Annotated in this window: 151 protein-coding genes, 1 tRNA gene and 3 pseudogenes (1 of these 155 cut by a window edge); 88 read left to right on the forward strand and 67 right to left on the reverse strand. The window is 70.4% G+C overall.

The window, feature by feature from the left end; all coding sequences use genetic code 11:
- Both ACFVT5_RS25880 and ACFVT5_RS25885 read left to right on the forward strand, forming a co-directional pair.
- Nucleotides 1-1654, forward strand: partial view of an alpha/beta hydrolase gene (locus ACFVT5_RS25880; protein WP_389892560.1) — the 3' portion only. It extends 14 nt beyond the left edge of the window; only the last 1654 of its 1668 coding nucleotides appear in the window; the start codon falls outside the window, past its left edge; its stop codon occupies nt 1652-1654.
- Between the two features lie 97 nt (nt 1655-1751).
- Nucleotides 1752-1825, forward strand: a tRNA-Thr gene (locus ACFVT5_RS25885).
- Between the two features lie 128 nt (nt 1826-1953).
- On the opposite strand, the gene ACFVT5_RS25890 is transcribed toward ACFVT5_RS25885, so the two are convergent.
- Together ACFVT5_RS25890 and ACFVT5_RS25895 are read right to left on the reverse strand one after the other, a co-directional pair.
- Complete coding sequence (locus tag ACFVT5_RS25890; protein WP_389892563.1) at nt 1954-3516, reverse strand: tyrosine-type recombinase/integrase; 1563 nt, start codon at nt 3514-3516, stop codon at nt 1954-1956.
- The gene (locus tag ACFVT5_RS25895; RefSeq protein WP_389892565.1) at nt 3513-4214 is read right to left on the reverse strand and encodes a helix-turn-helix domain-containing protein; all 702 of its coding nucleotides are present in this window, start codon (nt 4212-4214) and stop codon (nt 3513-3515) included. The genes ACFVT5_RS25890 and ACFVT5_RS25895 overlap by 4 nt, the downstream gene beginning before the upstream one ends.
- A gap of 79 nt (nt 4215-4293) precedes the next feature.
- Here ACFVT5_RS25895 and ACFVT5_RS25900 point away from each other — a divergent pair, with 79 nt between their 5' ends.
- The 5 genes from ACFVT5_RS25900 (at nt 4294) to ACFVT5_RS25920 (ending at nt 10036) form a co-directional block, all read left to right on the forward strand.
- On the forward strand, nt 4294-4539 hold the full coding sequence (locus ACFVT5_RS25900) for a hypothetical protein (protein WP_389892976.1): 246 nt from the start codon (nt 4294-4296) through the stop codon (nt 4537-4539).
- A 233-nt stretch (nt 4540-4772) separates the two neighbouring features.
- Nucleotides 4773-6083 carry a DUF3631 domain-containing protein gene (locus ACFVT5_RS25905; RefSeq protein ID WP_389892568.1) on the forward strand — a complete coding sequence of 437 codons (1311 nt, stop codon included), beginning with the start codon at nt 4773-4775 and terminating at the stop codon, nt 6081-6083.
- A 418-nt stretch (nt 6084-6501) separates the two neighbouring features.
- On the forward strand, nt 6502-7443 hold the full coding sequence (locus ACFVT5_RS25910) for a DUF2637 domain-containing protein (RefSeq protein WP_389892571.1): 942 nt from the start codon (nt 6502-6504) through the stop codon (nt 7441-7443).
- Between the two features lie 323 nt (nt 7444-7766).
- Nucleotides 7767-8327, forward strand: a complete 561-nt coding sequence (locus ACFVT5_RS25915) for a MobC family plasmid mobilization relaxosome protein (RefSeq protein WP_389892574.1) — start codon at nt 7767-7769, stop codon at nt 8325-8327.
- Nucleotides 8324-10036 carry a relaxase/mobilization nuclease domain-containing protein gene (locus ACFVT5_RS25920; RefSeq protein WP_389892577.1) on the forward strand — a complete coding sequence of 571 codons (1713 nt, stop codon included), beginning with the start codon at nt 8324-8326 and terminating at the stop codon, nt 10034-10036. Before ACFVT5_RS25915 ends, ACFVT5_RS25920 begins: the two co-directional genes overlap by 4 nt.
- 95 nt (nt 10037-10131) lie before the next feature.
- On the opposite strand, the gene ACFVT5_RS25925 is transcribed toward ACFVT5_RS25920, so the two are convergent.
- The 6 genes from ACFVT5_RS25925 to ACFVT5_RS25950 all read right to left on the reverse strand — a co-directional run bounded on the left by ACFVT5_RS25925 (nt 10132) and on the right by ACFVT5_RS25950 (nt 14039).
- The gene (locus tag ACFVT5_RS25925; RefSeq protein WP_389892580.1) at nt 10132-10506 is read right to left on the reverse strand and encodes a hypothetical protein; all 375 of its coding nucleotides are present in this window, start codon (nt 10504-10506) and stop codon (nt 10132-10134) included.
- Between the two features lie 19 nt (nt 10507-10525).
- Nucleotides 10526-11113: a class IV adenylate cyclase gene (locus ACFVT5_RS25930; RefSeq protein WP_389892583.1), complete on the reverse strand. Its 588-nt coding sequence runs from the start codon at nt 11111-11113 to the stop codon at nt 10526-10528.
- Nucleotides 11114-11124: 11 nt separating this feature from the next.
- Complete coding sequence (locus ACFVT5_RS25935) at nt 11125-11787, reverse strand: SAM-dependent methyltransferase (RefSeq protein ID WP_389892585.1); 663 nt, start codon at nt 11785-11787, stop codon at nt 11125-11127.
- Nucleotides 11705-12277, reverse strand: coding sequence for a hypothetical protein (locus ACFVT5_RS25940; protein ID WP_389892588.1), 573 nt, complete (start codon nt 12275-12277; stop codon nt 11705-11707). The genes ACFVT5_RS25935 and ACFVT5_RS25940 overlap by 83 nt, the downstream gene beginning before the upstream one ends.
- Before the next feature lie 61 nt (nt 12278-12338).
- Nucleotides 12339-13241, reverse strand: a complete 903-nt coding sequence (locus ACFVT5_RS25945; protein ID WP_389892591.1) for a radical SAM protein — start codon at nt 13239-13241, stop codon at nt 12339-12341.
- 105 nt (nt 13242-13346) lie between these two features.
- A complete protein-coding gene (locus ACFVT5_RS25950) occupies nt 13347-14039 on the reverse strand; it encodes a haloacid dehalogenase-like hydrolase (protein ID WP_389892594.1) in 693 nt (230 codons plus the stop codon).
- Nucleotides 14040-14134: 95 nt separating this feature from the next.
- On the opposite strand from ACFVT5_RS25950, the gene ACFVT5_RS25955 reads away from it, so the two are divergent.
- Both ACFVT5_RS25955 and ACFVT5_RS25960 read left to right on the forward strand, forming a co-directional pair.
- Nucleotides 14135-14908, forward strand: a complete 774-nt coding sequence (locus ACFVT5_RS25955) for an XRE family transcriptional regulator (RefSeq protein ID WP_389892597.1) — start codon at nt 14135-14137, stop codon at nt 14906-14908.
- Complete coding sequence (locus ACFVT5_RS25960; RefSeq protein ID WP_389892600.1) at nt 14895-15362, forward strand: NUDIX hydrolase; 468 nt, start codon at nt 14895-14897, stop codon at nt 15360-15362. Before ACFVT5_RS25955 ends, ACFVT5_RS25960 begins: the two co-directional genes overlap by 14 nt.
- Here ACFVT5_RS25960 and ACFVT5_RS25965 read toward each other — a convergent pair.
- Entirely contained in the window at nt 15350-15913 is a 564-nt protein-coding gene (locus ACFVT5_RS25965) for an HD domain-containing protein (RefSeq protein ID WP_389892603.1), read from the reverse strand. The two genes, ACFVT5_RS25960 and ACFVT5_RS25965, sit on opposite strands and share 13 nt — an antisense overlap.
- A gap of 598 nt (nt 15914-16511) precedes the next feature.
- On the opposite strand from ACFVT5_RS25965, the gene ACFVT5_RS25970 reads away from it, so the two are divergent.
- Nucleotides 16512-19295, forward strand: coding sequence for a class I SAM-dependent DNA methyltransferase (locus ACFVT5_RS25970; protein WP_389892979.1), 2784 nt, complete (start codon nt 16512-16514; stop codon nt 19293-19295).
- A gap of 346 nt (nt 19296-19641) precedes the next feature.
- Here the strand turns inward: ACFVT5_RS25970 and ACFVT5_RS25975 are convergent, their stop codons facing one another.
- Together ACFVT5_RS25975 and ACFVT5_RS25980 are read right to left on the reverse strand one after the other, a co-directional pair.
- Nucleotides 19642-20883, reverse strand: coding sequence for an epoxide hydrolase family protein (locus ACFVT5_RS25975; RefSeq protein ID WP_389892606.1), 1242 nt, complete (start codon nt 20881-20883; stop codon nt 19642-19644).
- Nucleotides 20884-21062: 179 nt separating this feature from the next.
- Entirely contained in the window at nt 21063-21554 is a 492-nt protein-coding gene (locus ACFVT5_RS25980) for a MarR family winged helix-turn-helix transcriptional regulator (protein ID WP_389892609.1), read from the reverse strand.
- A 93-nt stretch (nt 21555-21647) separates the two neighbouring features.
- Between ACFVT5_RS25980 and ACFVT5_RS25985 the strand changes: the two genes are divergently transcribed.
- A complete protein-coding gene (locus ACFVT5_RS25985) occupies nt 21648-22499 on the forward strand; it encodes an NAD(P)H-binding protein (RefSeq protein ID WP_389892612.1) in 852 nt (283 codons plus the stop codon).
- On the opposite strand, the gene ACFVT5_RS25990 is transcribed toward ACFVT5_RS25985, so the two are convergent.
- On the reverse strand, nt 22438-22833 hold the full coding sequence (locus ACFVT5_RS25990; RefSeq protein WP_389892981.1) for an anthrone oxygenase family protein: 396 nt from the start codon (nt 22831-22833) through the stop codon (nt 22438-22440). The two genes, ACFVT5_RS25985 and ACFVT5_RS25990, sit on opposite strands and share 62 nt — an antisense overlap.
- On the opposite strand from ACFVT5_RS25990, the gene ACFVT5_RS25995 reads away from it, so the two are divergent.
- The 5 genes from ACFVT5_RS25995 (at nt 22769) to ACFVT5_RS26015 (ending at nt 29990) form a co-directional block, all read left to right on the forward strand.
- Complete coding sequence (locus ACFVT5_RS25995; protein ID WP_389893019.1) at nt 22769-22927, forward strand: hypothetical protein; 159 nt, start codon at nt 22769-22771, stop codon at nt 22925-22927. The genes ACFVT5_RS25990 and ACFVT5_RS25995 overlap by 65 nt on opposite strands.
- Nucleotides 22924-23787: an alpha/beta fold hydrolase gene (locus ACFVT5_RS26000; protein ID WP_389892615.1), complete on the forward strand. Its 864-nt coding sequence runs from the start codon at nt 22924-22926 to the stop codon at nt 23785-23787. The genes ACFVT5_RS25995 and ACFVT5_RS26000 overlap by 4 nt, the downstream gene beginning before the upstream one ends.
- Before the next feature lie 179 nt (nt 23788-23966).
- A complete protein-coding gene (locus ACFVT5_RS26005) occupies nt 23967-24953 on the forward strand; it encodes a hypothetical protein (RefSeq protein ID WP_389892618.1) in 987 nt (328 codons plus the stop codon).
- Nucleotides 24954-25062: 109 nt separating this feature from the next.
- Nucleotides 25063-27021 carry an HSP90 family protein gene (locus ACFVT5_RS26010; protein WP_389892621.1) on the forward strand — a complete coding sequence of 653 codons (1959 nt, stop codon included), beginning with the start codon at nt 25063-25065 and terminating at the stop codon, nt 27019-27021.
- 2 nt (nt 27022-27023) lie between these two features.
- A complete protein-coding gene (locus tag ACFVT5_RS26015) occupies nt 27024-29990 on the forward strand; it encodes a hypothetical protein (protein WP_389892624.1) in 2967 nt (988 codons plus the stop codon).
- Between the two features lie 46 nt (nt 29991-30036).
- Here ACFVT5_RS26015 and ACFVT5_RS26020 read toward each other — a convergent pair.
- Together ACFVT5_RS26020 and ACFVT5_RS26025 are read right to left on the reverse strand one after the other, a co-directional pair.
- Nucleotides 30037-30315: pseudogene (locus ACFVT5_RS26020) on the reverse strand (adenylyl cyclase); the annotation flags it as partial.
- Between the two features lie 14 nt (nt 30316-30329).
- Nucleotides 30330-30722 (reverse strand): CPCC family cysteine-rich protein, encoded by a 393-nt coding sequence (locus ACFVT5_RS26025; protein WP_389892984.1) that lies wholly within the window; start codon nt 30720-30722, stop codon nt 30330-30332.
- 252 nt (nt 30723-30974) lie between these two features.
- Between ACFVT5_RS26025 and ACFVT5_RS26030 the strand changes: the two genes are divergently transcribed.
- The 6 genes and pseudogenes from ACFVT5_RS26030 to ACFVT5_RS26055 all read left to right on the forward strand — a co-directional run bounded on the left by ACFVT5_RS26030 (nt 30975) and on the right by ACFVT5_RS26055 (nt 37453).
- Nucleotides 30975-31997, forward strand: a complete 1023-nt coding sequence (locus ACFVT5_RS26030; RefSeq protein WP_389892627.1) for a LacI family DNA-binding transcriptional regulator — start codon at nt 30975-30977, stop codon at nt 31995-31997.
- Nucleotides 31998-32120: 123 nt separating this feature from the next.
- Nucleotides 32121-32261: pseudogene (locus ACFVT5_RS26035) on the forward strand (RICIN domain-containing protein); the annotation flags it as partial.
- A gap of 73 nt (nt 32262-32334) precedes the next feature.
- A complete protein-coding gene (locus ACFVT5_RS26040; RefSeq protein WP_389892630.1) occupies nt 32335-33795 on the forward strand; it encodes a glycoside hydrolase family 76 protein in 1461 nt (486 codons plus the stop codon).
- A 126-nt stretch (nt 33796-33921) separates the two neighbouring features.
- On the forward strand, nt 33922-35238 hold the full coding sequence (locus ACFVT5_RS26045; RefSeq protein ID WP_389892633.1) for a Clp protease N-terminal domain-containing protein: 1317 nt from the start codon (nt 33922-33924) through the stop codon (nt 35236-35238).
- Nucleotides 35235-36737, forward strand: a complete 1503-nt coding sequence (locus ACFVT5_RS26050) for a sensor histidine kinase (protein ID WP_389892636.1) — start codon at nt 35235-35237, stop codon at nt 36735-36737. The genes ACFVT5_RS26045 and ACFVT5_RS26050 overlap by 4 nt, the downstream gene beginning before the upstream one ends.
- A gap of 53 nt (nt 36738-36790) precedes the next feature.
- The gene (locus ACFVT5_RS26055) at nt 36791-37453 is read left to right on the forward strand and encodes a response regulator (protein ID WP_389892639.1); all 663 of its coding nucleotides are present in this window, start codon (nt 36791-36793) and stop codon (nt 37451-37453) included.
- On the opposite strand, the gene ACFVT5_RS26060 is transcribed toward ACFVT5_RS26055, so the two are convergent.
- Nucleotides 37440-38864, reverse strand: a complete 1425-nt coding sequence (locus ACFVT5_RS26060; protein ID WP_389892642.1) for a glycosyltransferase family 39 protein — start codon at nt 38862-38864, stop codon at nt 37440-37442. The two genes, ACFVT5_RS26055 and ACFVT5_RS26060, sit on opposite strands and share 14 nt — an antisense overlap.
- Before the next feature lie 206 nt (nt 38865-39070).
- Nucleotides 39071-39415 (reverse strand): PadR family transcriptional regulator, encoded by a 345-nt coding sequence (locus ACFVT5_RS26065; RefSeq protein WP_389892645.1) that lies wholly within the window; start codon nt 39413-39415, stop codon nt 39071-39073.
- Between the two features lie 178 nt (nt 39416-39593).
- Between ACFVT5_RS26065 and ACFVT5_RS26070 the strand changes: the two genes are divergently transcribed.
- Nucleotides 39594-40076: a hypothetical protein gene (locus tag ACFVT5_RS26070; protein ID WP_389892648.1), complete on the forward strand. Its 483-nt coding sequence runs from the start codon at nt 39594-39596 to the stop codon at nt 40074-40076.
- A gap of 65 nt (nt 40077-40141) precedes the next feature.
- Here ACFVT5_RS26070 and ACFVT5_RS26075 read toward each other — a convergent pair whose 3' ends face one another.
- A complete protein-coding gene (locus ACFVT5_RS26075) occupies nt 40142-40801 on the reverse strand; it encodes a permease prefix domain 1-containing protein (RefSeq protein ID WP_389892651.1) in 660 nt (219 codons plus the stop codon).
- A gap of 176 nt (nt 40802-40977) precedes the next feature.
- Complete coding sequence (locus ACFVT5_RS26080; RefSeq protein ID WP_389892987.1) at nt 40978-42354, reverse strand: cryptochrome/photolyase family protein; 1377 nt, start codon at nt 42352-42354, stop codon at nt 40978-40980.
- A 315-nt stretch (nt 42355-42669) separates the two neighbouring features.
- Here ACFVT5_RS26080 and ACFVT5_RS26085 point away from each other — a divergent pair, with 315 nt between their 5' ends.
- Both ACFVT5_RS26085 and ACFVT5_RS26090 read left to right on the forward strand, forming a co-directional pair.
- Complete coding sequence (locus tag ACFVT5_RS26085) at nt 42670-43539, forward strand: oxidoreductase (RefSeq protein ID WP_389892654.1); 870 nt, start codon at nt 42670-42672, stop codon at nt 43537-43539.
- Nucleotides 43540-43589: 50 nt separating this feature from the next.
- On the forward strand, nt 43590-45305 hold the full coding sequence (locus ACFVT5_RS26090; protein WP_389892657.1) for an SMI1/KNR4 family protein: 1716 nt from the start codon (nt 43590-43592) through the stop codon (nt 45303-45305).
- Nucleotides 45306-45376: 71 nt separating this feature from the next.
- Here the strand turns inward: ACFVT5_RS26090 and ACFVT5_RS26095 are convergent, their stop codons facing one another.
- The 6 genes from ACFVT5_RS26095 to ACFVT5_RS26120 all read right to left on the reverse strand — a co-directional run bounded on the left by ACFVT5_RS26095 (nt 45377) and on the right by ACFVT5_RS26120 (nt 48990).
- Nucleotides 45377-45841, reverse strand: coding sequence for a hypothetical protein (locus ACFVT5_RS26095; protein ID WP_389892660.1), 465 nt, complete (start codon nt 45839-45841; stop codon nt 45377-45379).
- An 87-nt stretch (nt 45842-45928) separates the two neighbouring features.
- A complete protein-coding gene (locus ACFVT5_RS26100; protein ID WP_389892663.1) occupies nt 45929-46153 on the reverse strand; it encodes a DUF397 domain-containing protein in 225 nt (74 codons plus the stop codon).
- Nucleotides 46154-46499: 346 nt separating this feature from the next.
- Nucleotides 46500-47330: a helix-turn-helix domain-containing protein gene (locus tag ACFVT5_RS26105; RefSeq protein WP_389892666.1), complete on the reverse strand. Its 831-nt coding sequence runs from the start codon at nt 47328-47330 to the stop codon at nt 46500-46502.
- Nucleotides 47327-47851 (reverse strand): DUF6879 family protein, encoded by a 525-nt coding sequence (locus ACFVT5_RS26110; RefSeq protein ID WP_389892669.1) that lies wholly within the window; start codon nt 47849-47851, stop codon nt 47327-47329. Before ACFVT5_RS26110 ends, ACFVT5_RS26105 begins: the two co-directional genes overlap by 4 nt.
- The gene (locus ACFVT5_RS26115) at nt 47835-48026 is read right to left on the reverse strand and encodes a hypothetical protein (RefSeq protein ID WP_389892672.1); all 192 of its coding nucleotides are present in this window, start codon (nt 48024-48026) and stop codon (nt 47835-47837) included. Before ACFVT5_RS26115 ends, ACFVT5_RS26110 begins: the two co-directional genes overlap by 17 nt.
- A 346-nt stretch (nt 48027-48372) precedes the next feature.
- Nucleotides 48373-48990 (reverse strand): hypothetical protein, encoded by a 618-nt coding sequence (locus ACFVT5_RS26120; protein WP_389892675.1) that lies wholly within the window; start codon nt 48988-48990, stop codon nt 48373-48375.
- Nucleotides 48991-49321: 331 nt separating this feature from the next.
- Between ACFVT5_RS26120 and ACFVT5_RS26125 the strand changes: the two genes are divergently transcribed.
- Nucleotides 49322-51241, forward strand: coding sequence for a P-loop ATPase, Sll1717 family (locus ACFVT5_RS26125; RefSeq protein WP_389892678.1), 1920 nt, complete (start codon nt 49322-49324; stop codon nt 51239-51241).
- 22 nt (nt 51242-51263) lie between these two features.
- On the opposite strand, the gene sigJ is transcribed toward ACFVT5_RS26125, so the two are convergent.
- Nucleotides 51264-52211, reverse strand: a complete 948-nt coding sequence (gene sigJ, locus ACFVT5_RS26130) for an RNA polymerase sigma factor SigJ (protein ID WP_389892681.1) — start codon at nt 52209-52211, stop codon at nt 51264-51266.
- Nucleotides 52212-52352: 141 nt separating this feature from the next.
- Here sigJ and ACFVT5_RS26135 point away from each other — a divergent pair, with 141 nt between their 5' ends.
- Nucleotides 52353-52745 carry a hypothetical protein gene (locus ACFVT5_RS26135; protein ID WP_389892684.1) on the forward strand — a complete coding sequence of 131 codons (393 nt, stop codon included), beginning with the start codon at nt 52353-52355 and terminating at the stop codon, nt 52743-52745.
- 21 nt (nt 52746-52766) lie between these two features.
- On the opposite strand, the gene ACFVT5_RS26140 is transcribed toward ACFVT5_RS26135, so the two are convergent.
- A complete protein-coding gene (locus ACFVT5_RS26140; protein ID WP_389892687.1) occupies nt 52767-53504 on the reverse strand; it encodes an SDR family oxidoreductase in 738 nt (245 codons plus the stop codon).
- 244 nt (nt 53505-53748) lie between these two features.
- Here ACFVT5_RS26140 and ACFVT5_RS26145 point away from each other — a divergent pair, with 244 nt between their 5' ends.
- Nucleotides 53749-54909, forward strand: a complete 1161-nt coding sequence (locus ACFVT5_RS26145; RefSeq protein ID WP_389892690.1) for a winged helix DNA-binding domain-containing protein — start codon at nt 53749-53751, stop codon at nt 54907-54909.
- Between the two features lie 43 nt (nt 54910-54952).
- Here the strand turns inward: ACFVT5_RS26145 and ACFVT5_RS26150 are convergent, their stop codons facing one another.
- Nucleotides 54953-57136, reverse strand: coding sequence for a SpoIIE family protein phosphatase (locus ACFVT5_RS26150; protein ID WP_389892693.1), 2184 nt, complete (start codon nt 57134-57136; stop codon nt 54953-54955).
- 233 nt (nt 57137-57369) lie between these two features.
- On the opposite strand from ACFVT5_RS26150, the gene ACFVT5_RS26155 reads away from it, so the two are divergent.
- On the forward strand, nt 57370-58344 hold the full coding sequence (locus ACFVT5_RS26155; RefSeq protein WP_389892696.1) for an Acg family FMN-binding oxidoreductase: 975 nt from the start codon (nt 57370-57372) through the stop codon (nt 58342-58344).
- A gap of 23 nt (nt 58345-58367) precedes the next feature.
- On the opposite strand, the gene ACFVT5_RS26160 is transcribed toward ACFVT5_RS26155, so the two are convergent.
- Nucleotides 58368-60098 carry a bifunctional 3'-5' exonuclease/DNA polymerase gene (locus tag ACFVT5_RS26160; protein WP_389892699.1) on the reverse strand — a complete coding sequence of 577 codons (1731 nt, stop codon included), beginning with the start codon at nt 60096-60098 and terminating at the stop codon, nt 58368-58370.
- Between the two features lie 93 nt (nt 60099-60191).
- On the opposite strand from ACFVT5_RS26160, the gene ACFVT5_RS26165 reads away from it, so the two are divergent.
- Entirely contained in the window at nt 60192-61337 is a 1146-nt protein-coding gene (locus ACFVT5_RS26165; protein WP_389892702.1) for a DUF2786 domain-containing protein, read from the forward strand.
- On the opposite strand, the gene rpsR is transcribed toward ACFVT5_RS26165, so the two are convergent.
- Genes rpsR through rpmG form a run of 4 tightly spaced genes read right to left on the reverse strand, consistent with a single transcriptional unit; the run spans nt 61329 to nt 63277 of the window.
- A complete protein-coding gene (gene rpsR / locus ACFVT5_RS26170; protein ID WP_389892705.1) occupies nt 61329-61562 on the reverse strand; it encodes a 30S ribosomal protein S18 in 234 nt (77 codons plus the stop codon). The genes ACFVT5_RS26165 and rpsR overlap by 9 nt on opposite strands.
- Nucleotides 61563-61566: 4 nt before the next feature.
- Complete coding sequence (locus tag ACFVT5_RS26175) at nt 61567-62799, reverse strand: CobW family GTP-binding protein (protein WP_389892708.1); 1233 nt, start codon at nt 62797-62799, stop codon at nt 61567-61569.
- Nucleotides 62799-63065: a type B 50S ribosomal protein L31 gene (locus ACFVT5_RS26180; protein WP_389892711.1), complete on the reverse strand. Its 267-nt coding sequence runs from the start codon at nt 63063-63065 to the stop codon at nt 62799-62801. The genes ACFVT5_RS26175 and ACFVT5_RS26180 overlap by 1 nt, the downstream gene beginning before the upstream one ends.
- A gap of 47 nt (nt 63066-63112) precedes the next feature.
- Nucleotides 63113-63277, reverse strand: coding sequence for a 50S ribosomal protein L33 (gene rpmG, locus ACFVT5_RS26185; RefSeq protein ID WP_030846000.1), 165 nt, complete (start codon nt 63275-63277; stop codon nt 63113-63115).
- 117 nt (nt 63278-63394) lie between these two features.
- Here rpmG and rpmB point away from each other — a divergent pair, with 117 nt between their 5' ends.
- From rpmB to ACFVT5_RS26210, 5 genes are all read left to right on the forward strand, one after another.
- Nucleotides 63395-63631, forward strand: a complete 237-nt coding sequence (rpmB, locus tag ACFVT5_RS26190) for a 50S ribosomal protein L28 (RefSeq protein ID WP_389892714.1) — start codon at nt 63395-63397, stop codon at nt 63629-63631.
- Entirely contained in the window at nt 63631-63936 is a 306-nt protein-coding gene (gene rpsN, locus ACFVT5_RS26195; protein ID WP_389892717.1) for a 30S ribosomal protein S14, read from the forward strand. Before rpmB ends, rpsN begins: the two co-directional genes overlap by 1 nt.
- A gap of 84 nt (nt 63937-64020) precedes the next feature.
- A complete protein-coding gene (locus tag ACFVT5_RS26200; protein WP_389892720.1) occupies nt 64021-64539 on the forward strand; it encodes a hypothetical protein in 519 nt (172 codons plus the stop codon).
- 252 nt (nt 64540-64791) lie between these two features.
- The gene (locus ACFVT5_RS26205; RefSeq protein ID WP_389892723.1) at nt 64792-65151 is read left to right on the forward strand and encodes an ArsR/SmtB family transcription factor; all 360 of its coding nucleotides are present in this window, start codon (nt 64792-64794) and stop codon (nt 65149-65151) included.
- 322 nt (nt 65152-65473) lie between these two features.
- Nucleotides 65474-65695, forward strand: a complete 222-nt coding sequence (locus ACFVT5_RS26210; RefSeq protein WP_389892990.1) for a DUF397 domain-containing protein — start codon at nt 65474-65476, stop codon at nt 65693-65695.
- An 84-nt stretch (nt 65696-65779) separates the two neighbouring features.
- On the opposite strand, the gene ACFVT5_RS26215 is transcribed toward ACFVT5_RS26210, so the two are convergent.
- The gene (locus tag ACFVT5_RS26215; protein ID WP_389892726.1) at nt 65780-66262 is read right to left on the reverse strand and encodes an ATP-binding protein; all 483 of its coding nucleotides are present in this window, start codon (nt 66260-66262) and stop codon (nt 65780-65782) included.
- Nucleotides 66263-66534: 272 nt separating this feature from the next.
- On the opposite strand from ACFVT5_RS26215, the gene ACFVT5_RS26220 reads away from it, so the two are divergent.
- The 6 genes from ACFVT5_RS26220 to ACFVT5_RS26245 all read left to right on the forward strand — a co-directional run bounded on the left by ACFVT5_RS26220 (nt 66535) and on the right by ACFVT5_RS26245 (nt 72239).
- A complete protein-coding gene (locus tag ACFVT5_RS26220) occupies nt 66535-67428 on the forward strand; it encodes a helix-turn-helix domain-containing protein (RefSeq protein ID WP_389892728.1) in 894 nt (297 codons plus the stop codon).
- Nucleotides 67429-67494: 66 nt separating this feature from the next.
- Complete coding sequence (locus tag ACFVT5_RS26225) at nt 67495-68961, forward strand: aldehyde dehydrogenase family protein (protein ID WP_389892731.1); 1467 nt, start codon at nt 67495-67497, stop codon at nt 68959-68961.
- Nucleotides 68962-69056: 95 nt separating this feature from the next.
- Nucleotides 69057-69608, forward strand: a complete 552-nt coding sequence (locus ACFVT5_RS26230) for a DinB family protein (RefSeq protein ID WP_389892733.1) — start codon at nt 69057-69059, stop codon at nt 69606-69608.
- 54 nt (nt 69609-69662) lie between these two features.
- The gene (locus tag ACFVT5_RS26235; RefSeq protein WP_389892735.1) at nt 69663-70304 is read left to right on the forward strand and encodes a PadR family transcriptional regulator; all 642 of its coding nucleotides are present in this window, start codon (nt 69663-69665) and stop codon (nt 70302-70304) included.
- 133 nt (nt 70305-70437) lie between these two features.
- Nucleotides 70438-71397, forward strand: coding sequence for an ATP-binding cassette domain-containing protein (locus ACFVT5_RS26240; RefSeq protein WP_389892738.1), 960 nt, complete (start codon nt 70438-70440; stop codon nt 71395-71397).
- Nucleotides 71394-72239 (forward strand): ABC transporter permease, encoded by an 846-nt coding sequence (locus ACFVT5_RS26245; RefSeq protein ID WP_389892741.1) that lies wholly within the window; start codon nt 71394-71396, stop codon nt 72237-72239. Before ACFVT5_RS26240 ends, ACFVT5_RS26245 begins: the two co-directional genes overlap by 4 nt.
- Before the next feature lie 59 nt (nt 72240-72298).
- Here the strand turns inward: ACFVT5_RS26245 and ACFVT5_RS26250 are convergent, their stop codons facing one another.
- On the reverse strand, nt 72299-73711 hold the full coding sequence (locus ACFVT5_RS26250; protein ID WP_389892744.1) for a glutamate decarboxylase: 1413 nt from the start codon (nt 73709-73711) through the stop codon (nt 72299-72301).
- A gap of 181 nt (nt 73712-73892) precedes the next feature.
- On the opposite strand from ACFVT5_RS26250, the gene ACFVT5_RS26255 reads away from it, so the two are divergent.
- Complete coding sequence (locus tag ACFVT5_RS26255) at nt 73893-74651, forward strand: MerR family transcriptional regulator (protein ID WP_389892747.1); 759 nt, start codon at nt 73893-73895, stop codon at nt 74649-74651.
- Nucleotides 74652-74705: 54 nt separating this feature from the next.
- On the opposite strand, the gene ACFVT5_RS26260 is transcribed toward ACFVT5_RS26255, so the two are convergent.
- Nucleotides 74706-75071, reverse strand: coding sequence for a YbjQ family protein (locus tag ACFVT5_RS26260; RefSeq protein WP_389892750.1), 366 nt, complete (start codon nt 75069-75071; stop codon nt 74706-74708).
- A gap of 202 nt (nt 75072-75273) precedes the next feature.
- Between ACFVT5_RS26260 and ACFVT5_RS26265 the strand changes: the two genes are divergently transcribed.
- A complete protein-coding gene (locus ACFVT5_RS26265; RefSeq protein WP_389892753.1) occupies nt 75274-75963 on the forward strand; it encodes a DedA family protein in 690 nt (229 codons plus the stop codon).
- 532 nt (nt 75964-76495) lie between these two features.
- On the opposite strand, the gene ACFVT5_RS26270 is transcribed toward ACFVT5_RS26265, so the two are convergent.
- On the reverse strand, nt 76496-78166 hold the full coding sequence (locus tag ACFVT5_RS26270; RefSeq protein WP_389892756.1) for a threonine/serine exporter ThrE family protein: 1671 nt from the start codon (nt 78164-78166) through the stop codon (nt 76496-76498).
- 182 nt (nt 78167-78348) lie between these two features.
- On the reverse strand, nt 78349-78840 hold the full coding sequence (locus tag ACFVT5_RS26275) for an inorganic diphosphatase (RefSeq protein WP_389892993.1): 492 nt from the start codon (nt 78838-78840) through the stop codon (nt 78349-78351).
- Nucleotides 78841-79018: 178 nt separating this feature from the next.
- Here ACFVT5_RS26275 and dacB point away from each other — a divergent pair, with 178 nt between their 5' ends.
- From dacB to folE, 6 genes are all read left to right on the forward strand, one after another.
- Entirely contained in the window at nt 79019-80581 is a 1563-nt protein-coding gene (dacB, locus tag ACFVT5_RS26280) for a D-alanyl-D-alanine carboxypeptidase/D-alanyl-D-alanine-endopeptidase (protein WP_389892758.1), read from the forward strand.
- Between the two features lie 462 nt (nt 80582-81043).
- Nucleotides 81044-82165 (forward strand): zinc-dependent metalloprotease, encoded by a 1122-nt coding sequence (locus ACFVT5_RS26285; protein WP_389892761.1) that lies wholly within the window; start codon nt 81044-81046, stop codon nt 82163-82165.
- Nucleotides 82166-82386: 221 nt separating this feature from the next.
- On the forward strand, nt 82387-83571 hold the full coding sequence (gene tilS / locus ACFVT5_RS26290; RefSeq protein WP_389892765.1) for a tRNA lysidine(34) synthetase TilS: 1185 nt from the start codon (nt 82387-82389) through the stop codon (nt 83569-83571).
- Nucleotides 83572-83623: 52 nt separating this feature from the next.
- Complete coding sequence (hpt, locus tag ACFVT5_RS26295) at nt 83624-84184, forward strand: hypoxanthine phosphoribosyltransferase (protein ID WP_389892768.1); 561 nt, start codon at nt 83624-83626, stop codon at nt 84182-84184.
- A 224-nt stretch (nt 84185-84408) separates the two neighbouring features.
- On the forward strand, nt 84409-86451 hold the full coding sequence (ftsH, locus tag ACFVT5_RS26300) for an ATP-dependent zinc metalloprotease FtsH (RefSeq protein WP_389892771.1): 2043 nt from the start codon (nt 84409-84411) through the stop codon (nt 86449-86451).
- Between the two features lie 159 nt (nt 86452-86610).
- On the forward strand, nt 86611-87216 hold the full coding sequence (gene folE, locus ACFVT5_RS26305) for a GTP cyclohydrolase I FolE (RefSeq protein WP_389892774.1): 606 nt from the start codon (nt 86611-86613) through the stop codon (nt 87214-87216).
- Nucleotides 87217-87702: 486 nt separating this feature from the next.
- Here the strand turns inward: folE and ACFVT5_RS26310 are convergent, their stop codons facing one another.
- The 6 genes from ACFVT5_RS26310 to ACFVT5_RS26335 all read right to left on the reverse strand — a co-directional run bounded on the left by ACFVT5_RS26310 (nt 87703) and on the right by ACFVT5_RS26335 (nt 92860).
- On the reverse strand, nt 87703-88173 hold the full coding sequence (locus tag ACFVT5_RS26310; protein ID WP_389892777.1) for a DUF3180 domain-containing protein: 471 nt from the start codon (nt 88171-88173) through the stop codon (nt 87703-87705).
- Nucleotides 88174-88213: 40 nt separating this feature from the next.
- Nucleotides 88214-88822, reverse strand: coding sequence for a 2-amino-4-hydroxy-6-hydroxymethyldihydropteridine diphosphokinase (folK, locus tag ACFVT5_RS26315; RefSeq protein ID WP_389892780.1), 609 nt, complete (start codon nt 88820-88822; stop codon nt 88214-88216).
- Nucleotides 88819-89178, reverse strand: coding sequence for a dihydroneopterin aldolase (gene folB / locus ACFVT5_RS26320; RefSeq protein ID WP_389892782.1), 360 nt, complete (start codon nt 89176-89178; stop codon nt 88819-88821). Before folB ends, folK begins: the two co-directional genes overlap by 4 nt.
- A 247-nt stretch (nt 89179-89425) precedes the next feature.
- Nucleotides 89426-90022 (reverse strand): nuclear transport factor 2 family protein, encoded by a 597-nt coding sequence (locus tag ACFVT5_RS26325; protein WP_389892785.1) that lies wholly within the window; start codon nt 90020-90022, stop codon nt 89426-89428.
- On the reverse strand, nt 90019-90879 hold the full coding sequence (gene folP, locus ACFVT5_RS26330) for a dihydropteroate synthase (protein WP_389892788.1): 861 nt from the start codon (nt 90877-90879) through the stop codon (nt 90019-90021). The genes ACFVT5_RS26325 and folP overlap by 4 nt, the downstream gene beginning before the upstream one ends.
- A 106-nt stretch (nt 90880-90985) precedes the next feature.
- Nucleotides 90986-92860 (reverse strand): phosphatidylglycerol lysyltransferase domain-containing protein, encoded by a 1875-nt coding sequence (locus ACFVT5_RS26335; RefSeq protein WP_389892791.1) that lies wholly within the window; start codon nt 92858-92860, stop codon nt 90986-90988.
- Between the two features lie 203 nt (nt 92861-93063).
- On the opposite strand from ACFVT5_RS26335, the gene ACFVT5_RS26340 reads away from it, so the two are divergent.
- Nucleotides 93064-94188 (forward strand): alpha/beta hydrolase, encoded by a 1125-nt coding sequence (locus ACFVT5_RS26340; RefSeq protein WP_389892794.1) that lies wholly within the window; start codon nt 93064-93066, stop codon nt 94186-94188.
- A gap of 12 nt (nt 94189-94200) precedes the next feature.
- On the opposite strand, the gene ACFVT5_RS26345 is transcribed toward ACFVT5_RS26340, so the two are convergent.
- Nucleotides 94201-95349, reverse strand: a complete 1149-nt coding sequence (locus ACFVT5_RS26345) for an ABC transporter ATP-binding protein (RefSeq protein ID WP_389892797.1) — start codon at nt 95347-95349, stop codon at nt 94201-94203.
- A 155-nt stretch (nt 95350-95504) separates the two neighbouring features.
- Here ACFVT5_RS26345 and ACFVT5_RS26350 point away from each other — a divergent pair, with 155 nt between their 5' ends.
- The 4 genes from ACFVT5_RS26350 to ACFVT5_RS26365 all read left to right on the forward strand — a co-directional run bounded on the left by ACFVT5_RS26350 (nt 95505) and on the right by ACFVT5_RS26365 (nt 99388).
- Nucleotides 95505-96263 carry an ABC transporter permease gene (locus tag ACFVT5_RS26350; protein ID WP_389892800.1) on the forward strand — a complete coding sequence of 253 codons (759 nt, stop codon included), beginning with the start codon at nt 95505-95507 and terminating at the stop codon, nt 96261-96263.
- Nucleotides 96260-96940 (forward strand): ABC transporter permease, encoded by a 681-nt coding sequence (locus ACFVT5_RS26355; RefSeq protein ID WP_389892803.1) that lies wholly within the window; start codon nt 96260-96262, stop codon nt 96938-96940. The genes ACFVT5_RS26350 and ACFVT5_RS26355 overlap by 4 nt, the downstream gene beginning before the upstream one ends.
- Before the next feature lie 116 nt (nt 96941-97056).
- Nucleotides 97057-98049: an ABC transporter substrate-binding protein gene (locus ACFVT5_RS26360; RefSeq protein WP_389892806.1), complete on the forward strand. Its 993-nt coding sequence runs from the start codon at nt 97057-97059 to the stop codon at nt 98047-98049.
- Nucleotides 98050-98161: 112 nt separating this feature from the next.
- Nucleotides 98162-99388, forward strand: a complete 1227-nt coding sequence (locus ACFVT5_RS26365) for a hypothetical protein (RefSeq protein ID WP_389892809.1) — start codon at nt 98162-98164, stop codon at nt 99386-99388.
- A gap of 18 nt (nt 99389-99406) precedes the next feature.
- Here the strand turns inward: ACFVT5_RS26365 and ACFVT5_RS26370 are convergent, their stop codons facing one another.
- Together ACFVT5_RS26370 and ACFVT5_RS26375 are read right to left on the reverse strand one after the other, a co-directional pair.
- A complete protein-coding gene (locus ACFVT5_RS26370) occupies nt 99407-100723 on the reverse strand; it encodes a PH domain-containing protein (RefSeq protein ID WP_389892812.1) in 1317 nt (438 codons plus the stop codon).
- Between the two features lie 23 nt (nt 100724-100746).
- On the reverse strand, nt 100747-101325 hold the full coding sequence (locus tag ACFVT5_RS26375) for a PH domain-containing protein (RefSeq protein ID WP_389892815.1): 579 nt from the start codon (nt 101323-101325) through the stop codon (nt 100747-100749).
- 31 nt (nt 101326-101356) lie between these two features.
- On the opposite strand from ACFVT5_RS26375, the gene ACFVT5_RS26380 reads away from it, so the two are divergent.
- Nucleotides 101357-102508: an NADH-quinone oxidoreductase subunit D gene (locus ACFVT5_RS26380; protein ID WP_389892818.1), complete on the forward strand. Its 1152-nt coding sequence runs from the start codon at nt 101357-101359 to the stop codon at nt 102506-102508.
- On the opposite strand, the gene ACFVT5_RS26385 is transcribed toward ACFVT5_RS26380, so the two are convergent.
- Nucleotides 102473-103615, reverse strand: a complete 1143-nt coding sequence (locus tag ACFVT5_RS26385) for an SAM-dependent methyltransferase (RefSeq protein WP_389892821.1) — start codon at nt 103613-103615, stop codon at nt 102473-102475. The two genes, ACFVT5_RS26380 and ACFVT5_RS26385, sit on opposite strands and share 36 nt — an antisense overlap.
- Nucleotides 103616-103733: 118 nt before the next feature.
- Between ACFVT5_RS26385 and ACFVT5_RS26390 the strand changes: the two genes are divergently transcribed.
- From ACFVT5_RS26390 to ACFVT5_RS26400, 3 genes are all read left to right on the forward strand, one after another.
- Nucleotides 103734-104936 carry a sensor histidine kinase gene (locus ACFVT5_RS26390; protein ID WP_389892824.1) on the forward strand — a complete coding sequence of 401 codons (1203 nt, stop codon included), beginning with the start codon at nt 103734-103736 and terminating at the stop codon, nt 104934-104936.
- Between the two features lie 36 nt (nt 104937-104972).
- Nucleotides 104973-105650 (forward strand): response regulator, encoded by a 678-nt coding sequence (locus ACFVT5_RS26395; RefSeq protein ID WP_389892827.1) that lies wholly within the window; start codon nt 104973-104975, stop codon nt 105648-105650.
- A gap of 91 nt (nt 105651-105741) precedes the next feature.
- Nucleotides 105742-106374 (forward strand): AAA family ATPase, encoded by a 633-nt coding sequence (locus tag ACFVT5_RS26400; protein WP_389892830.1) that lies wholly within the window; start codon nt 105742-105744, stop codon nt 106372-106374.
- 28 nt (nt 106375-106402) lie between these two features.
- Here ACFVT5_RS26400 and ACFVT5_RS26405 read toward each other — a convergent pair whose 3' ends face one another.
- A complete protein-coding gene (locus ACFVT5_RS26405) occupies nt 106403-107521 on the reverse strand; it encodes a DUF5937 family protein (protein ID WP_389892833.1) in 1119 nt (372 codons plus the stop codon).
- 159 nt (nt 107522-107680) lie between these two features.
- On the opposite strand from ACFVT5_RS26405, the gene ACFVT5_RS26410 reads away from it, so the two are divergent.
- Nucleotides 107681-107917, forward strand: a complete 237-nt coding sequence (locus ACFVT5_RS26410) for a hypothetical protein (protein WP_389892836.1) — start codon at nt 107681-107683, stop codon at nt 107915-107917.
- Nucleotides 107918-107991: 74 nt separating this feature from the next.
- On the opposite strand, the gene ACFVT5_RS26415 is transcribed toward ACFVT5_RS26410, so the two are convergent.
- Nucleotides 107992-109131 carry a threonine aldolase family protein gene (locus ACFVT5_RS26415; RefSeq protein WP_389892839.1) on the reverse strand — a complete coding sequence of 380 codons (1140 nt, stop codon included), beginning with the start codon at nt 109129-109131 and terminating at the stop codon, nt 107992-107994.
- A gap of 135 nt (nt 109132-109266) precedes the next feature.
- Here ACFVT5_RS26415 and ACFVT5_RS26420 point away from each other — a divergent pair, with 135 nt between their 5' ends.
- The 10 genes from ACFVT5_RS26420 to ACFVT5_RS26465 all read left to right on the forward strand — a co-directional run bounded on the left by ACFVT5_RS26420 (nt 109267) and on the right by ACFVT5_RS26465 (nt 117615).
- Nucleotides 109267-110187 carry a Rossmann-like and DUF2520 domain-containing protein gene (locus ACFVT5_RS26420; RefSeq protein ID WP_389892842.1) on the forward strand — a complete coding sequence of 307 codons (921 nt, stop codon included), beginning with the start codon at nt 109267-109269 and terminating at the stop codon, nt 110185-110187.
- On the forward strand, nt 110184-111221 hold the full coding sequence (gene panC / locus ACFVT5_RS26425) for a pantoate--beta-alanine ligase (RefSeq protein ID WP_389892845.1): 1038 nt from the start codon (nt 110184-110186) through the stop codon (nt 111219-111221). The genes ACFVT5_RS26420 and panC overlap by 4 nt, the downstream gene beginning before the upstream one ends.
- A gap of 11 nt (nt 111222-111232) precedes the next feature.
- Nucleotides 111233-112996 carry an L-aspartate oxidase gene (locus tag ACFVT5_RS26430; RefSeq protein ID WP_389892996.1) on the forward strand — a complete coding sequence of 588 codons (1764 nt, stop codon included), beginning with the start codon at nt 111233-111235 and terminating at the stop codon, nt 112994-112996.
- 3 nt (nt 112997-112999) lie between these two features.
- Nucleotides 113000-114025, forward strand: coding sequence for a carboxylating nicotinate-nucleotide diphosphorylase (nadC, locus tag ACFVT5_RS26435; RefSeq protein WP_389892848.1), 1026 nt, complete (start codon nt 113000-113002; stop codon nt 114023-114025).
- Nucleotides 114026-114029: 4 nt separating this feature from the next.
- Nucleotides 114030-114827, forward strand: coding sequence for a type III pantothenate kinase (locus tag ACFVT5_RS26440; protein WP_389892851.1), 798 nt, complete (start codon nt 114030-114032; stop codon nt 114825-114827).
- A gap of 129 nt (nt 114828-114956) precedes the next feature.
- Nucleotides 114957-115697, forward strand: a complete 741-nt coding sequence (locus tag ACFVT5_RS26445) for a hypothetical protein (RefSeq protein ID WP_389892999.1) — start codon at nt 114957-114959, stop codon at nt 115695-115697.
- A 13-nt stretch (nt 115698-115710) separates the two neighbouring features.
- Nucleotides 115711-115884, forward strand: coding sequence for a hypothetical protein (locus ACFVT5_RS26450; RefSeq protein ID WP_389892854.1), 174 nt, complete (start codon nt 115711-115713; stop codon nt 115882-115884).
- A gap of 183 nt (nt 115885-116067) precedes the next feature.
- Nucleotides 116068-116502, forward strand: a complete 435-nt coding sequence (locus ACFVT5_RS26455) for a BlaI/MecI/CopY family transcriptional regulator (protein WP_389892857.1) — start codon at nt 116068-116070, stop codon at nt 116500-116502.
- 9 nt (nt 116503-116511) lie between these two features.
- Nucleotides 116512-117045, forward strand: a complete 534-nt coding sequence (locus tag ACFVT5_RS26460; protein ID WP_389892860.1) for an amino-acid N-acetyltransferase — start codon at nt 116512-116514, stop codon at nt 117043-117045.
- A 228-nt stretch (nt 117046-117273) separates the two neighbouring features.
- On the forward strand, nt 117274-117615 hold the full coding sequence (locus ACFVT5_RS26465; RefSeq protein ID WP_389892863.1) for an Lsr2 family protein: 342 nt from the start codon (nt 117274-117276) through the stop codon (nt 117613-117615).
- Here the strand turns inward: ACFVT5_RS26465 and ACFVT5_RS26470 are convergent.
- Complete coding sequence (locus ACFVT5_RS26470; RefSeq protein ID WP_389892866.1) at nt 117588-118193, reverse strand: SCO3374 family protein; 606 nt, start codon at nt 118191-118193, stop codon at nt 117588-117590. The genes ACFVT5_RS26465 and ACFVT5_RS26470 overlap by 28 nt on opposite strands.
- Nucleotides 118194-118625: 432 nt before the next feature.
- Here ACFVT5_RS26470 and ACFVT5_RS26475 point away from each other — a divergent pair, with 432 nt between their 5' ends.
- Nucleotides 118626-121154 carry an ATP-dependent Clp protease ATP-binding subunit gene (locus ACFVT5_RS26475; RefSeq protein WP_389892869.1) on the forward strand — a complete coding sequence of 843 codons (2529 nt, stop codon included), beginning with the start codon at nt 118626-118628 and terminating at the stop codon, nt 121152-121154.
- Between the two features lie 102 nt (nt 121155-121256).
- Here the strand turns inward: ACFVT5_RS26475 and ACFVT5_RS26480 are convergent, their stop codons facing one another.
- Nucleotides 121257-124253 carry an NACHT domain-containing protein gene (locus tag ACFVT5_RS26480; RefSeq protein ID WP_389892872.1) on the reverse strand — a complete coding sequence of 999 codons (2997 nt, stop codon included), beginning with the start codon at nt 124251-124253 and terminating at the stop codon, nt 121257-121259.
- A 491-nt stretch (nt 124254-124744) separates the two neighbouring features.
- Between ACFVT5_RS26480 and ACFVT5_RS26485 the strand changes: the two genes are divergently transcribed.
- Nucleotides 124745-125422, forward strand: a complete 678-nt coding sequence (locus ACFVT5_RS26485; RefSeq protein WP_389892875.1) for a M23 family metallopeptidase — start codon at nt 124745-124747, stop codon at nt 125420-125422.
- A gap of 42 nt (nt 125423-125464) precedes the next feature.
- Here ACFVT5_RS26485 and ACFVT5_RS26490 read toward each other — a convergent pair whose 3' ends face one another.
- Nucleotides 125465-126052, reverse strand: a complete 588-nt coding sequence (locus ACFVT5_RS26490; protein ID WP_389892878.1) for a TetR/AcrR family transcriptional regulator — start codon at nt 126050-126052, stop codon at nt 125465-125467.
- A gap of 217 nt (nt 126053-126269) precedes the next feature.
- Between ACFVT5_RS26490 and ACFVT5_RS26495 the strand changes: the two genes are divergently transcribed.
- The 3 genes from ACFVT5_RS26495 (at nt 126270) to ACFVT5_RS26505 (ending at nt 129037) form a co-directional block, all read left to right on the forward strand.
- A complete protein-coding gene (locus ACFVT5_RS26495; protein WP_389892881.1) occupies nt 126270-127886 on the forward strand; it encodes an MDR family MFS transporter in 1617 nt (538 codons plus the stop codon).
- 188 nt (nt 127887-128074) lie between these two features.
- On the forward strand, nt 128075-128512 hold the full coding sequence (locus tag ACFVT5_RS26500) for a helix-turn-helix transcriptional regulator (protein ID WP_389893002.1): 438 nt from the start codon (nt 128075-128077) through the stop codon (nt 128510-128512).
- Between the two features lie 75 nt (nt 128513-128587).
- On the forward strand, nt 128588-129037 hold the full coding sequence (locus tag ACFVT5_RS26505; protein ID WP_389892884.1) for a VOC family protein: 450 nt from the start codon (nt 128588-128590) through the stop codon (nt 129035-129037).
- 55 nt (nt 129038-129092) lie between these two features.
- On the opposite strand, the gene cseC is transcribed toward ACFVT5_RS26505, so the two are convergent.
- The 5 genes from cseC to ACFVT5_RS26530 form a co-directional block, all read right to left on the reverse strand.
- Nucleotides 129093-130433: a two-component system sensor histidine kinase CseC gene (cseC, locus tag ACFVT5_RS26510; protein ID WP_389893005.1), complete on the reverse strand. Its 1341-nt coding sequence runs from the start codon at nt 130431-130433 to the stop codon at nt 129093-129095.
- A gap of 32 nt (nt 130434-130465) precedes the next feature.
- Nucleotides 130466-131182, reverse strand: a complete 717-nt coding sequence (gene cseB / locus ACFVT5_RS26515) for a two-component system response regulator CseB (RefSeq protein ID WP_389892887.1) — start codon at nt 131180-131182, stop codon at nt 130466-130468.
- Nucleotides 131183-131216: 34 nt separating this feature from the next.
- Nucleotides 131217-131900, reverse strand: a complete 684-nt coding sequence (locus tag ACFVT5_RS26520) for a hypothetical protein (RefSeq protein WP_389892889.1) — start codon at nt 131898-131900, stop codon at nt 131217-131219.
- 8 nt (nt 131901-131908) lie between these two features.
- Entirely contained in the window at nt 131909-132448 is a 540-nt protein-coding gene (locus tag ACFVT5_RS26525; protein ID WP_389892892.1) for a SigE family RNA polymerase sigma factor, read from the reverse strand.
- Nucleotides 132449-132742: 294 nt separating this feature from the next.
- Nucleotides 132743-133714: an A/G-specific adenine glycosylase gene (locus tag ACFVT5_RS26530; protein ID WP_389892895.1), complete on the reverse strand. Its 972-nt coding sequence runs from the start codon at nt 133712-133714 to the stop codon at nt 132743-132745.
- A 190-nt stretch (nt 133715-133904) separates the two neighbouring features.
- On the opposite strand from ACFVT5_RS26530, the gene ACFVT5_RS26535 reads away from it, so the two are divergent.
- Nucleotides 133905-134720 (forward strand): hypothetical protein, encoded by an 816-nt coding sequence (locus ACFVT5_RS26535; RefSeq protein WP_389892898.1) that lies wholly within the window; start codon nt 133905-133907, stop codon nt 134718-134720.
- Between the two features lie 1094 nt (nt 134721-135814).
- Here the strand turns inward: ACFVT5_RS26535 and disA are convergent.
- Nucleotides 135815-136939: a DNA integrity scanning diadenylate cyclase DisA gene (gene disA / locus ACFVT5_RS26540; RefSeq protein WP_389892901.1), complete on the reverse strand. Its 1125-nt coding sequence runs from the start codon at nt 136937-136939 to the stop codon at nt 135815-135817.
- A gap of 79 nt (nt 136940-137018) precedes the next feature.
- Nucleotides 137019-138428 (reverse strand): DNA repair protein RadA, encoded by a 1410-nt coding sequence (gene radA / locus ACFVT5_RS26545; protein WP_389892904.1) that lies wholly within the window; start codon nt 138426-138428, stop codon nt 137019-137021.
- A gap of 253 nt (nt 138429-138681) precedes the next feature.
- On the opposite strand from radA, the gene ACFVT5_RS26550 reads away from it, so the two are divergent.
- Nucleotides 138682-140499, forward strand: a complete 1818-nt coding sequence (locus ACFVT5_RS26550; protein ID WP_389892907.1) for a hypothetical protein — start codon at nt 138682-138684, stop codon at nt 140497-140499.
- Nucleotides 140500-140511: 12 nt separating this feature from the next.
- Here the strand turns inward: ACFVT5_RS26550 and ACFVT5_RS26555 are convergent, their stop codons facing one another.
- Nucleotides 140512-141432, reverse strand: coding sequence for a hypothetical protein (locus ACFVT5_RS26555; RefSeq protein ID WP_389892910.1), 921 nt, complete (start codon nt 141430-141432; stop codon nt 140512-140514).
- 71 nt (nt 141433-141503) lie between these two features.
- Between ACFVT5_RS26555 and ACFVT5_RS26560 the strand changes: the two genes are divergently transcribed.
- The 5 genes from ACFVT5_RS26560 (at nt 141504) to ACFVT5_RS26580 (ending at nt 148142) form a co-directional block, all read left to right on the forward strand.
- A complete protein-coding gene (locus tag ACFVT5_RS26560) occupies nt 141504-142436 on the forward strand; it encodes a Ppx/GppA family phosphatase (RefSeq protein WP_389892913.1) in 933 nt (310 codons plus the stop codon).
- Nucleotides 142437-143370: 934 nt separating this feature from the next.
- Complete coding sequence (locus tag ACFVT5_RS26565; protein WP_389892916.1) at nt 143371-144195, forward strand: sugar phosphate isomerase/epimerase family protein; 825 nt, start codon at nt 143371-143373, stop codon at nt 144193-144195.
- Complete coding sequence (locus ACFVT5_RS26570; protein ID WP_389892919.1) at nt 144192-144839, forward strand: TetR family transcriptional regulator; 648 nt, start codon at nt 144192-144194, stop codon at nt 144837-144839. The genes ACFVT5_RS26565 and ACFVT5_RS26570 overlap by 4 nt, the downstream gene beginning before the upstream one ends.
- A gap of 887 nt (nt 144840-145726) precedes the next feature.
- Complete coding sequence (ilvD, locus tag ACFVT5_RS26575) at nt 145727-147577, forward strand: dihydroxy-acid dehydratase (RefSeq protein WP_389892922.1); 1851 nt, start codon at nt 145727-145729, stop codon at nt 147575-147577.
- Nucleotides 147578-147836: 259 nt separating this feature from the next.
- Nucleotides 147837-148142, forward strand: coding sequence for an SH3 domain-containing protein (locus ACFVT5_RS26580; protein WP_389893008.1), 306 nt, complete (start codon nt 147837-147839; stop codon nt 148140-148142).
- A gap of 126 nt (nt 148143-148268) precedes the next feature.
- Here the strand turns inward: ACFVT5_RS26580 and ACFVT5_RS26585 are convergent, their stop codons facing one another.
- Complete coding sequence (locus tag ACFVT5_RS26585; protein WP_389892925.1) at nt 148269-150554, reverse strand: PQQ-binding-like beta-propeller repeat protein; 2286 nt, start codon at nt 150552-150554, stop codon at nt 148269-148271.
- Nucleotides 150555-150691: 137 nt separating this feature from the next.
- Here ACFVT5_RS26585 and ACFVT5_RS26590 point away from each other — a divergent pair, with 137 nt between their 5' ends.
- Both ACFVT5_RS26590 and ACFVT5_RS26595 read left to right on the forward strand, forming a co-directional pair.
- Nucleotides 150692-151267 carry an EamA/RhaT family transporter gene (locus tag ACFVT5_RS26590; protein ID WP_389892927.1) on the forward strand — a complete coding sequence of 192 codons (576 nt, stop codon included), beginning with the start codon at nt 150692-150694 and terminating at the stop codon, nt 151265-151267.
- Nucleotides 151268-151300: 33 nt separating this feature from the next.
- A complete protein-coding gene (locus tag ACFVT5_RS26595; RefSeq protein WP_389892930.1) occupies nt 151301-152053 on the forward strand; it encodes a class I SAM-dependent methyltransferase in 753 nt (250 codons plus the stop codon).
- Here the strand turns inward: ACFVT5_RS26595 and ACFVT5_RS26600 are convergent.
- Nucleotides 152014-153564, reverse strand: a complete 1551-nt coding sequence (locus ACFVT5_RS26600; RefSeq protein WP_389892933.1) for a SulP family inorganic anion transporter — start codon at nt 153562-153564, stop codon at nt 152014-152016. The genes ACFVT5_RS26595 and ACFVT5_RS26600 overlap by 40 nt on opposite strands.
- Before the next feature lie 331 nt (nt 153565-153895).
- Here ACFVT5_RS26600 and ACFVT5_RS26605 point away from each other — a divergent pair, with 331 nt between their 5' ends.
- The 3 genes from ACFVT5_RS26605 (at nt 153896) to proC (ending at nt 156574) form a co-directional block, all read left to right on the forward strand.
- Nucleotides 153896-154792: an ABC transporter ATP-binding protein gene (locus ACFVT5_RS26605; protein ID WP_389892936.1), complete on the forward strand. Its 897-nt coding sequence runs from the start codon at nt 153896-153898 to the stop codon at nt 154790-154792.
- On the forward strand, nt 154789-155526 hold the full coding sequence (locus ACFVT5_RS26610) for an ABC transporter permease (protein ID WP_389892939.1): 738 nt from the start codon (nt 154789-154791) through the stop codon (nt 155524-155526). Before ACFVT5_RS26605 ends, ACFVT5_RS26610 begins: the two co-directional genes overlap by 4 nt.
- Before the next feature lie 238 nt (nt 155527-155764).
- Complete coding sequence (gene proC, locus ACFVT5_RS26615) at nt 155765-156574, forward strand: pyrroline-5-carboxylate reductase (protein ID WP_389893010.1); 810 nt, start codon at nt 155765-155767, stop codon at nt 156572-156574.
- Between the two features lie 54 nt (nt 156575-156628).
- Here the strand turns inward: proC and ACFVT5_RS26620 are convergent, their stop codons facing one another.
- Genes ACFVT5_RS26620 through ACFVT5_RS26630 form a run of 3 tightly spaced genes read right to left on the reverse strand, consistent with a single transcriptional unit; the run spans nt 156629 to nt 158948 of the window.
- A complete protein-coding gene (locus ACFVT5_RS26620) occupies nt 156629-157210 on the reverse strand; it encodes an HAAS signaling domain-containing protein (RefSeq protein WP_389892942.1) in 582 nt (193 codons plus the stop codon).
- On the reverse strand, nt 157207-157605 hold the full coding sequence (locus ACFVT5_RS26625; protein ID WP_389892944.1) for a PadR family transcriptional regulator: 399 nt from the start codon (nt 157603-157605) through the stop codon (nt 157207-157209). Before ACFVT5_RS26625 ends, ACFVT5_RS26620 begins: the two co-directional genes overlap by 4 nt.
- A gap of 53 nt (nt 157606-157658) precedes the next feature.
- A complete protein-coding gene (locus ACFVT5_RS26630) occupies nt 157659-158948 on the reverse strand; it encodes an MFS transporter (protein WP_389892947.1) in 1290 nt (429 codons plus the stop codon).
- A gap of 58 nt (nt 158949-159006) precedes the next feature.
- Between ACFVT5_RS26630 and ACFVT5_RS26635 the strand changes: the two genes are divergently transcribed.
- The gene (locus tag ACFVT5_RS26635) at nt 159007-159984 is read left to right on the forward strand and encodes a transcriptional regulator (protein WP_389892950.1); all 978 of its coding nucleotides are present in this window, start codon (nt 159007-159009) and stop codon (nt 159982-159984) included.
- A 65-nt stretch (nt 159985-160049) separates the two neighbouring features.
- On the opposite strand, the gene ACFVT5_RS26640 is transcribed toward ACFVT5_RS26635, so the two are convergent.
- Nucleotides 160050-160640 carry a cysteine hydrolase family protein gene (locus ACFVT5_RS26640; RefSeq protein WP_389892953.1) on the reverse strand — a complete coding sequence of 197 codons (591 nt, stop codon included), beginning with the start codon at nt 160638-160640 and terminating at the stop codon, nt 160050-160052.
- Nucleotides 160641-160906: 266 nt separating this feature from the next.
- Here ACFVT5_RS26640 and ACFVT5_RS26645 point away from each other — a divergent pair, with 266 nt between their 5' ends.
- Complete coding sequence (locus tag ACFVT5_RS26645) at nt 160907-161887, forward strand: GlxA family transcriptional regulator (RefSeq protein ID WP_389893013.1); 981 nt, start codon at nt 160907-160909, stop codon at nt 161885-161887.
- On the opposite strand, the pseudogene trpS reads toward ACFVT5_RS26645, so the two are convergent.
- Nucleotides 161838-162861: pseudogene (gene trpS / locus ACFVT5_RS26650) on the reverse strand (tryptophan--tRNA ligase). The gene ACFVT5_RS26645 and the pseudogene trpS overlap by 50 nt on opposite strands.
- Nucleotides 162862-163427 lie beyond the last annotated feature (566 nt).

Here is a 163427-nt window from a genome sequence, read left to right on the forward strand (position 1 = left end):
CCGCCCCCGCCGCCGTGCCCTCCGCGCCGCCGGCACCCTGCTCACCGCCGCCGGCCTGCTCATCTCCGGATGCTCCTCGGGGAGTTCGACGGCCGCGGTGTCGATGGCGGCGCTGCCGAAGTCGACCCCGCGGGCGCTGACCCCGTACTACGAGCAGAAGTTGGCGTGGCGCGAGTGCGGTGCGCCCGGCTTCGAGTGCGCCACGATGAAGGCCCCGCTCGACTACGACAAGCCGGACTCCGGTGACATCAAACTGGCGGTGTCCCGGAAGAAGGCCACGGGCCCCGGTCAGCGGATCGGTTCGCTGCTGGTCAACCCGGGCGGTCCGGGCGGCTCGGCGATCGGCTACCTCCAGGCGTACGCCGCGCTCGGCTACCCGGCGTCGGTCCGCGCCCGTTACGACATGGTGGCGATCGACCCGCGCGGAGTCGCCCGTAGCGAACCCGTCGAATGTCTCGACGGCAAGCAGATGGACGCGTACACGCAGACCGATGTGACACCGGACAACACGCGCGAGCGGGACGAACTCGTCCGGGCGTACAAGAAGTTCGCGGCCGGCTGCGAGGCGCGTTCGGCGAAGATCCTGCCGCATGTGTCCACGGTCGAGGCGGCGCGGGACATGGACGTCCTGCGGTCGGTGCTCGGCGACGACAAACTGACGTACGTGGGCGCGTCGTACGGAACCTTCCTCGGGGCCACGTACGCGGGTCTCTACCCCGACCGGGTCGGGCGGCTCGTCCTGGACGGCGCGATGGACCCGTCGCTGTCGGCGCGCGCGATGAACGAGGACCAGACGGCCGGGTTCGAGACGGCGTTCCAGTCCTTCGCGAAGGACTGCCTGAAGCGGACGGACTGCCCGCTGGGCGGCGCGGCGGGGGCGGGGGCGGCGGGGGCCGCCGGGTCGGTCAACGGGGGTACGCCGAGCGGTGGTCACGGTGGTCACGGTGGTGACGCACCCAGCGCCGGAGGCCGGCCGGCGGCGACGCCCGCGACGGCGGGGGAGCGTCTGAAGGCGTTCTTCCAGAAGCTCGACGAGAACCCGATCCCGACGGGTACGCCGGGCCGTGACCTGGGCGAGGCCCTCGCGACCACGGGCGTGATCGCCGCGATGTACGACGAGGGTGCGTGGCCCCAACTGCGCGAGGCGCTGTCCGCGGCGATGAAGGACAAGAACGGCAAGGGGCTGCTCGCCCTGTCCGACAGCTACTACGAACGCGCCGACGACGGCCGCTACGCGAACCTCATGTTCGCCAACGCCGCCGTGAACTGCCTTGACCTGCCCCCGTCCTTCACCTCGCCGGACGAGGTCGCCAAGGCGCTGCCGGCCTTCGAGAAGGCGTCGCCGGTCTTCGGCGACGGCCTGGCGTGGTCGGCGCTCAACTGCGCGTACTGGCCGGTGAAGGCCACGGGTAGGTCCCACCGGATCGAGGCGAAGGGCGCGGCGCCGATCGTGGTGGTCGGCACGACCCGCGACCCCGCCACGCCCTACCGCTGGGCCGAGTCCCTGGCCGCCCAGCTCGACTCCGGCACGCTCCTCACCTACAACGGTGACGGGCACACGGCGTACGGTCGGGGCAGCGCGTGCATCGACTCCGCGATCAACGACTACCTGCTGAAGGGAACGGCCCCACGAGACGGAAAGCGCTGCTCATAGCGCGTGAGAGCACTGCTCTCGGGGGGTGGTCTGGCCCCCTCCGGAAACTGTGTAGACTTGGCGCCGTTGCTGACCGCACCATGGTGCGAACCGGCGCGCCGCCTTAGCTCAGATGGCCAGAGCAACGCACTCGTAATGCGTAGGTCTCGGGTTCGAATCCCGAAGGCGGCTCAGCGAAACCCCAGGTCACATAGCCCGTGACCTGGGGTTTTCTGTTGCTCGGGGCATGGCGCGGCACACGGCTGAGATGCCGTGGGATTGCTTGCGTGAGCGATGCGTGAGCGGCGCCGCCCGGGGACCTACTTCTTGGGCTTGCGGCGCTTGGCCTTCTTCGCGGCCTTGCGTGCAGCTTTCTCGGCCTCGGCCTTGCGCTGGAGGGGGACGAGCTTCGCGGTCGCCTCGGCGGCGCTCCTGCCGACTTGAGGCAGGACGCTCTGATAAATGTCCCGCGTGATGCGGGTGTCGCTGTGCCCGAGGGTGTCCGACACGATCTTGATGTCGATGTCGGCGGCCAGCATGAGAGTTGCCGCACCGTGGCGCAGATCGTGCAGCCGGATCGGCGGGAGGCCGGAGGCGGCGACAAGGCGCTCGAAGAGGTCGGTCACCTTGCCGGGGTGGAGCCAGGAGCCGTCCTCCTGAATGAAGACGTGGCCTGTCTCGACCCAGGCCGAGCCCCACTCCTTGCGGTCCGCGTCCTGCCGTTCGCGGTGCCGCTTCAGGACGTCGACGGTGTCGTCGTCGAGCGCGACCACGCGGTAGCCGCTGTCCGTCTTGGGGTCGGATGCCTCGATCTCCCAGCCGTCCTGGACGAGTTGGGAGGAGACGGTGAGGGAGTTGGTGTCGAGGTTCGTCTCCGACCAGGGCTGCCCGCACGCCTCCCCGCGGCGCAGGCCGCGGAAGGCGATCAGGTGCCACATCGCGTACAACCGGTCCTCGGCGACGAAGTCGAGGAAGGCGCCGGTCTGCTGGGGCGTCCACACCATCACAGGCGACGGCTTCTCGCCCGTCTGCTCCCACTTGGCGACCCGCTCGTCCGTCCACACGAGCGCCTTCGGCTTGCGCACGGGATCGATCTCGACGTGGGCCGCCGGGTTGAACGTGATGATCTGCTGCCCGATCGCGTCGTTCAGGGCGGCGCGGAGCGTGGCTTTGACGTGCAGGCGCGTGGCAGGGCCGGTAATGCGACGGAAGGGCGGCATCTCGTCGATCGCGGCCTTCATCGCCTTGCGGCGGGCGCGGTGCTCCGCGCCCTTCCACGGCACCGTCGCCAACTCGTCGAGAGCGGCTCGCCGTTGAGCGTTCTGCTCCAGGATCTGGGCGTTGGCCTCGCGGATATCCGTGAACATCTCGCTGAGGTGGCTGACGCGCAGCCGGTCCAGGCGCCGGTGCCCGATGTGCGGCTTGAGGTGCACGCGGATGTCGGTCTCGTAGCGGCTCAGGCCGGACTTGCGTATGCGCTTGCCCGCCAGCCACCGGTCGAGCCATTCGGCCACGGTCAGGCTGCCGATGAGGTCCTGGCCGGCGTTGAGACGCCGCCTCGTCTCCTCGACGTCGGGCAGGGGAGCCTTCTCGCGGCTGAATTCCGCCAGCATGACGGCGATCAGTTCCGTGCCCTCGGGGTCGTCCGACTCGGCCAGCCCCAGGAGGGCGCGTACGTGGTCGAGGTCGGCCTGGGCGGCCTTGCGGCTGTCGTAGCTGCCGCGGGCGAAGGACCTGCGGCTGCCGTCCTCGCGGGGTGGCAGCTCCTGGCGTATGGAGTACGTGCAGTGGTTCCTGCTGTTGCGCTTCGGGCAGGACGTGCCGAGTTCCTTGCCGGTCTTGGGGTCGCGGCAGGAGCAGCGGCGGTAGGTGGAGCCCTTCAAAGATCATTCTCCTCGGTGTTGTCGGGATCGCTTCCGGGCGTTTCGACTGCGCTGACCACGTCGGGCCAGAGGTATGGGGGTGTGACGCCCTCCTCCTGGATGAAGGCGCGGATTCTTCGCAGGCGGCTCTTGGCTTCGTCGGCCGTCTCGGCGGCGTGTGCTTGGGCGCGCAGGGCCTCAGCCCTCCGATCCGTGTTCGGGGCGGTCGTGGCCTGGTAGCGGGCGTGCTCCTCGTCTTGTCGCGCGCGGCGCAGTCGCTCTTGGGCGGCGTGGTGGGCGCGGAAGTATCGGAGCATGTCGTCGTCGGTGCCGAGGTCCGTCTCTTCCCCGGTGAACCGGCGCAGCGCGTCCAGCGACGTGGTGGGGTGCTGGAGTGGGAGTCGCTGCACGTCGTCGACGTAGCCGACGGGATAGACGAGGCAGATGGGCGGGGTGTTCAGTGCCTCGGCCAGCACGATGACGTCGACCAAGGGCAGGTTGGAGCGGCGTCCGGACTCCATGTTGGCGATGACGTTGCGGGGGATCGGGTGGCCGATCTCCTCGCACTTGTCGGCCAAGTCCTGCGCGCTCCACCCCAGTTCCTTCCGTCGTCTGCGGACCTCGCCCGCCACGGTGGCCATGACCTGGTCCGCCCACTCAGGGACGTCGTCCTCGTCGTCGCCCTTCTCGTATCCATGGTCCGAACGGTGTTGTGTCATGTAGACACATTAGCTTGCCTAGCGTTGATTCCATGACCTGGAGACGGGCGTGATGGTCGCGTTCGCCGAGGGCTCAGTCATGAATGGAGCGCGTGTGCGAGAGAACGAACCGGTCGGCCGGGTGAAGGGGATGAGCCGCGAGGAGCTGTTGGAGCTTCCCGCGGCTGTTGACCTGGAGACAGGTAATCGGGCGCTGGGGCTGGGGCGGAGCAAGGGGTACGAGCTGGCGAAGCGTGGTCAGTACCCGTGCAAGGTGCTGCGGCTGGGTAACGCCTACCGGGTGGTGACCGCCGATCTGTTGACCCTGTTGGGGCTGGCGGCGTGAAGCGCCTGATGCGCAGCAGGCTCTTCTGCGCTGAGCTGACACAGAAACGCTGGACTGTGGCACGGCGTGGACGTACTGTCCGTGGTCGCTCGCGGTCCCGAAACCCCCGCGAGAAGAGGGAGAGCCTCCGGCGGTGCAACGCCGGAGGCTCCGAGACCCCCCAGCAATCCCATGAGAACCGACCCGGCGGTAGGGGCGTGCAAGCCCAACACCGCCAGACGAGGAGCCGCCTGGTGCAACCCGAGAACCCCGAGTCCTATTCCGCCCCCGCCCGAGCGGCCTGGCCTGCAACGGCCGTCCCCGGCCAGCCCGGCGCCCACCTGCGTGCCGCGCAGCCTGACAGCGCCGCTCCGGACCCGAGCGACGATACGGTCGCCCGCACCGCCGACGAGGCGGATGCGGCGAGCGGGCTGGAGGCCACACCCGACGCGGAGCCGACGGTTGGCTCGAAGCTCCTGGACGAACTGCGTGCGCAGATAGCCCAGTTCGTCATCCCGCCCTCACCGGAGGCGCTGGACGCGATCACCTTGTGGGTGGTGGCGACGCATCTCCAGCCCGCGTGGCAGCACGCCCCGCGTCTGGCGGTGGTGGGGCCGGCGAAGCGCTGCGGCAAGTCGCGGCTGCTGGACGTGCTGACCGAGACGGTCCACGATCCGATGCTGACCATCAACACCACACCGGCGGCCATCTTCCGCTCGATCAACGAGGAGGAGCCGCCGACGCTGCTGGTGGACGAGGCCGACACCATCTTCGGCCCGAAGGTGGCGGAGAAGAACGAGGAGACGCGCGGCCTGCTCAACGCGGGTCACCAGCGGGGTCGTTACGTGACCCGGGTCGTCGGCAACGACCACACCCCGCACAAGTTCGCCACCTTCGCCATGGCGGCCATCGCGGGGATCGGGGACCTGCCCGACACGGTCATGGACCGATCGGTGGTAATCCGGATGCGGCGCCGAGCGGAGGGCGAGAAGGTCAAGCCCTTCCGCTCCCGCCGTGACATCCCGGCCCTGCACGAGCTGCGTGACCGCGTCCACGCGTGGGCCAGGCCGTTGCTGGAGGAGGCCGCGAGCCTGGAGCCGGACATGCCGGTCGAGGACCGCGCCGCCGACACGTGGGAGCCCCTGGTGATCGTCGCTGACCTGGCCGGTGGGCGCTGGAACCGGCGTGCGCGGGTCGCCTGCGCGCGGATGGTCGCTTCCGAGGTGGCGGCCGAGGAGGACCACCCCAGCGGTGCGCGCATCCTCGCCGATATCCGGCGGGTCTTCTTCGCCCAGCGCGAGGTGGACAGCCTCTCCACGGAGGACCTCCTCCACCACCTGTGCCGAGACCCCGAAGCCCCGTGGGGGGAGCGAGGGCGCGACGGCCTGACCTCCCGGGAACTCAGCAGGATGCTGCGCGACTTCGACATTCGGCCCGGCAACGTGCGCATGGCCGACCGGACGCAGCGCAAGGGCTATATGCGCAACAAGTTCCTCGACGCCTGGCGGCGGTACTGCCCCACCGTCCATCCTGTCGACGCCGACCCCACTCGCGGCGAAGGCTGAACCGCACCCCCTGGTTGCCGTACTTGCCGTCCCTGCCGTGGTCTCGCAGGTCAGACGGCACACCGGCAAGACGTCAGCCAGGGGCAAGACGGCAACGCAATCGTCTCCCGGCGCGTTGCCCTCCGGGAGACGCTGGCCAGATCCGTCTTGCCACGTCCCAGGCGTCTATGCCGTATCGCCGCAGTTCATAGCCCTGCTTGCTAGGACGGACGGCGCAACGCAGCCGTCCCTTCAAGGGACACACCGACCCGGTAGGGCCCGCCCCGGACGCCCGCGTTCTTGTCCCGGCTCGGGACAAGATGCCGGTGCTGCTCGCCGAGACGGCACGTCCGGAGCGTTGACGTCCCGCGCTGACCTGCACTTGCAACGGCCGAGACGGCAAAGACGCCGCACACCGCTACCCCCAGGAGTCTTCCGCTTGACCGCCCCGCACCTCTCTCATGCACCGCAGCCGCAGCCGCAGCCGCAGCCGCAGCCGCAGCCGCAGCCGCAGCCGCAGCCGCAGCCGCAGCCGCAGCCGCAGCCGCAGCCGCAGCCGCAGCCGCCGTACAACCGGCCTGTTGAAGGGCAGCCGAAGAAGAGGGCTGCCGCCGAGCAATACGCGCTTGGCGCGGCAGGCATTGTCATCGTCGCCCTGACCGCCGGAGCGTTCTGGCTCTCCTACGCGCATCTGGCTGACGTGGCCGGCCAGCACGGGCTCGGAGCGTCGCCCATCCGCCGCTGGGCTTGGCCCGCCACCCTGGACGCGTTCATCGTCGCGGGCGAGCTGCTCATGCTGCGCGCAGCGCTGCGCCGTGTCACCGACTCTTGGGCGATCGCCGTGACCGCCGTCGGATCAGTCGGCTCCATTGCGCTGAACGTTGCCGGGGTCAGCGGCATCGGCAACGCCCGCACCGTCCCGTTCCTCGATTACGTGGTCGCCGCAGTTCCTCCGGCCGCCGCGATGGTGGCCTTCGGCGTCCTGATGCGACAGATCCACCAGCTCGTCGCACCGTCCGACGACTCCCCGGACACCGGTTCCGTACAGGCGAAGGGACCATCGGTCGGTGGCTTCAGCCACAGCCGTACGCCAGCCGCCGCTCCAGACGGTCCGCATGCCTCCGGTACTGAGCGGACGGAACCTGCGTCCCAGGTACCAGAGAGCAAGTCGAGCGGTGGACGTCCGCCGAAGGCGACAATCTCGGAGCTGGCGGATATCGGCCGGGCCACCGGTCACCAGCACGGCAAGCTCACTCGCGGTTTGCTCCGAGCGGCCGTTAAGGACCGAGACCTGACGATCGGCAGTGAGCGGCAGACCGAGGTGATGGAGCTTCTTCGGCCGGAACTCGAAGCTGCCGGGATCGAGGTCTCCAAGCGCTGAACGCAGCCCGCCGGGGTGACCGGAACCCTTCCGGTCACCCGGGCACCGGCCAGCCGCCCCGCACATTTCCACACCTGTGGACAGCACGACGACCTCGCCGGGCAAGGTACCTCCGCCGCGCCTGCCCAGCCGTACCTGGAGCATCTTCCTTGACGCACGACCAGCACCTGCCCGAAGACACCCCGGCTGAGTCACTCAGGTCGGGATCCTCCTCTACGCTGATGGCTCGTTGGCGCCGCGCATTCGGACGACCTGTTCCGGGCGGAGCCAGTAGTACCCCGAGTCCGACTCAAGGCCGGTCTTCGGGGGTCTCCGCCCCGGGGGTGGCGGAGACGGCTCGGCGCCAGGGGGCGCCGGACCGGGAGGTCGGTGCCGAGGGCGGCCCCGACTCGGACGAGCTTCACGCCGCCCAGCACCAGATCCTCCGCACCGCACCCGTCACCGAGCCGGCCGCCGGCGAGCGGGCGGTGCAGAGCGTCCAGTCGGCGATCCGCCGTTTCACCGGCACCAAGCGGACCACGCGCGTCGGCCCGCTGCGGTTCACCGGCGACGAGCACGCCGACCTCCAGGAGGCCGCCGCCGAACACGGCTACAAGGGGGAATCCGGCTTCGCCGCGGACATCGTCCTCGCGTTCATCACCGGTCGGTTCACGGCGAACTTGCCGCTGTCCGAGGACCGTCGTCGCACTCACATGTTCCGTGCCCAAGTGTTGCGCGAGCTCAACCGCATCGGCGTCAACGTCAACCAGATCGCCCGCGCCCTCAACAGCGACCTCGCCCCACCCGACATACGTCACCGTCTCAACGAGCTGCACCATCTGCTGGAACTGATCGCCGAGGTGTTGCGCGAACCCGCCGACCCCAGGAAGGACCAGGCCGCGTGATCGCCGCCATCAAACCGGCTGGAGCCGACACCCGCGGCCTGCTCGCCTACCTCTACGGTCCCGGCCGTCATGACGAACATTTCGACCCACACATCGTCGCGGGCTTCGCCATGCTCGGCATGCCCGATCCTGGTCGTAACCCCGAAGCCACCCTTACCCAGCTCGCCCGCCACCTCAACGAGCCGGTACATCTCCGGAACAGCGAGTTCGGCAAGAAGGTCACCGATCACGTCTGGCACTGCCCCGTCCGCGCAGCCCCCGAGGACCGGCATCTCGCCGACGCCGAGTGGGCCGACATAGCCCAGCGCATCGTCGAAGCCGCAGGCATCGCCCCGCCCGGAGACGACCTGGCCTGCCGGTGGATAGCCGTACGCCACGCGGACGACCACATCCACATTCTCGGCACCACCGTCCGCGAAGACGGACGCCGCCCCAAGCTTCACGACAGCGGTATCCGCGTAGGCGACGCCTGCCGCCAGATCGAGACCGACTACGGCCTGCGCCAACTGAAGAAGGGCGACCGCACCGCCGGACGGCGCCCCACCCAGGCCGAGATGCACAAGGCCGAACGCCTCGGCTGGGAGCAGACCAGCCGCGACTGGCTTCAGGACCGCATCCGCGCCGCCATCCCTCACGCCGGCAGCGCCGAGGAACTCCTCGCCTACCTCGAAGCCGACGGCATCGCGATCAAACCCCGCCGCGGACCGTCCGGAGACCTCCTCGGCTACGCCGTCGGCCGCCCCGGCGACCTCAACAAGGACGGCGAACAGATCTTCCACCCCGGCGGAAGGATCGCCCCCGACCTCACCCTCCCCAAGCTCAAGGCGCGCCTCGAAACCGCCGTGCCACAGGAACACCCCACCGCCCGCCGAGAGCGCCCCACCACCCCCTGGCACCAGGCCACCGGCGCCCTCGACACTCTCCACTCCGACATGGCCGACGACGCCGACGCCCAGGCCCACATCACCGCGCTCGGCGAACTCATCGAGGCCACCGCCCAGAAAGTCCCCGCGCACCTCCACGCCGAACTACGAGCAGCATCAAAGGCATTCGCCCGCGCCCAGCGCTCCCAGATTCAGGCTGAGAACCAGGCCGCCCACACTTTGCGCCGCGCGGCCCGCGACATCGCCCACACCGCCACAGACCCCGACGGCAGCGCCTTGGCCACCTTGCTTGCCGCCCTCGTTTGGGCCACGATCCTCGCCGCCCGGTGGCACGAGGCGAAGAACCACGCGCACCAGGCCGAAGCCGCCCGCCAGACCCTCCACCACCTCCAGAAGGCCGCCGATCAGGCCCTCACGCCTGTCGTCGGCGACCTCACCGGCCGCCAGCTCACCGAACAGGCTCGACGGACGCTTGCCCATGACGTACGCGCCGCCGTCCCCGACCACGCCGACCGCATCCTCACCGACCCCGCCTGGCCTGCCCTCGCCACCGTCCTTGCCGATGCCGAAGCCGGCGGCCACAAACCCGATCAGCTCCTCAAGGAAGCCGCCGCCCAGCGTGAACTCACCACCGCCCGTCAACCCGCCCGCGTCCTGATCACCCGCATCCAGCACACCGGTCGAAACCCCGTACCCAACCGTCGGGCCGAAGCGGCCCGCGGGACCACGACCATGCGAGTGTCCGCGACCGGCCCGTCGGCCGATGTGACTCAGCCCGCACCGCCTATGTCCCTCGCGGGATCGAAGCACCGTCCGCGCCTCTGAGACAGTTGACCGAAAGCGCGGACGCCAAGACCCGCCCTGGTCACGGGGCTCGCGCCGCAGGGGACGGCGGGCACCTGCGTGACCAGGGCGGGGGCTTAACCTCGGCGGAGGAACCTGCTCTGGCCCCGGTGTTTGCCGGTCCTCGTGCCGGAGGTCGGCTGTCCCACCGCGGCGGCTTCGCTCGGCCGGGGGGATCTTTCCGTACGATCCTCGCTGAGGAGGGACTGCCAGATCCGTTCCTGCAGCACGTGGATGCAGGGGCCGCACGCGTACATCGGCGCCTGGGCGCCGGCGACTCTGGCGGGGCCGATCCACAGAACGCGCGTCCACCGCTGCCCGCAGTAGAGCCAGCAGAGTCCGTCGACCCATTCGTTGCCGTCGTCGGTGGCCGCCGGTGCGGGCAGTCCTCCGCGGGCGAACGCGGCGATCCCAGGGATCACCCTGTGCTGTAAGGCGACTTCCGTCAGCATTGCTCGTCCACCTCCGCGCTCAACGGCCCTGGGCCGTCGTACCAGCGTCCCCCTGCTTCTCGGCGTCGGAGAACAGAAGGGTGGGTTCGGCGAGGATGTCGCGGCCGGACTCACTCTTGTAGATCTCGTCGACGCTGCCGAAGCGGGCTTCGGAGTAGTCGATGTCCAGCAGCGCGGCGGCCTGCCGTACCGACGCCTCGTCGGGGCCCTCGATCTCCAGGAAGGTGGGGAGGTCCGGCCAGGTGTCGAAGTCGAAGGCGACCTCGCCCAGGCGCCACTCCTCGCGATAGTTCTCCTGGTAGCGCACCTCGGTGAGGCCGACCCGGCGCAGGATGTCGGCCATGGCGTGCAGGTCGGTGACCTCGGTCTCGATCTCCTTGGTGCCGTCGATCGTCGTGGCGTCGGTGACCTGCTTGAGCGTGAGCGTCGAGCGGGTGCCCTCGTCCCGCAGCCGGATCCAGGCCCCGCCATCCAGGGAGTCGTTCTCGAAGATCTTGCGGGTGAGGAGCGTGCGGGGGAACGCCTGGACGGCGCCGAGGTCAGTCAGCTTGGCCTGGAGCCCGGCGGCGTCGACGGCCAGGAACTTCGCCTCGTACTCGTGCTTCATGGGTCCTTCTCTCAGAAGTGGTCGGTGAGGGTGGACGTGCGAGCTGCCATGAGCAGGCCCATGCGGTGGGTGTGGTCGTGCAGTTGGCCGACGTGAGGTCGCTCGGTGAACTCGTTGGTGCGCAGGGTGAGCAGGACCTCCCAGTCGCCGAGGAAGTGGTGGCGAAGGCGCTCTGGGGAGGTGTAGTGCTCGCTCATGTGGTGGCGTCTTTCGACGGGCATCATGAACTCAGCGCCGAACACACCGCCCGGGCGGACCAAGCGCTGCATGCGGTCGACGAACTCAGCGAGCGGGCGGTGGTGGTTGGCACTGTAATGCCACGAGCAACTCGTCCAGACCGCCTCGCACAGCGGGCCCAGGGGCTCGCCGTCGAGGAAGTCGTCCTCAACGACCTGTACGCGTTCGTGGAGTTCTTCGAGCTTCAGTCGGTCGATCAGGCCCAACGCGTGTGCCCGGCTGTCACCCGGGAGGTGGACGTCGCCCCCGTGGAGGGCGACCGCGTCGCGTTCGACGGCGACGACGTGGTAGCCGGCGGCGGCGAGGGGCAGGACGAACTTGCCATCGCTCGCGCCGACAACCGCGACGGTGGCGTCATGGGCGACGCGTTCCCGCAACGTGGCGAGGAACTGCGGGAAGAAGGTGAGGGTGTGCTCCCAAAGGCTCTGTGTCCGCATGGGACTGCGCTCCTTGCGTATCGGTGTCCGTGATCATGCGGAGGACCTCGTCGGGGCTGCGCCCCGTGGTGTCGACGCGATGCATCGGGAACGACTCGTAGGCTTCCGTCACCCGGTCCGTAGCGGTCTCGATCAGTGCGTCCCATCGCGATGCCGGCTTGTTCCGTCCAGCGAGGCGGCGCTGTCGTTCGTCCTCGTCGCAGACGAGGTGGTACGTGACGGGTGCCGGCAGTCGGCTCGGCAGGGTGATACCGAGGCGGGCGCCCAGGGCCCGGTGTGTGGCGAGGCACCGGGCGAAGTAGCTCTCGACGACGACAGGGACGCCTGCGTCGAGATGCTGCTGTATCTCCTCGGCCGCGGTGAACAGGGCGGAAAGGTAGAGACACATCCGTGCCTCGACGTTCGTCCCGTCGTCCACCGCGTGTCTGAGCGGCTGGTAATGGGATGGGACGGTGGAGACGAGGACGGCTTGTCGGGCGACGGCGAGCATAGGCGCCAGGGTGGACTTACCAGTGCCGCGTAATCCCTCCAGGCTCTCGAAACGCGGGTGTTCAGGCACGGCCGTACACCACGTCCGGCACCGCGAGAGTGAGCTCGTCGGCGGATGAGGGCTTGTGGACGATGCGTCCTGCCGCCTTCTCGTACCAGAATGCGTGCGAGTCCTTGCCCACGGCCTTGCAGGACATGGTCAACGCACCGCGCGGGTCCGCCTCGATGCGGTCGATCTCGCGGGGACCGTCGGACGGTGCGCACACCTGCGGCGCGCCGTGCTCGGAGAGGTCTTCGTCGACGATCACCTCCAGGGGGAGGTCGGCCGACGCGAGTTCTTCGCGGAGCCGGCCGTAGGCGGAGGGGGCGGTGACCAGCAGTTCGGGATGGTCGGCGGCGTGACCGACCGGCCGCAGGTGGTGGAGCTTGAGCTGCCGGACCCCGAGCTGCGCCAGGACGCCGGCGAGAGGGAGGACCTCGTTGATGTTCCGCGAGGTGACGGTCATGGTGGCACCCGTCGGAACGCGGAGGTCCCGCGCCAGGCCGAGCGAGTTCAAGGCGCTCTGGTAACTGCCCTGCCTGCGGATGCCGTCATTGGTCGATCCGACGCCCTCCAACGACACCCTGAGCAGGTCCAGGTACGGAGCGATCTCGGTCAGGCGGCGCTCGATCCGGTACCCGTTGGTGCAGATCTCGACGCGCTGGCCCAGCTCCTCCTTGGCGTGGCGGACGACCCGCGCGAGGTCCCGGTGGACGAACGGCTCTCCGCCGAGCAGAGTCACGGCCTCCGTGCCGTACTCGTCCCGCATCAGGGTGAGGAGGCTCGCGGCTTCCTCAGCGGTGAAGGCGTCGGCGTGCTGGAGCCGCTCGCCGTGGAAGCAGTGCAGGCACGTGAAGTTGCAGCGGTAGAGCAGCTGCAGGTACAGCATTCGGATCTTCCTGATCCCGGTGACTTCCCCGATCATGTCGGCTCCTTCGGCTGACTGCCTGTTGGGAGCCCGATAGTGGCTTTCCGGCCGGGGACCTCGTCACCGCGTTCAGGGACGGTCCGAGGACGTCCTGGGACGTTTTCAGTGACCTGCGAAGGACTCCATCATGCGGAGGACGCGCTTCGTGTCCGACAGGTCTGGCAGGACGTCAGCAGCGCCGGCCGCGGCCAGTTCCTCCGCCGTGTGGATGCCGGAGGCGACGGCGAGGATCCCGGAGCCCGTGGTCAGAGCTGCTTCGACGTCCCGCGGGGTGTCCCCCACAAGGACGGTGGGGACGTCGGCCGAAACACCGCGAAGTCGCTGCGCGCGCTCGCGAGCGACAGCGACCAGATGGGGGCGGAGATCGGCGTCCGCTCCGTAGGCGCCCACCGGCAGGTCCAGCAGCGAGTCGAGGCCGAACGCGGACAGCTTCACACGGGCGTTGTCGGCGATGTTGCCGGTCAGGATGGACGAGATCCAACCTCTCTGAACGGAGGCGGCCTTCAGCGCCTCATGGACACCGGGCAGGGCAGTCCCGCGCCTGCGCAGCTCGCCCAGGCGTGCTTCGCCCGCCTGGGCGAGCGCGGTCTCGATGAAGTGCCAGTCAGGTACGGGCAGCCCTTCGCGGACGAACATGTCGCGCATGATCAGTCGATCGGTACGCCCCTCGGTACGCGCCGGCTCCGTGGGCTCGCGTCCCGAGAGTGCCGCGAAGGCAGCGGCGTAGATCTCCTTGCTCACTCCCGCGTTCTCGATGAGGGTGTGGTCGATGTCCCACAGGACGAAGAGCTCCATGGCGCCAGAGTATGCAGTCGGCCGGGTTCCGCTTCAGCGACCGCGTCCCAAAACGTCCTTGCGCGATCACGTGGTGTGCCGATTCGATAGCTGCTGTGAACGACCGACTGCGCACTGTGCTCGGCCAACGCGGCGTCTCGCCCGACTCGCTTGCCGAGGTCTGCGAGGTAGATCCCAAAACGGTGAGCAGGTGGCTGGGCGGGCGGATTCCCCATGCCCGGCACCGCTTCCGCGTTGCGCGACACCTGCGGGTGGAGGAGACCTTCCTCTGGCCTGAGCCGTCCAAGCGCCCCGGCCGGCCGCGGGACGGATTAGGCACCGAGCTGGTCGGCACCTACCAGAACCGGGCCAGCGTGCCCCGGGACGTCTGGCTCGCGCTGCTGCGAGAGACTCGGCACGAGATCGGCGTCCTCGTCTTCTCCGGCACCTTCTTCGCCCAGTCCAACCCCCACGTCGCCAAGATGCTCTCCGAACGTGCCGTCAAGGGAGTGCGGGTGCGCCTGTGCTTCGGCGACCCGGACGGGCAGGCAGTCGCCATCCGGGGCCACGAGGAGGGAATCGGCGACACCCTCGCCGCCAAGATCCGCGCCTCGCTGACGTACTACCGTCCGCTGCTGGGCGAGGCCGGGTGCGCCGTCCGGCTCCACGACACCACGCTCTACACGTCCATGTTCCGCTACGACGACAACCTGCTCGTCAACCCCCACATCTGGGGACAACCGGCCAGCGCCAACCCGGTGCTCCACCTCAAGAGGACAGACGAGACAGGGTGGTTCGACAACTACGCTCAGAGCTTCGACACCGTCTGGGCCGCCGCGCGGTCGTGGGCACCCGACCAGGAGAGGACCGCCAACCATGGGCAGGACTGAGTACTACAACGACCCGACCGCCCCGAAGGCGAACACCCTCATTCCGGCCAGCAACCTTCTCGTCGTTGACGAGACCGGGGCCATCCTGCTCCAGCGACGCCGCGACACCGGCCAGTGGGCGCTCCCCGGCGGAGCCCAGGACATCGGCGAGACCGCGGCCGAGTGCGCGGTGCGCGAGTGCCTGGAGGAGACCGGGATCATCGCGGAGCTCACCGGGTTTCTCGGTGTCTACACCAACCCGAACCACATCGTCGCGTACACCGATGGCGAGATCCGCCAGCAGTACGAGAACACCTACATCGGCCGGCCCGTCGGCGGAGTGCCCACGATCAACGACGAGGCTGACGGCGTCCGCTTCGTCCAGCCGGCCGACCTCGACCAGTACGACATCCACCCGAGCATGCGCCAGCAGATCGGGGACTATCTCGCAGGCACCTACCCCTACCTAGGCTGAGCCACCAGTGCCACTTCCACTCGCTCCACGGAGGCAAAAATCTCCGGTGCCGCCCGGCGGATGAACCGCCCGACCACGCTGTCGTCCCCGTAGCGGCTGCGGATCTCCGCGACCCGGTCCTGCGCGGTGGTCCGGCCCCCGTCGGGCGTCGTGGTTATGTCGCAGTACACGAGGGCATCCACCAGCAGCGGCTCCTCCAGCAAGGGGAACTCCGTCGCGAGATCCTCGCGCAAACCGCGCTCCTCGGCCTCAAGAAGCGCAAACGAGTGGTTCGCAACCAACCGCACCAGCCGTTCGTCCGCACCATGCTCTTCCCGCAGGAACCGGGCCCCGTCGAGCGGATGGAAACCCGTCTCCGCCAGTCGGGGCGCGTAGCCCACGTCGTGCAGCACCGCGGCCGCAGCAAGGAGTTCAGCATCCCCTCCCAGGAAATGGCCCAGCCCGGCCGCACGCGCCGCTACCCCCTGCGAATGCGCCCACCGCCGGGGCAGCACGCCGCTTAGCTCCTTCTCGGCTACTTGCCTTGCCCACGACAGCATCGTTTCGTCCATGGTCCGTCGATGCCCAGTGCGGCCCAAGATCAGTCCCAGGTCCGAGCCGGGCACTGGTCATCAACTGGATGTGGGGCGCCAGGAGCCAGCCTGCGTATCCAGGCCCGGCACGCATTCTGAACGATCTGTTCCGCATGCAACTCCGTCCTGCAAGGTGGCAGAGACTGGAGATCGAGACCTCCGTCCTCCTCCACGCAGCCCCCGAGCTGGTCCGAGACGGCTTTGCAGCCGCGGACCACGATGTTGACCCCACCTGTTCCTCCTGGTTCAAGGCGTGAGCGCGTACGCCAGATCTGGTGTAATCGGCTTCCCGTCCCTCGCTACCGCAGTCAATGGCAGAGCTGTGCTCGAAAGCATGGCCACCAGCTTCGCAGCGCATCTCAGCGTCCTCGGTGAGGGGCGCTGAGGCCAGCGGCGACAAGTGCATGGTCCCGGTTGTCAGGATGGCGCCCTGCTGAGCCCGATGATTGCGCTGTACTGACGTTCCACAGGCACCGGCCCAGTCAGTGAGTAAAGTTTGGGCGGTTCGGATTCATTGACTTTCCAGCACCGTGATAGCACAGGGTGACTGGCGTGGCGGATGGTGGTTGCCGTGAGCATGGAAGAGCTTGCCCAACAGGGGTACCTGACACCTGACGGTGTGAGGGGCAAGCGGTTCGGCGACTTCGAGGTCCTGGAGCTTGGAGCCACAACAGTCGCGAGGCTCGCCAAGGCTGGCTTGGACTTCACACCGGCGAGCGCCGTTACGTTCCCCTGTGAGCGCTACAAGGCTCCGAAGCGAGCCAGTCTCGTCAAGCCCGATAACGTCTATATCCACAGGGTCGCTGGCAGGCTTGTGCCGATTGCTGTCGCCGAGTGGAAGGACAAGACACGTCTCCGCAAGAGCACTGATGAACTGGCTGCGGCGGAACAAGCGGTAGTCGGTGCGCTCGCAATGGGTGTGCGTCTGGCCCTCACAACGGATGGTGAACGATTCCGGTATATCGATGCAGCGGCCTCCGCTGCGGCGGGAAAGATCGTAGAGATCCCGGAAATTCGCGATTTCACGCCATCTGTGCTTTCTGACCTCTATCGAGGCGAATCGGATGTGGAGCGCGATCCGCGCCCGCTTTCCGAAAAAGTCTGGCAGATCATCTGGCAGACAACGAAGGCAGAGCCCAAGGACTGTCTGCTCACCTTCGTTGAGTTCTTCATGCTTAAGTTTCTGTCCGATAACCTTCCGCTCTCAGTGCTTCCCGCGGACTATCGATTCGATGTCTTGCTTTCCGACCCTGAGGAGTTTGCTCGGAACAAGGGGTGCACCCAGATCGAATACTATGTGAATAGTATTCGGCCTCGAATCAAGCAGGTGTTTGCGGAACGTCTGGTAGTCGACGACGAGAAGGTTCGAAACGTCTTCGGCCTCGCGACCATTACCTCGTACACGTCTGTCATCAACGGGTTCGCCTTCCTGCGCTCGTCGGTCACAACCACGATCTCGTCCTACAATCGCACTTTCTGTGAAATTCTGGACGAGTTTCAGAATTTCGGAGCTCTGACCAATATTGACCCAGAGTTCAAGCTCCGCCTGTACGAGACGTTCCTGAAGCGATCTGCTCGCCAGCAGCGTCTCGGGCAATTCTTTACGCCCCGAAATATCGTGAAGCCGATGGTGAAAATGGCGATGCTTAATGCATTGCCTGAAGACTCGGTGGTCCTGGACCCTGCGGCTGGTGTTGGCGGCTTTTTGTTGGAGCCGCTGCTTTTCTCGGATGCACTTCCTGGGAATGTGACGTTCGTTGATGGCGAGCCTCGGCAGCGAGTCAAGCTGGTAGGTATCGATGTCGACGCCTCCACGAACATACTGGCGAAGGCCAATATGTTGCTGCACCTCGCCGAGTCCGTGCGCGACCCGCAGACTACGCCAGAAGCCTTGAACCAGGCCCTGGTCAACACGTTCATTCTGATGAATGACAACGAGACCCTCGGAGGGCTGCTCTACCCGCCTCGGGACTCGGTGGATGTCATCCTCACGAACCCCCCTTACGTGACGCAAGGGTCTGCTGTCTACCGCAAGGAGATCGAGCACGTAAAGGGTAAGAAGAATGGCGTCTACCTGGAGCAGTACTACGACACGGGTGGCCTTGGGGTAGAGGCTCTATTCCTTCGGTATATCTCTGGCGCGCTTAAGCCTGGCGGTCGGGCGTTTGTTATCGTCCCTCTCGGCCTGCTCAACCGCACCGCTCAAAGGATGAAGAAGGAGCTTCTGCGGGAATGTAATATTCTTGCAAGTATTCAGCTCCCTCGAAATGCTTTCTTCAATACGGCGCAGCCGACGTACATCCTTGTTCTTGAGCGTCGTAAGGTGAAGAAACAGTCGCGTCCGCCAGTTTTCTGCGGCATTGCGCGTAGCATCGGGGAGACGCTTGATTATGAGCGAGTCCCGACCCCTGATGATAACGATCTCGCCGCTCTGGCCGATTTGTTCGTCCACTATGTGAATAGTGGGCTGTCGGGGCCTGTGACCCGTCCTGTGCGGTACGAGGAATGCGCCTTCGCGAAGATCGTGCCCGCCAGTTCCTTCGCTCCTGATGAACGGTGGGATGTGATCCGCCACTGGACGGATGTAGAACACATCGAGCTTGGTGAGCGCTCGGACACAATTGAGCGCGGTGAATTTATCGATCTGGCGACTGAGACCTTGCAGGAGCTGATCGACGACCTCCGTCAAGCCAAGGAGGAGCTTGCCCTCCTCCAAAACGGCGACGTTAAAGAATTCGCACTGTCGGATGCCAGTCGATTTCAAGTTCGCTCGGGAATTAGGATCAGGAACGTAGACCTGCGCGATAATCCAGGTGACGTTCCCGTCTATTCGGTCTTCACTCGCCCTGAAACCACTAAGGGGATGATTGATCGTGAATGGCTGGCGGAGCGCGGAGTTGAACCGGAGCCGTATCCGTGCGTGACCGTGATGGCCACGGGGGCGTCAGCTGTCGGAACGGTGTTCTATCGCGAGGCCAACTGCGTCATGACCGATGACGTGGTCATCGTGCAGTCCTGGCCAAAGCCTGCATCGGACGGCCAGCTCGAACTCGACGATGAGACCTCGGAGGACGCCGGCAGCGAGAACACCGACGATACGGAGCCCCCGGAGCACGACATCGATCTCGGGTATCTCGCGGTTGCCTTGGCGCAGACGATCGCGCAGGGAGGCTACCTCTACGAGGCGAAGCTCTACACGAAGCGCGTTGCCCAACTGACGGTCGAGGTCCCGGTCGACGCCGAAGGCAAGCCCGACCTTGAGAGGCAGCGGCAGATTGCCGCTGTCGTGAAGCGACTGGATCAGATCCGATCCAAGCTGCAGGAAACGGGCATTTGGAGCAAGGGTGTTCGCCTGGCCTGATCGGCCCGGAGAGGCTCCGTGCGCTCGGTCGACTCGCGGCGCGCGGAGCACTTGCGTGAGCGCTGCGTGAGCGGACTGCGTGGCATGGGGTGGACTGGGTGGCACCCCGGGCGAGCCGCCTATGTCGCTGACCTGGGGAAACGGGATTCTGCGGCATCGTTCGGCATCAGCTGGGATGATCTTGCAGGCCCTCGTAATGCGTAGGTCTCGGGTTCGAATCCCGAAGGCGGCTCAGGATTTGGCCCAGGTTGGATAGCCTCTGACCTGGGCCTTTGCTTTTTCTGGGGCAATTCGTGTGGGTGGGATGCCGTGATCGTCAGCGGTGGGTGTGAGTCCGGTGGGTTGTTCAGGGTCTGCGGTTGTGGAAGGTGTGGCGTAGGTCGGTTACCCAGGCGTTGGGGTTTTCCCAGGGGATGAAGTGGCCGCCCTGGTCGTGGGCGTTGACGTTGACGTGGTTGAACCATGCGGACTGCGGGCCGGTCTTGAATGCCCGGACGCGTTCGTCGGCGGTGTGGATGCCGGGTGGGTTCTCGTAGGTGACTAAGGTGAGGCCGACCGGGGCCTGTACGACCGGGGTGCGGTCGTGGGCGGGAACCCAGGGGTAGCGGTTGGCGTTGGCGTAGTAACGCATCGATGTGGCGATGGAGTTGTTCACCCAGTAGATCGTGGCGTGGGTGAGCAGGTCGTCCTTGGTGAAGACGGACTCGACGTCGCCGCCGTTGTCGCTCCAGGCGTTCCAGCGCTCCAGCAGCCAGGCGAGCAGTCCGGCGGGTGAGTCGCTCAGACCGTGGGCCAGGGTGGCGCCGTCGAGCATGTGCACGGTGAGGTGGGACGCCGAGCGGTGGTCCAGTTCGATGATGCGGGCGTGGATGTCGGCGGGCTGGTCGTCGGTGAGGGGGCGATTCCGGGCGAAGTCCCAGGCGCGGGGGCCGGTGAAGAAGTCGAGCGGTAGTCCGGAGCCGATGTGGATGCCGTACAGCTCGTCGGCGTACTTGTGGCCGAGTTGGCTGGAGACGATCCCGCCGATGTCGCAGCCCCCGGCGGCGTACTTCTCGTATCCCAGGGTCTCGGTCATCAGGGTGTGCCAGAGGTCGGCGACCTTCCAGAAGTTGACGTCCGGGAAGCCGGTGAGCGGGCCGGGGAAACCGAAGCCGGGCAGGGACGGCACGATGACGTCGAACGCGTCGGCCGGGTCACCGCCGAACGCGGCCGGGTCGGCGAGCCGGTCGATCACCTTCGACCAGTGCCAGAACGTCCACGGCCAGCCGTGCGTGAGGATCAACGGGATCGGGCGGGGGCCGCGGCCGGGCTTGCGCATGAAGTGCACCGGGACGCCGGTGACGTTCACCTGGTAGTGCTCGTAGACGTTGATGGCGGCCTCGGCCTTGCGCCAGTCGTAGCCGTCCCGCCAATGGGCGACCAGCTCACGGAGGTAGCTGTCCGGGACGCCGTAGGACCAGTCCTCGTTCCCCTCGTCCAGCGGCGGACGGGTCAGGGTGAGACGGGCGCGCAGGTCATCGAGTACCTCGTCGGACACGTGGATCGGGGTGGGCTCCAGCTCCAGGGGGAAGGCCGGTGGGGTGGTCATGGCGCGGCTCCTTACTGGGAGGGATAAGCGGTGTCGGCTGCCTGGGCGCTTCCTGCCTCAGTGGCTTCAGTGCCTTCAGGGTCGCAGAGGCCGCCGGAGCCAAGGAGCGGCGCGACGTCCAGGAGTGGGCGGCATCGTGTACCAGCGCTGAGCCCGGTCGCCGGCCTCTGTGGACGTCGTCAGTCGCCCGTCAGTTCCTCGGCTGCGTTTCGGCCGGCGTTGGCCGTGCGGTGGAGGAAGTCGGCGAGGCGTTCGAGTTCGGTGGCGTCGTAGTCGGCGCAGATCTCGTCCACGGATGAGTTCATCCCGGCGAAGAGCGCCAGTAGTTCGGCGTTGCGTTCGCGTAGGGCTCGGATCAGGGAGGCGCGGCGGTCGGCCGGGTCGCGGTCGCGGGTGATCCAGCCGGCGCGTTCGAGTCGGTCGAGGACCCCGGTTGTCGTGGCGGCGTGCAGGCCCGCTCGTCGTGCCAGGGCGGTGGGGCTCAGTGGACCGTGGGCGTTGATGAGGTCGAGGCAGTCCAGGTCGATGTCCTTGAGTCCGAGGCGGGTGCCGACCTGGCGGTTGAGCAGAGTCAGTTCGGCGCCCAGCTCGCGTAGTCCCTGTTTGACCTCGACCGTTGCTCGCCGTCGGCGGCCGGCGGCGTCCCCGGGCGTAGATGTTACGGAAGTCATAATGTACGCCTCTCAAATTAATATGCTACGGTTCTCGTATATTACGGCACCCGAACGATCGGGGGTCGGAGTGCGGAGCGAGGGGGCATCGACATGTTCGTGGTGATCGGAGCGACCGGGAGCGTCGGACGTGACGTGGTGAAGCTCCTGCTGGCGGCCGGTGAGGAGGTGGCGGCGGTCAGTCGCGATCCGGCCGCCGATCTGCCCGGTGGTGCGCAGGTCGTGAACGGGGATCCGTCCAGGCCGGACAGCCTCACCGCGTTGCCGGACGGCGTCGACGCGGTCCTGCTCAGCCCGCGCGCCGTCAGGGGAGCCGCCGCCGAGCTGCTGTCGCTGGCCGCGGCCCGGGGCGCGCGGCGGGTGGTGGTGCTGTCGGCCGCGACCGTGGAGCACCCCGCCGGCCACCGGCGGTTCGCCGACGAGTTCAGAGCGGTCGAGCAGGCCGCCCGGGACTCCGGTCTGGACTGGACGTTCCTGCGGTGCGCCGACTTCGCCGCCAACGCGCTGGCCTGGGCTCCACAGATCCGCGCGACCGGCGTCGTACGCGGCGCCTACGGCGACGCGGCGACCTCGCCGATCCATCAACGCGACATCGCGGAGGTGGCCGTACGGGCACTGGCGGACCCCGAACACGCGGGGCACGCCTACGTACTTACCGGGCCACAGTCGCTCGACCAGCGCGACAAAGTCCACCTCATCGGCGAAGCCATCGGCCGGGAGCTGTCCTTCCAGGAACTCGAACCCGAACAGGTCCGCCAGGCCATGCTCGCCCAGGGCCTGGCGGAGGATCTCCCCGACCGGCTCCTCGGCTCCCTGGCCGACTACGCGAACACGCCGGGCCCGACCACGGACACCGTGGAGCAGCTCCTGGGCCGCCCCGCACTCACCTTCGCCGCGTGGGCCACCGACAACATCGCCGCCTTCGCGAGTCCGGCCCGCTCATGAGCCCGCGACCGCGACGGGGAGGAACGAGCGCGCCGGACGGTCCGGTTGTCCAGGTCGCGCGGTGGGCGAGCCTGCTTTTCTCCGCAGGGACAGTTCGAATACGAGCAAACGCGAGCACGGCCGCGCCGGTCCGCACGCCGTGAGCGATCTGCCAGTGATCACGTACGGTCGCCCAGTCCGCGGGCGGCGCCCGCGCATTCCAGTCGAGCTGGTCGGCGTTGACGGGCATGTTGATCACGGGCGTCAGGGCGAGGATCCCGACCAGCAGGGTGAGCGCCGTCAGCGCCGACCAGGGGGTGCGCCGTCGCGCCCTGAACGTGAAGGCGATGAGCAGTGCCGTACTGACCAACGCCGGCAGGAGCGGAGCCCTGATCGCCCATGCGACGGGAACATCGCACGGCACCCACGTACGAGGGAGCGCGGCATGAAGGCGATCGAACTGTCCGCGGGGACGATCGAGTACGAGGACACCGGCGGCGACGGCCCCACGGTTGTGCTGTTGCACGGGCTGCTGATGGACGCCTCGTTGTGGGACGGTCCGGTCGCCGACCTGTCCGCCGACCACCGGTGCGTGGCACCGACACTGCCGCTCGGCGCGCACCGTCGCGCGATGCGCGCCGACGCCGATCTGTCGCTGCCCGGGGTGGCACGGCTGGTCACGGAGTTCCTCGACCGCCTCGATCTCCACGACGTCACCCTTGTCGGCAGCGACACCGGCGGAGCACTCGTCCAACTGCTCATGGGCGACAGCGGCGGCGACGGTGCCGCACGCGTGGGACGGGTCGTGCTTGTCTCATGCGACGCGTTCGACAATTTCCCGCCAGGGCTCACCGGCAGGACGCTCGTGCTCACCGGCAAGCTCCCGCCCCGGCTGTTCGGGCTGTTCATGCGGCAGATGAGGCTGCGACCGCTGCGGCGCCTCCCGATCGCGTTCGGGTGGCTGACCCTGCGCGGAGACGCCGCCACCGCCCGGTGGACGAGGCCGGTCATGAGGCAGCCCGAGATCCGCCGCGACGCCGTACGAACACTGCGAGCCGTAGCGGCGGACACCGGCCTGCTGCTCGCCGCGGCCGAACACCTGCCGAGCTTCAGGTACCCGGCCCTCGTGGTCTGGGCGAGTGGCGACCGCGTGATGCCACCCGAGCACGGCCGACGCCTCGCCGAACTCCTGCCCCACGGACGGCTGGTCGAGGTACCGGACAGCTACACCCTCGTCCCCCTGGACCAGCCGACCGAACTCGCCCGACTCATCCGGGAGTTCACGCCCGCGTCGAGTGCGTGCCGCTGAACCTCCAGTGCGCGGGTGAAGGTGTCGTCCCAGGTGGGCCGGCAAATGGCGTGGGCCGGGCGAGGGCGGAATCAGGAGGCCGGAGCCGTGAAGTAGCCGTGAATACCCTGTGGGAGTGATGTCGGTGGGGCCGCTTATGCTGCACCGGACTGTCATGCGGGACCAGGGGAGGGCGCGGAGTGTTCGGCAAGCTTTTCGGTGGGGGTGGGGAGAGACCGGCGGCGGATCCGTACGCCCTTCCCGTCCCGCGTAGGCAGAAGAACGGGATGTACACGCTGCGCGCGCTCGGGGATCGGCGGGTGCTCGCTCTGGTGGAGGCCGCCGACGCGGGGGAGTGGGACGCGGTCAAGGCCGCGCTGGTCCCCTTCGATCTCGGTCGCGACCATCAGGTCCTCGGTGAGCTGGCCGACTTGGGCGGTGTGCAGGACTGGATCGGCCAGGCTGTCGCGGAGGACAAGGAGCACCGGGCGACGGCCCTGCTGATATCCGGGACGCGCCACATCATCTGGGGCTGGGAAGCGCGTACCGCCGAGCGTGCCGTGAACGTCACGCAGGAGCAGTGGCGGGTCTTCCACGAGCGGCTCGACATCGCCGAGGAGCAGTTGTTCGAGGCCGCCGAGTTGCGGCCGGAGTGGGTCACGCCGTGGCGCCGTCTTCTCACTTCCGGCCGTGGCATGTCGCTGAGCCGGACCGTCAAGGAGACCCGGTTCGAAGCCGCCCTGCGCCGCGAACCGCTGGATCTGGAGACCCACGTCGAGTGGCTGTCGCAGTCGCAGCCCCGTTGGGGCGGCGAACCGGGCGAGGCCCTGGCGTTCGCCCGCGACGCGTTCACCCGCGCCCCGCAGGGACACCGGCTCGGCTGCGTGATCCCCATGGCGCACATCGAGGACTGGGTCGAGTCGGAGGGTGGGGACTGCCTCCAAACTCCCCAGATCCAAGCCGAGTTGCGGGACGCTGCCGACCACAGCATCCTCCACCCCGCCTACGCGCGGCGCCCGGGATGGCAGCACGACTTCAACACGTTCGCCATGGCCCTGTCGCTGGCCGGTGAGCGTCACACGGTCCGGCGCGTCTTCCAGGCGCTCGACGGCGCCTACACCAGTTGGCCCTGGACCCATTTCGCGGAGCCCGAGAAGCAGTTCGCCCGCCGCCACCGCCGCGGCTGAGCGCACGCCGATCCCGAGCCTGAGCGCACGCCGGCCCCCCTCCTGGTCCCGCCCGCGTCCGGTTCTCGCCACCCGTCGCCCCTCGCCCCCTCTCCCTCCGGACTGCCCGATGACTTCGCCCGACACCGCCGCGACACCGCCCGGCGCCGATCGCACCTTCCAGGTGGATCTGCGCGGCCTCGTCGATCTTCTCTCCCACCACCTCTACTCCAGCCCTCGCGTCTACCTGCGCGAACTCCTTCAGAACGCGGTGGACGCGCTGACTGCCCGGCACGGCCTCGAACCGGACGCCCCCACCGATGCCCCCATCGACGCCACCGCCGACGCCCCCGCCATCGCCCATGCCAACACCGCCGTTGGGACATTTGGTATCCGCGTCTACGCCGACGGTTCGGTGGTACGCGTCGAGGACGACGGTGTCGGTCTCACCGAGGCCGACGTACACACCTTCCTCGCCACGATCGGCCGCAGCAGCAAACGCGCCGAAGTGATCGCCGAGCAACGCGCCGACTTCATAGGCCAGTTCGGAATCGGCCTGCTCTCCTGCTTCCTGGTCGCGGACGAGATCCATGTACTGAGCCGCTCCGCCCGCACCCCCGACGCACCCGCCGTGGAGTGGCGGGGACGTGGTGACGGCAGCTACACCGTCCGCGTCCTGCCCGCATCCGCCCGCCCCCGGCCCGGTACCACCGTCACGCTGACGCCGCGCGCCGACACCGGCGAGTGGACCCGGCCTGCGCGGGTGCACTCGCTGGCCCGGCACTTCGGCTCCCTGCTGCGCCACCCGGTGACCTTCGACGACGGCACAGGCGGTACGGGCGGCGCAGGCGGTACGGGCGGTACGGGCGGCGGCACACGCGGCGGTACGGGCGTATCCATCAACCCCGAGCCCGCCCCCTGGTCCCGTACGTACCCCACCCCCGGATCCCGTTCCCGCGCGCTGGCCGCGTACGGCGAGGAGGTCTTCGGGTTCACGCCGTTGGACACCATCGAGCTGGACCTGCCGGCCGTGGGTCTGAAGGGCATCGCGTGTGTGCTGCCCGAGGCGGTGCCGGCCGGGCGCCGCCACGGCCACCGCGTACACATCAAGGGCATGCTGCTGTCCGAGCAGGCCGAGGAGATCCTGCCCGAGTGGGCGTTCTTCGTCCGCTGCGTCATCGACGCCGAGAGCCTGCGCCCGACGGCGTCCCGTGAGTCCCTGTACGAGGACGACACACTCGCCGCCGTTCGCGACGCCCTCGCCGAGCGGCTGCGCGCGTGGATCGCGCGTGCCGCCGCCAGCGATCCGGACCTGCTCGCCCGCTTTCTCCAGGCCCACCATCTGGCCGTGAAGTCGCTCGCGGTGCACGACGACGAGATCCTGCGGATGCTGCTGCCCTGGCTGCCGTTCGAGACCACCGACGGGCACAGCACCCTTGACGAGTTCGCGCGTACCCACCGCACCGTGCTCGTGACGTCGAGCGTGGAGGAGTTCCGGCAGGTCGCGGCGATCGCGTCGGCCGCCGGACTCGGTGTCGTCAACGGCGGCTACACCTACGACCGTGAACTGGTCCACCGGCTGCCCGAGATCAGGCCCGAGGTCAGCGTCGCCGACCTCGACCCGGCGACCCTCACCGCCCACCTCGACCCCGTCGACCGTGAGACGGAACTCGCCGCCATGGCCTACCTCGCCCTGGCCCGCGACGCCCTTGCCGTCTTCGACTGCGATGTCGCGCTGCGCACCTTCCAGCCCGCCTCCGCCCCCGCCCTCCTGGTCGACAGCCGCGAGGCCCGGCACGAGCGCACCCGCTCCCAGCTAGCCCGTGAGCAGGAGGGTGGCCTTTGGGGCGACATCCTCGGCGCGCTGCGCCAGGAGGCCCCGCAGGCCCAACTCATCCTCAACCAGCTCAACCCGCTGGTCCGCGCCGCCGTCGCCATCGCCGAACCCGAACTGGCCCGGACCAGCGCCGAAGCCCTCTACGGGCAGGCCGCGCTGCTGTCCCGGCGCCCGCTAAGGCCCGCCGAGTCGAGCCTCATCAACCGGTCCTTCCTCGACCTTCTCGCCCACGCCCTCCGCAAGGACAGCTGACGATGCCGACCGCACCCCAGAACACCGACGAGCTGTACCGGGCGCTCCAGGAGAACGACCGGCGCCCCTACGGCCGTACCCGCACCGTCACCGCCGAGGAACTGGTGGACGCCGCCGAGCAGTTCGCGGAGCCCGTCCCGCTCGTTCACGCGCTCCTCGAACTCCAGGAGGCGTACACCTACGGCTCCGAACCCCGGAAGTCGCCCGTCGTCTTCGCCCGTCTGCTCACCCTGTTCGACGAGCAGCCCGACGTCTTCGACGAGCGTCGGCGCCACACGCTGTTCTGGCGGTTCAAGTGGGTGGCCAACGCCCTGCGCGCGCTGCCCGAGGTCCCGTTGGCCGGGCTGCGCCAGTGGCAGACGGAGATGCGTGACCGCTACGAGAAGGCCGGCCTGGGCCTCCAGCCCTACTACGGGCAGGCGTACCAGCTCGCCGCCCACATCGGTGAGGACACCACCCTCGCCTACGAGTTGTGGGCGGGCCGACCCCGCACCCCGCTCAGCGACTGCGAGGCGTGCGAGATCTGCGAACTCGCCCTGTACCACCTCGCGGCGGGTGACGACGAGCGGGCGCTGGGTGCCTGGGAGCCGGTCCTGGCCGGGAAGGAGTCCTGCCAGGAGGAGCCGGCCCGCTCCGTCTCGTACGCGCTGCTGCCCCTGCTGCGCACCGGCCGTGTCGACCGGGCCCGTGAACTGCACCTCGCCGGGTACCGCGACTGCCGCCGCAACCCCTCGATGTCCGGGGAGGTCGGCCGGCACCTGGAGTTCTGCGCGCTGACCGGCAACGAGGCACGCGGCCTGGAACTGCTCGCCGAGAACCGGAACCTGTTCGAGGAGGTCGAATCGCCGCTGGACCTGTGCGACTTCCTCACCGGCGTGGAGGTCCTCCTCCAGCGCGTCGAACTCCTCGGCCACGGCGAACTGCCCGCCGCCGGATACGCGGGCCGCGTCTGGACGGTGGCCGGCCTGCGCGCCGAGGTGCGGGGGCGCGCCGACGACCTCGCGGCCCGCTTCGACACGCGCAACGGGACCACGGCCCACACCGACCGCCGCCGGGCCCGCCTCGACCGGGCGCCGCTCCTGGACGCGCTGGAACTCACCCTGCGCACCCGCGGTCTTGACGAGGTGACACCGGCGGTCCCGGTTGCCGCGACCACCGCCGGTAGGACCACCGCCCGTACGACCGCCTCCGTCCCGGAGTCGGAGTCGCTGCCCGAACTCATCCTCCAGGCAAGGGCGTTGGACGACCAGGGACACCCGGGCGCACAGGCGTGCTGGGCGCGGCTGCGCACGCTCGTCGCCGCCCGCGACTACACCCACCCCGACGACCCGGCCGTGGGCCCGCTCGTACGACTGCGCGCGGATCTGCTGGCCGACGAGGCGAGCCGGGCGGGCGAGAAGGACGAGTTCGCCGACGCCGCCGCTCTCCACGAGGAGGCCGCGGGCCTGTACGAGGACGCCGGAGCGCCGGGTCACGCGGCGCTCGCCCACGCCTGCGCCCTGCTCGCCACCGCCGAGATCCCCGCCGAGAACCCCGAGGAGGGCGTCGACGGAGCCGAGGCGAAGGTCGCCGCGCTGAGCGCCGCCCACGCGTCCCTGGTCCGCCTGCACGAGGAGACGCCCGGCCTCGAACCGCACCACGAGGCCCGCCTGTTGCGGCTACGGGCGACCGCGCTCGGCATGCGCCTCCAGAACTCGGGGAACGAGGAGCACGTCGCGCCGGCCTTCGCCGAGGTCGACTTGCTGCACGCGTTCGCCACCCGGCACGACGTCCTCGGGCAGATCTCCGGCGCCCTGCTGCTGCGGGCCAGCACCTACGCCATCTCCGGCGACCTGCCCGCCGCGGTCACCGGGATCGACGGCCTCCTCGACCGGCTGAAGGAGCACGGCCCCGCGTGGCACCTGCCCCGCACGCTCGGACTGCGAGGTCGACTCCAACTCGCCCTCCAGGACGCACAGTCCGCGCACGCGGACCTGGCCGAGGGCCTGCGGCTGGCCGCCGACTGGCCGGCCGACACGGTCGACACCTCCCGCCTCCACGGTGATCTGGCCGAGGCGTGCATGCACCTCGGCCGCCCCGACGAGGCGCTGCGGCACCTGACGCGCTCGGCGGAGCTGGACCTGCGCCGCGGCAGCCGGACGGACGCGTTCTGCGCCTACAGCAACGCGGCTCAACTCTGCCTCGACCTGGGCCGGGTCGAGGACTGCATCGCCCTGCTCGACTCCCTCCTTGCCGAACCGGCCGTCACCACAGGTGAGTTGGACGACCGGCTCGTCGCTCAACTGCGTCTGACCCGCGCCCGCGCGCTGCACACCGGCGATGACCTCAAGGCCGCCACGGCGGAGTTCGTCGCCCTCGCCGCCGAGTCGGCCGCCTGGGACGACGACCCGGGCAGCCACGCCATGATCGCCGCGGAGACGGCCGTACTCCTCGGCGAATCCGGCGAGTTCGACCGGGCCCGCGCCGTCGCGGACCAGGCACTCGCCGCCCACTCCCGGGCCCCGCGCTACGAGCAGCTCAGCAACTGCCTGCGCGAACTCGCCCGCCTCCAGGCCCAGCAGCAGGGCCCCGACGGCCTGACCGACGCCCTCGCCCACCTCGCCACCGCGGGCCGCATCGCCGACGAGGCCCGCGCCGCCGAGTACAAGGCCCGCGACCGCTCCCTGGACACCGCCCTCGCCTACGAACACGGGCGGGTCAACGCCTACGCCGGTGAGTACGAGGCCGCCCTGGCCGCCCTGGACAAGGCCCTCACCCTGCTCGGCGCACCGGGGCCGGAGCAGGACCACGCCGGTGAGTGGGCCGAGTGCGTCCGCCTCGCGGGCGCCGTGGAGGGCCTCTACCTGGAACGCCCCACCCCCGCCCTCACCCGCCTCGACACAGCGATCACCCACCTGACAGCCCTGGGCCACACGGAGGAATCCGAACCACTGACGTCCTTGGCGGCGCGGTTGCGGGACGAGGAATGAGGCGCCGGGTCATTCGTGGGGTCTGCCGAGTGGGCTGGGGGCAGGATCACGGCTCTCGGGTCGGTACGGTCGCGAGCTCCTGTTTCTCGGCATCGGCGAAGAGGAGGGTCGGCTCGGCAAGGATGTCGCGGCCGACCTCGCTCTGGTAGATCGCGTCGACGCTGCCGAACCGGGCCTCGGAGTAGTCGAGTTCGAGGAGGGCCGCCGCCTGTCGGACCGATGCCTCGTCGGGGCCTTCGATCTCCAGGAAGGTGGGGAGGTCGGGCCAGGTGTCGAAGTCGAAGGCGACCTCGCCCAGGCGCCATTCCTCGCGGTAGTTCTCCTGGCAGGGGGAGGGAATCAGCCTTCGGCAGGCCGGAGATGGCGACGCCAGAACGTGGGGAGCCACCAGCAGAGTACGGAGAGGTCGTCGGGCCAAGGGGCGCGGTCCACGGAATCCCAGCTCTCGAAGGAGTCGCGGGAGAGGTCGATGGGCCGCCAGGCCGCATCGACCGGCGTGTCCGCGGCCGGTGGGCGGACGTGGGGCAAGCCCAGCCGGTCGCAGGCGCCGAAGTCCTGATAGTTGCGCTGCGCCTCGATCAGCGAGGTGCGATTGGCTCCGCCTGGCATCGTCGGCCATCGGAACTGCAGCCCGTCGTCCTCCCAGAAGCAGACGGGGCAGATCTCGTACGAGTCGGGCATTTCGTCGAGCACGCGGTGCCCGCAGCACGGGCAGGGGTAAGGGCTACTCAGGCTACTCACCTGCGCAGTGTGAGGGAGGTGTCGCGGGGGCACCACGGAGTTTCTCCGACTCTCGTGATGTCCGGGAGCACCCTGTCGTCATCACCCTGGGCAGGGCGCCGTCGCCCCCGTCGACCGGGCCATGTCCGCAGTCCCGGAAACGTATTCTGAGGGTGCGCCATCAACCGGCGGTCCCGTGTGGGAAGTAGGTCGCCGTCCCCCGTGAGTAGTCGTTTCTCGCAGCGTCGGAGTGGTCGGCCGACGATGCGTGATGTCGCGGAGCGGGCCGGTGTTGCCGTCGTGACCGTGTCGCGTGTCGTCAATGGGGTCGGGGCGGTTCGTGAGGAGACGGTCGGGCGGGTTGTCGCCGCTATCCATGCCATCGGGTATCAGCGCAACGAGATCGCCCGCTCGCTCCGTCCCGGGCAGAACTCCATGACCATCGGGCTGCTGCTCGGCGACCTGACCAACCCGTTCTACGCGTCCCTGGCGAAGGCGGCCGTCGAGGTGGCGAACCGGGCCGGGTACGCGGTGCTCCTCAGTACCGCCGACGAGGACCCGGACGTCGAGCGCCGTGCGGTGGGTGAGTTGATCGGGCGGCGGGTCGCCGGGCTCATCATCGTGCCCGACCAGGGCGACCACGCCTTTCTCGACCAGGTCAACGCCCATGACCAGGTGCCCATCGTGTTCGTGGACCGGCCGGCCACCGGCGCCGAGGCCGATGTCGTCGTGGTCGACAACGAGGGCGGGGGAGCCGCGGCCACCCAGCACCTCATCGACCACGGCCACCACCGGATCGCGATCCTCGTCGCCCCCTCGTACTACACCACGGGCCGCAGACTGCGCGGCTACCGCAAGGCCCTGCGGCGCGGCGGCATTCCCGCCGACGAGGACCTGGTCGTCACCCTGCGGCGCGGCACCACCGACGACGCATCCGCCGCCACCCACGCCCTGCTGACCTCGGCGCGACCGCCGACGGCGATCTTCTCGACCACGGGCTTCCTCACGGAGGGCGTCCTGCGGGCGAGTCGGCGGCTGTCGGTGCCGGTCGCGGTGGTGGGCTTCGACGACTTCAAGCTGGCCGACATGCTCCCGACCCCGGTCACCGTGGTGACCTCCGACACCGAGGAACTGGGCCGCCGAGCCGCCCGTCTGCTCATCGACCGCGTCGGCGGCGAGGCCGCCCCCTTCCGCCGGACCGTGCTTCCGGTACGGCTCATCGCCCGGGGCACCGGGGAGTTGCCGCCCCCTCCGCCCCCTCCGTCGCCTCCACCGAATTCGCCCTAGAGCGGCGGTAGTTGGCGGGGACCCGTGGGCGGAACCGGTGCCGCCCAAGCCATTGACCCGAGCGGAGCGCGGTGGGACCTTCCCGGATGGATACGTTTCCATCCCCCCACGCGGCACCCAGGAGACGGCGACATGACCGGCAGCCAGTCGGGACTCTGCCTCGACGTCACCGGCGGCGACAAGCCCGCAGGCAATGTCAACGGCACCGCACTCGAACTGTGGACCTGCAACGGCGGCGCCAACCAGCAATGGCGCCTGGGCTGACCCCCGCTGATCTCCCGTACCCCCACACCCTGGAGTCGGCATGACACCGAGAGCGGAACGAGTACCGGCACGAATGCCCGCACGAATAAGGAGAACCGGCGCCGGGCTGATCGCTCTGATCGCCTCCCTCGCCCTCCTCCTCCCGGTCACCGGCGGCACCGCGTTCGCCGCCGCCAAGGCGACCGTGTGCAACAAGTACTGCGACGGGCGCGACCCGGCCCTGTCCCCGGGGGACCGGCAGCCGGTGACCGCCGGCATCTACTCCCGTACCCTCGCGCTGCACTTCGACGACGCCGACGCGATGGGCTGGGCCTCGATCTCCAACGGGAGCCCCACCGACGAGGTCTGGCTCGACCGCTCCTTCGACGGCGGACGCACCTGGGCCTCGGGCAGCAAGCTCGGCGACACCAGGATTCCGGCCGGACAGACCGGCTGGCGCACCCTGATGTACAACGTGGACGACTGGGGCGCCCTCGGCGTCGGCGCCCTGCGTGCCTGCGGCAAGGCCGGCGACAGGCCCGAGATCGCGTGCACCGCGTGGGCCCGTACCACCTGGAATGCCTGGAGCCGTTCGACCGCCGCCGCCACCGCCCTGATGCAGTCCTACAACAACGCCACCGGCCTGTTCGCCACCACCGGCTGGTGGAACTCGGCCAACGCCCTGACCGCCCTCATCGACAACATCCGCGTCACCGGAATGGGTAGCTACAGGTACGCCATCTCCACCACCTACGACCGCAACATCTCCGCCCAGGGCGGCAACTTCACCAACGACTACATAGATGACACCGGGTGGTGGGGGCTGGCCTGGATCGGCGCGTACGACCTCACCGGCGACGTCCGCTATCTCAACACCGCCCGCGCCGACGCCGACTACATGGCGCGGTACTGGGACTCCACCTGTGGCGGCGGCGTGTGGTGGAGCACCGCCAAGACCTACAAGAACGCGATTGCCAACTCCCTCTATCTGCAACTGAACGCGGCTCTGCACAACCGCATCGCGGGCGACACGGTGTATCTGGGCCGGGCCAACGCCGAGTGGGCGTGGTTCAAGGGCACCGGTATGATCAACGGTTCCCATCTGGTCAACGACGGCATCAACCTGTCGACCTGTGGCAACAACGGCGACACCACCTGGTCGTACAACCAGGGCGTGCTGCTCGACGGTCTGTCGGAGCTGCACCGGGCGACCGGGGACTCCGCGCTGCTCACCACCGGCCGTCAGATCGCGGACGCGTCCACCACGGTTCCGGCCCTCAACCCGGGCGGCATCCTGCGGGAGCCGTGCGAGGCGAACGGCTGCGGCGCCGACGGCCCGTCCTTCAAGGGCGCGTACATCCGAGGACTGAGCGCCTTCAACGCCCGGCTGTCCGACCGTCCGTACACGGCGTACATCCGACGCCAGGCCGACAGCGCGTACGCGAACAACCGCACCGCGCTGGACGCGTACGGGCTGCGCTGGGCCGGACCGTTCGACTCCACGGATGCCGCGCGGCAGCAGAGCGCCCTCGATCTGATGAACGCGGCGAACTGACCGATCCCTCCCACGGATCGCCGATCGGACCGGGGGTCTGGCCGATCGGCAGACGCGGGTGCCTCGGGGTGCGCCCTAGCGTGGTGGTGACCAGGCCGCCACCACCGCGCTTCGAGGGGAATGCTGATGGGTCAGCGAGGAACGACCGGAGTACACGCCGAGGGTTCGGACTCCGTGGTCGGGGCGACCACGGAGTTCGAGACGGACGTCATAAACCTGCTGGTGGAGACCGTGCGGCGGGCGGTCAGGCGGGAGTTGTCGGTCGTCGGGACGGACACCCTGCTGGGAGAACTCGTCCTGGGGGAATCGGACGCCGGTGAGGCGTTCGCCCCCGGGATGCGGAAGGCCGGTTCGCTCAGCGGTCTGATCGCCGGGCGGGCGGGGCTCGGGTGGGTGAGTGACGACGAGGCGCCGGGTGTGCCGCAGGCCGCTGAGCGGGTCGCTGGGGAAGCCGGTGAGGAAGCCGGTGAGCGGGAGGCCGACGACGCGAAAGAGGTGGCCGACGAGGCAGAGGTCGAGTCCGCCTGGCGTGAGGCGCTGTGGCGCTTCGAAGCCCTGTCGAGCCGATCGGACCGCAAGAGCGGCCGGGCGCTGCCCGGGATGACCGGTGCGCTCCGCGTCTGCCTGCTGCTCGCGCTCGGCACGGCCCGCGCCGAGGGCACGATCGCGGTGCGCTGCCGCCATGTGGCCCGCGCCTTGCTGGAGTTGCCGGATACCAGGGCACGGGAGGCGCTGGTCCTGGAGCGGTTGGACACGGCCGCCGCGGCCCGTGCGCTCGACGCGGTGGACGCGGGCGCCACGGCGGAGACCGAGCGGCCGGAATCCTCCGGTACGGCCGTTCTCCGCCGGGCCGGGACGTTCGGGAAGAGCGGCAACCGCCTGACCCGCGCGCTGGCTTCCTGGATCGCGCAGAGCCAGGCGAACGGTTCACCGGTCGTGTCCGCGGTGTCCGTCGAGGCCGCACGGCAGGCGGTCCGGCGCGGACGGGACGCGGCGGAACCCGTCGACCTCCTGCTCGGGACACTGGCCCTGGACCGGGGCCTGTCCGTCGCCGGACGCTCGCTTCCCGAAAGCCTCACGGACGTCAACGCGGCTCCGGAACTGCTGCGACGGCACGGGGTTCGCCAGGTGTCCCTGGCCGCCTCGGCCTCGAAGCTCCCGCCCGCAGCCGCTCCCGAAGGCGAGGGCGGCGGCGAGGGCGGCGGCGAGGGGGACGGCGACGGTGGGTCGCATGAGTACGGGCCGTTGTCCGCAGCCGCCAACCGGGTCGTGTCGGTCGCGCGGCTGAGCGCCGCCGAGCACGGCTCGCCCACGGTCGGCACGGTCCACCTGCTGGCCGCGCTGCTCGACGAGCGGTCGGGCGCGGTCGGACGTCTGCTGGCCGCCGAGCAGGTGGACGTGGCCGCGCTGCGGGCGGAACTCGACCTACGGTTGGGCGCGTGACCGACATACAGCTGAGGCGCGGGCTCGCCGGTGTGCCACGGTGGCTGCGCCATGAGACGGTCGCGGGCCGGGCCGCGATACGGACCGCGATACGGGCCGCCCCGCGCCGCACCCTCGTCACCGAGGCACTTCTCTCCGCCCTGACGGCGGTCTTCTGTCTGGTCCCGCTGCTTGTGATCGCCCCCGACCGGCCGACCTGGGCCGTCCTGGAGGCGTTGTGGGCGGCACTGCTCGTCCCCGTCCGGCGGGCCCGTCCGGTCGCCGCGGTCCTCGGTGCCGCGCTGCTGCTGGTGGGCGACAACGTCTGGACGCTGGCGGTGGTGCCGCTGATCGTGCTGCCGGCGACCCGTCGTATCGCACCGCCCCGGCGCGCGTGGTGGGTCGTCGGGGTGGCCGGCGCCGTCGCCCTCGCCCTGACCGTCGTACGCTCCGCCCTGGCCCGGTCCGAGGACCTGCCGGTGAACGTGGTCGGCAACGGACTCTCGGTGCTGCTGCTTCTGCTGCTTCCCGCCCTGGCCGGGACCCTGCTCGGGCGGCGGCGCCCCCTGGTCAGCCTGTTGCGGGAACGCAACGCCTATCTGGAACAGGCCCGTACGCTGACCGCCGCCGCGGCCCGCATGGAGGAACGGAACCGTATCGCGGGCGAGATGCACGATCTCCTCGGCCACCGGCTGAGCCTGATCTCGGTGCACGCCGGGGCGCTGGAGCTGGGTGCCGCGCGGCAGGCACCCGCACTCGCCGGACAGGCCGAGCTGCTGCGGACGACCGCCGGTACGGCGATGGGAGAGCTGCGCGAAATCCTCGGTGTCCTGCGGCACGAGGACCTGACGGATCCGGGGGACGGGGCGACCGGGGACGAGAGGGGGACCCGCGCGGACATCAGCGCTCTGGTGACGGAGTCCCGGCGGACGGGCAGCGCCGTCGAGCTGGAATGGTCCGTTCCGGAGACGGCCGATGTGGGGTTCCGTACGCGGCAGGCGATCCACCGGATGGTCCGCGAGGGGCTGACGAACGTGCTGAAACACGCGTCCGGCGCGCCGACCAGGGTGGAGGTCAGGGGCGGCACGGACGGCGGGATCGAGGTGTCCGTCACCAATCAGGCGCCGGGTGCGGGGGGTTCTTCCCAGGGCGGAACGCGCAGCGGGCTGGCGGGCTGCCAGGAACGGATCTCGCTGCTGGGCGGCAGGTTCGAGGCGGGCGCCTTGACGAACGGCGGTTTCCGGGTGGCGGCGTGGTTGCCGCAGCAGGGAACCGGGCCCGTCGCACCCCTCGCACCCCTCGCACCCCCTGCGCCCGTCGCACCCCTCGCGCGCGTCGCGCACCCGTCGCCGACCGCCGCCCCAACTCCGCCGCAGCCAGGTGCACATGCCCCGTTGCCGGACGAGATCCTGACCTGGCCGCGCGTCCTGGGATCGGGCTGCGCGGCGCTGCTCGTGGTCCTGCCGACGGCCGGTTTCGTCGTCCTGCTGCTGACTCTGGCGGCCGTGGGGGGCTTCTGACGCGACCCCTCGGAGAACCATCAGAGGCTCAGAGGCCCCCTTAGGATGAGCCGATGATCCGAGTCCTGATCGCCGACGACGAGGCGCTGATGCGCACGGGCATCCGGCTGATCCTGGAGAACGCCGAGGACATCGAGGTCGTCGCCGAGGCGGGCGACGGCCGGGAGGCCGCAGCGGCCTGCCGCGCCCAGGACATCGATGTGGCGCTGCTCGACATCCAGATGCCGACCAGGGACGGTATCGCCGCCGCCGAGGACATCACCCGACTCTCGCCCCGCACCTGTGTCGTGATGCTGACGGCGTTCGGCGAGGAAGCGAGCGTGACACGCGCGCTGCGGGCGGGGGCGAGCGGTTTCCTCCTCAAGGACACGGGTCCCGCCGACCTGATACGCGCCGTCCAACTCGCCGCGAAGGGCGAACCGGTACTGGCACCCCGTATTACCCGGCAACTCCTGCACCGCCACGTGCAGTCCGGCCGCGACACCGAGGCCGCCCTGCGCAGAACCGAAGACCTGACCCCGGCCGAACGCGATGTCCTACGACTCCTCGGCACCGGCCTGTCCAACGCGGAGATCGCCGGTCAACTGCATCTGAGCGCCGGCACGATCAAGGCCCACATCAGCCGGATCCTCACCCGCACGGGCTGTGCCAACCGTGTACAGGCCGCCGTACTCGCCCACGACGCGGGCCTGCTCACCGACCTCACCGACCACTGAGCCCTGTATGGGGGGAAGCTGGGGTGCGGCGTTCATAGACCGTCACCCGGCGGCCCCGCGTCTGGATGTCCGCGACCACCCTGAAGTGGTCCCTCAGTACGGAGTACTTCGCCAAGTCCCTTGCTTCCGTGACCGGTTTCGCCACCTTGGGTGCGTCGGTGATCAGGAGGATGCGGTGGTGCGTCAGCATGGCGGACCGGAGTCGGGCCGGGGTGGTTTCCCGGCCCTTCAGGGTGCCGGATTCCGAGGGGGTTCTGGTCAGGGCTATGTCCCGTAGGCCGGTGAAGGCCCGGGGGGAGACCGACTTCGTGTCGCGGCGGGCCGACGGGAGGAACAGCACCGCGTCGCCCGGCTGCTTCAGCCGCCGTACGTCCGCCGCTATCGCCAGCACGTCGTCCACCCGGCTGGACGGGGACCGTTTGGCGAGGGACTGGGGCAGCAGTGCCGCCAGCGATACGGCGACCACTACCGGGACCAGCCACCTCGACGCTCTCGGGAACCGTGGCCCGGCCTTCCGTACCGCCGCACCCAGGCCCGTACCGATCAGCAGCGCCAGACCCACCAGGCTGAACACCACGTAACGGTCGATGAACAGGGGCTGTATCAAGGAGAGCCCGATCAGGCCGAGTTGCGGTACGGCCAGGAGCGGGAGCCCAACCGCCGCCGCCGACAGTTGCCCCGCTCTCGGCCGGTCGAGCAGCGCGCCGAGGCCGCCGACCGTCAGCAGGATCGCAGGACCGATCATCATGTGCCAGGTCATCGGCGGTATCCAGGACAGTTGGCGCGCCTGGCTCCGGCTGAACAGGATCAACGGCAGCGCGCCCACCAGCGCGGTCGCCGAGGCCGCCGCCCAGCGGCTCCACGTACCGCGCCCGGCCCGCGTCCACAGCAGGGTCGCCAGGTGCGCGGGAAGCATCAGCAGCGACAGCCAGTTGAGCAGCGCGGACAGCAGGACCGTGGTGCCGTACGCCACCCAGTGCGGTGGTCGGCAGCGGCCTTCGAGCGCCGTCACCAGGAGCAGGGTCGAGACGGCGGCCCCGGCCGCGACGAGCGCGTACGGGCGGCCCTCCTGGAGGTAGAACTGCATGGCCGGAAGCAGCCCGAACGCCATGCCTCCGGCCACACCTGCCCATGGTCCGGCCAGCCGGTCGCCGATGACCGTCACACAGGCCGCCGCCACCGCTCCGGCCAGCACGGAAGGCAGCCGCAAGGTCGTCGTGCCGGGGCCGAAGACCTCGAAGACTCCATGGATCAGCAGGTAGTAGAGCCCGTGCACGGCGTCGACCTGACCCAGCATGTGCCAGATGTCGCCGGCGGACCGCTCGGCCACCTGCCAGGTCGCCGCCTCGTCCCGCCACACGCTGTGCCGCCGGGACAGTCCCCACAGGCCGAGGGCGACGGTCCACACCATGGGAATCAGCCAGAGGGGCGGCCGGCGCCGGAGGACGGTCGGGAGAGCGGCTATGTGGGATGTCATGCAGGTGGCCAGGCCCCCGTGTAGCGGCGTGGATCGACGCCGGATTCATGCCGCCAGGGATGCGTGGGGTGCGTACCTGACGTGCACACGATGCCAAGACGGTACGTCGGCGCCCTACAACTCCGTATCAGGGGTCACCACTACGTCGCGTGCCCGGGGGTCGGCGGGGCCGGGTCGAGTACCGAGCCGATCGCGGTGATGAACTCCTTCCACACCGTGCGCTCGGTGGCCAGACTCCGGCGGCCGGCGTCCGTGAGTTCGTAGCAACGGCGGCGTCGCTCGCCCACCGACTCCCAGGCGCTGGACAGCAGTCCGAGCCGCTCAAGGCGGTTGAGCGCGGGGTAGATGGTGCCCTTGCGCAGCTCCAGGACGCCGTTGCTGCGGTCCTGCACCGCGGTGATGATCGCGTACCCGTGCAGCGGGCCGGATTCCAGTACGGACAGCAGCAGCCCGTCCAGGTGCCCGCGAACCTCACTCGCCTTCATAGCTCGCCCTCCTGGCCCGCGTTCATGGTCAGGCAGCCTACCCAAGCGCCCGAGGTCTGTGCTACCTATAGTTCGACAGCCAATGCATTGCCAGCCAACCCATCGGCATTCATGGGTGATCCATGGGTGCCCATAGGCGATCCATGGGCAATCGCAGGCGACCTACAGGGGGCTCCCGGTGACCAAACTGCTGCTGTCCGTCCATGTGTTGGCGGCGATCCTGGCGATCGGGCCGATCACGGTCGCGGCCTCGATGTTTCCCCGCTATGTGAAGCCGCCGCCGGAGGGCGCGACCGCGATCGGCACGGACGAACGCGACCCGCGCACCGCCGCGTTCCTGCACCGGATCTGCCGGGGATACACGGTCGTCGGCATCGCCGTACCGGCCTTCGGCCTCGCCACCGGCCTCCAGATGGGCGTCCTGACCGACGCCTGGCTCCTGATCTCGGTCGTACTGACCGCGCTCGCCGCGGCCTTGCTGCTGATGGCGATCCTGCCGGGGCAGGAACGGTTGCTCGGGGAACCGGCGGAGGCGGGGAGCGGGGCGGCGACCCGGTCGGCCGCGGTCCGCCTCGCCATGGTCACCGGCATCTTCAACCTGCTGTGGGCAACGGTCGTCGTCCTGATGATCGTCCGCCCCGGCTCCACAACGGGAGTCTGACAGTCTGACGGCCGGGCGGCTCGCGGCGGCGCCCGGGGGGCCTCTGAAACCGAGGTCCCCCGCCCTCACTCCAGGACGACCGGCAACCGGGCACACCGCCGACACGACCGCGCCGACCCCGCCATCAACCCGTGCGACGCGGCGGCCAGTACCCCCGCGAAAGCGATCAGCGGCCCATTCGTCCCCAGCACCGCCGCGATGGCCAGGGCGAGCGTCGCCACGGCCATCGACACACTCGCGACCGTCCCCGCCCACGCGACGGTGAGCGGAAGCCGGTGCGGTGTCGGCAGCCGGCGGGCGAGCGTGCCGGTGGCCGCGAGTGCCGCTCCGGCGAGCAGCGCGGCGACCGTCGCGACCTCGGCGAGGTGGACGGCCAACAGTTGGGCGGTACGCGGGAGTTCCCCATCCTGCCGGTGCCCCGCGTTCTGTACGAGGTACCAGCAGGTGATCAGGAAGGGGAGGGTGAGGGCCACGGCCCGTGCGGTGTGCCGGGCCTGAGCGATCGTCAGTTCCCGTTGCCAGCTCACCACGAGTTCGTCCGTGCTCCCGAACTCCCGTAGCGCCTGATCGGCCGCACGCTCGTACGTCAGCCCCTCACCGGTGTGCTCGGCGACGGCGTCCGTGAGGCCGTCCCGCACCTCGGCCACCATGCGCGCCTTGGTGCGCGCGGGACCGTGCAGGGCGGCGGAGAGGGTGGCTACGTAGTCCTCGACGGGGTCGCTCATAGGGCGAGTCCCGGGGGCGCGACGGGGGTGGGGACGGATCCGATCACGGCCGTGAACTTCATGGGTAGGCAGCCTACATAAGGCGGGTACGTGCGCGAAGGGAAGGGCGGTAAGAGAGGTGCTGAGGAAAGGGTGCTGAGGAAAGGGTGGCAAGGAAAGGTGGTGCGGAAGCAGGGTTACGGCGTCGCTCGTGCCCGGTGGAATCTCTCCAGCCCTTCGGACAGTTCCACGAGTGGGTCCGGGTAGTCGTAGCGGGCCCGTTCCGAGGGTGGCAGGGTCCAGGGGTGGTGGATCGCCGGTGCGCGCAGGCCGGCCAGTTCGGGTAGCCAGCGGCGTACGTAGTCGCCGTGCGGGTCGTGGCGTTTCGCCTGGGTGACCGGGTTGAGGACGCGGTTGGGGCGGGTGTCGGTGCCGGTGCCCGCCATCCACTGCCAGTTGAGCTGGTTGTTGGCCACGTCGCCGTCCACGAGCAGGTCGAGGAAGTGCCGGGCGCCGATCCGCCAGTCCAGGTACAGCGTCTTCGTCAGGAAACTCGCGACCAGCATCCGGGCCCGGCCCGGCAGCCAGCCCTCGTACCGGAGTTGGCGCATCGCGGCGTCCACCACGGGGTATCCGGTGCGCCCGTCGCGCCACGCCTGGGCCTCGCGCTCGTCGTGGCGCCAGTGGTCGTGCCGGGGGCGGTAGTCGGCTCTCGCCGCGTCCGGGCGGGCCGCGAGTACCTGGTGGTGGAAGTCCCGCCAGGCAAGTTGCCGTACGAAGGCTTCGGCGCCCGGTCCGCCGGATTCCCGTGCCCGGTGGACGAGTTCGAGGGGCGACAGGGTGCCGAAGTGCAGGTGCGGGGAGAGCCGTGAGGTGGCGTCGGCGGCGAGTTCGGCGCCCTGGTCGGCGTACCCGGCGAGGGAGCCGCGCAGCCAGGTCGCGCACCGCCCGCGTCCGTACCGCTCGCCGCCCGGCGCGAGCCCCGGCGAGACCTCAGCCACCTCCGCGCGCACCGGCAGCGGCACCGAACCGGCCTCCTCGGCGACGGACGCGGGCACCGGCACGGCCCGGGGAGCCGCCACCACGTCCCGTACGGGTGTGTCCTGCCAGCGCCGGAAGTACGGCGTGAACACCGCGAAGTGGTCGCGGCCGTACGGTACTTGGGCGCCGGGAGGAAGCACCGTGGTCACCGCGTCGTGGACCTGGAGCGCGCAGCCCTGAGCGGTGAGCGCGGCGCGGAGCCGCTCCTCACGGCGGCGCGCGTAAGCGCTGGTCCCGGCGGCCAGGTGCACCCGGCGGGCACCCGTACGGGTGACGACCGAGCAGACTTCGTCCACGACCGGGCCCGCCCGCAGCACCAGTCGCCCGCCACGCTGCCGCAGTCCGGCGTCGAGATCGGCGAGACAGTCGGCGAGGAAGGCACGCCGGTTGGGCACGGCGAACCCGGCCGCGCCGACCCCGTCGTCCAGCACGAACAGCGGCACCACCTGATCGGCACCTTTGAGCGCGGCCCGGAGCACCGGGTTGTCGTGCACCCGCAGATCAGCGGTGAAGAGACAGAGGGAGACGTTCACGTTCATGTTCATGTTCGTGTTCGCGTGCACAGAGCGGACTCCAGGGCTCCCGGACCCGACCGGAGGTCACTCATGGTGAGGGGCGGCATCGGCGAACCGTAGCGCGTCGTGGGGTCCCGGCCGGGTCCCGTTCCCGCGCGTCCCCCGTCCGGCGGACAGGGACCGCCGATCCCAGGATGAGCGGTGTACTGCCTACCGTGCCCGGGGCGCGGCACAGTCGGTGCCGGGAGCCGTACCGGGACTCGCGGCAAAGCGCCGGGGACCCGGTGACGCGGGATAGCGTCGGGCTCTCGTATCGGGACGAAAGGCAAGGAAATGACCAGCAGCGCACCCGGTGGAACCCTCACGCTCGCCGACGATCTCACCCTCAGCCGGATGGGGTACGGAGCCATGCAACTGGCGGGCCCCGGCGTCTTCGGGCCGCCGAAGGACCGTGACGAGGCCGTCGCGGTGCTGCGTACGGCGGTCGACCTCGGCGTCACCCACATCGACACCAGCGACTTCTGCGGTCCCGTCGTCGTGAACGAGATCATCAAGGAGGCCCTGCACCCCTACCCGGCGGACCTCCGCATCGTCACCAAGGTCGGCGGCCTGCGCGACGACGACGGCAACTGGGTGATGTCACGGGAGCCGGAGTCCCTGAAAGCACAGGTCCACGACAACCTGGCACACCTCGGCCTCGACGCCCTCGACGTCGTCAACCTCCGCCTCGGCAGCGTCGAAGGCCCCGCCGACGAACCCGGTTTCGCGGAGAAGTTCGGCACCCTGGTCGAGTTGCAGCGGCAGGGGCTGATCCGCCACCTCGGGCTCAGTACCGTCTCGTCCGAGCAGCTCACCGAGGCACAGGCCATCGCCCCGGTGGTCACCGTGCAGAACCTCTACAACGTCGCCGTCCGCCAGGACGACGCCCTGGTCGACCGGTGCGCCGCCGAGAACATCGCGTACGCCCCGTACTTCCCGCTCGGCGGTTTCTCCCCGTTCCAGTCGGACACCCTGAACGACGTCGCGACCCGCGTCGGCGCATCGCCCCAGCAGGTCGCCCTCGCCTGGCTGCTGCGGCGCTCCCCGAGCATCGTCGTCATCCCCGGCACCTCGTCGGTCGCGCACCTCCGCGAGAACATCGCCGCGGCCGAGCTGGTGCTGCCGGAGGACGCGGTGGCCGAGCTGAACGGCATCGGCAAGTAGCGCCCCCGGAAGGGTCCCGGTGTGGCCTCGCGATGTCAGTGCCCGGTGCCATGATTTCCGTACCGGTACTGACGACGGCACGGCACGGGGAGCAGCGCATCGTGGAGCGAGTGGAGCAAGCGGTACGACCGATAGTCGAGGCGATCGTCGCGCGCGCCCCCAAGGGCTGGACGCGCGCGGTCCTGCACGGCCGGGCGGGGCGCGGCGGCACCATGGTGACCGGCGGCTACACCCGGAAGGGCCGACCGGACAACTCCGGCGTGCCCCACCCCTACGAGGACCTGATGGCGCTGGCGGAAGCGGTGCGCGAGGACCGCGGCTGGGAGTCCGTCAGCTTCGAAATCCAGTGCCTTCCGTCCGGCGCGTACCAACTCGTCGCCTTTCACGACGCCCTCACCCGGGTGACCGGCACGGACGGCGGCTTCCAGGTCGTCCTCGACCCCGCGTACCGGCTGCCCCAGCCAGGCGAGTGCCAGGAACGCGGCACCGCCGCACCGGCCGGCGACCCGGAGTTGGCGGTGGCCCGCTTCCGTACGTACATGGAACGGCGGGCCGCGATCATGGGGCACCCCGAGGAACTGCCGCCACCCGCCACCCCCGCGGCGATCGACGAGGCCGAACGCCGTATCGGCCGCCGACTCCCCGCCGACCTGCGGGCGCTCTACGCGATCGCCGACGGCGACGCGGTCGGCTTCGAGAGCCGCTATCTCTTCCACGACAGTTCCTGGCTCTCGCTGAAGCGTCTGGTCGCCGAGTACAGCGAGTGGGGTGCGGGCGAACGGCCGTGGTTCACCTGGGAGTTGGAGTGGGAAGCCGTCGTCTTCGACGCCACGCCCGCCGACACGGTCCGCCGCTGCGGAGGTCACCCCGGCTGGCTGCGCTTCGCCACCAGCGAGGACGGCAACTACCTGGCCGTCGACACGGACCCGGCCCGCGAGGGTCACCCCGGCCAGATCATCCGCACCGGCCGCGACTACGACGACGGACCGCATTACCTCGGCGACTCGATCACCTCACTCCTCGGCCGCTACCTGGAACTCCTCGACCAGGGCGCGTACGAGCAGGAGGACGACTACCTCTCCCTGCTCGACCCCGCCGGCGAACACGCGCCCCGCCAGATCATCGGCGACCTCACCACGCCGGTCCCGCCCACCCTCCAGGCCATCCACATCAACAACGTCACCGGCCTGGTCGACCTCACCCCACTCACCGCCGCGACCGGCCTCCGCCGACTGCACCTCAACCGTTCGTGGACGGCCGACCTGACTCCGGTACGGGACATGCCGGTCGAGTCTCTGCGGGTCGGCCTGTCCGGCACCGACTTGACCGCCCTGACGGACCACCCGCACGTGTCATCCCTCGACCTGAAGACGACCGCGCCGGTGGACCTCACCCCGCTGCGCACGGCACCCGGTCTGCGCGCCCTCGACCTCTCCGAGGCGGACCCGGAAGACCTGACAGTGGTGGCGGACCTGAAAAACCTCCGCTACCTCGCCCTTACGGGGCACCAGTGGTCCACGCTTTTGGACGCCGGCGCGGTACCCCACACCCTGGCCGCCGCCCGCCTGTCCGGCGCGGACGCATCCCTGGACGACGCCTTGGCCTGGGCGGCCCGCCTTGGCCTCGACACGGGGAACGCGGTGCGTGTCGGCGGCTACGAGAGACCGGCGACGGAACCAAGGGGGTACGGCGTAGGGGCGGGCCCATTGGGCCCGGCCATCCCTGAGCCCGGCCCGACGACCGGGGACGCCGGGGACGAGACCTAGTCCCAGTGGTGTTGCTTATGGTGTCGGGCAGCACTACGTCATAGGCGTGGACGGGTTTCGGCCGTCCGATGTCACCGGAGTGGGCAGGGCAACTCCGGTCGCGCGCGGTTCGGGCAGCGCACCAAGGCCAGGGACAGGTACGCGGGGCGTTCGAGGTAGAAGCCGAGTGAGACGTCGATGCCGGACTCCAGGTGTTCGGTGGTGGAGTTGACGAGTGTGGCCAGGTAGGTGGTGTCGCGCTGGGGGGCGGAGGCGAAGCGGGGCGCATACTCGGCCAGCCGTTCCCCGAGCCATGACGCTGCTTCCTTCGGCTCCTCCCAGGTGCCGCGTGCGAGACTCTTCGGTTTGATGAGCCAGTACGCGGTCACGAGTGGGGGTAGGTCGGTGGTGGGGAATTCGGCTGCGACTTCCCGGTAGCGGTGGATGAGGTCCGGGTTGCTTCCGGGTGGCGGCGGTTCGGGGTGTGGGGGCCGTCGCAGGGCTTCGTTGTCGTAACGCTGTTTGGGGCCGGTCCACAGATAGCCGTGGTGGTGCACCTGGCGTTTCCCGTCGGGTGGGGGCGGTCGATGAACCAGCCGGTCCCGATCCGGTTGAGGGTGGGCCGGGACCGGCTGGGGGGAGGGTCAGACGTTCGGCCCGAACCGCGCGGGGTCGATCCCGGCCGCGTCCAGTTCCTGCGCGGTGAACCGCAGCGGCTGTGCGTCCGGCCGCTTGCTGTCGCCCAGGGCCCAGGCGTCGTCACCGATCCGGGCCAGGGTCACGCACCCCTCGGTGCACGGGCCCCCGCACGCCTTCACGAACGAGGCCCCGCTGATGTCGAGCGCGTACAGGTCGATTCCGTTCTGCATCACTGCACCTTCCTGCTCAACTGATCACGGCCATGACTGACCGCCGCCGCCCATACCGGACGGGAGTTCAAGGGAGTGGGAAAGCTGGGCCGGCGAGGTGTCCGGACCTACGGCCTGGATTCCTGGGCAGCGGCCACGTTGCGGTCGCATACGGCGCTGTAGTCGCCTGTGGAGCGGGCGTTCTCGCGGGCGACCGACTGAGAAAGGCAGTCGGGGCAACCGGGCTTGGGTGACGGCTTGCCCGGCAGCTCCGACAGGCACGTCCCTACCGTGGGTTCGGTCACGGGCTCGGACGTTCTCTCTTCACTCTCCATGTCGTCATCTTCGGCGGGCCAGGGATCAGCCTCTAGCCTGTTTCCTGTTCCCGCAAAAAGTCGTCACGGATGTCTTCGACCAGATTCCGCATGTCGTCGTCGGACCGCGCCACTTGCGCGAATCCTTCGAACTTGTCAACGTAGAGACCCACATCTCGTGGATCTGTGACGACAACCTCGGCGTGGACCGTTTCCATGGTGACCACGCGGTCGTCGCGGATGACGAACGCATGATTCGCAATATCGTGCTGCTGAATCTCCAGCGGAACCACTCGGATGTCCACGTGGGCGAGCCGGGATATGGAGACGATGCGGTCAAGCTGCGCAGCCATCATCTGTGCCGGGACAATTCGCCACCGTAGGACTGGTTCCGTAATCACGAACCGCAAGGACTTGGTGTTGTCGTAGAGAACAGCTTGCCGTTCAAGTCGCCCGTTGATCGTTCGCGTGAGTGCATCCTCACTCAGATGGTGACGGCGCAGGACGGCCCGGATGTACTCGGGTGTCTGGAGCAGGCCGGGAACGAGTGCGGGTTGGAACAGCCGCAGCCTCGACATCTGGGCGTCCAGGGCTTTGGCGGCCTGCTGGCCCTTGTGAACCCCGATCCGCTTCAGGAGCCGCCACGCCGTCGCCTCAGTCGCCGATGCTCGGGCCGCCTCGGTGTATTCGGCCTTGACCTCTGCCGATACGCCGATGGCGGTCAGGATGCGCTCAACGTCCGTTGCGCCGGGTGCCAGCTTGGAATTCTCGATCTTCGATAGCTTGGACGGAGACATGAAGGCGCTGCGGGCCACCGCTTTGGCTTCCTTGCCGGATGCCACTCGCAGCGCCCGCAGTGCGGCCCCCAACTGTGCTCTGTTCACGTCCCGTACTTGGCCCACCATTCGGTGAACGGCTCCGCGTGTGCGAGTGCCGTGTCATGGTGCTGCGTGAATTCCGCCGATCGTTCCGGCGGCAGCATTTCCGAGCCGAGGTACTTCCCGTTTCCGTCGTAGTTCATCACGGCCACGGAAGTGGAGTCGAAGAACCAGAAATCGGGGACGTTCTCCAGAGGGTTGGGCCGGTCGGTGATGTCGAGAATGAAGAACTCTTCGCCACCGGTCATGTTCTTGTGGTATCCCCATCCAAGCTCGAAGCCAAGATAGTCCGTGAGTGGGCGGGCCAGGATATGAACCCGGTAGATCCTCTTCCCTCTTTCGGTGTGTGAGCGGATTTCTTCGACCCAGCCCGCGTTGTAGTCGTCCGGCTGTGGCTCTCCGGTCAGGAATGCTTGAAAGGCGTCCACGCTCCCGGACTTGCTGTAGTCGTCCAGGGTTTCCAGGCGGAACGCCTCGCGCTCGAACGAGTCGAACAGGTCGCCGAGGCTCTTAGATGAGGTTGTCACGGATGGCCTTCTGGATCAGTTCCATCGGGATCTCGACCAGGGTTTCGTGAGCGGGAATCTGAAGCCCGTGGTCGGCCGGCGTCTCGCCTTGTACCAAGAAGGTGTTGCGATCCGTCGCGTAGATCGTCGGGCAGTCCTTGATGTCGCACGTGCTGACCAGCTTCGTGACCTTCATGGTCTGGGTTCCCTTCTCTCCCATGCAGCTGCCAGTACTCCGCATCTGGGTTGATGCTCCCGAGCGTGGACTGGGCCGGTCAAGCGATCACGGTTGACGGAACGGGAAACTACGTAACCTCACGCCGAGTTGTCCCGGCTCATGGGTTGGACGGACTTCTTTTCCGGACCAAGGAATCGGTCATGAGCCCGCCGCGGCTCAAACGTCCCGGCAGGCCGGTCTTGCACATGTGTGCTGGGCAGTGCCGCTGATGCCCCGTACGACCGGTGGTGGCGGGGGAGAGCCCTGGTGCCGGTGACCCGGTAGTCACTCCCGGACGCACGAAGACCCCGTGGTCGGCCCGGCGTCAGCGGGCGGCGGCGCCGCCGTCCGCGGTTTCGGCGCGCAGGGCCTGCGCCACGCGCTCCTCGACGACGCGGGCGACGGCCCAGCAGGCCGCCGCGTCCAGCCGCTTGTACGTGGCCGCCGGACGTGCCTCCACGACGGCGGCCGTCTCCTTTGGCCCGGTCGTGACGCGGACCTGTACGGAGACCGTCGAGTCCGACGGCCCGCGCAGGGTCAGGTCCAGGGTGCCGTGCCCGAACGCGGTGATCTCGTCCAACCGCAGGACGGGGTCCTTCTCGACCGCGTGCCGCACGCTGTCCGTCAGCTGGAAGGCGGTCCTGCCCTCGATCGCGGGTATCCGCACCTCACGGACGGAGGGCAGGGCCACGGCTTCGGGGCCGAGCGTGAGCCCGTACCGGCGGGCCGTGCGGGCCGCGCTCACCACTGTGGAGGTGGACAGCACGGCGGCGAAGGCGAGGGCGCCCGCCGCGCCTGCGGCCAGGGCCTGGGGGGCGGCCCCGCTCCAGGGCGTGCCGTCGCCCAGGACCAGCGCGGCGGTCATGGCGACCGCGCACACCGCGCCGGTCGCCAGCGCGGGCAGGGCCAGCCGGCGGACGACCGCCAGCCAATAGCCGAGCATCGCACCGTTCCTCTCGCATGGGGGAAGTCGAACCATACGGCGCCCGGCGCCCCGGGGCTCTGCCGCCCCCGGGCGCCGGGCGGCGAGTAGGACTGGGCAGAGGATGCAGGCGTGTTCGTGTTTGCACGGAGTGCCGCAGCCCACCGCACCCCCACCGAACCCGCCGTCACCGCAGCCTCGACATGCCCCCTCGCACCGATCCGGCACCGATCCGGCCCGGTTCTGGCCCGGTTCCGGACCGGATCCCGCCAACCCCAGGGTCGTGGTGCGGTCGCGTCACTACGGTGGTGACGGTGAGCCGGTGTGTGTACGGGGGAGGACGGTGAGCCGTATGGCCGGGTGGGACGACGACACCGTGCGGAAGCTTTACTTCGGGCGTGATGACGCCGAGCACGACATGGCCGACGGGCTGCTGCGCGAAGGCTTCCTCGCCACCGCCGCGTACGAGGCCGTGCTGTCCGGGCGGAAGATCCTTGTCATCGGCCGCAAGGGCGTGGGCAAGAGCGCGATCTGCATGCGGCTGACCATCGACGGCGGGCGCGCCGGCAGCACCGTACTGATCACCCCGGACGACGCGGCGGGCGACGAGATCCGCCGATTCGAACTACAGGGTCTCACCGGAGACACCGCCAAGTCGCTGATCTGGCGTTACGTCTTCGCCGTACACGCGGCCCGCCACGTCATCACCCACGCCAGGGCGCGCCACGGACGACGGCTCCCCCCGTCCGTACGCGCGCTGCGCAAGTTCCTGCGCGCCAATGGCGAGGAGGGCGAGGCCCGGCTGTACGACAGGCTGGTCAGCGGCACCCGCGGCCTCCAGACCGCGCTGTCCCTGGAGGCGTTCGGCGTCAAGGCGTCGCTGGACCTGAACGGTTCCTCGGAGGGCGCCAGGGCGACCGCGCAGCTCGACATCCTGGAGAAGGGCGTCGCCGCCGCGCTGAAACAACTCGACTGCGCCGAGCGGCACGGGCCGCTGCTGGTGCTGGTCGATCAGCTGGAACAGGTCTGGTCGAACGACCCGGACAGCAAGGCCATGGTCACCGGCCTCCTGCTGGCGGGCAAGCATGTGGCCGGGGCATACGGAAAGGCCCTGCGCTGTGTGCTGTTCCTGCGCGCGGACATCTATGACTCCCTGGAGTTCAGCGACGGCGACAAGTACCGGGGCGACGAGATCCGTGTCGCATGGTCCGGTGACGAACTGGAGGAGTTGGTCCTCACCCGCGCGTCCGTTTCCCTCGGACGGCGGCTGACCCCGGCGGAACTCTGGGGGCAGGTGTTCCCCGAACAGGTCGAGGGCCTTCCCGCGGCGGAGTACCTCTTCTCCCACTCGCTGCCCCGGCCCCGGGACACGATCCAGTTCCTCAACCTGTGCCGGGACAAAGCGACGGAACGCGGACACGCGACGATCAGCACGGACGACATCGCCCAGGCCACACGGCAGTTCTCCGAGTGGAAACTTCAGGACCTCGCCCGCGAGTACCTGGTCAACTTCCCCTTCCTCAGCAGGGTCTTCGCCATGTTCCAGAACACCGGCTACGTGGTGATGAGGTCGGCACTGGAGAGCCGTTTCGAGGAGCACCGTGAGGCATTACACGCACGGTTTCCCGACTACACCGACACCCTCACCGTGGACGGCGTCATCGACGTGCTGTTCGGGGTGAACTTCCTGGGAGTACGGCGCGGCAGCGAGGTCATCCACACAGGAGACGGCCAGGTCGCCGTCCAGCCGCACGAGACCGAGTTCCATATCCACCGCTGCTTCCGCCCCGCACTCAACGCGCTCAACTCCACCGAGCTGCGCCCTTACAACCCGGTGCAGCGGGCGCATGTCATCGGCGGTGCGCAGAACAACTTCGGCACGGTGGTGCAGGGCAGGTTGATCAATGCGGACATCGTCATCGGGCGCCGCCGGGACTTCACCCTGGCCCAGTCACTGATCGACTCCTGCGAGCGCATCCGACGGCAGCTCGGCCGGGCCGACGTCCCCGCCGAGGCCGCCTACGAGATCTCGGTCCAGGTGGGCCGCGTCGTGGACGACGCCTCACAACTGCTGGCCCAACTGCGCGACGGGAACGCACGGGACGTGGTGAGCCACCTGGTGGGCGCCACCAACTACCTCAACGCCTTGGCGACCCAACTGGTCGAGAACGGGGTGGACGGCGGTGACGGCATACGCAGCGTCGTACGCCGTATCCAGGACGAGACACGTGGGTTGAGCCGGGAGATCGGCGGCGGCTCCAACACCGGCTGACCGGCGGCGAGTTCCCCCTCGCTCACCGCGGTTCGATCCACGGGCGGAGTTTCTCCGGGTTGCGGACCGCCCAGATACGCGTGATCCGGTCGCCGGCGAGGCTGAACGCCGCCACGGTCACGGTGACACCGGCGTGCTGCGCGACCAGGCCGGGCCCGCCGTTGACCGTCCGCTCCAGAAGCGTCAGCCCGGGGGCCTTGTCGGCGATGTGGATCAGGTACTGGGCGATGCGCTCGCCGCCCTCGACCGGGCGGAGGACGGTGCCGACCATGCCGCCGCCGTCGGCGATCATCGTGGCGTCGGGGTCGAGCAGATCGACAAGGGCCTCGATGTCCTTGGCCTCCCACGCCTCCTTGAAGTGCCGTACCAGACCGGCCTGTCCGGCTGTCGGCACCTCCGTAGCCCGTTCGGCGCGGATACGTCGACGGGCCGAGGACGCCAACTGGCGGCAGGCCGCGGGTGTTCGGCCGACGATCTCGGCGATCTCGGCGAAGGGGTAGCGGAAGACGTCGTGCAGGATGAACGCCACCCGTTCGGCCGGCGCCATCGACTCCAGTACGACGAGGAAGGCCATGTTCACCGACTCGTCCAGCGTGACCCGGTCGGCGGGATCGGCCTCGCCGTCCCCCGCACGCCCGCTGAACCACTCCCTGCGGTCGGGCAGCGGCTCGGGAATCCAGGCGCCGACGTAGCGCTCGCGCCGTACCCGCGCCGAGCCGAGCAGGTCCAGGCAGATGCGGCTCGCCACCGTCGTCAGCCACGCGCCGGGCGACTCGACGGCCTCCCGCCGCTGCCGGGACATCGCGTACCAGCGGACGTAGGTCTCCTGTACGGCGTCCTCGGCCTCGGCCAGTGAACCGAGCAACCGGTAAGCGAGGTTCGTCAGTTGACGCCGCTCACCGACGACCGCGCTCAGCTCCGGCTCGTACCGGTCGTCCCCCGACCCGGATGGGACCGATGAGGTACTCATGCTCGCGACCGCTCCCTGGTCTCTCTGGCCCGCTTCCGCTCCCGGTACTCCGAACACTCCGACGAAACACCGCTCACATTTCGGGGGCCTACGTCGTCGGATCAGTGAGACACCATCGAAAAGGTACAGGGGGACCACGTCATGGCCATACGGACGACGACGGCGGCGGCAGCGGCGGAACGGGGCGGCGGCCTCACCTTCGTGCGGGTCGCGATCTCCTTGCAGACCTTGGCCCTGTTCTTCCAGGCGGTCACCGCCGGACTGCTGCTCTCCTCGTCCCACGGCGAGGTACTGCACAGCGTGGGAGCGCGTGTGATGTACGGCGCGTCGATGCTGTACGTACTCGCCGCGATCCTGGCGTGGCGGCCGGGCGGCGGGTCGCCCCGTCCCATCCTCTACGCGTCCGGCTTCCTCGTACTCGCCTCGGTACAGGTGGTGTTGGGCATCGCGCACATGCCGTCGCTCCATGTGCCCCTGGGCGTCCTCATGTTCGGGCTCAGTGTGCTGGCGCTTGTCCCCGGGCGAACCCCCTGACCTCCGCGACCTCCACCGCGCTCACCAGGCGATCGTCCGGCCCAGGTAGTCGACATAGTGCAGACCCGGGCTGTCCCGGAGGTCGTCCAGTGTCCTGACCACGTTCGGGATGCTCTCGTCGATGTCGAGCCGGGCTCCCGGGCCGCCCAAGTCGGTCCGCACCCAGCCGGGGGCCATGAGGACCAGGGGGCGTGGTTCGCCGCTGTGCCGCGCCGCGTAACTGCGCATGAAGGTGTTGAGCGCGGCCTTGCTGCCCCGGTACACCTCGTGGCCGCCGCTCTCGTTGTTGGCCACGCTGCCCTGGCCCGAGGACATCACCGCGATGGTGCCCGCGGGCGCGACGCGGTCCTGGAGGGCCTCGATGACGCGCAGCGGGCCCAGCGCGTTGGTGACCATGACCCGGACGAACTCCTCGGTGGAGGTCTGCGCCACCGTGTCATCGGCCGGGTTCGTGACGCCGGCGTTCACGAAGAGCAGATCGAACATCCGGTGGGCCATACGGTCGTTCAGCGCCGCGATCTGCTCGGGCTCCGTGACGTCGACGGTCTCGATCTCGATCTGCCCGGGGTAGGTGTCGGCGAGATCACGCAGACCGGTCCGGGCCGAGCCACGCACGGTGGCCACGACATGTCGGCCGGCCCGCGCCCACTCCCCGGCCAGCGCGAGACCAAGACCACGGGACGCGCCGATCAGGAGCACGCGACTGCCGGGCGCAGGCGAGGACGGCTCAGAGTGACCATTCGAGTGAGAGAGGGACATAGCAACGATTGTGCGAGACACGACGTCAAAGCGCTCGGGAAGTTCTTCCGAGGAGTGCCGGGAGTGCCGGGAGTGTCGGGGACAGCGGACGGATAACGGACGCATAGCGGACACCTCCTGTCCGCTATCCCTGGGACGGTTGTTCCGTGCCGAACCGCCGGAACGACCACAAGGACCCGATCACCGTGCCCCCCACGACCACGCCCCCCATGCCGCGCGGAACCCTCGACAGCCGGCCGACCCGATGACCGTTCTCGACCGTCGCGCCCTCAACCGCGCCACCCTCGCCCGCCAGTTCCTGCTCGATCGCGCCGACGTACCGGTCATCGACGCCGTCGCCCACCTCTGCGGACTACAGGCGCAGGAGCCGCAGGAACCGTTCATCGGGCTCCGGTCCCGGCTGCGGGCGTTCGACCCGGCGGATCTCTCCGAGCTGCTGACCGGGCGTCGCGTGGTACGGACCCACCTCATGCGCCGTACCGTCCACCTCCTCACCGCCGACGACGCCCTCGCCTGGCGGGCCCGCCACGAGGCGATGCTGCGCCAACGGGTGGTCGGCACCTACCGCCGCGAACTCGAAGGCGTCGACTTCGACGCACTCGGCGCGGCGGGCCTGGCGGTGATGGCCGACGGCGAGCCCCGCACGATGACGGAACTGGTACGGCTGCTCGCCGAACACCGGCCCACACCGACGCCGACCCCGACAGCGACCCCGGCACCGGCATCGGAACCGGCACCGCCACCGCCACTCGCACCGAGGGCCCTCGGCGAACTGCTCTTCCCCGCCCTGATCCCGGCCGCCCAGATCCCCCCGCGCGGGCTATGGCGTACCAAGGCGGGCGTACGCAATGTCCTGCTCTCCTCCTGGCTCGGCCGACCGGTCGAGCCGCTCCCTCTCGACGGCTCCGACCCGGTCGGCCAGACCCTGGTACGCCGCTATCTGGCCGCCTTCGGCCCCGCCGCCTCGGCCGATCTGCGCGCCTGGTGCGGCCTCGCCGGACTCCCGGCCGCCGTGGCCGCCGTACGCGAGGAGCTGGTGACCTTCCGCGACGAGCGGGGCCGCGAACTCTTCGACCTCCCCGACGCCCCGTGCCCCGACCCCGACACCCCCGCCCCGGTCCGCTTCCTGCCGGCGTTCGACAACGCGATCCTCGGCTACCAGGACCGGAGCCGGATCGTGGACGACGAGCACCGCGGTCTCTCGGTCGCCGGTGAGCGCGCCGTCCTGGTCGACGGCCGGGCCGCCGCGACCTGGAGCGTCGACGCCGACACCGTGGCCGTCACCCCGCTGCGCACCCTCACCCGAACCGAACGCGCCGCCGTCGCCGAGGAGGGCCGCGAGATGGCGTCGTTCCTGTCCGAGGGCGACAGCGACCGCGTACGAATCGCCACCGATCCGGGCTGAACCGAGCTGAACCGGGCCGACAACCGGGTCAACGAACCGACCGTCACGGAGAGTTCCGGCGGATGATCAGAACCGCCACATCGTCCGAACCCGACTGCGTGAGGTCGCTGGAGACGATCGCGTCCGCCAGGGTCTCCAGGGACTTCGGAGGGGCGCCCTCCGGCTGAGGCGCTGCCCAGGTCCTGAACAGGTCCGCCAAGTCGGCCACCGAGTCGTCGTACAGCCGGTCCGGATGGTCGACCAGTCCGTCCGTGTACAGCAACAGGCTGGCGCCGGGGACGAGTTGGCCGTGGTAGACGGGGTACGTGTCGTCGGGCTCGACGCCGAGGGGGAGGGCGCCCTGGACGGCGAGTTCATGGACCGTGCCGTCGGGCTCCGCCTGGAGCGGGTTCGGGTGGCCCGCGCGGACCAGTTGGAGGTGGCCCGCGCGCGGGGACACATCGACGATGCAGCAGGTCGCGAAGCGGTCCGTGTCGAGGCCCCACAGGGTGCTGTTGCCCCGCCGCATCAGATGCTCGGCCCGATAGCCGTCGGACGCGTGTGCCCGTAGCGCCGTACGGAGTTGGCCCATCACGCCCGCGGCCTGCGCGCTGTGGCCCTGGACGTCACCGATGATCAGCGACGCGCCCCCGTCCTCGCGGGTCAGCACGTCGAACCAGTCGCCGCCGACCTGCATGCCCTCGGCCGCCGGCAGATACCGCCCGGTGATCTCGAAGCCGGGCAGCGACGACAGCACGCGCGGCAACATCAGCGTCTGGAGTTCCGTCATCCGCCGCCGCGACAGGTCGGACAGCCGGGCGCGCGCCAGCGACTGGGCGAGGATCCCGGACACCGTCGTCGCCACGATCTGGTCGTCCGACGTGAAGTCCCGTGGTTCCGGATACGAGATGAGGCAAGTGCCGACCGTGCCGTCCGCCGAGTCCAGCGGCAGGAAGATGAACGCGTTGTGCCGCTCGGCGGGGCGCAGCCGGGGATCCGGGAACCGCTCCAGGTAGGCGCGGCGCGAGCCGAGGAAGAGAGGGCCGCCTGAGAGCAGCGCCGCCGCCATCGGGTTGTCGTCGACCCGGCCGATGAGCCGCAGCCGCTCCCTCGTGTCGGCGGGATACCCCACCGCGCCCTCCAGGATCAGCCGCCCCTCGTGCTCGATGTGCACGGCGAGCGCGATCGCGCCCAGCTCGGGCAGCACGATCCCGGTCATCGCGTCGAGGACGTCCCGCGTCGACAGCGCGGCGGCGAACGCGTGGGTCATGCGCAGCACGAAATCGCGGTGCGCCTCGCGCCGGGACTCCCGCTCCCGCTGCTCCGTACGGTCCCAGACCACACCGGTCAGGGACTCCGGCTGCCCGCCGGGCCCGCGCTGGACGGTGCCCTTGCTCTCCACCCAGTGGACGGAGCCGTCGGGCCATACGACCCGGTACACACAGTGGTAGTCGCCGCTCTCCAGACCTTCCTGGATGGTCCGGCCGAGCCGCTCGCGGTCATCGGGGTGCACGGCGTCCATGAACGTGTCGAAGCGCGAGTCGAAGGTCTCGGGGTCAAGCCCGAAGAGCCGGATCTGCCGCTCGTCCCAGAAGATCGCGCCCGTGCGGATGTTCCACTCGAAGGAGCCGATCTCGCCGCTGGACATGGCCAGTTCGACCCGGGTCTGATAGCTGCGCCGTGCCTCGTTACGGCCCGTGGGGTCCTGGCGCGGACTGTCCGAGGGAAGCAGCGCGGACCCTTCCACGGCGAGCAGGTGTTCAAGCCGGTGCGCGCACACGTCGGTGACCATGACCATCAGCCGGTGATCCCTGTCGGAGAGCGGGCCGGGGCGGCGCAGCTCCACGATCAGGGCGCCCAGAACCCGGTCGTCGACGAGCAGCGGCATCGTGACGAAGTCGGTGGGCACCTTGAGGGCGGCGAGGTCCGGATACCGGTCGCGGTAATCGGCGGACAGCCCGTAGAACGGGCGCCGCTCGCGGACGGACATGGCGATCGGCAGCGCGGCGTCCGGGGCGATGACCGCGAAGCGGTCCATCACCTCCTGGTCCATGTCGCGCTGGGCGGCCAGCCGCAGCCAGCCCTCCTCGTCGGTGAGGTAGATGGCGCCCGCCTGGGCGCCGAGCCCGGACAGATCGAGGTCGAGAGCCGTGTTCAGGAGCGTGGCCGAGTCGGGGGAGCCGAGGAGCCGGATCACGCTTTCCGGAAGGAGGGGCCCGCCGACCTGCTGGTTGATGTCCTCCGTCACCGCGCCTCACCTCCTCGCTCGTGGTGGGTGAACCGCGTGATCCAACCCCCACTGTAAGAAACTTCGTGAACACTGCCAAATACATCTAATAGCCACCCAACAACTTCATAATCCTTAAAATCTACTGAATAAACTCTTTACTCTTCTTTGCTCAGTTCACGCTTTATTCGGTCTTTTCGGGCAATGGGACACGTGACCCAGGTGACCAGGAACCTCGTGACCGAAGGAGACCCGTGACTCAAGCAGCCGAGACCGAGACACCGGTGACCTCGCTCGTCGAGGACGCCACGCTGGCGCCGTCCCTGCACAACGCCCAGCCGTGGATGTTCCGCTACGACCCGGGCCGCCGGACCTTCCAGATACGGGCCGATCCCGCGCGGCAACTGCCCGGGATGGACCCCGACCGGCGCGCGCTGCACCTGGGCTGTGCCGCAGCCGTCCTCAATCTGCGGGTCGCCGCGGCGCACGCGGGCCGGGCATCGGCCACCCGGCTGCTGCCCGACCCCGACGACCCGGACCTGATGGCCGAGGTCACCCTCGGGGAACCCGTACGCGGGTACGACGAGCTGGCCGACCTGTACCCCGCCCTGCACCGCAGGCACACCAGCCGTTTCCCGTTCAGCGAGGAACGGATCGAGGAGCCGCTGCTCGGCGTACTGCGGCGGGCCGCGCTCCTGGAGGGCGCGCGGCTCGTGTTCCCGGACGCCTTCCACAGCCAGACCATCGTGGACCTGGGCCGCGAGGCGGCGCTGCGTGAGGCCCAGGACACCACGCTGAGCGAGGAGTTGGCGCAGTGGACGGACATCGACGGGGACGACGGGATCCCGCGGTACGCGTTCGGGCCGCTCCAGTCCGCCGGAGGCGCGCCGGTACGCGACTTCGACGCCGGACGGACAGTCCCGCACCGTGAGTCGGTGGTCTTCGAGGACACCCCCCAACTCGCCCTGCTCGGCACCGCCGACGACACCCCGATGGACTGGCTGCGCGCGGGCCAGGCCATGGAACGCGTCCTCCTGGAGGCCACCCTCGACGGACTCGCCACCTCGGTCGCGTCCCAGGCCCTGGAGTGGTCCGAACTCCGCTGGGCGGTACGGGACCCGCTGTCCCCGATGGGCCATGTCCACATGGTGATCCGCCTCGGCTACGGTCCGGCGGGCCCGGCGACCCGGCGGCGTCCGGTGTCGGAGGTGCTGTCGATTGGAGGCTGAGGGCAAGCCCTGAGGAACTGGGCTCACTTGGCGTCGGCGTAACACTCCACCACCGTCGTCGTGAACGGGAAGCGGACCGGGGTCTCGCCGAAGGTCAGCCGGGCCGCGAGGGCCCCGGCCTCCTCGATCGCCGCCGCCACGGTCTCCGCCTCGTCGGCCGGGCAGTGCACGATGACCTCGTCGTGCTGGAAGAAGACCAGCTCCGCCGCGAGTCCCGCACAGGCGCGGCGCAGCGCTGCGAGCAGGAGCAGGGTCCACTCGGACGCGCTGCCCTGGACGACGAAGTTCCTCGTGAAGCGGCCCCGCGCGCGGGAGTTGGACGAGGCGTAGCCCGGTGTGAAGCCGTACCCCGGGTCGGCTCCGGAGGTTCCGTCGCCGTCGGCGGACCCGTCGCCCGTCGTCGCCGGTTCGTCCTGGGGGATGCCCGCCTCCTCCAGGCCCGCCAGGTCGCCCGCGCCCGCCGCCGGGGGACAGGTACGGCCGAGCCAGGTCCGCACCAGGCGCCCTTCCTCGCCCGCCCGCGCCGCGTCGTCGACATAGGCCACCGCGCGCGGGAAACGGCGGCGCAGGGCGGCGAGGTTCTTCAGGCCGTCGCCCGATGTCTGGCCGTAGACCGCGCCGAGCACCGCGATCTTCGCCTGGTCGCGGTCACCGGAGAAGGCGCGGTCGGACACCGACTGGTACAGATCCGTGGCCCGGCCCGCGACCTCCATCAGACCCGGGTCACGGGAGATCGCCGCCAGGACGCGCGGCTCCATCTGGTCCGCGTCGGCGACGACCAGCCGCCACCCCGGGTCGGCGACCACCGCGCGCCGGATCACCTTCGGGATCTGGAGGGCGCCCCCGCCGTTGGTCACCCAGCGCCCGGTGACCGTACCGCCCGGCAGATACTCCGGGCGGAAGCGGCCGTCGCGCACCCAGTCACCGAGCCACGACCAGCCGTGCGCCACCCAGATCCGGTACAGCTTCTTGTACTCGATCAGCGGCTTCACGGCCGGGTGGTCGACGGACTCCAGCTCCCAGCGCCGCGTCGAGCGCACCTTCACGCCCGCGCGCGCGAACGCCTTCACCACCTCCGCGGGCAGATCGGGGCGGACGCGGTGCCCGAAGGCCGCCGACACCTCGTCGGCCAGCTCCGCGAGGCGGCGCGGCTCCCCGCCCGCGTACCGCTCGCCGAGCAGTTCGCGCAGGACCTCGCGGTGCACGTCCGCGCGCCAGGGCAGCCCCGCCGCGTTCATCTCCGCGGCGACCAGCGTCCCCGCCGACTCGGCCGCCGTCAGCAGCCGCATCCGGGCGGGGTACTCGGCCGCGTCGTGCCGGCGCTGCTGATCGGCGTAGACCTCCAGGAGCGCGTCCAGCGCCATGGACACCGGCTGCGGCTCGAACAGCGGGGATTGCGCGCCCGGTTCGGCGGAGCGCTGCGGGGGGTCGGGCGGTACGGGCGCCTGGTGCAGCCGTGCCCAGGCCGCCGCCGCCGAGTGCGGTTCCCCGAGTCTGCCCTCGTGCCCGAGAAGCAGACTCTCGGCGGCCTCGATGTCGTAACACCGCTCCACGGGGACGCCGGCGGCGAGCAGACGGGGATACACATCGGCGGTGGACCGCCAGACCCAACGGGTGACATCGGGCCGCGACCGGACGGCTTCGACGAGGTCGGGCTCCTGAAGCACCGGCCCTGCGGGCAGCCCGTCCGAGCCGAGGGCGGCCACCTGCACACTGCCACCCTCGACCGCCGCCAACGCCCACCGCCCACTCATACTCGCGAGTCTCGCAGGCGGCACTGACAATCCAGCCAACTTATCCACAGCCTGTGGACAAGTTCACTCACCCGCCCCTGAGAACATGGACCCGTGGAAATAGACCAGGCCCTGGGCACCGCCCTGTACCAGGACGGAGACGCCGCCCTCGACACGGCGGCCTCCCTCCTGGCCGCCACCCCCTCGGCGGACGCCGAACTCGCCCGCCGCGGCGAGCAGTTCCTGAACGCCGCCTGGCACCGCGGCTGGCAGCCGGGCGACATCGTACGGATGGTCCGCCGCGACCTCGCGGACCCGCACCTGCGCGTCGCCGCCCACCTGATCCGCTCCGAGACATCCCGGTACGCGTCCCTGCCGCCCCGCTGGCCCGACCAGCTCGCCACCCTCGCCGCACTCACGGAACCGTCCGCACCGCCGAGCGACCGTTTCTCGTACGCCACCACCGTCCTGGAGCTGTACCGGCTGCTCCTCGCACTCCCCGCGATCGAACCGGTCGGGCCACCGCCGGGCACCGCCACGGTCGCCGCCCCGACCGTGGGCGAGCCGCGCATGCTCACCCGGATCCGGGCCCTGCTCGCCAAGGCGGAGGCGACGACCTTCCCCGAAGAGGCGGAGGCGCTGAGCGCGAAGGCGCAGGAGCTGATGGCGCGGCACAGCGTGGACGAGGCCCTGTTGTCGTCCCGTACGCGCGCGGGTGCACGCGATGTGCCGCCCGGCGCCTGTCGCATCGGTGTGGACGCCCCGTACGAGACGGCCAAGGCGGTCCTGCTCGACGCGGTCGCCACCGCGAACCGCTGCCGCGCCGTGTGGAACGGTGACCTGGGGTTCTCGACGGTCGTCGGGTTCGACGCGGACCTGGAGGTCGTGGAGTTGCTGTACACCTCGCTCCTGGTGCAGGGCACGGCGGCGATGACCCGCGCGGAGGCCGCCCAGCGCGCCGCCGGACGCAAGCGGACGAAGACGTTCCGACAGTCGTTCCTGGCCGCGTACGCGCACCGGATCGGCGACCGTCTGACCGCGACGGCGCGACGCGTGACCTCGGCGGAGCCGGAGTCGCTGCCCGTACTCGCCGCACGCGAGGTCGCGGTCGCGGCGAGTACGGAGCGCATGTTTCCGCACACCACCCACGCGCGCGTGCGGGGTGTTTCCGACGAGGCCGGCTGGACCGACGGCACCCGCGCGGCGGACGCGGCGACCCTCCGGCACGCCGGAGGAGACGCCGCGATCGGATCAGCGTGACGAGTACGGCAGGAGTGCCATCTCGCGCGCGTTCTTGATCGCCCGCGCCAACTGCCGCTGCTGCCGCGCCGAGATCCGGGTCACCCGGCGGCTGCGGATCTTGCCCCGGTCCGAGATGAACCTCCGGAGCAGATCGGTGTCCTTGTAGTCGATGTACGTGATCTTCGCCTGGTCCAGTGGGTTGGGCCGGGACTTGACCGGCCCCCGTTCGGGCTTGCGGGGCATGGGATCAGACCTCCAGGAGGGTGTCGAAGGCGGGCGGCAGCCGCTTCCAGGCGGCGCGCCCCGCGGCGTACTCGGCGTCGGTCAGCAGGCAGGACTCCAGGAGGTCCGCCAGACCGTCCCGGTCCAGACCCGGCGAGGTGAAGACGAGGTGCTGGCAGCAGTCGCCGTGCTCGGGGTGCCAGTCGAGCGCGGCGGCGGCCCGCCGCACCGGCGGCACCATCTCCCAGGCCGCGTCCGGCAGCGCCGCGAGCCACGGCCCCGCGCTCTCCACGCACAGGGCACCCCCGGCCGCGTCCCAGTGCAGCAGTGTGTCGGGTCGGTCGGCGAGCCAGAACCGGCCACGGCTCCGGGCCGCCGCACAGGTCAGGTCCTCCAGGGCCGCGTACAGCCGCTCCGGGTGGAAGGGCCGGCGCCGGTGCCAGACGAGCGTGGACACACCCGCCTCGTCGGCGTCGGCGGGAAGCCGCGCGCACGCCGGGTGCTGCGCCGCCGCCGCGGCCTCCACGTCGAAGCCGCCGAACGCGGCGCCCGCCAGGTCACCGTGGCCGATCGGAACCCGGCGGGCCGTCGGATGGAGCTGCGCCAGCAGGGCCCGGTCCTCGTCGTCGGCCTCGGGTGAGTCCGCGACGGCGAGCACGGGCGCGTACTCCAGTTGGCGTGCCCAGGTGTCGGCGACGGTCCGCTGGTCGGTCGCGGCGGCGGCGAGCCCCACGTCGGCCAGGTCGTCGCCGTTGCCGAGATAGGGCAGCAGCAGCGCGGGATCGACCGCGGTGATCACCGCGCTGACCGTGAAGCCGTGCGCGGCGACCACCTCGGCCATCGCCTTCGGCTCGACGGAGTCCCACAGCTCGACCACCGCGAGCCGCACTCCGGCGCCGCTGTCACGGAGCCGGGCGATCTCCGGTACGAGGTCCTCGCGCAGCGCGCAGCACGCGCAGTCGTTGACCAGGGGAGTGTCCCCGGTGGAGAGGACCCCGCCGGCGTCCCGGACCGTCCGCGTCACGGTGCCTTCGGGCGCCGTCGACAGGTCGTGGTGCAGGGCGACACTCCCCGGGACGGTGGCGAGCAGCCGCTCGACCGCCTCCTTCCGGGCGTCGGCGTGCAGCCCGCCGACGAGGGCGACATACAGGCCCCCGCGCGCGGCAGGGCGCGCGCGGGGGCCGTCGTCCGGATCGGCGCCGGAGTCGGCTCCGGGTTCGGCGCCGGGATCCGCTCCGGGTTCGTGACCGGCAGTCATCAGCCGGCCTCGCCCCGGCGGGCGTCCCGCCCGTACCGGCGCTCGAAGCGCTCGACGCGCCCCGCCGTGTCCAGGACGCGGGCGTTGCCCGTGTAGAAGGGGTGGCTGACGTTCGAGATCTCGACGTCGACCACGGGATAGGTGGCGCCGTCCTCCCACTCGACCGTCTTGTCGCTGGTCGCGGTCGACCGGGTGAGGAAGGCGTGGTTCGCGGCGCGGTCGCGGAAGACGACCGGCCCGTACGCGGGGTGGATTCCGGGTTGCATGGCGTGTGTACCTGTGTCCTTCCTGGGCCGCGCGAGGGCGGCTCGGCTCAGCGCTCTTCGCGGAAGTCGACGTGCCGGCCGGCGACCGGGTCGAACTTGCGGAGCGTCATGCGATCGGGGTCGTTACGGCGGTTCTTGCGGGTCACGTACGTGAAGCCGGTCCCCGCCGTGGACCGGAGCTTGATGACCGGGCGGAGTTCGTTGCGTGCCATGCTGGTAGTGTAATGAAAATGGGTCCCATTTTCAAGAGGGGTCTTCGATGGGTCCCGAGCGACCCCGAACCGTCCGCGAAACAGTCGGTCGACCGACCGACGGAGAGGTGCGTCCCCTTGTCCGCCCACTGCATGCTGACCGGCGCCGGACCCGGCTTCGGCAACCGGATCTCACACTCGCACCGGCGCACCTCGCGCCGCTTCGACCCCAATGTCCAGCGCAAGCGGTACTGGCTGCCGAGTGAGGGCCGCCATGTCCGGCTGCGGCTGAGCGTGAAGGGGATCAAGACCGTCGACGTGATCGGCGTCGAGGCCGCCGTCGCCAGGATTCGTGGCCGTGGGGTGAAGGTCTGATGGCCAAGAAGAGCAAGATCGCGAAGAATGACCGCCGCCAGGAGATCGTCGCCCGGTACGCGGAGCGCCGCGCCGAGCTGAAGGAGATCATCCGGCGGCCCGGCTCCTCCGACGCCGAACGGCTCGCTGCCCAGCGGGAACTTCGTCGGCAGCCGCGTGACGCCAGCGCGACCCGGGTCCGTAACCGGGACAGTGTGGACGGCCGGCCGCGCGGCTATCTGCGGGCCTTCGGTCTGTCGCGGATCGGCGTACGCGAACAGGCACATGCCGGATTTCTCCCCGGGGTGCGCAAGTCCTCCTGGTAGCTTGCTGCGGGCCGGCGAGCGGCAGTTCGGCGGCGCCATGGCTATCGGTACCTATCAGTGCCTTGGGGGACTTCGGTGACGGTTGTGAGTTCGGTGAATTCCGCGGCATCCCGGCGCGTCCGGGCCGGTGCGGTGACCGTGGGGCTGGCGGCGCTGTTCGCACTGACCGGATGCACCAGCGACACGGCGGAGCCGTCCGGCAGCTCGCCCCCCTCGTCGTCCTCGTCGGCGCCGTCACCGTCGGGCGCCGACGCGGGCTCCGGCGCGGACTCCGGCGCCGACGCGGGCTCCGTGGAAGGCAGTTGGGTCGCCACGAACGACGGCAAGGTCGTCGCGCTGGTCGTCACCGGCTCCCAGGTGGGCCTCTTCGAGACCGGTGGATCCGTGTGCAGTGGCAGCGTGTCCAAGGACTCGAAGATGCAGATGATCAAGCTCACGTGCACCAGCGGCAAGGACAACCGGGCGCACGGCATGGTCGATTCCGTCACCGCCGGCACGCTCAAGGTCACCTGGGAGGGCGGGCTCGGCACCGAGACGTACCGGAAGACCAAGGACGGCCAGCTTCCGGACGGTCTCCCGACGGCGGGCCTGCCGACGTCCTGACCCCCGGGCCGGTTACTGGGCCGGTCGCCGGATCAGCCACCGGATCGGGCACTGGATCAGCCACCAGATCGGTCAACGGGCCGCGGAACCCCTTCGGTTCCGCGGCCCTTTCGCGTCCGCCCCTGTGCCCTGCTGATCCGGCTGCCCTCACCGTCGGGGGAGGGCGGCGACCGGTGTGCCGCACCCTTCGTGGATCATGGTCCGACCACGGACACCGAAGGCCACCGAGTCAGAGAGGTCCCCGGACCACCCATGCCCTCGACCGCCCCACCTCCGGACCACATCCCACCCGTGTCCCGCGAGGACCGGATCTTCGCCGCGCTCGCCAGTGGGCCGCGGCGCGAACTGCTGCGGCTGCTGCGGGAGCGGGGGCCGCAGCCCGTGCAGGTGCTCGCCGCGCACTTCGCCATGCGGCGGCCGAGTCTGTCGGAGCATCTGAAGGTGCTGCGGGACGCCGGGCTCGTATCGGAGCGACGGGTGGGGCGGCAGCGCGTCCACCGTCTGGAGGCGGCCCCGCTGGTGGAGGTCCGCGCATGGCTCGATCTCTACGAACCCTTGAGGGGAACCGGTGAGAACGGGAATCCGGGGCACTCGACCGAGTCCACCATGTGAACGCTGGAACATCCCGGCCCCGATGTGCGTCTCATCGTGTACATGAGGTCCGGGGGCAGGGAGTGCGCATGTCGGGCGGGTGCCGGGGCAGGCGCCGACCGGCACGTGACCGAAGGAGTCACCGTGAAACAGGGGCAAGGGACAGTAAAGCTGTAACCAAGAGACCACCCCGCGTGCACGTGCATTCGCCCATGCATCTGCATGAGAAACAGAGTTATGATCCGGAGCAGTTGACCTGTACAGCAATTGTCACATCAGCCGCATCGGCCACATCAGCCACAGCACCACCGGGGAGCGACCTGTGCACGACGTGTACAACGGCATGGCCGCCACACAGCTTCATGGGGTGGTCTGGCAGAAGAGCCGGCACAGCAACTCGCAGGGTTCCTGCGTGGAGTTCGCGCGGCTGCCGGGAGGTGGGGTCGCGGTACGCAACTCACGGTTCCCGGACGGTCCGGCGCTGGTCTACACGCGGGCCGAGATCGAGGCCATGCTCCTGGGTATCAAGGACGGCGAGTTCGACCACCTGGTCGCCGGTCCCTGAGCCGCCGGAACTTCGGGGGCGGCGGGGTCGACCCGCGTAGACACCGGGCAGGGCCCGCGTCCGTGCCCCCGGTGAGTGCCTGGGTCACAGGCGGAACATGGCCCAGACGACCTTGCCCGTGGGCGCGCCCGCGAGTGGATGCCAGCCCCAGCCGTCGCTGAACGAGTCGACGAGGAACAGACCCCGCCCGGACTCGGCCGCGCAGTCGTCCACCTCGTCCCGCGCGATCGGGCTCTCCTCGCTCGGGTCGCGCACCGCGCACACCAGCCGAGAGGCCCAGCGCATCAGATGCAGCCGCACCGGCGGGTCATCGGCGCGAGGGACGTCCGACGGCAGCGCGTGCCGCAGCGAGTTGGTCACGAGTTCCGAGACGACCAGACATATGTCGTCGAAACGCTCGGCGGTGTCCCAGTCGTCGAGCGTTCTCCGGGTGAACCGGCGGGCCTCGCCGACCGCTTCATAGCGGGCCGGCAGGGCGCACGACGCCGCGCTGGAGACGGCCGTCGGCTCCATCGGGGGCAGCCCCTGCCTCAACGGTTCGAGCATGGTCGATCCATTCGTCCCCATGCGAGGCACTCCCGTGATTCGCGGCCGTAGCGGTACTGCGGTTGCTGCGGTGGTGCGCGTGCCATGGTTCCGAATGCGTACAGCAGATGCAAGGGCAGATGCACGTGCACGCGCCGGAATTGGACGATCCCATACCACTTGTCGCCGATTTCTTCCTCCGACTTCTTCCCCTGGACTTTCGCAGCCTTTCCATTTCCGTAACCGAACGAGTACGGGCTGGAAGGTTTTAGTGGCAGACTTCGCCCCCTGGAAACGTTGGGGAGGCTGACGAAGTGACCGCAGGCGAGTCCTGGGGATACCCCCAGACCGAAGGCGCGGGGGGAGGCTCGGTGGTGCGGCGCATCCTGCTGGGCTCACAACTCAGGCGACTGCGGGAAGCGCGCGGCATCACAAGAGAGCGGGCCGGTTACTCGATCCGGGCCTCCGAATCGAAGATCAGCCGCATGGAGTTGGGACGGGTGAGCTTCAAGGCGCGGGACGTCGAAGACCTGCTGACGCTCTACGGCGTGAGTGACGACGCGGAGCGCGGGTCGCTCCTGTCGCTCGCCAAGGAGGCCAATGTCGCGGGCTGGTGGCACAGTTACTCCGATGTGCTGCCCGGCTGGTTTCAGACATATGTGGGGCTGGAGGGCGCCGCCTCACTCATCCAGGTGTACGAGGTGCAGTTCGTACACGGCCTCCTCCAGACGGAGGCGTACGCGCACGCGGTGGTCGAGCGCGGGATGAAGGGCGCGAGCCGCGCCGACATCGACCGGCGGGTGGCGCTGCGCCTGGAGCGCCAGAAGGTCCTCGTCTCGGAACGCTCCCCGCACTTCCATGTCGTCCTGGACGAAGCCGCGTTGCGCAGGCCGTACGGCGACCGAGAGGTGATGCGCGGCCAGTTGCAGCATCTGATCGAGACGTCGGAACGCTCGAACGTGACGCTTCAGGTGATGCCGTTCAGCTTCGGCGGGCACTCCGGTGAGAGCGGCAGTTTCACGATGCTGAGGTTCCCCGAATCGGATCTTTCCGACGTGGTCTATCTGGAACAGCTCACCAGCGCCCTCTATGTGGACAAGCCAGAAGAAGTCGCACACTACGCAAAGGCAATGGAACTGCTCAGGACGGACAGTCCTGATCCCTCAGGGACCCGTGATCTCCTCCGTGGACTGCTCCAACTTTCCTGAGACACAAGTACGATGACGTCTCATCAGGCGCTTGCGCCCGCGCTTGCCTTTTGAGTTGGGGTTCACATGTCCTTCTTCACTGACCTGGCCCACCAGTACATCGATGGCGAATGGCGGACCGGCAGCGGCTCGTGGGACATCATCGACTTCAATCCCTACAACGGCGAGAAACTGGCCTCCATCACCGTCGCGACGGTGGCCGAGGTCGACGCGGCCTATCGCGCCGCTGAACGCGCGCAGAAGTCCTGGGGGACCACGAGCCCCTACGCACGACGCCAGGTGATCGAGCGGGCGCTACGGATCACCGAGGAGCGGGCGGACGAGATAGTCGAGGCCATCATCGACGAACTCGGCGGCACCCGGATCAAGGCCCAGCAGGAAGTGCACTGCGCGGCCGACTTCCTGCGCGAGGCGATGCAGCTCGCGATGCGGCCCGAGGGCGAGATCGTGCCGGCCCGCGAGGAGACCCGCGAGAACCGGGTCTACCGGCTGCCGGTCGGCGTGGTCGCGGTCATCAGCCCCTTCAACTTCCCCTTCCTGCTCACCCTCAAGTCGGTGGCGCCGGCGCTCGCCCTCGGCAACGCGGTGGTCCTCAAGCCCAACCAGAACACACCCGTCGTCGGCGGCGGCCTGATCGCCAAGATCTTCGAGGACGCGGGCCTGCCGCCCGGACTGCTGAACGTGCTGGTGACGGACATCGCCGAGATCGGTGACGCGCTCATCGAGCACCCGGTCCCCAAGGTCATCTCGTTCTCCGGCTCCGACCGTGTCGGCCGCCATGTCGCGTCGGTGACGGCCAGTCATCTCAAGCGCAGCATCCTGGAGTTGAGCGGCAACAGCGCGCTGGTCGTCCTTGACGACCTGGACGACGAGGGCCTGGACTACGCGGTCGACGCGGCTGTCTTCAGCCGGTACGTGTACCAGGGCCAGGTCCCTATGGCGGCCAACCGGATCCTGGTCGACCGCAGTCTGGAGCCGGAGTTCACCGAGAAGTTCGTCGCCCGGGTACGGGAGTTGAACACCGGCGACCCGCGCGATCCGGACACCCATATCGGACCGGTGATCAACGACTTCCAGGCCGAGGCGCTCGGCGGTCTGGTCGACCAGGCGCTCGCCGAGGGCGCCACGGCCCTGGTCGAGGGCCGCACGATCGGCAACCTGGTCGAGCCGACGGTCCTCACCGGGCTGCCCGCCGACTCACCGCTGCTGCGCCAGGAGATCTTCGGCCCGGTGGCGCTGCTGATCCCGTTCGACGGCGAGGACGAGGCCGTACGGATCGCCAACGACACCCCGTACGGACTGAGCGGTGCCGTGCACACGGCGGACGCCGAGCGCGGGGTGAACTTCGCGCGCCGTATCGACACCGGGATGATGCACGTCAACGACACCACCGTGCGGGACGAGCCGCTGGTCGCCTTCGGTGGCGAGAAGCAGTCGGGCCTCGGACGGCTGAACGGCGAGTCGACGGTCGACGCCTTCACCACCCGCAAGTGGGTGTCGGTGCAGCACGGGCGCAGCCGTTTTTCCCTCTAGCGACACCCGCGCGATTGAGGACAGGATCTGACCTGATGGCTGCGTAGCGTCGGGGGTGTCGAGCAGGAACGGCACTCCCGGAAGGTTGCACCATCATGGTCACTCACGTACCCGCCGAAGCGCACGGAGACGAGCGCGGCGCCCTCATCGCCTTTGTGGAGGCACAGCGCGGCGCGGTCCGGCGCGCTGTGCTCGGGCTGACCGACGAGGCGGCGGCGAGCCGGCCGAGCGCCAGCGAGCTGTCCGTGTCGGGCCTGGTCAAGCATGTCGCCGAGTGCGAGCTGAACTGGCTGCGGATGGCGCAGCAGCGGCCCAACGAGCGCGCCCGCACCCAGGAGACCTGGGGCGAGGGCTTCCACCTTGCCGACGGCGAGACGGTGGCCGGCGTGCTCGCGTTCTGGGACGGCGTCGCCAAGGAGACCGACGAGTTCATCCGTACGGTGCCCAGCCTGGACGACACCTTCCCGCTGCCGGAGGCGCCCTGGTTCCCCAAGGAGGGTGCCGTGTCGATGCGGTGGCTGATGCTCCACCTGGTCGAGGAGATCGCCCGGCACGCGGGCCACGCCGACATCGTCCGGGAGTCCCTGGACGGCAAGAACGCCTTTGACCTCGTCGCGATGGAGCGGGGCTACTCTGGTCAAAGTTGATCAGTGCGGGTGCCCGCTCGGTGCGGCACCCGGTGACGGTGTGAAGGGTGTGGGATGTCGGCGATCCGGCTGCTCGTCCTCGGCGCGGTCCGCCAGCACGGGCGGGCCCATGGCTACCAGGTGCGCAACGACCTGGAGTACTGGGGCGCGCACGAGTGGTCGAACGCCAAGCCGGGGTCGATCTACCACGCGCTGAAGCAGATGGCCAAGCAGGGCGTGCTGCTCGCACACGAGGTGGCGCCGTCCACCGTGGGCGGCCCGCCCCGGGTCGAGTACGAGATCACCGAACGCGGCGATGAGGAGTTCTTCACGCTGCTCCGCGAGGCCCTGACGCGCTACGACCAGAAGACCGACGTGCTGTCGGCCGCGCTCGGGCTGCTGGTGGAACTGCCGCGCGACGAGGTCGTGACGCTGCTCAGGGAGCGGGTGCGCCGGATCGAGGAGTGGCGCGCGTCCGTGGTCGAGCACTACGTCCCGGAGGACGGGCCGGGGCAGTACGGCCATATCGGCGAGATCATGAACATGTGGCTGCACACCGCCGACGGGGGTGCCGAGTGGACGCGGGGCCTGATCGAGCGCATCGAGGGCGGCGCGTACACGTTCGCCGGTGAGGGTGAGCCGTTTGTCGGGGTCCTCGGTGCGGGCCAGGAGAACCCGTACGCGACGGGGGAGAGCCATCCCGGGGACCGTGGCTGATCCAGCCGCCTGATCGAGCCAGCTAATCAAGTTTGACCAATCGGGATCGAGGGCATACGGTCTGCGCCGGTAGTCAAGTTTGATTACTTGCGTGGCGAAGTAGCGGAGTGGTGAGTTGATGGCGGAGGGCGAAGTGGGTTCTGTGAGGTCGGGGGAGCCGGGCGGCGGCGACGCGATCGTCGTGGTGGGCGCACACAAGCGGTACGGGAGGAAACACGCACTCGACGGACTCGACCTGCGGGTCGCGCGCGGCACCGTGCACGGCGTCCTGGGTCCGAACGGCGCGGGAAAGACCACCCTGGTCAGGGTCCTCGCGACCCTGCTGCGGCACGACGAGGGCCGGGTCGAGGTGGCGGGCCTGGACGTCCGCACCCGGGCCGACGACGTACGCCGCCGTATCGGGCTGCTCGGGCAGCACGCGGCGCTGGACGAGGAGCTGAGCGGCGGGCAGAACCTGGAGATGTTCGGACGGCTGCACCACCTGGACGCCGCCCGCGCACGGGCCAGGTCCGCGGAACTGCTCGACCGGTTCGGGCTCGGCGACGTGGGCCGCAAGGCCGTCAAGCAGTACAGCGGCGGTATGCGGCGGCGGCTGGATCTCGCCGCCTCACTGATCACCGGTCCGGCGGTGCTGTTCCTGGACGAGCCGACGACCGGACTCGACCCGCGCGGGCGCGCCGAGGTGTGGTCGGCGGTGCGCTCCCTGGTCGGCGGCGGTACCACCGTCCTGCTGACCACGCAGTACCTGGAGGAGGCGGACCAACTCGCGCACCGTATTTCGGTGGTCGACCACGGGCGGGTCATCGCGGACGGCACGGCCGACGAGCTGAAGTCCAGGACCGGCGGCGACCGTATCGACGTGGTCGTCCGCGACGCCGCCCAACTTGACGCGGCGGCCCGGCTGCTGCCCGAGGGCGCGGTGGTCGACGTGGACCGGCGGCTGCTCAGCGCGCCCGTCGCCGACCGCATGGCCGCGCTCACCCGGACCGTACGCGCGCTGGAGGAGGCCGGTATCGAGGCGGAGGACGTGGCCGTGCGGCGGCCCACGCTGGACGAAGTGTTCCTGAACCTCACGAAGGGGGCGGCGGCATGACCACGTACGAGACCGGTGGCGGGGTGGCCGTCGCGGGCGCCGACGGCGGGGGCGGGGGTGGCCGGGTCGGGTGGGCCCTGACCGACTCCTGGACCATGACCCGGCGCGAACTCGCCCACTGGGCACGGCAGCCCGTCCAGGTCGTCGTCGGCCTTGTCTTCCCGGTGATGCTCCTGCTGATGTTCGGCTATCTCATCGGCGGCGGCCGGGGCGTGACCGGCGACTACGTCGACTTCCTGGTGCCCGGCATGTTCGCGCTGACCATGGCCTTCGGTCTGGACGCGACGATGGTCGCGGTCACCCAGGACCTCAACAAAGGCGTGATCGACCGCTTCCGCTCGATGCCGATGACCAACGGCGCCGTCCTCGTGGGGCGTTCGGTCGCGGACATGCTCCAGTCCGCCGCGGCGCTCCTGGTCATGTGCGGCGTCGGCCTGGCGATCGGCTGGCGCTGGCACGACTCCTTCGGCGCCCTCGTCGGCGGGTTCGGGCTGCTGCTCCTGCTCCGGTTCGCGATGCTGTGGCTCGGCATCTACCTCGCGATGGTCGCGGGCAAGCCGGAGTTGGTACAGGCCGTGCAGATCCTGGTCTGGCCGGTGGGCTTCCTGTCCAACGCCCTCGCCACACCCGACTCCATGCCGTCCTGGCTGGGCGTGGCCGTCGAGTGGAACCCGATGTCGGCGACCGCCACCGCCGTACGCGACCTGTTCGGCAACCCCGGTGGCACGGGCACATCCTGGGCGGCCGACCACGCGGGCGCGCTCGCGGTGGCGTTCCCGCTGCTGATGGTGGCGGTCTTCCTTCCGCTGGCGGTACGGAAGTTCGGAGCGCTGAGCAAGTAGGCCGGGGTGGTGGGCAGGTAGGCCGGTCGGGGCGGTGGGCTTCCCGGGAGGGGGGCGCCTCAGTGGTGGAAGCCCGTCGCCGCGGCCCGGTCCTTGGTCAACGGATGGGGCTGGCCCCGGAGTTCCGGCATCAGCCGCTTGAGATCTCCCAGGAACAGCGCCGCCAGGTCCTCCGAGAAGCCGTTGCGGCACACCACCCGCAGCACGGACAGATCCTCGCGGTGCGCCGGGAAGCTGTACGCGGGTACCAGCCAGCCGGCCTCGCGCAGCCGCCGCGACACGTCGTAGACGTCGTACGCGTGCACGTCGTCCTTCGTCGTGAACGCGAACACCGGCAGCTCGTCGCCCCACGTCAGCATCCGGAAGTCGCCCAGCGCCTCGATCCGCCGCGCGAGCCCCATGGCCACGTCCCGGGTGGTCTGCTGCACGGCACGGAACCCCTCACGGCCCAGGCGCAGGAACGTGTAGTACTGCGCTACGACCTGCGCGCCGGGCCGCGAGAAGTTCAGTGCGAACGTCGGCATGTCACCGCCCAGATAGTTCACCCGGAACACCAGCTCCTCGGGCAGCTCGGCCGCCGACCGCCACAGCGCCCAGCCGACCCCCGGGTACACCAGCCCGTACTTGTGCCCCGATGTGTTGATCGAGCCGACCCTCGGCAGCCGGAAGTCCCACTCCACGTCCGGGTCGAGGAACGGCGCCACCATCGCACCGGACGCGCCGTCCACATGGACCGGGATGTCCAGCCCGGTGCGCTTCTGAAGGTCGTCGAGCGCCGCGCACAGCTCCTTCACCGGCTCGTACGAACCGTCGAAGGTGGAGCCGAGTACCGCGATGACCCCGATGGTGTTCTCGTCGCACAGCTCGGCCGCCGCGCGCGGGTCGAGGTGGTACCGGTCGCCCTCCATGGGCACCTGCCGGGCCTCGACCTCCCAGAAGGTGCAGAACTTGTCCCAGCACACCTGCACATTGACGCCCATCACCAGATTCGGCCGGGCCTCGCGCGAGGGGTAGCGGTCGGTGTTGCGCAGCGCCCAGCGCCGCTTCAGCGCCATCCCGGCGAGCATGCACGCCTCACTCGAACCGGTGGTCGAGCAGCCGACGGCGGCCGACGGGTCGGGCGCGTTCCACAGGTCCGCGAGCATCGACACACAGCGCTTCTCCAGCTCCGCCGTGCGCGGGTACTCGTCCTTGTCGATCATGTTCTTGTCGCGGCACTCGGCCATCAGCACCCCCGCCTGCGGCTCCATCCAGGTGGTGACGAAGGTGGCCAGGTTCAGCCGCGAGTTGCCGTCGAGCATCAACTCGTCGTGCACCAGCTGGTACGCGCTCGCCGGCGTCAGCGGACCGTCCGGGAGCCGGTGCTTGGGCGGGGCGTCGTTCATGGAGCCGATCGGGTTGGCGTCACCGAAGAACGGGTTCACCGACATCGGGCGCTCGTCGGACTTACCGGAGCCTTTGTGCAGCGGCACGGCGGGGGCCTCCCTCGGGGGCTGGACCGTCCCGCGCGCGTGGGGCGTGCGAGCGGACACGGTGGGTGACGGGGCGGCTACGGGCACGGCCCACAATAAATCGGGGTTGCACCTCACGCGACGTGAGGAGCCACCCTGAGGAACGGACGGAACGGAACGCGCGCACGGGAAGAAGGGGCCGATGAGCTACTCCGTGGGGCAGGTCGCCGGCTTCGCCGGCGTCACGGTGCGCACGCTGCACCACTATGACGAGATCGGCCTGCTCACCCCGGGCGGTCGCAGTCACGCGGGGCACCGCCGCTACGGCGACGCCGACCTCGACCGGTTGCAGCAGATCCTCTTCTACCGGGAACTCGGCTTCCCCTTGGAGGAGGTCGCCGTGCTGCTCGACGACCCCGACGCCGACCCACGCGAGCATCTGCGCCGCCAGCACGAACTGCTGACCGCCCGTATCGAGAAACTGCGGCGGATGGCCTCCGCCGTCGAAACCGCCATGGAGGCAAGGAAGATGGGCATCAATCTCACGCCCGAGGAGAAGTTCGAGGTGTTCGGCGACTTCGACCCGGACGCGTACGCCGACGAGGCCGAGCAGCGCTGGGGCTCCACCGACGCCTACGCGGAGTCACAGCGCAAGGCGGCCTCCTACACCAAGGAGGACTGGGCCAGGATCCAGGCCGAGTCCGACGCGCTCACGCGCCGGTTCGTCGCCCTGATGGAGGCCGGTGAGCCCGCGGAGTCCGAGGCCGCGACGGACGCCGCCGAGGACCACCGCGGGTGGATCGCGCAGCACCACTACCCGTGCCCGTACGAGATGCATGTCTGTCTCGGCGAGATGTACGTCACGGACGAGCGGTTCACCCGGAACATCGACAAGGCGAAGCCGGGTCTCGCGGCGTACCAGCGCGCGGCGATCCTGGCGAACGCCGCACGCCGGGCGTGAAGTTGCCCCTGAAGTTGCTCCTGAGATTGCTCCTGAAGGTGGCCGCTACCGCCGCTACTCGGGACTGATGACGCAGGCGGTGCCGTACGCGCACACCTCGGTGCCGACGTCCGCCGCCTCCGTCACATCGAAACGGAACATCAGTACCGCGTTGGCGCCCCGCGCGCGTGCCTGCTCGATGAGCCGGTCCATCGCCTGGTTCCTGGTCTCCACCAGCGTCTTGGTGAGGCCCTTCAACTCGCCGCCGATCATCGACTTCAACCCGGCGCCGATCTGGCTGCCGAGGTGCCGCGAGCGCACGGTGAGGCCGAAGACCTCGCCGATGACCCGCGTCACCCGGTAGCCGGGCACGTCGTTCGTCGTCACTACCAGCACGTCGGACTGGGGGCTCATGCCGCCCCCGTACTCCTCGATACCCACGCGATCCACCTTCCGGGACGCCCGCGCCGTCACGCGGCGTTGTCACGCACAGCTTGGCCCTACGCCACCCGGCCCGCACAGCGAGAAAACAATCGGATTGCAGGGGTCCGGGTGGAACCCCAGCGGGTTACGTGGCGTTGATAGCTTTGGCGGCGCACGGACAGTCGTCCACCCCTTTCACCCTCAGGAGCCCGGAACCGTGATGACGCTTGCTCTCGGACCGAGCTGGCTGGACCCGAATCACCTGCTGAACGAGTTCGGTATCTATGGCCTGCTGATCATTGTCTTCGCCGAGTCGGGCCTGCTCATCGGGTTCTTCCTGCCGGGTGACTCACTGCTGTTCACCACCGGTCTGCTCGTCACCACGGGGCAGCTGGACATGCCGCTGTGGCTGGTGTGCGTACTGATCTGTGTCGCCGCGATCCTCGGTGACCAGGCGGGCTATCTCTTCGGCAAGAAGGTCGGCCCGTCCCTCTTCAACCGGCCGGACTCACGCCTGTTCAAACAGGAGAACGTGGCGAAGGCGCACGAGTTCTTCGAGAAGCACGGGCCGAAGTCGCTCGTCCTGGCCCGCTTCGTGCCGATCGTGCGGACGTTCACGCCGATCATCGCGGGCGTCAGCGGGATGCGGTACCGCTCGTTCATCACGTTCAACATCATCGGCGGCATCCTCTGGGGCGCCGGTGTCACCCTCCTCGGCGCGTGGCTCGGCAAGCACAGCTTCGTCCGCGACAACGTCGAGGCGATCCTCATCCTGATCGTCTTCGTCTCGGTCGTCCCGATCATCATCGAATTCTGGCGAGCCCGAAGGAACGGCAAGAAGTCCCAGGACCCGACCGACCAGGACCCGACCCAGGACACCCCGCCCCGGGGCCGCCACGCCCGCCGATAACCGGACAGCGGGGGCGCAACCGCCCCCGCCCACTCGGGGCTGCGCCCCGCGCCCACGCCGGGCTGCGCCCCGCGCCCACGCCGGGCTGCGCCCCGCGCCCACGCCGGGCTGCGCCCGGATCCCACGCCGCGGGGCTGCGCCACGCCGGGATGCGCCCGCCCCCCGGGTCGGCTGGCTCGGCACCGCCGGTTCACATCGCTGTGGTGCGCCGCCCTTGCGGCGGGAGAAGGACGCCGCTGCGCGGCGGGACGGGTGGGTGCTGGCGCGTGTGTCCGGCCGGGGCTGCGCCCGGCCCTCTGTCGCCTGGCTCGGCACCGCACGCTTTTCGGACCGGCCGGCCTCGGGCTACGTCCCGATCCCCGCCCCTGGGTTGCACCTGGAACCCCTGTTGCCTGGCTTGGCACTGTCGGTCCACGTCGCTGTGGTGTGCCGCCGTTGCGCGGCGGGTGGCCGCCCTCGCCGGGGCATTGGGTGACGCAGGTGGCCTGGTTTTTGGGTGGGTGGGTGGGTGGGAACGCCGTTGACGGAAACCTCAGAACCCGCGGGTGCGCTTGGCGGATTTTCGGTCGGGCTGTGGTGTGCCTCGGGGGATGCGGATGAAGAGGCGCGAGATCTCCGAACCGAGGTTCACGCCGATCGCGATCGCCATGGCCAGGGCCGCCGCCTTCGTGAGGGACACCAATCCGGCGTCCATGTTGTTCTGGGCGATCGCCAGCAACCCGAAATACGTCGCCGAACCCGGCAGCAGCGGCCCGATCGCCGCCGTCACATACGGCAACGCCGACGCGTACCGGTACCGCGAGAACAACTGCCCGAACAGCCCCACGAGCCCGGCGGCGACCGCCGTGGACGCCACCGGCGAGATACCCCCCGCGTAGTGCAGGGCGCCGTACACCACCCACGCCACACCCCCGTTCAGCGTCACCGCGAGCACCGTCGACCGCTCCTGCTGCAACAGCACCGCGAAACACAGCGACAGCGCCATCGACGCCGCGATCTGCCACCCGGGCCGCTCGATCACCAGCAGCGCCGCGTCGGGATTGAGCTTGGCTCCCAACCGGACCCCGAAGTACAGCACCATCAGCACACCCACGACGATGCCGACGAAGAAGTACAGGACCTCAAGGAGCCGCGCCGCCGCGGTGATGTAGAAGCCGGTCAGCCCGTCCTGCACCCCCGCCACCAGCGCCCGACCGGGCAACAGCGCGAACAGCCCACCGGTGATCACGGCGGACGCCCGTACATCCGCGTGCGCGAGCGTCAAGGCGACCCCCATGGCGGCCGGCGGCATCGCGGCGACCGTGAACTGGTAGAACTCCGGCAGCCCCCGCCCCGCGCACAGCCACGCCAGCCGGTCACCGAGCATCGCGCCCACCGCCGCGGCCACGAACACGATCAGGTCACCGCCGACCAGCACCGAGGCCGCGCCCGCGAGCAGCCCGCTGGACAGCGTCAGCACCCATCCGGCGTACGGGTGCCGGTTGCGCCGGATCTCCGCGAGCCGCCGGTACGCCTCCTCCAGCGACACCTCCGTCTGCGGGTCACTTATGTCGTCGACCAGGCGGAACACAGCCGCGAGCCGTGTGTAGTCGGTGCCCCGCCGCCGTACCGTCCGCGAAGCCGTCACCGGGTCGTCCACCAGCGACGGCTGGTGCGAGATCGAGAGGAGCGTGAAGGTGACGGTCGGCTCGCAGCGGTCGAGACCGTAGGACCGGCACACGGCGAACATCGCCGCCTCCACGTCCTCGGCGCCCTCACCGCCCGCGAGCAGCAGCTCCCCGATCCGCAGCGTCAGGTCGAGTACGCGCGGAACGGCCGGTACCGATTCGTCCTCGTGCCGCTGGGCCGGTTCCGGCGCGGGCCGCTCGGCCACCGGCATCCGCAGCATCGTGCGCATCCGGTCCTGCCAGGGCGCCTCCGTGGCGAGCCGGACCACGGGCACGCCGGTCGGCGGTGTGAAGGCGGGCGGCGCGGACCGGGAGTTGTAGGTGCGGGGCGTACTGAACGCCGACCCCTCGTCGGCCGGGGTGGCCGGCAGCGCGGCGAGACCGTCGGGCACCGCGAACTCGGACGTCGTCTGCGACTCGCCCTCCGGCGCCGCCGGTGCCTGCGGCTGCGTACCGGTCGGCTGGCTGAAGGCGCTGCGCGCCTCGTCCGACGCCGGTTTCCGCTCGCGGTCCTCGGACGACTCCTGCTCACTCACCCACTAGGTCCCAGTCGATTCGGGGGTACGGCCGTAGTTCGTATGCCCAGTATGAGCACGCGCAACAGAACTTGAGCACACGCGTACCGGACCATGACCACGCGCACCAAAACGGGCCGTGTGCCCCTTGAGGAACACACGGCCCGCCCGGTACGACATACGACGACGGCGGCGGCAGCCGGTCAGTGGCCGCCGGACTCCTCGGCCCGCTTGTAGGACCGCTCGATCTCGACCTCGGCCTCCGTACGGCCGACCCAGTTGGCGCCCTCGACGGACTTGCCGGGCTCCAGGTCCTTGTAGACCTCGAAGAAGTGCTGGATCTCCAGGCGGTCGAACTCGGACACGTGGTGGATGTCCCGCAGGTGCTCCACACGGGGGTCGGACGCCGGCACGCACAGCAGCTTGTCGTCGCCGCCCGCCTCGTCCGTCATCCGGAACATGCCGATCGCGCGACACCGGATGAGGCAGCCGGGGAAGGTCGGCTCGTCCAGGATGACCAGCGCGTCCAGCGGGTCGCCGTCCTCACCGAGGGTGTTCTCGACGAAGCCGTAGTCGGCGGGGTAGCTGGTCGAGGTGAAGAGTCGACGGTCCAAGCGGATCCGACCGGTCTCGTGGTCCACCTCGTACTTGTTCCGCGAACCCTTCGGAATCTCGATCGTGACGTCGAACTCCACCGGTGGCTCCTCCATGATCAGCACTTCATTCTCGTGACACTGTCTCGTGACACCGCATTCTCGCCGCGGGTTACCGCCGGGGGCGGACTCCCGCGAGCTGGGGTGCCGTCCCAAGGCGAGACGCAGTGATTAAGTGTCCCTCACGCAAGTGTGTGATCGCGAAAGGGGCTGGTCGGTCGTGCCGGAGCTGAAGCCGTGGCCGCGTGCCGTGCGACTCGCGCGCCGCTCGGTGACCCATCTGTCGGCCCTCCGGTCGCTACGGCCAGGACAGCTCAGGACGTGGCAGGTCACGACGGGTGCCGCCGTGCTGGGCCTGGCCGTCGCGGCCGGGTCGATCGCCGCCGCCGGCCCCTGGGACTCCTCGGGCCAGCGCACGGCGGAACGCGACTGGGCGGCCGAGCGCGAGGCCGAGGGTGGCGCACATCACGGAGACGGCTCCGGGGATACGGGGCTTACCGGCGGTACGGGACGTACGGGTGCCGGGATCCCGAAGGCCGCGCCCAGCGCGCGGTCCGTCCTGACCGCGCTCGGCGCACCGACCGGCGGCGCCCCGGTGCCGACCGAACGGGCGCTCCGTGACGTCCTGGAGCCGCTGCTCGGGGGCGCGCCGCCCGGCACCCGGCGTACCGCCGCCGTCGTGGACGCGGTGACCGGTGAGCGGCTGTGGGGCCGCGACGCGGGCGAGTCGCTGACCCCCGCGTCGACCATCAAACTGGCGACGGCCGCCGCGGCGCTCTCCGCCGCGGGCGCCGACCACCGCATCACCACCCGGGCCGTCGCCGAACCGGACGCCCAGGAGGTCGTCCTCGTCGGCGGCGGCGACCCGACCCTGACGGCCCGCAAGGACGCGGCGGGCAACGCGTCCCTGCGCACCTTGGCCGACGAGACGGCCGACGCCTTGAAGTCCCGGGGTACGAAGGAGGTCAGCATCGGGTACGACACCTCCCTGTACGCGGGTCCGCCCACGCATCCGATCGGACCGAACGAGAACATCGCGCCGGTGAGCGCGCTGATGGTGGACGAGGGTCGACTCGACGACTCATCGGCCGGTACGGCGCCCCGGAGCGCGGATCCGGCGGGGGACGCGGCGCGGAAGTTCGCGGAGCTGCTGCGGGACCGGGGGATCCGGACGAAGGGTGAGCCCGCCGGGGCGAAGGCGTCGGGGCGGGCGGAGGAACTGGGCGCCGTCCAGTCGCTGCCGCTGTCCGCGCTGGTGGAGCGGATGCTGACGTACTCCGACAACGACATCGCGGAGGCGCTGGCGCGGCAGACGGCCGTCGCGGTGGGGGAGCCGGCGAGTTTCGAAGGGGGCGGCAAGGCGGTGCACCGGGCGCTGACCAAGCTGGAACTCCCGCTCGACGGGGCGCGGTTCGCCGACGGCAGTGGCCTGGACCGGGCCGACCGCCTGACGGCCGACCTGCTGACGTCCCTGCTCTCCCGCGCCGCCGACCCCGCCCGCCCCGAACTGCGGACCGTCCTCACCGGCCTCCCGGTCGCCGGCTTCACCGGCACCCTGAGAAATCGTTACGCCGAAGGCCCGGACGCCCCCGGCACGGGGTTCGTCCGAGCCAAAACGGGAACCCTGACCGGCGTCCACACCCTGGCCGGCACCGTGGTCGACGCCGACGGCCGCCTCCTGACCTTCACCTTCATGTCGGACGGCCCCTCGGCCGACCCCACCGCCACCCAATCCACCCTGGACCACCTGGCCACAACCCTGGCCAACTGCGGCTGCCGCTAACCCAAAATTCCCCCCCACCCACCCTCATCAGGTGCCGTTGCCCTCCGGGCGCCTGCGGCGGGCAGTGCCAGGCGTGGCTACGGGGCGCAGCCCCGGTGTTCTTCCTGTTGCGGCGGCTGCGGCGGCGGTTCGGGCGGCCGGGCCGGAAGCCCGGTCTATCTTTCCGCCGCGACGGCGGGACGCGAGGTGGCGCATATCGGCGGTGTCGAGTGGCCGGGTGGGGGCTGGGGCGAAGCCCCGGGGTCTCTTTCCGCCCTGTCATCCCCGAGCGGCCGGGCCGGGGTGGGGGGTTTGGGGCGCAGGCCCGGTTCTGGGGGGTCTGGGGCGCAGCCCTGGGGGCGATTTCCGGTGCGGTGGTGGGGGGCCGGGGCGGAGACCTCGGTGGGGGGTTAGGCCGGGTGGCGGGGAATCCGCTGGGTCATCCCTCACCGTAGGCGGAGCCGACCACGTACCGTTGACGGCATGACGAGCATCGGTGGTGCCGAGATGGTCGACTGGAATCTCGCGGTGGCGACCGCGACCCGGCTCGTACGGCCGGGACCCGAGGTGAGCCGCGACGAGGCCCGCGCCGTCGTCGCCGAGCTGCGCCGGCACGCCAAGTCGTCCGAGGAACACGTCCGGACGTACACCAGGATGGGCGACGAGGATGTGCACGACACGCCGATCCTCGTCGTCGACCGACCAGGCTGGGTCCGGGCGAATGTCGCCGGGTTCCGCGAAATCCTCAAGCCGCTCCTCGACAAGATGCAGGAACGTCGCGGCAGCACCCCGGGCGGCGCCGTACTCGGCGCCGTCGGCGGCAAGGTCACCGGCGTGGAGCTGGGCATGCTCCTGTCGTTCCTGTCGTCCCGGGTCCTCGGCCAGTACGAGACCTTCGCCCCGGCGACCCGCGACCTCCCCGCGGGGGCGAACGGCGGCGGCAGGCTCCTCCTGGTCGCCCCCAACATCGTCCACGTCGAACGCGAACTCGACGTGAACCCCCACGACTTCCGCCTCTGGGTCTGTCTCCACGAGGAGACGCACCGCACCCAGTTCACGGCCGTGCCCTGGCTGCGCGACCACCTGGAGGGCGAAATCCAGTCGTTCCTCGCCGAGACCGAGGTCGACCCGATGACCGTCCTCGAACGCATCAGGGAAGCCGCCCAGTCCCTGGCAGGCGGCCGTACCGACGACGAGGAGGACGAGGGCCGGTCCATCGTGGAGCTGGTTCAGACCCCCGCCCAGCGGGAGATCCTCAGCCGCCTCACCGCCGTGATGTCCCTCCTCGAAGGCCACGCGGACTACGTCATGGACGGCGTCGGCCCCGACGTCGTGGCGTCCGTCGCCGAGATCCGCGAGAAGTTCCAGCAGCGCCGCGCCCGCGGAGCGTCCCGCCTCGACCAGGCGCTGCGCAAACTCCTCGGCCTCGACGCGAAACTGCGCCAGTACCGCGACGGCGAACGCTTCGTCCGCGCCGTCGTCGAACAGGTCGGCATGGACGGCTTCAACCGCGTCTGGACCTCCCCCAACACGCTCCCGACCAAGGCCGAGATCAGCAAACCGGCGGACTGGGTCGCGAGGGTGCACCGTAAGGCAGAGTCCTGATCGCCATGCGGCCGATGGCAGAAGAACGCCCCCGTAATCACCCGTCCGAGGGACCGTGAGCGATGGGTAGGCGTGCAATGCTCGGGGAACGGCTCGGCTCTGTCACCATCGACACACTCTGAGTGACCGGGCGGGACGGGAACAGCGGCCCGCGACGGTGACTCAGGGACCGATCGAGACACCCGAGCCACACCCCCCGAACTTCACGAAGGGAACCGGACATGGGTCCCCATCCTGCGGTCGCGGCGATACGCCTGGCGGTCCGCCGCGTACTCCACGACGTCCTCACCGAACACGCCCAGCGCTCCGACACCGCCTCAGCCTCCGACACCGCCCGGCGCTCCGACTCCGGCCGAGCCTCCGACGCCGCCGCCGAACACCACGGCGCCGCCACAGCCCCCGGCATCCCCGGCGCCTCCTTCCCGGCCGGCTTCCCGTCCCGTACCGGAACACCCACCCGCAGTGCCCCGTCCGCCGCCCCCCGCGACGCGCGGTCCCCCCTCGTGCTCGTCGCCTGCTCCGGCGGCGCCGACTCCATGGCGCTCGCCTCGGCCCTCGCCTTCGAAGCCCCCAAACTCGGCATCCGCGCCGGTGGGATCACCGTCGACCACGGTCTCCAGCCCGGCTCCGACCACCGAGCCGCCGACGTCGTCGCGCGGCTCACCGCGCTGCGCCTCGACCCGGTCGACTCCGTCGCCGTGACCGTCGGCCGCGGTGGCGGGCCAGAAGCCGCCGCCCGCGACGCCCGGTACGCCGCCCTGGACGCCGCCGCCGAACAGCACGGCGCCGCCGCGATCCTGCTCGGCCACACCCGCGACGACCAGGCCGAAACCGTTCTGCTCGGCCTGGCCCGCGGCTCCGGCATCCGCTCCTTGTCCGGCATGGCCGCGGTCTCGGGGGCCGGCGGCCGTTATCGGCGCCCCTTCCTCCACCTCGACCGGCAGACCGCCCGCAAGGCGTGCCTCGTCCAGCATCTGCCCGTCTGGGACGACCCCCACAACGCCGACCCCGCCTACACCCGTTCCCGGCTGCGCCACGAGGGCCTGCCCGCCCTGGAGAAAGCTCTCGGCAAAGGCGTCGTCGAGGCCCTCGCCCGTACGGCCCAACTGTCCCGCGACGACGCCGACGCCCTTGACTCCTGGGCCGCCCAGGCCGAGAGCGCCGTACGCGACCCCGCGGGCCGGCTGGAGTGCGCCAAGCTGTTCGCGCTGCCGCCCGCCGTGCGCCGCCGCATCCTGCGCCGCGCGGCCATCGACGCGGGCGCACCGGCCGGTTCGCTCTTCGCCCGTCACATCGAGGAACTCGACCGCCTGATCACCGGCTGGCGCGGCCAGGGAGCCATCAATCTCCCGGGCAAGGTCGTCGCCCAGCGGCAGGGTGGCAGACTGGTGATTCGGCAAGGCTGAGACGAGCCCGCGTCAGCGGCGGCTCAACCGGCGGCTCGGACGACCGAAAGTGATGCGGGTGGACGCGAAAGACATGGGCACCGACCTCAAGTCGGTGCTCATCACCAAGGAAGAGATCGACGCCAAGCTGGCGGAACTGGCCGCGAAGATCGACGCGGAGTACGCGGACAAGGACCTGCTGATCGTCGGTGTCCTCAAGGGTGCCGTGATGGTCATGGCGGACCTGGCGCGCGCGCTGTCCACCCCGGTGACCATGGACTGGATGGCCGTGTCGTCGTACGGCGCGGGCACCCAGTCCTCCGGCGTCGTCCGGATCCTCAAGGACCTCGACACCGACATCAAGGGCAGGCACGTCCTCGTCGTCGAGGACATCATCGACTCGGGGCTCACCCTGTCCTGGCTGATCTCCAACCTCGGATCGCGCGAGCCCGCGTCCCTCAAGGTGTGCACCCTGCTGCGCAAGCCGGAGGCCGCGAAGGTCGCGATCGACGTGGAGTGGGTCGGCTTCGACATCCCCAACGAGTTCGTCGTGGGATACGGCCTGGACTATGCCGAGAAGTACCGCAATCTCCCCTTCGTCGGGACGCTCGCGCCCCACGTTTACGGCGGCTGAACCGTCCCGCGTCGTATCGTCGGGAACTCGGTGGGACACCGGCGGGAAACTCGTCGGGAACCCAAACCCGGTTCCCGGCGTTGGAGCATGCGAAGACGGGTTCGGCAACCGTCCCCTGCGGCTTCGGGTGACAATGCTGGGGTACCGTCCGAAGAGCAGTCTTCAAAACAGTCTTTATCAATCTCACTATGGCAGGAGGGACGGGGCGACACCGCTCCGTATGGATGGACGTGAAGCGATACTTCCGTGGGCCGGTCATGTGGATCGTGCTGGCCGTCCTCGCCGTGGTCGTGTTGATGCAGGTCGTCGGTTCGTCCGGCGGCTACAAGACGGTGGACACCGGCCAGGTCATTCAGGCGATCAGTGACAACAAGGTCAAGTCGGCCAAGCTGACCACAGGTGACGAGCAGACCATCAAGGTCGAGCTGAGCGGCACCAACAAGGTCGAAGGCAGCCAGAAGATCCAGGCGAGCTACATCGGCACCCAGGGCGCCGACCTCGCCAAGACCTTGCAGGACAAGTTCCAGAGCAAGCAGATCGCGGACGGGTACACCGTCTCGCCGTCGAAGCAGAACCCGTTCGTCGGGATCCTGCTCTCGCTGCTCCCCTTCGTCCTCATCGTGGTCGTCTTCCTGTTCCTGATGAATCAGATGCAGGGCGGCGGCTCCCGAGTCATGAACTTCGGGAAGTCCAAGGCCAAGCTCATCACCAAGGACACCCCGAAGACGACCTTCGCCGATGTGGCGGGGTCCGACGAGGCCGTCGAGGAACTGCACGAGATCAAGGAGTTCCTCCAGGAGCCGGCGAAGTTCCAGGCCGTCGGCGCCAAGATCCCCAAGGGCGTCCTGCTCTACGGCCCGCCCGGTACCGGCAAGACGCTCCTCGCGCGCGCCGTCGCCGGTGAGGCCGGGGTCCCCTTCTACTCGATCTCCGGTTCCGACTTCGTCGAGATGTTCGTCGGTGTCGGTGCGTCCCGGGTGCGCGACCTCTTCGAGCAGGCCAAGGCGAACGCCCCGGCGATCGTCTTCGTCGACGAGATCGACGCCGTCGGACGGCACCGCGGCGCGGGCCTCGGCGGCGGGCACGACGAGCGTGAGCAGACCCTGAACCAGCTCCTGGTGGAGATGGACGGCTTCGACGTCAAGGGCGGCGTCATCCTGATCGCCGCGACGAACCGGCCGGACATCCTCGACCCGGCGCTGCTGCGCCCCGGCCGTTTCGACCGGCAGATCGCGGTCGACCGCCCGGACATGATCGGCCGTCTGGAGATCCTCAAGGTCCACCAGAAGGGCAAGCCGGTCGCCCCGGACGTCGACCTGTCGGCCGTCGCGCGGCGCACCCCGGGCTTCACCGGCGCGGACCTCAGCAATGTGCTCAACGAGGCCGCGCTGCTGACCGCCCGCAGCGACCGCAAGCTCATCGACAACGAGATGCTGGACGAGGCGATCGACCGCGTCGTGGCGGGCCCGCAGAAGCGGACCCGGATCATGTCGGACAAGGAGAAGAAGATCACCGCGTACCACGAGGGCGGACACGCCCTGGTCGCGGCGGCATCTCCGAACTCCGACCCGGTCCACAAGATCACCATCCTGTCCCGGGGCCGCGCCCTGGGGTACACGATGGTCCTCCCCGACGAGGACAAGTACTCGACCACGCGTAACGAGATGCTCGACCAGCTCGCGTACATGCTGGGCGGGCGCGCGGCCGAGGAACTGGTCTTCCACGACCCGACGACTGGCGCGGCCAACGACATCGAGAAGGCCACGACCACCGCACGCGCGATGGTCACGCAGTACGGCATGACCGAGCGGCTGGGCGCGATCAAGTTCGGTGGTGACAACACCGAGCCGTTCCTGGGCCGTGAGATGGGGCACCAGCGCGACTACTCGGAAGAGGTCGCGGCCCTCGTCGACGAAGAGGTCAAGAAGCTCATCGAGAACGCGCACAACGAGGCGTGGGAAATTCTCGTGGAGAACCGTGACGTCCTCGACAACCTGGTTCTTCGGCTCCTGGAGCGGGAGACGTTGGGCAAGGAGGAGATCGCCGAGATCTTCGCCCTGATCGTCAAGCGCCCGGCCCGCCCCGCGTGGACCGGCTCGTCACGGCGTACGCCTTCGACCCGCCCGCCGGTGCTCTCCCCCAAGGAGCTGTCGCTGACGAACGGTTCGGCCCCCGCGGTGACCGCGGGCGCCACGACCGACGTCACCCCCGTGGTGCCGCCGACCGAGGCGTCCCCGTCACCGGAGGAACGGCGCCCGGAGAGCTGACGGAGCGGCCCTTACGGCCGTCCCACCAGGCCCGGAATGGATGCCGCGCCCCCCAGGTTCTAGCCTGGGGGGCGCGGCATTTCCGCGTGCCCGCACGGCACGGCACCACAGGGGGGCACGGACGACACCCCCGGCCCCCGCACAGGAACGAGGCAGACCATGACCAACCCCGTGACGCTGGACGGCGAGGGCGCGATAGGCGAGTTCGACGAGAAGCGCGCCGAGAACGCCGTCCGGGAACTCCTGATCGCGGTCGGCGAGGACCCGGATCGGGAGGGGCTGAGGGAGACGCCGGGGCGGGTGGCACGGGCGTACCGGGAGATCTTCGCGGGACTGTGGCAGAAGCCGTCGGATGTGCTGACGACCACGTTCGACCTCGGGCACGACGAGATGGTCCTGGTGAAGGACATCGAGGTGATGTCCTCCTGCGAGCACCACCTGGTCCCGTTCGTCGGGGTCGCGCACGTCGGGTACATCCCGTCCGTGGACGGCAAGATCACCGGACTGTCGAAGCTCGCCCGCCTCGTCGACGTCTTCGCCCGCCGCCCGCAGGTGCAGGAACGGTTGACCACGCAGATCGCGGACTCCCTGATGGAGATCCTGGAGCCGCGCGGGGTGATCGTGGTGGTCGAGTGCGAGCACATGTGCATGACGATGCGCGGGGTCCGTAAGCCGGGAGCCAAGACGATCACATCGGCGGTACGCGGCCAACTCCGCGCCCCGGCCACACGGAACGAGGCGATGAGCTTGATCATGGCGCGGTGACCTGCGGTCGGCTGACCGGATGGGGTTCGTGGGGGGCTCGGTTGTCCCTGATGCCGCCGGACACTCGCCGTCGTGGCGGGCCGCCGCTGCGGCGGATTTCAGCGCCGGTGGATCGGCAGGTCCCTGGCGTCGGATGGTCGTCGTGGTGGTTGGGCGTCGCTGTGGCGGATTTCGGCGCTGGTGGGTAGCGGGTCGCTGGTGTCGGTGCGGCGGGCGAGGTGCTGTGGCCGGGGTCGTTTCCGTCGGTGTCGGACGGTCGTCGTCGTGGCGAGCCGCCGCCGCGGATCTCAGCGTCGGTGGGTAGGCAACTCCCTGGCGTCGGAGCGCCCGGGCGGATGCTCTGGCCGGGGTCGTTCTCCGATCGCGTCGGGCACTCGCCGTCGTGGCGGATTCAGTGCCGGTGGATCGGCAGGTCCCTGGCTCGGCCCGCCGACGACTAAACCCGTTCCGGCGACCAGGACATACCGGTAACTGAAGCCCGTCGTATCAGGCCGTGTTGTCGTCTTCGTCTTCCGGGAGTTTGCAGACTCGTTCCAGGAAGAATGCCGCCGCTATCACGGCGATGCCGGCGACTACCGAGAAGCCGGCGTAGAACGCCTGGTCGCGGCGGGTCGGGATGTCCAGGGAGCCCAGGAGGAAGACGCCCGTACCGCCGTAGAGGCCGGAGACCAGGGCGGCCACCAGGGCGCTGGCCTGGCCGAAGACGACGGCTCGGGCGGCCATCAGCGGGTCGACACCCTTGGCGCCGGGGCGCCGCTCCCGCTGGGCCCGCAGCCGGGACCGCAAGGAGAGCGCGGTCGCGAGAAGGACCACGGCGATGACCGCCAGGACGATGGGGGCGGCGATCGGGACCCTCGGCAGCGTCCCTACCGAGTCCCAGAGGCGCGCGCCCGCCCAGGACACCACGCCTGCCACCACGAACAGGCCCGCCAGGGTCCTCAGGCGCAGCTCTTTCACGTCGTCCCTTCGTCGCCCTCGTCTCCATAGACCTTAACGACTACTCGGGCAGCCGGAGTTCCAGGTCGCCGCGGGGCGCTACACCGTCACGGGTGACCATGCCGAGCAGCCGGGCGACGGGCCCCCGGCCGGGCAGTTTGGCCTCCGGTTCGACATCGGCCCAGGGGGCGAGGACGAACGCCCGCTCGTGCGCGCGCGGGTGAGGCAGCGTGAGCACCGGATCGTCGGAGACCACATCGGCGTACGACACGATGTCCACGTCGATCGTGCGGGGGCCCCAGCGCTCGTCCCGCACCCGGTGGAAGGCTTCCTCCACGGCGTGCGCCCGCTCCAGGAGCGAACTGGGCGGGAGGGTGGTCTTCACGACCACGACGGCGTTGAAGTACGTCGGCTGCGAGTCGGGGTCGACACCCCAGGGCTCCGTCTCGTACACCGGCGAGACCGCTTTGACGCGCAGGCCCGGGGTGTCCTCCAGGGCGTCGATGGCGCCCTGGAGTGTCTCCAGGCGGTTGCCCAGATTGCTGCCCAGGGCGATCACGGCACGCTGCGGGTTGCTCAGGGTGGTGTCGGCGGCGTCCACTTGCGCCACCACGGACGCGGGCACCGGCTGGACGGTCGGGTCGCTCTGCCCCTCGGCGAAGAAGGTCATACTCGGCTCCGGGTGATGGTGACGGTCACGTCGTCGAACGGAACGGTGATCGGCGCGTCCGGTTTGTGGACGCAGACCTCGACCTCCTGGACCCCGTCGTGCTTCAGACAGGTCTGGGCGATGCGCTCGGCCAGCGTCTCGATCAGGTTGACCGGCTCGCCCTCCACGACGGCCACGGTCTCCTCCGCCACGATGCCGTAGTGCACGGTCTTCGCCAGGTCGTCGCCGGCCGCAGCGGGCCGGGTGTCCAGGCCCAGGACCAGGTCCACGATGAAGGTCTGGCCCTCCTCGCGCTCCCGGGGAAAGACACCGTGGTGCCCGCGAGCCTTCAGGCCGCGCAGCGCGACACGATCCACGCGAATCACTCCTGCAATCGTCGTTGACAGCCGGTTCGTGCCGAGTGCGGTCGGTGCGGTCGGTACACCGGCTGCGATCGAATCTACCTGCGAGCACTGACAGTGCCCGCCCGCGGGTGCCGGGTGCTCCGCGCGGGCGACGGGACGCCGCCCGGCGGAACACGGCTGCTCACGGCCGGGGAGCCGCCCCTACCCAGGGCAGGGGGCGACCAATCCCACGACCAGTTCCACGGAGGCACCTACCCACTCAGGACGGTGTGTCGTCCGTCTCGTCGTCACCGGTTTCGGCGAGTACGGGTGACGCGTGGTGCGACCAGAGCTTCCAGCCGTCGGGTGTGCGGCGGAACACGTTCGTGGCGACCACGAGCTGTCCGACGAGTGGCCCGAGTTCCTCGCCGCCCTCGGGCGCGGGCCCGCCGCTGAGGATGTTCTCGGTGCAGGTCACCAGGGCGGTGCCGTCGAAGACGGAGACGTGGACGTCGGTGAGGAAGAACTGGATGTACTCGGTGTTCGCCATGATCAGCGCGTACGACCGCAGGACCTCGCCGCGGCCCGTGAGGACCGGCCAGCCGGGGTGGACGCAGGAGATCGCCGGCTCGTCACCGGAGGCACCGGAGTCATCGGATTCACCGGACACATCAAAGGCATCCGAGTCATCCGAGTCGCCGGAGTCGTCGTATGCATCGGATTCGTCGGGTTTGCTGGATTCGCCCGAGCCTGCCGGGAGGTCGGCGGTGCTCAGCCAGAGGTCCGACACGGTGTCGAAGTCGCCCTGTTCCATCGCCTCGTAGAAGGCGGTGTTGGCGCGTTCGACCTGTTCGAGGTCGGTGCCGGGTGTGTTCACCGGGCGGCCTCGACGGCCCGTGCGACGCGTACGGCGTCCGCGGTGGCCCGTACCTCGTGGACGCGGACCGCCCAGGCGCCGCGGTGCGCGGCGATCGCGGAGACCGCGGCGGTCGCGGCGTCGCGTTCGCGCGCGGGCGGGGGCGCGCCTTCGGGGCCCGCGAGGATACGGCCGAGGAACCGTTTGCGGGAGGCCGCGACGAGGACCGGGTGGCCGAGGGCGCGCAGCCGGTCCAGATGGGCGAGCAGGGTCAGGTCGTGGTCGGCGTCCTTGGAGAAGCCGAGGCCGGGGTCCACGACGATGCGGTGGGGGGCGATGCCGCCGGCGATGACGGCCTCCACGCGTGCGTGCAGCTCGTCCACGACCTCCGTGACGACATCGGCGTAGGTGCCGCGCACCTTGTCGCCCTCCAGGAAGCCGCGCCAGTGCATGACGACGAAGGGGGCGTCGGCCGCCGCGACGGCGGGCACCATCGCGGGGTCGGCGAGGCCGCCGCTGACGTCGTTGACGAGGGCGGCCCCGGCGGTCAGGGCCTGCTCGGCGACGCGGGCGCGCATGGTGTCGACGGAGACGGTGACGCCTTCCGACGCGAGGCCCCGGACGACGGGTATGACGCGGCGCAGTTCCTCGGCCTCGTCCACGCGGGTGGCGCCGGGGCGGGTGGACTCGCCGCCGACGTCGACCAGGTCGGCGCCCTGGCCGACCAGGTCGAGGCCGTGCTTGACGGCGGCCGTCGTGTCGAACCAGCGACCGCCATCGGAGAACGAGTCCGGCGTCACATTGACGACGCCCATGACCGCGCAGCGGTCCCACGCGGGAAGCCCGTCGATCCGGCCGCGCCCCTGGAAGGTACTCATGGCCTCCAGCCTAGGCCCGGGTACGGGGTGCGCCCCACCGGTGCGCCCCGCTGATCTGCCCCGCCGATGTGCCCCACCGCGCGGGCGCCGGTGCCGGTCATGCCGGTCATGCCGTCCGGGCCTCCCGGTCCGGGTGGCCGTGGGCGCACGGGCGCCGGGTGCGGTCACGGGGGCGCAGCAGGCGCGGCATGCCGACGTTCACGAACCCCTCGGCGCGCATCGCGGCGAAGCCGATCCGGGGGAGGTCCCTGGTGTGCCGGAAGACCACGAAGCGGGGCTCCCAGCGGGGGCGGAACTTGGCGTTGAAGCGGTACAGGGACTCGATCTGGAACCAGCGCGAGAGGAACACCAGCAGACCGCGCCAGGCGCGCAGGAACGGGCCCGCGCCGATCTTCTCGCCGCGCGCGAGCGCCGCGCGGAACATCGCGAAGTTGAGCGACACGCGCGCGATGCCGAGTCCGGGGGCGGCCTGGAGGGAGGCCACGATGAGGAGTTCGTTCATCCCCGGGTCGGCGGAGCGGTCGCGGCGCATGAGGTCGAGCGAGACGCCGTCCGCGCCCCACGGCACGAAGTGCAGGACGGCCCGCAGATCGCCGTAGGGCCCGTACTCGGTGACAAGGGCGTCGGCCTTGTGGGCGGTCGCGATGAGGCAGTCCCCGTCGGACGCGTCGCCGATGCGGCCGAGCGCCATCGAGAAGCCGCGTTCCGTGTCGGTGCCCCGCCAGGCTTCGGTGGCGCGCCGGATCCGCTCCAGCTCCTGGTCACCGAGGTCACGGACGCGCCGTACCCGGGTCTCGTAGCCCGCGCGTTCGATGCGTTTCACCATCTGGCGCACGTTTCGCATCGCGCGCCCGGACAGGGAGAAATCCGCGACGTCCACCACCGCCTCGTCCCCCAGTTCGAGGGCGTCCAGGCCGGTCTCGCGGGTCCATACCTCGCCGCCGGTCTCCGAGCAGCCCATCACGGCGGGCGTCCAGGAGTGCGCCTTTGCCTCGTCCATGAACCGTTCGATGGCGCCCGGCCATGCCTCGACGTCGCCGACGGGGTCACCGCTGGCGAGCATCACGCCGGAGACGACGCGATAGCAGACGGCCGCCTTGCCGCTGGGCGAGAAGACGACGCCTTTGTCGCGGCGGAGCGCGAAATGGCCGAGCGAGTCGCGCTGCCCGTGCCGCTCCAGGAGCGCCCGCAGCCGGATCTCGTCGTCCTTCGTGAGCCGGGCGGCGGGGTGTTCGGGCCGGAAGGCGAGATAGATGGTCGTGAGGGCCGTCAGCAGGCCCAGCGCGCCGAGTGAGGCCGCGACGGTCCATGAGGTGCTGCCGGTGTAGTCGACGGGCCCCTCGACGCCGAACAGGCCGTACAGGACGTGTTCGAGGCGTTCCGCGAGGCTCGGGTCGCCGACCACGCGCTTGGGGTGCACGCTGACGATCAGCAGGCCGAGGAGGAGGGAACCGGCGCCCATGAGGACGAAGTTGGCCAGCGCCCGCCAGCGGCTGCGCGGGTCGGGCAGTGCGGCGAACTCACTCCGATGGCGCAGCAGCAGCGCGAGCAGCGTGAGCGAGATCAGGACGCCGATGACCGAGTGCCGGTAGGCGAACTGGGCGACGGCCCCGGCGGGGAGCAGCACCACGGCGGCCCGCCAGGCGCGCCTTTTGTTGCGGCGCAGCCCGTGCGCGAGGAGCAACAGCAGGACGCCCACGCTGATCGCCAGGGCGGCGGCGAACGGTCCCATGGCGCCCGGGAGCACCTCGGCGATGGCGTGCATGCGGCTGTGCCGGAAGCGCGGGAAGACGCCGGCCGCGATGTCCAGGAGGCCGACGAGGGTGGATGCCCCGGCGACCAGCGCGGGGACGGACTCGGGCCGCGGGCCGCGCGGGACGACCGTGCGCAGGGCGTGGCGTACGCGCGCGTAGTGGCGCGTTCCCGGATCGGATACGGACGGAACCCTGTCCGGCATTTCGCCATCTATCCTGACAGACATCGCATCCCGTAGTTCTGTGAGAGACCTTGATCCGGGGCCGGGTCGGCATCCGGTGCTGTGGCGCCCTCTAGGACGGTGCTTCAACGGGGCCGGTTCACTCCAGAACCGGAAAACCAGTGGAAAAACAGACAGATAAACGGGCATGAAACAGGCGGAAATGCTACAGCTGACACAGGGCTGACAGCACAGGCGGGAAACACCGGATGGGTCTCACGAGCAACAAGGTGCTGGCGTTGACGGCGGTGCTCGCCGTTGTGCTGTTCTTCGGCACGATCTGGATCTGGCCGCGGCTGGCGCGAAGCACCTGGCGGGCCGTCATCGGGCGCGCGGGGCTGCTGCTCGCGACCCAGTTCATGATCTTCGCGACGATCGGTGTCGCCGCCAACCAGGCGTTCGGGTTCTACGCCTCCTGGGCCGACCTCTTCGGTCAGGAGAAGGGGCAGGGTGTCGTCACCGACTACGGCTCGACCCGCACCCACGCGCCGCTGCGTCTCTCGGGCACCCAGACGGTGAACGTCTCGGGCGGTGCCAGCCCGGACGTCGGCGGCCAGATCCATCAGGTCGACATCATCGGCCCGGTCTCCCACATCGCCACACCCGCGTACGTGTATCTGCCGCCGGAGTACTTCCAGCCGAAGTACCAGAACCGTAAGTTCCCGGCCGCCACCATTCTGACCGGTTACCCGGGAACCGCCAGCGCGCTCATCAAGGGCCTGCAGTACCCGCAGACCGCACACCAGTTGGCGGAGGCCGGCCAGATGCCGCCGATGATCCTGGTGATGCTGCGGCCCACCGTGGCGCCACCGCGCGACACCGAGTGCGTCGACGTCCCGAACGGCCCGCAGAGCGAGACCTTCTTCGCCAAGGACCTGCCGGACGTCGTGTCGAGCCACTACCGCGTCGACCGCAGGCCGGGCTCCTGGGGCATCATCGGCGACTCGACCGGCGGCTACTGCGCACTGAAACTCGCCCTGCACCATCCCGAGGTGTACGCCGCCGCGGTGGGCCTGTCGCCGTACTACCAGGCCGCGAGCGACCCCACCACGGGTGACCTCTTCCAGGGGAACCAGGACTTGAGGAACCGGGCGAACCTCATGTGGTTCATGCAGAACATGCCGCCCCCGCGCACCTCCCTGCTCGTCACCACCAGCAAGCAGGGCGAGCACAGCTATGGCGACACGATGAAGTTCATCGACCTGGTCCGATCAAAGCCGCCCACGCGTATCGCGTCGATCGTCCTGGACAGCGGCGGCCACAACTTCAACACCTGGCGCAGGGAAATCCCGCCGGCGATGGAATGGATGGGCACGAGACTCGCCGACCGGTAGTCCCGTTGCTGCCTAACTGCCGCTCACCGTCTCCAGCGCCACCTCGGCCCGAGAAACATCCCGAGCCTCCGCCACAGTCGAGCGCCGCAGCGCCTCATGCAGACGCGCCGGCGTAAGGACCCCCAGAAAGCGCCCCTCGCTGTTCTCGTCGACCACAGCGATCCACCCGGCGTCATGCTGAAGCATCGTCGCGAACGCCTGCTTCAGCGACGCCCCCAACGGCAACCAAGCCTCCATCCGCCGCGCAGCGCCCCGCACCGTGCCCTCACGCCCGCGCGCGTGCTCCTCGGAGATCCAGCCGTGCAGGTTGTCGTCGCCGTCCAGGACGACCGCCCAGCGCGCGTCCAGCTCCCGGGGCAGCGGGTCGTCCAGGTGCACGACGGGCGGCTGCTCCAGGTCGCTCTCCTCGATCGGCGTCACCGACAGCCGCTTCAGACCCCGGTCCGCGCCGACGAAGTCGGCCACATAGTCCGTCGCCGGAGCGCCGAGCACGGTCGTCGGGGTGTCGAACTGCTCGATGCGCCCGTTCCCGTACACCGCGATGCGGTCGCCGAGGCGGACGGCCTCCTCGATGTCGTGTGTGACGAACAGCACGGTCTTGCGTACGGACTGCTGGAGCCGCAGGAACTCCGACTGGAGCCGTTCGCGTACCACCGGGTCGACCGCGCCGAACGGTTCGTCCATCAGCAGGACCGGCGGATCGGCCGCCAGCGCGCGGGCGACGCCGACGCGCTGGCGCTGCCCGCCGGAGAGTTGCTCGGGGTAGCGGCTTCCGAAGACGGCCGGGTCGAGGCCCACCAGATCGAGGAGTTCGGCGGCCCGCTCTCGCGCCTTGGACCGCTTCACGCCGAGCAGATGCGGCACCGTCGCGGTGTTGTCGAGCACGGTCTTGTGCGGAAAGAGACCGACCTGCTGGATCACATAGCCGATACGGCGCCGGAGTTCCACGGGATCGGCTTCCGCTATGTCGTCGCCGGACAGGAATATCCGCCCGCTGGTCGGCTCGATGAGCCGGTTCACCATCTTCATGGTCGTGGTCTTCCCGCAGCCCGACGGGCCCACGAGCGTGACCAGTTCACCCTCGCTGACCTCGAAGGACAGGTCGTCGACGGCGGTGGTGCCGTCGGCATAGCGCTTCGTGACGTTCTCGAACCGGATCATGGGTCCCCATTGTGGTGCGCGAATTGTGAAGGGCATGTTGCGCCCGTACGACGGCTCTCGGTGATTGTCAGTGCTCGGGGTTAGGGTCGCCAGAACGACCGAATACCAAGGTTGACAGATGCGTGCGCGATGCGATGCGGGGGAGGTGGGCCGGGATGAGTGAACAGAACTGCATGGTGGCGAACGACTGGATCTGCGGGGAATACGTGCGCTCCCGCAGTCAGGAACTGATCGACGCCACCGTCCAGCACATCGGGATCACCGTGGCCTCGGTCGCCATCGGGGTCGCCGTCGCGCTGCCGCTGGCCCTCCTGGCGCGCCGCCGCCGCGCGCTCGCCGGCCCGATCCTCGGCGTGACGACCGTGCTGTACTCGGTCCCGTCGCTGGCGATGTTCTCGCTGCTGCTGCCCGTCTTCGGCCTCTCCGCGGCCCTGGTCGTCACCGGCCTCGTGCTGTACTCGCTGACGATTCTGGTGCGGAACATCGTGGTGGGCCTCCAGGCCGTCCCCGAGGACGCCCGCGAGGCCGCGCGCGGCATGGGGTACGGCCCGCTGCGGCTGCTGTGGGAGGTCGAACTGCCCCTGGCGCTGCCCGCCCTCCTCGCGGGCGTCCGGATCGCCACGGTCTCGACGGTCGCCCTGACCACGGTCGGCGCGATCGTGGACTACGGCGGCCTGGGCACCCTGATCCTCGACGGCCTGGACACCTCCTTCAAGTCCCAGGTGCTCACCGCGTCCGTGCTGTGCGTGCTGCTCGCCGTCGTCGCGGACCTGCTGCTGCTCGGCCTCCAGCGGCTGCTCACCCCCTGGACCCGGACGAACCGCCGCCCCCGCGCGCGTACCCTCACCGGCGCCCGAAACGACGCCCGTACCGGCGCCCGTACCGATGTCGAGAAGGCGGCCGAACCGGCATGAACGCGATATCCGGTGCCTACGACTGGCTGACCGACGGTGCCAACTGGCAGGGCGACAAAGGCGTGTGGCACCGCCTCGCCGAGCACCTGTACTTCAGCGGGGTCGCCCTCGCCGTCTCCTGCGCCATAGCGCTGCCGCTCGCACTGTGGCTCGGCCACATCGGCCGGGGCGGCGCGCTCGCCGTGAACATCTCCAACGTGGGGCGCGCGGTGCCGACCCTCGCCGTCCTGGTGCTGCTCACCCTGACGCCCCTCGGGGAGCACGGCGACCTCCCCACGCTGATCGCGCTGGTGCTGTTCGCGGTGCCGCCGCTGCTGACCAACGCGTATCTGGGGATGCGTGAGGTCGACCGCGCGGTCGTCGAGGCGGCCCGGGGGATGGGCATGAACGGCCGGCAGGTGTTCTCCCGGGTCGAACTGCCCCTGGCGTACCCGCTGATCACCGCGGGCGTCCGGTCCGCCGCCGTGCAGGTGATCGCCACCGCGACGCTCGCCGCGATGGCCGGCGAGGGCGGCCTCGGCCGGATCATCACCGCCGGATTCAACCTCCAGAACACCCCGCAAGTGGTCGCGGGCGCCCTCCTCGTGGCGGTGCTCGCGCTCCTCGTGGAAGCGGTCCTCGTCATCGCGGGCCGCCTCTTCGACCCGATGCGGGGGCGCGCGGGCGCGACGCGATGAGACACCCGTACGGGACATGGGCGCCGCGCCGCGCCCTCGGCCGACGATTTATGACGATCTACACGTGTACACGCGCATGCCTGCGCACCCCTGACAACGCGAACGGATGACGCGAGATGAACAGTTGGACACGGAACAGCACCACGCGCGTGAGAGCGCGCCGGACCGCCGTCGCCGCCGTCGCCGTGGCGGCGCTGACGGCCGGGCTCGCCGCCTGCGGCGGGGACAGCCTGGAGAGCGACGGCGACTCCGGCAGCACGGGCGGCGGCAAGAAGGGCTCGCTCGTGGTGGGCGCGGCCGGCTTCACCGAGGCCAAGGTCCTCGCGGAGCTGTACCGGCAGGTGCTCAGCGACGCCGGATACTCCACGTCGGTCAAGACGGTCGAGAACCGCGAGATCTATGAACCGGAGCTCCAGAAGGGCGCGATCGACGTCGTCCCCGAATACGCGGCGACCCTCGCGGAATTCCTCAACCTGAAGCAGAACGGCCCGGACGCCGAGCCGGTGGCCTCCAGCGATCTTGACGCCACGGTCACCGCGCTGAAGAAGCTCGCCGAACCGCAGGGCCTCAAGGTGCTGCCCGCCGGAGAGGCCGTCGACCAGAACGCGTTCGCGGTGAGCGCGGAATTCGCCAAGAAGCACAACCTCAAGACCCTTTCGGATCTGGGGAAGTCGGGCGAAAAGGTCAGGATCGCGGCCGGTGACGAATGCGAGACGCGGCCCTTCTGCGCGCCGGGTCTGAAGAAGACGTACGGCATCGACGTCACCGGAATCGACCCCAAGGGCGTCGGTACCACGCAGGCCAAGCAGGCCGTCAAGAACGGCACCGACCAGCTCGTGCTGACGACCACCACCGACGCGACCCTGAAGAACTTCGACCTGGTCCTCCTTGAGGACGACAAGAAGCTCCAGAACGCCGACAACATCCTCCCCGTTGTGAACGCCAAGGACGCGGGTGACAAGGAGATCGCGGACATTCTGGGGAAGTTGACGCGCACGCTCAGCACGGACGATCTTGTGGAACTCAACCGCAAGGTCGACGCGGAGCGTCAGAAGGAGGCCGATGTGGCCAAGGCGTATCTGGAGTCGAAGGGACTGATCAAGAAGTAATGCCGTACGGGTGCCGGGTTTTTACCGTGCGGGGCAGCAACATTCCCCTACGCGCGGTAAGTTTCTGGCCATGCCACGTGGACGTCACCGTCATTCCCCACCGTTGCACCGGATGCTGCCCCCCTCAGTGATCGCCGGAGCCTCCGTCGTCTGCGCCGCGGGCGCCTGGCTGGTAGCGGAGCCCGTGGTGCTCCGCGCGTTGGCCGGGGGCGCCGCGGCGGCGGCCGTCGTGGGTTCGGTCATGATGCGCCGCTGGGACCGGGTGGCGGGCCGGCGCGTCGCCGAGCTGATACGGGCCCGCGCCGGCGACGAGTGGCGTTTCGACGAACGGGTGGCCGAGGTCGAGGGCGACCTGGAGGAGTCCCGCGAACTGCGGGGCAAGCTGGAGCAGCGACTGCGCGCCAAGCGCTCCGAACTGGCATCACTGCGCAATGAACACGCGGCGCTGCTACGGCGGTACGCGACGGCGGAGACCGAGCGGGCCACCGCCCTCGAAGGGCGCCGCAGGCTCGCCATCGAGGCGGCGGCCCCGGCGAAGGAACTGCCCGCGGCCGAGGGCACAGGCACCGACTCCGACTCCGACGACACCAGTGGCGACACCGGTGCGACGGAAGCGGTTCCTCCGCTCGCCCCGCTGTACGCGCGGGCGAACGCCGCCCTGGAACGGCTCGGGCGGCCCCCTGGCACGGAGGACGACGGTCCGGGTAAGGGCACGCCGGGGGCCGGTGACAAAGGCGTCGACGCTGACAAAGGCGCTCACAATGCCAAGGGTGACAAGGGCGGCCGGGGCGAGAAGAGCGGCAAAGGCGACGGGAGTGGCAAAGGCGCCGTAGCCAAAAGCCTTGCGAGCAAGGGCGGTTCACCGAAGACGCGGGCGGCCGACACTCAGCACGCCGACGCCCAGCACACCGACGCCCAGCACACCGACGTACCGCAGACCGACACGCCCCAGGCGGCCGACATCCAGGCCGCCGACACGCAGGCCGACGCCCATGAGCGCACCGCCGCGTCACCCCCGCGCGCCGGTCACTTCAACGTGCCCACAGCCGCGGCCGTCGTCGCCCCGGCGCCGACGCGTCGGCGGTCGGTCGAGGGCGGCTTCGACTTCTTCGGCACCAAAGGCGAGCCCCAGCCCGCCGCCCTGGAGGCCGTGCGGAACCAGGATCTCGCCGATGTCGTCGGCGAGGAGGCACTCGCGGTGCACAAGGCCGAGGCCGAGTCGGAGTTCAAGCCGTCGAGCGACGCCGAGCGCGGGATCGGTCAGGTCATCGACCTGACCGCGCACGACGAGACCGAGCCGATCGACGTCGAAGGGCTCAGGTCCGCCCTCCAGGCGTGACCCCGAGCCACCCGAGCCTCACGCCATCCATCGCTCGGGCCGCGCGGTCAACCGTCCCGTACGGGACCGTTCCGCCTGCGACCGCAGCATCTCCGCGGCCTCCTGGGCGTCCCTCTGGTGGGCCGGCACGGACTTGTTGGCCCCGGTCTCCACATGGACGTCCGCGAGGCCGTGGAGCCGCTGCCAGGGCCCTTGCAGGAGCCGTACGCTCTGCACCTTGGCGTGCGGCACCAGCGACAGACTGCGCCGCAGCAGCCCATGGCGGGACGCGAACACCGTGTCCGTGACGGCCAGTCCGTAACCGCGCCACCACAGCGGCATGCACCAGCGGGCCCGGCGCGGCGGCCTCGACAGCTCGCGCGGCACCCGCACGCCGGGCAGGATCCGCCCGATGATCTCCTCGGCCAGGGCGCGCGGTGCCACCGGCATCAGCACGGAGTTGGACGAGCCCGCCACATCGAGTTCGACCCGGACCCAGTCGCGCCGGCGCCACAGCAGCGGCTCCACGATCCGTACCGTCTGCACCCGGCCGGGCGGCACGGTCTCGTGCGCACGGTCGAGGAGGCCGTGGTCGAGGCGGAGGCCGTCCGGTGACTCGCCGACCGTCCAGTCGTACTCGGTGATGAACCGGCCCACGCTGTTCGCGCCGACACCGCCCAGCAGGGGCAGCGCGGTCGCGAGGACCGTCCACAGGTTGTGGGTGGCGTACCAGAGGAACGTCGGCACCACGGCCGCGCCGATCAGCATCGCCCAGGGCGCCCCGCTGAGCAGCACGGACACGGCGAGCATGCGCGGCGGTACATGCGCGATCTGCCGTACGGGAGCCTCGCCGACCTCGTGCGCGGTCTCGGGCGCGAACCCGGCGGCGCGGGCCAGGAGTTCGGCGCGCAGGGCACGCGCGTGCCGCTCGCCGAGGTACGCGAGTTCGTCCTTCTTGTCCGTGCCGATGACGTCGATCTTGAGCTTCGAGACACCCGCGACACGGGCCAGCAGGGGCTGCGTGATGTCGACGGCCTGGATCCGGTCCAGCCGGATGTGCGCGGTGCGCCGGAAGACGAGGCCGGTGCGGATGCGCAATTCGGTGTCGGTGACCGAGAAGTGCGTCCACCACCAGGACAGGAAGCCGTAGAGCGCGGCGGCCACGGCGATCGCGGCGATCGCGGTCAGCAGCGTGGTCGTGGTGAGCTGGGTGAGGCGCCGCTGCGCCTGGTCGGGGTCGTGCACGGCCCATCCGGCGAGCACGGCGAACGGTGCCCACGCGCGCCGGAAGGGCGTCACGGGGTGCAGCCGCCGCTCCACGGGCCCGCCGTCCTCCTCGGCGAGAGGCACCGCCACCGGCGCCCCTTCGGTCGGCCCCGTCACAGCCCGGCCGATCGCGCTTCGCCCAGCTCCGTCAGCCGGTCGCGCAGGCGTTCCGCCTCCTCGGGCACGAGGCCCGGGATGAGGGCGTCCGTCGCGGCGGCGGCCGTGTGCAGCTGCACGCTCGCGAGGCCGAAGTACCGCTCGAAGGGGCCCGACGTGACCTCCACGAGCTGCATCCTGCCGTACGGCACCACCGTCTCCTCGTGCCACAGGACACCCCGGCTGATCAGCAGCTCGTCCGCGCGCTCCGCGTACCGCCAGGAGCGCCAGTTGCGGCCCAGCATCGGCCAGCCCCACAGCAGCAGGGCCAGCGGCAGCGCGGCGAAGGCGGCCCAGACCGGGCCCGCCGTCAGCCAGAGCAGCACCCCGGTTCCCACGGTCAGCGGCACCAGCCACAGCACGAGCAACAGCCGTCGCATCCGCAACAGCCCTGGTGGCAGCGGCGTCCACACCGGTTCGCCGTCCTGGCGCGGTGGATCGGGTATGCCGCCGTGCGGCGCGCTCCCGGCCTTGTCCATCGCCCCGCCCGGCGCCGTGCTCCCGGTGCCGCCCGTCCCCGCGCTCCCCGTCTCCATGCCGCAAGCGTACGTAGGGGAGACTGGTGTCATGACTCCCACGACGGAGACCATGGTCGGAATCGGCGGCGCCGCGGACAGCACCGACATGGTGCTCAACATCGGACCGCAGCACCCGTCCACGCATGGCGTGCTGCGGCTGCGGATCGTCCTGGACGGCGAGCGGATCCAGCACGCCGAGCCGGTCATCGGCTATATGCACCGGGGTGCCGAGAAGCTCTTCGAGGCGCGTGACTACCGGCAGATCGTGATGCTGGCCAACCGCCACGACTGGCTCTCCGCGTTCTCCAACGAACTGGGCGTCGTCCTCGCCGTCGAGCGGATGCTCGGTATGGAGGTCCCCCCGCGCGCGGTATGGACGCGCACGCTGCTCGCCGAGCTGAACCGGGTGCTGAACCATCTGATGTTCCTCGGCTCCTATCCGCTGGAACTCGGCGGTATCACGCCCGTGTTCCACGCCTTCCGGGAACGCGAGGAACTCCAGGCCGTGATGGAGGAGGTCTCCGGCGGCCGGATGCACTACATGTTCAACCGCGTCGGCGGCCTCAAGGAGGACGTGCCCGCCGGCTGGACCACCCGCGCGCGGGAGGCCGTCGCGTCGGTCCGCTCCCGCATGGACATCTACGACCGGCTGGTCCTCGGCAACGAGATCTTCCGCGCCCGGACCCGGGGCGTCGGTGTCCTGTCACCGGAGGCCGTGCACGCGTACGGCGTGAGCGGGCCCATCGCGCGCGCGTCGGGCGTCGACTTCGACCTGCGCCGCGACGAGCCGTATCTCGCGTACGGGGAGCTTCAGGACACCCTGGAGGTCGTCACGCGCGCGCAGGGCGACTGTCTCGCCCGGTTCGAATGCCTGCTCGCCCAGTCGCACAACTCCCTCGACCTCGCCGACGCCTGTCTCGACCGGATCGCGGAGCTGCCGCCGGGGCCGATCAACCAGCGGCTGCCGAAGGTCCTCAAGGCACCCGAGGGCCACACGTACGCCTGGACCGAGAACCCGCTCGGCATCAACGGCTACTACCTGGTGTCCAAGGGCGAGAAGACCCCGTACCGGCTGAAGCTGCGGTCCGCCTCGTTCAACAACATCCAGGCGCTGACCGAGCTGCTGCCGGGGACGCTCATCGCCGACATGGTGGCGATCCTCGGGTCACTGTTCTTCGTGGTCGGGGACATCGACAAGTAGGCCATCGACACGTAGGCGATCGACAAGGAGGCCATCGGCGAGTACGTCGCCGGTGACCAGGTCGTCCAGGAGGCCCGGCGGGGGTCCCTCCGGGAATCCGACGGGCTGGAGAAGCCACCCGAAGTCGCCCAGGCCACCGGGCGCCGTCAGCTCCGCCGCCGCGCCCGCGCGCGAGAGCGCCCGTACGTACCCGGCCGGGTCGCTCGACGCCAGGGACAGCGGCGGACGGCCGCCCCGCACGCCCAGGGCCCGCAGCGCGGCCCGCTGGCTCGTCAGCCGCCCGCCCGGCAGCGCGCACGCGTCAAGGGCGACATGCGCCGTGATGTCGCGGGAGCCGTCCGGTACGGGTGCCGTCTCGCGGCCCGCGAGGAAGCCGGTGAGTGTGCCGAAGGGCGGCCGGGCAGCGGCGGTGTGGGCGTAGTCGACGGCGACCGCGAGCCCGCGCGTGAGGGTCCCGACCGCGGCGGCCCACGCCTCGTCCCGCGGCCGGCCGATCTCGGCCCGTAGCCCGGGTTCCGGGCGCCCGGAACCCGGGCCCGGCGCCAACGGCCACCAGCGCGCCAGCCAGGCCGCGTCCGCCCCTGTCGGCGGCTCCCCGAGCGTCTCGGTGCCGTCGCGGTGGACCCGTACGAGACGGGGGACACCGTCCGTGTCGACCTCGACGGCGTCCAGGGGGACGTTGTCCAGCCACTCGTTCGCGAAGAACAGACCCTCTACGGCGGCCGGTGGGTCCGTACGCCACTCGACGCGGGGGTCCAGTCCCGGGGGACGGTCCGCGCGCTCGACGGCGTACCCACGCGCGCGGGCGGCCACCTCGGCGGGCAGCGCGGCCAGCACCCCCGTGACGAGTTCGCCGTGGCCCGCGCCCATGTCCACGAACGCCACCTCGGCGGGGTGCCCGAGCGCCGCGTCCACCCGGCACAGCAGCCGCGCCACCGCCCGCGCGAACAAAGGCGACGCGTGCACCGACGTACGGAAGTGCGCCGCCGGACCCTCAGGGTTCCGGTAGAAGCCCGACGGCCCGTACAGCGCCTCATCCGCCGCCTCGCGCCACCCTCGCGCGCCCCCGTCGCCCTCCGGGCACGCGCCCCCCGTGTCATCCGTCACGCGGCCAGGCTAAGCGCAGAGGTCACGGTGGCCTCCACCTTGGGGAGTACGTCCGCCGGTTCCGGATCGATCCTCCGGTTGACCCCCGGGCGCCACACGGCTACCTACGCTGGGTTACGTGCAGCGCCTCTACGACTTCCTCCGCAGACACCCGACGTGGGTCGACAGCTTCTGGGCCGTCATCCTGCTCGGGATCACCGGCGTGAGTCTGATCCAGACGGTGAACACCCCGCCGCACAGGGAGCCCGTGGCGTCGGTGCTGATCGCGGTGGTGCTGTGCCTGGTGGTCGCGCTGCGGCGCAGGATGCCCGAGCGCATGCTCGTCCTGGCCGCCTCCATGGGCGTCCTTCAGCTCATCCTCGACGTGCCCTCCATGGCGGCCGACTTCGCGATGCTGGTGATCATCTACACCGTCGCGGCGGACGGCGCCCGCTGGGCGTCACGGTTCGCCCTGGCGGGCGGTCTGATCGCGGCCCCGCTGGCGCAGCTGCGCTGGCCCGAGCAGAACACAGGTCCGGTGGGCCAGGTCCTGGTCACCGTCTTCATGGTCGTGCCGTTCGCGCTGGCCTGGGTGCTCGGCGACTCCATCCGCACCCGCCGCGCCTATCTCGCGCAGCTGGAGGAGCGGGCGGCGCGCCTGGAGAAGGAGCGCGAGGCGCAGTCCAAGGTCGCCGTCGCCGCCGAACGCGCCCGCATCGCGCGCGAGCTGCACGACGTGGTCGCCCACAACGTCTCCGTGATGGTGGTCCAGGCCGACGGCGCCGCCTATGTCCTGGACACCGCACCCGACCAGGCGCGCAAGGCCCTGGAGACCATCTCGGGCACCGGCCGGCAGGCACTGGCCGAGATGCGGCGTCTGCTGGGCGTGCTGCGTACGGGGGAGCGCGAGGAGGGCGGCGAGTACGTGCCGCAGCCGGACGTCGGGCAGCTGGACGAACTCATCGAGCAGGTGCGGACGGCGGGGCTGCCCGTCGACTACAAGGTCGAGGGGACCCCGCGCCCGCTGCCCAGCGGTGTCGAGCTGACCGCGTACCGCATCGTGCAGGAAGCCCTCACCAACACCCGCAAACACGGCGGGCCGAACGCCGGCGCCAGCGTGCGCCTGGTCTACTTCGACGACGGCCTCGGGCTGCTTGTCGAGGACGACGGCAAAGGCGCACCGCACGAGCTGTACGAGGAAGGCGGCGCGGACGGTCAGGGCCACGGTCTGATCGGTATGCGCGAGCGCATCGGCATGGTCGGCGGCACGCTGGACGCCGGGCCCCGGCCGGGCGGAGGCTTCCGTATCAGCGCCCTGCTGCCGCTGAAAGCGGCCCACTGACGTCCATGTGTTCCATAGGTCCATGAAGGGATCCCCATGCCCCCGATCAGGGTGATGCTCGTCGATGACCAGGTCCTCCTGCGCACCGGCTTCCGTATGGTGCTCGCCGCCCAGCCGGACATGGAGGTGGTGGCCGAGGCGGGCGACGGCGTCGAGGCCCTCCAGGTGTTGCGCGCCGCCGACGTCGACGTGGTCCTGATGGACGTCCGTATGCCGAAGCTGGACGGCGTCGAGACGACCCGCCGGATCTGTTCGGACCCGAACCCTCCGAAGGTGCTCATCCTCACCACCTTCGACCTGGACGAGTACGCGTTCTCCGGGCTGAAGGCCGGGGCGTCCGGTTTCATGCTCAAGGATGTGCCGCCCGGCGAGCTGCTGGCCGCGATCCGCTCGGTGCACAGCGGTGACGCGGTGGTCGCGCCGTCGACCACACGACGGCTCCTGGACCGCTTCGCGCCGATGCTCCCGTCGACGGGCGCGCAGCCCCGGCACAAGGAGCTGGAACGCCTCACGGAGCGCGAGCGCGAGGTCATGATCCTGGTCGCCCAGGGCCTCTCCAACGGCGAGATCGCCGCCCACCTGGTCCTCTCGGAAGCCACGGTGAAGACCCACGTGGGCAGAATCCTGACAAAGCTGGGCCTGAGGGACCGGGTCCAGGTGGTGGTACTTGCTTACGAGACGGGTCTGGTCCGAGCGGGCGGCCCGCACCAGTAACGGCGCGGCCCCGCGCCGAGGCGGGCTCGTGCGCCAAAGGCGGGTCGGTTCCGGCTTTCCCTGGGCCGGGCCCGCCCCCTAGGGTCACGACATGCTCCTGTGGATCAACGGCCCCTTCGGTGGCGGCAAGACACAGACCGCGCACGAGATACAGCGGCGGCTGCCCGGCAGCGTCGTCTGCGACCCCGAGCTGCTCGGCTTCGGCCTGCACCGGATGATGCCCCCCGAACTGCGCGGCGACTTCCAGGACCTGCCCGCCTGGCGCCAGGGCGTCTACGAGGTGCTCGACCTCGCGCTGACGAAGCACGACGGAGTCGTGATCGTTCCCATGACGGTCACGGACCCGACGTACTTCGCGGAAACCGTCGTACGGCTGCGCGAACGCGGCCATGACGTACGGCACTTCTCCCTTCTCGCCGACCCGGAGACCGTCCTGCGGCGCCTGCGGGAACGCGGCATCGGGCGCCTCCTCCAGCGCGTCGGCGGCAAGGACGCCCCGCTGCGCCGCGAGAGCTTCGCCGTACGCAGGCTCGACGACTGCCTGGCGCGGCTGCGCGAGCCCGAGTTCGCGGAACACCTCTGGACCGACGACACCACGGTCGCCAAGACGGCCGACCGCATCGCCGTGCTCGCGGGGCTGACCCTCACCCCGAACCGGGACGGCCTCCTGCGCGGGCGGCTGCGCAGGACCTGGACGAGCCTGCGGCACATCCGCTTCGACTGAGAGTCTTTCGCGGGCCGCTGACGGTCCGTCAGCGCAGCACGCTCTCCAGGAAGTCCGAGCCGAGCCGCGCCACCACGGTGACATCCAACTGGTGCTGCGCGTACCGCCCGCGCCGCCGTGTGGTGATCAAACCCGCCTTCTTCAGCACCGCCAGATGGCGCGACACCTCGGGCGCGCTGATCCTGTGCGCGTGCGCCAACTCGCCGGTGGTGTACGGCGCGCGGGCTATGTTCTCGCAGATGCGCAGCCGGATCGGGTGCGACAGGGCCTCCAGGCGCCGCTCCAGCAGCTCCACCGACGCCGGCACGCGCAGTTCCGGCGCGGCCATCGGATAGAGCACGACCGGGCGCCAGCCGGGCGCGTGCAGCACCATCAGATGCGGCCAGCCGAAGTGCGACGGTACGAGGGTGAGCCCGGCGCCGACGGTGGGGTCCAGCGCGGTGGTGGTGCTGTGCGCCAGCTTGTCCGCCGTGATCCGGGTCCCCGCCTCGTCCACCGAGAGGGCGGCCGATACCGCTGTCAGCGCCTCCGGCAGCCCCTTGCGCCGCAGTACTTCCGTCTTGTGCCGGGCGTCGGCCGCGAGCTGGATCCGAACCCGCTGCCAGGTGTCCGCGAAGAACGCCTCGTCGCAGTCCTCGAACAACCGCCGCAGCCACGCGCGCACGGTGCCCGGGTCCCGCAGGAGCCGCGACGCGAAGTCGACCTGGCGCGGCCCCCGAGACGCCGCCCGCTCCACCGCCTGCCGCCGGCGCACCGGGTCGACGAGCGAGGACGGCCCCACGAGTGCGTAGTGCGGACCGCAGGCGAACTCCAGGGCGGCGTCCACGAACCGCTCGTCGTCGAGGCGGTCGAGCAGGTCCAGATCCTCGGCGAGCGTCGCCCCCGGCCCGCCGCCCCGCCCGGCCAGCCCGGCGAACGGCAGGAAGATGTCCGAGAACGTGGTCCGCCACAGGAAGTCCACCTCGCTGAGGCGGTCCGCGAGGTCCGGCTTGAGCGACGCCGAGGTGGCCGTGGCCCAGCCGTGCAGCCCCGGGTGGTGTCCGGGCTCGGCCAACGCGTGCAGCGCCATGCCCAGCTCCGTCAGCGGCGACGTCTCGAAGACGATCCGCTCCGGCGGCAGGCCCGCGATCTCGATGCTCACGCTCATGACCTCATGGTGCACCCGCCCACTGACAACGCGACCGTCGATTGACGGGCCCCGTCAATCCGCGTGACCGCCGTCCGCTCCGGGAGGAGTGTCGGCACTGTCCCGCCGGGCCGCCGCCCGGACCGGGCGCCCTGCCGAAGAGGACGAGAGGTGTACGCCATGGGCGTCACGGAGCAGTACGCACTGGACCTGTACCGGGCCCGCCGGCGCGAGGAACCCCTGCCGCCCGCCCCCGGCAGATACGACTGGCGGACCGTCCGCGAGCTGCGCGAGTACGGGCACTTGCGCCGGGTGGTCGAGCGCCGCCCCGCCCCCCGCCGCCGTCGCCACGCGTTGACCCGCCCGCTGACCGACGCGCTGACCCGCCTGCTGACCCGGCGCCGCCGTACGCCGTGACCCCGCGCGCGTACGGTCACCGTGTCCCGATCGCTCCGCCATCAAGCCGCCATCAAGCCGCCGTCAATCCGTCGTCACTCCGCCAAGCGCCCCACGAAGTCCGCCACCGCCTTTGTCACGTCCCCCGCCGTCCACTCCAGACCGGCTTCCGCCACGGTGACCTCGGCGAACGAGACCCCCGGCGGGCCGCTGGGGAACCAGCGCCGGAACAGCGAGGTCCCGGTCTCCTCGGCCTGCCGTACCGCCGCGAGGGACAACAGGTCGGCGTCGTACGGAAGCCACACCCGGAACTCGTGCGTGTGCGGCGCCTCGGGGTGCACCCGGGCCCAGGGCACGCCCGCGCGCGCGAAGCCGTCCCGCAGCGCCGCGGCGACGACCTTGGCGTGCGCCACGTACTCCGGGAGCCGCGGCAGCTCACGGTCGAGCCCGATCAACGCGGCCAGGGCCGTCGGGAACTGCTGGAAGATCTGCCCGCCGTACCGGTGCCGCCAGGTCCTGGCCTCCTCCACCAGGGACTCGGGCCCGGCCAGGGCGGCGCCCCCGATGCCGTTCAGCGACTTGTAGAACGACACGTACACGCTGTCCGCGAGGCCCGCGATCTCGTCCAGGGGCCGCCCGAGGTGCGGGGTGCACTCCCACAGGCGCGCACCGTCGATGTGCACGACGGCGTCCCGCGCGCGTGCCGCGTCGACCACGTCCGTCAGCTCGTCCCACGTCGGCAGCAGGAACCCCGCGTCCCTGAGCGGCAGTTCGAGCATCAGTGTCCCGAAGTGCTCGGGGAAGTCGGCCACCTCGTCGGCGGTGGGCGGGCGCCGCTCGGCGGTGAGGTGCACCGTACGCAGCCCGCTCACCGCGCCGAGCGCGCCCCGCTCGTGCACCTCGGGGTGGGCCAGCGGGTGCATCGCCACCGTCGCGTTTCCCGTACGCCCCGCCCAGCAGCGCAGCGCGACCTGCTGCGCCATCGTGCCGGACGGGAAGAAGACCGCGGCCTCCTTGCCGAGCAGATCGGCGACCCGGCGCTCCACGGCACCGACCACACCGTTCCCGTACAGATCCACGGCGTCGTCCAGGTCGTACGCATCGCCCGCCGCCGACGCGAGGTCGGCCAGCCGCTGTCCCACCGTGGCGTCGATCCCCTGCCGGGCCAGGATCCGGTCGGCGCCTCGCAGCGCCGCGAGCCGGCGTACGCGCTCCCGCTCTTCCGATTCGCTCATGACTCGATCATGGCGTACGGGTGTGCGGCTGACCACAGCCTGTGGACGACGGACGGCTGGCCCCGGGCAATCGCGTTAGCATGACGAGAAATCGTCCGGTACCCCGAGCGGACTGGAACGAAAGGCCGTCGACGAGTGAACACACCTCAACAGCCCGACCCCAGGGACCGCCCCGCGCGGCTCTCGGTGGGGGTCGTCGGCGCGGGCCGGGTCGGCCCCGCGCTCGCCGCGTCGCTCCAACTGGCCGGGCACCGACCGGTGGCCGTCTCGGGGGTCTCCGACGCCTCCGTGCGCCGTGCGGCGCTGCTGCTGCCCGATGTGCCCGTCGTGACGCCCGCGCAGGTCATGGAGCGTGCCGACCTGGTCCTGCTGACCGTCCCCGACGACGCCCTGCCCGGCCTGGTCGAGGGCCTGGCCGAGACCGGTGCGGTCCGCCCGGGACAGCTCGTCGCGCACACCTCGGGCCGGTACGGCGCGCGGGTGCTTGACCCGGTGCTGCGGGCCGGTGGACTGCCGCTGGCGCTGCATCCCGCGATGACGTTCACGGGCACCCCGGTCGACGTGCAGCGGCTCGCGGGGTGCTCCTTCGGGGTCACCGCGCCCGACGAACTGCGGTTGGCCGCCGAGGCCCTGGTCATCGAGATGGGCGGCGAACCGGAATGGATCGCCGAGGAGTCCAGGCCGCTCTACCACGCGGCACTCGCGCTCGGCGCGAACCATCTGGTCACCCTGGTCGCCGAGGCCATGGAACTGCTGCGCGCGGCAGGCGTCGAGGCCCCCGACCGGATGCTCGGCCCGCTCCTGGGCGCCGCGCTCGACAACGCCCTGCGCTCCGGTGACGCCGCTCTGACGGGCCCCGTCGCGCGCGGGGACGCCGGTACGGTCGCCGCGCACGTCGCCGAGTTGCGCAAGCACGCGCCCGGCACCGTCGCGGGCTATCTCGCGATGGCACGGGCCACCGCCGACCGCGCCCTCGCGCACGGACTGCTCAAGCCGGAACTCGCCGAGGACCTGCTCGGTGTGCTCGCCGACGGCGGGAACGGAGCCGCGTCATGACCGCACTCGTGCACACCGCCGCCGCACTGCGCGCCCAGGGAACGGACACGGGTGACACCGGTACGCGCGCGGGGCGTGGCCGGCGGGCCGTCGTCATGACCATGGGCGCCCTGCACGAGGGTCACGCCACCCTGATCCGCTCGGCCCGCCGACTCGCGGGCCCGGCCGGCGAGGTCGTCGTCACGGTCTTCGTGAACCCCCTCCAGTTCGGCGCGGGCGAGGACCTCGACCGCTATCCGCGCACCCTCGACGCCGATCTGAAGATCGCCGAACAGGCGGGCGCCGACGTCGTGTTCGCGCCCGCCGTGGACGAGGTCTACCCGGGCGGCGAACCCCGGATCCGCATCACGGCGGGCACCCTCGGCGAGCGGTACGAAGGGGCGTCCCGTCCGGGGCACTTCGACGGCATGCTCACCGTCGTCGCCAAGATGCTGCACCTGACCCGCCCGGACGTCGCCCTGTTCGGGCAGAAGGACGCCCAGCAACTCGCCCTGGTCCGCCGCATGGTGCGCGACCTCGACTTCGGCGTGGAGATCGTCGCCGTCCCCACCGCGCGCGAGGACGACGGCCTGGCCCTGTCCAGCCGCAACCGCTATCTGTCGCCCACCGAGCGGCGTACGGCGCTGGCGCTGTCCCAGGCCCTGTTCGCGGGACGCGACCGGCACGCGGCGCAGGAGGCCCTTCGCGCGCGTGCCGCGCTGGAAACCACCACGCAGGCGCGCGCGGACGCGCTGGGCGCGCTGGGCGAGTCCCGCGCGGCGGCCGACGCGCACGCCGTCGCCACGGCGCTGCCCGGCACCCCCGAAGCGGTCCCCACCCCCGAAGCGGTCCGCGCGGCGGCCCGGCTCGTCCTGGACGAGGCCGCCCGCCGCCAACCGCCCCTGGAACTCGACTATCTGGCACTCGTCGACCCGTCCGACTTCAGCGAGATCGCCGACGGCCACACCGGCGAAGCGGTCCTCGCGGTCGCCGCGCGCGTCGGCGCGACCCGGCTGATCGACAACCTGCCCCTGACCTTCGGAGCCGCCTCGTGACCGGCACAGCGATTCCGGAAACCCCGGGGACACCGGAAGCCTCCAGACCGCCCGGAACCCCCGCGGCGACCGGCATACGGCTGCACGCCCCGGCGCCCGGCTGGTCCCTCACCGCCGACGTCGTCGTGGTCGGCTCCGGCGTCGCCGGGCTCACCGCGGCCCTGCGCTGCGCGGCGGCCGGACTGCGGACCGTCGTCGTCACCAAGGCCCGCCTTGACGACGGCTCCACGCGCTGGGCGCAGGGCGGTATCGCGGCGGCGCTCGGCGAGGGCGACACCCCCGAACAGCACCTGGACGACACCCTCGTGGCGGGCGCGGGCCTGTGCGACGAGGACGCCGTACGGATCCTCGTCACCGAGGGGCCCGACGCGGTGCGCCGGCTCATCGACACGGGCGCCCACTTCGACGAGTCGGCCGACGGCGATCTCGCGCTGACCCGTGAGGGCGGCCACCACCGCCGCCGTATCGCGCACGCGGGCGGTGACGCGACCGGCGCCGAGATCTCCCGCGCGCTGGTCGACGCGGTCCGCGCGCGGGGCATACCGACCGTCGAGAACGCGCTCGTCCTGGACCTCCTGTCCGACGCCGAAGGCCGTACCGCGGGCGTCACGCTGCACGTCATGGGCGAGGGCCAGCACGACGGTGTCGGAGCCGTGCACGCGCCCGCCGTGGTCCTCGCGACCGGCGGCATGGGCCAGGTGTACTCGGCGACCACGAACCCGTCCGTGTCGACCGGCGACGGCGTCGCGCTCGCCCTGCGCGCGGGCGCCGAGGTCAGCGACCTGGAGTTCGTGCAGTTCCACCCCACGGTGCTGTTCCTCGGCGCCGACGCGGAGGGCCAGCAGCCCTTGGTGTCCGAGGCGGTACGCGGCGAGGGCGCCCATCTCGTGGACGCTGACGGCGTGCGCTTCATGACCGGGCAGCACGAACTCGCCGAGCTGGCACCCCGGGACATCGTCGCCAAAGGCATCATGCGCCGGATGCAGGAGCAGGGCGCCGAGCACATGTACCTCGACGCACGGCACTTCGGCGCCGACATGTGGGAGCACCGCTTCCCGACGATCCTCGCCGCCTGCCGGGCGCACGGCCTCGACCCGGTGACCGAGCCCATCCCGGTCGCGCCCGCCGCGCACTACGCCTCCGGCGGCGTCCGCACCGACGCGTACGGCCGCACCACCGTGCCGGGGCTCTACGCGTGCGGGGAGGTCGCCTGCACCGGTGTGCACGGCGCGAACCGGCTCGCCTCGAACTCCCTCCTCGAAGGGCTGGTCTACGCCGAGCGCATCGCGGCGGACATCGCCGGGACCGGCCTCCACGCGCGCGTGCCGGTGCCAGTCGCGCACCCCCGCACCCCCGCGCATCCGCTGCTCGCGCCGGAGACCCGGTTCGCGATCCAGCGGATCATGACCGACGGCGCCGGCGTACTGCGGTCCGCCGCGTCGCTCGACCGGGCCGCCGAGCAGCTTCAGCGGCTGCACACCGAGGCGAAGGACGCGCTCGCCGAGCACGGCAAGACCGCCGAGCCCGGCGTCGACACCTGGGAGGCCACCAACCTCCTGTGCGTGGCCCGGGTCCTGGTGGCCGCCGCGCAGCGCCGCGCGGAGACCCGGGGCTGCCACTGGCGTGAGGACCACCCGGACCGCGACGACACGGCGTGGCGGCGCCATATCGTCGTACGCCTCAACCCGGACCGCACGCTCGCCGTGCACGCGACCCCGACCCAGGCGCTCCCGCCCACCCGCACGGAGCCCTCGACCCGTCCCCAGGAGCAGTGAGCCGTGAGTACCCCCGACCTTCCCCTCGTTCCCGCCGGTGGCTGCGGCGACGGCTGCGGCTGCGCCGGAGGTGACGGGGCCGTCGACACCGAAGGCACCGACGCCGCCGAGTGCGGCCTCGATCCTGCGCTCGCCGCGCTCCTCGCCGACGCCGGGCTCGACCCGGTCGAGGTCGAGGACATCGCCTACCTCGCGATCGACGAGGACCTGGACGGCGGCGTGGACGTCACGACCGTCGCCACCATCCCCGAGGACACCGTCGCCACCGGTGACTTCACCGCGCGCGAGGCGGGCACCGTCGCCGGGCTGCGGATCGCCGAGGCGGTCATCTCCATCGTGTGCACCGACGAGTTCGAGGTCGAGCGGCACGTCGAGGACGGCGACCGGGTCGAGGCCGGGCAGAAGCTGCTCAGCGTCACGACCCGCGCCCAGGACCTGCTGACCGCCGAGCGCAGCGCCCTCAACCTGCTGTGCCGGCTGTCCGGTATCGCGACCGCCACGCGCGCGTGGGCCGACGCCCTGGACGGCACCAAGGCGCGCGTGCGGGACACCCGCAAGACGACGCCGGGGCTGCGGTCCCTGGAGAAGTTCGCGGTGCGTTGCGGCGGCGGCGTCAACCACCGCATGTCGCTGTCGGACGCGGCCCTGGTCAAGGACAACCACGTGGTCGCGGCGGGCGGCGTCAGCCAGGCGTTCAAGGCGGTACGGGAGACCTTCCCCGAGGTGCCGATCGAGGTCGAGGTCGACACGCTGCACCAGCTCCGCGAGGCCGTCGACGCGGGCGCCGACCTGATCCTCCTGGACAACTTCACGCCCGGCGAGACCGAGGAGGCCGTCGCCCTGGTGCACGGCCGAGCGACCCTGGAGTCCTCGGGCCGCCTCACGCTGGACAACGCGCGCGCGTACGCGCGCACCGGCGTCGACTACCTCGCCGTGGGCGCCCTCACGCACTCCTCGCCGATCCTCGACATCGGCCTGGACCTGCGCGGGGCCGACACCGAAGCCGACGCCGAAGCCGGGGCGGAGTAGCACCATGCTGCTGACGATCGACGTGGGCAACACCCACACCGTGCTCGGCCTGTTCGACGGCGAGGAGATCGTCGAGCACTGGCGCATCTCCACCGAGGCCCGGCGCACCGCCGACGAACTGGCGGTCCTGCTCCAGGGCCTCATGGGCATGCACCCGCTGCTCGGCGAGGAACTCGGCGACGGCATCGACGGCATCGCCATCTGCTCCACCGTGCCGTCCGTCCTGCACGAACTGCGCGAGGTCACCCGCAGGTACTACGGCGACGTACCCGCCGTCCTCGTCGAACCGGGCATCAAGACCGGGGTGCCGATCCTGATGGACAACCCCAAGGAGGTCGGCGCGGACCGCATCATCAACGCGGTCGCGGCGGTCGAGCTGTACGGGGGCCCGGCGATCGTCGTCGACTTCGGCACGGCGACGACGTTCGACGCGGTCTCCGCGCGCGGGGAGTACGCGGGCGGGGTCATCGCACCCGGCATCGAGATCTCCGTCGAGGCGCTCGGCGTACGCGGTGCCCAGCTCCGCAAGATCGAGCTGGCCCGGCCGCGCAGCGTCATCGGCAAGAACACGGTCGAGGCCATGCAGTCGGGCATCGTGTACGGGTTCGCCGGCCAGGTCGACGGTGTGGTGACCCGCATGGCGCGCGAACTCGCCGACGACCCGGACGACGTCACCGTGATCGCGACGGGCGGCCTGGCGCCGATGGTCCTGGGCGAGGCGTCGGTCATCGACGAACACGAACCCTGGCTGACGCTGATCGGGCTCCGCCTGGTCTACGAACGCAACATCTCCCGGACCTGACGCCGGCCCCGGCCGACCTGGCCCCGTGCCGCCCCCGCCGGGCGCAACACCCGCACCGCGATGAGCGGATTTTGTCTGATTAGCGCGTATCGTCACGGCATGCCCACGCCCTACGGATCACGCGGCGGCATGGCGTTCGGTGTGGAGGAGCTTCGTGTGCTCCGTCGCGCCCTCGCTCTTGCCCTCCACCCGAGTCCCGCCTCCGCAGAGGACGTCCAGGACTGTCTCCGGCTCGCCGGGGCCGTCGACGAGGCGGCCCGCGAGGGCGCCCGGCTCCGCGCCTTCCTGCTGGCCGACCTCGCCCGCTACCGGGCCGCCCTGCCCGGCACCGTGAGCGGGTATCTGGCGCTCCTGGAGGACGTACTCGCCGCCGGCTACCAGCCCGTACCCGACGATCTCGCCGCCCTGCGCGCGCTGCGCGGGAACCCGGCCGCCGCCGCGCTCCTGGAGCGCTGCCGCGACCTCGCTGAGACGGCGGTCCGCGCCAAGCTCGCGGGCCGCGCCGTGCCCGGCGGCCGGGCGGCCGGGGGCACGGTCACCCGGCGGGTCACGGTCCCCGCGTCCCGTGCCCGCCTGACGGCCCTCCCCGGCGGTCTGTCGGCCGTACTCACCGCTCCCGGCGTATCGGGTCCCGCCCGCGCGTACGGCCCCGTACAGGCCGACAGGAAGCCGTCGGACAAGCCCGCGCCGAAGCCTCAGGAGGAGCCCGCCCCGCAGCGCCCGGTGCCCACCCCGGCCGAGGTCTTCCCGCCCCGCAAGCGCCCCGCGCCCCCGGCCGAGCCGAAGAAGCCCGACCGCACCCCCGACCGCGCGCCGGACCGCGACACCGCTCCTGAGGAGAACCCGCCGCAGCAGCTCGCGGCCGGGTAGCTACCCTGAGGGCATGGACTATGTCTCCGCGCTCGTGCCCCCCGTAGTCATGGCGGTGTTCTTCATCGGTCTGATCGTCACGATCGTGAAGACCCAGGGCGGCGCCAACAAGGCCAAGGAGGACGCGGCCGTCGACGGCGCCATGGCCCGCGCCGAGGCGGTCCGCCAGACCTCGCGCGACACCTGAGCCGACCGCGTCACCGCGTAACCACCTGGCGGTCAGGGCCCGCACCCAGGGCGTACGACTCATCGGAATTCCGAGTCGTACGCCCTTTTTGTCCCCCTATGCCACGTTCGTCGCGTCATCGTTGGATTCTGCTACTAGGGTGCAACTGTGCCTCGCCCCTTGGGAGAACTCGAAGACGCTGTCATGACGCGGGTCTGGAAGTGGAACCGCCCGGTGACCGTTCGAGAAGTCCTGGAAGACCTTCAGCAGGAACGCTCCATCGCCTACACGACCGTGATGACCGTTCTGGACAATCTCCATCAGAAGGGCTGGGTCCGGCGCGAGGCGGAAGGCCGTGCCTATCGATATGAGGCCGTCTCCACACGGGCCGCGTACGCCGCCGCACTGATGAACGACGCATGGTCCCAGAGCGACAACCCGGCGGCGGCTCTCGTCGCCTTCTTCGGGATGATGTCCCCGGAACAGCGCGAAGCTCTGAGCGATGCCGTACGGATGGTGCAGGGTCCCGAGAACCCGGCGTCTTCCCAGAACCCGAATCCCCCGGAGAACCCGGAGGAGAACCCGGAGCAGAACCCCGACGAGAACCCCGACTCCTCGCGTGCGGAGGACGGGCGATAGCGTCCGCACATGGCAGCACAGCTCCCCGAAGTCCCCACGAAAGCGGTCACCGTACGCCGGGCCAGGACCAGCGATGTCCCCGAGGTGCGCCGACTCCTCGACTCGTACACCGCCAAGCGGATCCTGCTCGACAAAGCCACGGTCACGCTTTACGAGGACATCCAGGAGTTCTGGGTCGCGGAACGGGACGACAACGCGCAGGTCGTGGCCTGCGGCGCACTCCATGTGATGTGGGAAGACCTCGCGGAAGTCCGCACTCTCGCGGTGAACCCCTCGGTCAAGGGCTCGGGTGTCGGTCATCAAGTCCTGGAGAAGCTGCTACAGACCGCCCGCTGGCTCGGTGTTCGACGCGTTTTCTGTCTCACCTTCGAAGTCGACTTCTTCACGAAGCACGGCTTCGTGGAGATCGGTGAGACTCCCGTCGACACCGATGTGTACAGCGAGCTGCTGCGTTCCTATGACGAGGGCGTCGCCGAGTTCCTCGGACTCGAACGGGTGAAACCGAACACCTTGGGCAACAGTCGGATGCTCCTGCATCTGTGATCGATCGGTACGGGTATTCCCGCACCTGTCCGTGCCCACGTGCCCTATGTCCGAAACGCGCATGTTTCCGGGCTTCTCGGCTCGGTTCGTCACTCCCAGGGGTTTGTGTTTTTCCGGCAAAAGCGGTTTGCTTTCCGACGTACTGCTGTACTGCATATAACAAGGGACGGCGAATCAGCGGCCGAGCCGCACGGACCGACCCGCACGTTATCGATGAAAGGAAATCCAGTGGCACAGAAGGTTCAGGTCCTTCTTGTCGATGACCTCGACGGCGGCGAGGCGGACGAGACCGTGACGTTCGCGCTGGACGGCAAGTCATTCGAGATCGACCTCACCACGTCGAACGCGGACAAGCTTCGCGGTCTTCTTGAGCCCTATGTGAAGAGCGGCCGGCGCACCGGCGGCCGGGGCGCGGGCGGCCGTGGAAAGGCGCGTGCGGCGGCTGCGGCCGGCGGCGGCCAGGACACGGCGCAGATCCGCGCGTGGGCGAAGGACAACGGCTTCGACGTGAACGACCGGGGCCGGGTCCCCGCGAACATCCGTCAGGCGTACGAGGACGCCCACCGCTGATCCCGGGCCCGCCCGAGACGGACCCGATGGCACTGAGTCGCCGCCGTGTCCACCAGACGCACGAGATCGGGGGCGCCCCCACCGCCCCCCTGGGTCGTCGGCGCCGCCAGGAACGGCGGGGCCGGCAGCGTCGGCTCCACCGCACGTCCGGGCTCCGGGGGGCGCAGCCATACGGCAGCCCCCCGCGGACCCGCCCACCCGCCCGGCACCGGCCAGCCCGGAGGCAGGGGCGCGTCGATGCGCCCGCCCGCACCGATCGCCGCGAGATCGAGCGGCAGGGTGCTCCACTCCAGCCAGTCGAGCAGCCCCGGCAGCTCCTCCGCGCTCCCCGCGGCCACCAGCAGCCACATCCGCCGCCCCCGCACCGCCACCGGGCACCGGAGCCGCAGCCGCCGCAGTACCTCCCGGCCCGCGTCGGCCGGCATCTGAAGAACGTCGAAGCGCAACCCCGTCAGCAGTTGGGCGGGCCGGGTGGGCGTGCCGCACACCGCCGCCCAGCCGAGCATGTCTTCGTACCACCGCCGCACCGGGTCTCCCGAGGAGAGCGGCCGACGCGGATGCGGGACGGTGAGTTCCATGTCCCCGCCAACCGCCGAAACGGTCCTGCGGTTACGCAACGTGCCCTACCGTATGCACAGAGTGGTCGAAATGGGGGCGTGCGGGAGTGGGCGGGCGCGCAAGGTTGTTCGCCCGTAGCGGAGGGAACCCGGGTACGCCGCATGGACTGTCCGTAGCTGCGGGTAAGACATCCCTAGTGGGAGGGGCGACACGCAAGTCCGAAGCAGCCTCACGTTCGCCATCGGCGTAGTGGCGACGGGGGTAAGTACCTGGCCTGCGGGAACATCGTCTCGCACCATCGGGTTGGAGCAATTGTCGGCGTTCCGGGTCGGGAGGCCATCCACGGGTGTCGGCAGTTGGAATGAGCGGTCCCCGCTTGCGGGACTAAGCTGCGGAAGGACAGGGAGGGGACCGACCCCTTACTGCCTGACCGCTCTGAGGAGCGATTAACGATGTTCGAGAGGTTCACCGACCGCGCGCGGCGGGTTGTCGTCCTGGCTCAGGAAGAAGCCCGGATGCTCAACCACAACTACATCGGCACCGAGCACATCCTCCTGGGCCTGATCCACGAGGGTGAGGGTGTCGCCGCTAAGGCCCTGGAGAGCCTCGGGATCTCTCTGGAGGCGGTCCGCCAGCAGGTGGAGGAGATCATCGGCCAGGGCCAGCAGGCCCCGTCCGGGCACATCCCCTTCACCCCCCGTGCCAAGAAGGTCCTGGAGCTTTCGCTCCGCGAGGCCCTTCAACTGGGCCACAACTACATCGGCACCGAGCACATCCTGCTCGGCCTGATCCGTGAGGGCGAGGGCGTCGCCGCCCAGGTCCTGGTCAAGCTGGGTGCCGATCTCAACCGGGTCCGGCAGCAGGTCATCCAGCTGCTCTCCGGCTATCAGGGCAAGGAGACCGCCACGGCCGGCGGTCCTGCCGAGGGCACGCCCTCCACGTCCCTGGTGCTCGACCAGTTCGGCCGCAACCTCACCCAGGCGGCCCGCGAATCCAAGCTCGACCCGGTCATCGGGCGCGAGAAGGAGATCGAGCGGGTCATGCAGGTGCTGTCCCGCCGCACCAAGAACAACCCGGTGCTCATCGGCGAGCCCGGCGTCGGCAAGACCGCCGTCGTCGAGGGCCTGGCGCAGGCCATCGTCAAGGGCGAGGTGCCCGAGACCCTCAAGGACAAGCACCTCTACACCCTCGACCTGGGCGCCCTGGTCGCCGGCTCGCGCTACCGCGGTGACTTCGAGGAACGCCTGAAGAAGGTCCTCAAGGAGATCCGCACCCGCGGCGACATCATCCTGTTCATCGATGAGCTGCACACGCTCGTCGGAGCGGGCGCCGCCGAGGGCGCGATCGACGCGGCCAGCATCCTCAAGCCGATGCTCGCCCGTGGCGAACTCCAGACCATCGGTGCCACCACGCTCGACGAGTACCGCAAGCACCTGGAGAAGGACGCGGCCCTTGAGCGCCGCTTCCAGCCCATCCAGGTCGCCGAGCCGTCGCTGTCGCACACCATCGAGATCCTCAAGGGCCTTCGCGACCGGTACGAGGCCCACCACCGCGTCTCCATCACGGACGACGCCCTGGTCCGGGCCGCGACCCTGGCCGACCGGTACATCTCGGACCGCTTCCTGCCGGACAAGGCGATCGACCTGATCGACGAGGCCGGTTCCCGGATGCGGATCCGCCGGATGACCGCGCCGCCGGACCTCCGCGAGTTCGACGAGAAGATCGCGGGCGTGCGCCGTGACAAGGAGTCGGCCATCGACTCCCAGGACTTCGAGAAGGCGGCGTCACTCCGCGACAAGGAGAAGCAGCTGCTCGCGGCGAAGGCCAAGCGCGAGAAGGAGTGGAAGGCCGGCGACATGGACGTCGTCGCCGAGGTCGACGGCGAGCTGATCGCCGAGGTCCTCGCGACGGCCACCGGCATCCCCGTCTTCGAGCTGACCGAGGAGGAGTCCTCGCGTCTGCTGCGCATGGAGGACGAGCTGCACAAGCGGGTCATCGGCCAGAAGGACGCCATCAAGGCGCTCTCGCAGGCGATCCGTCGTACGCGCGCGGGTCTGAAGGACCCCAAGCGCCCCGGTGGTTCGTTCATCTTCGCCGGCCCGTCCGGCGTCGGTAAGACCGAACTGTCGAAGACCCTCGCCGAGTTCCTGTTCGGTGACGAGGACGCGCTGATCTCCCTCGACATGTCGGAGTTCAGCGAGAAGCACACGGTGTCGCGTCTCTTCGGCTCGCCCCCCGGCTATGTGGGGTACGAAGAGGGCGGCCAGCTGACCGAGAAGGTCCGCCGCAAGCCGTTCTCCGTCGTCCTCTTCGACGAGGTCGAGAAGGCCCACCCCGACATCTTCAACTCCCTGCTCCAGATCCTGGAGGACGGTCGCCTGACCGACTCCCAGGGCCGGGTCGTGGACTTCAAGAACACGGTCATCATCATGACGACCAACCTCGGGACCAGGGACATCTCCAAGGGGTTCAACCTGGGCTTCGCCGCCCAGGGCGACACCAAGTCCACGTACGAGCGGATGAAGAACAAGGTCAACGAAGAGCTGAAGCAGCACTTCCGGCCCGAGTTCCTCAACCGTGTCGACGACACCGTGGTCTTCCACCAGCTCACCGAGGAAGACATCATCCAGATCGTCGACCTCATGATCGTCAAGGTGGACGAGCGCCTCAAGGACCGCGACATGGGCATCGAGCTGAGCACCGAAGCCAAGTCGCTCCTGGCCAAGAAGGGGTACGACCCGGTCATGGGCGCCCGGCCGCTGCGCCGGACGATCCAGCGTGAGATCGAGGACATCCTCTCCGAGAAGATCCTCTTCGGCGAGCTGCGCCCCGGCCACATCGTGGTCGTCGGCACGGACGGTGAGGGCGAGACCAAGACCTTCACCTTCCGGGGTGAGGAGAAGACGGCACTGCCGGATGTCCCGCCGATCGAGCAGGCGACGGGCGGCGGCGCCGGGCCTAACCTGAGCAAAGAGGCGTAGCCCTTCGCGGGCGGCGTGACCAGTGGGGCTGCCCCTGGGACTTCGGTTCCGGGGGTGGCCCTCTTTTTTGTCCCCACCCACCCGCCCTTTTTCCCTCGGGGGTTACGCCTGGAGAGTCGCGTTTGGGGGGATGCCGCGGAGGCGGGAGCGGGTGGTGTGGGTTCCGTTGATCTGGAGCGTCGTGAGGAAGGGGAAGTGGTTCGGGATTCTGGACAGGTCGACCGCTTCGGTCGCGTCGGTGAAGTCGTTGAGGTACAGCGTCCGCAGGCCGGGCAGCCTGAGTGATGCCGGGATCTCGGTGCAGCTGTCCACACTCATCGCGAGATGACTCAAATGGGGCAGGTCTGCCAGAACCGACCAACCGTCATCGGAGTCGAGGTCGGTCAGCGCGTCGAGGGTGAGCCTGCGGAGTTCCCGCCAGGAATCCAGTCCTCGTGTCACGAGATGCGCTTCGTCAAGGAAGATGCCGCGCGGAGCGAGCCCGGTCGGCGCAGACAAGTCCAGAAGGTTTTTGCAGTGCAGGAGGGCGACCTCGATCACCGAGTCTGCGCCCCGCAAGAAGTCGAGATCCACCGGGTATTCGTTGTCGGTGATGAGCAGGTTGGTGGGTGCGAACCGCCCGACATGCACGGCGATGTGATCCGTTTCGAAGGGGCCTTTGAACTGGATCTCCGGCCGTCCTCCCATATCCTCCAGCGCCCTGAGCTGAGCCTCGTCCCGTACGGTGAAGTGCAGCCCCTCCGGGTCGAGTTCCCCGATCACCTCCTCCGCGTACCGCTCCGTGTCGAAGCGCGACCAAGCCCAGACGAGTTGGGAGCGGACCTTCAGGGACGGGTGGCGGGCGAAGCGTGCCAGGTACGGGATCGCCGCCTCCGAGTCCACGTGGGACGCCGCCACGACCGTCAGGCGGGCCTCCTCGTCGGTCAGGTTGTCCGGGGGCGGCAGGAGGTCCAGTGCGAGGGGGCCGACCGAGGCCAGGTCCCTCGCGGCCTGTTCGGAGACCGGGGGAACGAACACGCCGACGTGGAACTCGACCTGTTCCCTGACCCCCGGGTCCAGTTCCGTCGCGTGTTCCAGGCAGGCCGCGGCCAGGAGGAAGACCCTTTGCTGTACGAGACGGTCCGCGTCGATGCCCGCCGTCAGCAACCCCTCCAGAATCTCCGCCCGTTCCCGTGGCCGTCCATGCGCCACCGCCATCCGGATCACGTCCTCCCACTGGTCGTCCGCCGCGTGGTCCGTCAGTAGGCCGATGTCCCACACCTCTACGGCCGCTCGGGCGCCCAAGTAGTCCTGGAAGGTGCGGTGGACGAAGTCGACGGCGCCCGGGGCGGGTTCCCTCAAAAGGCCGCTGCGGAGCAACAGGTGGGAGAAGACCGTGGCCGCGTCGCCCAGTGCCGCCGCCTCCGGTACCGACGGGAGCGCGTCGCCGATGATCCGTTCCGCGTGGGTGCGGTCGAGTTCGGTGCGGCCGTTGCGGATCAGCCAGTACGCGAGGCGCTGGAGCAACTGCATCTGGGGTTCCTGGCGGAGCCCCACGCCCGTTGCCGTCAGGTCGCGTTCACGGTCCCGGCGGGTCAGGAGCATCGCGAGGGCGGCCTCGTACAACTCCTTGCGGCCGTGCGGGAGATAGCCGCGGCGGTCGCGGTGCAGGGCGCAGATCAGGCCGCACATCAGCGGGTTGGTCGCGAGCCGGCCGAGGTCCGCCTTGGTGCGGACGGCGGTCAGCAACTGCCGCTCGTACGTGTCCAGGAGGCCGCCGTCGTCGGGGGCGCCGGTGCGGGCCGCGTCGTGCCAGCGGTGGATGAACGCCGTCACGTCGGTCGGGCTCATCGGTGAGAGCGTCAGTTCGGTGAAGCCGTCGTCGGCGAGCCAGTTCTCGCGTACGGCGGACGGGCGCGAGGTCACCAGCCAGCGGTTTCCCGGGTACGCGGTGATCAGGCCCTGGAGCCAGGCCCGGGTGCGCTCCCGCTCGGTGTCGGGGATCTCGTCCATGCCGTCGACCAGGACGAGCCCGCGCCGGGCACCGAGTACCCGGTCCGCCCAGCCGTCGGGCTGCGCTCCGCCGAGCGGGGAGTCGGCGGCTTCGAGGAACCGTTCCGGACCGGGGAGCCGCTCACCGTGCCGGATCAGGGTGCGCAGCGGCAGCACGAAGGGGACCAGGCCGTGCAGATACGCGAGGGGGCCGTCCGGTGCGGCACGGGTCGCCGAGACCGCGAGCCACTGCACGAGTGTGGTTTTGCCGGAGCCGGCCACACCACGGAGCAGGACCTTGTCGTGGGCGGCGAGGATCTGGTCGGCGGGACGGGGGGACGGTGACCATACGATTCCCCCGTGCTTCAAGGGGATCGTCGGATCCGGATGCGGCGGGCGGTCCAGCCACCCCGTCACCTCCAGACTCAGATACGCCACATCCAGCGGCCAAGCCCCCGGCGAATCCGTCAGGTCGATGCCGTAGATCATCAACTTGCCGTGTCTGCCCGTGAGATACGTCCCGTACCGGCGCTCGAACGAAGCGTCCCGGGCGTCGCGTCGCGGCATCCGGGTGATCAACTCGTCCAGTTTGGCGATGAGTTCGGCCTGGCTTCGGCTCTGCTCCACCAGGGTGCGGGCGACGAAGGTCGAGCGCTGAGTGAAGAAGTGCAGGATGTGCAGGCAGGCCCACTCGACGGCCGAGGCGAGGAAGACCGAGGCGTCGGCGGAGAGGCCGGAGGCGGGGTCGGAACCGGAACCGAGGGAGTGGGCCAGGAGCGTACGGGCCAGTTCCCGGTGGCCCAGGCGGACCGCCTGCACGTCGTCCATGTCGAGGTCACCGAGCCCGAGCAGCGTACGGGCCAGCGCGTCGCCGACCGCGGTCTCCTCGTCGGCGGGGAAGGGCCGCTCGCCGGGGGAGCCGACCGCCCGGTCGACCAGGCGGCCCGCGAGCTTGCGGACGTCCTGGTCGGTGAGGGTGCGCCGCTCGCCGCGGAAGGAGACATAGGAGGAGAGCCGGATCGGCCGGTCCACCAGGCCCGCGCCCGGCCCTTCGGCCACGAACAGCTTCTTGACCAGCGGTGATATCGCGCTCGACGCCAACCGCGTGCCGAGTACTGCCGGGTCCATCTGGCGTCCCCCCGAAGGCCGCGAACAGGTGCCGATCAGTCGTGTCGAGGGTAGCCCGCGTCACATTCCGGGGGTGCTGGATCTTGCCTTCCGGTGACATGGCGCACAGGCGTTTTGTCCCTTACTAGGCGGAATAGTGGACATCTCCGCTGGATTCGGGCATGGGCTTCGGTCCCGGAGCGGGCGGGCCCCTCGGAGCGTCCCGGTCGGCATATCGAGCCCTCTCCCGCACCCCCGTCGAACCCCTCGCGAAGTGCAGATAAACCGACCTTCTGAGATGAAATGTCCGAATTCACCCATCCCCTCCCGAGGTAGTCAAGAGGTCAACTTCCTGGGGTGTATGTACGGCTTCGCCTAGTAGTGGGGGTGTTTGAGCATCGGCCGGGGGGCGGGTTACCAAGGGATGGCTCACCCGGCAGGTACGTCTCGTCCGCCGGGTCCGCTCAGCCCGTCCCGGAGGTACCGGGTCCGCTCATCCCGGAGGTAACCGAATGTTCAAGCGCGCCACGTCCGACCGCCCCATCACGTCCCTGCTCCGCACCCGCAAGGCTGTCATCGCCGGGGGCCTGGGAGTTTCGATGCTGCTGGGTGGCGGGGTCGCGGCCGCTGTGGGGACCGGCCAGGCGGTGACCGCCGCGCCGTCGTCCGTCGCGGCCAACGTGCACGCCCAGGCCGATGCGCAGGCGAAGGCCGCTCAGGCCAAGCCCCAGACCGTCACGGTCAAGGCTCCGGCCGCCGCGAAGGCCGCGCCGGCATGGGTCAAGCCGGTCGACAAGTACTCGCTCTCCGCCGGGTTCGCCCAGGCCGGCGGCATGTGGGCCCACAAGCACTCCGGCCAGGACTTCGCCGTCCCGGTCGGCACCCCGGTCAAGGCCGCCAGTGCCGGCACCGTGGTCAAGGCCGGCGGCAACGGCGGCGGCGACGGTCCCGCGTACGGCAACGCCATCGTGGTCAAGCACAGCAACGGCAAGTACTCGCAGTACGCCCACCTGTCGAAGATCAACGTGAAGATAGGCCAGTCCGTGTCCGCGGGCCAGAACATCGCCCTGTCCGGCAACACCGGCAACTCCAGCGGTCCGCACCTGCACTTCGAGATCCGTACGACCCCGAACTACGGTTCCGCGATCAGCCCGATGGCGTTCCTGCGTTCGGTGGGCGTCGGCGTCTGATCCACGTCATGCCCTGACCCGCTCGGTACGGGTGCCGGTCGCTCACGTATGCGTGCGCGTCCCGGTGTGTGCCAGGGTCACCAGATCGACGGCGACCTCCAGGACGGCCTTGCGCTTGTCCTCGGGGGCGCCGTCGACCTCGTTCAGGGCCATCCGCCCCGCGTGCATCGTGAACAGGGCGCTCACACAGCGGACCTGGTCGGTCAGCTCGGCGTCCGGATCCTTGATGATGGCGAGCATCGCCAGCATCCGGTCCTTGAGCAGGTTGCCGATGCTCAGCTCCCGTACCGTCGCCTGGTTCTCCTGCATGAAGCGGAAGAGCGGCGCCGCCCCGTCCAGTGCGTCGCTGTAGCGGTGCAGCACCTCGCGCTTGGTCTCCAGGCTGTGGGGCTGCTCCTTGCCCCACTCGATCAGCTCGTCGATGGGCCGCGTCAGATCCTCGAAGAGGCTGAGGAGGATGTCCTCCTTGGTCTTGAAGTGGTAGTAGAGCGCCGCCTTGGTGACCTGGAGCTGTTCGGCGATCTCCCGCAGCGAGGTCTTCTCGTACCCCTGCTCAGAGAAGAGTTCGAGGGCCACGTCCTGGATGCGCTGACGGGTGTTCCCCCTGCGCTGCTGCCTGCCGCTGTCCACCGTGGCTGCTCCCTCGCATGCTCGCGCCCATTGCCAAAAACTTACTTGACGCCCGGCTAGTTACGCGACTAACTTCCCCTAGTGTAGCCAACTAGCCAGGCGGCAAGTAAGTGCCAGCGGGAAGTAGTACGGGAAGCAGTAGCCGGAACCGCGAGGAAGCACAGGAATCGTTCGCCCCGCTTCCTTAAACGTTCAGTCGCGTCCCAGGGGGAGTGCCATGTCCGAGGTCAAGTCGACGGCAGATGCCGTGCCCGAATCCGCGCAGGATGCGCCACCGGAGGGCAAACAGCCCCGCAGCGTGCGCGTCGTCCTGCTCGCACTGATGATCGCGATGCTCCTCGCGATGCTCGACAATATGATCGTGGGCACCGCGATGCCGACGATCGTCGGGGAACTGGGCGGTCTGGAGCATCTTTCGTGGGTCGTCACGGCCTACACCCTCGCGACCGCCGCATCGACCCCGATCTGGGGCAAGATCGGCGACATGTACGGCAGGAAGGGCTCCTTCCTGACCTCGATCGTGATCTTCCTGATCGGCTCCGCGCTCAGCGGTATGGCCCAGGATATGGGCCAGCTCATCGGCTTCCGCGCCATCCAGGGCCTGGGCGCCGGCGGTCTGATGGTCGGCGTCATGGCGATCATCGGCGACCTGATCCCGCCCCGTGAGCGCGGCAAGTACCAGGGCATGATGGCCGGCGTGATGGCGCTCGCCATGATCGGCGGCCCGCTGGTCGGCGGCACCATCACCGACCACCTCGGCTGGCGCTGGTCCTTCTACATCAACCTGCCGCTGGGCGCCGTCGCGCTGGTCATGGTCACGGCCGTGCTGCACCTGCCGAAGAAGCGGTCCAAGGGCCGTATCGACTATCTCGGCGCCGCGCTGCTCACCATAGGCATCACCTCGATCGTCCTCGTCACCACCTGGGGCGGTTCGGAGTACGCCTGGGACTCCGCCATGATCATGGAGCTGATCGGTATCGGCGTGGCCTCGCTGATCGGCTTCGTCATCGTCCAGACCAAGGCCGCCGAGCCGATCATGCCGCTGCACATCTTCCGCAGCCGTAACTTCACCCTGATGTCGATCATCGGCTTCATCACCGGCTTCGTGATGTTCGGCGCGGTCCTCTTCCTGCCGCTCTACCAGCAGTCCGTGCAGGGCGCGTCCGCCACCAACTCCGGGCTGCTCCTGCTGCCGATGCTGCTCGCCATGATGGTCGTCTCGCTGATCGCGGGCCGGGTCACCACCAACAGCGGCCGGTACAAGATCTTCCCGATCGTCGGCGGTGTGCTGCTGGTCGCGGGACTCTTCCTGCTCGCCCAGATGGACACGGGTACGAGCCGCTTCACCTCGGGTGTGTACATGGCCGTCCTGGGTGCCGGTATGGGCTGTCTGATGCAGATCACCATGCTGGTCGCGCAGAACAGCGTGGAAATGAAGGACATGGGCGTCGCCTCCTCCTCGACCACCCTCTTCCGTACGCTCGGCTCCTCCTTCGGTGTCGCGATCATGGGCGCCCTGTTCAACAGCCGGGTGAAGGACGTGATGGCGGAGCGCGCCGGGCAGCTCGGCGGGAACGTCGCCGAGAAGTCGGCGCAGCTCGACGCGGCGAGCCTGGCGAAGCTGCCGGTTCCGGTGCGCGAGGCGTACCAGTTCGCGGTGTCGGCCGGTACGCACTCGGCGTTCCTGCTCGGCGCGATCATCGCGGTGGCCGCCCTGGTCGCGGCCTTCTTCGTGAAGGAGGTACCGCTGCGCGGTGCCGCACCCACCAAGCAGGCCGAGGGCGCGGACGGGGACTCCGCGCTGGACGGTAAGGCGGTTGCAGAGGCCGTCTGACCGGCTCCTCGCCTCGGCCCGACAGCCCCCGGTGCGCACGAGCGCTCGGGGGCTGTCGTCTGCGTGGACGGTCCTTCCGTGCGGGTTTCTACGGTTTTCGTACGGGTTCCATACGGGCCGTTGTCAGTGGGGCGTGTCAGCATGCGGGAGTGGACAGACTGCGGCAGCTCCGGCTCGCGAAGGACGCGATGGACCGCGACTGGGCCGACCCGGACCTCGACCTGGGCGCGGTCGCGGCCCACGCGGGCTATTCGCGGTACCACTTCGTGCGCGCCTTCAAGGGGGCGTACGGGGAGACGCCCGGCCAGTATTTGTCGCGGCGCCGGACCGAGCGGGCCGAGGAGATGCTGCGCTCGGCGAATCTCACGGTGACCGAGATCTGCCATCTCGTCGGCTTCAGCAGCCTCGGCACCTTCTCGACACGGTTCAAGGAGCGGACGGGCCTGACGCCCAGCGAGTACCGGGTCCGGCATGTGGGCCGGGGGGCCGCTCTGATACCGGGGTGCTACGCGATGCTGTGGGCGGGCGGGTTCCCGGGGCGGGGTGGTGACGGCGAGGGCAAAGGCGGCGGCGCAGGCGCCGTCGATGGTGAGGGCGAGCGCAGCAATTCTGAAGAAGCGGGCTGAGGGGCCCACTGCCTACGGTGACAGGGAAGTCATCGACCCCATCCCCCATCCGAACCCCCTCCCCAGGAGCGCACCATGATCAAAGGACTCGCCATCTCCACCGTCTGGGTCCTCGACCAGGACCGGGCCAAGGCGTTCTACACCGAGAAGCTGGGCCTGGAGGTCCGTCACGACATGACCATGGGCGGCGAGGGCGGAATGCGCTGGCTCACGGTCGGCGCCAAGGACCAGCCCGATGTGGTGCTGACCCTGATGGTGCCGGGGCCTCCGGCGATGGACCCGGAGTCGGCCGAGGCCGTCCGGACGCTCGTCGCCAAGGGCATCCTCGGCGCGGGCGTCCTGACCACGGACGACATCCACGGGGACTACGCCACGCTGAAGGCCCGGGGCGTCGAGTTCATCCAGCCCCCGCAGGAACGGCCGTACGGCACTGAGGCCATTTTCCGCGACGACTCGGGCAACTGGTTCTCGTTCACGGAACGCCGGGAGGGCGGCCTGGACGAGACGAAGAACTGGTCCAGCTGACCTGACCGACCGTTCCGGGGCTGGGTGACCGACCGGGTGACCGACCGTTCCAGGGCTACGGGATTCCCAGCATGGGGAAGCTGCCGGTGCTGGTGGGGGCGTGTTCCGGCAGCCACAGGACCGCCACCGCCCCCTCGGCCGGCCCGTCGTCCCCGGCGCCCGGGACGCGTACGTTCCGGAACGTCAGCCGCGCGCCAAGGACCCGTGCCTGTCCCGCCGCGATGGTCAACCCCAGCCCGTGCCCGTGTCCGGCGCGGTCGGCGCTGCCGGTGCGGAACCGGCTCGGCCCCTCGTCCAGCAGCGCCTCCGGAAACCCGGGCCCGTGGTCCCGTACCCGCACGACCCGCCCCTCGACGGTCACCTCGACCGGCGGCTTGCCGTGTTTCGCGGCGTTCGCCAGCAGGTTGCCGAGTATCCGCTCAAGGCGGCGCGGGTCCGTGGTGACCTCCGACTCGTGCACCACCCGCACTTCGACATCGCCGCCGCGTACCGCGATCCGGCGGGTGACGAACTCGCCGATCATGATGTCGTGCAGCTCGGCACGCTCGGTCGCGCTGTCCAGGCGGGCCACTTCGAGGACGTCCTCGACCAGCGTCCGCATCGCCTGCGCCCGGTCCTTGACCAGTTCGCTGGGCCGCCCCGGAGGCAGCAGTTCCGCCGCGGTGAGCAGGCCCGTGACCGGCGTACGCAGTTCGTGCGCGATGTCCGCGGTGACCCGCCGCTCGGCCTCAAGCCGCTGCCGCAGTGTGTCCGCCATCGCGTCGACGGCCCGCGCGAGGTCGTCCGTCTCGTCCCGTACGATCCCGCCGATCGCCTCACGGACCCGGACGTCGGTGTGCCCCTGCGCGACCTGTTCGGCAGCGGTCGCGGCCTTGCGCAGCCGGCGCGAGAACTGTCCGCCGATCAGGACGCCGAGTGCGCAGCCGCCGAAGACGACGGCGATCGACCCGATGACGAGGGCCTGGTCGAGGTCCTTCATCACGGTCGCGCTACGGTCCGTGAACCGTGTGTGCAGCGACAGCACCTGCCCGTCCTTGAGCGGTACGGCGGCCCAGATGTCGGGGACGCCGTTGGCGTGTTCGGCGACGAACGTCGCGCGCCGCCCCGCCGACGCCTTGGCCAGCAGTTCGCGCGGCATCGCCGGGTCGTCGATCTTCGTACCGAACTGGAACCGTCCGGTGGACTCGTAGATCCGCTGCGCGAACTGGATGCGCTCGTCCTGTACATCGCGCGCGTTGTCGAGCATCGACACCCGGGCCGCGTTGTGCACGACCAGGCTCAGGGCGAGCGCCACCAGCGCGCCGACCAGCGCGATGGCGGCACTCAGCTTCCACTTCAGCCCCGTACGGATACTGGGTCGCGCCAGGGCCGTGAGGCGCCGCCGGGTCCCCCGCATGTCCGGGTTCATGTCCGCGTCCATGTCCCCGCTCAGGCCCTCAACTTGTAGCCGAAACCGCGGACCGTCTCGATCCGGTCCTGGCCGATCTTCGTCCGCAGCCGCTGCACATGGACGTCCACGACGCGGGTGTCACCGCCCCAGCCGTAGTCCCACACCCGCTCCAGGAGCTTGTCGCGGGACAGCACGGTGCCGGGCGCGGCGGAGAACTCCAGGAGCAGCCGCATCTCGGTGGGCGTCAGCCCGACCGTGGAGCCCGCGCGCCGCACCTCCATGCCCTCGGTGTCGACCTGCAGATCGCCGAAGGTGAGCGTCCCGCCGAGCGGCGCAGGCTGGTCGTCGGCGGAGCCGGCCGAACCGCCGACCGGCCCGCTCGCGTGCCCGAAGCGCCGCAGCACCGCCCGGATCCGGGCGACCAGCACGGCACCGTCGAACGGCTTCGTCACATAGTCGTCGGCCCCGGCCTCCAGACCGAGCACCACGTCGATGGAGTCGGCCCGCGCCGAGAGCATGATCACCGGGACCGTGGACTCGTCGCGGATACGGCGGCACAGGCTCACCCCGTCCAGACCCGGCACCATCACATCGAGCAGGGCGATGTCGGGGCGGTCCGCGCGGAACGCCTCCAGCCCTGAGAGCCCGTCGGGCATCGCCGTGACCACGAAGCCGTCCCGCTCCAGGGCGAGTTGTGTGGCCTCGCGGATGACGTCGTCGTCCTCCACGAACAGGACGTGGGTCTGCTCTGCCATCCGACTCTGTTCCCTCTGTTCCCTCGGTTCCGGCTCAGTTCTCGGCGGGAGCGGTGGCGCCGCCGCCGACCGCGTTGCTGTAGTCGTTGTGTGTGCGGGCCTGCTCCGCGAAGCGCCGGGCGGCCCAGCGGTACGTGATCACGTCCTCGCCGGACGGATAGGCGACGGTGTCACCCTTCGCGTACACCTGCTTGGTGATCACCAGGTCGCCCCGGTCTATCTCGGCGTACACCGGCGGCTCCTCGGACTTGAAGACGTTCTGGTACGTCTTGCCCTCGGGCTGATAGACGTACGAGCCGATGCCGACCGCGTCTCCGCAGGTCATCACGTTGACCACGACATCGTTCGAGCCCACGCCCGTCAGATTCCCGTACGACACGTCGATCGGGTACTCGTCGGCGACGCAGGGCCGCAGATCGCGCTTGACCGCGGGGCTCACCTCCGGGTCCTCCATCACCAGCTTGACCGCGTCGACCCGCTTCGGGGTGGGGGACGGCGTGGGGGAGGGGGACACCGTCGTCCGGCCCACGGCGTCGGTACGGGCCGGACCCTCGTCCCGGGTGCCGGTGCCCCCGGTGGAACAGGCGACCATGAAAAGGCCGACGGCGGCGAGCACGGCCACCGCCGTACTCCCCGCCTTCAGCGCCCTGCGCCGGTGCCCGTCCGGGCCGGCCGGACCACCTGGTCCGACCGGCCCGGACGGCACGGTCGCTCTCATCCCGGTACCTACGCCGCGCAACGCTCCCGCTCCTCACGTTCGAACGCGCGTGCGTCGAGGTCGCGGCTCTCCAGCTCCTGGCGGAGCCGGGCCAGTGCCCTGTGCAGCGTGCTCTTGACCGTTCCGGCCGACATGCCGAGGGCGGCGGCCGTCTCCTCCGTGGACATCTGCTCCCAGTGTCGCAGCACCACGACACTGCGCTGCTTCGGAGCCAGCACCTTCATGATGTCCATCAGCAGGGCACGGTCCGCGTGCTGTTCGGTGGAGTCCTCGACCGGCGCCTCCGGAAGCTGCTCGGTCGGGATCTCCTCCAGCTTGCGGGCCCGCCACCACTCCGTCCGCGTATTGATCATCACGCGCCGCAGATAGGCGTCGGCGAGCCGCTTGTCCGCTATGCCGTCCCAGCGGCCGTAGGTCCGGACCAGCGCGGTCTGCAGGAGGTCCTGCGCGTCGACGGGGTCGGGGACCAGACGGCGGGCGCTGCGCAGCAGGGCGTCCTGCCGCGTGCGGACGTACTCTTCGAATTCGAGCACCTCGCCGTGCGCCATGATCAACCGCCTCCGTTCCCGACCCGTGGTCGATGGGTCATTTCCTGTGCCTCGTCGGCACAGGAATGAAGCTACGGAGGAGTTGTCACGAGGCTGTGCGGGGCAGCACGCGGCGGACGCACGGCTGGCCGTCGGTTGTGTAACAGATGTAGGTACGGGGTAAGGCGGCCCGTTTTTAAGGGTGTTAAGGAATAATTTGGGACGATTTGTCCCGCGGGTCGTTCGTCAGGTTGGCCCTCAGTTTGGCCCTCAGTTTGTCCCGCGGGATTCCGTAACAGGTGACAGGTCGGGGCCTCAGGTCTGCGGCAGCCGGTACAGACCGCCGGGCAGCGGCTCGACCAGACCGTCGGAGACGAGACCGTCGAGCGCGCGGGCCCGCTGCACCGGCTCGTGCCACACCCGGTCGAGCACGGCCTGCGGCACCGGCGTCACCGCGTCCCGCAACACGGCGAGCAGCTTGCCCCGCACCTGGCGGTCCGTCCCCGCGTACGTCTGTCCGCGCCGTGCGGGCCCCTCGTGCTCGGGCTTGCCCGCGAGGCGCCAGGCGCACAGCGCGGCGATCGGGCAGCGCACACAGCTCTCGTTCTTAGCCGTGCACACCAGCGCGCCCAGCTCCATCGAGGCGGCGGCCCAGCGGGCGGCGACCCCCTGGTCCTCGGGCAGCAGCGCGCGGGCGAGTTTGCGTTCGGCGGCGGTGGTCGCGTTGGGCGGGTACTGGACACCGGTGACCGCGCGGGCGAAGACGCGCCGCACATTGGTGTCGAGCACCGCGTGCCGCTGCCCGTACGCGAAGGAGGCCACGGCCGCCGCCGTGTACTCACCGATGCCGGGCAGCGCCAGCAACTGCGCGTGCTCCGTGGGTACGTCGCCGCCGTGCCGTTCCGTTATGGCGGCGGCGGCGCCGTGCAGCCGCAGCGCGCGCCGGGGATAGCCGAGCCGGCCCCAGGCGCGTACGGCCTCGCCGGACGCCTCTTTGGCGAGGTCGGCGGGGCGCGGCCAGCGGGCCAGCCACTGTTCGTACACGGGGAGCACCCGGTTGACCGGGGTCTGCTGCAACATGAACTCGCTGACCATCACGCCCCAGGGGCCCGCTTCGGGGCGTCGCCACGGCAGATCGCGCGCGTGGTCGTCGAACCAGTCGATGACGGGTTCATGCAGGGCGTGCGGGACTTCGGGAGCGGTACGGGGCTCGGGTGCGGTACGGCCGGCACCGCTGTTGCGGCCGGCACCGCCGGTACGGGGCAGGGGCTTCGTGGGCGCAGTCATGGCGGTTCCGATCCTGCCATGGCCGGCCGGCGAACCGGCGAACGACAGCGGGGTGGAGCCCGTTCACGACCGGTTCGGCCCCGCCTGCCGTCCGTTTCGGGTGGGTGCCGGGATGATGATCCGCAAAAGTTGCCGTCCAGGGCGGCGGGTGGGGCAGGAGAAGCCCCGGATCTCTCGTACAGTTTGCGCCGTGGGATCTCTGCGCAATCCGGTCGGGCCGCTTCCCTCCACCATCTACTGGCGTCGGAGGGCCGTTCTGCTGTCCATGGCCGCGCTCCTCGCCCTGCTGGTCACCTGGATCGTCACCTCGGGCGGCGGCGGTGGCGGAGGCAACGCGAGCGACTCCAAGGGCAAGAATCCGGTGCAGTCCATCACCCCGGGTCCCTCCGAGTCCGGGCCCGCCATCAGTCAACACCCCGGCGGGCGCGACGAGTCCGAGGGCAGCGGCGACGGCTCCGGCGACACGTCGGGTACGGGTACGGGTACGGGTGGCACCGGCGGTTCCGGCGCGACGGAGGGGTCCGGCGACTCGTCCGGGGCGGGGGCGGACGACGGTGCCAATGGCGCCGGCTCGGGTGACCGGTTGCCGGCGGGTTCCCCGTTGCCCAACTGCACCACGAACTCGGTGAAGTTGACGCTACGGAGTGTCCGCAACTCCTACGCGCCGGGCGGGAAGCCGCGGTTCGAGCTGATCGCGGACAACTCCTCGGGTACGGCCTGCAAGCTCGATCTCGGTCCCCGGCAGGCCGTGGTGACGATCACTCAGTCCGGCGACGACAAGCAGATCTGGTCCTCGAAGGACTGCCCCGCCGGTTCCGGGAGCCTGCTGCTACGGGTCCCGGCCGACGGCCGCGTCACCCACACGCTCGACTGGGACCGCAAACAGTCGGCCCCCAACTGCGCGACACCTCCGGCGACCTCGGCAACCTCAGGCACCTACTTGGTCGAGGCAAACGCCCCGGGCTTGCCGGTAGCCCGCGCGTCGTTCGTTCTGACGGAGGATTAAGAGAGCTAAGAGGCGGTGGGGCCACACCGCTGCCAACCACCGACCGGGCCCGACGGCACCACATCGAACCCCGACGCTTCGCAGCGCGGGCCTTGGCGGGGCGACCGGGGGTTTGTTTCCGGCGGGCCGGGAGTCTTGTTCCGGCGAAGCCGGGTTCTTTGTCCACAGGAGCGCCGCGCAACTACCGCGATCCCCGACCGGCGGTCATGACGCTGCGCGGCCGGGTGTTTGTTCCGGCGGTGGTGCCGGGACCGTCCCGGCGCGGCCGGGGTCTCGCGAAGCGGCCAGTGGGGGCGTCCCGGCACAGCCGGGTTCTTCTCCGCCGCGATGGTGCGCAGTCGCCGTGATAGGTGCCCGGCGGTCATGACTCGCCGCGGCCGGGACGGGTCAGCGAGCGGCAGGCTGGGCGCAGCGGGGGCGGGGGTTTGTTGCGGCGGAGCGGGGAGCCTCCCGGCACGGGCGGGGTTTTGCGGCGCAGCCGGTCTGAGGCGTCCCGGTGCAGCCGGGTTTCTTGTCCGCCGCGACGGCGCGCGACCACCGGGATCCCCGACCGGCGGTCATGACGCGGTGCAGCCGGGTTTTTTGTCCGCCGCAGTGGTGCGTAACCATCCTGGTCCCTGTTCGGCGGTCATCGCTCGGCGCGGCCCGGACGGGTCAGTGAGCCGGAGGCTGGGCGGGGCGCGGGTGGGGGTTTGTTGCGGCGGAGCGGGGAGCGTCCCAGCGCAGCTGGGGTTGTGGGCGGCGCAGCCGCTTTCTTGTCCGCCGCGATGGCACGCAACCACCGTGATCCCCGACCGGCGGTCATAACGCAGCGCAGCCGGATTCTTGTCCGCCGCAGTGGCGCGTATCACCGTGATCCCTGTCCGGCGGTCATCGCTCGGCGCGGCCCGGACGGGTCAGTGAGCCGCAGGCTGGGCGCAGCGCGGGTGGGGATTTGTCGCGGCGGAGCGGGGAGCGTCTCGGCGCAGCCGGGGTTTTTGCTCGCCGCGACGGCGCTCCCCGACCGGAGGTCATGACGCGGCGCAGCCGCTCGCTACCCGACCGGAGGTCATGACGTAGGCGTCCGCCCAGGAAACCGGTCAGCGAGCCGCAGGCTAGACGTACCGCTCCAAGATCGACGACTCCGCCAACCGCGACAGTCCCTCCCGGACGCTGCGGGCTCGGGCCTCGCCGACTCCGTCCACTGTCTGGAGGTCGTCCACGCTCGCGGCGAGCAGTTTCTGGAGGCCGCCGAAGTGTTCGACCAGCCGGTCGATGATGGCCCCGGGCAGGCGGGGCACCTTGGCGAGGAGTCGGAAGCCCCGCGGGGACACGGCCGAGTCCAGGGCCTCGGGCGACCCCGTATAGCCCAACGCACGTGCCACGGTCGGTAGTTCCAGCAGCTCCGCATGCGACAGGGCGTCCAGCTCGTACAGCGCCTGATCGACCGTACGGGACCGCTTCGCCGTCGGCTCCGGCACATAGTCCCGGATGACCAGCTCCCGCTCGGGCTCGACGCCGGCGATCAGCTCGTCCAGCTGAAGGGTCAGCAACCGACCGTCCGTACCCAGCTCCACCACGTACTCGGCGATCTCGGTGGCGATACGCCGCACCATCTCCAGCCGCTGCCCCACCGCGCTGACGTCCCGGACCGTCACCAGGTCCTCGATCTCCAGCGCGGACAGCGTGCCCGCGACCTCGTCCAGGCGAAGCTTGTACCGCTCCAGGGTCGCCAGGGCCTGGTTCGCGCGGGACAGGATCGCCGCCGAGTCCTCCAGGACCCGCCGCTGCCCGTCCACGTACAGCGCGATCAGCCGCATCGACTGGGAGACCGAGACCACCGGGAAACCGACCTGCTTGCTGACGCGGTCGGCGGTGCGGTGGCGGGTGCCGGTCTCCTCGGTGGGGATCGTCGGGTCGGGGACGAGCTGCACCCCGGCACGGAGGATCTTGGTGATGTCCTTGTCGAGGACGATGCCGCCGTCCAGCTTGCACAGCTCCCGCAGACGCGTCGCCGTGAACTCGACATCGAGCACGAAACCGCCGGTGCACATCGCCTCGACGGTCTTGTCCGAGCCGAGGACGATCAGCCCTCCGGTGTTGCCGCGGAGGATGCGTTCCAGGCCGTCACGCAGCGCCATACCGGGCGCGACCGCGCTCAGGGCGGCACGCATCAGCCCATCGGAACCGGAGCTACCGCCGGACTTGCCGGGAGCTGCTGCCCGGTCGTTGGCTGCCACTGCTCTCCTCCGGTCGACGGTTCTGGGGCGCCCGTTGTTCGTACACAGTTCGCACGGACGGGCGAGACCGGGGCAAAGTCTACCGGCGGTCGTCGTCCTCCCGTGGGGCCTCTCGGCGACGGCTCCTCGGCAGGACCCGCAGCGCGTCCCCCATGTCGGCCACTTCGGTGACCTTCATCCCGGCCGGGATCCTGCCGGGATCGCTGGGTACGAGGGCGTGCGTGAAGCCGAGCCGGTGCGCCTCGGACAGCCGGCGCTGGACGCCGGTGACCCGTCTGACCTCGCCCGCGAGGCCGACCTCACCGATCGCGACGAGGTTCTTCGGCAGGGGGGTGTCGCTCGCGGCGCTGGCGAGCGCGAGCGCGATGGCGAGGTCGGCGGCGGGCTCCGAGAGGCGCACCCCGCCGACCGTCGCGGAATAGATGTCCCGCTTGCCGAGGGCGGTGATCCGGCCCCGCTGCTCCAGGACGGCGAGCATCATCGACACCCGCGAGGTCTCCAGACCGGACGTGGTGCGGCGCGGCGAGGGGATCTGCGAGTCGACGGTGAGCGCCTGGACCTCGGCGACCAGCGGGCGGCGACCCTCCAGCGTGACGGTCAGACAGGTGCCTGGCACCGGCTCGTCACGGCGGGTGAGGAACAGGCCCGACGGGTCGGTAAGGCCCGTAATGCCCTCGTCGTGCAGCTCGAAACAGCCGACCTCGTCCGTCGTGCCGTACCGGTTCTTGACGCCCCGGACCAGCCGCAGGCGCGCGTGCCGGTCGCCCTCGAAGGACAGCACCACATCGACCAGGTGCTCCAGCAGGCGCGGGCCCGCGATGGCGCCGTCCTTGGTGACATGGCCCACAAGGAGCGTGGCCATGCCGCGCTCCTTGGAGGCACGGATCAGGGCGCCCGCGACCTCCCGCACCTGCGCCATGCCGCCCGGGGCGCCGTCGATCTCCGGTGAGGCGACGGTCTGTACGGAGTCCACGATCAGCAGGGACGGCTTCACGGCGTCCAAGTGCCCGAGAACGGCGGCGAGATCGGTCTCGGCGGCCAGATACAGATGGTCGTCGATGGCCTTGATGCGGTCCGCGCGCAGCCGCACCTGGCTCGCCGACTCCTCACCCGTGATGTACAGCGTGCGGTGCTCCTCGCCGGCGGCCTTCGCGGCGACGTCCAGGAGGAGCGTGGACTTGCCGACACCGGGCTCACCCGCGAGCAGGACCACCGCGCCCGGTACGAGACCGCCGCCGAGGACCCGGTCCAGCTCGGGCACGCCGGTGGAGCGGGCCGTCGCCTGCCTGCCGTCGACCTGACCGATCGGCACGGCCGACGTGGTGACACGGCCCGGCGCGGTCGTACGGACAGCGGGCACGCCGTACTCCTCGACCGTCCCCCACGCCTGGCATTCGGGGCAGCGGCCGAGCCACTTGGCCGTCTGCCAGCCGCACTCGGTGCAGCGGTAGGACGGACGGTCCTTGGCGGTCTTGGTACGGGTGGCCATGAACCGAACCGTAACCGGCCGCACCGACACTCCCGCCCGCCCCCTGGTCCGGCTGCGGCGGCGGCCCGCCGGAAACCGGGAGTTCCGGGGCGTTCCGGCCGCGCTCCGGCCCGTTCCGGCCGCGCTCCGTGAGAGGCCAGGCCACGGAATGGTGGCTTCGTGTCCCCTATCGAGGGATCTGTTCACCCGTAAGGATTAAATGTGCTCAAGTCCCCGGAAGTGCCGTTCAGCGGCACCTACGGTCGCACGGGTGATGAGCAGTTGGACGGAGACCCCCACGCACACCACCGGCGCACACCGGGCGCCAAGGGACGCGCGGAAGCAGGCCGCACCCCGCACCGTGCCCCAGCGCCCGCCCGCGCCCCACGAGCCGTATCTGGACGGCCTGTTCACGTACTGCCTGTCCGTCCTGTGCGACCACGACGCGGCGACCGCGGCCCTGGCCGACGTCCTGGCACTCGCCGAACGACGCGGCGGGCGCGGCCCGGAAGCCGAGACCGATCACAGGGCATGGCTCTACGCCCTGGCCCGCTGGGCCTGTCTGCGCAAGCTGACCGAGGCCAACGAGGCCAACGTGGCCAAGAGGAAACGTCACGCCGCATCCACCGGACCCGCACCGTCGGGCGGCGCCCACGCGCGGGACGGCGGCACCGGCCGCCGTGCGTCTACGCGCGCGGGGCACCGCTCCGACACACCCGCGCCCGCGCCCGTGCCGATGAACGAGGAGACCGAACAGCGGCGGCGCCGCGAACTCGCCCTGCTCGCCTGGCCGGAGGCGGCCGGCACCACACCGGAGCAGCGCGAGGCCCTGGAACTGGCCGTCCGGCACCGGCTCTCCGCGCACGAGGTCGCCGCCGTCACCGGCCTCGAACTCGCCGGCGCCCGGGAACTCCTCGCGTCCGCCGCCTGCGAGGTCGAACGCACCCGCGCCGCTCTCGCCGTAGTCGAGACCGGCACCTGCCCGAGCGTGGCCCGACTCACCGGCGACGACCAACTGCTCCTCGGCACCGCCCTGCGCCGCGAACTCGTCCGGCACGTGGACGACTGCCCGCGCTGCCGCCTCACCGCCGAGCGCGCGTCACCCGGCACCTGGCCCGGCACCGACGCCGGCCCCGACGCGCTCCCCGTGATCCAGGCCCCGCGCGCGGCGCTGCACACCGCCCTGGCCCGTGCGCCCCGCGCGCGTGGCGGTCCCCGTTTCGACCGGCGCGGCTTCCCGATGGACCCCAAGGACCGCGCCGCGCGCCGAGACCGGCTGCGCGCGCGGGCCGTCACCACGACGGTCGTCGCGACGGTGGTGGCCGCCCCCGTACTCGCGCTATGGGCCGCCTACCGCGGCGCCCCGCTGACCGGCGAGGGCACCGACGGACGGTCCGTGACGGCGAGCGACTCGGAAACGCCCGGCGGCTCGGAGGGGGAGCGGACGGGCGACGCGTACGAGAGCGCGGGCAACGCCCGGACGACACCCGATCCGCACTACACCCCCGGGAACGGGTCGCCGGACGTCTCCGTCGAGGTGATCAGCCCCGGGGCGTCGCCCTCCCGCGCCGGGATCGGTCCCGGCAGACTCACCGTGGACGCCCAGCCGAGCGGCCACCTCACCCTCATCACGCTGACGGCGTCCGGGGGTTCACCGGTGAGCTGGTCGGCCCGATCGAACGCCTCCTGGCTCCACCTCAGCCGCGCCTCGGGAACCCTGGCCCCCGGCGAGTCGTTCACGATCCAGGTGTACGTCGACCACCGCGCCCAACCCCGGGGCCACTGGAGCGCGCGGATCGCGATCGACCCCTCCGGCGCGGTGATCCTCGTCGAGGGGTACGGCCGCCGACCGCACCGCCCGCCGCACACCCAGCACCCCGACCCGACACCGACCGAACCGAGCACCCCGTCGAGCCCGGACCCGACACCGACCGATCCCGGCACCCCGTCCGACCCCGGCCCAGGCCCGACCGACCCGGGCACACCCACGAACCCGGAGCCGACCCCGACCGACCCGGGCACCCCGTCCGACCCGGGCGGCTCGGCTCCGCCGTCCGACGGGGGTGCGAGTCCTACGGGGACTGGCGGCTGAGGCCAGGTGTGGTCACGATGTGGTGGTCGCCCGGTCTGTCGGGTCGGCCGGGTCCGCCGGGTGCGGGGCCACGAGCGGGAGCTGGGATGCGAGACGCTGCTCGCAGAGCGCCACCAGGCGGTCGTACCCGGCCTTGCCCATCAGCTCGGTCAGCTCCGCGCGGTAGGACACGTACACCGGGTCGCCCGCACCGTGCGCCGAGGTCGCCGATGTGCACCACCAGTGCAGATCGTGGCCGCCGGGACCCCAGCCCCTGCGGTCGTACTCACCGATCGACACCTGGAGTACGCGGGTGTCGTCGGGCCGGTCGATCCACTCGTAGGTGCGGCGGACCGGAAGCTGCCAGCACACGTCCGGCTTCGTCTCCAGCGGCTCGCGGCCCTCCTTCAGGGCCAGGATGTGTAGCGAGCAGCCCGCGCCGCCGGCGAAACCGGGACGGTTCTGGAAGATGCAGGAACCCTCCCAGCGGCGGGTCTGCCGGTCGCCGTCCTCGTCCTCCTGGGTCCAGCCCGACTCCGTACCCACCCCGTGGTTCTGCCACATCTCCGGTGTGAGCCGTGCCACGTGTCCCGCGACCCGCTTCTCGTCGTCCTTGTCGGAGAAGTGGGCGCCGAGTGTGCAGCACCCGTCGTCCGCGCGGCCCGCCTCGATGCCCTGGCAGCCGCTGCCGAAGATGCAGTTCCAGCGCGAGGTCAGCCAGGTCAGATCGCACCGGAAGATCTGCTCGCCGTCCGACGGGTCAGGGAACTCGACCCAGGCACGGGCGAAGTCCAGGCCCTGTTCGTCGGGGGCCCCGGCCTTCTTCCGCGACTTCGTCACCGCGGGCACCGTCGCGTCCTTCAACGCCTTACCCACCTTCCGGTCCTTACCGGCCTTGCCGGAAATACCGGAACTGCCGGGATTGCTGTTCTTCGCCTTTTTCGTCTTGGGCACGTCTCCAGGGTATGCGCGCGGGAGGGCTCCCGCGGACGTCGCAGTGTCGCCCGAGCAGTAGCGTTCCGTTCATGAGACTCGGTGTCCTCGACGTGGGTTCGAACACAGTGCATCTGCTCGTGGTGGACGCCCACCCGGGTGCCCGGCCGCTGCCCGCGCACTCGCACAAGGAGGAGCTGCGGCTCGCCCAACTCCTGGACGCACAGGGTGCCATCGGCCCGGAGGGTGTCGAGCAGCTGATCTCCACCCTGCACGACGCGCTCCAGGCCGCCGAGGACAAGGGTGTCGAGGATCTGCTGCCGTTCGCGACGTCCGCGGTGCGGGAGGCGACCAACGCGGACGAGGTACTGGCCCGGATCACCGCCGAGACCGGGGTCGCGCTTCAGGTTCTCACCGGTGCGGAGGAGGCCCGGCTCACCTTTCTCGCCGCCCGGCGCTGGTTCGGCTGGTCCGCGGGGAAGCTTCTGGTCCTCGACATCGGCGGCGGGTCGCTGGAGATCGGGTACGGGATGGACGAGGAGCCGGACGCGGCCGTGTCGCTGCCGCTGGGCGCCGGGCGGCTCACCGCCGGGTGGCTGCCCGGGGATCCCGCCGATCCGGCGGATGTGCGGGCGCTGCGGCGGCATGTGCGGGCGCAGATCGCTCGGACCGTGGGGGAGTTCGCGCGGTTCGGGAAGGCGGATCACGCGGTGGCGACGTCGAAGACGTTCAAGCAGTTGGCGCGGTTGGCCGGCGCCGCCCGGACCGCGGACGGCCTGTACGTGCAACGGGAGCTGAAGCGGGAGTCCCTTGAGCACTGGGTCCCACGGCTCGCCGCCATGACCGTGGCGGAACGGTCCGAACTCCCCGGCGTCTCCGACGGCCGCGCCAACCAGCTCCTGGCCGGCGCCCTGGTCGCCGAGGGAGCCCTGGACCTCTTCGGCCTGGAATCAGTGGAAATCTGCCCCTGGGCCCTAAGAGAGGGAGTAATCCTCCGCCGCCTGGACTCCCTACCGGACCTGTAACCCCCGACGACGCCGACTGAGCACCGCTGCGACGGGAAAGAAGCGGGGCGCAGTGCCCCAGCCGGGCTCCGAGACGGTCGACCCGCCGGGCTCGCACCGGGTGCCTGGCGCAACCCGCGACGGCCCCCGCCGGGAGGCAAGGCGGCCGACCCGCCGGGGTCGTTCTCGCCGCCGCAGCGGCATTCGGCCCCCGTGCCGGGTGCCCGGCAGAATCCGCGACGGCCCCCGGCCTGGCGAGGCAGTCGATCCGCCAGGGTCATTTCCTTCCGCCGGAGCGCCGCTCGGCCCCGGCGCGGGGTGTCCGGCGGTATCCGTGACGGGCGGTCGACCCGCCGGGGGTCATTCCTCCCCGCCCCAGCGGTGCTCAGCCACGGTGCCGGGTGTCCAGCGGAATCCACGGCGGCCCTCGCCGGGGGGCAAGGCGGTCGACCCGCCAGGGTCATTTCCTTCCGCCGCGACGGCCCCCGCCGGGAGGCAAGGCTCTCGACCTGCCGGGGTCGTTTCTTTCCGCCGTAGCAGTGCTCGGCTCCCGTACCGGGTGTCCGGCGGATTCCGAGACAGCCTCCGCCGGGAGGCAGGGCCGTCGACCCGCCAGGGTCGTTTCTTCCCGCCGCAGCGGCGCTCAGCCCCCGCGTCGGGTGTCCGGCGGAATCCGTGACGGCCTCCGCCGGGGGGCAAGGCGGTTGACCCGCCAGGGTCATTTCCTTCCGCCGCAGCGGCGCTCAACCCCCGCGTCGGGTGTCCGGCGGAATCCGCGACGGCCCCCGCCGGGGGCAAGGCGGCATCCCCCCCGACCGCCCCCCCCGCCGGGGCAGGGCGCCCGCCCCGCAGGGGCGCCCCCGCCGGAGGTACCGGGGGCGTCCCCCGGTCCAGCCCCGGGGCGCCGGGACCGTCCCCCCGGTCCAGCCGCGCAGCGCCCCGTACGCTGTCCCTCGTGGCAGAACCAGTCGTGCGGATCCCGGATGCGAAGGTCGCGTTGTCGACGGCCTCCGTGTACCCGGAGTCCACGGCGACCGCCTTCGAGATCGCCGCGCGGCTGGGATTCGACGGCGTCGAGGTCATGGTCTGGACCGACCCCGTCAGCCAGGACATCGAGGCCCTGCGCCGTCTCTCCGACTACCACCGGGTCCCCGTACTGGCGGTGCACGCCCCCTGTCTCCTGATCACCCAGCGCGTCTGGTCCACCGACCCCTGGACGAAGCTCCAGCGCGCCAGGACCGCCGCCGAGAAACTCGGCGCCTCCACCGTCGTGGTGCACCCCCCCTTCCGCTGGCAGCGCCAGTACGCCCGCGACTTCGTCCGTGGCATGTGGCGCATGGCCGGCGAGACGGACGTACGGTTCGCCGTCGAGAACATGTACCCCTGGCGCTACCGCGACCGCGAGATGCTCGCGTACGCACCCGACTGGGACCCCACCACCGAGGACTACCGGCACTACACGATCGACCTCAGCCACACCGCGACCGCCCGCAACGACGCGCTCGCCATGGTCGGCCGTATGGGCGACCGTCTCGGCCATGTCCACCTCGCCGACGGCACCGGATCCGGCAAGGACGAACACCTCGTACCGGGCCGGGGCAACCAGCCCTGCGCCGAGGTTCTGGAACGCCTGGCGACCATTGGCTTCGATGGCCATGTCGTCATCGAGGTCAACACGCGCCGCGCGATGTCCAGCGCCGAGCGCGAGGCCGACCTCGCCGAGGCCCTCGCCTTCACCCGGCTCCACCTCGCGTCGGCCGTCAAGGCCAACCGCTCATGACCGGCACCGGCAAGGACACCGGCAAGGGCAGCGCCCCCCGCCGTCGAGGCCGTCCCACCCGCGAGGAGACGGCCGACGGACCGGACACCCGCGAACGCATCCTGCGCACCGCCCGCGAGGAGTTCGCCCAGCGCGGCTACGACAAGACATCGGTACGGGGTATCGCCAAGGCCGCCGGGGTCGATCCGGCGCTGGTCCACCACTACTTCGGTACCAAGGACGAGATCTTCGCGGCGGCCATCGAGGTGTCGTTCGAACCGGCACTCATGCTCACCACCATCCTCGGGCGCGGCAGCGAGGGCATCGGCGAGCGGCTGGCCCGCAACTTCCTCGGCATCTGGGAGAACCCGGCCACCCGCGCCCCCCTGCTCGCCGTCATCCGATCCGCGCTCACGCATGAGGCGGCGGCGAAGGTCCTACGCCAGTTCGTCCTACGCCAACTCCTCGAACGCATCGCCCGCGACCTGGACGTACCCGACCCCAGATTCCGCGCCGAACTGGCCGCCTCCCACATGATCGGCATCGCCATCCTGCGGTACGTGATCCGAGTGGACCCCTTGGCCACGGCCGACCCGGAACACATCGTGACGATGGTCGCCCCCACCCTCCAGCGCTACCTGACCGACCCCAACCCCCACCCCTGACCCAACGGGGCCACTTCTTCCCGCCGCAACGGCGCCCGGCTCCGGCGACCTGGCCCGGCGGCGCCTTCCGGCCCGGCCAGGGGACGTTCGCCCCGACCTTCGGCAAGGTGATGGCCGGTCCCGACCAAGCCAGGGGCACTTCTCCCCGCCGCAATGGCGCCCGGATCCCGCGATGTGGCAGACGGTTCCCTTCGCCTCGTCCACAGGGCTCCCGCCCCGGCCTTCGGCAGGGCGGTGGCGGGTCCCGACCTGGGAGGGTCGCTTGTTCCCGCCGCAGTGGCGTCCGGCTCCGGCGATGTGGCCCGGCGTTGCCTTCCGGCCCGGCCAGGGGACGTTCGCCCCGGGCCTCCGGCAAGGTGATGGCCGGCCCCGACCGCCAGGGTCACTCATTCCCCCCGCAATGGCGCCCGGCTCCCGCGGATGTGGCCGACGGTTCCTTTCGCCTCAGCCAGAGGGCTCCCGCCCCGGCCTTCGTAGGGCGGCGGCCGGCCCTGACCCACCCCGGTCGCTTCTTCCCGCCGCAACGGCGCCCCGCCCCGACGATGTGCCCCGGCGGTGCCCTCCCGCCCCGTCCCCGTCCGGCACCGACCCGGCAGGGTCATCCACCGCGCCGCCCCGCCCCCGCCCCGCCCGGGTCAACTCCCCGCCCCACCCCCACCCACCACAAACTCGCCCTCCACCCAAACCACCCCGCCACCCCCGAACCCCCTCCCACCCCCGGAGGACCCCCATGAGACAGTCATCCCAAATGTCGGACCTCGCCCCACCCCCACCCCCCACGGGCGTACGCTCGGCACAAGTTGTTTTGTCTCATCCATCATTCCCACCTCACATAAGCCCCCGCTCACCCGCGCGGCTGAGCGCCGGCCCCGAAGGAGCGAGCGACGATGCCCGAGCTGAGGTCTCGCACAGTCACCCATGGCCGCAACATGGCGGGCGCCCGCGCCCTGATGCGGGCGTCCGGGGTAGCCAGTGAGGACATCGGCAAGCCGATCATCGCGGTCGCCAACTCCTTCACCGAGTTCGTGCCGGGCCACACCCACCTCCAGCCGGTCGGCCGGATCGTCAGCGAGGCGATCAAGGCGGCCGGTGCCGTCCCGCGCGAGTTCAACACCATCGCGGTGGACGACGGCATCGCTATGGGCCACGGCGGAATGCTCTACTCACTGCCGTCCCGCGACCTGATCGCGGACTCGGTCGAGTACATGGTCGAGGCGCACTGCGCGGACGCCCTCATCTGCATCTCCAACTGCGACAAGATCACCCCCGGCATGCTGATGGCGGCGCTCCGCCTCAACATCCCCACGATCTTCGTCTCGGGCGGCCCGATGGAGGCCGGTCAGACCACGCTGGTCGACGGCACGGTCCGCAAACTGGACCTGATCAACGCGATCAGCGACGCCGTCAACGAGAACGTGTCGGACGAGGACATCCTCCGTATCGAGGAGAACGCCTGCCCGACCTGCGGCTCCTGTTCCGGCATGTTCACGGCCAACTCGATGAACTGCCTGACCGAGGCCATCGGCCTCTCGCTCCCCGGCAACGGCTCGGTCCTCGCCACCCACACCGCCCGCAAGGCGCTGTACGAGCGGGCCGGCGCCACCGTGGTCGAGCTGACGAAGCGGTACTACGAGCAGGACGACGACTCCGTCCTACCGCGCAACATCGCGACGTACGCCGCGTTCGAGAACGCCATGGCCCTCGACATCGCCATGGGCGGCTCCACGAACACGATCCTGCACCTGCTGGCCGCCGCCCAGGAGGCCGAGGTCGGCTACGACCTCACCGACATCGACGCCGTGTCCCGCCGCGTCCCCTGCCTGGCCAAGGTCGCGCCGAACGTCGCGCCGACGACCACGTACTACATGGAGGACGTGCACCGCGCGGGCGGCATCCCGGCGATCCTCGGGGAGCTGTACCGGGGCGGGCTGCTCAACGAGGACGTGCACACCGTCCACGCGCCGTCCATCAAGGAGTGGCTGGACGCCTGGGACATCCGCAGCGGCTCCACGGCGGACGACGCGGTGGAGCTGTGGCACGCGGCCCCCGGCTGTGTCCGCTCCGCCCAGGCGTTCTCGCAGTCCGAGCGCTGGGACACCCTCGACACGGACGCGGCGAACGGCTGCATCCGTGACGTCGCCCACGCGTACTCGCAGGACGGCGGTCTGGCCGTACTCAAGGGCAATCTCGCCGTCGACGGCTGTGTCGTGAAGACGGCCGGCGTCGACGAGTCGATCTGGACCTTCGAGGGTCCGGCCGTGGTCTGCGAATCCCAGGAGGAGGCCGTCGACAAGATCCTCCGCAAGGAGATCACGCACGGCGACGTCGTCGTCATCCGCTACGAGGGTCCCAAGGGCGGCCCAGGTATGCAGGAGATGCTCTACCCGACGTCGTTCCTGAAGGGCCGCGGCCTCGGCAAGTCCTGCGCGCTGATCACCGACGGCCGTTTCTCCGGCGGAACGTCGGGCCTGTCCATCGGGCACGCCTCGCCGGAGGCCGCGTCGGGCGGCACGATCGCGCTCGTCGAGGACGGCGACCGTATCCGCATCGACATCCCGAACCGCACGATCGACCTCCTCGTGGACGAGGCGACCCTCGCCGAGCGCCACGCGGCGCTGGCCGGTGTGTTCGAACCGAAGAACCGCGACCGCAAGGTCTCGGCCGCGCTGCGGGCGTACGCGGCGATGGCCACGAGCGCCGACAAGGGCGCGGTGCGCGATGTGAGCAAGCTCGGCTGATACTCCCGGCCGGGCGGAAGCGGACTCCGCACCCCCGGAAATACGGGCTTTTTCGCGCCCCTCATCGTGCAACTGTTCGCCGATGGGGGGCGTCCGTATGGAGTGAGTAAAGACAACGGGCGGCACTCCGGCCCCGTACGAGCACCCGTACCACTGGCCGGATCCCGCCCATCGCGCTCCACGGGGGGAGAGAACCATGAGCGAGAACATCACGGCACCAGAGCCCACGACGCGGGCCGAGGCGAATACCGACATCGACATGGACATCGACATCGAGGCCGGACCGGTCGCGGTCGGCGTCGACGTCACCACCCTGGCCGCCGCCGCGACGACCTACCCGGTCGTCGCCGACGTCAATGTCCGCTCAGGGCCCGGCACCCAGTACGCCAAGGTCGGCAGCCTCGCCGCCGGTGCCCGGGTGAGCATCGGCTGCCAGACTTCGGGCCAGTCCGTCACGGGCCCCCTGGGGACCTCCGCCATCTGGGACCGCATCGGCTCCGGCCGCTATGTGTCCGACACCTACATCCGCACCGGCAGCGACGGATACGTGGCGCCGCGCTGCTGACCGTCGTCACCACGTCAACAACGTCACCGGACCACGTCAACAACGTCACGGGCCGCCGGGACCTCAGCCGGTCCTCGGCGGCCCTCAGCAGGTCCTAGGCGGCCCTCAGCTGCTCTTCGTCGGCCCTCAACCGCTCTTCGGCGGCTCGGCCGTGTCGAAGGAGAACATCGTGTTCTCGCCCGCCGCGACCACCAGCGCACGGCCCGCGATCGTCACCCGAGGGGTGGCGGCCACCTCCCCGCTGACGCTGTCCGCGCGCGGGTCGGTGCCCCACAGCAGGGTGCCGTCGCGCGCGTCGAGTGCGGCGACCCGCCCGCTCGTGGAGCTGAAGTAGACGACCCCGTGCGCCGCGACGGGCCCGGACGCGGACTCGGCGGCGGTCTGCGTGGTCCACCGTTCCTTCCCGTTCGCCGGGTCGACCGCGGTGACCCGGCCGGTCGCCCCGGTGAAGTACAGGGTGCCGCCCGCGAACCCCGCCGTCGTACCGGAGTACCGCTTCAGCGGGAACGCGGTGACGCGGCCGGTCGCCGGGTCGATCCGGATCACCTTCGCCCAGCCGTCGAACCCCGCGCCCACCCGGCGCTCCTGGAGCAGCACCGGGCGCCCGGCGACGGTGCCCATGGGCTGCGCCCGCTCCCCGATCTCCATCGCGGCGCCGAGCGCGCCGGTCTTCGGGTCGAGCGTGTGCACGGTGGCGCTCCTGACCTCGCTCGCGTCGGTCTCCGTCCGGGGCGCGCACATCGCGAACGGGGTGGCGCCCGCCATGAACGGCACGCACTCCGTACCGGCACGGAAGGGGCTCGTCCACAACACCGTGCCGTCGCGCGCGGAACGGGCCTCGATCCGGGACCGGTCCGCGTCCACGTACAGAACCGTGGAGCCGGCCATGACGGCGAAGAGGGACTGCCCGGTGAGGACGGCCGCGTGGCCGTTGACCCGGGTGCTCCATCGCTCGCGGCCCTTGTCGGCCGAGAGGCCCACGATCTCGAACCGGTCGGAGTTGTCGGCGGGGAGCCGGTAGCCGACGACCGCGTCCTCGGTGGCGCCCACCAGGTGCACGCCCTGCATCGGCACACCGGGGCTGGTGCGGCGCCAGACCTCCGTGCCGTCCGACGTCCGCAGCCGGGTGGCGAGGACGCCGCCGCCTCCGCAGTACACGGCGGTGCCGTGCGCCACACAGCGCAGTTCGTCGGCGATGTCCTGCCCGCCGCGCACGGTCCGCAGCCAGGGCCGGAACCCGTCCGGCAGCGCGGCCCCGGTCGGGGTCGCGATCCGGCTGTCCGACGTGGTCCGGTCGTCGGCCATCGGCTCCTGCGCGTCCGCGCCCCCACCGGACTTCATCAAGGTGGCCCCGGCCACGATGGCGGCCACGGCGACGACGACGGCCATGACGGTACGGCGGCGGGTGCGGGCGATGCGCCGGGGCAGCCGGGACCGAAGCGCGGGCACGCGGGAGCGGGAGGAGGAGTCGGAGTGGTGGGTCCGGTCCGTGTCCTCCGCCGACGGCCGTGTGTCCGGCGTGTCCGGCTGCGAGTCCGGTCGCGCGTCCGGACAGGTGTCCTCGTCGACCTTCGCCGTACCGGACTCCTCGGCGGTCGGACCGAGATCCTCCGGCAGGGCCCTCAGCTGTGCCAGCAACTCGTCGGCGGACGGCCGCCCCTCCGGGTCCTTGGCCAGACAGGGTTCGACGATCTCGCGCAGCATCTCCGGCACGGCACCCAACTCCGGCGCCTCGTGCACGACTTGATACGCCGTCATATACGGGCTGTCCGCGTCGAAGGGGCCCTGCCCGGTGGACGCGTAGACCAGCAGCGTCGCCAGCGAGAACACGTCGGACCGGGGCCCGACGCCACGCGGTGACTGCAACTGCTCGGGCGACATGAACGGTGGCGTACCTATCACGCGGCCCGTCATGGTGAGCGTCTGGTGCCCCGCCGCGCGCGAGATGCCGAAGTCGATGACGCGCGGCCCGTCCGGCGAGAGCACGACATTGGACGGCTTCAGATCGCGGTGCACCACGCCCGCGCGGTGGATCTCACGCAGCGCCTCGGCCAGCCCGATCGCGAGGGTCCGCAGCTCGGCCCCGGTCAGCGCGCCGGCCTCGGCGATCCGCTGCGCGAGTGTCGGACCCGAGATGTACGCGGTGGCCATCCACGGGTGGTCGGTCTCCGGATCGGCGTCGACCACGGCCGCGGTGAACACACCGCTGACCCGGCGGGCCGCCGACACCTCCTGCCGGAAGCGGATGCGGAACTCCTCGTCGTCCGCGAACTGCCGGTGGATCAGCTTGATCGCGACGGGCCGTCCGGACGCCGTACGCGCCAGATAGACCGTGCCCATCCCACCCGCGCCGAGTCGTTTCTCCAGCGGGTAGCCGCCGATCGATTCCGGGTCCCCTCCCCGCAGTTGCACCGCCGTCCACCTCCCCCATCGCTTTCGTTCCGTGCCGTCGGCTCTGAACAAACTAGCGGTTCGGGTCCGGGGGGTGGGCACCGCCGGGGCGGTAGGGCCAGCTCCGGATGTACGGGACCTGAGGTGATAATCGACGCGTGAGCGAACATTCCGGAACCCGCGAACGGCCCACCGACGCCCCGGCCACCCCCGCTGCCCCCGCGACCAACGATGCCCGCGCCGCCGACCCGCCCGCGCCTTCGGCCACCCCGGCGGGCCCCCGGCCGGAACCCCTCCGCTTCTTCGGCACGACCTGGCTGCGGCACGACGGCGGCTACGCGGCCCGGCGCACCGCCGCCGCCACCGTGTCGCTGCTCGCGGCCGTCGCGGGCTGTCTGATCCTGCGGTTCGCCTTCCAGGGGCTGACGATCGCGGCGGTCAGTTCCTTCGTGAGCGTCCTGACCGTGGTCATGTTCGCGATCTGCGGCGCCCTCGCGTTCCGCCGCACCTGGCAGGGGTTCGTCAAGCGGCCCGAGCCGGACGCGCAGGACGCGTTCCGTGGTCTGCTCGCCTTCGGGTTCATCGGCAGCCTCCTCGCGTACTCCGTGCGCTGCCTAGTCGAGGCCCCGGGCGAGGGCCTGCGGCGCGCCGAGTACGAGGAGGCCCTGGTCCAGTACGAGCGCCGCGGCAGCCGCCGTACCGGGAACCCGGCCAGGAAGCGGCCCAAGGGCTGACGCACGGTGGTGGGGCCCGCGAGGATGGCCGGCATGACCGCCACGTCCCGCGCCCACTCGTTCAACGCCGCCGCCGCCCAGTACGCCGCCAACCGCCCCTCGTACCCGCCCGCCCTCTTCGACGCCGTGGAGGACCTCGCGGGCCGTCCACTGAAGGGCGCCCGCGTGGTCGACGTAGGCGCGGGCACCGGGATCGCGACCGCCGCGCTGTACGCGCGCGGGGCCCGGGTCGTCGCCGTGGAGCCGGGCGACGGCATGACCGCCGAGTTCCGCCGCGCCCTGCCCGTCGTGCCGATCGTGCGCGGCGACGGCAACGCCCTGCCGATCGCGGACGCCTCCGCCGACTTCCTCACCTACGCCCAGTCCTGGCACTGGACCGACCCGGAACGCTCCGTTCCGGAGGCCGTCCGGGTGCTGCGGCCCGGTGGCGCGCTCGCCCTGTGGTGGAACGTGTCGGACCGGGCCGTTCCGTGGATCGCCGCCCAGGAGGCCCGTATCCAGCGGAGGTTCGGCGCGGGCACCGGCGCCCACGGCAGCGCCGAACGCACCCATGGGCTGTCCGGCGCAGTGGACTTCGTACGGCACAAGGTGTCCTGGAGCCGCCGGGTCCCGCTCGACACGCATCTGGCGAATCTGGGCAGCCGCTCGACATTCCTGGTCCTCGGCGAGGAGGGCACGGCGGACATCCTCGCCGAGGAGCGGGCGGAGCTGACGCGGGTCTTTCCGGACGGGGTGGTGGAGGAGGTCTACACGGTCGACCTCTTGCTGGCACACCGCCCGTCCTGACCACCGGCGGCCTCGTCCGCGCCTGTGCCTGTGGCTATGCCTGTGCCTGTGCCTGTGCCTGTGACTGTGCCTGTGGCTATGTCTGTGGCCGTGCCCGCACCGGTGGCTGTGTCGCCGGCCTTGTCCATGGGCGGCCGACCCAGCTCCCACCGCTCAAGCGCCGCCTCGCACGCGTGGTCCACATGCCGCAACCCGCCGACGTCCAGCCGTACGGCACGGTCGGCGGGTAGGGACTCCAGGGCGTCGAGCAGTTTGGGCAGCCGCAGGAAGGTGGCGTTGCCGGTGACCCGTACGACGAGCCCCGCCGCGCCCCGGTCCACCGTCTCGACGTGCACATGGCTGATGTCCCACGCCGTCTTGGCCACGGCGAGCGCGAGCCCGATCAGGACACCTTCGAACAGGTTCCCGACGACGATCGCCCCGGCCGTCACCGCGAGGATCACGGCCTCACCGCGATGCGCCCGCCACAGCGGCCTCAGCTCCCGTACGGGGACGAGCTTGCAGCCCGCGTGCACCAGCAGCCCGGCCGGCGCGGCCACGGGGATGAAGCCGAGCAGCGCGGGCAGCAGCGCGGCGAACAGGAGCAGCCACATCCCGTGCAGGATCCGCGACGCCTTGGTACGGGCGCCGGCGCGGACGTTGGCCGCGCTGCGCACGATCACCGCGGTCATCGGCAGCGCGCCGAGCAGCCCGCAGACGGTGTTGCCGGCGCCCTGGGCGACGAGTTCCCTGTCGTAGTCGGTACGCGGTCCGTCGTGCAGCCGGTCGACGGCCGCCGCGCTGAACAGCGACTCGGCGGACGCGATCAGCGCGAAGGCGAGAACCGTGCCGATGACGCCCACTTCCGTGAGCCGCCCGGGATCCGACGGCAGTCGTACGGCGTCGAGCAGCGCCCCCACCTCGATCCGGCGTACCGGCAGGTCGAGCAGCGCGGTCGCGGCGGACGCGAGCCCGACGGCGACGAGCGGCGCGGGCAGCGGTCGCGCGGCGCGGCGCCACCGGGGCCAGAGGGTCAGTACGGCGACGGTGCCGCAGCCGATGCCGAGGGCGAGGGGGTCCGCGAGGCCCGCGAGTCCGGGCAGACCGGTGAGTTTCGCGAGGCCGGACGCGGGCGCGGGTGCGTCGGCCATGGCGTACACCTGGCCCGCGACCAGGACCAGGCCGATCCCGGCGAGCATGCCGTGCACGACGGCGACCGACACGGCACGGAACCAGCGGCCGAGCCGGGCCACGCCGAGCGCGACCTGCACCAGACCGGCGCCGAGCACGAGCAGCCCGAGCGAACCGAGGCCGTACGTGCGCACCGCCTCGTACACGAGCACCGTCAGCCCGGCGGCGGGCCCGCTGACCTGAAGGCTGCTGCCGGGCAACGCACCGGCGACGAGCCCACCGACGATCCCGGTGATCAGCCCCAACTCGGCGGGCACACCGGAGGCCACGGCGACCCCGACACAGAGCGGCAGAGCGACAAGAAAGACGACGAGGGACGCGGCCAGGTCGCCGGAAATCATGGACGATATCCGCCCGTACGAGACACACATGAGGGAGCACCTCCGGGTAGGGGGTGCGTGGGTACCGGTCGGTGGGGGACGTTACGGCACTGAAATCCATTGTCGGCAAGGGGAGTTGCGGGGGGCGGGGGTGGGGTGTTGCGGATGTGTGACGGCGGGAGTGCGGAGACGGCAAGGGCGCGCACCCTGCGCGGGGCTCGGCCCCGATCCCTTCCGACGCGCCCCCGCCGTACGGCACACCGTCCACGCCCCTTGCTGGAGGTGCCCTTTCCCGCCCTTGGTGGCGCGCGGTCGGTTGACGCGTGACCCACTCCGGAGGATTATTCATCACATGATGAATTATGCGAGCCGCCCGCAGGGCACCCCACCCGACGGCGCCCCACCCGCACAGGCGAGCGCCAGCGTCACCGCAGCCGACCTCACCGTCGTCAGAGGCACCCGCACTGTCCTCCGGAACATCGGGTTCACGGTCCCCCGAGGGCAGATCACCGGTCTCCTCGGGCCCTCCGGCTGCGGCAAGTCGACCCTGATGCGCGCGATCGTCGGCACGCAGGCCAAGGTCACCGGCACCCTGGACGTCCTGGGTCACCCGGCGGGAGCCAAACCCCTCCGCTCCCGCGTCGGATACGTGACCCAAGCCCCCTCGGTCTACGACGACTTGACGGTGCGTCAAAATCTGGAGTACTTCGCCGCGATCCTGGACCCGGGCCGCCCGGCGGCGGAACGTCGCCGTCAGCACGTCACCCGCGCCATCGACGACGTAGACCTCACCTCGCACACCGACGCCCTCGCCGGCAACCTCTCCGGTGGCCAGCGCAGCCGCGTATCGCTCGCCGTCGCCCTTCTCGGCACCCCCGAACTGCTCGTCCTGGATGAGCCGACCGTCGGCCTGGACCCCGTACTCCGCCGCGACCTCTGGAACCTCTTCCACGCGCTCGCCGCCGACCGCGAGGTCACCATCCTGGTCTCCTCGCATGTCATGGACGAGGCCGAACGCTGCCACCGCCTGCTCCTCATGCGCGAGGGCGAGATCCTCGCCGACGACACCCCGGACGCCCTGCGGCACCGGATGGACACCGAGACCGTCGAGGACGCCTTCCTGCGCCTCGTGGACGAGGCCGCCGCCATGACAGCGAGCGGCACCACCACCGAAGACACCGCGGGCGGCACCACCACCGAAGGCACAGCGGGCGGCACCACCGCCAAGGACAAGGAGCCGGCCCGATGAACCTCTCCCGCACCCTCGCCACGGCGGCCCGCGTCCTGCGCCAGCTCCGCCACGACCCGCGGTCCATCGCCCTGATGATCCTCGTACCGTGCCTGATGCTCTTCCTGCTCCGCTACGTCTTCGACGGCAGCGCCCGCACCTTCGACGCCATCGGGGCCTCGCTGCTCGGCATCTTCCCGCTGATCACGATGTTCCTGGTCACGTCCATCGCGACCCTCCGCGAACGCACATCCGGCACCCTCGAACGCCTCCTCGCCCTGCCCATCGGCAAGGCCGACCTCATCGCCGGATACGCCCTCGCCTTCGGCGCCGTCGCCGTCGTCCAGTCCGTCCTCGCCACCGCGCTCGCCGTGTGGGGCCTCGGCCTCGACGTCACCGGCTCCACCTGGCTCCTGCTGCTGGTGGCCCTGCTCGACGCCCTGCTCGGCACGGCACTCGGCCTGTTCGTCTCGGCCTTCGCGGCCTCCGAGTTCCAGGCGGTCCAGTTCATGCCGGCGGTGATCTTCCCCCAACTGCTCCTGTGCGGCCTGTTCACCGCCCGCCCGAACATGCAACCGATCCTTGAGGCCATCTCCAACGTCCTGCCCATGTCGTACGCCGTCGACGGCATGAACGAAGTCCTCCAGCACACCGACGTCACCGGCAATTTCGTACGCGACGTAGCGGTCGTGGCGGGCTGCGCGCTCCTTGTCCTGGGCCTCGGCGCGGCGACCCTACGGCGCCGGACGGCTTGAGAGACGTACGGGGGCCGGGCGCCCGGGGCCGAGGGGGGCGAGGGGGGTCGGGGGGTCGGGTCCAGGGTGCCGGGGAGTCCGGAGGGTCGGGGAGTCCAGGGCGCCGGGGAGTCCAGGTAGCCGGGAGTCGGGGAGTCCGGGGGGTCGGCGGGAGTTCTGCGAGGATGGAAACCGGATCACGCACGCACCACGTACCACGCACCACGAACCCGAAGCCCGAAGGGCACCGCTCATGAGCCTGAGCCACAAAGTCGCAGTCCTCGGCACCGGAAAGATCGGCGAAGCCCTGCTCAGCGGCATGATCAGGGGCGGCTGGGCGCCGGCCGACCTGCTGGTCACGGCCCGCCGCGCGGAACGCGCCGAGGAACTCCGCACCCGGTACGGCGTCACCCCCGTGACCAACCCGGAGGCCGCGAAGACCGCCGACACCCTGATCCTCACGGTCAAGCCGCAGGACATGGGCTCACTCCTGGACGAACTCGCCCCGCACATCCCCGTGGACCGCCTGGTCATCAGCGGCGCGGCCGGCATCCCCACCACGTTCGTCGAGGAACACCTGCCCGACGGCACACCGGTCGTCCGCGTCATGACGAACACACCCGCCCTGGTCGACGAGGCGATGTCCGTCATCTCGGCGGGCAGCCACGCCACCGCCCGGCACCTCGAACTCACCGAGAAGATCTTCGGCGCGGTCGGCAAGACGCTCCGGGTCCCGGAGACCCAGCAGGACGCGGCGACCGCCCTCTCCGGCTCCGGTCCCGCCTACTTCTTCTACCTGGTCGAAGCCATGACCGACGCCGGAATCCTCCTGGGTCTGCCCCGCGACAAGGCCCACGAACTCATCGTCCAGGCCGCGATCGGCGCCGCCGTGATGCTCCGCGACAGCGGCGAACACCCCGTCAAACTCCGCGAGAACGTCACGTCCCCGGCCGGCACGACGATCAACGCCATCCGCGAACTGGAGAACCACGGCGTACGCGCCGCCCTCATCGCCGCCCTCGAAGCGGCCCGCGACCGCAGCAGGGAACTGGCCTCCGGCACCAGCTGATCACCATCCGATCGCCAACTGATCAGCAACTGATCATCAGCGTAAGGGGGTTGCTCAGGCGCGCTTGGTGCGCCACAGCCACCCGCAGCCGACCACCGTCAGCACGAACACCAGGGCGACGGCCGTCCACCGCAACACGCCGGGCGGAGCGCTGTCGGCGGGGGCGATGAAGACCGCGTACCACGTGACATGGGCGACCACGGGGACGAAAACGGTCAGCGTGAGGCCGATCCACTTCCGGGCCGCCGTCCAGTGGGCGGAACGGCACACCATCACGACGGCCGTGATCCGCAGGGCGAGTGAGAGAAGGGCCCAGATGCTCCCCGCATAAGGCAGCACCATGCCGACCAACAGGAGCGCGATCGGCAGCCACGCGGGGGAGCGGCGCCGGCGCGGCTTGCGTATCCGGGTGCCGGGGGTGTCGCCGAGTTCCTGGAGCGCGGTGGCGGCGATCGTACGGGGGTCGCCCACCTCCTGAAGGATCTCGCGGACACTGCCGGGCCGTTCGGCGAGCGCGACCTCGATGTGTTCACCCAGATCGGCGATGAGTTCCTGACGGGCGGCCGGCGGCAGCGCCGAACTCTCACGCTCGACCACGGCGAGATAGTCCCGGACGAGGGTGTCGTCGGTCTTCATGGCTGTGCCTTTCCAGATGGATCATGGTCCTGATGCCCGCCGCGCGGTGTGACGAGGCGGTCGACGGCGTCACGGAACCCCGGCCATATCCCGGCGAACTCCCTGAGCGCCGCATGCCCGGCCTCCGTCAGTTCGTAGTACCGCCGCGGCGGACCGGATACGGACTCCCGCCAGGTGGTGACGACGAGGTCGTCCCGCCGCAACCGTGACAGCAGTGGGTAGACCGTCCCCTGACTGGTCGCCAGGGCGCCGGTGTCCTGCAACTCACTCAGCAGCTCGACCCCGTACCGGGGCCCGTCACGCATCAGAGCCAGGACGCAGTACTCCAGAACCCCTTTACGGAGCTGGCTCTCGACCTTCTCCGGCGCCTGGCGACTTGCCTTACCGCGTTCCATGCATAGCAAAGTACCAGGCGCTTCGAACTACTCGGCACGGGGGAGGGGGAGGTTCAGGGCGCGGTCGGCGGCGTTGCGGGGGGCGTCGCGGTCGGGGGCGTCGGCGCGGGCAAGGGCGTACTCGGGTTCGGCTTCGGCTTCGGGTTGGGGTTGGGGTTGGGGTTCGGACTCGGATTGGGGTGCGGACTCGGGTTCCGGAGCCCTCGTGCCAACACCACGGTCACCGCCACCGAAAGCCCCGCCATCACCGCCATCGCCGTCGCCGGTGACGTCACCTGGGCCACCGTGCCTGCCAGCGCCGCGCCCACTCCCTGCATCGTGAGCATCCCGGCCGAGTGCAGCCCCAGCGCATGGCCGCTCAACTCGTCCGGCGTCAGCGCCATCAACCGGTCCTGGAGCAACAGCGTCGCCGCGAACCCGATCGACGCGAGCGTCACCGCCACCGCCGCCACCGACAACCCCGGGTCCAGCGCGAACACCAGATATGGCGCCGCCAGCAACAACCGCAACGGCGCGTCCAGCCGCCGCCGCCACCCCTGCGGTACGAACCGTCCCGCCACCGTGTCCCCGACCAGCATCCCCAGCGCCGCGAACGCGAACAACAACCCCGCATGCTCCGGCGAGTACGGCACGAACATCGACTCGCACCCCACGATCAGCCCATTCGGCACCCACAACGCGAGATACACGTACCGCCGAGGCCGCGACGACAACAGCACCACATTGCCCCGCCAACTCTCCCGCGCCGACACCCGCCCCACCGCCCTCGCCGTCCGCGCGCTCAGCCCGCACCGCGCCACCACCGCCGACCCCAGATACAGCACGGCCCCCACCATCAGCCCACCGCGCGGCGACAGCGCGCTCACCAGCACACCGCCCACCGCATACCCGCACACCTGCATCAGCCCGACCGACATGTTCATCACCGACCGCCCGAGCAGAAACCCCTCGCGCGCGAGGATCTCGTTCAGCAGCCCATACGTCACCCCACCCCCCACCGACGCCGCGACCCCCAACGTCAGCACGATCGCGAACACCCCCCACACCGGCAGCCCCGGCACCGCCTGCGCCGCCGTCCCCACCCCGAACAGCAACCCGAGCCCCGTCAACGCCGCCCGCGGTGCCAACCGGTCCGCCGCCGACAACAACAGCGTCGCCCCCACCACCTGCGCCAACGACGGCCCGAACATGCTCAGCGCCGCCAACAACGGCGACCCCGTCGCCCCGTACACCAGCGTCCCCAACGCCAGCCCACTCACCGTCGACGCCGCGACCTTCAACGTGCTCGTCAGGAACAACGGCCTGAACTCCGGCGCCCCGAACAACTCCCGATACGTCCGCATGGCCGGAGTCTCAGCCGCCCACCCCGAGAGCGTTACTGTTTCGCGAGGAGGCGAAATCATGGGCTGGTGGCAGATCACCGCGGACACCCTCGCGAGCAGCCGCTTCGTCCTCTCCCCCCTCGCCGAGGCCACCTCCGCCCTCATCGCCCTCGAACGCGGCGAACCGTCCCACCCCGGCGACCACACCTGGTTCACCACCCACCGCCCCGCCTACCGCGACCGCCTCGCCGCCGACCCCGTCACCGCCCTCCTCATCCGCTCCGCCCTCGGCCACTCCTGGCTCGCCGACTTCCTCACCCCCACCCCCACCGGCATCGGCGACCCCACCTTCCACGACGAACTCGCCGCCGTCCGCGCCACACCCCCCGAAGCTGCCCGCACCCACCTCACCGTCTCCCTCGCCGGCCCACTCCCGGCCCGCCTCCACCGCACCGACCTGCCCGAACGCACCGCCGACCTCCTCGACTGGGTCTGGACCGAAACCGTCCTCCCCTACTGGCCACGCCGCCGCCGCATCCTCGAAGCCGACGTCGTCGCCCGCATCCAGCACCTGTCCCAGGGCGGCTGGGCCGCCGCCATCGGTGGAATGCGCCCCGGCATGCGCTGGCTCGGCGAAAGCCGCCTCCAGGTCAACGCCCACGAGTACCCGCCCCGCGACCTCACCGGCTCCCAACTCTTCTTCGTCCCCGTCACCCCACCCCACGGCTGGGTCTCCTGGGACTCCGGCCGACGCCACGCCGTGGTCTACCCCTGCTCAGGCGCCCTCGCCGACCCCCTCACCCCCACCACCTCCGCACCCGAGAGCCTGCGCCGCCTCCTCGGCCCCGGCCGCGCCGCCGTCCTCGCCCTCCTCGACGCCCCGAAGAGCACCACCCAACTCGTCGCCCTCACCGGCCAGGGCCTCGGCTCGGTCGGCCGCCACCTCAAGGTCCTGCACGACGCCCACCTCATAGCCCGCCGCCGCACCGGCCGCTCGGTCCTCTACTACCGCACCCCGACCGGCGAAACCCTGATCCACACCCAGCCCCCGACCTGACCGGACACCCCGCCCACCCGCACCGGGTGCCCAGCCACCCTGACCCGATCCCGGCTACGCCCCGGCTATGCCCCGGCCGCGCCCGCAAGCACCTCCTCCGTCCTGACCACCCTCGCGAAACCCCCACCGTGCAGCGACACCGCCGTGGCCCGCGCCAACTCCTCCGCACTCAGCCGCCAGCCGAACGGCCCCTCCAGATCGAACGTGTACGTCGCATCCCACGCGAACACCACGTCGTACCCCAGATTCCCGCCCATCCGCGCCGTCGTCTCCGCGCACTGGTTCGTCTGGATCCCGGTCACGACGATCTGCGAGATCCCCGCCTCCTCGAGCCAGGCGTCCAGATCCGGCGTCCCGTAGAAGGCCGAGTTCACACTCTTCGTCACATACAGCTCCGCCGCGTCCCCTTTCCCACGCCGCTCCTCGACGTACTCCTTGAGGTCATTGCCCTCCTGCCCCCGCCGCAACGGGGACCCGGACGACACCGAGTCATTCCGTACGAACACGACCGGCCGTCCCGTCGCCTGCCAGGTATCGATCAGCGAGGCGATGTTGTCGTCGGCCTCCGGATTGTTCCGAGGCCCCCAGAAGCCCGGCTCCTCGAAGCCCTTCTGCACGTCCACCACGATCAGTGCCGCATTTCCTGTGATCTCCATACGGACGATCCTGCCGCCCCGCAGCACCGCACCCCAGAGCCACAAAAGTCAGCGATCGATGGTTTACTGCCACCGTGCCCGCCCCACTGACGCCACCTACCCTCACCGCCGAGCCCCCGCTCGCCGAGCCCTCCCCAGCCGAGATCGGCACAGCTGAGACCCGCACGACCGAGGCCCGCGCGGAGGGCACCTCCGCCGAGGCGGCACCCACGGGGAACCCCCGTGCTGAAGCCCCCCGCGCCGAGGGCACTCCCGCCCCCCAACGCATCGCCCTCCTCGCCTTCCCCGGCATCCGCGCCTTCGATGTCTCCGTCATCACGGAGGTCTGGGGCACCGACCGCACCGACCGTGACGTACCCGCATTCGACCTGCGGCGAGTCGCCACCGACCCCGCGCCCGTCCCCATGCGCGGCTCCCTCACCCTCACCCCCGATCGCACTCTCAGCTGGCTGTCCCGCGCCGACCTGGTCGTCGTCCCCGGTCTCGACGACCACCTCACGCCCGCACCGGAACCGGTACTCGCGGCACTCCGCCGCGCCCACGCACGCGGCACCACGATCGCGGCCCTCTGCGGCGGCGCCTTCACGCTCGCCCAGGCCGGCCTACTGGACGGCCGCCGCGCCATCACGCACTGGAACCTCGTCGATCTCTTCCGCGCCCATCACCCCCTCGTCACCGTCGAACCCGACGCCCTGTTCTTCGAGGACGCCAATATCTGGACCGCCGCGGGCACCGCTGCCGGCATCGACCTGTGCCTGCACCTGGTCCGACTGAGCCACGGAGCCGAGGCAGCCGCGGCCATCGCCCGATCGATGGTCACCGCCCCCTTCCGCACCGGAACCCAGGCTCAGTTCATCGAGCACCCCACACCCCGCGCCGACCGCGACGCCGATGCCCTCGCCTCCGTCCGCGCATACGCCATCCATCACCTCCATGAACCGCTCACCGTCGCCGACCTCGCCCACCGGGCCGGCATGTCACCGCGCTCCTTCGCCCGTCACTTCACCTCCGCGACCGGCACCACCCCTCTCCGCTGGCTCCTCGACCAGCGCATCGCCGCAGCCCAGAAACTTCTCGAACGCACCGACCTCCCCATGCCCGAGATCGCCCACCGCACGGGCTTCGGCAGCGAGGTCACGATGCGTCAGCACTTCGCATCGCGCCTCGCCACCAGCCCCCGCTCCTACCGCGCCTCCTTCAGGCAGGCGGGAGAAGACCGATCGTTCGGTAGGCAGCGTCGACCATAGGTCTGGCCATCGCCCTGGCCTTCTCCGCTCCCCGCCGCAACACCTCCTCCACATACGCGGGATCAGCGACCAGTTCCTTGTGCCTCTGCTGCACGGGCCTCAGCAGCTCCACCACGGCGTCGGCGGTGTCCTTCTTCAAAGCCCCGTACGTAGTGAGTACACCGCTCAGGTCCTCGGGGTTCCCACCTGACGCACCCGAGTTCCGGGCCGCCTCGCACGCGGCAAGGATCTCCAGCAGATTCGAGACTCCGGGCTTGGCCTCCGGGTCGTACACGACCTCCTGCCCGCTGTCCGTCACGGCCCGCATGATCTTCTTGCGCACCACGTCCGGCTCGTCCAGCAGATAGATGATCCCGGCGGCGTTCTCGTGGGACTTGCCCCATCTTCGACCTCGGCTGCTGAAGATCCATCACCCGCGCCGCCACCTCCGGATGCGTGGCCCGCGGCACCACGAACGTATGTCCGTACCGCTGGTTGAACCGGATCGCCAGATCCCGCGTCAGCTCGACATGCTGCGTCTGGTCGTCCCCCACCGGAACCTCGTCCGCCGCATAGGCCAGGATGTCCGCCGCCATCAGCACCGGATACGTCAGCAGCGACAGCCGCACACTCCCGCCCCGCTCGCGCTCCCGCGCCGACTTCTCCTTGTACTGGATCATCCGCCGCATCTCACCGTCGTTCGCGACGCACTCCAGCAGATAGGAGAGCCGGGCGTGCTCGTCCACATGGCTCTGCACGAACACGGTGCACTGCTCGGGATCGAGGCCGGCCGCGAGCAGCAGCGTCGCCGCCTGCCGACTGAGCCGCAGCACCCGCCCGGGATCGTGATCCACGGTCAGGGCGTGCAGATCGACCACGCAGAACAGTGAGTCGGAGCGGTACTGATCGACCTGGGCCCACCGTCGCACGGCCCCCAGATAGTTCCCCAGCGTCAGATGCCCTGTCGGCTTGATCCCACTGAAGACCCGTGTCATCTCTCCACCTCCTGGTCGGGCCGCCGCTACCCGCCGACCGGGCTCCGGGACTCCAGGGGGAGAACGAGAAACGGCCGCCGGGGCGGCGGCCGTTGAGCGCATGCGTGAACTCGGCCGCCTGTCAGGCGGCCCACCACTGCTGGGTGTGCGCATGCGTAGTCACGCCGCCAACAGTACGCGTGAGGGCCCGACTCGGCAGCGAGTTGACACACTTCCCTCGCCTACGTAATGTTCTCCGGGCTGTCCGACGTGAGCGCCGACTCCGGTCGGTCCCCGGACAGTCATTCCGCACCAACCAACTAGCGATCGACGATCCGTCGTCGGTTCGTTTCCTTGCGTTTTTGCGAAATGAGGAATCCGCGTTCGAGGAACGCAGCCCGATTAGCTCGGGAGCTGAGATTCCGCTAAAGTCTCACTCGTCGGAACGGCCCAACAGCCGAGAAGACGAACCCCGCTGACTGGGAATCAGGACCGAAAGGGTCTGATAGAGTCGGAAACACCGAAGGGAAGCCCGGAGGAAAGCCCGAGAGGGTGAGTACAAAGGAAGCGTCCGTTCCTTGAGAACT

Origin of the sequence: Streptomyces sp. NPDC058001, assembly GCF_042886315.1 — a bacterium.
GTDB lineage: Bacteria > Actinomycetota > Actinomycetes > Streptomycetales > Streptomycetaceae > Streptomyces.

Bases quoted from the DNA above. Each gene is read 5' to 3' on its own strand.
- panC (WP_389892845.1), top strand. From the start codon at position 110,184: ATGACCGCACTCGTGCACACCGCCGCCGCACTGCGCGCCCAGGGAACG.
- ACFVT5_RS25940 (WP_389892588.1), bottom strand. From the start codon at position 12,277: ATGCTCGCCGTCGCCCGACAAGCCGTCCTCGTCTCCACCGTCCCATCC.
- ACFVT5_RS26505 (WP_389892884.1), top strand. From the start codon at position 128,588: ATGATCAAAGGACTCGCCATCTCCACCGTCTGGGTCCTCGACCAGGAC.
- ACFVT5_RS26530 (WP_389892895.1), bottom strand. From the start codon at position 133,714: ATGACTGCGCCCACGAAGCCCCTGCCCCGTACCGGCGGTGCCGGCCGC.
- ACFVT5_RS26640 (WP_389892953.1), bottom strand. From the start codon at position 160,640: ATGGAGATCACAGGAAATGCGGCACTGATCGTGGTGGACGTGCAGAAG.
- ACFVT5_RS26000 (WP_389892615.1), top strand. From the start codon at position 22,924: ATGAAGGCGATCGAACTGTCCGCGGGGACGATCGAGTACGAGGACACC.
- folK (WP_389892780.1), bottom strand. From the start codon at position 88,822: ATGACCTTCTTCGCCGAGGGGCAGAGCGACCCGACCGTCCAGCCGGTG.
- ACFVT5_RS25945 (WP_389892591.1), bottom strand. From the start codon at position 13,241: ATGATCGGGGAAGTCACCGGGATCAGGAAGATCCGAATGCTGTACCTG.
- folE (WP_389892774.1), top strand. From the start codon at position 86,611: ATGACCAACCCCGTGACGCTGGACGGCGAGGGCGCGATAGGCGAGTTC.
- ACFVT5_RS26120 (WP_389892675.1), bottom strand. From the start codon at position 48,990: ATGCTCGGCTATTGGCTGGCGGTCGTCCGCCGGCTGGCCCTGCCCGCG.
- ACFVT5_RS26380 (WP_389892818.1), top strand. From the start codon at position 101,357: ATGACTCCCACGACGGAGACCATGGTCGGAATCGGCGGCGCCGCGGAC.
- ACFVT5_RS26015 (WP_389892624.1), top strand. From the start codon at position 27,024: ATGCCGACCGCACCCCAGAACACCGACGAGCTGTACCGGGCGCTCCAG.
- ACFVT5_RS26055 (WP_389892639.1), top strand. From the start codon at position 36,791: ATGATCCGAGTCCTGATCGCCGACGACGAGGCGCTGATGCGCACGGGC.
- folP (WP_389892788.1), bottom strand. From the start codon at position 90,879: ATGAGTACCTTCCAGGGGCGCGGCCGGATCGACGGGCTTCCCGCGTGG.
- ACFVT5_RS26500 (WP_389893002.1), top strand. From the start codon at position 128,075: ATGGACCGCGACTGGGCCGACCCGGACCTCGACCTGGGCGCGGTCGCG.
- ACFVT5_RS26625 (WP_389892944.1), bottom strand. From the start codon at position 157,605: ATGGAACGCGGTAAGGCAAGTCGCCAGGCGCCGGAGAAGGTCGAGAGC.
- ACFVT5_RS26580 (WP_389893008.1), top strand. From the start codon at position 147,837: ATGGACATCGACATCGAGGCCGGACCGGTCGCGGTCGGCGTCGACGTC.
- ACFVT5_RS26605 (WP_389892936.1), top strand. From the start codon at position 153,896: ATGATGAATTATGCGAGCCGCCCGCAGGGCACCCCACCCGACGGCGCC.
- ACFVT5_RS26365 (WP_389892809.1), top strand. From the start codon at position 98,162: ATGCTGCCCCCCTCAGTGATCGCCGGAGCCTCCGTCGTCTGCGCCGCG.
- ACFVT5_RS25980 (WP_389892609.1), bottom strand. From the start codon at position 21,554: ATGACTTCCGTAACATCTACGCCCGGGGACGCCGCCGGCCGCCGACGG.
- ilvD (WP_389892922.1), top strand. From the start codon at position 145,727: ATGCCCGAGCTGAGGTCTCGCACAGTCACCCATGGCCGCAACATGGCG.
- ACFVT5_RS26030 (WP_389892627.1), top strand. From the start codon at position 30,975: ATGCGTGATGTCGCGGAGCGGGCCGGTGTTGCCGTCGTGACCGTGTCG.
- ACFVT5_RS26060 (WP_389892642.1), bottom strand. From the start codon at position 38,864: ATGGTGTGGACCGTCGCCCTCGGCCTGTGGGGACTGTCCCGGCGGCAC.
- ACFVT5_RS25960 (WP_389892600.1), top strand. From the start codon at position 14,895: ATGGGCAGGACTGAGTACTACAACGACCCGACCGCCCCGAAGGCGAAC.
- ACFVT5_RS26140 (WP_389892687.1), bottom strand. From the start codon at position 53,504: ATGTCCCTCTCTCACTCGAATGGTCACTCTGAGCCGTCCTCGCCTGCG.
- ACFVT5_RS26180 (WP_389892711.1), bottom strand. From the start codon at position 63,065: ATGCAACCCGGAATCCACCCCGCGTACGGGCCGGTCGTCTTCCGCGAC.
- ACFVT5_RS26145 (WP_389892690.1), top strand. From the start codon at position 53,749: ATGACCGTTCTCGACCGTCGCGCCCTCAACCGCGCCACCCTCGCCCGC.
- ACFVT5_RS26045 (WP_389892633.1), top strand. From the start codon at position 33,922: ATGGGTCAGCGAGGAACGACCGGAGTACACGCCGAGGGTTCGGACTCC.
- ACFVT5_RS26335 (WP_389892791.1), bottom strand. From the start codon at position 92,860: ATGTCTGTCAGGATAGATGGCGAAATGCCGGACAGGGTTCCGTCCGTA.
- ACFVT5_RS26470 (WP_389892866.1), bottom strand. From the start codon at position 118,193: ATGGAACTCACCGTCCCGCATCCGCGTCGGCCGCTCTCCTCGGGAGAC.
- ACFVT5_RS26460 (WP_389892860.1), top strand. From the start codon at position 116,512: ATGGCAGCACAGCTCCCCGAAGTCCCCACGAAAGCGGTCACCGTACGC.
- ACFVT5_RS26215 (WP_389892726.1), bottom strand. From the start codon at position 66,262: ATGGGGACGAATGGATCGACCATGCTCGAACCGTTGAGGCAGGGGCTG.
- ACFVT5_RS26245 (WP_389892741.1), top strand. From the start codon at position 71,394: ATGACCACGTACGAGACCGGTGGCGGGGTGGCCGTCGCGGGCGCCGAC.
- ACFVT5_RS26175 (WP_389892708.1), bottom strand. From the start codon at position 62,799: ATGACTGCCGGTCACGAACCCGGAGCGGATCCCGGCGCCGAACCCGGA.
- ACFVT5_RS26630 (WP_389892947.1), bottom strand. From the start codon at position 158,948: ATGCGGACGTATCGGGAGTTGTTCGGGGCGCCGGAGTTCAGGCCGTTG.
- ACFVT5_RS26405 (WP_389892833.1), bottom strand. From the start codon at position 107,521: ATGAGCGTGAGCATCGAGATCGCGGGCCTGCCGCCGGAGCGGATCGTC.
- ACFVT5_RS26010 (WP_389892621.1), top strand. From the start codon at position 25,063: ATGACTTCGCCCGACACCGCCGCGACACCGCCCGGCGCCGATCGCACC.
- ACFVT5_RS26160 (WP_389892699.1), bottom strand. From the start codon at position 60,098: ATGAGTGGGCGGTGGGCGTTGGCGGCGGTCGAGGGTGGCAGTGTGCAG.
- ACFVT5_RS26600 (WP_389892933.1), bottom strand. From the start codon at position 153,564: ATGATTTCCGGCGACCTGGCCGCGTCCCTCGTCGTCTTTCTTGTCGCT.
- ACFVT5_RS26125 (WP_389892678.1), top strand. From the start codon at position 49,322: ATGGCCGGGTGGGACGACGACACCGTGCGGAAGCTTTACTTCGGGCGT.
- ACFVT5_RS26040 (WP_389892630.1), top strand. From the start codon at position 32,335: ATGCCCGCACGAATAAGGAGAACCGGCGCCGGGCTGATCGCTCTGATC.
- ACFVT5_RS25930 (WP_389892583.1), bottom strand. From the start codon at position 11,113: ATGAAGCACGAGTACGAGGCGAAGTTCCTGGCCGTCGACGCCGCCGGG.
- ACFVT5_RS26475 (WP_389892869.1), top strand. From the start codon at position 118,626: ATGTTCGAGAGGTTCACCGACCGCGCGCGGCGGGTTGTCGTCCTGGCT.
- ACFVT5_RS26635 (WP_389892950.1), top strand. From the start codon at position 159,007: ATGGGCTGGTGGCAGATCACCGCGGACACCCTCGCGAGCAGCCGCTTC.
- ACFVT5_RS26115 (WP_389892672.1), bottom strand. From the start codon at position 48,026: ATGAAGGTCACGAAGCTGGTCAGCACGTGCGACATCAAGGACTGCCCG.
- ACFVT5_RS26570 (WP_389892919.1), top strand. From the start codon at position 144,192: ATGACCGGCACCGGCAAGGACACCGGCAAGGGCAGCGCCCCCCGCCGT.
- ACFVT5_RS26395 (WP_389892827.1), top strand. From the start codon at position 104,973: ATGCCCCCGATCAGGGTGATGCTCGTCGATGACCAGGTCCTCCTGCGC.
- ACFVT5_RS26100 (WP_389892663.1), bottom strand. From the start codon at position 46,153: ATGCAGAACGGAATCGACCTGTACGCGCTCGACATCAGCGGGGCCTCG.
- ACFVT5_RS26235 (WP_389892735.1), top strand. From the start codon at position 69,663: ATGTCGGCGATCCGGCTGCTCGTCCTCGGCGCGGTCCGCCAGCACGGG.
- ACFVT5_RS26620 (WP_389892942.1), bottom strand. From the start codon at position 157,210: ATGAAGACCGACGACACCCTCGTCCGGGACTATCTCGCCGTGGTCGAG.
- sigJ (WP_389892681.1), bottom strand. From the start codon at position 52,211: ATGAGTACCTCATCGGTCCCATCCGGGTCGGGGGACGACCGGTACGAG.
- ACFVT5_RS25925 (WP_389892580.1), bottom strand. From the start codon at position 10,506: ATGCTGACGGAAGTCGCCTTACAGCACAGGGTGATCCCTGGGATCGCC.
- ACFVT5_RS26205 (WP_389892723.1), top strand. From the start codon at position 64,792: ATGCCCTCGACCGCCCCACCTCCGGACCACATCCCACCCGTGTCCCGC.
- ACFVT5_RS25965 (WP_389892603.1), bottom strand. From the start codon at position 15,913: ATGGACGAAACGATGCTGTCGTGGGCAAGGCAAGTAGCCGAGAAGGAG.
- ACFVT5_RS25970 (WP_389892979.1), top strand. From the start codon at position 16,512: ATGGAAGAGCTTGCCCAACAGGGGTACCTGACACCTGACGGTGTGAGG.
- hpt (WP_389892768.1), top strand. From the start codon at position 83,624: ATGCGGGTGGACGCGAAAGACATGGGCACCGACCTCAAGTCGGTGCTC.
- ACFVT5_RS25895 (WP_389892565.1), bottom strand. From the start codon at position 4,214: ATGACACAACACCGTTCGGACCATGGATACGAGAAGGGCGACGACGAG.
- ACFVT5_RS26495 (WP_389892881.1), top strand. From the start codon at position 126,270: ATGTCCGAGGTCAAGTCGACGGCAGATGCCGTGCCCGAATCCGCGCAG.
- ACFVT5_RS26350 (WP_389892800.1), top strand. From the start codon at position 95,505: ATGAGTGAACAGAACTGCATGGTGGCGAACGACTGGATCTGCGGGGAA.
- ACFVT5_RS26375 (WP_389892815.1), bottom strand. From the start codon at position 101,325: ATGGAGACGGGGAGCGCGGGGACGGGCGGCACCGGGAGCACGGCGCCG.
- ACFVT5_RS26410 (WP_389892836.1), top strand. From the start codon at position 107,681: ATGGGCGTCACGGAGCAGTACGCACTGGACCTGTACCGGGCCCGCCGG.
- ACFVT5_RS26455 (WP_389892857.1), top strand. From the start codon at position 116,068: ATGACGCGGGTCTGGAAGTGGAACCGCCCGGTGACCGTTCGAGAAGTC.
- ACFVT5_RS26400 (WP_389892830.1), top strand. From the start codon at position 105,742: ATGCTCCTGTGGATCAACGGCCCCTTCGGTGGCGGCAAGACACAGACC.
- rpsR (WP_389892705.1), bottom strand. From the start codon at position 61,562: ATGCCCCGCAAGCCCGAACGGGGGCCGGTCAAGTCCCGGCCCAACCCA.
- ACFVT5_RS26480 (WP_389892872.1), bottom strand. From the start codon at position 124,253: ATGGACCCGGCAGTACTCGGCACGCGGTTGGCGTCGAGCGCGATATCA.
- ACFVT5_RS26340 (WP_389892794.1), top strand. From the start codon at position 93,064: ATGGGTCTCACGAGCAACAAGGTGCTGGCGTTGACGGCGGTGCTCGCC.
- ACFVT5_RS26230 (WP_389892733.1), top strand. From the start codon at position 69,057: ATGGTCACTCACGTACCCGCCGAAGCGCACGGAGACGAGCGCGGCGCC.
- rpmG (WP_030846000.1), bottom strand. From the start codon at position 63,277: ATGGCACGCAACGAACTCCGCCCGGTCATCAAGCTCCGGTCCACGGCG.
- cseB (WP_389892887.1), bottom strand. From the start codon at position 131,182: ATGGCAGAGCAGACCCACGTCCTGTTCGTGGAGGACGACGACGTCATC.
- tilS (WP_389892765.1), top strand. From the start codon at position 82,387: ATGGGTCCCCATCCTGCGGTCGCGGCGATACGCCTGGCGGTCCGCCGC.
- ACFVT5_RS26445 (WP_389892999.1), top strand. From the start codon at position 114,957: ATGGCGTTCGGTGTGGAGGAGCTTCGTGTGCTCCGTCGCGCCCTCGCT.
- ACFVT5_RS26560 (WP_389892913.1), top strand. From the start codon at position 141,504: ATGAGACTCGGTGTCCTCGACGTGGGTTCGAACACAGTGCATCTGCTC.
- cseC (WP_389893005.1), bottom strand. From the start codon at position 130,433: ATGCGGGGGACCCGGCGGCGCCTCACGGCCCTGGCGCGACCCAGTATC.
- ACFVT5_RS26610 (WP_389892939.1), top strand. From the start codon at position 154,789: ATGAACCTCTCCCGCACCCTCGCCACGGCGGCCCGCGTCCTGCGCCAG.
- ACFVT5_RS26135 (WP_389892684.1), top strand. From the start codon at position 52,353: ATGGCCATACGGACGACGACGGCGGCGGCAGCGGCGGAACGGGGCGGC.
- ACFVT5_RS26065 (WP_389892645.1), bottom strand. From the start codon at position 39,415: ATGAAGGCGAGTGAGGTTCGCGGGCACCTGGACGGGCTGCTGCTGTCC.
- ACFVT5_RS25975 (WP_389892606.1), bottom strand. From the start codon at position 20,883: ATGACCACCCCACCGGCCTTCCCCCTGGAGCTGGAGCCCACCCCGATC.
- ACFVT5_RS26360 (WP_389892806.1), top strand. From the start codon at position 97,057: ATGAACAGTTGGACACGGAACAGCACCACGCGCGTGAGAGCGCGCCGG.
- ACFVT5_RS25950 (WP_389892594.1), bottom strand. From the start codon at position 14,039: ATGGAGCTCTTCGTCCTGTGGGACATCGACCACACCCTCATCGAGAAC.
- ACFVT5_RS26355 (WP_389892803.1), top strand. From the start codon at position 96,260: ATGAACGCGATATCCGGTGCCTACGACTGGCTGACCGACGGTGCCAAC.
- ACFVT5_RS26085 (WP_389892654.1), top strand. From the start codon at position 42,670: ATGACCAGCAGCGCACCCGGTGGAACCCTCACGCTCGCCGACGATCTC.
- ACFVT5_RS26210 (WP_389892990.1), top strand. From the start codon at position 65,474: ATGGCCGCCACACAGCTTCATGGGGTGGTCTGGCAGAAGAGCCGGCAC.
- rpsN (WP_389892717.1), top strand. From the start codon at position 63,631: ATGGCCAAGAAGAGCAAGATCGCGAAGAATGACCGCCGCCAGGAGATC.
- ACFVT5_RS26485 (WP_389892875.1), top strand. From the start codon at position 124,745: ATGTTCAAGCGCGCCACGTCCGACCGCCCCATCACGTCCCTGCTCCGC.
- ACFVT5_RS26520 (WP_389892889.1), bottom strand. From the start codon at position 131,900: ATGAGAGCGACCGTGCCGTCCGGGCCGGTCGGACCAGGTGGTCCGGCC.
- ACFVT5_RS26345 (WP_389892797.1), bottom strand. From the start codon at position 95,349: ATGATCCGGTTCGAGAACGTCACGAAGCGCTATGCCGACGGCACCACC.
- ACFVT5_RS26450 (WP_389892854.1), top strand. From the start codon at position 115,711: ATGGACTATGTCTCCGCGCTCGTGCCCCCCGTAGTCATGGCGGTGTTC.
- ftsH (WP_389892771.1), top strand. From the start codon at position 84,409: ATGGACGTGAAGCGATACTTCCGTGGGCCGGTCATGTGGATCGTGCTG.
- ACFVT5_RS26550 (WP_389892907.1), top strand. From the start codon at position 138,682: ATGAGCAGTTGGACGGAGACCCCCACGCACACCACCGGCGCACACCGG.
- ACFVT5_RS26525 (WP_389892892.1), bottom strand. From the start codon at position 132,448: ATGGCGCACGGCGAGGTGCTCGAATTCGAAGAGTACGTCCGCACGCGG.
- ACFVT5_RS26255 (WP_389892747.1), top strand. From the start codon at position 73,893: ATGAGCTACTCCGTGGGGCAGGTCGCCGGCTTCGCCGGCGTCACGGTG.
- ACFVT5_RS25985 (WP_389892612.1), top strand. From the start codon at position 21,648: ATGTTCGTGGTGATCGGAGCGACCGGGAGCGTCGGACGTGACGTGGTG.
- ACFVT5_RS26265 (WP_389892753.1), top strand. From the start codon at position 75,274: ATGACGCTTGCTCTCGGACCGAGCTGGCTGGACCCGAATCACCTGCTG.
- ACFVT5_RS26415 (WP_389892839.1), bottom strand. From the start codon at position 109,131: ATGAGCGAATCGGAAGAGCGGGAGCGCGTACGCCGGCTCGCGGCGCTG.
- ACFVT5_RS26595 (WP_389892930.1), top strand. From the start codon at position 151,301: ATGACCGCCACGTCCCGCGCCCACTCGTTCAACGCCGCCGCCGCCCAG.
- ACFVT5_RS26075 (WP_389892651.1), bottom strand. From the start codon at position 40,801: ATGAGCGACCCCGTCGAGGACTACGTAGCCACCCTCTCCGCCGCCCTG.
- ACFVT5_RS26440 (WP_389892851.1), top strand. From the start codon at position 114,030: ATGCTGCTGACGATCGACGTGGGCAACACCCACACCGTGCTCGGCCTG.
- ACFVT5_RS25900 (WP_389892976.1), top strand. From the start codon at position 4,294: ATGAATGGAGCGCGTGTGCGAGAGAACGAACCGGTCGGCCGGGTGAAG.
- radA (WP_389892904.1), bottom strand. From the start codon at position 138,428: ATGGCCACCCGTACCAAGACCGCCAAGGACCGTCCGTCCTACCGCTGC.
- ACFVT5_RS25935 (WP_389892585.1), bottom strand. From the start codon at position 11,787: ATGCGGACACAGAGCCTTTGGGAGCACACCCTCACCTTCTTCCCGCAG.
- ACFVT5_RS26090 (WP_389892657.1), top strand. From the start codon at position 43,590: ATGATTTCCGTACCGGTACTGACGACGGCACGGCACGGGGAGCAGCGC.
- ACFVT5_RS26225 (WP_389892731.1), top strand. From the start codon at position 67,495: ATGTCCTTCTTCACTGACCTGGCCCACCAGTACATCGATGGCGAATGG.
- ACFVT5_RS26285 (WP_389892761.1), top strand. From the start codon at position 81,044: ATGACGAGCATCGGTGGTGCCGAGATGGTCGACTGGAATCTCGCGGTG.